We start from the raw sequence: 218,357 nt of genomic DNA on the forward strand, positions 1-218,357 counted from the left end.
AGCGCGAAGTTGCGCTTCTTCCTGTAGAGGGCGAGCGAATCGGGCATCGGCGCGGCCGTGGAGGCGTCCGATCAGGCGGCGCGGCGCGCGCTGCCGCCGGGGCTCTTGCGCGCCGGCGGCCGCTTGGCGGCGGCCTTCGCCGGCGCGCCTGTTTTCCTGGCCGCGGCCCGGCTCTTCTTGGCCGCGCCTTTCTTCGCAGGGGCGGCCCGGCTTGCGGCACGCTTTGCCGAGGGCAGGGCCGTGACGGAGGCGGACTTCTTCCGGGCCGACGCGGACGGCGCCTCGTCCGGCTCGGCCGTCTTCCTGCCTCCCTGCAGGCTGCGCTTGAGCAGCGCGCTCAGGTCCAGCACCTCGGCGCCCGCGGGCGCGCTGCTTTCGCGCTCCACCTTCACCACGTCCTCGATGTCGCCGGCCTCGGCCTTGGCTTCGATGAGCTTGTGGATCTCGTCGGCGAAGGAGTTGCGGAACTGGTCGGCATCCCAGCGCTGCGTCATGTCCTCGATCAGCTGCAGCGCCATGTTCAGCTCGCCTTCCTTGATGCCCGCGGCCTTCGCGTCCATGGGCGGCAGGTTGAGCTGTTCGAAGGAGCGGATCTCGCCGCCCCAGCGCAGCAGGTTCAGCACCAGCGCGCGGCCGCAGGGAATGAGCACGGCCAGGTGCTGCTTGGTCTGGATCACGACCTTCGCCACGCCCACCTTGTGGCTCCTGCGCAGCGCCTCGCGCAGCAGCGCATACACCTTCTCGCCGCGCTTGAGCGGGGCCGTGTAGTAGGGCCGCTCCAGGTAAACGAACGGAATCTCGTCGGCGTCGAGGAAGGCCTCGATCTCGATGGTCTGGGTGGTCTTGGGAAAGGCCGCGGCAATCTCCTCGGGCGAGAGCACCACGTAGCGCCCGTCCTCGTACTCGACGCCCTTCACGATGTCCGACGCCGCGATCTCCTTGCCCGTGACCTTGTTGACGCGCTTGTAGCCCACGGGCTCCATGGAGCGCTTGTCCAGCCAGTCGAAATCGATGCCCGAGCTGGCCGTGGCCGAGTAGAGGCCGACGGGGATGTGGACCAGCCCGAAGCTGATCGCCCCCTTCCACATCGTGCGAGTGGAGGTGGGCGCCTTGCCGCTGTCTTCCTGCGCTGCCATCACCGCCTCGGGGCCTCAGCGGCGCTGCCGCAGGTGTTCGCGCACCTTCTCGGCGGAATTGCCCACGTCGGCCACTGCGCGGCGCAGCTCTTCCTCGCTCACCCCCAGGCTGCGGGTCCAGTCGCGCACTTCATAGGGCTCGTTCAGGTCGATCAGCTTGCGGTCGTGGCCGGTCTTGTCCTTGTCGTCGCTCATGCGGTCTCTCCTGGGGCTGCACCTCGGTGAGCCGCCAATGTGCACCGCGCCGGCGCGCCGCGCTGTAGGACTGAAGGCGGCCGCTGCGCCGGTGCGCGGCACCGCGGCGCGGCCCGCGCCCCGGGGGCCGTTCCTCAGAGCCTGTTCAGTGTCTCCAAGGCGGCTGCCCGAAGCGTTGGGGCGAAATCGGGCCCGCTCAGCGCCGCGTCGCTTGCATGGGCACAAGCCCATGCGGCGCGCCGCAGCACTGATCGCCTCCCGATTGCGCCCCAACGCGACCCCTTGGAGACACTGAACAGGCTCTGAGGAGGCCGGCGAGCCCGGGGCCGCCGGGGCCTGTGCGGCGCACCGACAGCCATTGCCAAGGCCCGCTGACACGGGCGCTGCGGGCCGGGCGCCAGCGTGGCAGGCCTGCGGCGCGCCCTGTGGCCGCTGCGTGGCCTTTTCCAGGAGCGATCCGCATGAGCAACACCCCCCGCCCGTCTTCCCAGCCCGTCCGGCAGCCCAATCCCTACGGCAACCAGACCGAGGCGCCGCTGCCGCCGAGCACCCAGGTCGACGAGGCCCGTTCGCCGGCCGGTTACCGCGGCGACGGCGCGCGCCGCCACCGCGAGCAGACCGAGCAGGTCTCGGGCGTGCCGGGCGGGCCGGCCCGCGGGCGCTGAAAGGTCCGCGGCGGGCGCGCGGCGCTCAGCCCCCGCGCCGGCCCCCGCCTTCGCCGTCGAGGGCCCACCAGGGCGGCAGCAGCGCGCGCACCTCGGGCGTGGCGAAGCGGTCGTCGAGCAGGTGCACGGTGCCGCGGTCCTGCTCGGTGCGCACCACGCGGCCGGCGGCCTGCACCACCTTGCGCAGGCCGGGGTAGAGATAGGTGTAGGCATAGCCCCGGCCCGCACCGAAGAGCGCGTCCATGCGCTCGCGCACCACCTCGTTCGCCTCGTCATGCTGCGGCAGGCCCAGGCTGGCGATGAAGGCGCCGATCAGCCGTGGGCCCGGCAGGTCGATCCCTTCGGCGAACACGCCGCCCAGCACCGCGAAGGCGATGCCGCGTCCGTCGGCCCGGAAGCGGCTGACGAAAGCCAGGCGCTCGGCCTCCGTCATGCCGGCCGACTGCGCCCACACGGGCACTTGCGGGTGCTGCGCGCGGAAGGCGCGCAGCACCATGTCCAGGTAGTCGAAGCTGCTGAAGAAGGCGAGGTAGTTGCCGGGTGCGCGTGCGTACTGCGCGGCCATGCAGGCCGTCACGCGCGCGAGCGACTGCGCACGGTCGCGCAGCCGCGTGGAGACATCGCGCGCGATGCGCACGTCCAGTTGCTCGGCGCGGAAGGGTGATTCCACGTCCAGTTCCACCGTGTCCTCGGGCAGGCCGAGCAGGTCGCGGTAGTAGCCAAAGGGCGCGATCGTGCCCGAGAAGCACACGGCGCTCATCGCGGCCTCGAAGCGCGGGCGCAGGAAGGGCGCGGGCACCAGGTTGCGGATCGCCAGCGCGAGCGGCCGGCCCGAAGGGCCGCGCGTGCTTTCGAACACCGAGTGCGGCCCGAAGGTGTCGGCCAGCCGCGCCAGCGCCAGCAGTTCGAAGAACAGCGCCTGCAGCGGCCCGCCGGGGTCGTCGGGCCGCTGCGCCAGGTGCTCGGACAGGACGGCCGTGCCGTCCTTGAGGGCACGGACCAGGGCGTCGGGCAGCCCGGACGCGGCCGCATGGCCGCCGGGCTGCGCCTGCGCGCTGCGCTGCCATGCGTGCAGCAGCCGCTGGAGCACGGCCTGCACGGCGGGCGGCGCATGGCCCAGCGCGGCCTGTACCGCCTCGTGCGCGAGCGAGGCCGAATACATGGCCCGGCCGCGCTCGACCAGGTTGTGGGCCTCGTCCACCAGCACGGCCACTTGCCACTCCTCTTCGCGCGCCAGCGCATGGAGCAGGGCGCTGCCATCGAAATAGTGGTTGTAGTCGGCCACCACCACGTCGCTCCAGCGCACCATCTCCTGGGCCAGGAAGTAAGGGCACAGGCCATGCGCGCGCGCCAGGCCGCGCAATGCCTCCCGGTCCAGCCAGCGCAACGCGGCTGCGGCCTGGCGCGCCTGCGGCAGCCGGTCGTAGAAGCCGCGCGCCAGCGGGCAGCTGTCGCCATGGCAGGCCGCGTCGGGGTGTTCGCAGGCGGTGCTGCGCGCGGTCAGCTCCAGCACGCGCAGCGGGCCGGGCGGGCGCAGTTGGCGCAGCGCGTCGAGCGCGATGCGCCGCCCCGGCGTCTTGGCCGTGAGGAAGAAGACCTTGTCGGTGCCGTGGGCCGCGAGACCGCGCAGCAGCGGGTAGGTGGTGGCCAGCGTCTTGCCGATGCCGGTGGGCGCCTGCGCGATCAGGCAGCGCCGCGCCGCGGCCGCGCGGTAAACGTCGCGCGAGAGCTTGCGCTGGCCGGCGCGGAACTGCGCATGCGGAAAGCGCAGCTGGGCCAGCTGCGTGTCGCGTTCGGCGCGGCGCGCGGCCTCCTGCCGCGCCCAGGCCGCGAAGGCGCGGCACAGGGCCTGGAAGGCCTGCTGCAGTCCGGCCCGCGTGTGCCGCTCCTCCAGCACGGTTTCCTCGCCGCTTTCCAGGTCGAGGTAGACCAGCGCGACCGTGATCGCGGCCAGGCCGTCGCGCTCGCACAGCAGTGCGCCATAGGTGCGCGCCTGGGCCCAGTGCAGGGCGCGGTGGTTGGCCTTGATGCGCGCGAAGTCGCCACGGAAGGTCTTGATCTCTTCCACCCGCGCGCGCCCGGCGTCGTAGCCGTCGGCCCGGCCCCGCACGTGCAGGCCTTCGAAGACGGTGTGCAGCGACACCTCGCTCGCGTACGCCGGGCCGCGGCGCGCCTGCACGAGGGCGTGGCCGGCCACTCCCTCGTGGGCGCTGGGTGCGGGCGCGAAGCGCAGGTCCAGGTCGCCGGCCTTGGCCGCGAAGGCACACAGGGACTTGACGGAGACGTGGAACATGGAAGAGGGTTGGCGCGGGCGCCCGATGCGGCCGGGCTGTATGTGCATATGGGGTATCCAATTAGCTCCAATTCGAGCCAACTGCTGGATGTTCATACAGCCATCCTACTCCGAGTTGGCAACCACGGGTTGCCGACTGACGACATCGTTGTAAGTGAGCGGATCGGTGATGACGGCTTGCTGCAGCAGCCGGTAGAACAGCAGACCACGAGAGCCGGAGGTCCGCCGGTTGAAGCGGAAGACGAACTCGTCCAGGTAGGCGTCGAGATGGCCCGGCTGGACAGCGCCATGGTGGGTTCCGAGGATCCATCGCTTGACCAGCGATGCCACGCGATGGACGCCGACCATGGAGACGTGAGCGGGAACGTCGGAGCCCAGCATGACGGTGCGCTGGTGGGTGTAGCCGCGCTGCGTCAACGAACGGTAAGCCGCCGAGCCGTCGGTCCTCACCACGGAGCCTGGTTCGATGTTCGCCTCGACGAATGGCACGACGCAGACGTCCGCGTCGCTGTCGACGCGCTGCAGCCGGATGCGGCCGAACCCCTTGGGCTCATGCACCTCCACGGCTATGGCGATGAGCACCTTGCTGGTGTTGTTCTTGCGCTTGGCCTTGGAGATGGGCGCTTCACGGTCGGTGATCGCCAGGTAGGTTTCGTCGACCTCGACCAATCCGCCCAGCCGCTCCCGATCCAGGCGGACCATCGCCTTGCGGAACCGATGCAGCATCGTCCACGCTGTCTGATAGCCACCCAGCCCCAGCACCCGCTGTAGGCCAAGCGCGCTGACCCCCAGCTTCTGGTTGGTCACGTACCAGGCGCCAGCCAGCCACACCCGCAGTGGCGTGCGCGTCTTGTCGAAGATCGTGCCTGCGGTGACCGTACTCTGATGGCCACAGTCTTTGCACAGCAGCCGACCGCGACTGACGCGTGAAGGCGAGGATGCGACTGCGCAACGCGGGCAGACGAACCCCTGCGGCCAACGCAACGCCTCCAGGTAGGTGAGGCAGGCCTCCTCAGTCGGAAAGCGGGCGAGAAATTCGCTCCACGTGCGCGGATAGGGGTTGACTCCGCCGGAGTCGATTGCTGTATATTTATCCAGCACTTTTTGGGCATCCTGGAGCTAACAGGATACCCCATATGTGCATACAGTCTAAGGCAGGCGGCTCGCTGCCGCAGGGGCGCGGGCGGGGTGGCCGGCCGGTGCGCGGGGCGGTCCTGTCCGTCGACTGCGGTGCGGCCCTCCGAGAGCGCGCCGCGCGCCGTTCCTACACCGGCCGCGCGGTGCTCCGGCCAAGCTGCGGGCTTCACATTCCCTGCCCTCGTTGATCGGAGATCACCATGCCAGCCACGACCCGTCGAAGCCAGCCCGATGCCTGCACCCTGCTGGAGGCGGACCACCGCAAGGTCAAGAAGATGTTCAAGGACTACGAGGAGCTCGCGCAGTCCAAGGCGCGGGGCGCCGCCCAGAAGAAGCGCGAGCTGGCGCAGGAGATCTGCCTGGAGCTCACGGTGCACACGCAGATCGAGGAGGAGATCTTCTACCCGGCCGTGCGCGAGGCCATCAAGGACACCGACCTGCTGGACGAAGCCGAGGTCGAGCACGCGAGCGCCAAGGACCTGATCGCGCAGATCCAGGATGCGCAGGAGGTGGACGACATGTTCGACGCCAAGGTCACGGTGCTCGGCGAGTACGTGGACCATCACGTGAAGGAAGAGCGCAACGAGCTCTTTCCCAAGGCGCGCGCTGCCCGCAAGCTGGACCTGGTCGCCATGCGCGAGCAGCTCGAAGCGCGCAAGGAGGAACTGATGGCCGAGATGTCGGGCGTCGCGGCTTGAGGCCTGAAGGGCGCGCGGCCGGGTGCAGCCGTCGATGTAGGGCCGGCGCCTTCACCGCCGCGCCGGCACGCCGAACAGCATCAGCCGCGTGTCCAGCCCTTCGCGCAGGGCCGGCGCGGCCTGCGGGCCCAGCAGGCGCAGTTCCTTGCGCACCAGTTGCACATAGCTGAGGTGGTAATGGCGCCCGAGTGCGTGCCACAGCGCATGGGCGCCCGGTGATTGCCGCGCCCCGCTGACCAGGCTGAAGCCGGCGTCCAGCGCCCAGCGGTAGACCGTGCTGGCGACGCCGCGGCCCTGGTAGGCGGGCGCGATGCGCGTGTGCGGCGAGCGCACGTGCGGGTCCAGGCTGCGGTGGATTTCGATCAGGCGGTTGAACACCACGTGGCCGACCAGGCGCCGGGCGACCGGGCATTCGATGTACACATGGTGCTCGCCGTCGGCCTCGCGATGCCAGGCGCGCAGGCCGCCCAAAGGCAGCCCAAGGCAGGTGCAGTGCGCCCGCACGCGCGCCTCGAAGCGCTGCTGCAAGGCGTCCAGTTCGGCCTCGACCGATGGCGGCGGGGCGCCGACGTCGATGCGCAGCTCGGTGAGATGCGGGTGCGCGCGCGCGGCCAGGGCGCGCAGCGCGGCGGCCAGGCGCATCACGGGCAACGCCGGGGCGCTGCGCTGCGCACGGGCGCGCGCACGGCGGCCTCCGGTCGCGCCGGCGGCGTGAAAGACGGTGGCGGCCATGTCAGCGCGGCGTGCCCAGCAGACCGTCGCATCGCGCCTGGTGCAGGGCGAAGCGCGCCTCCTTGGCCGTCGGCAGGCCCCCGGGCACCAGCAGCAGGTCGCCGGTGGCCGCCGCGACGAGGGCGCGCCCCAGGCCGGGCGAGAGCCAGTCCCGCCAGTCCCACCCGCGCGGGGCGCGCCGTTGGCCCAGCACCAGCAGCTGCGCCTGGTGGCGCCGCTGGGCGTGCTGCACGGCCGCCGGCGAGGGCGCGGGCAGCACCTGGCCCTGCTCCGGCCGCAGACCCGCGGCCGCCAATTCGTCCCGCAGGCGGTGCAGGGCCGCCTGCTGAGCCAGCTGTTTCAGTGCCTGGAGGGCCGGCGCCGGCTGGTCCGTGGCCTGCAGAAGGCGTCCGGGCCGCCGGTCCATCAGGCGCAGGGCCTGGAGGCCTTCCGGCCGGCACAGCCAGCGCGCGGCACCCAGCAGCGGCCGCAGGGCTGCCACGCCCGGCTCGTGCACCACCAGCGCGCTGCGGTGCACATGCGGGGGCGGCATGCGCGCCAGCAGCACCGGCACGCCCTGGGCCCGCGCCCACCGCACGGCAGCCGACCGCGGGCCGGCGCCCGTGACCAGCAGGTCCGCCCGCCGCACACAGGCCTGCAAGGTGGCGCGGCCTTCCTCGCCCACGCCCACGACGACGGCAGGGACCAGGCCCAGGGCCTCGCGGATGCCGCCGGCCAGGTGCAGCAGATCGGCCCGCGCCCGCGCAGGCGGTGCCGTGGCACCGAAGCGCGAGGCCGGGCGCGCGTCCTCGGGCTCGACGAGGCAGAACAGGGCCAGTTCGGCCGCATGGGCCCGCGCCAGATGCGCGGCGCGCCAGACCGCGGGCAGGCCCGCGTCCAGGCAGGAAAAATCGACGACGGCCAGCACGTGCCGCAACTGCATGGGAGATCTCCGGAAGGCGCCCGCGGGCGGGCGCAGGACGAGCGCGTCCCCCGCATGAGGCGCGAGGGACTTCCTGGGACAGGAGGCCCGGAGATCAGCAGCAGGAAGGAAAGGGGGAGAACTTCAAGGTGCCGACCGCCGGGCCCGGAGATGGCCGGCCGTGCGGCGCGGGCAGCCCAGCCGCAAGGCGGGGCCCACGCAACCCGCCAGGGCGGCGAGCGGACACGAGGAAGTCAGCGAAGACATGGCGTGCAAGTCTAGGCCGCCACGCGCCGAAAAGCCATGAAGCCCCCAAGGGCTCTGCCAGATTGGAAAGTGCGCGAGCAGCCTCGGGCGCATGGGGGCAGCAGCGGCTCAACGTGGGGCGAACCGGTTTTTGGGGCTTGGCGTTGCGCAGAGTGGCAAGGCGGATTCCGACGACGAAGCACGTCTCGGAATCGCTGAAGAGATTCACCGCTCCAACCGCTCCAACCGCTCAAGCAGGCGGCCCCCACGCGCGCCCATCGGCCTGGCCATGCGCTGCGCAAGGCCCGGGCCGCAGGCGGATCGGCGCGCAACGGTCAGAGCGCGACGCGATGCGGCGCTGCCGGCGGGGTGCGCGGCGGCGCGAAGCCGTCGCTGTCGTTGACTGCGGCGCGCTGCACGAGCGGACGCGGGCGGCGCGCCGGTGGCGGGCCGGGGTGGGAAATGAGCGCGAGCCGGTTGTTGGCCGCGCGGCGCAGCGCCACCACGGCGGCGATGGCGCCCGGCGCAGGCGCCAGCCGGCCGCCCTGCGTGCTCTGGTGCAGGCGGTGCACGGCCTCGTAGGCGCTGCGTTCGGCCTCGATCCAGGCTGCGAAGTTCGGGTCTCTGACGTCGTCCATGGCCGGTCCTCGGATGCAATCGCGCGGACGACATGAAGGAAGGAAGAGAGGGCGTCGGCCGGCAATATGCACACTAGAAACACTTGCTTTCACAGCGTGTAGGAGGGCATGACCCCGCCCGGTCGGACGCGCGGCGCCGCGCAGGGGCGTGTTCCCGTCCCGAATGATCCGGCGCCACCGCAGGGCGGTGGGCTTTCGTGTCGGCGCCTATCATGGGTCGGCATTGCACGCGCTGCCGGGGCTGGATGTCGGCCATGACAGGCCGGCGGTGCATGCCCTTCTCGGCCCCGACCCGCCCCGATGACAGACCGACAGCCTGCACCCGCTCCTGCGCCCGCCCGCCTTTCCCTGGTCGATGCCTGCGCCGATGCGTCCCTCCATCTGCTCGAACGCAACCTGAGCCGCCACGGCATCCTCGCGGCCTCGCCCACCGAAGCCGCGGCCGCGCGGCGCTATACGCGCATCTTCGGGCGCGACGCGGCCATCTGCGTGATGGCCATGTGCGGCAGCGGCAGCGCGGCGCTGGAGGCGGGGGCGGTGGCCAGCCTCGACGCGCTGGCGGCGCAGCAGGCGGACAACGGCCAGATTCCCAAGTACGTGGACCCGCACGGGCAGGACGCCGATTTCTGGTACCTGGGCTGCATCGACGCCACGCTGTGGTGGCTGATCGCGGTCGATCACGTGCGCGCGAGCGGGCGGGTCGAAGCCGGCCGCTGGGGTGCGCAGGTGGCGCTGGCACTGCAGTGGCTGCACGCGCAGGAGCACCAGCATTTCCGGCTGCTGCAGCAGAACGAGGCCAGCGACTGGGCCGACATCATGCCGCGCTCGGGCTTCGTGCTCTACACCAACGCGCTGTGGTTCGAGGTCAAGCGCCGCTTCGGACTGCCGCATGCCGAGGCCACGCGGCACCATTTCAATCACCTGTTCAACCCTTTCCAGCGCGACCTGCCCGAGTACCACCGCGGCCGCTTGCTGCGCCACTATGCGCGCCGCGGCCGCCGCGACCCGGGCATGTACCTGAGCTTCGTGAACCTGTCGTTCGTGGGGGACGAGGGCGACGTGTTCGGCAATTTGCTGGCGCTGCTGTTCGGCCTGGCCGACGAGGCGATGGCCCACCGCATCGTGCACACCGTCGAGCGCGCCCAGGCGGCCGAGCCCTGGCCCGTGCGCGTCGCGCTGCATCCGTTGTCGCCGGGGCATCCGCTGTGGCGGGCCTACATGGGCCGCCATCAGCAGAACCTGGCGCACCAGTACCACAACGGCGGTCTCTGGCCTTTCGTGGGCGGCTACTGGGTGATGGCCCTGGCGCGCCTGGGCCGCGTGCAGGCCGCGCGCGCGGCGCTGGAGCAGCTGGCCGCCGCCAACGCGCAGGCCGATTGGCGCTTCACCGAATGGTTCCACGGCCGCACGCTGGCGCCCATGGGCATGGCGGGGCAGAGCTGGAATGCGGCCACCTTTCTGCTGGCGCGGGAAGCGGTCGCGCAGGCGGCAGGCGAAGAGGGCTGATCCAGCCTCACGAGGGTGGGCCAAGGAGGGCGGCGCCCAACCCGTGGTCGCCTCACGCGCGGGCGGCGCGCGGGGGTGCCGTATTGCGCATGACGATCCCGGGCTGGGCGGCGTGAGGGTGGCGCCCCGCGCATGACGATCCCGGGACGGGCGGCGCGAGGGGTGGCGCCCCGCGCATGGCGGCCCCGGGCGGGCGGCGCGGGCTCCTACAGGGACGGTCGGCGCTGCGCGCCGACTTCGCTGCGATGCGCGCGCGGCCGGCGGCATCGCGAACTCACTTCGCGCCGCTGCGCGGCGCTGCGTTCAGACAGGCGCGATGAGTCAGATCACGAAGCCCGCGCGACTTCGCGCGGCCCGCCGCCCGCGCTGTGCTTCTCGCCGCCCCTGAAGTCGCCCGCGCCGCCCGCCCGGGGCCGCCATGCGTTTTGCACGTCGGTGGCTCACGAGCCGGCCCAGGCACGCTCTTGCCTCACTGGTCGTAGCGCGACGCAGGCCAAGGCCCTTGGGCCGGGGGAGGGGCGCGCCTGTGAAGCGCCGAGGAGCACAGCGAAGCCGGCCGCGCGCCTGCCGAAGGACAGGCGCGCTTCGTGAACTGACTGGCGGCAGCTGTTCGAGCGAAGCGGTGCGAAGCAGCGCGCAGCGAGTTCTGCCGCGGGCCGGCTTCGCGCGCACCGCAGGGCAGTCGGCGTGCAGCGTCGACCGCTTCGCTTGAAGCGCCCCGGCCCCGGCCCAGGGGCCTTGGCCGGGCCACAAGCTGCAACCCAGAAGCCTCAAGCCCTGGCCTGCTTCCCGCCGAGGCCTCTCGCAGCGGCCGGCTTCGCAACCCGGGTGCGACGGCCGGCGCTCAGCCCTGTGTATCCAGCCAGCGTGCCACCGTGTCCCGGAAGTCGTCCCCCGGCTCCGCCGTCGTCACGCCCGCTGGCGCGCGGCCCAGCGTCGCCAGGTTGCGGTCGCGTGCGCGCGAGAAGGCGTGGAAGTAATCCACGTGCAGGCTGTGGTGCGCGAGGTCTTCGCCCGGGCTGTCCACGATCCACACCTGGCCCAGGTACTGGCCGGCGGCACACAGCGCGAGGTTGTCGTTGGGCGCCAGGCGGAACGGGCTGGGCGAACGCGCGAGGCGGTCGTCCAGCTGCGCCTTGGGCAGGTCCCAGCCAGCGTCGGGGTAGACGCGCGGCGAGCGCAGCAGCATGCGGTCGATGGCGCGGCGCTGGCTCAGCAGCGTGGCGAGATAGGCGCCGTAGCCCGAGGCGATCACCCAGACCGGGGGCTCCACCGGTGCGTGCAGGGCGCAGGCCCGCGCGCGCAGGCGGTCGTATTCGTCGGCCAGCGCGCGCAGGTGTTCGCGGCGCGTGCGCTCGTCGCCCGAATGCCCCCGGCAGACGCTGACGGTGCCGCAGCCGTGCGCGGTTGCGAGATCGGCAATGGCGTCGATGTCGTCGGCCTGCGGCGCGTCGCGGTCGCCGACCAGCAGCAGGCAGGGCGCGAGCGCCGCCGTCGCCTGCGCCAGCGGGTAGATGGACCAGGAAGCGGCAGGTGCGGCGGCGGCAAGGGCAGGCATGGTCGTCTCGTGTGCGGTGCGGAGTGACTGCTTATGGCGCGCCGTATCTGACACGCGTGTCGGACGAGGCGCCGCGAGGGCGCCGGTGTCCGGCGGCGTGCGCCCACCGCGCGGTGGTGCGCCTTTACACGGCCTCCAGCACCGCGCACGGCAGCGCCGCGAGCAGCGTGCGCACCGGCAGCCGCTCGCCGGCCGCATGCGTGCGGCCGGTCAGCACGTCGCGCCAGCGCTGCCCCTGGCTCACCTCCAGGGCCGGCAGGCGCACGCTGGCTTCCCGCCAGGGCGAGGCGTCCCAGGGGCCGGCCGGGGCGGCGGCCGACCAGGGATCGCCCGCCGCGCCGCTCTGGCGCGCGAAGAAGCGGCCGCCGAGCACCAGCACGCGGCCCGCCTCGCTGCGGCGCTGGAAGGCGATGCAGGCGTCCGCGGCCGGGCCGTCCACCGCCCAGGGTTCGTGCCCGCCGTCGCGGAACACGGGCCAGGCGCGCGCGCGCAAGTCCAGCAGCCGGGACGTGATCCACAGCTTGGCATCGTCCAGCGCGGCGGCGCCCAGCACCGCGCCTTCGGCCGTGAAGGGCGCCTCGCTGTCCAGCGCCTGCAGGCGCGCCGCGCGCGCGGCATAGTCCACCGGGCGTCGGTTGTCGGGGTCCACCAGGCTGAAGTCGAAGACCTCGTTGCCCTGGTACAGGTCGGGCACGCCCACGCTGGTGTACTTGAGCATCACCAGCACCAGGCTGTTGAGCCCGCCGTACCAGCGCACGGTGCGCGCGAGCGCCTCGAAGTCGGTCCAGAAGGCGGCATTGCCCTGCCGGTCCAGCACGCCGCGCACGAAATGCTCGAGCGCCTCTTCGTAGGCGGCCTGCGGCTGCAGCCAGCTGGTGTGCACCTTGGCCTCGCGCGCGGCCTTGCGCGCATAGGCGGCGATGCGGTCGGCGTAGGTGGCCGCGTCTTGCGCGGGCTGCCACGAACCGACGAGCGTCTGGTACAGCAGGAATTCGTCGGCGCGCGCGGGCGCGACGCCGAAGCGCTCGGCCGCCCCGGACCGCAGCCCGGCATGGAAGGCGCGCCAGCGGCGCAGCGCCAGGCGCCAGGCAGCCGGCATCTCCGACAGCACGTCGATGCGCGTGCGCACGTCCTCCGACCGCTTGTTGTCGTGCGTGGAGGTGGCCAGCATCGTGTGCGGCCAGTGCCGCGCGCGTTCCTGGCTCGCGGTGTGGAACTGCGCGAGCGTCAGGCCGAACTGCGCCGGCTCGCCGCCCACCTCGTTCAGGGCGACCAGCGGGAAGTAGCGGTAGAAGGCCGCATCCTCCACGCCCTTGGCCGCCACCGGCGCGGTGAACTGCTGGAAGCGGGCCGCGAAGCGCTCGGCCAGCGCGCGCACCTCGCGCGCCTGGGCCGGGTCGGCCGGCAGCGGCGTGCGGCACAGCATCGCGTCCTGCAGGAAGTCGAACACCGTGGTGTCCGCCAGCTCGCTGCGCGCGCGGGCCGCGTTCACGGCTTCGGTGACGAAGCGCTCGTCCTGCGGCGTGAAGCCGGCGCCGGTCACGTAGCTGCGGTACACGCTCATGTGCGCCGCCACGTCGGCCAGCGCGCGGCGCAGGTTGCCCAGCGTGTAGTCGCGCGTGGCGCGGTCGGCGCGCGCCAGCCGCAGCAGCAGGGCGCCGAGCACCTGCAGGTCCGAGGCCAGTGCGTTGTGGGCCACCGCGCGCTTGCTGCGCAGCACCGTCTCCTCGTAGGGCTCGCGCAGGCCCGTGAAGGTCTGCCAGGCCCGGCCGAAGGCGGCCTCGGCCGTGGTGTCGATCAGCACGCCGTTGGCCACGTTGGCGAAGCGGTAGCCCGTGGTGCCATGCACGCACCAGCTCAGCGGCACTTCCTCGTGGCCGGCGGCGATTTTCTCGGCCACCACGTACAGCGGCCGCTCGGGCCGGCCGTCCGCCGCCGGGCCCGGCGGCGGCAGGCCCACGCGGCGCGCATAGCCGGCCTGCAGGCGGGCGAAGTAGGTGGCGGGGTCGCGCAGGCCGTCGGGGTGGTCGATGCGCAGCCCTTCCACCCAGCCGCGCGCGGCCAGGTCCAGCGCCAGGCCCTGCGTGGCTTCGAACACCTCGGGTTCTTCCACGCGCAAGGCGGCCAGCTCGTTGATGTCGAAGAAGCGGCGGTAGTTGATCTCGTCCGAGGCCACGCACCAGAAGGCCAGGCGGTAATGCTGGCGCTCCAGCAGGCCGTGCAGCGCGTCGCGCGCGCGCGGCCGGTTCCAGGCGCGCAGGGCCTCGTCCAGCGCTTGGTGCCCCGCCGGGGCGGCGGCCAGCGCGGCCAGGCGCGCGAAGGCCGCCTGCTTCTCGCGCTGGCGCGCGCCCGCCTCCGCGCGGCCGGGCAGGTGCGCCAGCGCGTGGCCGATGCCGTCCAGCTCGGCCTGCACGGCGGCGTCGTCGGTCAGGCCCGCGGCCCAGCGCAGCACCTCAGCATAGCTGTCCGGCGCCAGCGGGAAGCGGTGGGCGTGGTAGTGCACGGCCAGCCGGCCGCCGCCGGGCTCCAGCGCCAGCACCAGCTGGCCGTCGTCGAGCACGCGGCCGTAGGCCTCGCCCAGCACCGGGATCAGCACCTTGCCCGTGAGGGCCGGGTCCAGCGCCTCCCAGTCGATGTCGAAGTAATGCGCGAAGGCCGATTCGGCGCCGTTTTCCAGCACGTCCATCCACCACGGGTTGTCCGCGCCCAGCACGCCCATGTGGTTGGGCACCAGGTCCAGCAACTGCCCGAGGCCGTGCTGGCGCAGCGCCTCGGAGAAGCGCGCGAAGCCGTCGAAGCCGCCCAGCTCCGGGTTGATCTCGCCATGGGCCACCACGTCATAGCCGTGCATGCTGCCGGGCCGCGCGCGCTGGATGGGCGAGCAGTACACGTGGCTGATGCCCAGCCGGGCGAGGTAGGGCAGGATCCCGGCCGCGTCGTCGAAGGTGAAGCCCTTGTGGAACTGCAACCGGTAGGTCGCGCGCGGGATGACCGCGGTGGCGCCGGCGCTGCCGCGGCGTGGCGCGGGCCGCTCGCGCAGCACCGCCTCGGCGATGGCGCGCACGCGCGCGTCGGCCTGCCATCCCGCGCCGTCGGCGGCGGCCAGCGGCAGGCGGCGGCGCCAGTTGGGGTGGCCGTCCACGGTGCCGGGCAGGTTGGCCTGCTCGGCCACGTCCAGCAGGTCCTCGGCCTGCACCATCATCAGCCGCGCGGGCGAGCGCGCCAGCCAGGCATGCACGGCGGCCACGGCGGCCGCATCCAGGTGCGGGCTGGCCAGGGCCTGCGCGACCACGTCGCGCGCCAGCAGTCCGGCGTCCTGCAGCGCGAAGAGCAGCTGCACGCGTTCTTCGGCGCGCCCCGCGAGCTGGCGGCGCGCGAGCGCCTCGTTGGGGAACAGGTCCAGCCGCACGCGTTCGGCCAGGTCGGTGCCGCGCCACCAGCCCTGCAGGGTGGCCAGGTCGTGCGTGCTCACGGCCACCAGCGCGTCCTGCGGGTAGCGGGCCGTGTCCCTGAAGGTGCCGCCCTCGCGCTCGAAGTACAGCAGGCGGTACGACAGCAGGCCGTGGCGCTGCAGCAGCGCGCGCGTGGCGTCGGCCACGGTGCCCAGGTCCTCGCCGATCACCATGCAGTGGTGGCGCTGGCTTTCCAGCGCCACGATGGCCAGCATCTCCTCGGCGTCGCAATGCAGGTAGGCGCCGTCGGCCGGGCTGCCGCCGGGCGGAATGCAGAACAGGCGCACCAGCCCCATCACGTGGTCGATGCGCAGGGCGCCCGCGCCGCGCATGTTGGCGCGCAGCGTGTCGATGAACAGGCGGTAGCCCGTCTCGCGCAGGCGCGCCGGGCGCAGCGGCGGCAGGCCCCAGTCCTGGCCCAGCGGGTTGAATTCGTCGGGCGGCGCGCCCACGCTCACCTGCGTGGCGAGCACGTCGCCCGCGCTCCAGGCGTCGGCCCCGTAGCGGTCCACCGACACCGCCTGGTCCAGGTACAGGCCGATGGCCATGCCTTCGGCGCGGCAGCGCTGGGCGGCGGCCTGCAATTGCGCATCGGCCAGCCACTGCAGCCACTGGTGGAACTCGACCTGCACCTCCTGCGCGCGGGCGAAGGCGGCGGTCCCGGGGCTGTCGGGCGCGCGCAGCGCCTCGGGCCAGCAGGGCCAGCCCCAGGCCAGCGCGTCCAGGCCGCGGTGATGGGCCTGCAGGGCGTCGAAGAGGGCCTGGCGCTGCAGCGCCTCGCCGCGCAGGCGCACGAAGGCCTCGAACTCCGCGCGTTCCTCGGCGTCGGCACCGGCACCGTCCTCGGCCGCGCGTTGCCGCCATTGCGCGTGCACCAGCCGCAGCACTTCCAGCTTGGCCTGCGCCACGCCGGCCAGGTCCACCAGCGGCGCGGCGCGCAGCGCGGCCAGGCGGGCCTGGAAGGCCGGCGTGCCGACGCGGCGGCGCGCGGCCTCGCAGCGCCGGTAGGCCGGCACGGCTTCCACGTCGATGTACAGCGGGTTCAGGTGCTGGCGCGAGGACGGGCTGTAGGGGCTGCACTTGGACGCATCCTCGGCGAACAGCGCATGCAGCGGGTTCAGGCCGATGGCCTGCGCCCCCAGGCGCGCGGCGGTGCCGGCCAGCTCGGCGAGGTCAGTGAAGTCGCCGATGCCCCATTGCCTGTCGGAGCGCAGTGCATACAGCTGCGCGGCCACGCCCCACTGGCGCGCCACGCCCCCATCGGGCGGCAGACCGGCATCCTCGGGCAACCAGCAGCGCGCCGGCGCGGCGATGACCAGGGTCTCGCCGGCCTGGCCGGCCAGGCGCAGGCGGTGGTAGCCCAGCGGCAGGGGGCTGTCCACCTGCGCATCCACATACGCCGGCATACCGGCCTCGCCCGGCTCGCGTAACTGCAGCACCGCCCGGCCGGCATGTTGCGTGCCTTGCTCGTCCACCAGCGTCCAGTCCAGCGCGGCCGGCAGCGGCTGCGCCAGGCGCAGCGGCACGGTCCACGGCCCCGCGTCGGCCGCCACGCGCACCACGGGCGGCAAGGCGCGGCGTGCCTGCGCCTCGTCGAAGGCGCGCACCTCGGCCGCCCAGGCGGCTTCGTCCCCCGGCGCGTGCGCCCCCATGCCGAACTGCGCCAGCAAGGCGGCCAGGTGCGCGGGCTTCACCTCGATGCGCCGTCCCCAGACATCGTCATACGCCGTGGCGAGGCCCATGCGCGCGCAGGCGCGGTGAAGGGCCTCATGCATCGCGGCCTTCCTCCTGCAGGGCCACGCACAGGCCGCCGGGGGCCAGCAGCAGCGCGCTGCGCTCCTGCCCGGGGTGCTGCGGCTGCACGCCGTGGCGGTGGATCACGCGCCCCGGCGGGCGCGCCGCACGCGCGTCCTCGAGGCCGAGGTTGATCACCATCTGCAGCAGGGCGGCGCGCGGGCCGCCGCCGCGGCCCCTCCGGCCCGGGCCCGCTTTGCCGGCGTCCAGCGTCCATTGCAGGTACAGCAGCGTCCCTTCCACGTGCCACCGGCCGCTGCCGGGGCGCGAGGGCAGGTGCGGCACGATCTCGCGCTGGCGCAGCGCCAGCGCCTGGCGCACCTCGTACAGCGCCTGGGCATGGCTGGCGCGGTCGCGCTCCTCGCGGTCCAGCCGCGAGGCTTCGAAGGTGGCCGCGTCATTGGGATCGGGAATGCGCGCCCGCGCGGCCTCGTCCTTGAAGGCCGCGAAATGGCCGAACTCCGCGCGCCGGCCGCCGGACACGGCCTGCGCCAGGTCGGGCCCGAAGTCGCAGAAGAACTGGAAGGGCGTGACAGAAGCCCATTCCTCGCCCATGAACAGCAGGGGCGCATGGGGCGACAGCAGCAGCGCCAGCCGCAGCCCGCGCACCCGCGCCGGGTCGGCCAGGGCGTCGATGCGGTCGCCGAAGGCGCGGTTGCCGATCTGGTCGTGCGTCTGCAGGTAGCTCACGAAGGCGCCGCAGGGCAGGTGGTCGGTGGGCTCGCCCCGCGCCTCGCCCTCGCGGAAGGGCGAGGGCTGGCCCCGGTAGACGTAGCCTCCCGCGAAGGCGCGGCCCAGGCCCGCCAGCGGCTGCTGCGCATAGTCGAGGTAGTAGCCGTCCTGTTCGCCCGTGAGGCTCACATGCGCCGCATGGTGCAGGTCGTCGTTCCACTGCGCGGTGGCCAGGCGCGGGCGCCGCTGCGCGTCGCGCTCGAGCAGGCGGGCCTGGTTGAGGTCATTCTCCAGCACCACGTGCACCTGGCGCGCGCGGCCCGGGCCGCGCTGCAGCGCCTCGCAGATCTCGGCCACGATGTGGCGCGCGGAATCGTCGCGGATCGCATGCACCGCATCGAGCCGCAGGCCGTCGAAATGGAATTCCTCCACCCAGTACAGCGCGTTGTGCACGAAGAAGGCGCGCACGTCGGCCGCCCCCTCGCCGTCGAAGTTGATGGCCGCGCCCCAGGGCGTCTGGTGCGCCGGGTTGAAGAAGGCCGGGCAGTAGGCATGCAGGTAGTTGCCTTCGGGGCCGAAGTGGTTGTAGACCACGTCCAGCAGCACCATGAGCCCCAGCTCGTGCGCCGCGTTCACCAGCGCCTTGAGCGACTCCGGCGTGCCGTAGGAGGCTTCGGGCGCGAAAGGCAGCACGCCGTCGTAGCCCCAGCCGCGCGCGCCGGGGAATTCCGCCACCGGCATCAGTTCCACGGCCGTGATGCCGAGTTCCACCAGTTCCGGCAGGCGCAGGCGTGCGGCGTCGAAACTGCCTTCGGACGTGAAGGTGCCCACGTGCAGTTCGTAGACCACGGCTTCCTCCCAGGGCCGGCCGCGCCAGCGCTGGTCGGTCCAGACGAAGGCGTCGGGGTCCGTGACCTCGCTCGGGCCGTGCACGTCATGCGGATTGCGGCGCGAGGCCGGGTCGGGCACCGTCAGCCCATCGGGCAGGGCGAAGCGGTACAGGTCGCCGGGGCCGGCCCCGGGCACCTCGGCGATGTACCGGCCGGGGGCCTCGGCCTGCATGGGCAGCCGCGTCCAGTCGGCGGTGTCCGGGTGGCGCCATTCCAGATGGACCGGGTCGGCGGCCGGGGCCCACAGCCGGAAGCGGGTGCCGCCGGTGGGCAGCGGGGTGGTGCCGAAGGGCATGTCGTGCGAAGGGCTCATGGTCGAGGGCGGGGCAAGCGGCATGCCCGGGTGCGGGGCTGGGCTGGAATGCGCGGGCGGACACCTCCGTCCACGCGCGCCTCAGATGGGCGGCGGCGGATCGCCGACGCGGCGGGGGATCAGCGGCTCGTCGGGCTCGCGCCGGTCGGCGGGGCCGGCCTCCGGGGCCTGCGGGGCGCCGGCCGGCGCGGCATGCGGGTAGGTCTGCGTGTCGGGCGGGGGCTCGCTGCCGGCGCTGGCCGCAGGGCCGGCCATCGCGCCCGGGGCGCCCGTGCCGCTTGTGGCCGCGGAAGGCGGTGCCCCGTCTTCGGGCCGCAGCGACGGGGCGGCGCGCGGGCCGCCGCCCGTTCCGTCGGCCGGTGGCAGGCCATCGCGCGGGAGCCATTCGTCGATGCGGCGCGCGGCCCAGTCCTTGCCGGCGAGGCCGAAGGCCAGGGCGACGGCGAACACGAAGCCGGCGAGGATCACGAGGAAGCTCTGGCGCACGATGTCGCCGCCCACCTTCACCTGGTCCAGCGCGATCAGCACCACGAAGATCAGGATGCCGTACTGCGCCAGGCGCGAGAAGAAGTAGGCGTCGCGCAGTCCCACGTTGCGCCCGTAGGCCAGCACGGCCTCGGCCACGAAGCGCGCGAAGTACGCGCCGAAGGCCAGCACCAGCAGGGCCACGAAGATGTTGGGCACGAACCAGACCACGCGGCCCAGCAGGTCGGTGACGTAGCTCAGGCCGAGCCCGTTGAAGGCGACGATCAGCGCGGCCAGGATCACGACCCAGTAGGCCAGCACGCCCACCACGCCCGTGGTGTCCAGGGCCATGCCGCCCTGGCGCAGGAAGCCGTCCAGCCCGGCGCGCTCGGTCAGCACCGGGAAGTTGATGGCCCGCAGCGCCCGGGTGACGGCGAAGCGCACCACCTTGGCCACCAGCCAGCCCACCACCAGCACGGCGGCCGCGATGAGCAGGCGCGGAATGAAGGCGCCGATCTGGAAGAGCATGGCCCGCGCGGGCCCGAGCTCGATGCCGAATTCGTTCATGCCTGTCCTCCTTCGGATGCCGGCGCCGCGCCGTTGCGGCTCAGGGCGATCAGGCCCTGCAGCGGCACCTGCACCCAGTCGATGCGGTTGTTCAGCTCGTAGCGCAGCTCGTAGAGCGCCTTGTCGATCTCGAACAGGCCGAGCAGCCCCTCGTCGATGCCGCCTTCGCCGGCGCGGGCCAGCGTTTCGGTGTAGCCGCCCATGAAGGCGGTGCGCACCTGGGCCTCCCATTCGGCGCCCACGCGGCCCAGGCGCGCCAGTTCGTCCGCGTTCTGGGCCACGCGCTTGAGGGCCGCCCAGCGCGCGTAATTGAAGGAGCGCAGCATGCCGGCCACGTCGCGCAGCGGCGAAGCCTTCTGGCGCCGCTCGTGCATGGGCCGCGCGGGTTCGCCCTCGAAGTCGATCAGGATGAAGTCGTTGCGTGACACCAGCACCTGCCCCAGGTGGTAGTCGCCATGCAGACGCGTCTTGCGCTGCGCGGTGCCGCCGTCGGGCTGGTCGTGGTCGATGCGCGCTTGCAGCACCTCGGCCTGCTGCAGCCACTGCGCGGCATCGGCCTGCGCTGCCTCGGGGAGCTGGGGCAGGCGCTGGCGGGCCAGCGCCAGCGTCTCGCGCGCGGCTTCGCGGACCTGCTCGCGCACTGCGGCCTGGTCCTGCGGCGTGAGCGGCTCGGCCGCGAAGGCGGCGTCTTCCGCGGGGGCGCTGCCGAAGGCCAGGTGCATCTCGGCCGTGCGCTGGCCCAGCAGGCGCATCAGGATCAGGAAGGCGCCATGGTCGGGCGCCGGCGCATCCTCGGGCGCCACCTGCAGCTCGGCGAACACGCGCTCCAGGTAGGCCAGGGTGTAGTCCCAGGCATCGCCCTGGTTGGGCACGTAGGCCTGCAGCAGTGCCAGCGTGCACTGCGTGCCGTCCCTGCCGTGGTATTCCACCGCGCCGGCCACGGGCACGCAGTTGGCGAAGCGCGCCTGGTCGGTCAGGAAGCGGCCCACCTCCAGCTCGGGGTTGATGCCTTCTCGCACATGGCGGTAGCACTTGAGGAAGAGCTGGTCGCCCAGGATCACCGCCGTGTTGCTGCTGGCCGCGCTGGGCCGGCCCACTTCCAGCGCCTCGATGGCCTGCGGCTGCACGCCGGCCAGCGCGGCGGTGCCGGAAAAGCGCAGCTCGCCGCCTTCGGCCGGCAGATTCAGCCCCTGCGCCATGGCGAGCACCACGGCGCGGCAGAAGGCCTCGTCGAACAGTGCGTCGGCCATCACGCCCACCTGCGCCTGCTGCCGCACCTTGGCGACGGCGCCGGGCTGCAGCTGCTTCATGCGTTCTTCTTCCAGGTCTTCCCAGGCGATGGCCAGCGGCATGAAGTAGCGCGCGTCACCGCCCTGGCGCGTGCGCACGTCCAGCAGCGGCAGCAGCCAGCTGCGCTCGCCCTGGCTCCACACGGCGTGCTCGGCGATGTCGGTGCGCATGATGATTTCGCCCTTGGAGGCATACCAGCGCTGGGTCTCGATGTGGCGCGGCAGCACCTCGTTCTCGACCTGGCTGCGGGTGCGCTCCGACATGGCGATGCGCCAGGGCATCACGCGGTCGCGGAACAGGCTGGTCCAGCCGTCGAAAAGCACCAGCGTGGGCCGGTCGTCCAGCGACACGCCGCCCTGGTGCCAGGCGGGCACGGGCGCGTCGGTGGTGAGCTTGAACCAGTAGAAGCCGTACGAGGCCAGCGTGAGCAGGTAGGGCAGCTCGCCGATGGGCGGGAAGGTGGTGCGGCCCAGCATCTCCACCGGCACGCGGCCCTTGTAGGCCGACAGGTCCAGCTCCACCGGCTGCGCCGCGCGCGAGAGGTTGAACACCGTGAGCAGCAGGTCGTCGCCGTACTCGCTCAGGTAGGCCAGGATCTTGCGGTTGCCGGGCTTGAGGAAGATCTTGCGCCCGCGCCCGAAGGCGCTGCTGGTCTTGCGCACCGCGAGCATGCGGCGCGTCCAGTGCAGCAGCGAGCTGTTGTCGCGCATCTGCGCCTCGACGTTCACGGCTTCGTAGCCGTACATGGCGTCCATGATGGGCGGCAGGTACAGGCGCTGCGGGTCGGCGCGCGAGAAGCCCGCGTTGCGCTCGGGCGCCCACTGCATCGGCGTGCGCACGCCGTTGCGGTCGCCCACGAACACGTTGTCGCCCATGCCGATCTCGTCGCCGTAGTAGATGATGGGCGAGCCGGGCATGGACAGCAGCATGCCGTTCATGAGCTTGATCTTGTCCTTGTCGTTGTCCATCAGCGGCGCCAGGCGCCGGCGGATGCCCAGGTTGATGCGTGCGCGCAGGTCGGCCGCGTAGGTGGTGTACATGTAGTCGCGCTCGCGGCTGGTCACCATCTCCAGCGTCAGCTCGTCATGGTTGCGCAGGAAGATCGCCCACTGGCAGCCTTCGGGGATGTCGGGCGTCTGCTGCATGATCTCCACGATCGGGTCGCGGTCCTCCTGCGCGATCGACATGTACATGCGCGGCATCAGCGGGAAGTGGTAGGCCATGTGGCACTCGTCGCCCTCGCCGAAGTACTCGCGCACGTCCTCGGGCCACATGTTGGCTTCGGCCAGCAGGAAGCGGTTGCTGTATTCGGCGTCGACGGTCGCGCGCAGCTTCTTGATGACGGCATGCGTCTCGGGCAGGTTCTCGTTGCTGGTGCCGTCGCGCTCCACCAGGTAGGGGATGGCGTCGAGCCGGAAGCCGTCCACGCCCATGCCCAGCCAGAAGCGCATCACGTCCATCACCGCTTCCAGCACGGCCGGGTTGTCGAAGTTCAGGTCGGGCTGGTGGCTGAAGAAGCGGTGCCAGAAGTACTGCCGGGCCACCGGGTCCCAGGTCCAGTTCGAGGTTTCGGTGTCGGTGAAGATGATGCGCGTGCCCTGGTAGAGCTGGTCGGTGTCGCTCCAGACGTAGAAGTTGCGCTCGGGCGAGCCCGGCGGGGCCTTGCGCGCGGCCTGGAACCAGGGGTGCGCATCGGAGGTGTGGTTGATGACCAGCTCGGTGATCACGCGCAGGCCGCGCTTGTGCGCCTCGTCCAGCATCTCGCGGAAGTCGTCGAGCGTGCCGTACTGCGGATTCACGTCCTTGTACTCGGCGATGTCGTAGCCGTCGTCGCGCAGCGGCGAGGGGTAGAAGGGCATCAGCCAGATCGTGTTGACGCCCAGGTCCTTCACGTAGTCCAGCTTGGCCGTTACGCCCTTGAAGTCGCCGATGCCGTCGCCGTTGGTGTCGTAGAAGGCCTTGACGTTGAGCTGGTAGATGACGGCATCGCGGTACCAGTTCGGGTCCTGGGAGATGTCGACCTCCAGGTTCTCCAGCGCCAGCCGCGGCACGGATGCGTTCATGGGCTGCCCTCCGTCCTCATTGGAAGTAGTCGAAGTCGCGCTCGCTGCGCACGTGGCGGCGCAACTGCATCACGTGCGCCGGCGCCTCCCAGGGGTTGAGCTGGATGTAGTGGCGCGCGCCCTGCCAGCGCCAGCGCTGCCCGCCCAGCAGGTCGTGCATCTGGAAGGGCTGGTCCGGCGGCAGGCCCAGCGTGTGCGGCTCCAGCGTCAGCCAGCCGATCTGCGTGTTCCATGGGTCCAGGTTCACCACCGTGACCACGATGTCCTGGTTGTCGGCGCTGCGCTTGAGGTAGGCCAGCAGCTGGTCGTTGTCGATGTCCAGGAATTCCAGCGTGTCGTTGCGCTGCAGCGCCGGATGCGCATGGCGGATCGCGTTGACGTGCGCGATGAAGCCTTCCAGGCTGTGGGCCTGGTCCAGATTCCAGTGGCGCAGCTGGTATTTCTCGGAATCGAGGTATTCCTCGCTGCCGGCATGGCGCGGCCGGTGCTCCAGCAGCTCGTAGGCGGGGCCATAGATGCCGTAGCTCGCGCTCAGCGTGGCGGCCAGCACCAGCCGGGCGCGGAACTGCGCCGGGCTGCCGCTTTGCAGCGACTCGTGCAGGATGTCCGGGGTGTTCGGCCAGACGTTGGGGCGGAAGTAGTCCAGGCCGGGCCGCGTGCTCAGCTCGGTGAAGTACTTCGTGAGCTCTTCCTTGCCGTTGCGCCAGGTGAAGTAGGTGTACGACTGCGTGAAGCCCAGCTTGGCCAGCCGGTGCATGACCTTGGGGCGCGTGAAGGCCTCGGCCAGGAAGATCGCCTCGGGATGCGTGCGCTTGACCTCGGTGATGGCCCATTCCCAGAACGGGAAGGCCTTGGTGTGCGGGTTGTCCACACGGAACACCGTCACGCCCTGCGCGATCCAGTGGTCCAGCACGCTCTTGAGCTCGGCCCACAGGGCGGCCCACTGATCGCTCTCGAAGTTGAAGGGGTAGATGTCCTGGTACTTCTTGGGCGGGTTCTCGGCGTACTGCACCGTGCCGTCGGGCCGCCACTTGAACCAGGCCGGATGCTGCTTCACGTAGGGGTGGTCGGGCGCGCACTGGAAAGCGATGTCCAGCGCGATCTCCAGGCCCTGCTCGCGCGCGGCCTGCACCAGCCGGCGGAAGTCCTCGTGCGTGCCCAGTTCAGGCAGGATGCTCTTGTGCCCGCCTTCCTCGGCACCGATGGCCCAGGGGCTGCCCACGTCGCCGGGCTCGGCGCGCAGCGCGTTGTTGCGGCCCTTGCGCTGCTGGCGGCCGATGGGGTGGATGGGCGGGAAGTACAGCACGTCGAAGCCCATGCGCCGGATGCGCGGCAACTGCGCCTGCACGTCGCGGAAGGTGCCGTGCCGGCCCGGCTCGGGCGCGGCCGAGCGCGGGAAGAGCTCGTACCAGGTCGAGAAGCGCGCGAGCGGCCGGTCGGCCACCAGCGGGAAGCCGGGCGCCAGCGTGCTCGCATGCGTGCGGTCGGGGTAGCGCGCGGCGCATTCGGCCTGGTGCGCATCGAGCGCCCGGGCCTTGAGTTCGGCCGCGTCCAGCGTGCGGTCGGCCGCGCCGCGCTCCAGCGCCTCGGCCCATTCCTGCAGCAGCTGCGCATCGGCCGCGCTGGCGTTGGCGGCGCGCGCCGCGGCGGCCGCGATCTCGGCCGCGCCCACGCGCGCCGCGACGCGGATGTCCTCGGCGTCCACGCGGCGTTCCAGCTCATGGCGCCAGGACGCGAAGTTGTCGACCCACGCGCACACGGTGTAGCGGTAGCGGCCCGGCGTGGGGGGCGTGAACTGCGCGTGCCATTCGTCGTTCCACTTGAGCGTCATCGGCACTTCGGTGACGCGCTCGTCGCCTTCGCGGCGCCATTGCAGCATCACGCGCAGCACGTCGTGGCCTTCGGCGAAGCAGTGGGCCTCGACCGCGAGGGGCTCGCCGGCCACGCATTTGGCGGCGAAGCGGCCGCCGTCCACGCTGGGCAGCACGGCGTCGATCACGGCGCGCTGGCGGCCTTCGGTCACGCCGATGGGCTGGATGAAGGGCGCGCAGGAGGGGGAGGACTCAGGCGTTGGTCGCACGCGTCGGGCCTTTCAGGTAGATCGTGGAAAGGGGCGGCAGGGTGAGCACCAGCGAATGCGCCCGGCCGTGCGAAGGCACCGGCACCGTGCGGGCGCCGCCCAGGTTGCCCCAGCCCGCGCCGTCGAACTCGCCGGCGTCGGTGTTGATCAGCTCCTGCCACGCGCCGGCCAGCGGCACGCCCACGCGGTGGTTCTCGCGCGGCACCGGCGTGAAGTTGCTCACGGCCAGGATGGGCGCGGTGCCCGGCGGTCCCTTGCGCAGGAAGGCGAAGACGCTGCGCTCGGCATCGTCGGCCTCGATCCATTCGAAGCCCTCGGGGCCGAAGTCGAACGCATGCAGCGCCGGCTCCTCGGTCAGCACCCGGTTCAGCCGGCGCATGAGCTGCTGCAGCCCGCGGTGGCCGGGCAGGCCGGTGACCCACCATTCGAGCTCGCCGTCATGGGTCCATTCGCGGCGCTGCCCGAACTCGCCGCCCATGAAGAGCAGCTTCTTGCCCGGATGCGCCCACATGAAGCCGAACAGGGCGCGCAGGTTCGCGAACTGCTGCCATGCGTCGCCCGCCATCTTGTGGATCAGCGAGCCCTTGCCGTGCACCACCTCGTCGTGGGAAAGCGGCAGCACGAAGTTCTCGGTGAAGGCGTAGACCAGCGAGAAGGTGAGCTGGTGGTGGTGCCAGCGGCGGTGCACGGGCGCTTCGCGCAGGTAGCGCAGCGTGTCGTGCATCCAGCCCATGTTCCACTTCATGCCGAAGCCCAGGCCGCCCATCTCGGTCGGGCGCGACACGCGCGGCCAGGCCGTCGATTCCTCGGCGACGGTGAAGGCGCCGGGCTGCTCGCGGTACACGGCGCGGTTCAGCGCCTGCAGGAAGTGCACGGCTTCCAGGTTCTCGCGCCCGCCGTGCGCGTTCGGGATCCACTGGCCCGGCCCGCGCGCGTAGTCCAGGTACAGCATCGAGGCCACGGCGTCCACGCGCAGCCCGTCGATGTGGAAGCGGTCCAGCCAGTACAGCGCGGAGGACAGCAGGAAGCTGCGCACCTCGTGCCGGCCGTAGTTGAAGATGGCGGAGTTCCATTCCGGGTGGAAGCCCTGCCGCGGATCCGCATGCTCGTACAGGTGCGTGCCGTCGAAGCGCGCCAGGCCATGCGGGTCGGTGGGGAAGTGCGAAGGCACCCAGTCCAGGATCACGCCGATGCCCTGCTGGTGCAGGTGGTCGACGAAGTACATCAGGTCTTCGGGGTTGCCGTAGCGTGCCGTGGGCGCGAAGTAGCCCGTGGTCTGGTAGCCCCAGGAGCCGTAGAAGGGATGCTCGGTGACCGGCATCAGCTCCACGTGGGTGAAGCCCAGGTCCTTCACGTAGTGCGCCAGGCGGTGCGCCAGTTCGCGGTAGCCCAGGAATTCGCCGTTCTCGCGCTGCCAGGAGCCGGCATGCACCTCGTAGATCGCCATCGGTGCATCCAGCGCGTTGCGTGTCGCACGGGCGCGCATCCATGCGTCGTCGGCCCACGTGTGCGTGCCGGCCCAGATGCGGGAGGCCGTGGCGGGCGCCAGCTCGCTCTGGAAGGCGAAGGGGTCGGCCTTCTCCAGCAGCTCGCCCGAGGGTGTGACGATGCGGTACTTGTAGGCCTGGCCGGGCGCGGCCTGTGGGCAGTCGGCCTCCCAGATGCCCGAGCCGTCGGTGCGCGGCGTCATGGCATCGCCTTCGGCCCAGAAGTTCCAGTCGCCGATCACCCGGACTTGCGCGGCGTTGGGCGCCCACACGGCAAAGCGCACGCCGCCCGCGGGCAGCGCATGGGCGCCCAGCTTGTCGTGAAGGCGGCTGTGGGTGCCCTCCTGAAAGAGATGGATGTCCAGGGCAGAGAGGGCAGGAGCGCGCATGCTGGTTCCGTTGGCGATCCCGCATGCTCGGTGGATTCGGGGGGCACGCTGCCCCGGGATTGAACGCGTCAGGCTGTCGGACGGGTGCTTGCGCGCGGAGCGGCTGCTGCTTGGAACCAGCGCGAGGTGACCGACAGGAGGGGCGTTTGGCGCGGCTGGCGTGCGGGTGGCGCCCCGCGCAGGGCGGCCCCGGGCGGGCGGCGCGGGCTCCTACAGGGACGGTCGGCGCTGCGCGCCGACTTCGCTGCAATGCGCGAGCGGCCGGCGGCATCGCGAACTCACTTCGCACCGCTGCGCGGCGCTGCGTTCAAACGAGCGCGATGAGCCGGATCACGGAGCCCGCGCGACTTCACGCGCGGGCCCGCCGGCCGCGCTGTGCTTCTCGCCGCCCCTGAAGTCGCCCGCGCCGCCCGCCCGGGGCCGCCATGCGCCCGCACGTCGGTGGCTCACGAGCCGGCCCAGGCGGCTTCTTCCTCGCTGGCTCTGGTGCGCCGGCCAAGGCGCCTGGGGGGCCCGGGCCCTGGCGCGCGTCTCCAGGCCGGCCGCGGCCGGGCCGGCGCGGGGACAGGATCTCAGCGCCCGACCGTGCGGTCCAGGAAGGCCAGCAGATCGGCCGTCACTTCATCGCGGTTGGTTTCGTTCAGCAGCTCATGCCGCGCCTGCGGGTACAGGTGCAGTTGCACGTCCTGCAGGCCCGCATCGCGGTAACGCTGGCCGACCAGTTGCAAGGCCGCCCCGCCCGGGCCAGCCACGGGGTCGGCGTCGCCGGAGAGGATCAAGAGCGGCAGGTCCTTGCGCACCTGCGCGATGGCGGCGGGGTCGGCGGCCCGGCGCAGCGTGTCCATGCCCTTGAAGGGCTGCGGCAGGAAGCCGCAGGCGGGGTCGGCCACGTAGCGGTCCACCTCGGCGGCGTCGCGGCTGAGCCATTCGTAGCCGGTGCGGTGCTCGAAGCCCTGGTTCAGCACGCTCAGGTCGGTCGGGCCTTCGGCGCTCAGCATGTCGGCAATGGCGGCCGGATCGCCGCTGCCCAGCAGCACGGCCGCGTCCACGCTGGCCGAATGCGCCAGCAGGTACTGCTGCGTGGCGAAGGAGCCCATGCTGTGGCCGATCAGCGCCAGCTTGAGGCCCGGGTGCTCGGTGCGGATGCGGCGGTTGAGCTGGCCCACGTCGTCGACCCAGCCGGGCCAGTTGTCGGGGCCCCAGTCGCCGTAGCGGCCGGCGGCGCTGCGGCCCGAGCCGCGCGCGTCGGGCGCATAGACCAGGTAGCCCGCGGCCGTGAGCGCTTCGCCGAAGCGGCGGTAGCGCGCGCCATGCTCGGCCAGCCCGTGCTGGATCTGCACGACCGCGCGCGGTGCGCCTTCGGGCGCCCAGCGCCAGGCATGCAGGGTGAGTCCGTCGCGCGAGGGGAAGGTGATGCTGCTTTCGTTCATGCGTGTCTCTTGGGAGTGAGGAAAGAAACCTCTGCGTTCACGGGGAGCCAACAACCAAGGTCAATGGGCAAGCCGACGGGCGACCCCCGGCGACCAGGAAGATCGCCAAGGTCCGGCAAAGACCTTCCCTGCCAGCGCCTGCCTGGCGCAATGCGTACATCGGCTCTCGCAAGATGAACGGGAGTCTAGTGGCCACGGCCACCGCTCCTCGTGCGCCCGGCAGGCCGATCATGGGCCGGGCTTCGCCCGATGACTGCCGGCGCCGGGGCCGAGGGGTGCGAGCGTCATGCGTGTGGCCGATCCCGCGCACGAGACCGGCGAGGCAGCCCGATCCGCTCTCGCCGGCATGCGTCGCGCCAATCGCTCGCCACGCCGGCGGGAGGCTCAATCTTCCGAGGCCGCCAGGCGCACGCGCTCGGTGCGCGTGGCGCCCGCGCGCCACAGCGTGAAGGTGGCCGTGTCGCCGGGCTGCAGGCGCTCCAGCACGGTGAGCACGTCGTCGGCGCTGGCCACGGCTTCTCCTTCGATGGCTGTGATCACGTCGCCCGCGACAATGCCGCGCTCGCCGCGCGTGAAGGGGCGCAGCCCCGCCCGCTCGGCCGGGCTGCCCGGCTGCACGCGCAGGATGGCCACACCCTTGGGCAGCTTCAGCGCTTCGTTGAATTCGGCCGGCGCATAGGTCACGCCCACGGCGGGGCGCACGAAGCGGCCGTCGCGGATCAGCCGCGGCACGATGCGGTTCACCTCGTCCACGGGAATCGAGAAGCCGATGCCCGCGCTCGCGCCCGAAGGGCTGTAGATGGCGGTGTTCACGCCGATCAGCCGGCCCGCCGAATCGAGCAGCGGCCCGCCCGAGTTGCCCGGGTTGATGGCGGCGTCGGTCTGGATCGCGCCGCGGATGGTGCGGCGGTTCTGCGATTCGATCTCGCGGTTGAGCGCGCTCACGATGCCGGTGGTCAGCGTCTGGTCCAGCCCGAAGGGGTTGCCGATGGCGTAGACCTTCTGGCCCACCTGCAGGTCGGCGCTGCTGCCCAGCGGCAGCGCCTGCAGCTTGGCGGCCGGCACGTCGATCTTCAGCACGGCCAGGTCGCGGTCCGGGAACACGCCCACCAGCTGTGCGCGGTGCGTGCTCTGGTCGGCCAGCGTCACGCGCGCGCCGCTCGCGTTCTGGATCACGTGGAAGTTGGTGACGATGTGGCCTTCGCGGTCCCAAATGAAGCCGGTGCCCGTGCCCGCGGGCACCTGCTGCACGTTGCGCGAGAAGAGCTGGCGCTCCAGCGCCAGCGAGGTGATGTTCACCACCGCCGGCGAGGCGGCCTTGAACACGGCGATGTTGTTGAGCTCGTCCGCGCCCAGGGCGCCGCGCGGCGCGACGGGGCGGGGCGCCGCCTCGGTGCGCGCGGCGGCAGGCAGGGGCTGGGCCAGCGCGAGCAGCAGCAGCGCGGGCAGCAGGGCGGGACGTGCGAAGGAAGGCAGCGGCATCGGCAAAGGCGGCGGTAGGAGCGGACGAGGCGGCGGGGCATGCACAGGACGGCGCGGCGCGCCGGGCGGCCCGCGCGGCCGTTCGACGGACTGTACAAGGCCCGGTTCCCGGCGGCGGCCGCGGGCCCCGCCGCCTTCGGCCGGCACAATCGCCGCCATGTCTCGTGTCCTGCGCTCCCTGCTCCCCTGGCTGCTGGCCTGGGCGGCGGTCGCGCTGGCGGGCGGCGCCTGGCTGGCGCGGCTGGAGCTGCAGCGCCTGCATGCCAACTTCGACACCGAGGGCCGCATCGCCCACCGGCTGCTGAGCCAGCAGGTGGTGCAGTACGACGCGGTGCTGTCCACGCTGGCATTGCTGGGCGGCGACCGGGAGGCGGGGCTCGCCGACCGGCCCGAGCAGCGCCTGGGCGCCGTGCACCCGGCCATCCTCCAGGTGCAGTGGCGCGCGCCCGGCGCGGCCTGGCCCGACGCGCGGCTGACGGCGGCCGAGGTGCAGTCGCGGACGCGCAAGGCGGCCGTGCTGGCGCGCATGGACCTCGCGGCCGGCCGCTACCAGCTGCTGATGGCGGCCGAGCCGGCCAGCTACGCGCTGGACATCGACCTGGCGGCCGCCGTGCCGTGGCAGGAATGGCCCGCCGATCCGCACGAGGCGCGGGCGCGCACCGTGCTCGCGCTGGACGGCCAGCAGCATGTGCTGCAGCCCGGCCGCGACGCCGGTCGCCCCGGCGGCTGGCATTTCAGCTTCCGCAAGACTCTGGCGTCGGCCAGCCAGCCTTTCGAGGTGATTTCCGAGCGGCGGGTGGGCTGGGCCGAGCTGCCCTGGGGCGCGATGGCGCTGTGGGCCGCCGGCGCCGGCGCGGCGCTGGCCGGCCTGCGCGCGTGGCAGCGCCAGCGCACGGCCCGCCGCCGGGCCGAGGAACTGCTGCGCCTGGGCCAGGTGGGCCGGCTCAATGCGCTGGGCGAACTGGCCGCCGGCATGGCCCACGAGCTGAACCAGCCGCTGACGGCGGTGCTGGCCAATGCGCAGGCGGCCCGGCGCCTGCTGGACGAGGAGCCGCCCGACACGGCCACCGCCCGCACGGCGATGGCGCAGGCGGCCGAGCAGGCGCGGCGCGCCGCGGCCGTGGTGGCCCGGCTGCGCCGCGCCATCGAGCGGCCCGAGGCGGGCGGCCCTGGCCGTCGTGCGATCGTCGCGCTGCAGGACGTGGCGCGCGACGCGCTGCACCTGCTGGAGCCCGAATGCGCGCGCCGCCAGGTGGGGGTGGAGACGGCGGGCGAGGCCGAGCCGGTGCACGTGCTGGCCGATCCGGTGGCGGTGGAGCAGATCGTGCACAACCTGCTGCTCAATGCCCTGCAGGCGCTGGAAACCCTGCCGCCCGAGGCGCCGCGCCGGGTGCGGCTGGAGGTGCGGCGCGCGGCCGGGCAGGGCCTGCTCGTGATCCACGACAGCGGCCCGGGCATCGCGCCCGACCTGTTGCCGAAGATCTTCCTGCCCTTCGTGAGCACGCGCGAGGGCGGCCTGGGCCTGGGGCTGAGCCTGAGCGAAACGCTGGCCGCGGGGCAGGGCGGCAGCCTGGGCGCCGACAGCCCGCCCGGCGGCGGCGCGCGCTTCACGCTGGCGCTGCCGCTGGCGCCCGCCGCTGGCGCTTCGCCGGGCGACGCCTGAACCTTCCTTCCCCCACGCTGCGCATGAACGCCTCGCCCCAATCCCCGCTGATCCATTTGATCGACGACGACGCCGCCGTGCGCGACGGCCTGGCGCTGCTCATCGGCACCGTGGGCCTGCGCGTGCAGACCTGGGACGATCCGCAGGCCTTCCTCGCGCAGTTCGACCGCCGCGGGATCGGCGCCATCGTGCTCGACGTGCGCATGCCCGGCATCAGCGGCCTGGCCGTGCTCGAGAACCTGGTCGCGCAGGGCGTGGACCAGCCGGTGCTGATGCTCACGGGCCATGGCACGGTGGAGCTGTGCCGCCGCGCCTTCAAGGCGGGCGCGGCCGAGTTCCTGGAAAAGCCGGTGGACGACGAGCAGCTGATCGAGGCGCTGCAGGCCGCCGTGCGCCAGCACGTGCGCTCGCGCGAGCGCGTGCACGGCGACCAGGCGGCGCGCGAGCGCTTCGCCCAGCTCTCGGTGCGCGAGCGCGAGGTGCTGGCCTTCATCGTCGAGGGCCTCACCAACAAGGCGATCGCGCGCCGGCTCGACCTGTCGCCCCGCACCGTGGAGACGCACCGCGCCCACCTGTTCGCCAAGCTCGAATGCGAGTCCCTGGCGCAGCTGATCCGGGGCTATGCGGCGCTGGTGGAAGCACTGCCGCTGCCACTGCCTTCGGGCGGCGCGGGGCGCTGAGGCTCCAGGCCGCGCCCGCCGGTCACGCGGCCGCGCCGGGCAGGCAGGGGCTCAGGCCAGTTCCACGTCCGCGCCGGTGGCGCTGCCGTCGGCCTGCGCCAGCAGGCGCGCCGCGGCGCCGGCCGCCACCTCCAGCCGCTTCACGTCGCGCGCGTCCAGCGGCGCCGCGCTCTCGCGCAGGTTGAAGCCGCACAGCATGCCGTAGAGCCGGCCGTCGGGCAGGTGCACCGGCACGCCCACGTGCGTGCCCAGCGCCTGCAGCGCGTCCGGCAGGCCGTGCTGGCGCACCACCGCGCGCACGCTCGGGATCAGGGCCGGCAGCCGCCCGTCGAGGATGCGCTGGCAGAGCGTGTCTTCCAGCGCGTGCGAGCCGCCGACCTCGATGGGCGCGGGCGACATCGCGCTGCTGACGTGGCGGAAGTGGCGGCGCCCGCCCGTGATCTGGCCGACGAAGACCACCTCCAGGTCCAGCGACTCGCGCACCACCTGCAGCAGCTCGCCCACGGCGCGCGCGACGGACACCTCTTCGGCGGGGAAGGGCTGGTCCGCGCTGACCACCTGCACCTCGCGGTCGCCGGGCAGGCCAGAGGACGGGCGGGGGCGAACGGCGTGCGGGGCAGTCATCGGGGCAGCAGAGCTCGTCGGCCGGGCAGGGAGCGTTCGAAAGCGCGGCCGAGGCGCCTCCGTCCCGCAGGCATTGCCAGCGCTGGCAATGTGAAGAATTGTAAATTCTAGCCGCGAATGGCGACGGCCCGCGCGAGCGCCGTCTTGCGTCCCGTCCGCTGGGTCTCAAGACCTGCCGGCCCTGGCGAGGAGCCGCCCGCGCGGCGGGGACAGCGGCCTTTGCTGCAGCCCGCGCCGCTGCGTAGTTCTACGCAGCGGCGCGCGTAGCCGCACGAATGGGATTGGCGCGCCCGGATTCCTACAGTGCCTGCACCGCCCGCGCCGGGCGGCTTCCACTCAGAACCCCGGAGATTTCCATGAGCTTCTCGGCCCTTTCGCTGCCCCGCATGGGCGCTTCCCTGGCGCTGTGCGCCGCTGCCCTGGCCGTGCAGGGCGGCGCGCTGGCCCAGCCGACCGCCCCGGCACCCGCCGCCAGTGCTGCGCTGCGCACCGAGCGCGCGATGAGCCTGCCGCTGGCGAACCAGATCGCCGCCGCCACCGTGGCCGCCTGCGCCGCCAACGGCTATGCCGTGACCGCCACCGTGGTGGACCGCGCCGGCACCGTGCGTGCCGTGCAGCGCGCCGACAACGCCGGCCCGCACACGGTGGGCGCCGCCGAGCGCAAGGCATTCACTTCCGCCTCGGCCAAGGCCCCCACGCAGGCCATGATGGAGAACGCCCAGAAGAACCCGGGCGCCGCCAACCTCGTGCACATCCCCGGCTTCCTGCTGCTGGGCGGCGGCGTGCCGGTCAAGGTGGGCAACGACGTGATCGGCGCCGTGGGCGTGGGCGGTGCGCCCGGCGGCCACCTGGACGAGCAATGCGCCAACGCCGGCCTGGAAGCGGTCAAGGCGCAACTGGGCGCCTGAGCCGCCGGCCGCTGACGGGGTTCGCATGACTGGCATCCACGCAGACAGCGCCGGACCGTCGGCCCTGCGGCGGCGCGTGCTGGCCGGCTGGGCCGCCGTGGGCCTGGTCGGCCTCGTGGGCGCTGCCCCGGCATTCGCACAGGTGCCGCCGTCGGCGGCCGAGGCGGCGGCGTACACCGGGCTGTTCCAGGCCGCGCAGCGGGGCGACCTGGCTGCCCTGCAGGGCGCGCTGCGGCAGGGCGCGCCCGTCGACGCACGCGACGCGCGCGGCCGCACGCCGCTGCATGTGGCCACGCACGCCCGCCAGGGCGAGGCCATCCGCGCGCTGGTGGCGGCCGGTGCCCGGCTCGACGCGCTGGATGCCGACCGCTACGACGCCGTGACCATCGCCGCGGTGGCCGACGACCTGCCCACGCTGTCGCTGCTGCTGGACCTGGGCGCGTCGGCGCGCCTGACCACCAGCCGCTACGACGGCACGGCGCTGATCGCCGCCGCGCACCTGGGGCATGACACCGTGGTGCAGCGGCTGATCCGCGCCGGCGCCCCGTTGGACCATGTGAACAACCTGCACTGGACGGCCGCCATCGAGGCCGTGGTGCTGGGCGACGGCGGCCCGCGCCACCAGCGCACGCTGGCGGCGCTGATCGCCGCCGGCGCCGACCTGCGCCTGGCCGACCGCCAGGGCCGCACGCCGCTGGACCTGGCGCGTGCGCGCGGCTACCGCGAGATGGTGCGCCTGCTCGAGGCCGCGCCGCGCTGATGCCGTGATGCCGTGCAGCGGTGCTCCGCACGCCCGCGATCAGGCTTTCGCGAGGTGCGCGCGCCGCGCGCGGGGCCGGCGGTCCATCACCTGAGGCCGCGCCACCACAGCCGGTTCTCGCGCGGCTGGCCGATGGTCATCACCTCGCCGATCACCGGCGTGGCCAGCTCGACCTTCTTCTGCGCGCTCAGCGCGGCAATGCGCTCCAGCGGGTCCTGCCAGGTGTGGAAGGCCAGGTCGAAGGTGCTGTTGTGCACGCTGTAGAGCACGCGTGCGCGCAGGTCCTGCACGGCCTGCACGCTCTCCTCGGGTGCCATGTGCACCGAGGGCCAGTAGTCGTCGTAGGCGCCGTTCTCGATCAGGGCGATGTCGAAGCCGCCGAAGCGCTCGCCGATCTGCGCGAAGCCCGGGAAGTAGCCCGAGTCGCCGCTGTAGAAGATGCGCTGGCCGCCGCTCTCGATCACCCACGAGGCCCACAGCGTGCGGTCGCGGTCCCACAGCGTGCGGCCCGAGAAGTGCTGCGAGGGCGTGGCCGTGAGCTTCACGCCCGACTGCTCGGCGCCCTGCCACCAGTCGAGCTCCTGGATGCGCGCGGGCGCCACGTCCATGCCCTGCAGGCGCGCCCCCACGCCCAGCGGCACGAAATAGCGCTGCACGCGCTCGCGCAGGTATTCGATGGTGGGCACGTCCAGGTGGTCGTAGTGGTCGTGCGAAAGGATCAGGCCCTCGATGGGCGGCAGGTCTTCGAGCCTGAGCGGCGGCGCGTGGAAGCGCCTGGGGCCGATGAAGCTGAAGGGCGAGGCGCGCTCGCCGAACACCGGGTCGATGAGCCAGAACTTGCCACGCAGCTTGAGCAAATGCGAGGAGTGGCCCAGGCGCACGAGGTGGTTGGCGTCATGGGGCAGCGCGTCCAGCTGCGCGCGCGTGAGCGGCTGCACGGGAATCGGGTCCACGGGCACCGTGCCCTGCTTGGACTGCAGGAAAAAGCGCGCCCAGATGCGCAGCGCGCCCTGCGAGGCGCGAGCGCCCGGATTGGGCGGGTTGTGGTAGTTGCCGTCGCTGCCCAGCTGCGGCGAGGGCGCGGCCCTGGCCGCAGGTTGGGCCGTGGCGCAACCGGCCAGGTTCAGGCCCAGCAACAGGCACAGGGCGGCGCCGCAGGCGCGCAGGCGGGAGGGAAGGGGCGGCATGAGGAAGGCGCTGGAACGAGGGTGCGCCGAGCTTAGTTGCTTTGCGCCAGCGCATGGGTTTCAGCGCAGTGATGCCGGCTCGCGCACGACGACGAGGCGCGCTGCACCGCCTTCGCGCAAATAAAGGAGATGGGAATGCCCTGAGATCAGGGGAATCCCTGATGTGGTGCGCTGAAACCGGTTTCATACAATGATCCCATTGCACGCCCATGACAGCGCCTCGCGCTTCTTCGCTCCGTGAATTACCAATTCCAGTTCGACGCGGTCTTCGCGGCCTGGCCCCTCTTGCTCAAGGGGACCTGGATCACCATCCAGCTGTCGCTCACGGCGACGCTGCTGGGGCTGCTCGTGGCCGTGCTGTGCGCCTGGGGCAAGACCTCGGGCCCGGCCGTGCTGCGCTTCGTGATCAATGCCTACATCGAACTGATCCGCAACACGCCGTTCCTGGTCCAGCTCTTTTTCTTCTTCTTCGCGCTGCCGGCCGTCGGCCTGCGCTGGTCGCCCTACACGGCCGCGCTGGTGGCCATGGTGGTCAACCTGGGCGCCTATGCGACCGAGATCATCCGCGCCGGCATCGAGTCCATCCCCAAGGGCCAGATCGAGGCCGGCCGCGCGCTGAACCTCAAGGGCTGGGAGATCTTCCGCTTCATCATCATCAAGCCCGCGCTGAAGGCCATCTACCCGGCGCTGACCAGCCAGTTCATCCTGCTGATGCTGAGTTCGGCCGTGGTGTCGGTGATCTCGGCCGACGACCTGACCTCGGTGGCGGCCAACCTGCAATCGCAGACCTTCCGCAGCTTCGAGATCTACATCGTGGTCACGGCCATCTACCTGGCGCTGGCGCTGGCGTTCTCGGCCCTGTTCAAGCTGATGTACCGCCAGTTCCTGCACTACCCCGACAAGCGATAAGGGCCCGGAGACCGACATGCGTACCTTCGGCTTTTCCGAATTCCTCTTCATCCTCGAAGCCGCCCAGTGGACGCTGGCGCTGTCGGCCATAGCCTTCGTGGGTGGGGCCCTGCTGGGCCTGGTCATCGCGCTGGCGCGCACCAGCGACAACCGCGCGGCGCAGTGGCTGTCGGCGGGCTTCATCCAGGTCTTCCAGGGCACGCCGCTGCTGCTGCAGCTGTTCCTGATCTTCTTCGGCGCGCCCGTGCTGGGCCTGGACATCAACCCCTGGCTCGCCGCCGGCATCGCGCTCATCCTCAACAGCGCCGCCTTCCTGGGCGAGATCTGGCGCGGGTGCATCCAGGCCATTCCGGGCGGGCAGCGCGAAGCGGCGCTGGCGCTGAACCTGTCGTATGTGGACCGCATGCGCGACGTGATCCTGCCGCAGGCCTTCAAGATCGCACTGCCGCCCACGGTGGGCTACGTGGTGCAGATCATCAAGGGCACCTCGCTGGCCGCCATCATCGGCTTCACCGAGATCACGCGCGCCGGCCAGATCATCAACAACGCCACCTTCCAGCCGCTGCACGTGTTCACCACCGTGGCCGCGATCTACTTCGTGATCTGCTGGCCGCTGTCGCTGCTGGCCGCGCGCATGGAGCGCAGGCGCGCCCGGGCCCTCGCGCGCTGAGCCGCCTTCGCAGTCCGTCCGTCCGCTGCCTTTTTTCGTGTCCGTTCCCTCAATCAAGGAGACCCCGAGATGAACCCCACCCGCCGCACCGCCATCGCCCTCGGCCTGGGCGCCGCACTGAGCACCCTGGCCCCCTTCGCCTTTGCGCAAAGCGTGGCGGACATCAAGAAGAAGGGCGAACTGACCATCGGCATGCTGGTGGACTTCCCGCCCTACGGCACCACCGACGCGAGGAACCAGCCCGACGGCTATGACGCCGACGTGGCCAAGCTGCTGGCCAAGGAACTGGGCGTGAAGGCGAACATCGTGCCCGTCACCGGCCCCAACCGCATTCCCTTCCTGCTGACCAACAAGGTCGACGTGCTGGTGGCATCGCTGGCCGTCACGCCCGAGCGCGCCAAGCAGGTGGACTTCTCCAAGCCCTATGCGGCCGCCACCATCGTGCTGTACGGCAAGAAGAGCGCCAACATCAAGAGCGCGGCCGACCTGAAGGGCGTGCGCGTGGGCGTGGCCCGTGCCAGCACGCAGGACGTGGCGGTGACCAAGGCCGCGCCGGAAGGCACCGAGATCCGCCGCTTCGACGACGACGCCTCGGCCATGCAGGCGCTGATGTCGGGCCAGGTCGATGCGATCGGCTGCTCGGTCACGGTGGCGGCGCAGATCGCCAAGCGCGTGCCGGCCGACACCTTCGAGAACAAGTTCAACCTGCTGCAGCAGGGCATGGGCATCGCGCTGCGCCCGGGCCAGCAGGAGCTGCTCGCGGCCGTGAATGCCTTCATCGACAAGAACACCGCCAATGGCGAGCTGAACAAGCTCTACCAGAAGTGGCTGGGCACGGATTTCCCGAAATTCTGAGGCAACCCCCAGGCCGCTTCGCGGCTCCCCCTTCTGCTGCGCGAAGGGGGCGCACCCAGAGGACTGGCAGAGCCAGATCCTCGGGTGCCCTGAGTTTGATGAGAACCCGCGCTTCTTCCGTTTTTCAGCCCCACCGCCATGACGCCAGCCTCCAACAGCTCCACCGATCCGATCATCCGCATGCAAGGGGTGAACAAGTGGTACGGCGAATTCCAGGTGCTCACCGACATCGACCTGTCGGTGCGCCCCGGTGAGCGCATCGTGATCTGCGGGCCTTCGGGCTCGGGCAAGTCCACGCTGATCCGCTGCATCAACCGGCTGGAGACGGTGCAGAAGGGCCAGATCGTCGTCGACGGCATCGAGCTCACGGCCGGTGGCAGGAACGTGGACGCCGTGCGCGCCGAGGTGGGCATGGTGTTCCAGCAGTTCAACCTGTTCCCGCACCTCACGATCCTGCAGAACTGCACGCTGGCGCCGATGCGCTCGCGCGGCATGAGCCGTGCGGAAGCGGAAGCGGTGGCGATGAAGTACCTCGCGCGGGTGCGCATTCCCGAGCAGGCGAACAAATACCCGAGCCAGCTTTCGGGTGGGCAGCAGCAGCGCGTGGCCATTGCGCGTGCACTGTGCATGGCGCCGCGCATTATGCTGTTCGACGAGCCCACGTCCGCGCTCGACCCGGAGATGGTCAAGGAAGTGCTCGACACCATGATCGGCCTGGCCGAAGACGGCATGACCATGCTGTGCGTGACGCACGAGATGGGCTTTGCCCGCAGCGTGGCCGACCGCGTGATCTTCATGGCCGAGGGCCGCATCATCGAGCAGGGCCCGCCCGCCGAATTCTTCGGGAACCCGCGGCACGAGAAGACGCGCCAGTTCCTGGGCCAGATCCTGTCGCAACACTGATGTTCCGCACGCTCATCTCCCTGTCGTCCTTTGGTGCGGCGGAACTGTTGCGCCACGGCCAGGCCTGGTGCACCGCGCTGGCGCTGGAGGCTGGCGCCGACAGCGTGGAAGTGCGCGGCGAACTGCTGCGCAACGCCGCGCGCGAGCTGCCCGAACTGCGCGGCCGCGCCGCCGTCTATTCGAGCCCCGACGGTCTCTGGCGCGCAGACGGCACGCTGGACGCCGAGGCCCTCGCGCTGGGCCTGTCGCGCGCCGCCGCGCTGGAGGCGCCGCGCCTGAAGATGGCGATCGGCGGCTTCGACGCGCGCCGCTCTCGTGCCTCGCTGGCCGAGCTGCGTGCGCGCCTGGCTGCGCAGCCGGTCGAGCTGCTGATCGAGAACGACCAGACCGTGAGCGCCGGCACGCTGGCAGCCGTGCAGCGCTTCCTGGCCGCGCAGGCCGAGGCCGGGCTCGACCTGGGCCTGACCTTCGACATGGGCAACTGGCACTGGCTGGGCGAATGCCCGCTGCAGGCGGCCCGTGCGCTGGCGCCGCAGGTGCGCTACGTGCATTGCAAGGGCGTGCACCGCCGTCCCGACAAATGGGTGGCCGTGCCGCTGGCGCAATCGAGCGCCCCCTGGCGCGCCGTGCTGCGCGAGCTGCCGGCCGACGTGCCGCACGCCCTCGAATACCCGCTGGTGGGCGACGACCTGCTGGCCGTGACACGCGCCGAGCTGACGCAGCTGCGCGCCCTGCATGCCGAACGGAGCCTTGCGCATGACCTCGCCTGAGCCCACCTTCTTCGACGTCGCCACCTTCGGCGAGGCCATGCTGCTGCTGGTGGCCGACGAGCCGGGGCCGCTCGAACACGCCACGCTGTTCCACAAGCGCACGGCGGGTGCCGAGACCAACGTCGCCATCGGCCTCGCGCGGCTGGGCCTGAAGGTGGGCTGGGCCAGCCGCCTGGGCACCGATTCGATGGGCCGCGCGCTGCTGGCGGCCATGCAGGGCGAGGGCATCGACTGCTCGCACGTGGTGTGCGATGCGTCGCAGAAGACCGGCTTCCAGTTCAAGGGCCGCGTCACCGACGGCAGCGATCCGCCGGTCGAATACCACCGCAAGGGCTCGGCCGCGAGCCAGATGCGGCCCGGGGACATCGACGAGGCCTGGCTGCGCTCGGCGCGCCACCTGCATGCCACGGGCGTGTTCGCCGCCGTGTCCGACAGCACGCTGGCCACGTCCATCCGCACGCTGGAGATTGCGCGCGCCGCGGGCCGCACCATCTCCTTCGACACCAACCTGCGGCCCCAGCTCTGGGGCAGCGCGCAGCGCATGCGCGAATGCATCAACGATCTGGCGGCGCGCGCGGACTGGGTGCTGCCGGGCATCGAGGAGGGCCGCCTGCTCACGGGCGAAGACACGCCCGAGGGCGTGGCCCGCTTCTACCGCGCGCGTGGCGCCAAGCTGGTGGTGGTCAAGCTGGGTCCCGAAGGCGCGTACTACGACAGCGACACCGAAGGCACGGGCCACGTCGCGGGCTTTCCGGTGAAGGAAGTCATCGACACCGTGGGCGCGGGCGACGGCTTCGCGGCCGGTGTGATCAGCGCGCTGCTGGAAGGCCGCAGCGTGGCCGACGCCGTGCGACGCGGCGCCTGGATCGGCGCGCGCGCCGTCCAGGTGCTGGGCGACACCGAGGGCCTGCCCACGCGCGCCGAGCTGGAAGCGGCCGGGCTCTGAGCCGCGGCCCGGTGGCGCGGCACAGGCTTCGCGCCACACGACAGACAATGCGCCAACTCGCGCGACAGCGCCGGACCGAACCCGAGACATGACACGCCAGAACATCCTCGTTTTCCGCGAACTCCCGCCCGACCAGCTGGCCCGCCTGCAGGCCGCGCACGCGGTCACGGTGGCCGACCCCAAGACCCACCGCGCGGCCTTCGACGCCGCGCTGCCCACGGCCCATGGGCTGATCGGGTCCAGCTTTCCCATCGACAAGGCGGTGCTGGACCGCGCACCCGCGTTGAAGGTGGTGTCCAGCGTCTCGGTCGGCGTGGACAACTACGCGCTGGCCGAACTGCATCGCCGCGGCATCCTGCTGTGCCACACGCCCGGCGTGCTCGACGAGACGGTGGCCGACACCGTCTTCGCACTGCTGATGGCCACGAGCCGCCGCGTGGTGGAGCTGTCCAACCTCGTGCGCGAAGGCCGATGGACGAAGAACATCGGCGAGGAGTTCTTCGGCTTCGACGTGCACGGCAAGACGCTGGGCCTGCTGGGCTTCGGGCGCATCGGGCAGGCCATCGCGCGCCGCGCGGCGCTGGGCTTTGGCATGCCGGTGCGCTACCACACGCGCCGGCCGGTGGATCTGGCCGCGCAGGCGCCCGCGCTGGTGGGCCATGCCGAGCATCGCTCGATGGACACGCTGCTGGCCGAGTCCGATTTCGTAGTCGCCATGCTGCCGCTGTCGGACAGCACGCGCGGCCTCGCGGATGCCGGCTTCTTCGCGCGCATGAAGCGCGGCGCCATCTTCATCAATGGCGGGCGCGGCGCGACGGTGGATGAGGCCGCGTTGCTGGCCGCGCTGGACAGCGGCCATCTGCGCGCGGCGGGCCTGGACGTGTTCGCGAAGGAGCCGCTGCCGGCCGACTCGCCGCTGCGCACGCATCCGCGCGTCACGCCGCTGCCGCACATCGGCTCGGCCACGCACGAGACGCGCTACGCCATGAACCGCCTGGCCGTCGACAACCTGCTGGCCGCGCTGGCCGGCCAGCGGCCCGCGGCGGTCTACGACACGGCGGCGTTGTGAACGCGCCGCGCCGCGCCACCATCGCCGACGTGGCCACGGCCGCCGGCGTTTCCAAGGCCACGGTCTCGCGCTTCCTCAACCACCGCGAGAAGCTGCTCAGCCCCGACATCGCCGCGCGCGTGGAGGCGGCCATCCAGCGGCTGGGCTACTCGCCCAGCCCGATGGCGCAGGCGCTGAGCCGCGGGCGCTCGCGCCTCATCGGCCTGATCGTGGCCGACATCACCAACCCCTACTCGGTGGCCGTGCTGCGCGGCGCCGAGAAGGCCTGCCAGGACGCCGGCTACCTCGTGATGCTGTTCAACCTGGGCAACGAGCCTGGGCGCGAGCAGGAGGCCATCCAGGCGCTGGCCGGCTACCAGGTCGATGGCTTCATCCTCAACACGCTGGGCCGCGGCAGTGGCGTGGTCGACGCCATGGCCACCCAGGGCAAGCCCGCGGTGCTGGTGGACCGCCGCCATACGGGCATGCATGCCGACTTCGTGTCGCTGGACAACCGGGCGGCCGTGCAGCAGGCCTGCGAGCACCTGCTCGAAGGCGGCTGGCGCGAACTGCTCTACGTGAGCGAGCCGCTCAAGGGCGTGAGCACGCGGCGCGAGCGCGCGGGCGCCTTCACGGCCTGCATGGACGCACACGCGAAGACGGCGCGCGGCGAAGTCTTCGAGAGCGAAGAGGGTGACGACGCAGGCCTGCAGGCCGCGTTGCAGGCCTTGCACAAGCGCGCCCAGCGCCGCAGGGGCGTGCGCGCCGCAGTGCTGGCCGGCAATGCCGTGGTCACGCTGCGCGTGGCGCAGGCCGTGGCGCGCCTGGGCTGGCAGTTCGGCCAGGAGCTGGGCTTCGTCGGCTTCGACGATCCCGAATGGGCCTCGCTGATCGGCCCCGGCCTGTCCACCATCGCGCAGCCCACCGACGAGATCGGCCGCACGGCCGCCCGCTGCCTGATCGAGCGGCTGCACGGGCTGGAGGGCCCGCCGCGGCAGTCGCTGCTGCCGGGCGAGCTCAAGCCCCGTGGGTCGTCCGCCGCCCGCGCCTGAGCGCTGCCTTCAGAAGCCCTCCAGCACCACCTTCCCCCGCGCGCGTCCGCTTTCGATGAGCGCATGCGCGCGCCGCAGGTTGGCGGCGTTGATCGTGCCGAAGGTTTCGGCCAGCGTGGTGCGCAGCGTGCCGGCGTCCACCAGTTGCGCCACGCGCGTGAGCAGTTCGTGCTGGCGGATCATGTCGGGCGTCTCGTAGAGCGGGCGCGTGAACATCAGCTCCCAGTGCAGCGACAGGCTCTTGCTTTTGAGCGCCCGCGCATCCAGCGCGGCGGGGTCGTCGATCAGCGCCAGCTGGCCCTGTGGCCGCAGCGCGCCGATCAGCTGCGCGAAATGGCGGTCGGTCTGCGTGAGGCTGGCCACGCGGTCCACCTGCGGGATGCCGATGGCTTCGAGTTCGGCGAGCAGCGGCTTCGAATGGTCGATCACATGGTGCGCGCCCAGGTCCTTGGCCCATTGCGCGGTCTCCGGCCGCGAGGCGGTGCCGATCACGGTGAGACGGGTGAGCTGCCGCGCCAGCTGCACGAGCATGGAGCCCACGCCGCCGGCCGCGCCCACGATGAGCAGGCTCTGGCCTTCGCCGCCGCCTTCGGGCACGCCCAGGCGGTCGAACAGCAGCTCCCACGCAGTGATGGCGGTGAGGGGCAGAGCCGCCGCTTGCGCCGCGCCGAGGCTGCGCGGCTTGGGGCCGGCGATGCGCTCGTCGACCAGGTGGTACTCGCTGTTGCTGCCGGGCCGGTTGATGGCGCCGGCGTAGAAAACCTCGTCGCCGGGCTTGAACAGCGTCACCGCGCTGCCCACGGCCTGCACCATGCCCACGGCGTCCCAGCCGAGCACGCGCGGCTCCTTCACGGCCGAGTTCATGCGCACCTTGGTGTCCACCGGGTTGACCGACACGGCCTGCACCTGCACCAGCAGGTCGCGCGGGCCGGGCGTGGGCGTGGGCAGTTCGAGGTCGACCAGCGCGGCGGGGTCGTCGATGGGCAGGCCGTGCTGGGTGTAGGCGATGGCTTTCATGGCGGAATCCAGGAAGAAGTGAGGCGAAGCAAAGGGATGGACGTGATGGTGCCCGGGGATCATCTGTCCGGAAAGCGGCAGAATGCAGCAAGACTTTCACTGCTGGCGTGAAGATGATCCGGCTCGACGACCTGGCCCTGTTCGTGCGTTCCGCCGCGCTGGGCGCCTTTTCGGCCGCTGCGCGCGAGGCCGACCTGCTGCCCGGGCAGGCCAGCGCCGCCATCCAGCGGCTGGAGCGCGAACTGGGCGTGCGGCTGTTCGCGCGCTCCACGCGCAGCCTGCGGCTCACGGCCGAGGGCGAGCGCTACCTGCCACATGCACAGGCGGCGCTCGACCACCTGCACGCGGGCCGCGGACAACTGCAGGACGAGGCGCGCGAACTCAGCGGCGTGCTGCAGCTGGCCATGCCTTCCGACCTGGGCCGGCAGGTGCTGCTGCCCTGGCTGGCCGAGTTCCGGCTGGCGCATCCGCGGCTGCGGCTGCGCCTGTCCTTCTCCGACCGCGTGTCGGACGTGTTCCGCGAACCGGTGGATGCGGCCGTGCGCTACAGTCCGCCCGCCGACGCCAGCTTCGTCGCCCTGCCGTTGGCGCCGGACAACCGGCGCGTGCTGGTGGCCGCGCCCGGCTACGTGGCGCGCCACGGTGCTCCGCAGACGGTGGCGGAACTGGCTGCGCACGACTGCCTGTGCTTTGCGCTGAGCGGCCGCGTGCATGACCGCTGGACCTTCTTCGAGGGGGCGCAGCGCCAGGTGGCCACGGTGCGCGGCCCCATCCAGTGCGACGACGGCGAGGCGGTGCACCGGCTGGCGCTGGCCGGGGAAGGTCTGGCCTACAAGTCATGGCTGGACGTGGCGCACGACGTGCGCGACGGCCGCCTCGTGCCGCTGCTCACGCAATGCCTGGGCGAGCCGGCGCCGCTGCACGTGGTGTGCCCGCATCGCGGGCAATACGCCGCCGCCGTGCAGCGGCTGCACCAGGCCCTGCGTCCGCGCTTCGAGGCGCTGTCGGCCCTGCGGCCGGCGCCGGGGGCCGCGCAGGGCTGAGTGACTGGCGCCACGGCGCAAAAGAAAAACCCGGCACGCTGGGCGCGCCGGGTTCTGCATTCAGGCCCCTGGGCCGGAGCCGTGCATGAGGCCTTACAGGCCTGCGTTCTGCGTGGTGAACGCGCCGGTGTGCAGGTTCGTCGGGATCTGGCTGTCGGCGAAGGCACCGGCTTCCAGGTTCTGCGCGCCGTCGTGGGCGGCGGCCACGGCCTCGGCTTGCACCGAAGCGCGGTCACGCGGGTTCTGCAGCGCGCCCATCGAACGGGCATGCAGCGGGATGTTCTGGTCCTTGGCGTGGGCAGCGGCCACGGCCTGTTGCTGCACTTCGGCGCGGCTGAGTTGGCCCTGGAAGTCCAGCACGCCTTGGTATTCCTCGGCGTGGACGGCGCCGGTCAGGGCGGCGAAGGACAGGGCGGCAACGGCAAAAATCTTCGAGGTCTTCACGATCATTCTCCTGGCTTGTAGCGGTTTGAACGGAAAGCGGGGCGGCGGAATTGCCAGCCACTTCGCTTCGGGTCGGCGTTCAAGGTGTCGCTGGCCCGTGAGATGAATTTTGCGCCGGGAGATAGGTGGAAACCCTTGGTTCTCCAGAACAGGGCGTTCACGGAATCGAAACAATGGGCAGGGCCCGGGTGGACGGGCCCCCGGCGGGTCATCCTCGACGGCGCGAGAATCGGCGGTTTCCCTGCGCATCCGAAACTGGAGACCCTCGCATGCAAGCAAGCGCCATCGGCATGATCGGCATCGGCCTCATGGGCCACGGCATCGCCACCAACATCGTCAAGCACGGCCATGCGCTCACGGTGCTCGAACATCCGGGCAACCAGCCGCTGGACGCGCTCAAGGCCGCGGGCGCGAAGAGCGTCGACAGCATTGCCGCGCTGGCCCAGGCGTCGGAGGTCGTGATCCTGTGCGTCACCGGCTCGCCCCAGGTCGAGGCCATCCTCGGCGCGGACGGCGATCCGGGCGGACTGATCGCCGCCCTGCGCCCCGGCACCGTCGTCATCGACTGCTCCACCGCCATTCCCACGTCCACGCAGAAGATGGCCGAGGCCGTGCAGCGCGCGGGCGGGCGTTTCCTCGATGCGCCGATGACGCGCACGCCCAAGGAGGCCGCCGAGGGCCGGCTGAACCTGCTGGTGGGTGGCGACGCCGACCTGTTCGCGCAGTGCCAGCCGCTCCTGGCCTGCTTCGCCGAGAACATCACCCACACCGGCGCCGTGAGCACGGGCCACAGCATGAAGCTCTTGCACAACTACGTGTCGCTGGGCTCGGTGGCGCTGATCGCCGAAGCCGCGGCCTGCGCACGGCGCGCGGGGGTGCCGGGCGACGTGTTCGTCGAGGTGCTGGCCAAGGGCGGCGGCGGCGGCGTGGCGCTGGAGCGCCTCAAGCCCTTCATCACGCAGCAGGACGCGAGCGGCCTGCGCTTCGCCATGAGCAACGCCCAGAAGGACCTGGGCTACTACACCGAGATGGCCGAAGGCATGCAGGCCGCGCAGGCGATCGCCGATGCCGTGCTGGCCACTTATGCGGGCGCCGTGGCGCAGGGCGGCGCGCAGCGCTACGTGCCCGAACTGGTGGGGCTGCTGGCCGAGAAGGGGCGCTGAGCGCGGGCATCGCCGGGCGCGGGGCGCTCCGGTTGCGCTCCTCGGCCGTCAACAGTTGGGGGCGCGCCGTGTGCCGTGCGGGCGCACGGCCTGTCCGCGTGGCCTATGAACTTTGTTCGATGGTGAGGCGCTGCGGCGCGGGCCATGATGGCAGCTTTCGAGGGCGGTCCTGTGACCGCTCCCTTCCATCAATCCCACGATTCGCCATGCTGCACTCAGGATATGTCAAGGCCGCTCAGGACGCCATTGCCCACGTGAAGTCCGCCGTCCGCTACCGCGGCTTGAACACGGCCGGTGGATGGATCCGCCATCCGCTGGAGATCCCGCAGAAGTTCGATGCCCGCATCTGGAGCCTTCAGGAGGGCGGGCGCCGCAACGCCGCTCGCAGCAACGAGGCTTTCGATGTGCAGGTTTTCATCGACGAGATGGCGAGCCTGGGCCGGCTGAGCCAGACGGGCAACTGCGGCGAGCTGTCCGCCATCGCGTTCCTGTACCTCAAGTCCCGGGGCATCGCGCCCATCGACTACTTCGCGCTGTGGCGCGGTGACTGGAACCACGCCTTCGTGGTCCTGAATCGGGATGCCTCGATTCCGGTGCAGGACTTCGGCCGCTGGAGCTACTCGGCGGTCGTCTGCGACCCGCTGTACGACCGCTCTGCCGACGCGGGACACCTGGCGGTCTGGTATCCGAAGCGGTTTCCGCTGCAGCGATCCGACGTCTGGCAGCGCTGGGAGGGTTGAGCGCGCGCGGCGACGGCCGGTCAGACCGAGCGCGTGATCCCGCCGTCGATGCGGATGTTCTGGCCCGTGATGTAGCTGGACTTGTCGCTGGCCAGGAACACGATCAGCTCGGCCACCTCGGCCGAGGTGCCGTAGCGGCCCATGGGGATGCGCGCGCGGCGCTCTTCCTTTTCGGGCAGGCTGTCGATGTAGCCGGGCAGCACGTTGTTCATGCGGATGCCCTCGGCCGCATAGCGGTCGGCGTACAGCTTGGTGAAGGCGGCCAGGCCCGCGCGGAACACACCCGAGGTCGGGAAGGCCGCTTCAGGCTCGAAGGTGGCATAGGTGCTGATGTTGACGACGGCGCCGTGCTTTTGCTGCTGGAAGATGGGCGTGACCTTGCGCGCGATGCGCACCACGTTCATCAGGTAGAAGTCCATGCCGGAGTGCCACGCCTCGTCGCTGATCGCGAGCAGGTCGCCCTTGGGGCCGTGGCCGGCGCTGTTGACCACCGCGTCGATGCGGCCCCAGCGCGCCATCGCGCCGTCGACCAGGCGCTGCAGGTCGGCGTCGGACTGGTTGGAACCGGTGATGCCCAGCCCGCCCAGTTCAGCGGCCAATGCCTCGCCCTTGCCGGACGAGGACAGCACGGCGACCTGGAAGCCGGCCGCATGCAGGGCGCGCGCGGCGGCCGCGCCCATGCCGCTGCCGCCGGCCGTCACCAGCGCCACGCGCGGGTTGGACGGGGCGCTCGCCTCGCTCACGCCGCCACTTCCGCGATCAGTTCGATCTCGACGCAGGCCCCCAGCGGGATCTGCGCCACGCCGAAGGCGCTGCGCGCATGCGCGCCCTTGTCGGCGCCGAAGACCTGCGCGAACAGTTCGCTGGCCCCGTTGGTGACCAAGTGCTGCTCGGTGTAGCTGGGGCCGGAATTGACCAGGCTCATCACCTTGACGATGCGCGTGACCTTGTTCAGATCGCCCACGGCCGCGTGCAGCGTGCCCAGCAGGTCGATGGCAATGGCACGCGCAGCCGCCTGGCCTTCTTCGGTGCCGATGTTCACGCCCAGCTGGCCGACCCAGGGCTTGCCGTCCTTCTTGGCGATGTGGCCGGACAGGAAGACCAGGTTGCCGGTGCGCACGAAAGGCACGTAGGCCGCGGCAGGCACGGCGACGGGGGGCAGTTCGATGCCCAGCTGCTGGAGCTGCTCGTAGACGCTCATGGATTCGACTCCTGGAGAAAGAAGAGGGCGAGAAAAGGGGGCGCGGCGCGGGATGCGCGATGCCGCGGCCATCGGCCGCAGCCCGCCAGCGGCACCTTCGCGCCCCGCGGCGTCCCCGAGCCTAACCCAGTTGGCCCTGGCCGGGCGTGGTCGGGCCTTGCTGGCCGAACTGGGGCTGCCCCACTTCCAGCGGGTGCCGGGCGGCCGCGGCCGTGACGGCCGGGCGGGGCCAGGGCCGCACGCGGGGCAGCCACTGCTGCTGTTGCGCGGGGCTCATCTCGTCGAAAGGCATGACCGTGACGCCCACGTCCAGCGCATGGCCCGCGCCGCCGTGCAGGATGCCTCGGATGGGCGACACGTCCGCGAAGTCCCGGCCCACGGCCAGCTTCACGTAGTCTTCGCCGGGCTGGCGGCCGTTGGTGGGGCAAAAGCCCACCCACGCGCCCTCGCCGGCGGGGCCCTCGGGCCGCTCCGTGCCGTCGCCGCCAGCCACGGGCGGCAGGTACAGCTCCACCCACGCATGCGAGGCATCGGCGCCGATCAGCCGCGGCTGGCCGGGCGGTGGCTGCGTGAGCAGGTAGCCGCTCACGTAGCGCGCGGGCAGGCCCAGATTGCGCAGGCAGGCGATGAGGATGTGCGCGAAGTCCTGGCACACGCCGCGGCGCTGGGCCAGCGCCTGCACGGCGGGCGTGTTGATCTCGGTGCTGCCGCTGTCGTAGTCGAAGTCCGCGTACATGCGCTGCGTCAGCGCCAGCGCGGCATCGAACAGCGCGCGGCCGGGCGTGAAGCTGGCGCGTGCATAGGCGACGAAGTCGTCGTGCAGCGGCACGTGCTCCGACGGGAAGATGAACTCCGAGGCCGCATCGTCCTGCATGCCCTTGTGGTAGCGAAAGCCCTCGCGCACGGCTTCCCAGGCCTGCTCGCGCAGGGGCGCGGGCGGCAGGGCCGGCGCCTGCGTCTGGACCAGGCTCTCGGCCGTCACCACCAGCTGCTCGTGCGTGGACTCGAAGGCGAAGAAGGTGCGCGTGTTGCCGAACACGTCCAGCGACTCGCTGCGCTGCGCCGGCTCGGGCACGATGCGCAGCGCATGCCGCAGCAGCTTCTGCGTGTGCGTCTCCAGCGGCTGGAGGTGCGCCAGGTGCTGCGCGGTCGCCACCGGCGGCGCGTAGTCGTAGCGGGTTTCGTGGGTGACGAGCAGCAGCATCGCGGGTGCCGGGGAATCTTCTGGGGCGGGTCGGGTGCCGGGTCAGATGCCGACCGGGCGCAGCGACTCGAAGGTGAGCGTGAAATAGCGCGTGCCGATCGCGTCCGACACCTGCCAGGCCGCCTGCTGGCAGCGCTGCAGCAGCGCCAGCAGGGCGGCGCGCGCCTCGGCCTCGTCGCCGCCGCACAGCGTGTCCAGCGACCACTGCGCGGGGTCGGGCAGTTCGTGCGACAGCGCCGTCAGTTCGCCCGGCGCGCTGCCGGCCAGCCTGGCGATGCGCCCGCGCAGCGTCTGCGTGACCCAGGCCAGCGAGCGCGGGTTGTCGCCGTCGAGCACCAGCAGGTCCACCAGCGGCACCCGGTCGCGGCGCTGCTGGTAGCGGCCGTGGAAGGTGATGGTGCTGTCGAACAGCGCGAGCACGGCTTCGAAGCCGCTGCGCTCGGCCAGCACGCCGTGCGTCACGGCCTCGGCCAGCGCATGCGCGAGGAAGCCCAGCCGCTCGATGTGCCGGCCGATGGACAGCAGGCGCCAGGCGTCGTCGCGCGTCATGCGGTCGGTCTGCGCGCCGGTGATCGCGGCCAGCAGGGTGCCTGCGGCTTCCAGCGTGCGCTGCGTGGCGCCCAGGGCGTAGCGGGCCTCTCCGCTTTCGCCGGCCTGGGCCGCGGTGCGGCGCAGGAATTCGCTCTCGGCCCGTTCGATGTGCGTCCAGTGCTCCTGCGACAGCCGTTCGCGCACGGCGGCCGCCGCTTCGCGCAGGCAGCGCAGGTTGAAGCCCACGCTGCGCCCGCGCTTCACGTCGCCCAGCTCGGCGATCAGCGCGCGCTCGAACACGCGGCGCGACTGCAGCGCATGCGGGCCTTCCTGCAGCAAGGGTGCGTCGGGCACGGCTTCGGGCACCAGCGAATTGCGCTGCGCCAGGCCGTGCAGCCAGCCGACCAGCGCGGGCGAGGCCTGTTCCTCGCCGCTGAGCCAGTCCAGCGTCATGCGCGCCAGGCGCAGCGTGTTCTCGGCGCGTTCGGTGTAGCGGCCCAGCCAGAACATGTTCTCGGCGGCGCGGCTGGTGACGGGCGCGCGGTGGCGCGCCAGCGAGGCCGGCGTGGCCGGCGCGCCGATCAGCGTGGTGCGGTCGATCTCGCCATGGGTGCGCACCCACACGTCGGCGCTGCTGCCGCCACGCTGCATCGAGGCGATCTGCGCGTCGGCGCCGGCCAGCCGCGCCAGCCCGCCGGGCAGCACGTGCCAGGACTGCGGTCCGTCGTTGACGGCGAACACGCGCAGCATCACCGAGCGCGGCACGATGCGGCCGGCGCCGTCCAGGTCGGGGGCCCAGGTGGGCATCTGCGACAGCGGCAGGTAGCGCTGCACGGTGTGCGCGTCGCTGCGCCGCATGATGCGGCCGGCCCATTCGTCGAGCTGGCGCCGGTCCAGCTGCGTGCCCAGCGCGGCCTCGAAGCTCGGGTGCACGGCCGAGCCCGGGTAGGTGGGCTTGATCGCGCATTCGGCCAGTTGCGGCAGCGCGGCCTCCATCGCCGCGCGCTCGCCGCACCACCAGGTGGGCAGGGCGGGCAGCTCCAGCTCCTCGCCCAGCAAGGCGCGCGACAGCGCGGGCAGGAAGCCCAGCAGCGCCGGCGATTCGAGAAAGGCCGAGCCCGGCGTGTTGGCCACCAGCACGTTGCCCGCGCGGATGGCCTGCAGCAGGCCGGGCACGCCCAGCGTGGAATCGGGCCGCAGCTCGAGCGGGTCGAGGAACTGGTCGTCCAGCCGCTTGATGAGGCCGTGCACGGGCCGCAGGCCCTGCAGCGTCTTGAGGAACAGGCGGTCGCCGCGCACCGTCAGGTCGCTGCCTTCGACCAGCGTGATGCCCAGGTAGCGCGCCAGGTAGGCGTGCTCGAAATAGGTTTCGTTGTAGGGGCCGGGCGTGAGCAGCGCGATGTGCGGCGGCCCGCCCGCAGGCGCGGGGCACATGGCCTGCAGCCCCTGCATCATGGCGCTGTAGGTGGCGGCCAGGCGCTGCACCTGCAGCGATTCGAAGGCTTCGGGGAACTGGCGCGACACGGCCAGCCGGTTTTCCAGCAGGTAGCCCAGCCCTGAAGGCGCCTGCGTGCGCTGCGACACCACCCACCAGTGGCCGTCGGGCCCGCGCGCGAGGTCGAAGGCGGCGATGCGCAGCCAGGTGTCGCCGGGCGGACGCACGCCGTGCAGGGCGCGCAGGTAGCCCGGATGGCCGCGCACCAGCGCGGCGGGCAGCAGGCCGCCGGCCAGCAGGCGCTGCGGGCCGTACACGTCGGCCATCACGCGGTCCAGCAGGCGCGTGCGCTGCAGCACGCCCCGTTCGATGCGGGTCCAGCTCTCGGGCGAGATGATCAGCGGGAACAGGTCCAGCGCCCAGGGGCGCTGCGGGCCGTGGCTGTCGGCGTAGACGTTGTAGGTCACGCCGTTGTCGCGCACCTGCCGCTCCAGGCTCACGGCGCGGCGCGGCAGGTCGGCGAAGCCTTCGGGGCCCAGCGTGTCGAAGAACGCGGCCCAGGCGGGGGCGAGCGGTGCCGGCGCGGCTTCGGGCGCGGGCTCCGGCACGCCGGCGGCCGACGCGGGACGGCCGGCCTCCTGCAACGCGGGGGCCGCGGACGGCGGGAGCGGCACGCGCGCCGGCGGCGGCACGGGCGTGGCCACGCCGCGCAGCTCGTCGAAATGCCCCGGCCGCGCTGCCGGGGCGAGCGCGGACGCGAAGGCCGCCGGCGATTCGGCGGCCTGGGCATCGAAGAGGGAGTTGTTCAGGGCATCCACGGGGCCGACATTGTCACACCGCCGTCATGCCCGGGCCGCACGCCGCGCCGCGGCCGGGCGCCAGGGCGAGGGCCGGTGACGGATCCGCCACGCCGGGGCCGCCTGCTGGCCTGCCTGCCGTGGGGGCCGCGCCACGCCTCAGCGCCGCAGGTCCAGCGTGAACGGGAACTCGCGGCTGCCGACCACCTCGATGTTGGCCGGCGGCGTGCGCAGCAGGCCCGGCGTGTGGCCCATGCGCGAGAAGCGCGCCAGGCGGCGGCTCTCGGCCTCGTAGGCATTGACCGGGAAGGTGGTGTAGTTGCGCCCGCCCGGGTGCGCCACGTGGTACTGGCAGCCGCCCAGCGACCGCTTCATCCAGGTGTCGACGATGTCGAAGGTCAGCGGCGCATGCGGGGCGATGCTGGGGTGCAGGGCCGACGGCGGGTTCCAGGCCTTGTAGCGCACGCCGGCCACGTACTCGCCGGCCACGCCGGTGGGCTGCAGGGGCAGCACCCGGCCGTTGACGGTGACCACGTAGCGGCTCTGGTTCAGGCCGGTCACGCGCACTTCGATGCGCTCCAGCGAGGAATCGACGTAGCGCACGGTGCCGCCGATCGCGCCTTCCTCGCCCATCACGTGCCAGGGCTCCAGCGCGTTGCGCAGGCTGAGTTCGACGCCCATGGCCTGCACCTCGCCGACCAGCGGGAAACGGAACTCGAAATGCGGCGCGAACCATTCGCGCTGGAAACCGAAGCCGGCCTGCCGCATCTCGGCGATCACGTCCTCGAAGTCCATCTGGATGAAGGTGGGCAGCAGGAAGCGGTCGTGCAGCTCGGTGCCCCAGCGCGTGGCGGGGGCGGCGTAGGGCGCCTCCCAGAAGCGGGCCACCAGCGCGCGCAGCAGCAGCTGCTGCACGATGCTCATGCGCGCATGCGGCGGCATCTCGAAGGCGCGCAGCTCCAGCAGTCCCAGGCGGCCGGTGGTGCTGTCGGGCGAATAGAGCTTGTCGATGCTGAATTCGCTGCGGTGCGTGTTGCCCGTGACGTCGATCAGGATGTTGCGCAGGCTGCGGTCCACCAGCCAGGCCGGCATGGCCTGGCCGTGGATCTCGCGGTTCTTCGCGATCTCCTTGAGCGCGATCTCCAGCTCGTAGACCTGGTCGTTGCGCGCCTCGTCCACGCGCGGGGCCTGGCTGGTGGGGCCGATGAACAGGCCCGAGAACAGGTACGACAGGGAAGGGTGGTTGTGCCAGTACAGCAGCAGGCTGGCCAGCAGCTCGGGCTTGCGCAGGAAGGGGCTGTCGGCCGGCGTGGCGCCGCCCATCACGAAATGGTTGCCGCCGCCGGTGCCGGTGTGGCGGCCGTCGGTCATGAACTTCTCGGCCGTCAGGCGCGTGCGGAAGGCCGCGTCGTACAGGAACTCGGTGTGCTCGACCAGTTCCCCCCAGCTGTGGGCCGGGTGGATGTTGACCTCGATTACGCCGGGGTCGGGCGTGACGGCCAGCGTCTTCAGGCGCGTGTCGCGCGGCGGCGGGTAGCCTTCCAGCACGATCTGCATGCCCGTTTCCTCGGCCGTGGCCTCGACGGCGGACAGCAGGTCCAGGTAGTCCTCCAGGAAGGCCAGCGGCGGCATGAAGACGTAGAGGATGCCGGAGGCGCTGCCCACCTTCTCGGCCTTCGGGCCGTTGGCGCGCCGCGGATCGCGCGCCTCCACGCACAGCGCGGTGCGCGTGATCCAGTGCGCGGACTGGAAGCGGCTCGGGAAGCGCGTGTTCTCGTCGGCCGGCGGCAAGGGCGGGCTGCTCGTCTGGCCCGGCTGCTGCATGCGCAGCGCCGCGGCCGGATGGGCCGACGCACCGAAGGCGTAGGGCACGTCGCCGGCCCGCCCGGCTTGCCCGCGCTGCCCGGCCAGGCCCGCGCCCAGGCCGGCCTGCGCCGCATAGCGCGCACGCAGGTCGTCGGCCGCCGGCAGTGGGGTTTGCGGCGCATTCGGATCGCGGTCGATCAGGTAGGGAAAGTCGCCCTTGGCCGTCCAGGGCTGCGAATCGAGCGGCAGGCGGTAGCCCATGGGCGAATCGCCGGGCACCAGGTACAGCCGGTCGTCGCGCAGGAACCAGGGGCCGGTCTTCCAGCGCGGGCCGTCCAGATCCGGGTTGCCGGTGGCGTTGGAGGCGGGCTCCAGCGGCAGCACGTAGCCGATCACCGAATCGAGCTTCTGCGTGAACACGCGGCGCAGGCGGGCGCGTTCCAGCTCGTCGTCCAGGCGCGAATCGAAGGGGTCGACGTTGACCGGCAGCCGGCGCTCGCGCCAGAGGTAGTAGTAGACGTCCTCGTAGCCGGGCTGCACGAACTCGTCCGTCAGGCCCAGCTTGCGCGCCAGGTGCGCCGTGAAGCGCTGCGCATCGGCCGCGGTGTAGTTCGCAGGCCGGGACTCGTCGGCGAACAGGACCGGGTTGTGCCAGACGGGCTGGCCGTCGGCGCGCCAGAAAATCGACAGCGCCCAGCGCGGCAACTGCTCGCCCGGGTACCACTTGCCCTGGCCGAAGTGCAGGAAGCCGCCCTGGCCGTAGCGTTCGCGCAGGCGGTGCACCAGCTCGGTCGCGTAGTTGCGCTTGGTGGGCCCGAGGGCATCGGTGTTCCATTCGGGCGCGTCGCGGTCGCTGCTGGCCACGTAGGTCGGCTCGCCGCCCATCGTCAGGCGCACGTCGCCCGCGGCCAGGCGCGCATCCACCGCCTCGCCCAGGGCCAGCACCTCGGCCCATTGGTCCTCGGTGTAGGGCTTGGTGACGCGCGGAGATTCATAGATGCGCGTGACCTTCATTTCGTGGCCGAACGCCACTTCGGCCTCGTCCACCAGGCCTTCGATGGGTGCGGCGCTGCCCGGGGTGGGCGTGCAGGCCAGCGGGATGTGGCCTTCGCCCGCGAGCAGGCCCGAGGTTGCGTCGAGGCCGATCCAGCCGGCGCCGGGCAGGTAGACCTCGCACCAGGCGTGCAGGTCGGTGAAGTCCACTTCCGTGCCGCTCGGGCCGTCCAGCGACTTCACGTCGGGCGCGAGCTGGATCAGGTAGCCCGACACGAAGCGCGCCGCCAGCCCCAGGTGGCGCAGCAGCTGCACCAGCAGCCAGCCCGAGTCGCGGCAGGAGCCGCTGGCCTTTTCCAGCGTCTGCTCGGGCGTCTGCACGCCGGGCTCCATGCGGATCAGGTACTTCACGTCCTGCTGCACCTGCTGGTTCAGCCGGACCAGGAAGTCGATGGTGCGCTGCTCGTGGCGATCGATCTTGTCGAGGTAGGCCTGCACCAACGGCGTGGCGCGCTCGGCGACGAGGTAGGGCGCCAGTTCCTCGGCCTGTTCCTTCGAGTACTTGAACGGGAAGTTCTCGGCATGCGGCTCGAGGAAGAAGTCGAAGGGGTTGTAGACCGCCATCTCGACCACCAGGTCCACCGTCACCTTGAAGGCCGTGGTCTTCTTCGGGAACACCAGCCGCGCCTGGTAGTTGGCGAAAGGGTCCTGCTGCCAGTTGACGAAGTGCTCGGCGGGTTCCACGCGCAGCGAGTACGAGATGACGTTGCTGCGGCAATGCGGCGCCGGACGCAGGCGGACCACCTGCGGGCCGAGTTGCACCGGACGGTCGTACTGGTAATGGGTGACGTGGTGGAGGGCGGCGTGGATGGACATGGTCGATGGGCGTCGGATCTTCCGGGGCGGCAGAGGCGGATTCCCGGCCTCTGTTGGCCTCATACTAGCCGAGAGGAAAAGCAAGGAATGCGCCATCACGCCGTCATCGGCGCGTGCTGGCGCCTGCCGCGCGAGGGAGCCCAGCGATGAGCGAGACGCAGCCACGGACCGCGGCGCAGCCGGTCCATCGGTGGCCCGACGGCGGGGAGGCCGCGCCCTGGCCGGAGGGCAGCACCACGGCGCGCGGGCTCGCGGCCTGCGCGGGCAGCCTGGCCGGCACGGCGCTGCAGCTCCTGCAGGGCCAGCTCTGGCCGGTGGCGGCCTACCTGGCGCTGGCGGCGGGCGCACTGGGCCTGGCCGGCCTGCTGCGCAGGCCGCGCGGGCGATGGGCGGCAGGGCTGCTGCTGGCCGCGGCGGCGGGTGCGCTCGCCGGCGCCGCGCAGACGGGCCTGCGCGCCAGCGTCTTCACGGCCCGGGCCCTGTCTCCGGCGATCGAGGGCCGCGACCTGCGCGTGACCGGCGTGGTGGCGCAGATGCCGCAACGCAACGACCTCGGGCTGCGCTTCCTGTTCGACGTGGAGGCCGTGCAGGACGCGGAGCCGGGCGCGGCGGCCGGCGCCGCCCCCGTGCTGCCGCCGCGGCTGGCGCTGAGCTGGTATGCCCAGGGCGGTGGCCTCTGGGCGCGCGAGGCCGGCCGGCCGCCGGACGATGCCGCGGCCGCCGCCCCGCCGCCGCTGCACGCGGGCGAGCGCTGGCAGTTCACGGTGCGGCTGAAGGCGCCGCACGGCAATCGCAACCCGCATGGCTTCGACTACGAGCTCTGGCTGTGGGAGCAGGGCGTGCAGGCCACGGGCTACGTGCGCACGGGCGGCCGGCATGCGCCGCCGCAGCGCATCGGCGGCACCGCACGGCACCCGGTCGAGCGCGCGCGCGAGGCGGTGCGCGACGCCATCCTGGCGCGCGCCGCGCAGGCGCCCGGCGACGCCGCGCATGCGCGCGCCGTGGGCGTGGTAGCGGCGCTGGTGACGGGCGACCAGGCGGCCATCGAACGCGCCGACTGGGACGTGTTCCGCGCGACCGGCGTGGCGCACCTGATGAGCATCTCGGGCCTGCACATCACGCTCTTCGCCTGGCTGGCGGCGGCGGTGCTCGGCGCGCTGTGGCGCTGCAGCCCGCGGCTGATGCTGTGGCGGCCAGCGCCGCAGGCTGCGCTGGCGGGCGGCGTGCTGCTGGCCACCGCCTACGCCGTGTTCAGCGGCTGGGGCGTGCCGGCGCAGCGCACCGTCTGCATGCTGGCGCTGGTGGCCCTGCTGCGCGGCGGCGCCCGCCACTGGCCCTGGCCCTGCGTGTGGCTGCTGGTGTGTGCCTTCGTGGTGGCGCTGGACCCGTGGGCGCTGCTGCAGCCGGGCTTCTGGCTCAGCTTCGTGGCCGTGGGCGTGCTCTTCGCCAGCGACGCCGGGCTGGCCGGCCATCTGCACGACGCCCGCCCCGCCGCGGCGGCCCGCCTGGGCGGCCAGGCACTGCGCCTGCTGCGTGAGCAGGGCGTGGTGACGGTGGCGCTCACGCCGCTCAGCCTGCTGCTGTTCCAGCAGGTGTCGCTGGTGGGTTTCGTCGCCAACCTGGCGGCCATCCCGTGGGTGACGCTGGTGGTCACGCCGCTGGCCATGCTGGGCGTGCTGGCGCCGCCGCTGTGGGACCTGGCGGCCGGGGCCGTCCAGGCCCTGGGCGCGGCCCTGGCCTGGCTGGCTTCCTGGCCGCTGGCCACCTGGAGCGTGGCCGCCGCGCCACTGTGGGCCGGCGTTGCGGGTGTGGGGGGCGGGCTGCTGCTGGCCATGCGCCTGCCGATCGCGCTGCGCCTGATGGGCCTGCCGCTGCTGCTGCCCGTGCTGCTGTGGCAGCCGCCGCGTCCGCCGGACGGCGAGTTCGACCTGCTGGCGGCCGACGTGGGCCAGGGCAATGCCGTGCTCGTGCGCACGGCGCGCCACAGCCTGCTGTACGACGCCGGGCCGCGCTACAGCCTGGAAAGCGACGCCGGCCACCGCGTGCTGGTGCCGCTGCTGCGCGCGCTGGGCGAGCGGCCCGACCTGCTGGTGCTGAGCCACCGCGACAGCGACCACACGGGCGGCGCGGCGGCCGTGCTGGGCATGCAGCCGCGGATGCAGGTGCGCGGCTCGCTCGAGCCCTCGCATCCGCTGCAGGCCTTGCGCCCGCAGGCGCGCTGCGAGGCCGGGCAGAGCTGGACATGGGACGGCGTGCGCTTCGAATTCCTGCATCCGGCGGCCGAGGACTACGCGCGCTTCGCGGTGCGGCCCAATGCACTGTCCTGCGTGCTGCGCGTGAGCAATGGCCGCAGCGCCGTGCTGCTGCCCGGCGACATCGAGCGTGTGCAGGAAGCCGCGCTGGTCGCCCGCAGCCGTGAGGCCGGCGTGCCGCTGCAGGCCGAGGTGCTGCTGGTGCCGCACCATGGCACGAGGATCTAGTATTCATGCGGGTTGCAGGCCGTTGTGCGGGATCTGTGCGGGACGTTGCGGCTTACGATGAATGAACGCGCGCACCTCGGACCGCAGCCAGAGCCGATTTCTGGGGGTGCTCGTGGGGGCTTCTGCGGGGAATCCCGGTAGTTTCACCAGCACATCCCGCGCATGGCGAACCCCGCACTTGTGCATCTCGGCGATGTCCATCAGGGTCATCAGGTCGTTCATCTCGCCTCCGCATCCACGACGCCAGCGCGCCGCTCATGATCACGCAGCGCCTTCGTCAGCATCTTCACAGCCTGCCGGACGTATGCCGGCACCTGGTTGATCTGCTCAGCCCGACGTGCAACCTCGGCGGTCGCGTACTCGTCGCTGATGTCTCCGGAGGCGTGCATCGTCTCCAGCGCATTCATCATCCCACGCTGCATGTCGGGGTCGAGCATCCATTCACAGCGCATCCAGGCAAGCAGGCGGCGCAGGTGGTTCACTTGGGCGTCCGTCATCGGCATGTCGGGCACGTTCAGGTCGCCAGTGAGGGTCATGGGTGCCTCGCTCATCGCCCACCCCCTCCCGCACCGGGCGCCACACTTGCCATCGCAGCGGCTGCGCGGCCAGCGTCGGTGATGACCCACTTGATGGGCGGGCCGTAGACCTCGCGCTTGACCAGCTTGAGCGCCTCCAGGTTGCACAGCAGGCCCAGCACGTAGGCCGAGTGCTTGCGGTTGGACTCCTTGCCCGGCTGGCGGCCGATCAGGAATGCCATGTCAGCGGTAGCGACCGGCGCATGCATCTTGCCAAGCCATTCCAGGATTCGGCTGTCTTGAGCGGTCAGTAGTTCATCCACGGCTTCCCTCCTTTGCGCGCAGTGCGACGTCGATTGCGGCGTCCAGGCTTTCGGGATCGGTGTCCCAGCCGTCGTCTCTACTGACCAGGTACACGGACTCGCATCGCGTGCCGTCGTATGTCTCGCTCACATATCCCCAGTTGTCCCGCAGCCAGTCGTAGCGCGCCGCCTTCTTGCGCAGCGCTTCCACTTCGGCCAGCAGGGCGCGGATGGTGTCGGGATTTGCCTCGGCGATGTACCGGGCCAGCTTGGGCGCTATCAGCTTGTTCGCGCGCACCTCGACGTGGATGGCCGCCCATTCGTCGGTCTCTGCAACCTGAACCGTGCGGCCGGATTTGCTGAACGTGCCTGCGTGTTCGACGCCAGCCAGCGCATCCCGCAGCGCCTTGAACTTGTCCGTCATCTCGTCTCCTTGGCGGCGCCGATGCCGTGGATCTCCTCAGCAGCGCGGATGATTCCCTCCACGGTCGAAAACCCGAACGCGGGGCGGTCCTTCTTGAGTCCGTCGCTTTCCTTCAAGAGAACTTTCAGGCCGATGGCCTCAATCTGCTCATCCGTCAGCGGCGCCTGCTGGGGCGCGGCCTCGTAGAGCGCCACGGCCCCATCGTCTGTCGCGGCGCAGTCCGTCCAGCCGAACGAATCCGCGCGGAAGTACCCAAAGGGCTCGGCTGTGGAGTGCTGGGGCGCGGCGAACAGCTTTGTGCCTGCTGGCAGCCTCGTAGTAATGCGCGAGGACATGCCGTCGGCGTTGTAGTCGTTCTCGACTTCGGCCACCGGCTCCTGTGCCTGCGTGGTGGCAGGCGCCATGGCGAGCACTGCATGCACGAAGTTGCGTATCTGATCGAATGCCCGGATGCCGCGACCACTGGATGTGATGCCGTGCTTGTCGCGCAGGGCGGCGATCTGCTCATCACTGATCCCCGACCCCGCAGCGTTGCGTGAGGCGGCAATCCAGTCGTCGTCTTCCATGAGGCCCCACACGAAGTCCTCGATCAGGAGCCGCTCGGTCTCGTTCGGCCTGTAACAGCCTTCGCGGCCATCGTCATCCTCGCCGCGCAGTTCGTAGTCGGCCATGAACGCCTGGAAGGCGCGCATCAAAGGGCTGGGCTCAGGGTAGGCTTTGTCGGTCATGGCTGGCTCTCGTTGTCTGCGCGGTAGCTGTTCGGCCACGGCGTGAATGGTTCGGCGGGCTTGGTCGCACAGGGCGCAGGAGCGGCTGGCGAGGCGGCGACATCGGCCCGCACGTACTCGATGCCGTGGCCTGTCGCGTTGTCTGCGCTCCACGTCACCTCTGCCAGCTTGTCCCACGGCAGCGTGCCATCCTGCACGCGCTCCAGCGCAAACCGGTCGCCGATGTCGAGGTAGATTCGGGCCGGGGCAGTGCTCATGTTCGCTTCCGGCGCTTTCTTTGACACGTCGCCCGGCTCATGTTCGATGGAGGGAGGGGCGGATGGGGTGGCCGCAGCTTCTTCGCACACCTGATCCAGGATGCGCAGGCTGTGCAGCAACTCTTCCTTGGTGGGCCTGTACGCTTGGTTGCCGCCCGATGCGTTCCAGGCTTCCTGGATCGTGATGGACTCTGCCGCCTCGGGCTGCTCGGTCTGGGCCAGTGCACGCTCGAAGTTCTGCCGCACGGTCTTCAGGGCCGCAGCGATGCCGTTGTGCTCGCCGAGTGCGTAGGTGCCAGCGGCGGGCGGGCGCAGCGGGTCGATCATCTGCCACGTCTGCTTCATCGCCGCCTCGAAGGCATCGCTCACGCCAGCTTGCGTGGCGCGGGCCTTGCGGTCGGCGTCAGCGTAGGCGCGCATCTGGTCAGCGGTGTAGAAGGCGTAGGGCACCATCTTCCACCCGGCAACTGCCTCGGATTGCTCGGCAGTTGCATGGGGCGCGGCGAGACGCTCCAGCCGCTCGATCTGCCGAGACAGGAGGCCTTCGGCGATTCGCTTGGCCTGTGCGCCGTCCTTGACCGCACCATTCACCATGTTGGCGTAGAGGTGGCGAAGCTCGGCAATGACGCTTGGCAGCGCCTCGGCGTGTTGGGGGTTCATGCGGGTGCTCCTGCGGCTGGCGAGGGAGGGAGAGGCGACTTGCGCAGCATCCAGTGCGTCACGCGCTGCAGGGTGTCGCCGGCAAACCATTCGCCAGTGCGCAACCAGCCACCAACGGCGGGGCCTGCGGGCTGCTCATAGGCAGGCATGAACTCGTCTTCCGTGACGAATGAGCCGTCCCAGGTCCAGACCTTCACGCCATCGTCTTCGGCGTCAGTAGGCAGGTCAGGCAGCCGCTCATCCACGCTGACCCACCCGCCCGTCTGCGTGAGGGCGTGCAGCAGTGCCGTGTACAGCGCGTTGCGCGCTTCCATCGTGTGCGCGTTGTACTCGGGTGCTCCGTGCTCGTGCCGGGCGTCGGCGTACGCTTCGATCAGCCGCATCAGCGCTTCATGTTCGGGGGCGGTCAGCATGGTCATCTCCAGAAATGGAAAAGCCCGACTAGCGGGCTGTTGTCGGGGGAGGGCGGGGGTCAGAACGGCGGGTCCTCGAAATCGGCGTCTTGGCGCCGGTTCTGCGGCTTGCTCTGTTGACGTTGCTGCGGCTGCCCGCCCTCGCGCTCCTTGGGCTCGTTGAGGTAGGCCCAGCCATCCCAGCCCACAGGCACGCCCTCCAGCTTGAGCATGGGGCCGTTGCGCGTCTCGATGATTGCGCCGATGGTCATGTAGCGGCTCTTCTCGTTGCCGTCACGGTCGGTGTATTTGCCGGTCACGGCGGTCACGTCGTACTTCTTGCTCATGCTGGTTCCAGTTGGTTGTGTTCGTTCGCTGCCAGAGCCATGCTCAGCGCGAACTCGTACTCATCGACCTTCTTGGCGAAGGCGAGCATGTCGGACTCGAGCGCTTCGATGGCTTCTTCGTCGCGTTCGATCCGGTGGATGACCATGTGCTTCAGGTCGGGGCACCACAGCACCAGATCGACCCACTTGCGGCCAAGCAACCAGAGATAGCCCAGGCACTGGTCCCGGTATGCACTCAAGTCGTGCTCGGCGACGGCTGTGAACAGCGTGTCGCTGCTGACCATTGTTTTGATCTCCAGCACGCCGTCTTCGTCGATCAGGCCGTCAACCGATCCGCCGAAGAGACCGTCGGCCGTTGAGAAGAAGCCGACCTCTTCGACCATGTAGCCCGTTTTCGCTTCGTATCGCGCGCGCGCGACGGGCTCCTGTTCTGTCCCAACACGCATTGCGGCGCTCTGTGGCTTGCTTGGAGCGCTGCCGCCCAGCCGTTCACGTGCTAGGTCCCGGGCATAGTCGAGGCATGCTTTGCTCGGGTGGCCGCTCTTCAGCTTGTCGCGAGCGTCGCGGAACCGGCTTCCCGTGATGACACCGCGTCGCGCCTCATGCCATTCGTCAGAACCCTGCGGATGATTGAAGAAGTTGACCATCATTTCCCCCAGCCTCTGGTTTGCAGCTCCGAGATGTAAGGCACAGAGACGCCAAATTTCGCCGCAAGCTCCGCGGCCACACCTTTTCTTAACTGCTTTATTCCAGGCCCTCGGTACGACCTGATTTCTGAGACCGCTGCTGCTGTCAGCCTTGCGCCTCCGCGCTTCTCGCCTGTCGCCTGTCTTCGCTTCGCAACCTTGTCGTCGTTGTTTTGCTTGTGGGTGGCGACAAACAAGTGACTGGGGTTGCAACATGCTGGGTTGTCACAGCGATGGCAGACCGCCATCCCAGCGGGAACATCGATGCCGGAGAGAAGCAAGGCAACCCGATTGGAGGGCTGGTGTCTCCCGTCCAGCCAGAACGCGCCATAACCCTCTTCTTTGCGACGTACAGAGGCGGTCCCGGGCCAGCATTCGTCGGCGCCTCGTCTATCTACCCTGGACCAGAATCGGTCCGAGAGAGGAGGTGTCTTTGCGGCTTTGGCCGCGCGAGCGATACGTGCAGCTTCCGCCCGGTTCATTGCGCCACCTCCACGGCATCTTCTTTCACCTCTACGTCGGTTGCCTCATCCTTAGCCCGCTGCGCTTGCAGGCGAGCCTTGTGCGCCTTGCATGCGGCCTTCAGCGCGTCGTGAGCGGGCAGGTTGTTCGCCAGCTTGCCGTTGTGCTCGGCCCAGTAGGCGTTCAGTTCCTCGACCGTCTTGGTGTTGCGCGCGCCGTCAATGATGGGCTGAGGGTCAATCGTGGCCGGCTTGGCAACCACTGCCAGCCCTTCGCCGCCTTCGGTGTTCAGGTGGTGGATCGCCTCATCCAGACGATCTGACTTCGGCCAGTACTTGTAGGCGCGCTGAACCGCCCCGGTTTTCGCGGAGGCTCCCTCGTTTGAGAAGATGGAGCCATCATGAGGAAGTCAGTGAAGTTTTCGCCGGAGGTTCGCGAGCGTGCGGTGCGCATGGTGTTCGATCACCGAGCAGAGTACGAATCGCAGTGGGCGGCGGTGGTGTCGATCGCCGGCAAGATCGGCAGCACGCCGCAGACGCTGCTGAACTGGGTGCGTCAGCACGAGCGTGACACGGGTCAACGCGAAGGCGTGACCACGGCCGAGGCCAAGCGCGTCAAGGAACTGGAGCGCGAAGTGCGCGAGCTTCGCCGCGCCAACGAGATCCTCAAGCTGGCCAGCGCGTTTTTCGCCCAGGCGGAGCTCGACCGCCGGCTGAAGTGATGTACGCCTTCGTGGACCGGCACCGCCAGCGGCATGGGGTCGAGCCGATCTGCAGGCTGCTGCAGATCGCCCCATCGGCCTACCGGCGGCACGCTGCCCGGCAGCGCGATGCGGCCTTGCTCAGCGGCCGAGCCCAGCGAGACCAGGAACTGATGGCCCACATCGAACGGGTGTGGCAGGCCAACCTGCGGGTCTACGGCGCTGACAAGGTCTGGCGGCAACTGCAACGCGAAGGCCACACGGTGGCGCGCTGCACCGTCGAGCGCCTGATGCGCCGCATGGGGCTGCGTGGGGTCGTGCGCGGCAAAGTGGTGCGCACAACGATCGGCGATGCGCGAGCGCCATGCCCGCAGGACCTGGTCAACCGGCAGTTCAGCGCGCAGCGCCCGAACCAGCTGTGGGTGAGCGACTTCACGTACGTGTCCACCTGGCAGGGCTGGCTGTACGTGGCCTTCGTGATCGACGTGTTCTCGCGGCGCATCGTGGGCTGGAGGGTGAGCACGAGCATGCGCACGGACTTCGTGCTCGATGCCCTGGAGCAGGCCCTGTACGCCCGCCAGCCCGGCCAGGAAGGCTCGCTCGTGTGTCACAGCGACCGCGGGTCGCAATACGTCAGCATTCGCTACACCGAGCGGTTGGCCGAGGCCGGCATCGAGCCATCGGTGGGCAGCAAGGGCGACTCCTACGACAACGCTCTGGCAGAGACGATCAACGGGCTGTACAAGGCCGAGTTGATCCATCGCCGGGCGCCCTGGAAGACCAGAGAGGCGGTGGAGTTAGCGACCTTGGAGTGGGTGTCATGGTTCAACAACCATCGGCTGATGGCCCCGCTGGGCTACGTGCCGCCCGCCGAGTTCGAGACCACCTACTATCGCAATCTTGAGCGGCAGGCCAGCTCGGCCTGACTCAAGCCAACCAGCCTCCGCGAAAACCGGGGCGGTTCACGCTTCACGACCGTCTTCTTCGCCATCTCGCCGTAGTCGGTGTCCCAGGGTGACGACTTGCCGGCCTTCACCGACTCGGAGCGGTTCTTGATGGCGTCGATGTCTTCGCGGCTCATGCACTCGGTCAGGTAGTCGCCGCTGTGCGTCTTCACGACCACGTAGGCGCCGACGATGTCGCCCCGGTCCTTGGAGAACGGGTTGAATGAGTGGGTGGGTGGCTTGTCGAAACCGTTCAGGGTGAACGCATCGCTGGAGTAGACCAGGTCCGCCTGCGCCCACATGATCGAGCCCGACTGGATGGCCAGGTCGATCAGGCCCATGTAGCTGATGTCAAGGCAAATCTTGCCCTTGCGCGGCACCAGGTAGGCCTGCTTTTTGGCAGGGTTCAGGCTGATGCCGATGGCGGCAATGTTGGTCACTGCGTTGACCACGGACTGCCGGTCGTTCGCGGCCAGCTTTGCCACGTAGTCATTCGCGGTGAGGATCTGGATGGCGAACCCGGCCTCGCGCTCGAAGTTCATCGAGCGGTCGGCCAGCACGTTCTGGAAGCTGTCCTCGGCTCCGTAGACGTAGTTGGAGATCGTCTGGATGGCGTTCATGCATCACCTCGCAAACGGGTTGAAAACGATGTGGCCCAGCACAAGCCCGATGGCCAAGCTGATGCCGAAAGCCACCATGACGATGACGGCGAAGGTGACCCAGGACACGGGCTCGTACGCCGCCTGCAACATCGCTGTGTGCCGCTCGTGCCGCGCGTTGTGGTCCTGCTGGCTGCCGATCTCAAGCTCGGCCAGGGCGGTTGGGGAGAGATCGCGTCTCACATCGTCCTCGCTTGCTTGGCCTGCTGTTCACGGATGCGCTCAAAGGTGGCGCGGATGTTGGTAGCCGCTGCGGGCACGTACTGGAAGCGCGGATCCATCAGTCCGCCGATGGGCTTCGGCTCGGGCTTGGTCACTGCGCGCAGGCGTCGGGCGGGCTTCATGCAAACCTCCAGATGACGAACAGGGCAAGAGGGGCGCATGCGAACAGCGCCCAGTCGTGGGCTTGGTAGTTCACGGTTGCGCCTCCCCGGTGGCTTTGGCGATCAGGTTCTCCAGATCGATCACGTCTTCGTGATCCAGCAAAACCTGTCCACGGTGTTTGCGCTTGATCTGGCGGATAGCGAAGGCCAGCAGCTCAGGCGCGGCGGCGATCAGGCGGGCGTCATCAATCACCGAAGGAATGCGCTTGTCATCGTGAAAGATGGTCTCGTTATTGGCAGCGACAACGCTGATGGACGTCGCCGATTCTTGGACGCGCCACGGCGCTGGAGAGTGCTTCTCGGTCATCAGCAAGCCTCCGAAGGGATGCGGTTGTCCGTGCGGGCGCGCGCAGCCTCGATGCGGTGGTGCCGCTCGGCCGCTTCCTCGATCTGCTTCTTGATGGGGAAGACCAGCTCGGTCACGTCGAACGGGCCCAGGTAGGCGCGCTCGAGGTACATGCCGCCCACGTCGTCCACCTCCATGAAGCACAGCAGGTCCGCCGGCGCCTCCGCGTCGTAGCGGTACTCGTACAGGCCGCGGCGCTCGGGCTCGTCCTTGCGCCACTGCGAAGCCGCGAAGTGCAGCGCGTCGGCCACGTACTCGCGGTACGACAGGTCGGCGCTGAACGCGTCATCCGTCGCGCCCACTGCGAGGCACATCTTCTGGTCGATCAGCGCGCGGCGCTTGTTCTGCAGCGGGGCCTGTGCACTGCGCAGCGCCGCCAGCTGCTCGCCCATCGCGTCGAACGCGGGCAGAGGGAGGGCGGCGGTCATGCGGCACTCCCGAGAGCCTTCGCGATGGCGGCGCGACGTTTGTAATGGCTGTCACCGCGTGCAACACGATTGGAGTGATTGCTCGACTTGATTGCATTGCTGTGCGACGCACCGCGTGAAGTTCTTCCATGCCGTTCGCGGTCATCGGCGTTTTCTTTCCGCGTGCCCCATGCCAAGTTGTCGGCGTGGGGGTTCAACTTGTTTCCATCAAGATGGCGGACCTCATGCTCTTCGCTGGGCCTTGGTGGGAGGTGATGAATCGCCACCAGTTTGTGAACCGCATAGCGCGTCCTCTTTCCGCCTATGGTCAGTCGAACGGATGGATAGCCGTCATCGTTCAAGTCTTGGCTCAGTTCTCTTCGCCCCAACCCTCTCCAGTTGGACGATACCGAGAATACGCGGCCATCGCGCTCCACTTCGTAGCCCGGCGTGTGCTTTGCTTCCATGCTCTGCTCCAGAAAAGACGAAGCCCGCGACGGCGGGCTAGTTGATTGATCGGCCACTTCCCCCAAATCGCGCTATCTCTTGCTGCCAGCGCGCGCGTAAGCACCACACCCCTTGTGCTCGGGAAGGGCGTGGGCTCATTCAGGGGCTTGTTGCCGCGCGGGTCCGGGGTCGCGGCTGGAGGAGTTGCTGGCTCCCGTGAAGATGAATGCCTAATCGCTGCGGCTGGTGCGCTCCCCCGGAAAAGCCAGAGGCCAGCTATCCGCTTTCGGCAATTCGGTGAGGTCATGCGTAGATGACCCAGATCGCGCACAGAAGCGCGAGGCAGACGGTGATACATGCGCCGTAGATTGGGCGCAGGTGCGGCGCGATGAAGATCAGCGCCGCAAGCAAAAGGAACTCGCCCGTTTTCATGCTTGCTTTGCAGGGCGGTGGGGTTAGGCGATCAGCCTCTGTTGACCGCGCCGTTCCAGTTCTTCGGGGCTTGGTTCGGTCTTGCCGGCGCGCACGGGCCGCATAGACTGAGGCCGGAAGTAGGTGCGCATCGCCTTGAGCCAAGCTTTGTAGGCCCAGCCACGTCGCTCGCAGAACGGGTAGTTCTTGCGGCAGTGCTTTTCCAGTTCGGCCTTGCTCATATCGGGATGAGCCTTGACCTGCTCAGCTATCCATGCGGCGCTGTCGTCTGTCCAGCTCATCACTCTCTCCTATAAACAGAGGGACCGAGATTGGTCCTGGTTGGGGCGTCAGACTTCCTGACTCCATGTCTCGCGGCTCAGCACCTTCTCGACGGTGCGAACGTGGACGTTGAACTGCTTAGCCAGGGCCTCGTTACTCAACTTTTCCCGGATGTGCTGGCGCAGCGATTCGCGCTGGCGGGCGGCCGACCGGATCGCTGCGATGTCCAACGGGATCAGCTTCGACTGCGGCAGCTCCAGGCCGCGCGCGACAAACTCGGTGCGGCGCTGCTGCCACTCGTCGCGGTGCAGGCCGTGCTTTGATCCGCGGCCCATGTCAGTGATTGACGCAGGCGGCGACGGCGTCGGGCCAGGGCGTGCCGGACTCAACCAGCCGCGCCACTTCCTGCCTGCCCAGCGCGCTCATGGTGGGGTGCGTGTGCAGGCAGCAGTCGGCAGCGTCCTCGTAGCTTTCCGCGCCTTCACAGCACACCGGACACTGGCGAGGCTGTCCGGCTGCAGCGCCAGGGCAGCACTTTTCAGCATCGTCTTCTCGACGGTGAGTGGTCTTGCAGACCGGGCATTTGTAGCGGTGGTACACCTCGGGAGGGCAGCACTCAAGGGCAGAGTCCTCGTCCTCATGTTCCGAGTCGCACATGCTGCACACGTAGATCTCGGTAATTTCCTGTGTCGCAGGGATCATGTTCGGCCCGAGCGCATTTGTCGCGATGATCCGCGTGAAGAAGTCATGCGTCTGCATCATTGCTCCTTGTGAAAACAGAAACGCCCTCGGTGTGAGGGCGCTTTTGATTTGCCACTCTTGCGAATGGCTCGCAGGGATCAGATCAGCGCCCACTCCCGGCGGCGCTTGGCCAGCTTCGGTCCCTGGGTTGCAACGTCCACCGTGTCCCATGCGTCTTCGGCGAGTGTTTGCACATAGCCGTTCAGGGCCTCGCCCCACGAAGGCACGCGCTCGGCATTGCTGGCCGCCGTAGTGACGGCCGTCAGCACATTCCCCCACATCGCGTTGAGCTTGTGGATCGCCTCTTCCAACGTGAATCCACGATTGACGAAGATGCTCAGTCCGATCACGTAATCCTCGACCTCCGAGGGCTTGCGGCCCATCAGCTCGGCCAGGGCGGCGATCTTTTCTGCGTCCATGCTGTTCTCATGTAAACCTGAGAGCACTCCGCGAATGCGCTCAGATTTCGCCCCTGTTGCCAAGGGCTGTGCGGACATCTCCCCGGCGTACCGGGCTCCCGCTGCGATCTGGCATCGCTTTGCTGATCAACATCAGCGCCGTGCACACGCGACTTCCGATCCCTACACAGGGCAATCGCGTTCCACCGGCTTTCTGTTCTAGGACGCCGGCCCCATCAACCGCTGCTCTCGTCGCGGTCTACGCCCTGCCATCAGAGGCCCGGGAAATACGTTGTGAACGATCTGTTGGCGCCCGGCCGATCCCTGGTGCCCATCGACTGCGCCCTTCCGGACTAGCCCCGCCTCTCCGTCCTGTCGGCTTAGCCCTCGTATCGGTCGGGCTGGGGTTTGTGTGTCGATGGGTGAATATTAGGCGCGGCCTTATCGCCTGTCAATAGGCGAAGCCTTATTCGATGAGGCGATGCCGCATCCCGCCGGTCATTAGTGCCACAATCCCCCCCACCGCTCGATGTCCGGGCGAAGAAAAAAGGCCGCTCGTGGCGGCCGTGGAGATACAGATGTTGAAGTTCCTACTGCCGCTGATCGCGGCGCTGAAGTTCAAGCACCAAGGCCAGACCGGCGAAGATCTGGGCCTGGGCGTGGTGGCCGCTTATGAGGCGGCGCGGGGCGAGGTCAATCGTCCTCGGGAAGATCGGGCAGGGGCTGCTGCAGCAGGTTATTGATGACCTGCTGGCGGAAGTCGGTCAACTTCTGGGCGTAGCGCGGTATCTCTTCCAGCTTTGCGCCCGCCACGCCGTAGACCAGCAGTTCCGGCTTCGTAGACAGGATGATCTCGATGTATCGATCCGCAAGCTCTGCGGCGGCGTTGATCTTGGCTTCGTCTGACATATCCCCTCCAGGGTGGTTGTGGACCAGCCATCCTAGTCAGCGCCTTGCGGATTGACCATGACCAATCGCCCCATGCCCTCCAACCTCAAGACGAAAAAAAGCCCGCCGAAGCGGGCTGTGTGGGGCATGGCTGGACGAACGATCAGTTGTATTTGCCGCAGCGCAGCACGGTTGTTCGGGTAGGTCCTACGTTCGGGCCTACCGAATGGGGCAAAATCAGGTGTTTACAGGCACTGTAAGCACACGCTGTGAAGCGTCCTGAGACTGTCTTTCAAACGACTCGTGAGAGTCGAGAACAGGAGTCTGATATGTATCGAGTTGGGTTTCCGGGATGGAAGCTGGCGGCTCGCTTTGGTAGGCCGCTCGTTTTCAACATTGAAGTGTTGAAGGATGAAGAGGCAGGGGTCTTTGTGGCGACTAGCCCTGATTTGCGGGGCCTTGTGGCCGAAGCAGCCACCCTTGAAGAACTGTTCCATGAGGTGCGCCTAGGCGCTGACGCGCTTATCACCGAACAAGTGCACGGGCGTGCCAAATCCGAGGCCAGGCTGGCTTGGAGTGGAGAGTTCTGCCCCGCATGAGGAGCTACTACCCTCAAGTTATAGCCATGCTCAAGGAGCATGGCTTTTCTTTTGATGGGGCAGGCAAAGGCTCCCACGAGTTCTATCGCAAGGGCGCAATCAGGGTGATGGTTTCATACAACTGCTACTCTCGCCACACCGCCAACGGCATCATGAGAGACGCGGGCATCACGCACAAGTTCTAAGGCCTCCTAGGGGCCTTTTCTTTGCCTACCTAAACGACTCCGGCACAACCAGCCTCACCCCGCCACCTTCCCGCCCTTGGGGTAGCTCACGCGCTGCCTCAATCCGTCTCGCAGTCGAAGCCGCCGCGGACTCGGCGGCAGGAGGTTGTGTGGCCGGTCATAGGATCGTCTTCCCGTCCAGCGTCAGCGAGGTGATGCGCTTCTGGGACTTGCTCACGGTACAGGATGCGGTGGTGGCGACGTCCAGGCCCAGGCCGTTGCGCATCCTTGCCATCTTGGTCGAGTTGCCCCAGGCGAAGTAGGCTTCATCGCCTGACCCGTGATCGACAACGTAAGGGATTTCGGCCTTGTCCGGATCGCGGGCTATCCGCTTGAGCGCCATCTGGCACATGACCAGCGCGTCTGAAGAATCGAACGCACGCGGCGCACTGGGGCCGGAGTTCTTTCCGCTGCCGGCACTGCATGAGCCGATGATGATCGCGGCCAGGAATGCCATCCCGATCCAGAAGTTTCTCTTGGTCTTCTTCTGCTCTGCTGCGTACTTTTTCAGGGCGGCACCATGCTCAGCCATGTCCGGGAATGTGCCCGCATAGGCCTCACCATCGCCCGCGGGCGGGGGAGTCTCAACTGGCGCACCGCAACGCGGACACGCCGCCGCCTTATCGCTGACCTGCTTGCCGCACTCGGTGCAGTTGATCAGTGCCATGTCAAGCTTACTCAGGCTTGCAGTTCATGCCGGTGGTCGTGTGGTAGCTGCAGAAGTGGCGCTTACCCTTGCAGACCGCCTCGAAGGTGTGCGTTCCGGACAAGGTCGCCTCCTCATTGACGATCTGGATTTCTCTGGCCGGACACCCAATCACGCCCGACGACAGGTCCTGCGAAATACGCGTACTGGTGCAGCCTGCCAGGACTGCCATTGCAGCGGCGGCCAAAGCCAATCGAATCATTCCCATCTCCGTTGGTTGAAACTCGATGTTACGCATTCGTCGGGGTCGCGCAACCTGGGAATGCTCACAGTTGGTGCGCTAGTGCTCCTTGGGTCTGCGGTACTTTCGGCGATGCTCCACCATGACGCCGATAACAGTCAGCTTGTGCTCTGCACTGCTGATCGTCGGATAGTCAGGGTTGAGCGGCACCAGGTCAAACAGATCCTGTCCCGCCAGGTCCACGCCCCTCAATCGGTACTTCTTGAAGGTTGCCTCCTGCTTGTGGTTCTTTGCCACCACGAAGTCGCCTGCGCGGGGGGCTAGATGTGGGTCTATGAAGACCCGGTCGCCCTCCAAGAAGTCGGGCTCCATGGACTTGCCTTCCAGCTCCAAGACGAACGTCCACTTTGACCAATCGTCGTCGCCGTACTCGATATCGAACCCGTCGCCGGGAGCGTAGGGGTCTGAGATCTCCTTGACCAGCCCGGCTTGCACCGCCGAAATCACGGGATACGGTCGTTTTCCACCGCTCACCGGCTTGGCGTTCATGTCGCCAGGAAATGACTCCAGCCCCCAGTGCGACGGTCCGGCCACGTCAGCGAAGTAGGCCCAGAGCTTGGGCAGCTTACCTTTGCTGATAGTGCCTCGATTGATCCAGTCTTGAATTGAAGGCGGCTTAACGCCGAAGTGCTGGGCTACATCCACCTTCTGGACGCCCTTTTTTTCAATGGCCTCAGCGATGGCGCGGCCAAGCTCAATACCTGTAAGCATCGCCTAATGCTCGACTAGGCGACACCGAATAGGCAATTCCTGTTGCAAGCGAGTAGGCGAAGCCTTATCATGAGGCCGTGCCTAATCCAATCGACCTCGCTGTAAAGCACGCCGGCAGTCAGGCTGCGCTGGCGCGCCTCCTGAATGTTGCCACCCCCACTGTCAATCAGTGGGTCGCTGGCGAGCGGCCTGTCCCAGAGGAGCGCGCAGTCCACATCGAGCGGCTCACTTCTGGCGCGGTGCTTGTGGAGGCGATGCGTCCTGATCGCCGCTGGGTACGCATCAAGGATCGGTCCTGGCCTCACCCATCCGGCCGTCCGGCGCTGGATGTCGGCATGCCCGCTCTCGCCACCGAGAAGGAGGGCGCATGAGCACGGTCCGCTCCCCGGACATGCGCGACGCCTTGGCGCGCATTCGATCTGGAAACAACCGGGCAGTTCTCGATGGGGCGATTGCCCTGACCCTTCGTTGGGGACAGATCGCGGGTCGCAGTGTTCGCCATCCCATTCGGCCGACTGAGCTGCTGGAGCTTGACCCCACAGGCAGCAGCTTGCTTGCTGCTGCGTTCGAGCTCCGCGAATTGCTAGCCCAAAGCCCGCAAGGTCGGCAGGCCCTGCGTGATTTCGGTTTTCAGCCATTCCTTGAGCACATCGAAGGTGAATGACATGCCTGGCTTGAGTACGTTGGCCTTCGCCTTCTTCCAGAGCGTGTCGTCGCGGATCGCATCCGTGAACTCGCACCCCGCCCAGGTCAGCCTGAACACAAAGGCATACCTCGCTTCGGAGGTGCCCACGCCATCCTGCGCAATTGCTTTGATCAGCCCCGCTTCCTGCAGCCATATGACGTGCGTCACAAAGTCTTCCTCTGCGACCCCTTCCAAGGCCGTCAGCTGCTCGCCATACGGCAGCGCCGCAGTCTCCAGCGCGATGCGCCTGATCAAGTCCATGTCTCGCTTCATTGGTCGGCTCTCCGGTGTTGAGTTGGGCCAGCAGATTCTCTCCCCCGAGAAGGAGGCTAGCCATGGGTGAGCGCACCATCGAACTGCGCCCCGGCGAGTCGCTGACCTTTGCCGATGGCACGCGCGTGTTTGTGCGTGCTGCCGATGGCGAGCAGGAGCAATCGACGGGCTGGCCCCCGATCCCTCGCATCTGGCGCTTCGTGGGCGAGCAAGGCCCCGAGCTTGAAACGACGGCGCCGTCCAAGCGCCAAGCCGCCGAAATCCGCACATTGCCAGAACTGCGCGATGTCGTCGTTGCACTGCAGGAGCAGGCGGACGAAAAGATCGACCTCCTGGGCGAGCTGATCTCCATCCGTGAGCAAATGCTTGCGCTCACAGAGTCCGTGCTGAACGGCGGCAGCGCAGGCGCATCCATTCCGGCAGACGAAGTGCCCACGCTTGCTGACGTGCTCGAAGAACTGCGGGCGAGCCGCGCGCTGCTGGAGCGCCAGACCGCCGTGCTGGCTTGGTCCCAACTGCTCCAGCGCGACCCCTTCAGTCCTTCGCCGCTTGACCCTGAACAAGCTGCGCAAGAAGCGCATTCGACTGCTCTTGCAGCTCGATCAACCGCTTCAGGGTTAGACCTAGCTCGCGTTGATTCGCTGTCACCGTCCGTGCGAACTCCGGGAAGTCCTTCAGTGGGTTCGGCGCAAGAGGCACGCGAGTGAATTCCATGTCGTTCATGTTCGCCCCTCCAGGGGATGGTTGTTGTGGTGACGCCATTCTGCCCCTGGAGGGCGCGGGCACCCACACCGGAATCTGACCCATGGCCGCCTTCATCGCCACCGCCTTGCTGACTGCCTTGGCCGTCGCCGCCCTGATCGACCTGGCTATCCAAGTCAGGCGCGAGCCCAACGAGGGAGAGGCTGAGTAGGGCTGAGGCATGTACGTGTTTCATGGCCTCTATTTTTTTGCCTCCCATTGATAACTCCAGATAAGGACTGATAGCAGATGGCATCAACCGTTATCACTGCCCTCCGCGCCGAGAAGAAGGACCAACTTACGCTGGACTTCACGCCTGGGCTGACGGATCGTCACCTGTCGCTGCGCGACTGCATCGCGGCGGGCGTCTACCAGCGTGGGCTCGGGCGCGTCGCCATCGATCTGAATCAGGCCCCCGGAAACCTTTCTGTGCAGTTGAGCGAGGACCCGTCCCGCAACTTCTCGGTGGACTCCCTTGAACGGTACATCGAGAAGACCGGGGACACGACGCCCGTGATGTATCTGGTCGAGAAGTTCTTGGCGCCAGATGCCCGCCCGAAGAACGCCAAGCAAGTGCAGGTCATCAAGGACCAGATGATCGAAATGATGCGGCAACTCGAATCGCTGGGGGCCGCATGAGGTTGCGCAGAGACACATGGGAGAAGTTGCTTCGTCGGTGGTCGGACATGCCCGAGTCGGCGGAAAGAAATCTTCTGTTGGCCGTCATGGCGCAGGCCATCGCTGACGAGCAATCGGATGCGGAAAATCAAAAAAGGACCCCCGACTTCCGGAGGGGATTCTTCGTCAATGGCCTCAAGAGTACTGCGCGGCCGCCGGTGTTGGGCACAACTACTTGATTGAGCAGTTGGAGCGCGCCGTGGCATTTGAGGAGGCCGCATGAACGCCTTCCAGAACACCACCGGCGCCAGCATCGCGCGCGCTGACACGCAGTTGCGCCGCTCGAATCTCTCGCTGGCATCGCGCCGTCGTCGCACCCGCAAGCTCATCACGACCACCGTGAAGGCTGGGCCGTACACGCTGGCTCCTATCGGTCGGCTTCCGTCGCAGGCAATCACTCAGGCCTGAGCAATCCATGAACAAGCTGGCCTACATCGCAGCCTTCCTGCGCTACCTGTGGATTCACAGGTCGTGGTCGAGCGCGGTGTGGTGCATCCAACACGAGGGCAAGAAGTGGCACTGAAGCAGCATCCTTTGTCGGCCGCATTCCCGGCCATGAGCGCCGAGGAGTACCAGGGGCTTGTTGACAGCATCACCGTGAACGGCGTGCTCAACCCCATCACCGTCTTCGAGGGCATGGTGCTGGACGGTTGGCATCGCTACACGGCAGCGAACGAAGTTGGTGTGGATTGCCCGTCGGTAGAGCTGGCAGACGTTGACCCGCGCGACTTCGTGATGGCGCAGAACAAGGCGCGTCGCCACACCACGCAGGCTCAGTTGGCGCTGGCGACCACCGCTGTGTTTGCCTGGTTCCCGGCTGACGGGGCGGCCCAAAGAGGGGGGGTCACACTGAATGTGACCCCCCCCAAGTCCAACGCGGAACTGGCCGCCATCGCAGGCGTTCACCCGAACACGATCACCCAGGCGAAGACCGTACAGACGAAAGCTGCGCCCGAAGTCCAAGAGGCTGTGAAGCGCGGCGATATTGGTCTGCCCAAGGCCGCTGCCATCGCCAAGCTGCCCAAGGAGGAGCAGGCCGCCGCCATCCACAAGCCCGCGCCGAAGTCTGAACCGGTGGCTGTCAACGATGCCCCCGAATACGACGGCCCCAGCGAAGAGGAGCTGCGCGCCCATGCCCTGCAGGAGCAGGCTGACCGTGAGGCCCTCGACAAGCTGATGGAGTCGGATGACAAGCTCGCCGCCGCCTATGCCGAGATCAAGCGCCTCAACGCAGTGAACGCTGCGCTTGAGAGCCGCCTGCAGGGTCTCATGAACGAGAAGAACGAGGCCATTCGCATGGTCAAGAGCCTGCAGCGCAAGCTGGACAAGGTGGCCGCATGAGCCTCGTCACTGCCCGCTTGTTTGAAGACAAGCCCAACTACGCCAGCACGACTTTTCCACCGCCGCGCCCGTTTCAACAGGCAGCACATGAAGCTCTGCGCCAGGGCTTCCGCGACGGCCACAAGAATCAACTCATCATGGCCCCGACAGGCGCAGGCAAGACCTACCTGGGCCACCGCATCGCGCACGAAGCGCTACTCAAAGGCCGTCGCGTGGTGTTTCTTTGCGACCGCACCACGCTGATCAACCAGACCAGCAAGACGGCTGACTCCTATGGGCTGTCGGCGCACGGCATCGTGCAGGCGAATCACTGGCGCCGGGCCACCGAGATGCCCTATCAGATCGCCAGTGCTCAGACCATTGCCAAGCGTGGTTACTGGCCTGCGGCTGATGTGGTGATCGTTGATGAGGCGCACACCCAAATGAAGGTGTGGACCGAATTCTCAGCGCAAAGCAAAGCAGCATTCATTGGCTTGTCGGCCACCCCGTTCTCGTCGGGCCTGGGCAAGATTTTCACGAATCTGATCAACGCCACCACGATGCACGAGCTGACCCAATCGGGGGTGCTGGTGCCGATGCGCATCCTTTCGTGCAAGCGCATGGATATGACCGGCGCGGCCACATCTGGTGGCGAATGGACGGATGCAGCCGCCGAAGAGCGCGGCATGGGCATCGTCGGCGATGTGGTCAAAGAGTGGATCGCGCATGGCGAAGGCCGCAAGACCATTGTGTTTGGCGCCACGATCAAGCACTGCCAGGAATTGGCTCGCCAGTTCCTTGACGCGGGCGTGATGGCCGCCGTTTTCACGAGCGAGACCACTGCGGCAGAGCGTGAGCTGCTGGTCAAGGAGTACAGCAAGCGCGATTCATCGCTGCGCGTCCTGATCAGTGTTGAGGCACTTGCAAAGGGGTTTGATGTGCCTGACGTCGGGTGTGTCGTGGATTGCCGCCCCCTTCGCAAGTCCCTTTCCACGGCAATCCAGATGTGGGGCCGTGGGCTGCGCGCGAGTCCTGACACAGGCAAGAAGGACTGCATCTTGCTGGACCACAGCGGAAACATCATCCGCTTCGCTGAGGACTTCACCAGCATCTTCTATGACGGCTTGAGCGCTCTGGACATGGGCGAGAAGCTGGACAAAAAGATTCGCCGGGAAGAGGACGAGGAAAAGAACAGCAAAGGGTGCCCATCGTGCGGCTACAAGCCCTTTGCGAAGCGCTGCATGTCCTGCGGGTTTGAGAAGCAATCGCCCTCGATGCAAGAGGCTGCAGCAGGCGTGATGCAAGAAGTGGTGATGGCAGGCAAGAAGAAGCTGGCAGACGATCACCGCCACCTGTGGGAGCAGCTTTGCAGCTATGCGCGCGGGCACAGCGCGCCTGAGCGTCAGGCAGGCCGCGCATGGAACCTGTTCAAGAAGATCACTGGTTTCGCGCCGCCGCGTGAGTGGCGCTTCGATTGCACGCCTAACGCTGAGATCACCGCGAACGTGCGCAACAAGATCAAGAGCCTTGATTTGGCCTACCTGAAGGCGGTGCGCGCATGACTGACTTCATCACCTTCGCACGTGCCCACGGCGTGGAAATCGATCCGTCGCGCTTTCAGCCTGGCAGCCGAATTCGTCGCTGTGGCACGGTTGACAAGCCAAAGAGCACCAACGGCGCCTACTTTTTTGATGGCGAGCGCGGCTGGGTCTTCAACTGGGCCGCAGAGGCGCGCGTCCAGTGGTTCAGCGACCCCAATGCGCGCCCGTGGACGGAAGAAGAAAAGGCGGCGTGGCGCGCGAAGCGCAATGCGGCCCAGGCCAGCCAGGACGCCGACCACCAGCGTGCCGCAAGACGCGCCCAAGAAATGCTGCGCGGCGCGAAGCCCTCTGAGCATGACTACTTGCACCGCAAGGGATTCCCGTCGCATCAGGGCCTCGTGGCAGATGACGGCGCATTGCTGATCCCGATGCGCGACGTGTTCACGAACAACCTCAACGGGCTGCAAGTCATCCGTTGGATTGAGGACGAGCGCAAGTTCCAGAAAAAGATGCTGCCAGGCATGAAGGCCAAGGCGGCGGTGTTTCGTATCGGCGACCGCTACGCACGCGAGACGTTCCTGTGCGAGGGGTATGCCACCGGACTATCAATTGAGGCAGCAGCGCGCGCTGTGGGCCTATCTGCGGCCATTCTGGTGTGCTTCAGTGCAAACAACATGGAGCACGTGGCTCGGATGGTTAAAGGCCGCGTGATGGCCTTCGCTGACAACGACGCATCGGGCACTGGAGAGAAAGCCGCGATCAATGCGGGTGTGCCGTATTGCATGAGTGATGTGGTGGGCGAAGACGCGAACGATCTGCACCTACGTGCTGGGCTGTTCGCGGTGGCGGGGAAGTTGATGAGGGTGCGCGCCATGCGTTAGCGCTTCTTATGTCTTCACTGCGCTGGTTGGACATGGTTTAACGGCAGCGGCGCAGGGTGAGTCCCCTACTGTTGGATCAGGTGCTGAAACAGGGGAGAGGGTGGCGAAGTTAGCGCCCTTGCATCGAACGGCTGACGGGTCATGCGGCTCCGAGACAGGACACATGTGAAGGCCTTCCCAGGATGGGCTAGGTCTGCCCACCAAGCCAGGTCTTAGGGGATTTCTAGCGACGTATCCATAGGAAGAGGAATGACGCGATGTGTGGGATGCAACAACTGGCGGCTGAAGGACGCGAAGGACATGGGAAAGCACGGATTCGGGCTGTGTGCCCACGGGAAGCCCTGGCAGTTCAAGTCGCCGAGCGGGACGTGCGAGCGGGCGGTGAAGGCCCCTGCGGACGTGATTGCGGCTCGTGTGAAGTGGCTGGACCGGAAGCCCAGCAACAACCTCTGAAGGAGTGCGCATGACCCCCCAAGACACCCAAGCGGGCGGCATCGACGCCGTACTGGACGAGCGCGGCAAGCGGTACGGCGTTTTCGCTGAGCACGCGGCCATCAGCCAGACGCTGACCGGAACCATGCGCATCTGCGAAGGCTGGGACCGACTCACATACGACCAACGCGAGGCCCTGGAGATGATCGCGCACAAGATCTCGCGCATCCTCAACGGCGATCCCAACTACGCCGATTCGTGGGTGGACATCGCCGGCTACGCAAAGCTGGTGGCTGACCGGCTGGAGGGCGTGGAGCGATGAAAACCTACCAGTACTGGGCAGTCCTTGATGAGTTGCCTGACGGATGGGTCATCGACAGAACCTGCGGCTCTCCGCTGGCTGGGCATGTGTTCGCGACGAACGGCAAGAGTCCGCTGACTGGGCAACGCCGCGTGCTTGTCCCGGTACGCCCGAAGGGGGATGCGCAGGCGGCAGTTGGAAGGCGGCCGGAGTTGGTCGTGCCAGTGCCCAGCGCACCTAAGAGTGGGGCTGGAGATTCGGTCTTTGATGCGGGCTCTGCAAAGGCCTTCAACGATCTGGCCCGCGCCCGCTTCAAGCGGCGACTGCTCTCCGACATCCTGGTTGACCTGCAGGTTTGCGATATTGAGGGCTGGAGCAAGCGCGAATACATCGAGCAACTCCAGCAGTTGATCGGAGGCATATCCCTGGCCGCCCCGGATGATGGGGCGCGCAAGGAGTCTGGCCGTGGCTGAAAAGCGCGTCATCCGCCTGATCGACCACGAGCGCCGCATGCGTGCACATGACGCCATCGACATGGCGCCGGAGGGGTACTGCGTCACTATTTCGGAGCCCACGCGCAGCCTGGAGCAGAACGCGGCGATGTGGCCCCTGCTGCAAGCCTTCGCCGACCAACTGCAATGGCCGGTCAATGGCCAGATGGTCTGGATGACTGCCGACGAGTGGAAGGACGTGTTGTCCGCAGCCTTCAAGCGCGAGTCCGTCCGGGTCGCCATGGGCATGGACGGCGGCATGGTGATGCTCGGCAGTCGCACCAGCAAGTTCAGCGTGCGCGAGATGAGCGAGTTCATCGAGTTCTTGCATGCGACCGCTGCGGCGCGTGATGTGGATCTGCACTACATGGAGGCTGCATGAAGACGTGGCATTGCTACACGCTCGTGGCGGCTGTGCTGGCGGCGCCTCATCTGTCGCGGGAATTTGCTTTGGGCGCAGTGCTCGCATGGGGACTTGCGGCGATGTGGATTGCGGCGAGGGGCGAATGATGCGTCGCGCCGCGAAGATCGACGCACCAAAGTATCTGGGCGCCCTCTGCAAGCGTGGGCACGACCACGATGGCACAGGGCAAAGTCTTCGGAAGCTGTCAGACCGCAGTTGTGTGGTGTGCTGCCGAGAAAAGGCCAGAGCGGCATATCGCCTCAACCCTGCCGCATCCATGGCTGCCCGCGACCGCGATGCCGCGCGGGCCTACCAGCGCGAGTGGGCGCGGGAAAGGCGCGCACTCAACCCCGTGTTGGCGAGAGAGCGCGGCCGAGATCGCTATCGACGAGAAGTCCTGTTGACGCGCCTTCGCAACCGGCTTCGGAAGGCGTTCGTCGCTTTCTCGGTGTCCGGTAAGCAGGCAGCGTCTTCCGAGTACGCGGACTTCATGGCAATCATCCGGCATCTAGGCCCATGTCCTGGCCCGCTGGGCGAATGGGAGATCGACCACATCAAGCCCCTGTGCAGCTTTGACTTCTCCGATCCTGAGCAGGTCCGTGCCGCTTTTCACCCTACGAACCATCAATGGCTCACGGCTGAGCAGAACCGGAGGAAGCATGCGAAAGAAAGCTAGGGTTGACGCCAACCAGCCCGCTGTGGTGGCTGCCCTGCGCAAGGCCGGCGCCACTGTGCAGAGCTTGGCCGCTGCGGGCGACGGAGTGCCGGATCTGCTTGTGGCCTTCCGGTCGGATCTGTTCCTGCTGGAGGTCAAGGACGGCAGCAAGCCGCCTTCGGCTCGTGCGCTCACGCCCGATCAGGTGCGCTGGCATGCGGCGTGGGGCGCCCCGGTCCATGTGGTCAACAGCGTGGACGAGGCGTTGCAGGCGATTGGAGCGATCCATGCAGTCTAAGAACAAGGCCGCCCCGACCAAGGCCGAGCGCGAGCACATCGTCCGCATCAAAGAGATGCCGTGCGGCGTCTGCGAAGCGCCAGGCCCGTCCGAGGCCCACGAACTGCGCCAGGGTGAGTGGCACACGTCCATTCCTCTGTGCGCCGACTGCCATCGAGGCAGTTTCAACGGCATCCACGGCCAGCAGCGCATATGGAAGGTCAAGCGCCTGGATGAACTGGCCGTGCTCAACAACACCATCGCCGCGCTGGTCTGAGCGCGAACTGAGGAAGGAGAAGGAATCGTGAACTGCAAGCCTGGGGATCTAGCTGTTGTCCGATGGACTCGTGCGGCTCCCGAGCACCACGGGAAGATCGTCCGATGCGTGTGGTCACATGACGGATGGTGGGAAGTGTCGCCCGAGCTGCCCATGGCTGGGCGCCCAGGCGTCGTCTGGAGCATGGTCCATGACAGCGTGCTTCGACCCCTCCGCGACCCCGGTGACGACGCCGTGGACGAAACCCTCGCCTGGAAGCCCGTCCCGCTGCCCGCCATCCAGCCCGAGCTTCTGGAGCGCGCATGAGAGTCAAGACGCTCCAAACGATGACCAGCCTGCGCAACCGCTGCATTGAAGAGGGCGAGTGCTGGCTGTGGCAGGGCTACTTCGGCAACGGAGTGCCGGCAGTGAGCCACGGCGGCAAGATGATGCCGGTCCGCGCGGTGATGGTGGACCTGCTGGGCATCCGAGTCGAGCGAGCGCGGTACTTCGCCCCGAAGTGCGGCTGCGCGGATTGCGTGAATCCCGAACACATCGGCCAGTACACCCAGGCCCAGCACATGGCCAAGATGGGCCGGAAGGTCGACTCCAAGGGTCCGGGACGCCGCCTCAAGCTGACGCAACACGCTCGGGCGACGAAAGCCAAGATCACCATCGAGATCGCCCGCGAGATTCGCCTGTCGCCGGAGCCCGGGCCCGTCCTGGCCGAGCGCTACGGCATCACCCGCAGCGTGGTCGGGCGCATCCGGCGCGGCGAGGCATGGGCCGACACCCAGAACCCATTCTGGAGGCTGGCAGCGTGATCGACCGCAACAACATCAGCCAGGTACTGCGCCAGCACGTGCAGCAGAAGTACGGCACCCAGAAGGAGGCCGCCAAGGCGCTGGGCATCGACCCATCAACCCTTTGCCAGTCGCTCAACGGCCATCCGCACCCGTCGCCAATCCTGCTGGCGGATGCGGGGCTCGTGGCGCGGGTGGTTTATGAGCAAAGGAGTGCGGGATGACGATGCGAGAGGAGTTCGAGCAGTGGATGTCTGATGAAGGCCAGTGGCCGGCAGCGGTCGAGAAGACCGGCGCTGAGTACAAGCTGTCGACGGCCGCAACGGGCTGGACCGTCTGGCAAGCCGCCTACGCCGCAGGGCAGAGGGCTGAGCGGGAGGCGTGTGCTGTTACTGCGTGGAATACAGGCATGGATCTGCATATGAAGCAGAGCGACGCACGCGAGATTGGCTCGCTGTGCGCCGCCGCCATCCGCAACCGCAAGGAGCAGGGGTGACAACAGACCAAGAGATCCAGGCGCTCCGAGAAGAGATCGCAAAGCTCCGCGAGCGAGTGGCATGCCTTGAGGGCGGCAGAACCTACATCCCGCCCTATTTCGTCGGCACGCCGAGGGTTGGCACGCCCGGGCCAGTAGAGCCGATGACAGCGCCCAATCCATGGCAGCCGCCATACCGCATCACATGCGGAGGCGAGCGGGGCTGATCTGACGCGATTCCCGATGCGATCCCCCGCCCCTAAGTCCCCGTCACCAAACAAATAAAGCCCATTCGCGAATAGCGAACTGAGTAGATTTCAAGGAGCCCAGATGCTGATGAAAGTGAAAGCCGTCGATTTCCACGCCGTGGAGCCTCACCAGCGTGAGATGGACCGGCGCCTTGCCAACTGGGCGGCATGGTGCAACGGCCGGAGCTGGGGAGGCGCGTCTGTGTCGCCGATGTTCCGCCTCGTCCCACCGCCGCCGCGTGTACGTGGGGACGTGTCACTCGTGGCCGATGTGGTGGATGGGGCCGATGCCGCCAAGATCGCCAAGGGAGTTCAAGCCCTGCCGGAGAAACATCGCAAAGCCATTCACTGGTCATACGTCCGGCCGACTGCGCCGGCCAAGGCTTGCCGTGAGCTGGGGTTGTCCATGGAAGGGCTGGCCCGGCACGTCCGAGACGCCCGGCAGATGCTCATCAATCGGGCTGTATGAAAACCCCTTGAGAACCCGAAAAACTTGTGATACAAACGGGAGGACTTGTGAGCTGTCGAGCACTAAGGCAAGAGCATCCAGAAACGGAGGCGCCGGTGTCGGTAGAAATCGCAGGTTGCGAGCCCCGTACATGGGTGTGAGCAGGAGCCGCAATCCTCAACTGCGGTGACGGGCGCAGAAAATTAGCGAGGCGCCGAGTGGCTCCCGTAAGGGGCCGAGATCAACAGCGGTGTAGCTCAGCCTGGTCAGAGCGTTGGGTTCATACCCCAAAGGGCGCGGGATCGAAGCCTGCCACCGCAACCACACACAGCCCGCCAGGTGAAAGCCTCGGCGGGTTTTCGCATTTGGGCTGCGCGCAGGAGCGCAGGATCGCTTTGCAAGCCTTCCGTGCTGGGTTCGATTCCCAGGTGGTCCACCATTTGCCGCGCCCTGGGCGCATCCCGCAACCGCATCCACAGGATGGCCGGCCCACGGGCGCGGCGATCCGAAGGAATGAGCCATGACGACCAAGTGCGAGCAGGACGCCGTGAAGCTGGCGCAGCTGATTGCCATCGCCCCGCGTGAAGGCTGGGACTTGTGATGCTGTTCGCTCTCGGAGTCGTCATCCTGCTGGTGACGCACGGCATCGGCGCCGTCTACATCCTGCGCAACCGCCGCTCCATCGCCGCGCACGAGCGCCGCGTGGGGCCTGCCATGTACGCGCTGGGCGCCGGCTATCTCATCGGCGCCGGCTGTGTGCTGGCGAGCATCCTGACGTTCGCAGCCCGCTGGCTGCCCTGATCATGGCGCCCATCGTCGTCGGGCGATCCTGATGAAGGCTGAGACGGGTATCCCGCGCGCTGCATCCTTGTGCACGACCAGCTTTGCGAAGTCGGCCTCCCAGATGCCAATCACCTCGTAACCGGCATCCACCAGTACCAGCAGCACAGCCTCGGATGGGTAGACGCTCCCGAGCTTGCCGATTCGCTCGCCAGCGTAGCCCCTGCCAAGGACCCGGCGGGACTTGATTTGAAGTGATCGCCGCCCGCTTGGCGTTTCCTCGTAGGCATCGACCCCTGGGCATCGTGGCGGCGCAAGTTCAAGGCCCAGCAGCAAGGCGGCTTGCAGTTCCGCAAGTTCTCCGGTGACTCCAAGCGCACGGCCAAACCGCTCTTGGTAGCTGACGGCCGCAGTCTTGATCGAGCGCACCAGGTCTTGAATCTCGGGTGTGGAGTGCATGTCTGTACCAGTGTAGGGCTCGCCCAGTGGGTCGGCGGTGTCCCCAGCCCGAGAGGGTGAAGCCGATGGGGTCGAATCAATGAGGGCCTGACATGACCAAGAAGGCGGCGGCCAAGCCGGCAGCACGCCTGGGCAGGCCAAGCAAATACAAGCCGGAGTTCGTCAAGGTGGCGAAGGGCATGGCGATGCTGGGGGCGACTGATGCCGAGATGGCGGTGGCGTTCGATGTGTCTGAGCAGACCCTGAACACCTGGAAGAAGGAGCATCCGGACTTTCTTGAGTCCCTAAACGCCGGGAAGCTGTTTGCTGACGGTGTCGTGGCAGAGAGGCTGTTCCAGCGGGCTACCGGGTATGAGCATCCTGAGGACGACATCCGAGCCTTGAACGGCGAGATCGTCATCACCCCGACCATCAAGCACTATCCGCCCGACACGACGGCCGCCATCTTCTGGCTGAAGAACCGAAGGCCTGCCCAGTGGCGCGATAAGCCAGAGACGAGCGAAGGGGACGAGGTGCCGCCCCCGGTCACGGTGACGGTCGAGGTGAAGGACGCTCGGAAGCCGGATGCCGAGCCTTAATGTTCCGCAGTCCCAGTTCCTTGCGTTGCCCCACAAGTTCCGGGCGTTCGTCGCGGGCTTCGGGAGCGGGAAGACATGGGTTGGCGGGGCCGGCCAGTGCAAGCACTTCTGGGAACACCCAAGGGCGCATCTTGGCTACTTTGCGCCCACGTATGCGCAGATTCGGGACATCTACTACCCCACCATTGAGGAGGTTGCGAGCGACTGGGGGTTGAGGGCCGAGGTCAACCAGTCCAACCACGAGATCCACGTCTATAGCGGGCGGGTCTACCGGGGCACGATCATCTGCCGGTCGCTGGAAAAGCCAGAGACGATCATCGGCTTCAAGATCGCGCGCGGGCTCATGGACGAGCTGGACGTGATGAAGCTGCCCAAGGCCGAGTTGGCCTGGCGCAAGGCGATCGCGCGGCTGCGGTTGAAGTTCAACGGCCTGAATGGCCTGGACGTGACGACCACGCCCGAAGGCTTCAAGTTCGTCTATCAGCAGTGGGTGAAGGCGATCCGGGAGAAACCGGAGCTGGCGGCGATGTACGGAATGGTCCAGGCCAGCACGTACGACAACGAGCTGAATCTGCCTGACGACTACATCCAGTCGCTGTTGGCCAGCTACCCGCCGCAGCTGATTGCGGCATACCTGCGCGGACAGTTCGTCAACCTGGCCAGTGGGAGCGTCTATCCGAACTTCGATCGGATGCTGAACCACACCGATGAGACGATCCGGGAAGGAGAGGCGCTTCACATCGGCATGGACTTCAACGTCCTGAACATGACGGCGGCCGTAAGCGTGATCCGTGACGGCTTGCCGAGGACATTGGAAGAGCTGACCAAGGTGCGTGATACGCCGACGATGGCGCGCATGCTCAAGGAGCGCTACGAGGCCAAGGGCCACCCCATCGTGATCTACCCCGACGCGAGCGGCGGGAACACGAGCAGCAAGAACGCCAGCGAGTCAGACCTGACGATCCTCAAGGAGGCGGGGTTCACGATCAGCGTGGATGCGGCCAACCCAGCGGTGAAAGACCGCATCAATGCCGTGGACGCAATGACGCTGAACGCGGCAGGCGAGCGGCGCTGGAAGATCAATACGGACGCCTGCCCGGCCCTGACAGAGGCGCAGGAGCAGCAGGCATGGGCCCCCAACGGGGAGCCTGACAAGACAACGGGCCATGACCACCCGAACGATGCAGTGGGCTACTTCCTCGTGAAGCGATGGCCCATCGTGAAACGCGTGGCGCAGGCTCAAACCTTCCGCATGTAAATGACCAACATCGCAGTCAATCAAAGATCGCCTGAAGTGGAGGCGATGGCCGTCCACTGGCCGATCATCGACGCGCTGATGGGCGGGACTGCGGCCATGCGCAGGGCGGCAGAGGCGTACCTGCCCCAGCAGCCACGCGAGGATGATGAGGACTATCGCTACCGGCTGAAGACGGCGACCCTGTTCCCGGCGTTCTCTCGCACCGTTGGGGTGATGGCGGGCAAGCCCTTCTCGAAGCAGGTGACGCTGAGCGAGGACACACCGCCGCGAATCGTCGAGCTGTCAGAGAACGTGGATGGCGAGGGTCGGAGCTTGCATGTGTTCGCTGCGGATCTGATGGCTGAGGCAGTGTCGGCCGGGTTCGGTGGCATTCTGGTGGACTTCACGAGAACCGAGGGCCAAGCCCGGACGGTGGCCGAAGAGCGCGCCATGGGTGCGCGGCCTTACTGGGTGCACATCAAGCACGGCCAGATCCTGGGGTGGCGCACGCACAAGGTGGCGGGCATCGTGCAGCTGGCCCAGCTTCGCATCGCCGAGTCTGCTGAGGTGCCTGATGGCGAATTCGGCTCCAAGATCGTCAACCGGGTGCGGGTGCTGGAGCCGGGCATCTGGAAGTTATACGAAGACGGCACGGCCGGGTACAGGCTCATAGAAGAGGGTACGACCACGCTGAAGGTCATCCCGTTCGTGCCGATCTACGGCAAGCGCCTGGGCTTCATGCGCGGACATCCGCCGCTGCTTGACCTGGCGCACCAGAACGTCAAGCACTGGCAGGACCAGAGCGACCAGGACGACTCGGCCCGGTTCGCCCGCAAGCGGCTGTTGGTTTTCATTGGGCTGGACGACAACAACAGCCTCACGGCGTCGTCGTCGCAGGCGATCCTTCTGCCGCAGAATGGCGACGCCAAGGTCATTCAGGGCTCTGCCGAGTCCGTCACGGTCGGCCGCACCGAGTTGGAGGCGCTGGAAGCCCAGATGATCCAGACGGGCGCTGAGTTGCTGGTGAGCCAGCCGGGCCAACGCACCGCCACCGAAGCATCGAACGACGCCGAGGCGAACAAGAGCGAGTTGCAGCGGATCGTGGAGACCTTTGAGGACTCGCTGGACCAGGCGCTGCAGTTCACGGCCGACTGGCTGGGCCTGCCTGACGGCGGCTCTGCGTCGCTGTTTAAGGACTTCGCTGCAGGCAGTCTGAGTGAGGCGACCGCGCAGTTGTTGGCCACCATGCAGGGCCAGGGCATCATCACCAAGGCGACGGTCATCCGCGAGCAGCAGCGGCGCGGGATCCTGTCGCCGGACATCGAGCCTGAGCAGGAGCTGGAGGCGGTTGCCGAAGAGGGCCCGCCGCTCGGCTCTATGGGGGGTGAAGGCGGGGGCGAATGACGCCCGAAGAGATCTCGGACGCGAAGGCGATCCTGTCGGGTGTGATCCTGCACGCGGTCAACCTGCAGAAATACAGTAACGGGCAGGTCCGTCGGATCCTGTCGATCCTGAACCGAGCCGACGCCGACATCTTCGCGGAGCTGCAGCGGGTGCTGGACAACATGCCCAGCGGAACGGCGACGAGCGAATACCTGTTCGACATGCTGGCCAGCGTGCGCAGGCTCAACGCGCAGGCCTATTCGCAGATCGAGGGCGAGCTGACATCGAATCTGCGCGGGCTGGCAGAGGCCGAGGCGACGTTTCAGTTCAATCTGTACCAGGGCCACGCACCTGCTGGCGTGACGCTGGCTGGCGTGACGGCTGAGCAAGCCTGGGCGGCGGCGTACAGCAGGCCTTTCGCCGGCAAGCTGCTGAGGGAGTCGATTGCAGAGCTTGGCGAGACCCGAGCCCGGCGCATCCGTGACGCGGTGCGAATGGGGTACTTGGAGGGCCGGACGACCAGCCAGATCGTGCGCGACATTCGCGGCACGCGGGCGAAGGGGTACGTTGAAGGGTTCCTCGAAATCGACCGTCGCCATCTTGAGACGATGGTGCGCACTGCGGTGCAGCACACGGCCGGGGGCGTGCGCGACCGTTTTATGGAGGAAAACGCCGACGTGCTTGAGTCCCAGCTGTTCGTGGCGACGCTGGATGGGCGCACGAGCCCGCCGTGCATCGCGCGGTCGGGCAAGCGCTACACGGTGGGTGAGCGCCCCAAGCCTATCGGGCACGCGGTTCCGTGGTGCACGCAGTTCGGCTGCGGTCCGGGGCGGCTGCACTACAACTGCCGGTCGACTGCGGTCGGGCTGCTGCCTGGCCAGACGAAGCTGTACGGCACGCGGGCATCTGCGAATGGGCCGGTGGACGCCAACATGACCTACGGGGCATGGCTCAAGGGGCAGCCGGTCGCTGTGCAGGATCAGGTGTTGGGTGAGAAGAGGGCGGCGCTGTTCCGCTCGGGCGGCTTGGCCATCGACAAGTTTTTCAACGACAAGGGGCAGTACTTGTCCCTGGACCAGTTGCGGGAGCGGGATGCGGCGGCGTTCAAGAGGGCCGGCGTAAACTGAGGGGATGGCCCTTGAGCTTGTCCCTCCAACCCCGCCAGACGCCAAGCAGGCCCTGGTCGTGCGCGTCAAAGCGCTGACCAGGCCGGACGGCATTATTCAATGCCCCCGCTGTGGGGGGCGAACCATCATGACCGCCGTCAACGGCGCATCGCTCAAAGGCGGTAAGCGCACAGGCGGCACGACAGTGGTGAAGGACGCATGCGCCGACTGCTGGAAGAAAGGGCTGGTGACGCCGATGCTGCCTGACCCGCCTAAGCTGGTGAAAGACCCATTGCCACCGAAGCCCCGGCGCACGAAGCCGAAGATCGTGAAATAGATTCCGGTCGCAAGACCAACCCAACAGCCGCCACGGAGCAATCCCTGGCGGTTTTTTCATGCCCGGATCGCGGATGCGAGAGGGTGTTTTCGGGCCGGATGGCCTAACCACTGCAGGGCGGATGCCCGACAACTACCCATGAAACTGAAACTCGACGCCGATGGACATGCGGTCTTGCAGGATGGCAAGCCGGTCTACACGAGGGAAGACGGAAGCGAGGTCGCTTTCGATGTGCTGGGGACCACCCAGACCATCACGCGGCTGAACGCGGAGGCAAAAGGGCACCGGGAACGGGCCGAGAAAGCCGAAGGCGCGCTGAAGCTCTTCGAAGGCATCGAAGACCCCAAAAAGGCGCTTGAAGCGCTGGGCATCGTCGCCAACCTCGACGCAAAGAAGCTGGTGGATGCCGGCGAGATCGAGAAGGTGAAGGGCGAGATCAGCAAGGCCTTCCAGAGCCAGCTGGACACCGCTAACACGAAGGCCCAGCAGCTGGAAGCGCAGCTGTACGCCGAGAAGGTCGGCGGCGCGTTCGCCCGCTCGAAGGTGATCGCTGAGAAGCTGGCCATCCCGCCCGACATGGTGGAAGCCCGCTTCGGTAAGGCGTTCACCATCGAGGAAGGGCGCATCGTGGCCAAGGACGCGAACGGCAACAAGCTGTACTCCCAATCGAACCCGGGCGAGCTGGCCGGCTTCGATGAAGCGCTGGAAATGCTGGTGGGCCAGTACCCCTACAAGGACCAGATCCTCAAGGGCACGGGCGCATCTGGCGGTGGAGCGGGTGGAAATGGTGGCGGCGGTGGCAAAGGCAATCCGCAGGGCAAATGGAACGGCACGCCGGAAGAACGGACTGCCGCCGTGAAGGCCCGATTCCCCAATCTCGAAACTTCCTGAGGTAACACATCATGGCACTTGCCAACATGAAGGTCTTCAACGAGGCCGTCCAAGAATCGACCATCGAAACCCTGGCGCAGATGGTCCAGGCGTTCAACGCTGCATCGCGCGGCACCCTCGTGCTCACCGCCGAGGGCTTCCAGGGCGACTATCGCCAGCGCGCCTACTGGGCATCGCTGGCTTCGGCCCGCCGCCGCGTGGACCGCTACGCCACCAACGGCACGGCGAGCCCGACCGCGCTGGCCCAACTGCAAGAGAACGGCGTCAAGATCGCTGGCGGCTTCGGCCCCGTGCTCTGGGAGCCTGGTCAACTGACCTGGGTGGAGAAGAACCCCGCCGAGGCTGTGGCCGTCATCTCGCAGGCCCTGGCCGAAGGCATGCTGCAGGACCAACTGAACACCGCGATTGCCGCTCTGGTGGCCGCGCTTCAGGTGAACGCCGACAGCTACTTCGACACCGGCACCGGCCCGCTGACCTACCGTGATCTGAACTCGGCCCACGCCAAGTTCGGCGACATGTCGAACACCATCCTGGCGAACGTCATGGACGGCACGTCCTACCACAACCTGATCGACAACAACCTGGCGAACGGCAGCAACCTGTTCCAGTCCACGGGCGTGACGGTGGTGGACATCCTGGGCAAGGCCGTGATCGTGACCGACGCTCCGGCACTGCGCCAGACCGGCACCGGTGCCAACCAGTTCGCGCTGGGCCTGGCCGCGGGCGCTGCGACGGTGTTCGATGGCTCGGACCTGATCACCAACGTGGAGCAATCGAACGGCAAGAACCGGATCGAGACCACGTTCCAGGCCGACTACACCTTCGGCCTGGCGCTGAAGGGCTACACCTGGGACACCGCCACCGGCGGCAAGTCGCCCACGGACATCGAAATCGCCACCGGGTCCAACTGGGACCGCGTTGCGACTTCGGTGAAGCACACCGCTGGCGTCCTGGCCATCGCCAACGCCTGATGGGAACGACGGCCGCCGACTTCTGGCGGCACAACACCGATCTTCGGGACATCACCCCACGAGGGGAGCGGTTCCCGGAGGTTGGTCTTTTCGATGTGCTGCGCTCTGCCTGCCAGGGCGTGGTCTTCGACTTCGGGTGCGGCGATGGGCGTCTGTCGCCGGCATTCGATCCTGATCGGTATTTCGGCTTCGACATTAACGCGACCGCCTTGAAGGTGGCGAGGGTGACGAACCCAAAGCATCGGTACGTGACGCAGTGGCTGCCCGCCGATACGTGGCTGGCGTGGACGGTCCTCTTGCACGTCCCCGACGACGAACTGCCTGCCGTGCTGGATGGCGCGAATCGCTACTCGCGCATCGTCGTCGGCGAAGTGATGGGGCGCCGATGGAGGCGCGAAGGAGAGCCGCCTGTGTTCAATCGTGAGCCGGAAGAGTACGAGGCGATGTTCGAGCGGCCTGTGATGCGGATGCAGGTTCCATATCCGCGTTACGGCTGCGATCTGACGGTGCTGGTGTTCGATTGATCAAGGCATGCGTCCTGCGCTCGGGAGGGGAGTTCAAGCCCGAGCATGTGCAATGGCTGGCCCGGCAGGTTCCGGGGCTTGTGTGCCTATCGGATGTGCTTGTTGAGGGGGTGCCGACGATCCCGCTGGTGTACGACTGGCCGGGCTGGTGGGCGAAGCTGGAAATGTGCGGCCCATCGCTTCAGGGCGACGTGCTCATGATGGACCTCGATACGGTCGTCCTGCGAGCGCCCGACGAACCGGATGGGACGACGGTGCTGCGGGACTTCACCCAACCCGATCTGATGGGCTCGGGCTTCATGTACGTGACTGCCGCTGACCGTGAGAGGGTATGGGAGGCGTTCACGGCGAACCCGCAGGCCCACATGGCGCGCTGCACGAAGTGGCCGAGCTGGGGCGATCAAGGCTTTTTGCAGGACCACATTGGACGCGCGGCGAAGTGGGGCGACGAAGTGCGCTCCTACAAGGTTCATTGCGGGCGGGGACTTCCCGAAGGGACGGATGTGGTTTGCTTTCATGGGCAGCCTCGGCCATGGGCCGTCAAGCCATCGGGGAAGGACGCATGGATTCCCGCGCTCTGATCCTCAAGCATCCTGGCGCGCGAATCTGCGTGATGGGCGGCGCTCCGAGCCTCGGCATGGACATGGCGAAGGTGCAGGCCGATGTCTTCATCAGCGTCAACGGCCACGGATCGGGCCTGCGTCACGACTACATCGTGGCGATGGATGAGGAGCACGGCACGCTGAAGGTGCCGATGCGCTCGTACCTGCGCTCGATCTCAGGGGCTCCGGTCATCGGCCCGAGGGCATGGAACGACTACGTGCTGACGACTTGGCCAGACTGCCCCAAGACCAGCGTGCTCAGCGGCATGGTGGCCTGCTGGGTGGCCTGGGTGATGGGCGCGAAGGCGGTGATCCTGGCTGGCATGAACGGCTACGACGGATCGCCATCGGGCATGGCGCACTGCGCGCCGATTGTGCGGGACGTGAAGTGCCCGATTCGGGTAATGGGCGGGCCTTTGTCCAAGGTCTGGCCGGTCTATGACCCCAACGAAGATTATGGAGAGTACGAAATGCATCCTTCCATCGACGCAATCAAGGGCGTGGACGGCATGACGCGCATCCGTGCGCTGAAGCCATGCTCGCAAGCTGGCCTGACCCTGGCGAAGGGCGATGAGGCCGAAGTGATGCGGCATCAGGTGGCCCGGCTGCTGCGGCATCGGCTCGTGGAGGAAATCCCGATGCCGAAGGCGGCAACCGCCGAGCCCGCCAGCGAGGTGCAAGAGCCTGCCGCCGAGAGCCAGCCCCAGGACGCCCAGCCCAAGCGCCGGGGCCGCCCGCCGAAGGATCAAGCATGAAGCCGATCAAACCGCCTCGTGTCGCAGTCGTCAAGCCGCCCGAGCCTGCCAAGCCCAAGACTGTGACCATGATCCAAGGCAGCAACCGCGACACCATCGTGGAAGTGCCCGAGGAATCGGTCGAGGCGTTCAAGGCTGTGGGCTGGTCGGTCTACCGGAAGTCGTGACATGGCACTGATCGTCGCACCTGCTGAAGGCTTCGATTCGCTGGTGTCCGTCGTCCAGGCAGACGCCTACTGCGCGGCCATGGGGCACGCCGGCTGGACTGGCACGGACGAGGTCAAGGAAGCGGCGCTGCGCCGCGCCACTCTGTTCCTGCTGACCAACTACAACATCCGCGGCGAGTACCTGTACGTGGTTCACAAGCGCGTGCAGGACGCCTGCTGCGAGGCTGGGTTGCGCGCGCTAACGGGCAGCCTCTTCACGGACGTGGCTGCCGCGGTGGCTACCGAGAAGACGGTCGGCCCTGTCACCGTCAAGTACGCGGAGGCCCTGCGCAACGGCGGGCAGGTGCGTTTCACCATCATCGACAACCTGCTGCGCGGGCTGACCGATGGCGGGTTCGGGCAGATCAGGCTGGTGCGGGCATGAGCTGGGGCCTGTTCCAGAAGCCTGGCACGCGCGAGTTGCACGTCATCCCGCTGGAAGACCTGCGCGAACACGAGTGCGGCAAGGGTTGCTGGTGCCGGCCTGCCGAGGACGACGAAGAGCCCGTAGTGAACCGCCACAACGCGATGGACGGCCGCGAGGCATTCGAGCGTGGCGAAAGGCTGTTGTCATGAGCGGACGAGTTCTTTCTCTGGCCGCGCCAGTGGTCGATATGACCGAGGCGCTGGAGGTCATCGACAGTCTGCGGGCGGCCGTGGAGCGCGGCGAGGTTGTGGCATTCGCCTGCGTGGGCATCGAGCCCGACGACTGCACACGCATGTGGTCCTCGGCAACCCGCCCGACCACGCGGCTGAAGATCATCGGTGCCATGGCGCACATGCTGCATAGCTACGAGGCCGGGGAATGACCTTCTACGCCGAAATGGCCGATGTGGCTGTGGAGATGCTGACGGAGTTCGGCCAGCCTGTGGCGCTGGAGTCGATGAGCGCCGAGGCCTACAACCCCGAAACCGGCGCCGTCGAGCAAACCATGACCCGCTACGAAGGCATGGGCGTTGCCCTGGACTACTCGCAGCGTGACATCGACGGCACTGTGATCAAGCAGGGCGACCGCCGCATCTACATTGCGCCGGACCTGGGGGCTGTGCCCAAGACTGGCGACATGCTGACCCTGGCGGCCGGCACGGTGCTGCAGGTCGTCAGCAGCAAGCCGCTGAGCCCGGCTGGCACCATCGTTCTGCACGAAGTGCAGTGCCGGGGCGTCTGATGGGCTTCGCTGCTGACCTCGAAAAGCTGGTCGAGAAGGCGAAGGGCAACGTCGAGAAGGCGACCCGCATGGTCGTGATCCTGGCTGCGCAGGGCCTCGTGATGAAGTCGGCTGTGGACACCGGCCGCTTCCGCGCGAACTGGCAGTTCGGGGCCGGCAACCTGAATCCAGCGACGACCGATGCCACCGACAAGGGCGGCATGGCGACGCTGTCCCGCCTGCAGGCCGAGATCGGGGCGGCGCCCATCGGCGGCATCCTTTGGGTGAGCAACTCGCTGCCCTACGCCCAGCGGCTGGAGGATGGTTGGTCCAAGCAAGCTCCGGCTGGCATGGTCCGTCTGACTGTTCAAGAGCTGCCCGGCGCCGTGGCCGCATACGTGCGAGGTGAACTGTGAGCATCGTCCTCGTGAGGCGCGCTCTGGAAAAGAGGCTGGCTGCCCTCACGCCAGCGCTGCCGACGGCTTGGGAGAACGCCGCATTTACGCCCGTGACCGGGCAGGCCTGGCAGCGGGCCACGGTGCTGCGCAACACGCCGCTGGGGCTGGACCTGGCAGGCCAGATGACCGAACTGCGCGGCGACTTCCGCATCGGCTTGTTTTATCCCGTTGGTGTCGGGACTGCGACAGCGGAAGCGCGCGCCGAACTGCTGCGCGCCCACTTTGGGCCAGTACAGCGCCTGACCGAAGCCGGCGTCACGGTGCATCTGACATCGCCCGTCTACGTGGGCAGCGCAGTACCGGATGACGGCTGGCTGCACGTCCCCGTCGCCGTGTACTGGCGGGCATTCACCAACTGAACCGGCAAAGACCGGCCCCGCGAACCCGCCTTTGAGGCGGGTTTTTTGTTTCTGCCCCTTGCGGGCGCAATCATTGAAAGGCCCAAAAATGGCTGCACGTCTCCCTGACGGTTCCACCGTCGCAATCGCTACCGCCTACGGTAGCCCCAAGGCGGTCACCGCCGTCACCAACGCCAACCCCGCCGTTGCCACCAGTGCCGCACACGGGCTGGCCAACGGAGCGCTGATCGAGGTCACCTCGGGCTGGCAGCGTGTCAACGACCGAATCGTCCGCGTCGCGAACCAGGCATCCGGCACGTTCGAGCTTGAAGGCATCAACAGCCTTGCCACGCAGTACTACCCCGCTGGCAGCGGCGTGGGCAGCGTCCGCGAGATCACCACGTTCACGCAGATCTCGCAAATTCTGGACTTCACGACCAGCGGCGGCGAGCAGCAGTTCGCCACGTACAGCTTCCTCGAAGAGGACTTCGAGCGTCAGCTGCCGACCGTGACCTCGGCGCAGTCGATCTCCATCGGCATTGCCGACGATCCGTCGCTGCCCGGCTATCAGGCGCTGAAAGCTGCAGGTGAGGCGCGCGCTGTCCGCGCATTGCGCCTGACCCTGCCGGATGGCTCGCTGATCCTCTACAACGGCACGATCAGCTTCAATGAGACGCCGACTCTGACCAAGGGCTCGGTCATGCAGGTGACGGCCACCGTTTCCCTGCAGGGCCGCCCGGTGCGCTACAGCGCCTAACCAGCGTTGCCACAAGCCCCATCCCGTGAAAGCGGGTGGGGCTTTTTCATGCCCGCAGGTCGCTCCTTCGGGTCTTTTCCCTCTGAGTGAAAGCACAACATCATGGCAAAAGTCGTACTCAACAAGCGTCCCGAGACGTTCAATCTGCGCGTAACCGTCCAGCAACTGGACGGCCAGGACGGCACAGTGAATCTGAAGGCGCGCAACCGCACCCGTACGGAGCTGGCGAAGCTCAAGGACGAGTATCTCGCCGAAGTGCAGGCCACCATTGATGCGGCCGGCAATGCTGACGAGCAGAAGGTCACCTGGGCCGAACTTGTGGGCCGCGGCGTCGAGAGTGACGCTGGGTTCGTGATGCGGATCGCAGAAGGTTGGGACCTGGACGACGAGTTCAGCAAGGAAAACGTCATCCGTCTGATCGACGGCTTCGGCGGGGCTGGCAAGAAGATCATCAGCGGCTACGAGGCCGCGATCCACGACGGCCGCTTGGGAAACTGAGGGCGGTGGCGGTCGCCCGCTACGAGAAATTCGATGAGAAGAAGCTCAACGCCTTTGGCCTGCGCATAGAGGACTACGGCCATGAGACCGTAGACCTGTGGCCTGAGAACGAGCAGTCGCTTCGCGTGTTCGACGCGATGCGAACGCAGTGGCGAATGGGCTTCAGCGGGCCGACCGGGTTTGACTATTCCGCGCTGGATGAGGTCTGGAAGCGCACAAAGACTCCCGAAGAAGACCGCGACGAGATTTTCCAAGACCTCCAGGTGATGGAGGCGGCCGCGCTGGATGAGATCCACCGTAAAGACGATTAGCCCGCTAGCCGGGCTGCACACACCGAGCCCCTTGGCATCTGCCAGGGGGCTTGTCATTTGGGCGAGCGCATGACCGAAAACGTAGCCAACATCGGGGTCAAGGTAGACACCAGCGATGCGGACAGGGGCGTCAAGTCTCTGGAAGCGCTGGCGGCTGCTGGCCCGAAGGTCGAGCGCGCCCTTGATGGGGTTGAAGGCGCCGCGAAGAAGACCGGAAAGAGCCTTGATTCGCTCGGCGTGGGTGCGGGCAAGGGCCTTGAAGATGTTGGCAAGAAGACCAAGCCCGCATCTGACGGACTGAACAAGGTCACGGACTCTGCCAACAAGGCGACGAAGGCGACCAAAGACCTTGGCGCCATCAACATCACCGGCCTGACCCGGCTGAACACGTCCGCTGCCGAAGCGGCCACCAGCGCCAAGGCCATGGCATCGTCCATGTCCGTCGCCTCGGCCGGTATGCGCGGTATGGGCACGGCTTCTTCATCCGCAGAGCGCGGCATGCGCAGCTTTGCCTCGGCGGCAGATGCCACGGCAAACGCGCTGCGCGCTGAGGCTACGGCGCTGGGCGGTATTCGGACTTCGGTTGCCACCGTCGGGGCGGCGCACCTGGCGGCTGCGCAGCAGACGCTGGCACTCTCTGGTGCAGTGCAGGCACTGACGGTGCAGACAGCCGCGCTTGCAACCTCCAGCGCTGCGGCTGCTGCAGCCATGCAGCGATTCTCCGCGTCATCCCAGCAGTCCGCCCCCGCCATGAGGGCGACCGGAGTTGCCGCGGCTGAGACGCAGGCCAGCTTTATGGCCTTGACGCGCATCGGCATCGGCGCATTCCTGGGCAGCGCGGTGGTCCAGAGCGCCTCTGCGGCGGCGAAGTCCCTGTACGAGGCCAGCGCGGCCGGCGAGCGCCTGCGCATGACCCTGAACTTCGCGACTGGCGGGCAGGGGGCGCGGGAGCTGGCCTATGTGACCAAGCTGGCCGACGACCTTGGTCTGCAACTCGCCAGCACCGCGAAGGCCTACGCCAGCTTCTCCGCTGCCGCCAAGGGCACGGCGATTGAAGGGCAAGCGACGCGAGAAATCTTCGAGTCCATCTCGAAGGCGTCTGCCGTCATGGGGTTGTCGGCGGAACAGTCGGCTGGCGCCTTGCTGGCCCTCCAGCAGATGGTGTCCAAGGGCACCGTGCAAGCAGAAGAACTGCGCGGGCAGCTTGGTGAGCGTCTGCCTGGCGCATTCCAGGTGGCCGCCAAGGCCATGGGCGTGACGACCGCCGAGTTGGGCAAGATGCTGGAGCAGGGCCAGGTCATCGCGGACGACTTCCTGCCGAAGTTCGCGCGCGCCCTCAACGAGCATCTTGGCGGCGCGGCAGACAAGGCCGCCGATCGCCTCGATGCCGCAGTCAACAGGTTTGACAACGCCTGGGAGCGGCTGAAGCGGAGTGCGGGCGACTCTGGCGTCACCCAAGCTCTGGCCGGCGGCGTGCAGGCTGCCACCAATGACCTGAACGCCGTCAGCGAGGCCTTCGACAACGCGAAGAAGGCGGGCGACGGCATGTTCTCGGCCTTCGCGAAGGCCAGCGGCGTCGCCATCGGGCGGACCTTCTTCGACACGATCGGAGACGCGGCCAGCGTGGTGAACGGCAGCCTCAACGTGCTCTCTGGCGGCTTCCTCAAGCTGCGCACGGACGTCAGCCAGCAGATCATGCCGCGCATGCTGATGGACAGCCAAGGTGCGGCGCAGTCCCTTGATAAGGACTTGGCTGCGGCCGAGAAGTCGCTGGCAAACCTGAAGGCGCAGGGCGCGGCGACCAGCCCAAACATCTACCTGCGTAGCGCCTATGCAGACGCGCAGAGCTTGGTGGACAAGTTGCGTGAGGCTCGCGCAGCCATGGCCGCGACGGCTGGTGTTCAGTTCTCCTACGGCGACGGCGACAGCAAGGATTCGCGCATGGCACTGCTGGCACGAAACAGTGCGGTCGTATCGTCATACCTAGGCGACACCTCGCGCCAGAGCAAGGCACAGCAACAGAGCGCAGCTGAGACGAAGGCCAAGACGGAATACGAGAAGGCCTATGCAGCGGCAGTGGGCGACACCGCAAAGCAGCTCAAGGTCAAGGCTGCGTACGAGGTTGAGCTGGCCAACATTGCCGAGAAGTACAAGGACAAGGGTGGCTCAGGCGGGGGCGCCGCCGAGCTGAAGAAGCAGGCCACGGCCTACCGCGACCTCATCGGCTCCATTGCCGAGCGTATCGAGGCCGAGCGCCAGGAGCTTGCCGGGGGCGAGAAGCTGAGCGCATCTGCCAAGGCTCGGATCAAGTTCGAGCAGGACCTGAAGGAAGAAAAGTTCAAGCTGACAGAAGCCCAGCGGGCGGGCGTGGTGGCGTACATCGACGAATGGGCGGCACTGGAGAAGTCCAACGCTGCCGCGAAGGAGCGCGCCCGCATCGACGCTGAACTCGAAAAGCAGGCCGCCGCCACCGTTGATGCTGCCTGGAAGTCTGCCGACGGCATCCGCTCGGCCGCCGAGGCGCAGGAGTTTGCAAACCGCACCTTCGGCATGAGCAAGTCGTCCGTTGCCGAACTGACGCTGGAGCAGATGAAGCTGAACCTCGCGCAGTTGGACGGCAGCGATAGGGTGCTGCCGGGCTATGTGGCAGCACTTCAGGCGGCGATTGACCAGCAGCAGCGGCTGGTGCAAGGGCTCAAGATCGGCGAGCAGAACGACATCGGCGGCGCCGCCCTCAAGGAACTGCAGGACTTTCTGGACCCGACCAAGGCGGAAGACTTCGGCGATGCGCTGCGCGATGCGTTCGCGGGCGCAAGCAAGGCGCTCGGCGGTATGTCGGGCGCTGTCAACAAGGCCGTGGCGGCGATTGACCGCTATGGCAAGCGCTCCGCCCAGATCGCCAAGCAGGAGCAAAACGCGGCCACCGCGCTCGTGACTGGCCGGCAGAAGGCTTGGGAATTCCAGGACTCCATCGGCAAGATCAACGAAGAGCGCGAAAAGAACAACCAGGCTGCACTGCGTGACACGCTCGGCATCTTTGGCGACCTGACAGGGGCCGCCAAGAGCTTCTTTGAGGAGCAGTCGAGTGGTTACAAGACGCTGCAGGTCGTTTCCGCCACCTTTCACGCAGCGGAATTGGCGATGACCGTTCAGAAGCTGGTGCCGCAAGCCATCAGCGCAGTGCTGGGGCAGGGCCAGGGCGATCCCTACTCCGCCTTCGCTCGCATGGCTGCGATGGCGGCCTTTGTCGCATCCCTCGGCGTCTCCCTGGGCGGCGGTGGAGGTGGCGGCGGTGGCGGCGGCTACACCGGCATCAAGTCAGGCGGCACCGGCACTGTCCTCGGCATGGAAGGCCAGCAGTCTGAAAGCCTGGGCAACGCCATCGACATCCTGGCGGACAACAGCAAGATCGAGCTGGCCTACACGCAGAAGATGCTGTCCGAGCTGACGAAGGTGCGCGAGGGTATCCAGGGTCTGGCCGGCACCGCCTCGACGGACTTCTTCATCCGTGGCTTCGCGGGCGCGTCGTTCGGTGACGCCTTCCTCGACTCCGGCATCGGCTTCTTCCCGGGCCAGACCGTCGCCGACATCATCGAGAAGGGTGTCCAGGGGATGGGTTTCAACCTCATCTTCGACAAGGGCGCGCAGGCCATGTGGCGCAACCTCGACGAGGAGTTCACGACGGGCGTGGGTCGCGTGCTGGCGAACGTCGCCGAGACGGTTTACACGGCCGCCGATGCCCTGGGCCTGAACGACGCCGCGCTGCAGGAGCGCATGCTGTCGCTGATCCCGACGCTGGGGGACACCAGCACCTACATGCAGAACGGCATGTTCGGGATGCAGGGTGGCGGCTTGGTCAGCCTCAAGGACATGACCGGCGAGGAAATCCAGAAGGAGCTGGAGGCGATTTTCTCGGCAGTGGGCGACCAGATGGCCGCCGCTGCGCTCCCGGCTCTGCGCCCGTTCCAGGCCATCGGCGAGGGCATGTTCGAGACCCTCATCAAGGTCACGACGGGCATTGAGACGGCCGAGTACGCGCTGGAGAAGTTCGGCCTGCGTGCCATCGACTACACCGACATCGTGCGCAAGCAGGGCGACGTGGCGGTCGAGATCATGCGGCAGACCATCATGGGCGCCGAGCAAGAGCTTGCCATGTACCGCTACGGCACGGCTGGCTCCATCGTCAGCAGCATGACGCCGCAGAGTGGGTTGTCCTCGATCATCGAGACGTTCGTGGGCGACGCGAGCGAGCTGGAAGATCTGTACGCGTCGCTGCTGGACGTGCGTTCGGCCATGAAGTCGGTTGGCCTGCAGGCGCTGGACTTGTCGCGCGACATGATCCGCGGGGCTGGCGGGCTGGAAAACCTGCAGTCGGGCTTCGATTCGTACTTCGAGAACTTCTTCAGCGAGCAGGAGCAGCTGGAGGCGAAGACTGCCCGGCTGACGGAAGAATTCCAGCGCATCGGCATCGCCATGCCTGTCGGTGTTCAGGGCTTCCGCTCGCTGGTCGAGTCCATCGACACTGGCACCGAGGCCGGCCAGTACCTGACCGGCCAGCTCATGGGCGTGGCGGATGCTTTCTACGAGGTGGCTTCTGCTTCGGGCCAGGCTGCGCTGTCCCTGGCGGACATCGTTGCCGACATGGTGGGCCGTGCGAGCGACTTCCTGACGCCTGGCCAGATGCAGGCACTGTCGGTGCAGCGCATCCAGAGCACGCTGGCAGCAGGAGGCGTCAATGCCAGCTTCGAGCAGATCCTCGGCTACTCGCGCCAGCAGTTCGCCAACGACATCCAGGCGTACTACGCTGCTGGCAACGAGACGATGGTGCGCCTCATGCACTCCATCGCCGACGACTACCTGAGCATCAGTCAGTCCACCGTGGATGCTCTGCAGGCCCAGCAGCAGGAGGCCAGCCAGACCGTCAGCGCCCTGCAGGCGGACGTGGACAAGTGGACCAGCATGCGCAAGAGCGCGCAGGACCTGTCGCGCTCCATCGGTCTGAGCATCACTGGCGGGACCGGCGAGGCCGAACTGTGGGCCACCGTGAACGGCACGGGCGATCTGGACGCGCGCATCAAGGCGGCGACGGAACTCAAAGGCATCATCGAGCGCTCGGCCAGCGTGCAGATGCAGGCGTGGCAGACGGCGCTGTCGTCGGCGCAGTCCCTGCTGACCGTGGGCAAGCAACTCAAGAGCTACGTAGACAGCCTGAAGGTCGGCAGCCTGTCGGCCCTGACCCCTGCCGAGCAGATGGGTGAGGCGTTGCGGCAGTACGAAGAGACGCTGGCAAAGGCGCGGGGCGGCGACAAGGACGCTCAGGGTGCCCTGCAGAACATCGCCAACAGCTACCTGACCCTGGCGCAGAACTACAGCCCGGGCATGTACACCGCCATCTTCGACACGGTGACGAAGCAACTGGATGCCCTGGGCGGCTCGCTTGTCAGCGAGGCTCAGGCAGAGGTCAACCGCCAGCAGGCGCTCATCAGCGCGGCCGAGGCAGCGAATGGTCTGAGCGCGGAGCAGATCGCCAAGCTGACCACGCTGCAGTCGGCTGTGGACAGCATGGTTGCCACGGCGGATGTGAAGATCACGACGACGAACGCCGAGCTGGCGATTGCCAACGCCAAGCTGTCGTCTGTCGAATCGTTGCTGGCGTCGGTGAACGACGTGTGGACCTACCTGCCCGAGCAGCAGGCCGGCATGTTCGACGGCGGCGTGAACCGCATCATCGAAGCACTGGTGGGCCTTCCCAAGGAGTTCGCCCGCAACATCGCTGCCGTGGTCGGCGTGGATGTGTCCACGGTGCCGGGGTTTGCGTCGGGCGGTGTCCACTCGGGCGGGTGGCGGATCGTGGGCGAGCGCGGGCCAGAACTGGAGTTCACGGCGCCGTCGCGGATCTACAGCAACGGCCAGTCGTCGCAGATGCTGGCGCAGGCCAACGCTGAGCTGGTGGCCGAGGTGCGCGCCCTGCGGGCAGAAATGGCAGCGGTGAAGGCCGAGGTGGCTCGCAGCGGCGATAAGGCGGCGATGGCATCGCTGGAAGGCGGCCAGCGCACTGCTGCAGCAGTTGAGCGGGGCATCGAGAAGGGCGCACGCGGCAATGCCCTGGCAAAGAGGGCCGTAGCAGCATGACGGACGATGACTTCAAAGCCTGGCTGCGCTCGGGCTCGTCGCGGCGTGTCGTGCTGGTGGAGGCGCAGGCAAACACCGGCAGCGCGGAAGAGGACTTCTGGCTGTCGAATCGCCCCTATATCCGCGAGGACACCAACATCGCCTACGAAGCGTGCATCGCGGGCGGCGTGACGTTCCGCGAGGAACTTAGCCTGACGGGCGAGGCCTCTGCAGGCTTTGGCGACATCGAGCTTGAGAACGCCGACGGCTCGCGTGATGAGTGGCTGACCCATGTGTGGGCGAACCGCCCCGTGTCCGTCTACCTGGGCGACGCCCAGTGGCCGCGCGCAGACTTCCGGCTCATCTTCCAGGGCGTGGTGGCGGACATTGGCGACGGCGCAGAAACGCTCACGCTGTCCTTGCTGAACAAACTGGACCGCCTGAACAACCCGGCCATCGAGCAGACCCTCGGCGGTTCGGGCGACAACGCCGACGAGCTGATCCCTCATGTGCTGGGTGAAGTGCATGGCATGTCGCCGCTGCTCACGAGCGTAGACCAGGACTACAAGGTCCACGGCGGCGCCATCGAGCGGATCATCGAGGCCCGCGACATGGGCGATCCGACCATCGTCATCACGGAGTCCCTGGCCTCGGGCTCGTTCAGGGTGTCGGGCGGCAAGGTCAGGGGCCAGATCACAGCGGACGTGCAGGGCGCGAAGCCAGGGGGCACGTACACCAACAACATCAGCACGCTGGTGCAGCATCTTGTGACCGCCTACGGGCCGAGCGCACAGCGGTTCGATGCGGGCGATCTGGACGCGGCGCAACTGGCCGCATTCGAGACGGCCTACCCGCAGCCGGTCGGCCTGCTGATGAACGACAACACCAGCGTCCTCGCACACGCGCAGTCGCTCGCCGGGTCGGTGGGTGCGCAAGTCGTCTGCACGACCCTGGGCAAGCTGCGGCTGATCCCTCTGGCGCTCCCCGCCGTCGGCACGCCGGTTGTCGTTGGGCCTGGCGACATGGTGGCGAACACGCTGCGGCCGGCGCAACGAACCGAGGTCAAGGCGGCGTGCAGGCTGGGCTACTGCCGCAACTGGACTGTTCAGCAATCCGGGCTCGCCACGGGCTTGCCGGCGACCAGCAGTGACTTGCTCGGCACGGAATGGCTCACGGTGCAAGCCAACGACTCGGCCGTGGCCGCGAAGTACCGCCTGACTACCGAGCCGGATCAGGAGGACACGCTCCTTTTGCGCACAGTCGATGCGCAGGCCGAATGCGAGCGCCGCCGCGACCTGTGGAAGGAGCCGCATACGGTCTATCAGGCCGAGTACTACGCGCACATGCTGCTGACGGAGTTGGGTGACGCCATCACCATCGACCATCCGCGCTACGGGCTGGCTGGGGGCAAGACCGGCCTCGTGGTCAGCATTGAGCGCGACTGGCTGGCCGGCCGCGTGACTGTGGGGGTGCTCATCTGATGGCAGCCATCGTCAACGAACGCACGCTGCGCTTGCAGGCCACCGTGCCGCGCATCATCCCGGTCCTGTCCCCGGAGCTTGAGGAGACGATGGATGCGGTGCGCGGTGTCACCCTGACCGCCAGCGCGCCCATCTTCAAGTACGACGCGGCGAGCGCCGTATCGCCTGCGTCCATCACCTTCACGGCGAAGAAGGCGCTGCTGTCCAGTGCCATCACGATCTCCGTGGTGTCAGGCACTGCCACGCTGACCGGCAACACGGGCACCTCGGCGACGCTGCTGGCTGGCAACATGTCCACGGACAGTGTGACCATTCGTGCGCGGGTCACCGAGGACTCGGTGAACTACGACTCTACCGTGGTCATCAACAAGGTGCGCGACGGCGCCTCAGGCGCTGCGGGTCCTCGGGTGCCGGTGTTCATCAATGCGACGGTGTCGAATCTTGTGCGCTTTGAGGCCCGCACATCTGGGCGCGCACGATGGGCGGCAGGCACGGCCAACGAGACGAATGCGGGCGCCGTGGACCTTGCTGCCCGCGATGCCGTGTGGCAGGCGCTTGGCAATTCAGGCTCGGCGCCCAGCAACAGCCACCTGTACGTGGGCGACACGGTGACCATCACCAACAGCGCGCAGAGTGTGGTCGCCACGGGCTACTGGAATGGTGCGCTGTGGATGAACCCAGGCATGCGCATCGACACCAACCTGCTGGTCGATGGCGATGTATCCGGCAGAACCATCACGGGCGGCACTTTCACGGGCAGCACGTTCCAGACCTCGATCTCCGGCGACAGCCTCATTCGGATCTCGCCGCTTGGCTCTCCGTCGTCCAGCGCACCGGCATTTACCGTCGGCACGCTGGGCGACGGCCTGCAGATCTACAAGCAGCCCAGCGAACCCATCGTGTTCCGGATCAGCGGGGCGGGAACTATGTCGATCCCGCTGGCCAACATTTCGAACACCGGCAACGGCAACGCGTTTCGCATCCAGCAGACGGGCGGTGGGACCGCGTTTCAGATCACCTCCACGACCGTCGGCATGGGTGTGACAGCCAGCGGGTCGTCGGTGGCGGTGACCGTGAGCAACACCGGCTCAGGCGGCGGCATCAACGTCACGACTGTGAGCAATCGGGCTGTGGAGGCCGCATCGGGGAGTGCCACGGCCGTCTACGCCACTTCGACGTCGGGCACTGGCGTGGAGGCCCGGTCCACCTCGGGAGTCGCACCGGCATTGATCGCCAACAAGACGGCAGGCAATGGTCCGGCGCTACAGGTGTCGCCTTCGAGCACTGGTGCTCATGCCCGATTCGACCCGGGCTCATCTCTGCCGTCCTCTGGCCTCACTGGCGATTTCTACGTGCATTTAACCCATGGTCCATGCCTGCGGATCGGCAGTGCCTGGTATCCATTCCAACTGAGCGGGACACCTGTGACGTGAGCAATCTACGACTGATCCACGACAACGCGGCTGATAGGGCAACCATTGTCGCGTCGAGCACTGCGGGAAGTCTCGGGGTCCAGTACCTCAAGACCGACCGCAAGGGCGAGGTGCACCGCAGTGTGGGAACGTCAGTGACGTACACGCTGACGTGGCCGACCGCTGTATCCATCGGCGGGGTGGGCCTGCCCGCGACGAACCTCACTTCGGCAGGCACGGTGCGTGTGCGCGGCTATGACGCTGATGACAACCTCGTCGCAGACTCGGGCGTGAAGCCGGCCGCGCCAGGGCCGAACCTCGGCGCATGGCCGTGGATTGGTCCGCTGGGCGGGAACGCCTTTGCCTACGGCGGCGCCACCAAGTCGGCCCTGTGGTTCCTGCCTCAAATCGGCGTGCGCAAGCTTGTGCTGGACCTGGCTGACCCCAGCAATCCTGCCGGATACATCGACTGTGCGCGCATCGTTGCCGGATCGTACTGGGAGGCTCAATACAACGCTGCCTACGGCTCCACGGTGGCGGTGGTTGATACCACGACCGTTACCCGCGCCGACTCCGGCGACGCGGTCCCGGACTTGGGGACGCAGCACGATGCCATGACGCTGGACTTGTCCGTGCTCCGGCCCGATGACCGCGCACGCGTGATGCAAATCCTGCGCGGCAATGGGGTAGGGCGGCCCGTTTTTCTGTGCGTGGTCCCGTCCAACGGTGACCCGCTTCTTGTGCAGGACTGGACGATGTACGGGCGCTTGTCCAACACGTCTCTGACCTTCGCTTCCTACAACCTGCATACCGCGCAACTGCAAATCGAGGGATGGTGATGAGTGGACCTTTCTATGCCGGGATGGACTCGGCTGATGCCATCGAGAACCTGAACAAGCTGCACGACCGCGTGACCGAGCAGATCGCCGGCACGTCCACCACGTCGCTGACCATCGGCACGGGGCCGCAGTCGCTCAACGTCGGGCCTGACAAGCAATTCGCGGTCGGGCAGGTGGTCCGCATCGCCGACAACGCCGACCCCGTGAACAACTGGATGCAGGGCGCCGTCACCGGCTACGACCGGGACACGGGCGCGCTGGATGTTGAGGTGACCGACACGGGAGGCAGCGGCACGCACGCTGACTGGACCGTCTCGCTGTCTGGCGGTGTTGGCCCTGCTGGCCCTGAAGGCCCCGAGGGTCAGGCTGGGCCGGTGGGGCCGCCCAACAGCCTGTCCATCGGCACGGTGACGAGCGGCCCCAGCGCGGGGGCCACTATCACCGGGGCAGCGCCGAGCCAGACGCTGAATCTGGTGCTGCCGAAGGGGGACAAGGGAGACAAAGGCGATCCGGGTGCGGATGGTGATGACGGCGCAGCGGCGACCATCACAGTGGGGACTGTCACGACCGGCGCGCCCGGCAGCAGCGCTAGCGTGACAAATGCCGGCACGTCTGTGGCTGCGGTGCTGGACTTCGTCATTCCCCGAGGCGACAAGGGCGATAAAGGCGACAAGGGCGACACCGGGGATACGGGCGCGGCTGGCGCCGATGGCGCCGATGGCTGGGCGCCAATCCTCGCCACCGTGGCCGATGGTGCCCGCTACGTCCATCAGGTGGCGGATTGGACTGGCGGCACCGGCACCAAGCCGGCCACGGGCGACTACATCGGCCCGACCGGGCTTGTGTCCGACATCGCCTCTGCGGTCAACATCCGTGGTGCGGCGGGCGCGGGCTCTGGCGACGTGTCCGGCCCTGCCGGCGCGACTGACGGCCATGTAGCGCTGTTCGATGGTGCGACGGGCAAGCTGCTCAAGGACGGCGGCGCACTCGGCACTGCTGCTGCTGCTGACACTGCTGATTTCGCAACTGCAAGCCAAGGCGCCCTTGCGGCTACCGCAGTGCAGCCGAGCGATCTTGCAGCCGTCGCAACGTCTGGAGCCTACGCAGACCTGACGGGCAAACCCACGATCCCGGCTGCCCAGCAGCAGACGGACTGGAACGCCACGAGCGGCATCACGTCCATCGCCAACAAGCCGGCGGTCATCGCGGCGGGCGCGGACCAGGCTTCTGCGCGCGCGGCAATTGGGGCGGGCACGTCCAACCTGACCATCGGCACGACCAGCACCACGGCAAAAGCTGGGGACTATCAGCCGACGATTCCCAACCAAGCAACTGCCGAGGCCGGTACTGATAACACGCAATACATGACTCCGCTGCGGACGGCCCAGGCCATCGCTGCGCTGTCGCTGCCTGACGCTCCATCCGACGGCAAGCAGTACGCGCGCAAAGATGGGGCGTGGGACGAGATTGCCGCATCTGGCGGCGCTGTCCGCATGGTCACCGAGTACCTCACAAGCGGGACGGCCGCGACGTGGGTCGCGCCCACAAATATTGTTGGAGGGCGTGTTAGGGCGCGGTTGCAGGGGCCTGGGAGCGGCTCTGGACGCCATGCCAGCGGCAACCTATGCAATCCAGGGGGGCATGGCGGCTACTGCGAATCCGTGGTCGATGTCACGCCCGGAGCTGGATATACATATACGGTCGGCGTCGGGGGAGTCAGTGCGTCTGCGGCGGATGCAACGGGTGCCGCCGGAACCAATACAACGATGTTCGGGATGGTTGCCGGGACGGGGACCACCACGTATGCCACCATGCCCGTTAACGGGGCGACATTCACAAACGGAGGGATTGCCACTGGAGGACAGATCAACATTCCAGGTGGCGACTACACATGGAGAGGCGCACCTGATTTCGTCATTTACTCGGTGCCTCCAAAGTTTGGCGGACATCCTCAAGTTGGGGTCATTGCCGTAAGCCAGCAAATCATTCCCTCCGGCTACGGAACTGGTGGAGTGAGCTATGGAGGCTCGGCAGGCAATCGATACAACGGTAGACCGGGTGTAATCATCCTCGAATACCTTGTCGCGGGGGATGCTTGATGCTTACTCTGCTCCTGACCCGCCGCCTGTGGCTCCTGGCCGCTGCTGCCCTTGCTGCCTGCGGCGGGGGTGGCGGATCGCCGGGCTTCTTGCCAGTGCTGCCCGTCCCCGCACCTGAGCCTGCGCCACCCCCAGCGCCCGAGCCACGCGAGATCGTCTACGCGCACTACGGCGACAGCCTGACCAGCGGCGGCACCGTGCCGCGTCTGCAGGCCCACATGCCCGGCACGGTGCACCTGGACCGCAGCTACGGCGGCAGCCACGCGCGTTACGTCATCGACGGCATTGAGCCGTGGGCCAGCGAGCCCTTCGCGCAAGCCATCCAGCGCGACGGCGCCGACTGGATCGTGCTGCGCTTCGGCGGCGCCGAGGCTCTGGCCGGCATGGCGCCGGCCGAGACTGCGGCTGACATTGACGTGCTCGTCGGCATCGCCCTGGCGGCGGGCAAGCGTGTTGCAGTCGTCGGCGCGTTCGACGTGCCGCTCAGCGAGACCGTCACGCCCGAGATCAGGGCCGTCTACCTCGACATCGACCAGCGCATGCGAGCGCTCGCGGCATCGCGCGGCGTGCCTTACATCGACGTGCTGGGCGTGCCCATTGCCGCCGATGAAATGCACGACCCGATCCACCCCGGGCCGGCGGCACAGGAGCGCGTGGCAGTGGAGATCGCCGAGCGGCTGGCCGAAATCATCAAGCAACTGCCGGAGGACGGCCAATGACACCAGAGAAACACGACATTGCAGTGGAGTCCGTCAAGGCCGCCCCCGCAGTAGCCGGAGCCGTCGCAGCATCCCTCACGCTGAATGAGTGGGTGGCCGTTGCCACCGGCATCTACATCGTTGTCCAGATCGCCTACCTGATCCGCAAGTGGTGGCGCGAAGAAACGGACTGGGGCGCGAAGTTCAAGCGCGGCACAGACTTTGCGCCGCTCGACACGCGGGAGGCTGACGAATGACCCCCAAGCAGCGCCTCATTGCGGCTGTCGGCGCTGGCGTCGTGGCACTGGCCGTGCCTGTAGTGACGCACTTCGAGGGCACCATCCTGCGCACCTACCGCGACCCCATCGGGATCATCACGGCCTGCACCGGCCACACCGGGCCGGAACTGCGCATGGGCCAGACCTACACCCGCGAGCAGTGCGAGGACATGCTGTACCGCGACTTGCTCAAGCACGCGGATGATCTGGATTGCATCAAGGCGCCGCTGACGGACAGCCAGAAGGCCGCGATGCTGTCCTTCGCCTTCAACGTCGGTCGGAAACAAATGTGCGCCAGCACGCTGGTCCGGAAAGCAAATGCCGGTGCGCAGGTGCTGGACTGGTGCGGCGAGCTGCGGCGCTGGACCTACGCGGGAGGCCGTGAGTTGCCCGGCCTCGTGCGGCGCCGGCAAGCGGAGTATGCGCTGTGCATCTCGTGAGCTTGCTCGACCTGCGCCTCTGGCTCGCCGCAGCCCTGGCCGCCGCGCTGCTGTGGGGCGGCGTGGAGCGCATGCGGGGCAATGACGCGAGGACGGCGCTGGCCGAGTTCCGGCTGACCGCTGAGAAAGCGCGTGCGGAGGCAGAGGCCCGCCAGCGCGAGATCGAACAGCAGCGCACGCAAGCCGTGCAGGAGGTGGCAACCCATGCCCAAGAGCAAATCAACGCCCTGGAGCGCGATCTGGCTGATTCCCGTGGTGCTGCTGACCGCCTGCGTGTCGCCGCCGCCAGTGCCGCCCGTCGAGCCTGCCCGCGTCCCGCCGCTCCCGCCCCAAGCGCGGGTGAGCCTGATCCCCTGGCCGTGCTCATCGACGTGCTCGGCGCAGTGGGCGAGCGAGCAGCAATCTATGCAGAGGCGGCTGACCGAGCCCGAATAGCCGGACTGGCGTGTGAAGCAGCCTTCGATTCGTTGATGCCTAGATAGTGCATCCTGCGTGATGCAGCCGCTTCGCCGCGATATATGCCTGCGAGGCCATTTCTGCTGTTTCAAAGTACCCAAGGTGCTTGGTCTTCCCTTGGATTCGAATGTTTGCGCTGTATGCGCGCTCGCGCTTCCTCTTGTTGCAGAAGACGCCCATTGGCATCTTCTGCCCCCGAGAGACTGAGTAGACGTTTTGCTGATTGACAACGCGACGCACATCTCTCAGGTTTTGCATCCTGTTGTCGGTGCGGATCCCATTGATGTGGTCAATCTCATGCTCCGGCCATTCGTCATGGACGTAGAGCCATGCAAGCCGGTGTGCCCAATGCGCTCGGTCAAAAACTCCAATTGACACGTATCCGTTGGATATGCCTCCGGCAGTCTGCCCAGCATACCTGCCGTTCCATGCCGCACATGCGCGCAGGTCGCGGAACATGGAGAGCGGGCGTTTCATCCATGTGAATATTCCAGTGCTCGCGTCGTAGTGAAGAAGCTCGCGCAGACGCGCGGCGGTAAGATCATGGGTAGCCATGAGACGGTACTTTCGTCGATTGGTTAGAGCCCGCATGGTGTGCAACCACCTTGCGGGCTCGCCTATTTTCTACTGGTGTTCTGTACAGCGCAAGGCCTACGACTCGCTGACGCGATGAGCGGCAGGTAGCCGCCGTGCGGGTGGGCGGCGCGGCGCAGGATGTAGAGGGTGCAGAACATGGCTCAGATGCGGGCTGCGATCTGCTCTGCCGACTCTCTGTAATAGTTCTCCATCAGCGTCTTCAAGTTCTTGTGACGGCTGATGCGGGCCAGGGTCATGACGTCCATCCGTCTTGAAAGCATGGTCAGGGCGAAAGCGCGCGCGTCGTGGAATGTCAGGCCGTCGATGAGAAGTTCGTCGGTCATGTCTGAGAACGTGGCGCTTGCCGTGCCTGGAGCAATGCTGAACGGGCCGTACTTGGCGAACAGGGCCGCCCCCTTTCTTGCGAGCGGTATCTTCACCGGCGCCGAGGCCTTGCCACTCGACTTGTCGCGCTCCAGAACAGCGATTTTCCCCACGACCTCCGCCCTCAGGATTTCGCCCAGGCGCATGCCGGTGTGGAGGGCGATGTGGAACGCGTGAATCGTCTGTATCTCCCGGGCGTTTCGGTTCTTTGCCCGGAGGACTCGCTTGATGAGCTTCCACGTCCAAACCTGATGCCGTGGTGGGTTGTGCTCAGGCATCCGCACGCCATCGCAGGGGTTCTTTTCGATCACCTTCCAGTCTTCGGCCGCGAGTCGGAAGAGGCTGCGGAGCACGCTGAAATGCCGGATCACCGTAGATCCGCTGACCGTCTTCAAGCGGTCATCTCGCCATTCACCAAGGCGCACGCTGGAGATTGAGGCGATGGGAGTGTTCTCACCCAGGAATTCCATCGCCTCCAGCAGTCGGCGCTCCTCCCAGGCGGCCGCCCCCGGCGCCTTGTCCCTGGCGGCTGTGGCAAGGTACTTGGCCGAGGCCTGACCGAGAGTCAGGCCGCCAGACCCTTTCAGGGCGTCAAGCTCCAGTTCAGTGTCCCTGGCCCACTTCTGCGCATCCCGCTTGGTGTCGAACACCTTGCTTTTTCGGATGCCATGCTTCTGGACTTCGGCCCTCCAGCCGTCTCGGAACTTTCGGATGTGGGCCATGTGCGGGATCGTGTGCGGGATTCTGCGCGGGGAGCTACTTTATCCCGACTTGTCGCGCACAGCGACAGAGTCCGGCTGGGTGCGCCTGTTTCCCCGTAAATCACTGCGCTGCGCCCGCACCATGGCAGCAAGACCTCGAGCAGCGAGGCCCTGCTCGACGCGGTGAGGCCGCGCCTCGCGCTCGTGCAAAGCGGCTGGCGCAACCGCTTCGGCCACCCCGCCCCCGAAGTGACGGCGCGCCTGCGCGAGCGTGGCATCGCCGTCGTGGATTCGCCGCACTGCGGCGCTGCGCGCTGGTCCAGCCTGCGCCCCGCGCGGTTGCATTGCGAGCGCCTGCAGGCGCCGCGCTACTGGCAGCACGGCCCGCCGCCCGCGGGTTGACCGGCGGTGCGCCCGGGGCCGCCGGAAGCACAGGAAGGAGGACGGCCTCGCATCAGGGCGCCAGCGCGGGGCCGGCAGGTGGTCCTGAACTTGCTAAGCTATGGCGCAAGGAGATGGTCGTTCAAATGCACAAGTTCGATGAAATGTATGAGCGGCTGCCCTATGACGGGGCCGCGATTCGTCAACACTACCAACGGTACGACCAATGGCTCGCGAAGCAACCGCAGGAGGTGATGAACTCCCGGCGCGAGGAGGCGGAGATGATCTTCCGCCGGGTGGGGATCACCTTCGCCGTGTACGGCGCGAAGGACGAGGACGGCTCGGGCACCGAGCGCCTCATTCCCTTCGACCTGCTGCCGCGCATCATCCCGGCCGACGAATGGAGCGCGATGGAAAAGGGGCTGGTGCAGCGCGTCACCGCGCTCAACCGCTTCATCCATGACGTCTACCACGGCCAGGAGATCGTCAAGGCCGGCATCATCCCGGCCGAGCAGATCAACCGCAACGCGCAGTTCCGCCCCGAGATGATCGGCGTGGATGTGCCCAACGGCATCTACTCCAACATCTCGGGCATCGACATCGTGCGCGCGCCCGACAGCGGCGGCAAGGGCGAGTACTACGTGCTCGAGGACAACCTGCGCGTGCCCAGCGGCGTGAGCTACATGCTCGAGAACCGCAAGATGATGATGCGGCTCTTCCCGGAGCTGTTCGCGCAGAACCGCGTGGCGCCGGTGGCCCATTACCCCGACCTGCTGCTCGAGACCCTGCGCGCCAGCGCGCCGCCGGCCACGGCCGAGCCCACGGTGGTGGTGCTCACGCCCGGGATGTACAACAGCGCCTACTTCGAGCACGCCTTCCTCGCGCAGCAGATGGGCGTGGAGCTGGTCGAAGGGCAGGACCTGTTCGTCAAGGACGATTTCGTCTACATGCGCACCACGCGCGGCCCGCGCCGCGTCGACGTGATCTACCGCCGCGTGGACGACGACTTCCTCGACCCCGAGGTGTTCCGCCCCAATTCGACGCTGGGATGCGCCGGCCTGATGCGCGCCTACAAGGCCGGCAACGTGGTGATCTGCAATGCCGTGGGCACGGGCGTGGCGGACGACAAGTCCATCTACCCCTACGTGCCCAAGATGATCGAGTTCTACCTGGGCGAGCAGCCGATCCTCAAGAACGTGCCGACCTGGATGTGCCGCAACCCGGACGACCTCGCCTACGTGCTTGCGCACATGGAAGAGCTCGTCGTCAAGGAAGTGCATGGCGCGGGCGGCTACGGCATGCTGATCGGTCCGGCGGCGACGAAAGCCGAGATCGACGAGTTCCGCGAAGTGGTGCGGGCCAAGCCCGACGGCTACATCGCCCAGCCCACGCTGAGCCTGTCCACCTCGCCCACCTTCGTCGACTCGGGCATCGCGCCGCGCCACATCGACCTGCGGCCCTTCGTGCTCTCGGCCAAGGAAGTGACGATGGTGCCGGGCGGCCTGACCCGCGTGGCGCTCAAGGAAGGCTCGCTGGTGGTCAACTCCTCGCAGGGGGGCGGCACCAAGGACACCTGGATCCTGGAGTCGGACAGGCGCTTCGGTGCCCAGTCGCAAAGCCAGTCGCAGGGCGGCCAGACGCAGACGCAGTCGCAGTCGGCCTGAACGAAGAGGGAGACCCAGAACATGCTTTCACGCACCGCCGACCACCTCTACTGGATGTCGCGCTACACCGAGCGCGCCGAGAACACGGCGCGCATGCTCGACATCAACTACCAGACCTCCCTGCTGCCCCAGTCGGCCGAAGTGGCCCAGCTGGGCTGGCAGGGCGTGCTGTCGATCAGCGAACTGCGCCCGGCCTACTTCGCCAAGCACGACAGCATCACGCCCGAAGGCGTGATGGAGTTCATGGTCAAGGACGAAAGCAACCCGTCCTCCATCGTTTCCTGCCTGCGGGCCGCGCGCGAGAACGCGCGTGCCGTGCGCGGCGCGCTGACCACCGAGTCGTGGGAAACGCAGAACACGACCTGGCTCGACGTCAACCGCATGCTGCGCATCGGCCAGTTCGAGCGCGACCCGGGCGCCTTCTTCGAATGGGTCAAGTTCCGCTCGCACCTCTCGCGCGGCGTCACGCTGGGCACCATGCTGCAGGACGAGGCCTTCTACTTCTCGCGCCTGGGCACCTTCCTGGAGCGGGCCGACAACACGGCGCGCCTGGTGGACGTGAAGTTCCATGCCATGGGCAGCGAGTTCTTCGGCGCCGGCACGGACGAGAACCAGGAGTACGACTTCTACCATTGGAGCGCGATCCTGCGCAGCGTCTCGGCCTTCGAGGTCTACCGCAAGGTCTACCGCGACGTGATCAAGCCCGAGCGCGTGGCCGAGCTGCTGATCCTGCGCGCCGACATGCCGCGCTCGCTGCACCACAGCCTGGGCGAGGTGGTGGCCAACCTGGCCAAGGTGGCCAACGACCAGAGCGCCGAGACGCAGCGCCGTGCCGGCCGCCTGCTGGCCGAGCTGCAGTACGGCCGCGTGGACGAGATCCTGGCCACCGGCCTGCACGCCTACCTCACGCAGTTCCTGGACCGCGTGAACGAGCTGGGGGCGCGCATCAGCCAGGATTTCCTGGTGCCCGCGCATTAACGGGCCCCCGCGCTTCCCCGCTTCGCGAGGGCCGCTGCCCCCCGAGGGCGCGCGTTTTTCCTTGGGGCGGCCCCGGCGGAACAACATGTGCGCCCAGCGCCCAGGTTGCGCAGTAGCATGCCGGCCGTGAACCGCCTCGCCCCGTCCCTGCCCGCCTGCCCCTCCTGCCGCCACCCGATGGAGGTCCATCGGCTGAGCACGCACCTGGGCGTGGCCACCGAGCTGGACATCTGCTTCGGCTGCCAGGGCATCTGGTTCGATCCGAAGGAAAGCCAGCGCCTCGCGCCCGAGGCCGTGCTGCAGCTGTTCGAGCTGCTGCACCGCCACCGCGACGACGCCCACATGCCGCTGGCCGAGCAGCTGAACTGCCCGCACTGCCGGCGCACGCTGGCGCACGGCTTCGACGTGGTGAAGACCGGCCGCTACGTGACCTACCGCTGCCCGCAGCAGCACGGGCGCTTCGCCACCTTCTCGTCCTTCATGATCGAAAAAGGCTTCGTGCGCCTGCTCACGAAGGTCGAGATCGAGGACCTGGCGCGCCGCGTGGACGCCATCAGTTGCAGCGGCTGCGGGGCGCCGGTGGACATCCGCCGCGACCACGCCTGCCCCTTCTGTCGCGCGCCGTTCTCGCTGCTGGACCCGCAGGCCGTGGACCAGGCGCTCAAGCGCCATGCCTCGGGCGCCGCAGCGGCCCAGCGCGGCCCGGTGGCGCGCCCGGCCGGCACCGTGGACATCGCCGATGCGCTCACGGCCATCGAACGCGACCGCCAGCGGGCGCTGCGGGAAGAGAAGGAATCCCACCCGCGTGCCGATCTGTGGGCGGCTGGGCTGGAACTGGTGTGGCAGGTGCTGGTGCGCTGAGCGAAGGTGGCCGATCTGCGGGCCGCACCAGGTGGGTGTCCGCCTCCCAAGCTTGACGGTGCTGCCGCGCTGCGCGGCAGGCGAAGCCGGCACTGCTGATGCGGCGCCTCGCGGCTCACACCGCCGTCGCCTGCCGCACCGCCTGCTCCCAGCGCGCCATTGCCGCTTCGGCCTGGGCGCGGGGCAGGGTGGGCAGGAAGCGGCGCTCGGCGCGCCACAGGGCGCTGAGTTCGTCGGTGCCGCCATACACCCCGCAGGACAGGCCCGCGAGGTAGGCGGCGCCGAGCGCGGTGGTTTCGGTGACGGCGGGGCGCACGACTGGAATGCCGAGCAGGTCGGCCTGGAACTGCATCAGCAGGTCGTTGACGCAGGCGCCGCCGTCCACGCGCAGTTCGCTCACGGGCTGGCCGCCGGCGGCCACGACATCGCGGCTCATGGCCTGCAGCAGGGCGGCGCTCTGGTAGGCGATGCTTTCCAGCGCCGCGCGCGCGATGTGGGCCACGGTGGTGCCGCGCGTCAGCCCAGTGATGGTGCCGCGCGCGTCGGCCTTCCAGTAGGGCGCGCCCAGGCCGGTGAAGGCGGGCACGAACATCACGCCGCCGGCATCGGGCACGCTTTCGGCCAGGCCCTGCACCTCGGCGCTGCCCTTGATGGCCTGCAGGCCATCGCGCAGCCACTGCACCACGGCGCCGCCGACGAAGACGCTGCCTTCCATGGCGTAGGCGGGCTGCGCAGAGGTCTGTGCAGCGCTGGTCACCAGCAGCCCGTTGTTCGACGGCTGGAACTTCTCGCCCGTGTGCATGAGCAGGAAGCAGCCCGTGCCGTAGGTGTTCTTGGCCATGCCGGCCTGGAAGCAGGCCTGGCCGAAGAGGGCGGCCTGCTGGTCGCCGGCCACGCCGCCGATGGGCAGGGGCGCGCCCAGCAGCGCTGCGTCGGCGTCGGCGAAGTGGCTGCTCGACGGACGCACCTCGGGCAGCAGCGCGGCGGGGATGTCCAGTGCGGCCAGCAGTTCGGCGTCCCATTCGTTGCGGTGCACGTTGAACAGCATGGTGCGCGAGGCGTTGCTCACGTCCGTCAGGTGCGCCTGGCCGCCGGTCAGCTGCCAGATCAGCCAGCTGTCCACGGTGCCGAAGGCCAGCTCGCCGCGCTCGGCCTGCGCGCGCGCGCCGGGCACGTGGTCGAGCAGCCAGCGCAGCTTCGTGGCGGAGAAGTAGGCGTCGATCACCAGGCCGGTCTTCTCGCGGATGGTGGCTTCCATCCCGTCGGCGCGCAGCTGGGCGCACAGCGGCTCGGCGCGCCGGTCCTGCCAGACGATGCCCGGGTGCACGGGGCGGCCGGTCTGGCGGTGCCACAGCAGCGTGGTCTCGCGCTGGTTGGTGATGCCGATGGCGGCCATGTCGCTGGCCTTCAGGCCTGCTTGGGCGAGCACGGCGCGCGCGGTGGCGAGCTGGCCCTGCCAGATCTCCATCGGGTCGTGCTCCACCCAGCCCGGCTGTGGGTAGTGCTGCGGCAGTTCCTGCTGGGCCATGGCGACGATGCGGCCGGCGCGGTCGAAGACGATGCTGCGCGAGCTGGAGGTGCCCTGGTCCAGGGCGAGGAGGTAGCGGGCTGAGGTCATGGCGGTGCGGTCTCCGTGTCGTGGTGTTCGCCGGCGATCACGCAATGCACCTGCGCGGCCTCCAGCAGTTCGGGGAAGGGCGCGGGCGGCGGCGCGTCGGTGAACAGGCGGTCGATGCGCGCCAGCGGTGCCAGCGCCACCATGGCGGGCCGGTGGAACTTGCTGGCGTCGGCCGCCAGCCAGACCTCGCGGCCCTGTGCAAGGATGGCCTGCGCCACCTTCACTTCGCGCAGGTCGAAGTCGCGCACCGTGGCGCCCGTCGCATCGGCCTCGATGCCCGAGCAGCCCAGCAGCGCGATGTCGACCTTGAACTGGCGCAGGAAGTCGATGGTGGCTTCGCCGACCACGGCCCGGTCGCGCGCGCGCACGCTGCCGCCGGCCACGATCACCTCGCATTGGGGGTTGTCGACCAGGATGTGGGCCACGTGCAGGTTGTTGGTGATCACGCGCAGGCCGCGGTGCTGCAACAGGGCCCGCGCGATGGCCTCGGCCGTGGTGCCGATGTTGAGCATCAGCGAGCAGTCGGCCGGCACGCGCGCCGCCACGGCGCGCGCGATGCGGGCCTTGCCCTCGGCATGCAGGGTGGCGCGCTGCGGGTGGGCGATGTTCTCGGTGGTGGAGCCGGGCACGCGCACGCCGCCGTGAAAGCGCGCGAGCAGGCCGGCATCGGCCAGGCGCTGCACGTCACGGCGCACGGTCTGCAGCGTCACACCCAGCCGCTCGGCCAGGTGCTCCACGCTCGCGGTGCCCTGCTGGCGCACCAGCTCCAGCAGGTGCAGCTGGCGGGGGTTGGAACTGTTCACGGATGACACGGGCTGAACTTTAAACCGAAACGAAACGAATGGACATTGCGCAAAAACGCGCCGAAAATCGCGCCATAGCGAATCGATTGGAAAGAAATCGAGCCGCGCTGTCTGGAACACAGGAACGCTTGCTCATGAATGACGCTGTGCGGGGTGCTGCGGCCCCCTCCACCTCTGCCCACGGCCCTGCGGCCGCAGGTTTCGATGTCGACGTGCTCGTGGTGGGGGGCGGCATCAATGGATGCGGCATCGCGCGCGACCTGGCCGGCCGCGGCTGGCGCGTGTTGCTGGCCGAGAAGGACGACCTGGCCTCGCACACCTCTTCGGCCTCCACCAAGCTGATCCACGGCGGCCTGCGCTACCTGGAGTACTACGAGTTCTCGCTGGTGCGCAAGGCGCTGCAGGAGCGCGAGGTGCTGCTCAAGAGCGCGCCGCACATCATGGGGCCGCTGCGCTTCGTGATGCCGCACGACGCCGACATGCGGCCGGCCTGGATGGTGCGCATGGGCCTGTTCCTGTACGACCACCTGGCCAAACGCGAGGTGCTGCCCGGCTCGCGCGGCGTGGACCTGCGCAAGCACCCGGCCGGTGCGCCGTTGAAGGCGCGCTACACGCGCGGCTTCGTGTACTCGGACGGCTGGGTGGACGATGCGCGGCTGGTGGTGCTCAACGCGCTGGACGCGCGCGAGCGCGGCGCCGAGGTGCTGACGCGCACCCGCGTGGTGTCGGCGCAACGCACGGCCGAAGGCTGGCAGGCGCTGCTGGAAGGTCCCGACGGCCTGATGCGCAGCGTGCGCGCCCGCGCGCTGGTCAACGCCGCCGGGCCCTGGGCCGAATCCTTCCTGCGCGGCGTGGCCAAGCCGGCGGCCGGCGAGGCGCTGGCCACCAAGAGCCTGCGTCTGGTCAAGGGCAGCCACATCGTGGTGCCGCGCATCTTCGACCACGACCATGCCTACATCTTCCAGAACCCCGACAAGCGCATCATCTTCGCCATCCCGTACCAGCAGGACTACACGCTGATCGGTACCACCGACGTGGAGGTGCAGGGCGAGCCGGGCACGGCGCGCATCGACGACAGCGAGATCGCCTACCTGTGCGAACAGGCCAGCCGCTACTTCGAGAAGCCCGTGACGCCCGAGCAGGTGGTGTGGACCTACGCCGGCGTGCGCCCGCTGCTGGACGATGCCTCGGGCGACCCCTCGGCCGTCACGCGCGACTACCTGCTGGAGCGCCACACCGACGGCGCGCCGCTGCTGTCGGTGTGGGGCGGCAAGATCACCACCTTCCGCAAGCTGGCCGAGGACGCGGCCGACGCGGTCGGCCAGATGCTGGGCGACGCGCGCGAGCCGTGGACCGAGGGCGCCTTCCTGGCCGGTGGCGACCTGGCCGCCTGGGTGGGCGGCGCCACGGCGGGCGAAACGCCGCAGCAGCTGCTGCAGCGCTTCGTGGCCGCCGTGCAGGTGCGCTGGCCCTGGCTGCCGCAGGCGCTGGCGCAGCGCCTGGCCCAGGCCTACGGCACGCGCGTGGCCGCGCTGATCGGCCCGGCCGGCCAGCTGGCCGACCTCGGCGCGCAGGTGGCGCCGGGCCTGTACGAGCGCGAATTGCACTACCTGCAGCACCAGGAATGGGCGACCCGGGCCGACGACGTGCTGTGGCGACGCTCCAAGCTGGGCCTGCGCCTGGACGCCGCGCAGCGCGCCGCCGTCGACGCCTGGATGCGGGCCCACGCCAAGCCCTGAGAAGCTGTGAACGAATCCGACATGCCCGCTCATCCCGCCAAAACGCCCGCACTCATCGTTGCAAATGCTCGCCATAGCCCGAGCTATGGCTGCGCTTTGCGCCTCGATTGCGAACGTTTTGACGCTCTGCTCGGTCACGCCGAATTCATTCACAGCTTCTGAGGGCGCCGCGCCCGCAGCAGCCCTGTCGGACTTGGCCTACAGTTGCCCCTTTCCCGAACTGCGCCGCTGTGAATCCGCCTTCCTCCACCCGTGCGTCCGGCCCCAAGCGCGTGCTGGTGCTGCGCTATTCGCAGACGGGCCAGCTCGACGCCGTCACCGACCGCCTGATCGCGCCGCTGAAGGCCGACCCGGCGGTCACGCTGCATGAAGAGCGCCTGCGGCCACAAAAACCCTTTCCCTACCCCTGGCCGCTGCTGCGCTTCTTCGACGCCTTTCCCGAATCGGCGCACCTGCAGCCCGCGCCGCTGCAGCCGCTCGCGCTCACGGGCGACGAACGCTTCGACCTCGTCATCCTGCCCTGGCAGGTGTGGTTCCTGGCCCCGTCGCAGCCGGTCACGGCCTTCCTGCAGCACCCGGTGGCCGCGCGCGTGCTGCAAGGCACGCCGGTGGTGAGCGTGATCGCGTGCCGCAACATGTGGATGCTGGCCTTCGACAAGTTCAAGGCGCTGCTGGCCGCCTGCGGCGCACGGTTGATCGACAACGTGGTGCTGACCGACCCCGGTCCCACCTGGGCCACCTTCATCACCACGCCGCGCTGGCTGCTCACGGGCCGCAAGGGCGGCTTCTGGGGCCTGCCGGCGGCCGGGCTCAGCCCGGCGCAGATCGACGGCTGCGCGCGCTTCGGCCAGGCGCTGCGCAGCGCACTCGCCACGGATGCCGAGCGCGGCGACGGTCCGCTGCTGGCCGGGCTGGGGGCGGTGCAGGCCGAGCCGCGCCTGTTCATCAGCGAGAAGGCGGGCACGCGCAGCTTCTACCTGTGGGGCAAGCTGATCCGTGCCGTCGGCGGCCCCGGCAGCGCGGCGCGGCAGCCGCTGGTGCTGCTGTACGTGCTCTTCCTGTTCCTGCTCATCATCACCGTCGTGCCGGTGAGCCTGACGCTGCAGGCGCTGGCCCGGCCGTGGTGCCGGGCATGGCTGCATAGAATCCGCGCCCAGTACGAGCTGCCCTCCGGATCGGCCACGTCGGGCCCGCTGCCCGGCGCCCCGCGCCGCCCTTCGCCATGACGATCGACGTCTTCCTGACGCGCACCGCCGCCTTCCTGCCTTTCCCGCCCGTGGACAACGACACCATGGAGGCCCGCCTGGGCCAGGTGGGCGACCGGCCTTCGCGCGCGCGGCGGCTGGTGCTGCGCAGCAACGGCATCACGCAGCGGCACTACGCCATCGATCCGGCCACGGGCACGCAGGCCATGAGCAACGCGCAGCTGACGGCCGAAGCCGTGCGCGCGCTGGGCGAGCCGGCGGAGATCGGGCCCGTGGACGTGCTGGCCACCGGCACCTCGCTGCCCGACCAGCTGCTGCCCGGCCATGCCGCGATGGTGCATGGCGAGCTGGGCTGGCCGCGGCTGGAAGTCGTATCCTGCGCGGGCGTGTGCCTGGCCGGTACCGCCGCCTTCAAGCATGCCTGGCTGGCGGTGCGCGCGGGCGATGCGCAGCGCGCCGTGGCCACCGGCTCCGAGCTGGTGTCCCCCTTCATGCGCGGCGACCACTTCGCGCCGGAGATTGCGCACCGCGTGGCGCAACTCGAAGCGAAGCCCGAGATCGCCTTCGAGAAGGATTTCCTGCGCTGGATGCTCTCTGACGGCGCCGGCGCCGTGCTGCTGGAGCGCGAGGCGCGCGGCCCGCGGCCGCTGCGCGTGGACGGGGTGGACCTGAGTTCTGCCGCGCACGAGCTGCCCGTGTGCATGTACGCGGGCGGCGAGCGTGACGAAGCGGGCGCCTTCCAGGGCTACATGCGCACGCCGCCCGCGCAATGGGCCGCGCAGTCCACCTTCGCCATCAAGCAGGACGTGCGCCTGCTCAACGAGAACATCGTGCGCGCCACCCTGGGCGAGCCGCTGGCGGCCGTGATGGCGCGGCGCGGCCTGCGCGCGCAGGACATCGACTGGTTCCTGCCGCATCTCTCGTCACACTATTTCGCCGAGCCCGTGGCGCAATGCCTGGCGGACATCGGCCTGCCGATTCCGCGCGAGCGCTGGTTCACCAACCTGGCCAGCAAGGGCAACACCGGCTCGGCCTCGCCCTTCATCATGCTCGACGAGCTGCTGCGCTCGGGCCGCGTGCAGCGCGGCCAGCGCCTCCTGATGTTCGTGCCCGAAAGCGGGCGCTTCTCCAGCGGCTTCATCCACCTGCAGGCGGTCTGACCGGCGGCTCCCCATGCGACTCGACGACGTTCCGCAGGAAGGCAACGCCACGCTGGGCGGCCACCGCAAGCTCATGTATGCGCGCGACGCGCAGGGCCGCAGCGTGACCGTGGGTTCGCAGGGCTGGGAAGCCGAGGAGATCTGCACCCTGCATGCCGTCGACGCGCTGGCGCAGCAGGCGGAGGCCGCGCGCACGCGCGTGCAGGCCGGCCGGGCGTCGCCGCTCGAATACTGGATGTACGCGCGCCGCATGGACGTGGCGCTGCTCTCGCAGACCAGCGGCTTCTGGCAGTGGCGCGTGCGCCGGCACCTCACGCCGGCCGGCTTCGCGCGCCTCACGGCCGCGCAGCGCGCGCGCTATGCGCAGGCGCTGGGCCTGTCGGCGGCCGAGCTGGAGCGCCTGCCATGACGGCCGCGACCCCTTCCGTGACGGGCGTGCCTGCCTTCGAGCATCTGCACGCGGCGCATTGCGAAAGCGGCGTGATGGCCAACATGCTGCGCCACCATGGCCTGCCCATGACCGAGAGCCTGGCCTTCGGCCTGTCGGCCGGGCTGGCTTTTGCCTACCTGCCCTTCGTCAAGCTCTCGGGCCTGCCGCTCATCTCGTACCGCATGCCGCCGCGGGCCATCATCAAGGGCCTGCTGTCGCCGCTGGGCGCGCGCTTTCGCTTCCAGACCTTCGCATCGCCCGAGGCCGGCCAGCAGCAACTGGACGCACTGCTGGCGCAAGGCCGGCCCGTGGGCCTGCAGACCTCGGTCTACTGGCTGCCGTACTTCCCGCCGGACATGCGCTTTCACTTCAACGCGCACAACCTGCTGGTCTACGGCAAGGAAGGCGACGAGTACCTGATCAGCGACCCGGTGTTCGAAACGCCCATGCGCTGCGCCGCCGCCGACCTGGCGCGCGCGCGCTTCGCCAAGGGCGCGCTGGCGCCCAAGGGCCTGATGTACTGGCCCGAGGCCATCGACGAGAAGGCGGTGCGGCCCGAGGCCGTGCTGCGCGCCATCCGCACCAACGCGCGCCGCCTGCGCGCGCCCATTCCGATCATCGGCGTGCGCGGCATGCGCGCGCTGGCCAGGCGCCTGGAACGCCTGCCCGTGGACGGGGCACACACGGTGGCCTTCATCGGTCACCTGGTGCGCATGCAGGAAGAGATCGGCACCGGCGGCGCGGGCTTTCGCTTCATCTACGCCGCTTTCCTCCAGGAAGCCGCGCAGATCACGGGCCGCGAGGTGTTCCGCAGCTTCTCCGACCGGCTCACCGCCATCGGCGACGACTGGCGCGTGTTCGCCCTGCGCGCCGCGCGCATGGTCAAGGGGCGTGAAAAGGTCGATCCGCCCGCGCTGGCCGCGCTGCTGCGCCAGCAGGCCGCGCAGGAAGACGCCTTCTTCGCCGAACTCGGCCGCGCCGCGCGTTGAGCGGGCGCCTCCCTTCGCCCATGCTCGCCATCGACGGCCTGTTCCATCGTTATGCGGGCGCCGCGGCGCCGGCCCTCGACGGCGTGCGCCTGCAGGCTGCGCGGGGCCAGGTGCTGGGCCTGCTGGGGCCCAACGGCGCAGGCAAGACCACCTTGATCTCGCATCTTTCGGGCGCGCTGGCCCCGCAGCGCGGGCGCATCACGGTCGATGGCGAGCCGCTGGCCGCGGTGCGCGCCCGCACGCCCACGCGCATCGGCGTGGCGCCGCAGGAACTGGCCTTCTACCCCACGCTCACGGTGCAGGAGAACCTGGCCTGCTTCGCCGCCGCCAGTGGCCTGCGCGGCGTGCGGCGCGCCGAGCGCATCGCCGCCTGCCTGGACTTCGCGCAACTGCACGCCTTCGCAGGCGTGCGGGCCGAGCAGCTCTCGGGCGGCCTCAAGCGCCGGCTCAACCTGGCCATCGCGCTGCTGCCGGAGCCCGAGCTGCTGCTGCTGGACGAGCCCACCGTGGGCGTGGACCCGCAGTCGCGCGCCTTCGTGCTCGACGCCATCCGCGCGCTGGCCGACCGCGGCGCGGCCGTCATCCATGCCTCGCACTACATGGAGGAGATCGAGGCCATCGCCGACCGCGTGCTGATCCTGGACCACGGCCGCGTGCTGCGCGACGGCGCGCTCGACGACTTGCTGGCCGAAGGCGCCACCCTGCTCGTCCTGCGCGCCGAGGGCCTGAGCGCCGAGCGCCTGCAGCGCTGGGGCCAGGTGGAGCAGGGGCCCGACCCGTGGTGCCTGCGCCTGGGCGCCGGCCAGCGCGCGAGCGCCGTGCTGGTGGCGCTGGAGGCCGAAGGCGTGGACGTGCGCCAGGCCGAGTTCGGCCGCGCGAGCCTGGAACAGCTGTTCATGGCGCTCACGCACCGCGCCTTGCGGGATTGACATGCTCGCCGCCCTGATCCGCAAGGAACTGCTCGCCCTGGTGCGCGACGTGCACGGCCTGGCCGTGCTCTTCGCCATGCCGGCCGTGTTCATCGTGGTCATGTCGCTGTCGCTCAAGGAGTACTACAGCCCGCCGCTGACCACGCTGCGCTACGCGCTGGACCTGCAGGACCGCGGCGCGCCGGCGCAGCTGGTGCGCGCGGCCTGGCTGCGCACGCATGGCGACCCGCAGCCGCTGCCGGCCGACTGGCGCGAGGCGCTGCGCAGCGGTCGCCTCAAGTACGTGGTGCTGCTGCAGCCGGGGCTTTCAGAGGCGCTGGAGGCCGAGGCGCTGCCGCGCAGCGCCCACATGCAACTTCTGGCCGAGCCCGGCATCGACGGCCACCTGCTCAATGCCCTGCGCGCCGAACTGGTGGGCGCGGCGGGCGAAGTGAAGGGCCGGCTGGCCTTCCAGGTCGCGGGCGCACCGCCGCTGGGGGGCGATGGCGCCTCCATGGCTGCGCTGGTGCAGGCCGAGCGCTTCGCGGGCGGCGCCGTGCGGCCGACGGCCGTGCAGCAGAACGTGCCGGCCTGGCTGGTGTTCGCGATGTTCTTCGTCGTCGCGTCCATGGCCGGGCTGGTGGTGCAGGAGCGGGCCACGGGCGCGCTGGGCCGGCTGCAGAGCCTGGGCGTGCCGCGCGGCGTGATGCTGGCCTCCAAGGCTTTGCCCTACCTGGGCGTGAACGCGCTGCAGGCGGCGCTGATGCTGGCGCTGGGCCTGTGGGGGGTGCCCGCGCTGGGCGGCGACCGGTTGTCGCTGGCCGGCGTGCAGGCCGGCGCGCTGCTCGCGGTGCTGGGCGCCATCAGCCTGGCGGCCGTCGGGCTGGCGCTGGCGCTGGCCTGCGCCGTGCGCACGCATGCGCAGGCGGCTACGGCGGGGCCGGCGCTCAACGTGGTGATGGCCGCGATCGGCGGCATCATGGTGCCCACTTTCGTCATGCCCGAATTCATGCAGCGCGTGGCCCAGGCCTCGCCCATGAACTGGGCGCTGGAGGCGCTGATGACCGTGCTGCTGCGCGGCGGCGGCGTGGCCGACGTGGCCGCGCCCGTGGGCCGGCTGGTGCTGCTGGCGGCGCTGCTGTTCGCGCTGGCGGGCTGGCTGTTTGGAAGAAGAAGGAGCTGATGGGATGGACCGTGCGGCGCTGATCGCCGAACTGCCGGCCGTGCTGCTGGCCGCCGTGGAGCGGCCCGAGCCGGAGGGCGGCCTGCGCGAGGACGAACCGCTGTTCGGCCCCGAGGCGCGGCTGGACCTGGATTCGCTGGACGCGCTGCAGCTGTCGATGGCGATCCAGAAGCGCTATGGCGTGCGCATGCCCGACAGCAAGGAAACGCGCCGCGCGCTGGAATCCCTCGCGCACCTGGCCGACCACCTGCTCGCGCATCGGCGCGCGGCGGCCTGAGCGCCGCAACTGAGGGATGCGTTTCGTCGTGGTCGGCACCAGCGGCGCGGGCAAGACGCACTTCGCCCGCGCGCTGGCGCAGGCCATCGGCGGCGCGCACATCGAACTCGACGCCCTGCACTGGGGCCCGAACTGGCAGCCCGTGCCCCCCGCGCAGTTCGCGGCGGCTGTGCATGCGGCCGCCGCGGGCGAGCGCTGGGTGGCCGACGGCAACTACAGCGCCGTGCGGGAGGCGCTGTGGCCGCGCGCCACGCACATCGTGTGGCTCAACTTCAGCCGCGCCACCGTGTTCCGGCGCGTGCTGGGCCGCACGCTGGCGCGCACGCTGCTGCGCACGCCGTTGTGGCACGGCAACCGCGAATCGCTGCGCTCGGCCTTCTTCTCGCGCGATTCGATCCTGCGCTGGTCCTGGACCACCTTCGAACGCAACCGCGCCCGCTATGCGGCGCTGCGCGCGGACCCGGCCTGGTCCGGCCACGTGTGGGTCGAGCTCAGGTCGCCGGCCGAAGCCGCAGCCATCCTCGCGCGGCATGCGCGCAGCACCCCATGAGCGCCGCGCCGGTGTTCATCGCAGGCCGCGGCCTGGTCAGCAGCCTCGGCTGGGGCTGGGCGCCGGCGAAGGCCGCCCTGCTGCAGGCGCCGCGCCCCGCCGCGCGCATGACGCTCGCCGACGGCCAGGCCTGGCCGCTGCACGCGCTGCCGCCCCTGGCCGGAACCTGGCAGCAGCGGCTGGCGCAGGCCGTGCGCGCCGTCGTGGCGCAGGCCGGTGTGCCGGCCCGGCCGGGCCTGCCGCTTTTCATCGGCTCCTCCTCGCTCGACATGGGCCATGAGGAAGAGCAGGCGCGGCACGGCGGCGCGGCGTTCGCGGGCGACCTCTGCAGCCTTGCCGACGCGGTGGCGCATGCGCTGGACTGGCCCGGCCCGGTGTTCTGCTTTTCCACCGCCTGCACGTCGGCCGCGCAGGCGCTGTGCGCCGCGCGCGACTGGCTGCGCGCGGGCGAGTCGGAGCACGCGCTGGTGCTGGGCGTGGAGATGGACAACGGCTTCACCCCCGCGGGCTTCGCCGGCCTGCAGCTGCTGTCGCCGGGCCGGGCGCGGCCTTTCGCGGCCCAGCGCGACGGCCTGGTGCCGGGGCAGGCCGTGGCGGCGCTGCATCTGCAGACCCGGCCCACGCGCTGGCGCCTGGCCGGCGCGGCGAATGTGGTCGACGGCAGCCAGCCCACGGGCGCCGTGCCGCAGGCCCTCGAGGCGGCGGCGCGCCAGGCGTTGGCCGAGGCCGGCTGCCGCGCGGAACAGGTGGATCGGATCAAGGTGCAGGCCGCGGGCAGCCCCGGCAACGATGCGGCCGAGGCGCAGGCCCTGCGGGCGCTGTTCGGCACGCCGGCCGCCACGCCGCCGTTGATGGGCTTCAAGCCCTGGATCGGCCATTGCATGGGCGCTTCCGCGGCCGTGGAACTGGCATTGCTGCTGGGCTGCCTGGAAGACGGCATCGATCCGGCCGCGCTGCCGCCCGATGCGCAGCCCGACCCGGCCTTCGGCCTGCGCTGGGCGCGGGCCGCCGCGCCATCGCCGCGCGTGGACCGCGTGCTCTTCCACACCCTGGGCTTCGGCGGCGGCCACAGCGCCCTGGTGCTCGAGGCGCAACGCCCATGACCGGCGGCGCGCGCAGCGTCCCGGGCGCAGGCGGCTGGCGCCTCCAGGCCCATGAGGGCCAGGCGCCGCTGACGCCGGACTGGCACGACGAACTGGCGCGCCGGCTGGGCCATCGCCCGCGCCGGCTCGGCGAATGGACCGAAGTGGCGCTCTACGGGGCGCTGCGCTGCCTGCACGCGGCGGGCGAGGCGGCCCTGCCGCCGACCGCGCGCCTGCGCCTGCTGAGCCGGGGCGGCCCCGCGCAGGCGCAGCGCGCCGCCCTCGCGCAGTCGCGCGAAGGCTTGCCCATGCCCTTCACCTTCATGCAGAGCCAGCCGGCCATCACGCTGGCCGCGCTCGCACAGGCGCTGCACTGGCAGGGAGATGCGGCCTTCGTCGCGGCCCGCGACGTGGACGCAGCCATCTGGATGGGCCTGCATGGCGCAGGCGCGGCGGGTGCGCTGGTGGGCGTGGTGGAGGCTGGCGGCCCCGGCGGACTGCGCAGCGAATGGTGGCGCTGGACGCGCGCCTGACACGCAGGCCGCGCCCCGCGCCGGCCGCTGGCTTCAGCTGTCGATGCGGATGTGGTTCGCTTTCGCGATCCGGCTCCACTTCTCGTACTCGCTGCGGGAAATGCGCGAGAACTCCTCGACCGAATTGCCCACCGGCTGCAGGCCCAGCTCGACCAGCTTGCGCTGCACGTCGGGCAGGCGCAGCACCTTGACGATTTCCTCGTTGAAGCGCGCGACGATCGGCTGGGGCGTGGCGGCCGGTACGTAGAAGCCTTGCCAGCCGTCGCCGTCGTAGCCCGGCAGCAGTTCCGCCACGGCCGGCACCTCCGGCAGGGCGGCGCTGCGCTTGGGGCTGGTCACGGCCAGCGCGCGCAGCTTGCCGCTCTTGACCAGCGGAATGGCCGTGGTCGCGGGCTCGAAGGCCAGCGGCACCTGGCCGGCCATCACGTCGGTGAGCGGGCTGCCCTTGTAGGGGACGTGGACCATCTTCACGCCGGCCATGTTGTTCATCATCTCCATCACCACATGCGGGCCCGAGCCCACGCCCAGCGAACCGTACTCCACCGCGCCGGGCTTGGCCTTGGCGCGTGCCAGCAGGTCCTTGAGCGATGTGTCGGGCTGGTTCGGCCCGGTGACCAGCACGTAGGGCACCAGCGCCACCTGCGTGACGGGCGCGAAGTCGCGGAAGGTGTCGTAGGGCAGACGCGTGTAGACGTTGGGGTTGATGCCCATGATCGAGTTGACGGTCATGAACAGCGTGTAGCCGTCGCCGGGGCTCTTGGCCGCCACTTCGGCGCCGATGATGCCGGCCGCGCCGGCGCGGTTGTCCACCAGCAGTGGCTGGCCCAGCGCGCGGCCCAGCGGCTCGGCCACGATGCGCGCCACCACGTCGGGCGAGACGCCGGCCGCGAAGGGCACGACCAGCTTGATCGGCTTGCTGGGCCACTTGCCCTGGGCGAAGAGCGCAGAGGAGGCCAGCGGCGCGGCGGCCGTCAGCGCGAGCCGGGCGAGGGCCTGGCGGCGGGTGGCGAAGGTGGTGACGGGGATGGGCATGTTCTTGTCTCCTGGCTTGTCAGTCAGCGGCCAGCCAGGCCTGCATGGCCTGCACCAGCTCCGGTGCGCTGACGATGTGGGGGTAATGGCCGCCGCGCGGCAGGTGCACCTGCCGCGCTTCGGGATAGCGCTGCAGCACGCGCGCGCGCACGGCCGGGCCGATGATCAGGTCGTCGTCGCAATGGCAGATGACCGTGCGCGACACCGTGCCCGCGGCCGGCAGCAGCGGCGCGCGAGACACCTGCCGCAGCCGCCCGTGCAGTTGCGCCACGGGGATCACGCGGTGCAGCATGTGGAGTTGCACGGCACGCAGCTCGTCGTCGGGTCGGGCCGCGAGGGCCTGGTCCCAGCGGGCCAGCACCTCGGCCGACGAGGCAGCCTGCAGCCAATCCGCATCGAACAGCGCCGCGCCCTTCAGGTCATCGCCATCGCTGAAGGTGTTGCCCAGCCACAGCGCGCGCAGTTGCTGCGGGTGGCGCTGCGCAAAGGCCTGCGCCCACCAAGCGCCGTACGAGGAACCCCAGAGCGCCACCGCGCCGGCGTTGAGCTCGCGCAGCAGGGCCGACAGTCCATCGGCCAGCGCCACCGCATCCAGGCCACCGGGGTAGGTGATGGCGATCACGCGCTGCTGCGCGTCGAAGGCTTCGGCGATGCGCCAGGCGCTGGCGGCATCGCCGAGCGCGCCGGGCAGCAGCACGAGCGCTGGGCCGGCGCGCCCGTTGTCGCTGAAACGCCAGAGCGCGGGCGAGCCGTCGGTGAAGCTGCGCCAGTGCTGTTGCGCGGTCCAGTGCGCCAGCTCCGGTGGGGCCGGGTGGGCGAGCGCGGTGCCCACGCAAACGCCTTCGGGCGACCGGGCGGCGCTCATGCCGCGAGGTACCCTTCCTCGCGCAGCGTCTTCTTCGCCTCTTCGGTGAAGTCCGCCTCGGGCGCGTTGCCGCTGATCACGAACATCAGGAAGTGGGTCTGCGTCGGCTCGTCGTGCGTGATGTTCTCGAAACGGCGGTTCACGCCGGGCGGGAAGGAGCACACATCCCACGGGCCGACGTCGAAATACTCGACCTGGCCATCCACTTCCCACGAACAGCGCCAGCGGCCCGTGAGCGGCATGAAGGTCTCGTTCGTGTCGTGGTTGTGCATCATCGGGCCGTTGCCCGGCTTGGCTTCGCAAAAGCCCAGGTTGAAGCCCTCGCTGATCGGGATGGCAGAGTTCGCGGCCGCCTGCGCGCCCACGGGCGAGACCACATCGGCGCCGCCTTTGCCCTTGGGCGGCTGGAAGCCGATCGCGTTGTAGAGCTTGCGTACCGCGCTGGGGTACTGGCTGTCGGGCAGGCCGCCGTCGAAGCCCTTGATGTCCTTGAAGAAGGCCACGCGCTTGCGCATCTCGTCGCGTGTGAGCCGGATCTGGGGAAGTGCCATGGTGTGTGTCTCGTGAGGATGTCGGAAGGAGGAAGGGTCCGGACGGGGCGCAGTGTGAAGGGGCTCGCGGGCCCGCGCCATTGCGCCTGCCGATGCCGGCCATCGCATTGGCCGATGAAGGGCAAGGGTTTCCACGGGGAAGGGCCCGGGCAGGCAAGATCGCGGGCCATGAAGATGCACGACCTGGACCTGCAACTGCTGCGCGCCTTCGACGCCCTGCTGCGCGAGCGCCACGTCACGCGCGCGGCCGAGCGGCTGGACATCAGCCAGTCCTCGATGAGCGTGTCGCTGGCCAAGCTGCGCGATCTGCTCGGCGACGAGCTGCTGATGCGCAGCGGCACGGGCTGGATGCCGACCGAACTCGCGCTGTTGCTGTGGCCGCGCGTGCAGGACGCGATCGTCGCGCTCGAACGCGTGCTGGAGCCGCCGCGCTTCGACCCGGCCCAGGCGGCCCACACCTTCCGCCTCATCGTGATCGACTACATCGACCTGCTGATGATGCCGGCCGTGATGCGCCGCATCCGCACCGAAGCGCCGAACGTGCGCATGCAGGTGCTGCAGACCAACCCCGATCATTTCGGAGAAATGATGGCCGCGGGCGAGCTGGACCTGGCGCTGACCTACTTCCCCCACGCGCCCGAATACCTCAAGGGCCGCCGCCTGTTCTCGGACCGGTTCCTGGGCCTGGCCGCGCGCGGCCACCCGGTGCACGGCCAGGCGCTGGACGTGGCGGGCTTCTGCGCCTTGCCGCACGTGACCATCGAGCTCGGCTCGGCGCAGATCTACAACGTGCAGATCGATGCCGCGCTGGAGCCGCACGGCCTGCGGCGGCGCGTGCAGATGACCAAGCCCAGCTTCCTGGCGCTGCCCTTCGTGCTGGAGACCTCCGACATGGTGGCCAGCATTCCCGCGCGTCTGGCGCGGCGCATGACGCGCATGGCCGACGTGGCGCCATTCGACCTGCCGCTGGATCTGCCCACCTTCGACGTGCGCATGCTCTGGCATGCGCGCACCGACCATTCGCCGGCCCACATGTGGCTGCGCGAGCTGATGGTGGACTGCGCGCGGCATACCTGAAGCTTTTGGGCTGCGCGACCGCAGAGATACGCTGAACAGGCGCTCAGGGCATGCGCGCAGGGGCCGGCCGGGCCTGTTCAGGGCTGGGCCGCGCGGCGTGCGCCTTCGCCCGGGCGGTGGTGCAGCGCCGCGGCGGCCCGGCGGATGCATGCCATGAAGACCTGCCCCGCGCTGCCGGGTCGCCGCTGCGCCGGCGTGAGCAGCGACAGCTGCACCGTGGGCAGCGGCTCCTTCAGGCGCAGCGCGACGAGGCCGCGCGACAGGCGCTGGTTGTCGAACAGCGATTGCGCCACCAGGCTCAGGGCATCGGCCTTGCGCACCAGCGTCAGGCCGAGGTGGATGGAATGGCAGCGGATGATGTCCGGTGCGGCCGCAGGCTGTGCGTCGGCGGGCAGCAGCCTGTGCAAGGCCTGCACCGCATAGCCGGGCACCACCCACATCGCGGCGCCGAGCCGGCCGAAGCTGCGTGCGCGGCCCAGCGGATGGCCGGTGCGCGCCACCACGCGCAGCGGAAACTCCAGCAGCAGTTCGCGTTGGGTGTCGTCGGCGGCCGCGCCGGGCGGCGCCTGCATTTCGCTGAGCACGGCCAGGTCGAATTCGCGGTGCGCCCACAGCTGCGAGGCCTCGCCGCTGAATTCCTGCAGGTCCAGGCTCACGCCCGGCTGCTGCCGGCGAAAGTCCTGCAGCGCGGCGGGCAACAGGCTGGCCATGGCGAAGGAACTCAGCGCCACGCGCAGCGAACCGGCCACGCCGTCGCGCAGCCAGGCCAGCTCCTCTTCGGTGCGACGCACTTCGGCGAGCAAGCCCTGCGCGCGGCGCAGCAGCACTTCACCGATCGGCGTCGGCACCACGCCGGCGCTGCTGCGCACCAGCAGGGGCGCGCGCACGCTGCGTTCCAGCTCGCGGATGGCGTAGGTCAGGGCTGGCTGGGTCAGGGCCGCCTGACGCGCCGCGGCGCGCAGGCTGCCGGCTTCTGCCACGGCCTTGAAGATCTCCAGATGGCGCAGGTTCATCGCTTCAGCGCAAAGTGGGGTGATCAACCAATTTGATCGCTGACGAATTTTCCTTGTCTTCTGGCGCACGGCCATCTGCGCTACCGTGCGCGGCGTTCGGGTCGCCGGCCCCTTTTCCCATCCACCTTTGCTTGGGTTCCCTCTCATGACGCCTCCCTTCCGTCTTTCTTCCCGCCTGGCCTCGCTGCTGGGGGCGGGCCTGCTGTCCGTCAGCGCCTGGAGCCAGGGCGCTGGCGGTGCCGATGCCCTGCGCGCGCAGGCGCTGTCACTGGCCGATGCCACCGAGGCACAGGTCATCGCATGGCGCCGCCACATCCACCAGCACCCGGAGCTTTCCTACCAGGAAGTGCAGACGGCCGCCTATGTGGCCGAGGCGCTGAAGAAGATGCCCGGCATCGAGGTCCAGACCGGCATCGCGAAGACCGGCATCAAGGCCGTGCTGCGCGGCGGCCAGCCCGGTCCGGTGGTGGCGCTGCGCGCCGACATGGACGCGCTGCCGGTGGAAGAGCGCAACGACCTGCCCTTCAAATCCACGGCCAAGGGCACCTGGCTGGGCAAGGAGGTGCCGGTGTTCCATGCCTGCGGCCATGACACGCACGTGGCCATGCTGCTGGGGGCGGCGCAGGCCCTGTCGCAGATGCGCGCCGATCTGCCGGGCACCGTGGTCTTCCTGTTTCAGCCGGCCGAGGAACAAGGCCCGGGTCCGGTGCTGAGCGGCGCACCGGCCATGGTGCAGGCGGGCGTGCTCGACAACCCGAAGGTGGACGTGGTAATGGGCCAGCACATCAATGGCGGCTTTCCCTCGGGCCAGATCAACTACCGCCGCGGCAGCCTGATGGCCAGCGGCGACGTGTTCAAGATCAAGCTCAACGGCAAGGGCGGCCATGGTTCCTCGCCCTGGTCGGCCAACGATCCCACGCTGGCGGCCGCCGAGATCGTGGTGGCGCTGCAGAACATCGTGAGCCACCGCATCGACCCGCTGGACGGCACCACGGTGGTCACGGTGGGCCAGCTGCAGAGCGGCAACCGGCCCAACGTGCTGCCGGACACGGCGGAGATCGCGGGTACGGTGCGTTCGCTGTCGAAGAAGAACCAGAAGATCGCGCACGACAACATCCGCCTGCGCGCGACCAGGATCGCCGAAAGCCACGGGCTGACGGCCGAGGTGAGCATCGACACGGGCTACGAGGTGCTGGTGAGCGACCCGGCCGCGACACAGCGCGTGATCGGTGCGCTGGAGGCGGCCGCGGGCGAAGGCAAGGCGCGCGAGGTGCCGCCGACCATGGGTTCGGAGGACTTCGGCTCCTTCGGCAAGAACATCCCGATCGTGTTCTGGCACCTCAATGCCTCGCCCTACACAGACCGCCGCGGTGCGCCGAACCACTCGGCGGAGTTCATGGTCGACGAGAAGGCGCTGCGCGTGGGCGTGCGGGCGCTGGTGGGCAGCACGCTGGCCTACATGCGCCCGCAGACCGCTGCGGCCCAGTGATTCCGGCCGCGGGCCGCGCGGTTCAGTGCGAGGAACCGGCGGCCGCGATGGCTTGCACCAGGTTCAGGCGTGCCTGCGCTTCGCAGCGCGCCTGCAGGCCCGAGGTCTGATAGAGCGGCCTGCGCGCGAGAAAGCCGCCCAGGATGCGGCCGCGCCGCGGCTCGAAGACCTCGGGCGGCACATGGGCGTACTCGCGGCGGATCTGCGCTTCGTACTCGGCGAAACGCGCCGGCGGTGCGCCGAGGATGGCGAGGTCGATGTCCACGAGCAGCTGCGCATCGGGTTCGGTCGGCGCGGCCTGGTGGCGGGTCGCCATGACCAGCCCATGCACCCGGGCCACGGCCTGGGGCGGCAGGCCGGCGCCGGTCAGGGCGCGGTCGGCCCAGTCGGCGCTGCGCGCCTCGTTGTCGCTGGCCTGCAGGTCGTACACGGCGTCGTGGAAGAAGAGCGCGAGGGCGATCTCTCCGGGGTGCCGCGCCTGCGCGCGTTCACGGGCCAGCGCGTCCAGGCATTCGCCCAGGTGCTGCAGCGTGTGGTAGTGGCGCCAGGGTTCGGACCAGGCGGCGATCAGCGCATCGAACACAGGCTGCGGGGCGGGCCGGGCCAGGTCGTGCCAGGCCTGCTGCCAGTGCCGAAGCAGTGCGTCATGCGGCGGATGCCGCGCGGGCAGGTTGGCGTCCTGTGTCATTGCGCGAGCGCGGCCTTGACCTCGGCGCCCAGGTCCAGCACCGACATCGCGTAGTAGCTGCTCCAGTTGTAGCGCGTGATGACATAGAAGTTCTGCGTGCCGGCCACGTAGCTGGGCGCATCCTCGCCGTTGCGCAGCTCGATCAGCGCCAGCAGGCCCGGGTGCCGCAGCGCCTCGCCCTGCAGTTCGGCGCCGGCGGCCACGAAGCTGTCCACGCTGAAGGTGGGCAGGATGTCGGGCGCCATGAGCACGTCCATCCTCAGCCGCGCGGGGTCGAATCGCACGGGGTAGACGCTGGGCAGGCCGGGCTGCCAGCCGAAGGCCTTGAAGTAGTTGGCCACCGAGCCGATCACGTCCACCGGGTTGTTCACCAGGTCGATGCGTCCGTCGCCGTCGTAGTCGACCGCGTACTTGGCGATGCTGCTGGGCATGAACTGCGGCATGCCCATGGCGCCGGCGTAGCTGCCCAGCGGGCGGGTCGGGTCCTCGTGCGTGCGGCTTTCGGTGGACAGGAAGCTCTCGAGTTCTTCGCGGAAGAAGGCGCGGCGCTGCTGCGCGCGCGGGTGTGCGTCGGGAAAGTCGAAGGAGAGGGTGGCCAGCGCGTCGAGCACGCGGAAGCGCCCCATGTCGCGGCCGTAGATGGTCTCGACGCCGATGATGCCGACGATGATCTCGGCCGGCACGCCGAACTCCTGCTCGGCGCGCGCGAGCGTGGTGGCGTTGTCGCGCCAGAAGCGCGCGCCGGCGGCGATGCGCACCGGGTCGATGAAGCGGCTGCGGTACACGCGCCAGTTCTTCTGCGTGGGCGTGCGCGCGGGCAGCATGAGGCGCGGCACGTTGGGCAGGAAGCGCGCCTGGCCCAGGGTCTGGCGCACCCAGTCGCGGTCCAGCTGGCGGCGCGCCGCCACTTCGTCGGCAAAGGCCATGGCATCGGCGCGCGTGGCATAGGGCGTGGTGCCGCGCACGGCGTTGCCCGAGGGGGCCTGGGCAGCGGCGGGAAGGGCGGCGGTGGCGGTCAGGCCGATCAGGGCGGCGGCCAGGGCGGAGCGCAGGGCGGGACGGAGCATCGGCCGGATTGTGCCGTGGCGCCTGGCGGCTCTGCGTCCGTGTTCAGGTGCGCGGCGCCCGCGGAGGGCGGAACTGGCGAAACTCGCGGCGCAGCGCGCCCAGCCCGGCGGCCGGGGGGGTGCGCGCGTAGCGCCAGGCTTCCAGGCGCAGCAGCCAGTCACGCAGCCCGGCCTGCGCGGCGGCATCGGGCTGGCGTGCCAGCAGCTCGGCCATCTGGCGCGGCGCGGCATGGGCCGGCACCTCCAGGCCCAGCACACCCAGGCGCGCGCGCGCCTGGGCCAGCAGGCGCAGCCAGGGGTCGGTGCGCCGGCGCTCCCACAGCGTCCAGGCCGCGCCGCCCAGGCTGGCGGTGATCACCAGCATCAGCAGCACCCAGGCCAGGTCGGCCAGGCTGGGGCTGTCGAAGCCCAGCTTCTTGAGCAGGTCCAACTGGCGGCTCTGGGTGTAGTTGAGCACCCATTGGTTCCAGCGGTTGTTCAGGGCCTCCCAGGTGGCGCGGAGGTTTTGCATCAGGGTGGGGCTGAGGGTGCCGATGGCGCTGGCCATGAGGCCGGGCTCGCCGGCCAGACGCCGGAATTGGCCAATGCGATCGGGCGAAATGGCGCCGGTCGGGTCCACGCGCACCCAGCCTTTGCCTTCCTGCCAGACTTCGGCCCAGGCATGGGCGTCGCTGTTGCGCAGGGTCCAGTACCGGTCGACCGGATTGATCTCGCCACCCTGGAAGCCGGTGACGATGCGTGCCGGCACGCCCGCCGCGCGCATCAGCACCGCGAAGGCGGAGGCGATGTGTTCGCAGAAGCCGGCCTTGTGCACGAACCAGAACTCGTCGGCGGTGTCGTCGCCGTACAGGCCGGGCTCCAGCGTGTAGCTGTAGCCCCCGGTGCGCAGGCGCGTGAGGGCCGCGTCGACCAGGCGCGGCGCGAGGTCGCCTTCGGGCTGCGCGGCGCGCGCCTGGGCCTGGAGCTGCTGCGCGAGCTCCACCGTGCGCGGGTCGCGGTTCGCCGGCAGGCGGAGGTAGCGATCCAGGGCCGGGGTGTGGCGCAGCGGGCCGCTCTCGAAGTCCGGGTAGCTCGTCGCCCGGTAGCGCACCAGGTCGCCCAGTGGGCGGTAGGTCATCCATTGCAGATCGGGCGTCTGGAAAGTGCGCAGGCCCGGAATGTCGGGCGCCTCTTTCATGACGTCCAGCGACAGCAGCCAGGGCCGGTTGCTGGGTTCCTGCGTGATCTCGTAGCCCACCGGCTGGCCGCGCACGCGCAGGTCTGCCGGCAGCCCGCCGCGCTCCCAGGGCGGCGGCGCCTTCCATTCGCGGCCGTCGAACTCCGACAGCACCGGACCCCGGAAATACAGCGTCGGGCGAGGCGGGATGCGGTCGCCGTCGAAGCGCACGCGCGCCGCCAGGCCGTCGTCCAGCACCAGTTCGGCGATGCTGCCCACGCGCAGGCTGTCCGACAGGCCGGTGCGGCCGGTCAGCGGATCGTTGGGCGTGCCCCACAGCGGCGCCAGGCGCGGAAAGAACATGAACAGGGCCAGCATCACCGGCGCGCCGGCCAGGGCCATCCAGCCCGCCGTGCGCGCGGCCTGCGCCAGTGACGGGCGGCCCACCGGCATGTGGGCGTTGACCAGCGCCGTGAGCAGCCCCAGCAGCGCCAGCAGCATGGCCGCGGCCGTGAGCAGCGACTGCGACCAGAAGAAGTTCGTGAGCATCGCGAAGAAGCCCAGGAAGAAGACCACAAAGGCATCGCGGCGCGCCCGCAGCTCCAGGGTCTTGAGGGCCAGCAGCACCACGATCAGCGTGACGCCGGCTTCCTTGCCGATCAGCGTGCGGTGGGTGGCCCAGGTGGCCGCCAGCGCCAGCGCCAGCAGGCCCACCCGCCACGCCAGGCTGGGCAGCGGCCGGGACTGCAGCGCCAGGGCGCCGCGCCACACCAGCACCACCAGCGCCAGGCCCACGCACCACAGCGGCAGGTGGGCGGCCTGCGGCAGCACGATGAGGGCGATCACGCCCAGCAGGAACAGCGTGTCGCGGGCCTCGCGCGGCATCTCGACGAGGCGTGCGCGCCAGCGGAGTGTGGGAGTCATGACATTCATGCCGTCGCCAGCATTTCGAGGCAGGCGCGACGGTGCGCCTCGCCTTGCGCGGGCCGCAGCTGCCGCGCACCGAGGTCCAGGCCGTAGTCCAGGCCCAGCCGGTCGGCCTGCAGCACCCAGGCCGTCAGGCGCGAGAGGCGGGCTTCGGCGTCGGGCAGGCCGGCGCTGGCCAGGTCCAGCCACAGTTCGTGCCGCTGGGCGATGGCCGCATCGCGGCTGACCAGCTCCTGGGAGCCGGCGGCCTGCGCCCGCGCGGCCTTCTTCCAGACCACGAGCTTGAGCGGATCGCCGCGGCGGTAGGCGCGCACGCCGTCGTACTCGCCCGCGCCCTGCGTGCTGGCCGAGGCCAGGGCCGGGCCGCCGCGCGGCTGGCCGGCGGGCAGCGGCGGCGGATGGGGTTCGGGTTGCGGATAGACGAGCACCTGCGATGCCGGGCGCCAGACCGTCCAGACGCGGAAGGTGCCGAGCGGAAAGCGGGTTTCGGCCGTGAGCGCCGGCACGGCCTGCCAGCCGCGCCGGGGCGGCTGGAAGGCGACCTCCACGGTCGATTGCCCCTGGCCGGGCACGTCGGTCCAGGCCCAGGGAACGGCGGAGGCCGCCTTCTTGTTCCGGCGCTGCTGCAGGCCGTGCACCGCCAGGCCGATGCCGAAGCGCGGGCTGCGGCGGGCGTTGTGCAGCACCACGCGCAGCACGGCGGCGCTGCCCGCGTACTGCGGCTCGGGCGGCAGCAGGTGCAGGTCGAGCCCGCGCAGGGTGCCGTGGCACACCTGCATGCCCACGGCGGCGCAGCCGGCCAGCAGGAAGGTGAGCAGGTAGCCCAGGTTGAGCTGGTAGTTGATCGAGGCCAGCAGCAGCACCGCCAGGGTGATGCCGAGCATCAGTCCCGCCCGCGTGGGCAGGATGTAGACATTGCGCTGCGTGAGCGTGATCTGGTCGCTGGGCGGCCGGCGCGCAAGGAACCAGGCGTCGATGCGCTGGCGCAGCGAACGCGCGCCGCGCGCGGCCGCTTCCGTGGGCTGTGCGGCGGAGCCCGGGAAGGACGCGGCCTTGGAGGAGGGCGCCATCAGGGCAGCGGCGTGGCCGCAACCATCGCGCGCACCTGCGCGACGGCGCCGCGGCCCGCGTCCCCGACGGGCGTCAGGCGGTGTGCGATGGTCTGCGGCAGCACCGCCTGCACGTCGTCGGGCGCCACGTAGTCGCGGTTCGCCAGCAGCGCCTGGGCTTTGGCCGCGCGCAGCACGGCGATGGCCGCGCGCGGCGACAGGCCCTGCAGGAACCAGCGGCCCGAGCGCGTGGCGTCCACCAGGTCCTGCAGGTAGTGGAGCAGCGGCTCGGCCGCGTGTACCTGCAGCACGCGCTGCTGCAGCGCGTGCAGTTCACCGGCGGTGAGCAGGGCAGGCAGTTGCGTGAGCATCTCGCGCCGGTCGCGGCCCGACAGCAGTTCGCGCTCGGCGGCCCGGTCCGGGTAGCCCAGCGAGATGCGCATCAGGAAGCGGTCCAGCTGCGACTCGGGCAGGGCGAAGGTGCCCAGCTGGTCCAGCGGGTTCTGGGTCGCGATCACCAAGAAGGGGCTGGGCAGCGGGCGGGTCTCGCCTTCCACCGTCACCTGTTTTTCTTCCATGGCTTCGAGCAGCGCGCTCTGCGTCTTGGGGCTGGCGCGGTTGATCTCGTCGGCCAGCAGCACCTGCGTGAACAGCGGCCCGGGGTGGAAGACGAAGGCCTGCTGCCCGCGGTCGTAGATGGCCACGCCCGAGAGGTCGCCCGGCATCAGGTCGGAGGTGAACTGCACGCGCGAGAACTGCAGCCCGAAGGTGTGCGCCAGCGCATGCGCGAGCGTGGTCTTGCCCACGCCGGGCACGTCCTCGATCAGCAGGTGGCCGCCCGCCAGCAGGCAGGCCACGCAGTCGCGCACCTGGGCCTCCTTGCCGACGATCACCGTGTTAAGCTGATTCAGCAGACTGGCAAGCTTGGCCGCAACGTCCATTTTTGTATCCATATGCAAACGATAGCGCATGCACACGGAGACCTTGATGCCGTGTGGTCATGCCCGACCCTGAAACCGAGACAAGCCCCACGCTTTGCATGCCGCCTGTCGCGCAGATGCGCAGCAAGGCGTGTGCCGACAGAGCCTGGGGCGCCCAGCGATCCATGGCAAGCACCGGCTACTTCATCCACCGCGACTTCTGGAAGCATGACATGGGCGGCGGCCACCCGGAGTGCCCGGCCCGGCTGGATGCGATCGAAGACCGGCTGCTGATCACCGGCGTGGCCGACGCGCTGAGCCGCCACGACGACATTCCCCTGGCCACGCTGGCGCAGATCACGCGTGCCCACAGCGTCGAACACCTGGAAAAGCTGGAGGCCCTGCACCAGCGGCTGGTGGCCGATGAAGGCGTGGGCGGCCCGGACCACGCGCAGGTCGACCCCGACACCTCGCTCAACCGCAGCACCCTGCTGGCCGCGCGCCGGGCGGCAGGGGCGGCCATCGCGGCCACCGACGCCGTGCTGCAGGGCGAGCTGGCCAATGCCTTCTGCGCCGTGCGTCCGCCCGGCCACCATGCCTGCCGCGACCAGGCGATGGGCTTCTGCTTCCTCAACAACGTGGCGATCGCGGCGCGCCATGCGCTTGATGAACACGGCTTGTCGCGGGTCGCCATCGTCGACTTCGACGTGCACCACGGCAATGGCACCGAGGACATCCTGGCTGGCGACGACCGCGTGCTGATGGTCGGCATCTTCCAGCATCCCTTCTACCCCTTCAGCGGCACCGACGACCCGGCGCCCAACATGCTGAACGTGCCGATCCCGGCCTACACCAAGGGCATGGACGTGCGGGAGATGATCGACTGCCTCTGGATGCCGCGGCTCGAGGCCTTCCGCCCGCAGATGATCTTCATCAGCGCCGGCTTCGATGCCCACCGGGAGGATGAGATGGGCCAACTGGGATTGACCGAGAGCGACTACGTCTGGATCACCGACCGCATCATGGAGGTGGCCCGCAAGCACGCGCAGGGCCGAGTGGTGTCTCTGCTGGAAGGCGGCTACGCCCTTGGGGCGCTGGGCCGCAGCGTGGAGGCCCATGTGCGCGTGATGGCCGAGCTCTGAGCGCCCCGTGAGCGCGGTGACACAGCCGGTCAGCGACTGGGCCGGCTTTCTTCTTCGCCTGCAGCAGATTGACGCGCGCAGCCTGGCCTTCGAGGGCGCGCTGCTCGTGCTGTGCCTGGTCCTGGCCTGGGGCGTGAGCCGCTGGTTCGGCCGCGACCAGGCGCCCGATTCGATCTGGTTCGGGGCGCGCATCTTCGATGGCCTGATGTTCCCGCTGCTGGCCCTCGTCTTCGTGGAGCTGGCGCGGCGCGGCATGTCGCAGTTCCAGCCCGTGCTGCTGCTGCGCATCGGCGTCTCGGCCTTCCTGGCACTGGCGGCGATCCGGCTGTTCGCACGCGTGCTGCGGCTGGCGTTTCCGGCTTCCAGCCTGGTGCGGCTGGTGGAGCGCACGATCTCCTGGCTGGCCTGGGCGGGCGCCGTGCTGTGGATCGTGGGCCTGCTGCAGCCCGTGGTGGAAGAGCTGGACCAGATCACGCTGGGCTTCGGCAAGAACAGCGTCAGCCTGCGCACCCTGTTCGAAGGGCTGATCTCGGCCGGCGTGGTGCTCACGCTGGCGCTGTGGGTGGCCGCGACCATCGAGAAGCGCGTGCTGCGCGAGGCGGTCACCGATCTGTCCATGCGCAAGGTGGCCTCCAACGCCGTGCGCGCCCTGCTGCTGCTGATCGGCCTGCTGTTCGCGCTGTCGGCCGTGGGGGTGGACCTCACGGCCCTGTCGGTGCTGGGCGGCGCACTGGGCGTGGGCCTGGGCTTCGGCCTGCAGAAGCTGGCGGCCAACTACGTCAGCGGCTTCGTGATCCTGCTGGAGCGCTCGATCCGCATCGGCGACAACGTGAAGGTCGATGCCTTCGAGGGCCGCATCACCGACATCAAGACGCGCTACACGCTCATCCGCGCCGGCAACGGGCGCGAGGCCATCGTGCCCAACGAGTCCATCATCACGGGCCGGGTCGAGAACCTCACCCAGGCCGACCTCAAATTCGGCCTGCAGACGGTGGTGGTGGTGGACGGCAGCGCCGACGTGGCGCAGGTGCAGGCCATTCTGGTGGGCGCGGCGCAGGCCCAGCCCCGCGTGATGAAGGAGCCCGTGCCGGTGGCTCACTTCACCAACTTCGCAGCCGACGGGCTGGAGTTCACGCTGAACTACTGGGTGGCCGATCCGGACAAGGGCAAGGACAACGTCCGCTCGGACGTGCACACGGCCATCCTGCACGGGCTGCGCGCGGCCGGCATCGAGATTCCGGGGCCGCAGCGGGTCGTGCGGGTGACAGCCTTGCCCCCGGATCGCGCGATCCCGGGCTCGACGCCGCGTGAGCCTGGCTTATAATTTTTCGGAAAAGCACGATCGTGCTTTTTTAGCCATCCATTTGCATCTTCGGTGCAGGGCCGGCGCTGATGCGCCCCTGCCGCGGTGTCTGGAATGGAAAGCCTGGGTTGGGGGCGCTGCCTATAATGGCCGGCTGCCCCGGATTTTCAGCACCGGTTTCTCAATTCATTGGAGTTCAGCTCATGAAGGTTCTGGTCCCCGTCAAGCGGGTTGTGGATTACAACGTGAAGGTCCGCGTGAAGTCGGATGGCACAGGCGTGGACATTGCCAACGTCAAGATGAGCATGAACCCCTTCGACGAGATCGCCGTGGAAGAGGCGGTGCGCCTGAAGGAGAAGGGCGTGGTGACGGAAGTGATTGCCGTCTCCGCCGGCGATGCCAAGTGCCAGGAAACCCTGCGCACCGCCATGGCCATCGGCGCCGACCGCGGCATTCTGGTCGAAACCACGGAGGAACTGCAGCCCCTGGCCGTGGCCAAGCTGCTCAAGGCGCTGGTGGACAAGGAACAGCCCGGCCTGGTCATCCTGGGCAAGCAGGCCATCGACGACGACGCCAACCAGACTGGCCAGATGCTGGCGGCCCTGGCCGACCTGCCGCAAGCCACCTTCGCCTCCAAGGTCGAAGTCGCGGGCGACAAGGTGAACGTCACGCGCGAAGTGGACGGCGGCCTGGAGACCCTGAGCCTGAGCACGCCCGCCGTGATCACGACCGACCTGCGCCTCAATGAGCCGCGCTACGTGACGCTGCCCAACATCATGAAGGCCAAGAAGAAGCAGCTGGACACCGTCAAGCCCGAGGACCTGGGTGTGGACGTCGCGCCGCGCCTGAAGACCCTGAAGGTCGCCGAGCCGCCCAAGCGCGGCGCCGGCGTGAAGGTGGCCGATGTGGCCGCCCTGGTGGACAAGCTCAAGAACGAAGCCAAGGTCATCTGAGGCCAGCGCACAAGGAACACAGACACCATGACCGCACTCGTCATCGCTGAACACGACAACGCCAGCATCAAGCCGGCCACCCTGAACACCGTCACCGCCGCGGCTGCCGCGGGCGGCGACGTGCACGTCCTCGTCGCGGGCCAGAACGCCGGCGAAGCCGCCAAGGCCGCCGCGCAGATCGCCGGCGTCGCCAAGGTCATCCACGCCGACGGCGCCAGCCTGGCCGATGGCCTGGCCGAGAACGTGGCCGCCCAGGTGCTGGCCATCGCCGGCGATTACAGCCACATCCTGTTCCCGGCCACCGCCAGTGGCAAGAACGTGGCCCCGCGCGTGGCCGCCAAGCTGGACGTGGCCCAGATCAGCGACATCACCAAGGTCGTGTCCGCCGACACCTTCGAGCGCCCGATCTACGCCGGCAATGCCATCGCCACCGTGCAATCGTCGGATGCCAAGAAGGTCATCACCGTGCGCACCACGGGCTTCGACGCGGCGGCCGCCGCCGGCGGCAGCGCCGCCATCGAAACGAAGGACGCCGTGGCCGACAGCGGCAAGAGCGCCTTCGTGGGCCGTGAGGTGAGCAAGAGCGACCGTCCCGAGCTGACGGCTGCCAAGATCATCGTCTCGGGCGGCCGCGCCCTGGGCAGCAGCGAGAAGTTCAACGAAGTGATGACGCCCCTGGCCGACAAGCTGGGCGCGGCCATCGGCGCCAGCCGCGCGGCGGTGGACGCGGGCTATGCCCCCAACGACCTGCAGGTCGGCCAGACCGGCAAGATCGTCGCGCCGCAGCTGTACATCGCCGCGGGCATCTCGGGCGCCATCCAGCACCTGGCCGGCATGAAGGACTCCAAGGTGATCGTGGCGATCAACAAGGACCCGGAAGCGCCGATCTTCAGCGTGGCCGACTACGGCCTGGAGGCGGACCTGTTCACGGCGGTGCCGGAGCTGGTCAAGGCCCTCTGAGGTTGGGACCACCAGGCCTGATCCCGCACAGGGCATCGCTTGCGATGCCCTTTTTTCCGCCCGCGCCTTCCCGCTTCGCCTTTCGCCTTTTACGCGCCTGCACCGTTCCCCCCGCAGCCGCATTCCGCACCCGGAGACCCCATGAGCTACACCGCCCCCCTGAAGGACCTGCTGTTCAACATCGAGCACCTGGCGCGCATCGAAGAGATCGCCAAGCTGCCGGGCTTCGAGGAAGCCGGCCTGGACACGGCCCAGGCCGTGCTGGAGGAATGCGCGAAGTTCACGCAGGACGTGGTGGCGCCGCTCAATGTGGAAGGCGACCGCCATCCCTCGTCCTTCAAGGCGGGTGTGGTCACCACCACGCCGGGCTTCAAGGAGGCCTTCTCGCAGTACGCCTCGGGCGGCTGGCAGGGCCTGCAGCACCCCACCGATTTCGGTGGCCAGGGGCTGCCCAAGACCATTGGCGCCGCCTGCGTGGAAATGCTCAACAGCGCCAACCTGAGCTTCGCCCTGTGCCCGCTCTTGACCGACGGCGCCATCGAAGCGCTGCTCACGGCCGGCTCCGATGCGCTCAAGGCCACTTACCTGGAAAAGCTGGTCAGCGGCGAGTGGACCGGCACCATGAACCTGACCGAGCCCCAGGCCGGCAGCGACCTGGCCCTGGTGCGCAGCCGCGCCGAGCCGCAGCCCGACGGCAGCTACAAGGTCTTCGGCACCAAGATCTTCATCACCTACGGCGAGCACGACATGGCGGACAACATCGTCCACCTGGTGCTCGCGCGCGTGGCCGGCGCGCCCGAGGGCGTGAAGGGCATCAGCCTGTTCGTGGTGCCCAAGTTCCTCGTCAACGCGGACGGCAGCCTGGGTGCGCGCAACGACGTGCACTGCGTGTCCATCGAACACAAGATGGGCATCAAGGCCAGCCCCACGGCCGTGCTGCAGTACGGGGACCATGGCGGCGCCGTCGGCTATCTGGTCGGCGAAGAGAACCGCGGCCTCGAATACATGTTCATCATGATGAACGCCGCCCGCTATGCCGTGGGCGTGCAGGGCATCGCGGTGGCCGAGCGCGCCTACCAGCAGGCCGTGGCCTACGCGCGCGAGCGCGTGCAGAGCCGCCCCGTCGATGGCTCGGTGGCCGGCAGCGCGCCCATCATCCACCACCCCGACGTGCGCCGCATGCTGATGACCATGCGCGCCTACACCGAGGGCTGCCGCGCCATGGCCGCCGTGGCCGCGGCCGCGTACGACGCCGCGCATCACCATCCCGACGCGGGTGCGCGCCAGCAGAACCAGGCCTTCTACGAATTCCTGGTGCCGCTGGTCAAGGGCTACAGCACCGAGATGAGCCTGGAAGTGACCAGCCTGGGCGTACAGGTGCACGGCGGCATGGGCTTCATCGAAGAGACCGGCGCCGCCCAGCACTACCGCGACGCCAAGATCCTCACCATCTATGAAGGCACCACGGCGATCCAGGCCAACGACCTGGTGGGCCGCAAGACCGCGCGCGACGGCGGCCAGACGGCCAAGGCCATCGCGGCGCAGGTCGAGAAGACCGAGGCCGAACTGCGCGCCGACGGCAGCGCCGACGCGAAGGCCGTGGCCGAGCGGCTGCGCGCCGCGCGCGAGGCCTTCCTCGACGTCGTGAACTTCATGGTCGGCCAGAGCCGCGCTGCGCCCAATGCCGTCTACGCGGGCAGCGTGCCTTACCTGATGCTGGCCGGCAACCTGGTCGCGGGCTGGCAGCTGGCCCGCTCGCTGCTGGTGGCGCAGCAGCTCGCTTCCGCGGGCCAGGACCAGGCTTTCATGCAGGCCAAGATCGCCACTGCGCGCTTCTACGCCGACCACATCCTGTCCAAGGCGCCGGGCGCACGCGATGCGATCGTCGAGGGCGCCGGCAGCGTCACGGCCCTGCCGCTGGACGCTTTCTGAACCTGCGGCCCTGCAGGCGCGAGGCGCGCGACAAGCGCTAGACGCAAGACGTGCGGGCGCGCATCCGCCACACTGGATGCGCTTCCTGCGTGCGTTGCGTCTGCCGCGCCGCGTGCGCCGGTCCGCTGGCTCCGCTTTCTTTGCCGTTCCTCATCAAGGAGACCCCATGTCCAAGCTGCCGGGCGCCCTGGCCCATCTGCCGCTGCCCATCATCGGCTCGCCGCTGTTCATCATCAGCACGCCCAAGCTCGTCATCGCCCAGTGCAAGGCGGGCGTGGTTGGGTCGATGCCCGCGCTCAACGCGCGCCCGGCCTCCCAGCTGGAAGACTGGCTGGCCGAGATCACCGAGGAACTGGCCGCCCACGACAAGGCGAACCCCGACCGGCCTGCCGCGCCCTTCGCCATCAACCAGATCGTGCACAAGAGCAACGACCGGCTCGACCACGACATGGACCTGATCGTGAAGTACAAGGCCCCCATCGTCATCACTTCCCTGGGCGCGCGCACGGACGTGAACGATGCCGTACACAGCTATGGCGGCGTCACGCTGCACGACATCATCAGCAACAGCTTCGCGAAGAAGGCCATCGAGAAGGGCGCCGATGGGCTGATTGCCGTGGCGGCCGGAGCCGGCGGCCATGCGGGCGTCAAGAGTCCCTTTGCGCTGGTGCAGGAGATCCGCCAGTGGTTCGACGGACCACTCGCGCTGTCGGGCTCGATCGCCACCGGCGACGGCGTGCTGGCCGCGCAGGCCATGGGCGCCGACTTCGCCTACATCGGCACCGCCTTCATCGCCACCGAGGAGGCGCGCGCCAGCGACGCCTACAAGCAGGCCATCGTGGCCGGCAGCTCCGACGATATCGTCTACAGCAACCTGTTCACGGGCGTGCACGGCAACTACCTGGCGCCCAGCATCGTGGCGGCCGGCATGGACCCGGCCAACCTGCCCGAGGGCGACCTCAAGACCATGAACTTCTCGACCGCCAGCGGCGACAAGGTCAAGGCCTGGAAGGACATCTGGGGCTCGGGCCAGGGCATCGGCGCCATCACCGAAGTGGCCACGGCCGCGGCCTACATCGACAAGCTCAAGCGTGAATACGCGGCCGCGCGCCGGCGCCTCGCGCTCTGACCGGCACCGGGCGCGCAGGGACGGCGCACGCCGCCGCCGTGCCTGCCTGCCACAGGCCGCCCCGCTGCGAAAGCTCAACCCCAAGGCGCCCCGGGCTGCCATCGGCCTGCCGCCGCGCGCGGGTATAAGCCGCGCGTGAGCTTTTTTTTTTCATCTCCCTGGTTCGCCGAAGCCGGCGACGCCCACGAAGACCTGTTCCTCGCCCTCAACCCCGATCCGGTGACGGGCGGCGAGGAGCCCGCGCTGGTGCACCTGGCGCGCTTCGCGTCCAACGTCCTGCCCGATGTGCTGGTGCTCATGCTGGTGCTGGCCCTGCTGCTGGGGCCCCGGGCGCGCGTGCTGCGGCGCGACGTGCTGATCGTGCTGGCGGCCATGGCGCTGGCCTGGCTGGCCGCGCGCGCGCTGCAGGCGGCTTGGCCGCAGCCGCGGCCTTTCGTGCTGGGCCTGGGCACGCCCTGGCTCGTGCACCCGGCCTCGCCCAGCTTCCCGAGCATGCATGCCACCGTCGCCGCCGCCTGGGCGGTGTCGCTGGCCTTCTGGCGCCGGCCGGTGCTCACGGCCGCAGCGGTGCCGATGGCGCTGCTCATCGCCTGGAGCCGCGTCGGCCTGGGCGTGCATTTCCCCATCGATGTGGTCGTGGGTGTTCTGCTCGGCGCGGTGGCCGCGGGGGTCACGCAGGCCTGCCTGTCCCCGGTGCGGCTGCGCTGGCTGCAGTGCATGGGCCGGCGCACCGTGCGCCGGCACCGGGCGCGCCGGCTGCGGCTGCAGCGCCCGGCCTGAGGGGGCGTGCCTTCTAGCGGCCCGTCGCCGCGGTGCGCGCGACGGCGGCGTCGAGCGTGCGGGCGCTCTCGAAGCGCCGTGGCGCGCCGGTCACCGGGTCGGTGAAGGCGATGGCCTGGGCCAGCAGTTGCAGTGGCCGCGCGAAGTCGTCCGCGCCTTCGGGCCGCAGGGCCGGGTAGATCCCGTCATGCAGGATCGGCACGCCCAGCGCGCAGCAATGGGCGCGCAGCTGGTGCTTGCGGCCCGTGTGCGGCCGCAGCGCCAGGTGAGCGACGGGGCCGTGCTCGGCCAGGATGTCGATGGCGGTTTCGCTGTTGGGCTCGCCGGCCACTTCCTGCGATCGCATGAACACCGATTCGAGCCGGCTGCGGTAGACCGCGGGCAGGGGGCGCGGCGGCGGCCAGTGCACCAGGGCCTCGTAGCGCTTGGCCACCAGCCGCTGCTCGAACAGGCGCTGGTAGGCGCCGCGCGTGGCCGGCTGGATGGCGAACACCACCAGGCCGGCGGTCTCCCGGTCGATGCGGTGGATGGGCGCCAGCGTGTCCAGGCCCAACTGCTTCTTGAGGCGCACCAGCAGCGTCTCGCGCACGTGACGGCCCGAGGGAATGACGGGCAGGAAATGCGGCTTGTCGGCCACCACCAGCCACTCGTCCTGGAAGACGATGCGCGCCTCGCCCGGGACGGGGGGCTCGTCGGGCAGTTCCCGGTAGTACCAGACGCGCAGGTCCTTGGCATAGGGCCGCTCGGGCGGGACCGGCCGGCCCTGGGCGTCGACCACGCGGCCGGCCTGCATGCGCGCCACCCAATCGGCACGCGGCACCTGCGGGAAGCGCTCGCAGAGGAAATCCAGCACCTGTGCCCAGGGACCGGGCGGCAAGGCCACGCAGCTGGGGCTCAGGCCGTCCAGCGTCGGCAGCGGGCAGGGCGTGCGCGCGCGCCGCTGGCTGCCGGAGCTGCGGGGCGCACGCGCGGGGCGCGGTGGATGCGGCGGGGAAAGGGGGCGGGAAGAGGACACGGGCATCCCATGGGCAGGGCCTGCAGCGCAGGGACGAACCGGCACTGTAGCGCCGGGGCAGGGTTTACACAGCGCCCGCCGGCTTGCCACGCCCCGCGCAGGGGATCAGAATTACGCGTAATTACAGCATGCGTGGCGGAAGATGCCCCGCGCATGCTGGCCCCGCAGGCCGTGCGGCCCGCATGGGCGGGCGCCTTGCGGCGTTCCCATGCCGTGCCGCTCTTCCCGGATGACCATGCGCCTCGAGCCCAGTTCCCTGCACGAAGATGTCGCGCAACAGCTGCGCGGGCTGATCTTCGAGGGCGAATTGCCGCCCGGCGCCTTCCTGGACGAACCGGCCCTGTGCCAGCGGCTGCGCATCTCGCGCACGCCGCTGCGCGAGGCGCTCAAGGTGCTCACGGCCGAAGGCCTGCTGCGGCACGAGCCGCGGCGCGGCTGCTTCGTGGCCGAGATCACGGACAAGGACCTGGACGACATCTTCCCCGTGATCGCGCTGCTCGAAGGCCGCTGCGCCTACGAAGCCGCCCTGCACGCCAGCGACGCCGAACTGCAGGCGCTGGAGGCCCTGCACGAGAAGCTCGCGCGGCATGCGCGCGCACGCCGCATCAAGGACTATTACGACACCAACTACGTGATCCACGAAGCCATCATCCGGCTGGCCGACAACCGCTGGCTGGCGCAGGTGATCGCCGACCTGCGCAAGATCCTGCGGCTGGCGCGGCTGCAGACCCTGCAGGCGCCGGGCCGGCTGGCGCAGAGCCTGTCGGAGCACCTGGCCGTGTTCGCGGCACTCAAGGCGCGCGACTGCGAAGGCGCCGAGGCGGCCATGCGGACGCACCTGAACCGCCAGCGCGAAGCCCTGCGCGTGCTGGCCACGCAGGAAAAGGCGAGGCGGATCGGATGAAGGCGCTTCTTCAGGACGCTTGCGGTGCGCGGGCCAAGCCTCGCGGCGGCTCTTCGCTGGCGGTGATGTTTTGTTTTTCTGTGAAAGGGGAGAGCCAGCCATGACGGCTTCGGATTGGATACAGCGCGGCGTGTCGCTGCTGCGCACGGGCACGGCGGACGAAAAGGCGGCGGCTGCGGCGCCGGCGGCGGCCAGGAAAGGCGGCGAGGACACGCGTGCCCCGCGCACGCTGGCCGAACGCATGGAGGCGACCCTGCGCCGCCATGGCGAGGCCCTGCCGCCGCGCGCGCTGCGCAAGGCGCTGGAAGACATGCGGGCCGTGATCGACCCGCGCGTGAGCGAGGTCGAAGGCGGGCGGCGCGCCTCGGCGCTGGCGCAGGAATATGCGGGCCTGTCGCCCGACGAGCGGCGCGACTGGTGGCTCCTCATCTGCGAATGCTTCGCGCCCGACGCGCGGCGCCTGCAGGCCGCGCGCGAGCAGTTCGAGGCCGCGCAGCCCGGATCGCCCGAGTACGCGCAGGCCGAGGTGAAGCTGCGCCGGGCGCTGCTGTCGCCGCGCGCGCGGCTGTTGCAGCGCTTCTCGATGGCCGCCGAGGGCATGCGCTTCCTGATCGAGCTGCGCGCCGAACTGCTGCCCGAAGTCAAGAAGGACCGTCGCCTGTCGGTGCTGGACGCCGAGCTGGAGCAGCTGTTCTCGACCTGGTTCGACGTCGCCTTCCTGGAACTGCAGCGCATCAGCTGGGATTCGCCCGCGTCGCTGATCGAGAAGCTGATCCAGTACGAGGCCGTGCACGACATCAAGAGCTGGTCGGACGTGAAGAACCGGCTCGACGAGCGCGACCGCCGCTGCTATGGCTTCTTCCATCCGCGGCTGCCGGGCGTGCCGCTGATCTTCGTGGAGGTGGCGCTGACCGAGGCCGTGAGCGACAGCATCACGCCGCTGCTGGACGAACAGGCCAGCGCCGACGCCCGCAAGGCCGACACGGCCATCTTCTACTCGATCAGCAACACGCAGACCGGCCTGCGCGGCGTGAGCTTCGGCGATTCGCTGATCAAGCGCGTGGTGGAGACGCTGCGCGAGGAGTTTCCCAAGCTCAAGACCTTCGCCACGCTGTCGCCGATCCCCGGCCTGCGCGGCTGGCTGTCGCAGAACGCGCAGCCCTTGCTGGACCGCCTGCCCGAGCGGCAGGCGCAGGCGCTGGGCCGGCTGCTGGGCGCCATGCCGCCCACGGCGCAGCGGCTGATCGCGGCGCTGGACGAGGCGCAGGCGCTCGGTCCCAAGTCGCCGCTGCGGCAGTGGCTCATGCAGGCGGCCGCCGAATACCTGGGCCGCGGCCTGCGCGAGGGCAAGCCCATCGACGCGGTGGCGCGCTTCCACCTGGGCAACGGCGCCCGTGTGGAGCGGCTCAACTGGGCCGCCGACCCCTCGGCCAAGGGCCAGCGCCAGTCCTGGGGCCTGATGGTGAACTACCTCTACGACCTGAAGCGGCTGGACAAGCACCGCGCGCTGCTGGCGCAGGGCAAGGTGCCCGTGTCGGGCGACGTGGAAGGGCTGTTCCTCAAGGCCGCGGCCGCGGGGCCGCGCGAGACCGGCGCCGCCTGAACGGCGAAGGCACCGCACGTTTCCCCCGAGATTCCCGGGCCGATCGCACACAAGGCGCCGCCACGGCCCCGGCGCCACGAACCACAAGCAGGAGACAAGACAATGACCCATGGAATGCAGCGGCGCGACATGCTGCGCCTCACCGCCGCCGGCGCCGGCCTGCTGCTGGCCGGCGGTGGCGTGCACGCCCAGTCCGGCTGGCCCAGCCGGCCCGTGAACCTGGTGGTGCCCTTTCCGGCCGGCGGCGGCACCGATGCCTTCGCGCGGCCGCTGGCGGCGCAGTTCTCCAAGGTGACGGGGCAGACGCTGGTGATCGACAACCGCGGCGGCGCGGGCGGCACCGTGGGCGCGAGCATTGCGGCCAAGGCCGCGCCCGACGGCTACAACCTGTTCATGGGCGCCGTGCACCATGCCATCGCGCCGGCCATCTATCCCAGGCTGGACTACGACATCGAGAAGGACTTCATCCCCGTCATGCTGCTGGCCAACGTGCCGCAGGTGGTGGTGGTCAACCCCCGGCGCGTGACGCAGAACACGCTGCAGGAGTTCGTCGCCTTCGCCAAGAGAAACCCGGGCAAGCTCAACTACGCCTCGGCCGGCGCCGGCACTTCGCACCACCTGGCGGGCGAGCTGTTCAAGCTGCAGACCGGCACCTTCATCACCCACATTCCCTACCGGGGCGCCGGCCCCATGTTGCAGGACCTGATCGCCGGCAACGTGGACTGCGGCTTCGACGGCCTGGGCTCCTCGGCCCAGCACATCAAGGCCGGCCGCATCAAGGCGCTGATGGTGGCCGGCAGCAAGCGCAACCCGGCCTTCCCCGACGTGCCCTGCGCGGCCGAGGTGGGCCTGCCGGACTACACGGTGACCACCTGGTACGGCCTGTGGGCACCCAGGAACACACCGGCGGAGGCCCTCGCGCAGATCACCGAGCAGATGCGCAAGGCGCTGGCGGCCGAGGAGCTGCGCACCATCTGGGCCAGCAACGGCTCCGAGATCCCGAACGTCGCGGGCGCGGCCTACGGCCAGTTCGTGCATGCGGAGGTGCAGCGCTGGGCGGGCGTGGTGAAGGCCTCGGGCGCGAAGCTGGAATGACACCCCCCAGGCCGCTTCGCGGCTCCCCCCTCTGCTGCGCGAGGGGGGCGCACCCGACGGTCCGGCACAGCCGGTCCCGTGGGTGCCCCGAGAGGGCCCCTGCAGATGGCGGCAGGGGCGCGTTGTTTTTTGGACAGAATGTGCGCCATGAATGAAGCGGTCACGATTTCCGTCCAGCGCGAGGAGGCGCTGGCGACGGTCACGCTCTGCAACCCCGGGCGGCTCAATGCGATGACCCGGGCCATGTGGCGCGAACTGCGGGCGGTATTCGACGAACTGTCGGCCGATGCCGGGCTTCGCGCCGTGCGGGTGCGCGGGGAGGGCGCGGCCTTCTGCGCCGGCGGCGACATCTCGGAGTACCCGGCCTTCCGCTTCGCACCCGAAAGCCTGCGCGCCTTCCACGAGGACGAGGTCTGGGCGGCGCTGGCCGCGATCCTGGCCTGTCCGGTGCCCGTGGTGGCGCAGATCACGGGCCCCTGCATGGGGGCCGGCATCGAGATCGCAAGCTGCTGCGACATCCGCCTGGCCGGCGACTCGGCGACGTTCGGCGCGCCCATCGCCAGGCTGGGCTTTCCGATGGCGCCGCGCGAGGCGGCGCTCGTGCGCGCCGCGATCGGCGACGTGCTGGCGCGCGACATGCTGCTGGCCGCCGGGGTGCATGGCGCCGCGCGCCTGCGCGAGGCGGGCTTCCTGACCGAGGTGCTGCCCGATGCCGAACTGCCCGACGCCGCCGCGCGCAAGCTCGCGCAGGTCGCTGCCCTGGCGCCGCAGGCTGCGCGCGCCCACAAGGCGCTGCTGCGGGGCCTGCAGGCCGGCCCCTCGCAGCAGGCATGGCTGGCGCAATGGCTGCCCACTGCCTACGATTACGCCGACACGGCCGAGCACCGCGAGGGCATCCAGGCCTTCCTGGACAAGCGGCCGCCGCGCTTCTGACGCGCCACCTGCCCCGTGAGACCCGGAACCCGCCGGGCCGCCGGCGACAGGCGGTCCATTCACCCCGAACACTCCGACGTGCCACCCAGCCGGATTGCCAACCCCTCCCTGCCACTGCCATGAGCAAGCCCGACAACGCCAATCTCTTCGCCCACCTGCGCGCCGCCTTCCCGCATGACCTGGACACCATCGCGGTGGAAACCGACGACGGGCTGCACTATTCGTGGCGCGACCTGGACCGGGCCAGCGCCATGATCGCCAACCTGCTGGGCGCGCTGAAGCTGCAGCCGGGCGCGCGCGTGGCGGTGCAGGTGGAGAAGTCGGTCGAGGCCATGCTGCTGTACCTGGCCACGCTGCGCGCGGGCTACGTGTTCCTGCCGCTCAACACGGCCTACCAGAGCGCCGAGATCGACTACTTCATCGGCAATGCCGAACCCGAGGTGGTGGTGTGCACCAGCGCCAACGCGGGCTGGGTGGGCCCGATCGCGCAGAAGGCCGGCACGCGCCACGTGTTCACGCTCGACGACGACCGCACCGGCACGCTGCTGGAGCTGGCCGCGCAATGCAGCGACGAGCATGCGGTGGCGGCCAGGAAGCCCGAGGACCTCGCGGCCATCCTGTACACCAGCGGCACCACGGGCCGCAGCAAGGGCGCCATGCTCACGCACCGCAACCTGCTGTCGAATGCCGAAGTGCTCAAGGACTACTGGGGCTGGACGCAGGGCGACGTGCTGCTGCACGCGCTGCCCATCTTCCACGTGCACGGCCTGTTCGTCGCCATTCACGGCGCGCTGCTCAACGGCAGCAAGATGATCTGGTTCGGCAAGTTCGACCCCAAGCGCGTGGTCGCGCGCCTGCCCGACGCGACGGTGTTCATGGGCGTGCCCACGCTCTACGTGCGCATGCTGGCCGAGCCGCTGCTGGGCCAGCGCCAGTGCGAGGACATGCGCCTGTTCATCGCCGGTTCGGCGCCGCTGCTGATCGAGACCTTCCAGGAGTGGCAGCAACGCACGGGCCACACGATCCTCGAGCGCTACGGCATGAGCGAGACCATCATGCTCACGTCCAACCCCTACACCTCGGTGCAGGGGGCTCGGCGCGGCGGCACGGTGGGCTTTCCGCTGCCGGGCGTGAGCCTGCGCGTGCGTGCCTACGACGAGCAGGGCGAGCCGCGCGACTGCGCGGTGGACGAGATCGGCAACATCGAGGTCAGCGGCCCCAACGTCTTCGCCGGCTACTGGCGCATGCCCGAGAAGACGAAGGAGGAGTTCACCGCCGACGGCTACTTCAAGACCGGCGACGTGGGCAAGATCGACGGCCTGGGCTACGTCACCATCGTGGGCCGCAGCAAGGACCTGATCATCAGCGGCGGCTACAACGTCTACCCGGCCGAGATCGAGGGCTTCATCAACGAGATGCCGGGCGTGGCCGAAAGCGCGCTCGTGGGCGTGCCGCATCCGGACTTCGGCGAAGTGGGCGTGGCGCTGGTGGTGCCCAAGCCCGGCGCCTCGCTCCAGGCCGACGCCATCGTGGCCGAACTCAAGGGCAAGCTGGCCAACTTCAAGATCCCCAAGCGCTGCTTCGTGGTGAACGAGTTGCCGCGCAACACCATGGGCAAGGTGCAGAAGGCGCTGCTGCGCGAGCAGCACAAGCGCTTGTTTGCCTGAGCCAGGCGCCGCGGGCAGGTGCGAAAAAGGGCGGCCGCAGGGCCGCCCTTTCTCTTGTTGGTGCGGAGGCGCCGAAGGTGCGCCGGGCCGCTCAGACCGCCGTCGCCGCCGCGCTCGTCGCGCCACGGCCATCCAGCACCGGCGGCGCCGTGACGATGGAGCGCAGGGCTGGCTCGGCCGTGGCCATGTTCGTCAGGTCCGGACGCGGGCGCCGCAGCTCGGGCTCGCCGTTGAACACCTGCTCCAGCGCATGCGCCGCGGCCAGCACCTGGTGGTCGGCGCGGAAGCCGCCCACGATCTGCAGCCCGAAGGGCATGCCTGCATGGTCCAGCCCGCAGGGCAGGGAAATGGCGGGGTGCGTGGTCAGCGTGACCACGTAGGTCAGCGCCAGCCACCGGTAGTAGTTGGCCTGCGGCTCGCCGTTGATGGTGGCGGCATGCGGCATCGTCCAGGGGAAGGGCGAGACCGGCGTGGTCGGCGACAGGATCAGGTCGTAGTCGGCGAAGGTCTGCGCGAAGCGCTTGATCAGCCGCGTCTGCTCCGCCTGGGCCCAGGCCGCGTCCAGCAGGCTCATGCGCGCGCCCATCTCGTAGTTGGCGCGCGGGTTCGGGCCCAGGCTGCCCGGGTCGCGCTCGTAGGCAGCCTGCACGCCGGCCACGAAGGCTTCGGCGCGCAGCACGTCGAAGCAGCGGTGCGCCTCGCCCATGTCCAGCGCGACGGGGTCGCAGCGCGCGAACAGGTGCTGCAGGGCCCCGATCTTGCGGCGGAAGGTGGCGCGGATGTCTTCGTCCACGGCGCAGGTGCCGAAGTCTTCCGTGTACGCCACGCGCAGGCGGCCCAGGTCCAGCGCTGCGGGCTGCAGGAAGGAGAGGGCGTCCAGCGGGTAGCTCAGCGGGTCGCCCGGGTGCATGCCGGCCGAGGCGGCCAGCTGCAGGCAGGCCTCTTCCACCGTGCGGCCCATGGGGCCGACCACCGAGAGGGGCGTCCAGCCCAGTGGCTTGCGCACGCTGGGCACCACGCCGGGCGAAGGCCGGAAGCCCACCACGCCGCACTTGGCGGCCGGAATGCGCAGCGAGCCGCCGGTGTCGGAGCCGGTGCACACGGGCAGCATGTCGCAGGCCAGTGCCGCGGCCGATCCGCCCGAGGAGCCGCCGGCGTTGAGGTTTGGGTTGAAAGGGTTGCCCGTGGCGCCCCAGACGCTGTTGCGCGAGTTGGCGCCCGCGCCCATCTCGGGCACGTTGGTCTTGGCCGTGACGATGGCGCCGGCGCGGCGCAGGCGCGCTACCAGCTCGATGTCCTGCGCCGGCACATGGTCGCGGTAGATCGGCGAGCCCCAGGTGGTCAGCAGGCCTTCGGTGGGCTCCAGGTCCTTCACGCCCAGCGGCAGGCCGTGCAGCAGGCCCAGCGGCTCGCCGGCCAGCACCGCTTTCTCGGCGGCGCGGGCCTCGGCGCGCGCGCGCTCGAAACAGGTGGCCGTGATGGCATTGACCCGGGGGTTCACGGCCTCGATGCGTGCGATGCACGCCTCGAGCAGCTCGACGGGCGAGATCTGCTTGCTGCCGATCAGGCGGCGCAGTTCGACGGCGGAGCGCTCGACCAGCGCGCCGCTCCGGGGGGTGTCGGGGCTCAGGGCAGGCACGGCGTTCAATCCGCGGTGATGTGGGCGCGCTGGGCCAGCGCACGCATGGCCGGGAGTTCCTTGCCGATCAGCTCGGCGGCACCCGCCGCATCGACGTGCACGGGCTCGAAACCCTGCGCGACCAGCTTGCTGCGCGTCTCGGCGTCCTTCATCACGCTGGCCAGCGCCTGCTCCAGTTTCGCCTTCACGTCGGCAGGCAGGCCGCGCGGCGCCATCAGCGCCAGCCAGGTGTCCATGTCGATGGCGGGGTAGCCGCTCTCGGCCATGGTGGGCACCTCGGGCAGCAGCGAGGAACGCCGGGCGCTGGTCACGGCGATGGCGCGGATCTTTCCGCTCCTGAGCTGCGGGATGGCGGCCGTCACGGTGTCGAAGGTGAATGGCACCTGGCCGCCGATCAGGTCCGTCATGGCCGGCGCGCTGCCCTTGTAGGGCACGTGGGTCATCTTCAGGCCGGCGGCCGCCAGCACGGCCTCGCCCGCGAAATGCGAGGTGGTGCCGCTGCCGAACGAGCCGTAGGGATATTTGCCTGGCGCGGCCTTCACGTAGTCAACGAACTGCCCGAAAGTCTTGACCGGCACGTCGGCATGGGCCAGCAGCACCAGGCTCGCGCGGCCCGTGACGCCGATGGGTTCGAAGCTTTTGACCGGGTCGTAGGGCAGGCTGCTGCGGATGGCCGGGTTCACGGTGAAGGTGGTGCCCGAGCTCAGCAGCAGCGTGTAGCCGTCGGCCGGCGCCTTGGCCACGAAGGCCGCACCGATGAGGGTGCCGGCGCCCGCGCGGTTGTCGATCACCATCGGCTGGCCCAGCGTCTCGCCCAGCTTCTGCGCGATGACGCGGCCGAGCACGTCGGCGCCGCCGCCGGGCGGGAAGGGGATGACCATCGTGACGGGACGGCTCGGATAAGCGTCGGCTGCGGGCGCGGGGGCCGCGGCGGTGGCCGCCAGTAGGCAGGTCGCGCCCAGGCGGGCGACGCGGGAAGCGAAGGACATGGGAACTCCGGAAAAGGGCTGCCGGTGCCGCGGCGTCCGCCCGGGGCATGTGACGACGCGGCGATGACGGCCATGCTAGGAGATGCATCCTCCGCCAACAAGCGCAATGAATCGAACGGATAATTGCCGAAATGGCAATCCAAGGAGGCCGCTCGATGCACACCCGGGTGCTGCAGGAGACCGCGGTGCGCTACTTCGTCGAAGTGGTGCGCACCGGCTCGGTCAAGGAGGCCGCCCTCAAGCTCAACGTGGCGCCCTCGGCCGTCAGCCGGCAGATCGCGCGGCTGGAGCAGGAACTGGACACGCTGCTTTTCGAGCGGCGCGCGCGCGGCATGGTGCCCAACGCCGCGGGCGAGCTGCTGGCCGCCCATGCCAGCCGCCAGCAGCAGGACATCGAGCGCGTCGCCTCGGAGATCGGTGCGCTGCGCGGCCTGCGCGCGGGCAGCGTGCGCATCGCCAGCACGGGCGGCTTCGCGGCCGATTTCCTGCCCACGCTGATCGCCACCTTCCAGCAGCGGCATGGCGGCATCCTGTTCCACCTTGACGTGTTTCCGCAGGGCCAGATCGCGCGCCGCGTGCGTGACGGCGAGGCGGACATCGGCATCACGCTCAGCGCCCTGCCCGAGCTGGGCCTGCGCGTCGAGCTGCGGCATCCCAGCCCCGTGCTGGCCATCATGGGCACGCGCCATCCGCTTGCCCAACAGCGCCACGTGTCGCTGGCCCAGGTGGTGGAGCATCCGCTGGCGCTGCCGCCCAAGGACAGTTCGCTGCGCCAGTTGCTGGACATCAGCTGTTCGCGCCAGGGCCTGCGCTACGCGCCGGCGCTGGTCAGCAACCATGCCGACACCCTGGCCAGCTTCGTGGCGGCGGGCGGCCAGGCCATCGCCTTCTATGGCGAGATTTCCATCCGCACGCGCCTGCTGGCCCATGCGGTTGCGGCCGTGCCGTTGCGCGACCGCGAGATGAACGAGCGCTACTTGGAAGTGCAGACCCTGGCTGGCCGCAACCTGCCGGAGGCGGCCAAGGCCTTCGTTCAGCACCTGGTGGAGGCCATCCGGGCCACCGGCTGACGCGAGACAGCGGGAAGCGCACGGCTGGATTGCCAAGGCCGCAACAAAACTTTCTGATTTCGGCGATGAATGGAATGCAGCGCGGGCCGAGAATGCGCCCTCGGCCGCCGCACGGCGTTGCCTGCGCTGCCGCGCGCGCCGCCCTGCCGGCCGGCTCTTCTCTACTTCTTTGTCCCGACTGCCATGACCGCTGCCCAGAACCTGCCCTTCTCGAAAATCCGCGTCGCCGCCGGCCTGGCCTTCCTGGCCGGCGAGATGCCTTTCGCCTCCGACGGCAGCATTCCCGAAGGCATCGCGGCCCAGACGCGCCTGACGCTGGCGCGCATCGCGGCCACCCTGGCCACCGTGCAGCTGGACCTGAGCGACGTCGTGTCGGTGAACGTCTTCCTCACGCACAAGGAGGATTTCGCCGAGTTCAATAAGGTCTATGCCGAACACTTCCGCGACCCGCTGCCCGTGCGCGCGACGGTGGTTTCGCAGCTGGTCGCGCCCGCGCGCGTCGAAATCTGCGTGACCGCGGCGCTGCGGGCCTAAGCTGCGTTCCTTCATCCCTCACAGGCGGCCGCGGCCGCACGAAGCGACATGAGTTCAGACATCCTGGTCCTGGGCGCCGGCATGGTCGGCGTGGGCACGGCATTGGCGCTGCGCCAGCGCGGCCATGCGGTCACGCTGGTCGACCGCAAGGCGCCGGGCCAGGAGACTTCGTACGGCAACGCCGGCATCATCCAGCGCGAAGCCGTTCGGCCCTATGCCTTTCCGCGCGACTGGCGCAAGCTGGTGCAGGTGGCGCTGCGGCGCGGCAACGACGTGCACTACCACGCGGCCGGCATGCCGGCGCTCGCGACGCGGCTGTACCGCTACTGGTCGCATTCGGCGCCGCGGGCCTATCCCGGCATCGCGGCCGCCTACGCGGCGCTGATCGCGCACAGCCTCAGCGAGCACGCCGGCTGGATCCGCCAGGCCGATGCCGAAGACCTGGTCAAGCGGGAAGGCTGGATGCAGGGCTTTCGCACGCCCGCCCTGTTCGAGCAGGCCGGCCGCGAGGCCCGGGAGGCGGCGCAGGCCCACGGCCTGGGCTGCGACCTGCTCGACGGCGAGGCGCTGGCGCACCGCGTGCCCGCCCTGCGCCAGCGCCTGGCAGGGGCCATCCACTGGCGCGACCCCTGGGCCGTCAACGACCCCGGCGAACTGGTCGCCCGCTATGCCGCGCTGTTCGAGCGCATGGGCGGGCGGCTGCTGCGCGGCGATGCCGCCAGCCTGCGCCGGCAGGGCGCAGGCTGGGCGGTCGATACGCAGGAAGGGCCGGTCCAGGCCGCGCATGCGGTGCTGGCGCTGGGGCCCTGGGCCGATGCCGCGCTCGTGCGCTTCGGCTACCGCTTCCCGCTGTTCGTCAAGCGCGGCTACCACCGCCACTACGCGGGCGGCGCGACGCTGGACATGCCCCTGCTCGACGTCGAGCAGGGCGTGATGCTCGCGCCCATGCGGCGTGGCCTGCGCCTGACCACGGGCGCCGAGTTCGCCCCCATCGATGCCCCGCCCACGCCCGTGCAGCTGGCCGAGGCCGAACGCTCCACGCGCGAGCTGGTGGACCTGGGCCAGGGCGTGGAAGCCCAGCCCTGGCTGGGCGCGCGCCCCTGCACGGCCGACATGAAGCCGGTCATCGGCGCTGCGCCGCGCCACCCCGGCCTGTGGTTCAACTTCGGCCATGGCCACCAGGGCTTCACCCTGGGGCCGGCCAGCGGGCGGCTCGTCGCCGAGCTGATCGGCGGCGAGACGCCGTATGTCGATCCGCGGCCCTATTCGCCGCAGCGCTTCTGAAGCGCGACGGACCTCTGCTGACGCCGTGATGCGGCCCCGATGGCGGGCAGGGCTCAAGGAGGCGTCGCTAGACTTCTCGTACGCATGCGCGCCGGGCGCATGCGCCAAAGCGGATCAGATGGGCGCAGCAACGACGCGAACAGGGACCGGCCAGGCAGACAGGCTGGCGCACGTGGACGGCCTGCGCGGCTTCGCGCTGTTCGGCATCTTCGTGGTCAACAGCGCGATGATCGCTTCGCCCTACCAGGCGCTGGGGCTGCCCGACCCGGCCTTCGACGCCCCCGTGGATGCGGCGGTGCGCTGGTTCGTGGCCTGCGTGTTCGAGACCAAGTTCTACCTGCTGTTCTCCTTTCTCTTCGGCTACAGCTTCACCTTGCAGATGACGGCCGCGCAGCGCAGCGGCGCAGCCTTCGCGCCGCGCTTCCTGCGGCGCCTGGTGGGGCTGGCGGTGCTGGGCCTGGCCCACGCCATGCTGTTCTACCCGGGCGACATCCTGCTGGCCTATGCGCTGCTGGGCCTGCCGTTGCTGGCCTGGCGGCGGCTGGATCCGGGCCGGGCGCTGCGCCGCGCGCGCTGGATGGGCCTGCTCGCCGTCTCGCTGTGGCTGCTGCTGGGGCTGTTCATCCTCTGGCTGCCGGGCACCGTGGACGACGCCACGGCCTATCGCACCGATGCGCAGGCGGCACTGGCCGCCTACCGCAGCGGCTGGGCGGGCACCGTGCTGCAGAACACGCGCGAATGGGCGGGCAGCATCTGGTGGCAGCTGATGCTGGTGCAGGGGCCCTTCGTGGCCGTGATGTTCCTGGTGGGCTACGCCCTGGGCCGGCGCGAGGCGCTGGCCGACCCGTGGCGCGAGCCGGGCCGTCTGCGCCAGCTGCTGCTGATCGGCCTGCTGCCCGGGCTGGCGGGCGCGGCCTTCTATGCCACCACCGCGCTGCCGTCGGTGCCGATTTCGTGGAAGCTGCTGGGCCTGGCCGTGGGGCTGGCGACGGCGCCCCTGCTGTCGCTGAGCTACGGCGCCGCCTTCCTGCTGCTGTGGCGCAGCGCCTGCGGGCCATGCCTGGCGGCCTGGCTGGCGCCGGCCGGCCGCATGGCGCTCACCCACTACCTGATGCAGTCGGTGCTGTGCGCCTTCGTGTTCACGGGCTGGGGCCTGCGCCGGGTCAGTGCGGTGCCGCCGCTCGGCGTGCTGGTGCTGGTCCTTCTGCTGTTCGGCCTGCAACTGCTGCTGTCGCGCTGGTGGATGCAGCGCCATGTCCATGGCCCGGTGGAAGGGCTGCTGCGCGCGCTGACTCTGGCAAGGTGGCCGCGCTGGCGCCGGACCCCGGTCGCGTGAGTCCTCGCACGCCCGTCCCTGCCGCCAAGGAAAAAGCAGGGCGCAGGGCCCGGCTTTCATGCGCACGGCGGCGGCCGATGCGCGGCGGCCCGCCGCGGCTTACTGCACCAGCAGCACGCTGCGTTCCGCATCGGCGATCACGTTGGTCGCCACCGAACCCATGAGCGCGCGGCCCAGCGCGCCATGGCCGCGCGTGCCCACCACGATCAGGCCGGCATCCGCCTCGTTGGCGGCGGCGACGATCTCGGCCGCGGCATTGCCGTGGCGGCTCTGGATGCTGTAGTTGCTCACGCCCAGCTGCGCCAGCTGCGCCTTCACGGGATCGAGCACCTTGGCGCTTTCCTCGGCGTAGTACTCGTGGAGCAGCTCCTTGCTGATGTGGCGGCTGGCGTGCGGCGGAATGGCCGCGCAGACGTTGACCAGGATCAGCTCATTGCCTTCGACGAACTGGGCGCGGTGAGCCACCAGGTAGTCCAGGGCCTTGCGGGTGTAGGCGCTGCCGTCCACGGCGACGACGATCTTCATAGGTGTGCACTCCTCAAAAAAACAATGAAAGGCGGGACCGATGCGGGCATCGGGCAGTCCGGCCACGGACATCGCAGCGCTGTCGTTCTTGGAGCTATGGCTTGCACGCGGGGCAGGGCCTGCGCGGCCTTGCGTCCAAATCTTATGACGCGGCCGGGTCCGTGCTTGTCAGCCGCGGGCGCGTGAACGCGCGCGGCGGGACCAAGGGCCGGGGTTCAGCGCAGCACCAGCACCGGAATGCTGGAATGCGTCAGCACGTTGAGCGTCTCGCTGCCCATCAGCAGGCGCTTGAGGCCCTTGCGGCCATGCGAGGCCATCACGATCAGGTCGGCCTTGTGCTTGGTGGCCGCGGCAATGATCGACTCGGCCACCAGGTCCGACTTGGCGACGGCGCCGCGGGCCACCACGCCCTTGGCTTCGGCCTGCTGCACATAGCGGTCGACCAGCGCGCGGCCCTGCTCGGTCCACTGCTTCTCGATCCGGGCCACGTCGACCGCCTCGAAGGCGATGGCCCCTTCCATGTAGCTCGTGGGGTAGCGCTGGGTCACGGTGAGCACTACCAGCTCGGCGCCCGTGCCGGCGGCCAGGCCGATGGCATGGGCGACCGCCTTCTTCGACAGGGGTGTGGCGTCGGTGGCGACGAGGATGCGCTTGTACATGAGGGGTCTCCTTGTCCGGGGGCGCGGGCCGACAGTGGCCAGGGCCAGCTTAGCCGGAAGGCGCGCGAAAGCCTTGATCCCTGTCAAATCCTTGCCGCGTGTGCGGTCGCATCATGCATGCATGTCCACTGCACCGATCCTGGGCTGCGCGGGCCTGCCCACGGGCGCCGAGCGGCAGGCCTTCGCCCGCCTCGACGACCCGGCCGAATGGAGCGGCTTCGGCCGCGAGCTCGAGGCCGGTGGCCGCTGGGAATCCAACTTCGCCGTCGAAGGCATGACCTGCGCAGCCTGCTCCTTCACGCTGGAGGACGCGCTCGCGCGCATCCCCGGCGTGCAGAAAGTGGTGGTGAGTGCCGCCAGCCGCCGCGCGCGCCTGGTGTGGTCGCCCGGCGCGGTGCGGCCCTCGCGCTGGCTGGAGGCCGTGGCGCAGCTCGGCTACCGGCTGCTGCCGGCGGGCGACGCCTCGCTGCGCCTGCTGCGGCAGCAGGAGGCGCGCCGCATGCTGTTCCGCTGGCTGGTGGCGGGCCTGTGCATGATGCAGGTCATGATGTACGCGCTGCCCGCGTACATCGCCGGCCCGGGCGACATGACGCCCGACATCGAGCAGTTGCTGCGCTGGGCCTCGTGGGTGCTGAGCCTGCCCGTCATGTTCTTCTGCTGCGGCCCCTTCTTCCGCAGCGCCTGGCGCGACCTGCGGCGCGGGCGCATCGGCATGGACGTGCCCGTGGCCCTGGGCATGGCGATCGCCTTCGGCGTCAGCACGGCGGGCACCTTCGATCCGCAGGGGCCCTTCGGTCACGAGGTGTACTTCGACTCGCTGACCATGTTCGTGTTCTTCCTGCTCACCGGCCGCTGGCTGGAGGCGCGGCTGCGCGAGCGCACCGCCGGCGCGCTGGACGCGCTGGGCAACCGGCTGCCCGAGCAGGTCGAGCGCCAGTGCGCCGACGGCAGTTTCGAAGCCGTGGCGCCGCGCCGGCTGCGCCCCGGCGACGTGCTGCGCGTGAAGCCCGGCGAGGCCTTCGCCGCCGACGGCGTGGTGATCGAAGGCGACACGCTGGCCGATGAGGCGCTGCTCACGGGCGAATCGCGCCCGGTGCCGCGGCCCTGCGGCGCGCGCGTGCATGCGGGCAGCCACAACCTCGCGGCCGTGGTGCTGGTGCGCGCCACCTCGGTCGGCGCCTCCACGCGCTTCGGTCAGATCGTGGCGCTGATGGACGAGGCCGCCACGCAGCGCCCGCGCCTGGCGCAGCTGGCCGACCGCATCGCCAGCCCTTTCCTGGCCGTGGTGCTGCTGGCCGCCTTCGGCGCCGTGCTCTGGTGGTGGCCCACCGATCCGGGGCGCGCGCTGATGATCGCCGTCTCGGTGCTGATCGTGACCTGCCCCTGCGCGCTGTCGCTGGCCACGCCGGCGGCCATGCTGGCCAGCGCTGGCGCGCTGGCGCGGCGCGGCGTGCTGGTGGGAAGGCTGCAGGCGCTGGAGCCGCTGGCCGCCGTGGACACGCTGGTCTTCGACAAGACCGGCACGCTGACGCGCGACACGCCCCGGCTGGCGCGCATCTACAGCCGGCGCGGCATGCCGCCGGGCGAGGCGCTGGCGCGCGCCGCGGCGCTGGCGCAGGGCTCGCTGCACCCGGCCTCGCGGGCGCTGGCGCAGGCCTGGGCGCAGACGCACGGCCAACCTCCGGCCTGGCGTGCCGGCGGGCTGCAGGAGCAGATGGGGCAGGGCGTGCAGGCTCTGCTGCAGCACCTGCATCAGCACGGCGGCCTGCATCGGCTGGGATCGGCGGCCTATTGCGGCGTGGAGCGGCTGCCGGCGGATCTGCTGCAAGTCCACCTGGCCGACGAGCAAGGCTGGCTGGCCAGCTTCGCGCTGGAAGAAGACCTGCGCACCGAGGCGCCTGCCGCCGTGCAGGCCCTGAGTGGGCAGGGTGTTGAGGTCCAGCTGCTGTCGGGCGACCGCGCGCCGGCGGCGGCCGCGCTGGCGGCGGCCGCCGGCATCGCGGCGGATCGCGTGCGCGGCGACTGCGCGCCGGAGGACAAGCTGGCGAGCGTGAAGCAATGGCAGGCCGAGGGCCACCGCGTGGCCATGGTGGGCGACGGGCTCAACGACGGTCCCGTGCTGGCGCAGGCCGATGCCTCCTTCGCCTTCGGCCAGGCCGTGCCGCTGGCCCAGGCGCGGGCCGACTTTGTGGTGCTGGCCGACGACCTGTCGGTGATTCCCCTGGCCGTGGCCCAGGCGCGCCGCACGCTGCGCGTGGTGCGCCAGAACCTGGCCTGGTCGGCCGCCTACAACCTGCTGAGCGTGCCCTTCGCGCTCATGGGCCTGATGCCGGCCTGGCTGGCGGGCCTGGGCATGGCGGCCAGTTCGGTGCTGGTGGTGCTCAACAGCACGCGCGTGGCGCGCGACCTGCCGGCGCCCCCGCAGGCGCAGGAGGCCTGAATGGACATCCTTTTCGTGCTGGTGCCGCTGTCGGTCCTGCTGGTGCTGGCCATCATCGCCGCCCTCTGGTGGACGGTGGAGCGTGGCCAGTTCGACGACATCGAGAAGGAAGGCGAGCGCATTCTGCGCGGCGATTGATCTTGATCAATCAAGCCCCTGATGCCCCGGCGGACACTTTGCAACATCCCTAAAAACCCGTACTCCATGATGCAGACAGCAACCCCCCCTGCAGCGGTCTACACCGACACCGTCGTGCGCCAGTTCTCACTGATGGCGGTGGTCTGGGGCGTGGTCGGCATGCTCGTCGGCGTGGTCATCGCCGCGCAGCTGACCTGGCCCGAACTCAACCTGGGCATTCCGTGGCTCAGCTACGGCCGGCTGCGGCCGCTGCACACCAATGCGGTGATCTTCGCCTTCGGTGGCTGCGCGCTGTTCGCCACCAGCTACCACGTGGTGCAGCGCACCTGCCAGACGGCGCTGTTCCTGCCCAAGCTGGCGGCCTTCACCTTCTGGGGTTGGCAGCTGGTCATCGTGGCGGCCGCCATCTCGCTGCCGCTGGGCTACACCCAGGGCAAGGAATACGCCGAGCTGGAATGGCCCATCGACATCCTGATCGCCGCCGTGTGGGTGTCCTACGCCATCGTGTTCTTCGGCACCGTGGGCATGCGCAAGGTGCGCCACATCTACGTGGCCAACTGGTTCTACGGCGCCTTCATCATCGCCGTGGCGCTGCTGCACATCGTCAACAGCGCCGCCATCCCCTCGGGCCTGATGAAGAGCTACTCGGCCTACGCCGGAGTGCAGGACGCGATGGTGCAGTGGTGGTACGGCCACAACGCCGTGGGCTTCTTCCTCACGGCCGGCTTCCTCGGGATGATGTACTACTACATCCCCAAGCAGGCCGAGCGCCCGGTCTACAGCTACCGCCTGTCCATCGTCCACTTCTGGGCGCTGATCTTCACCTACATGTGGGCGGGCCCGCACCACCTGCACTACACCGCGCTGCCGGACTGGACGCAGTCGGTGGGCATGCTGTTCTCGCTGATCCTGCTGGCGCCCAGCTGGGGCGGCATGATCAACGGCGTGATGACCCTCTCGGGCGCCTGGCACAAGCTGCGCACCGACCCGATCCTGCGCTTCCTGATCGTGGCCCTGTCCTTCTACGGCATGTCCACCTTCGAGGGCCCGATGATGTCCATCAAGACCGTCAACGCCCTGTCGCACTACACCGACTGGACCGTGGGCCACGTGCACTCCGGTGCCCTGGGCTGGGTGGGTCTGATCTCGATGGGCTCGCTGTACTACCTGATCCCGCGCATGTACGGCCGCACCACGATGTTCAGCATCAAGGCCATCGAACTGCACTTCTGGATGGCCACCGTCGGCATCGTGCTGTACATCGCCGCGATGTGGATCGCCGGCGTGATGCAGGGGCTGATGTGGCGTGCGGTGAACCCCGACGGCACGCTGGCCTACACCTTCGCCGAGTCGGTGAAGGCCACCTACCCCTTCTATGCCGTGCGCCTGCTGGGCGGCCTGCTGTACCTGGGCGGCATGGTGGTCATGGCCTGGAACACCTGGATGACCGTGGTGTCGGGCCGCGCGGCGCGCGCCGTGATTCCGCCCGTCCAAGCGGCTCATGCCTGAGGAGAAAAACGCCATGAGCACCGAGAACAAGCCATCGTCCGGCTTCACCCACGAGAAGGTCGAGACCAACAACTTCCTCATGATCGTGCTGATCCTGCTGGTGGTTGCGGTGGGCGGCCTGGTGGAGATCGTGCCCCTGTACTTCCAGAAGTCCACCACCGAGCCGGTGGCGGGCCTCAAGCCCTACACGGCCCTGCAACTGGCCGGGCGCGACGTGTACCTGCGCGAGGGCTGCTACAACTGCCACTCGCAGATGATCCGGCCCTTGCGCGCCGAGACCATGCGCTACGGGCACTACTCGGTGGCGGGCGAATTCGTCTACGACCATCCCTTCCAGTGGGGCAGCAAGCGCACCGGCCCCGACCTGCACCGCGTGGGCGGCAAGTACAGCGACGAGTGGCACCGCGTGCACCTGGTGAACCCGCGCGACGTGGTGCCCGAATCCAACATGCCGGCCTACGCCTGGCTGGAGAAGAACACCGTCGACGGCAAGCAGCTGCAGGCCAACATGCGGGCGCTGCGCAAGGTCGGCGTGCCCTACAGCGACGAAGAAATCGCCAGTGCCGCCGCGGACGTGGAAGGCAAGACCGAGATGGAAGCCACCATCGCCTACCTGCAGTCGCTGGGCACGGCGCTGAAGTGATCGAGGAGAACTGAGCGATGGACATCACCACCCTGCGTTCCGTGGCCACCGTGGCCTGCCTGGTCCTGTTCCTGGCCATCGTGGCCTGGGCCTACGCGCGCCGCAACAAGTCTCGCTTCGACGAGGCCGCCCACCTGCCTTTCGAGCAGGATTGACGACGAAAGAGAGAACACGATGAGCGACTTCGTCAGCAACTTCTGGTCGAACTACGTCATAGCGGCCACGCTCCTGAGCATCCTGGGCTGCGCGATCCTGCTGTGGCTCACGGCGCGCAAGAAGGTCCAGTCGGCCGACGACAACACCACGGGCCACGTCTGGGACGAGGACCTGCGCGAATCCAACAACCCGCTGCCCTTGTGGTGGGTGGGCCTGTTCATCATCACCATCGTGTTCTCGGTGGCCTACCTGTTCTTCTACCCCGGCCTGGGCACCATGCCCGGCAAGCTGGGCTGGAGTTCGGCGGGCCAGTACGAGAACGAGGTGGCCAAGGCGAACGCGGCGCTGGAGCCCGTCTACGCGCGCTTCATGGAGATGGACACGCCGCAGATCGCCGCCGACCCCGCGGCCCATGCCATCGGCGAGCGCCTGTTCATGAACAACTGCGCGCAGTGCCACGGCTCCGACGCGCGCGGCAGCAAGGGCTTTCCCAACCTGGCCGACAAGGACTGGCTGCATGGCGGCGAGCCCGAGAACATCGTCCAGTCCATCACCGAAGGCCGCGTGGGCGTGATGGCGCCGATGGCCGCCGCCGTGGGCAGTGCCGACGACGTCAAGAACGTCGCGCACTATGTGCTGAGCCTGTCTGGCAGCCCGCACGATTCGCTGCGCGCCGGCCTGGGCAAGCCCAAGTACGCGGTCTGCGCGGCCTGCCACGGCGCCACCGGCGACGGCAACCCGGCCCTGGGCGCGCCGCGCCTGAACGACAACATCTGGCTGCACGGCTATGGCGAGGCCGCCATCATCGCCATGATCGCCAACGGCAAGCACAACGAGATGCCGGCGCAGAAGGGCCGGCTGACCGAGGCGCAGATCAAGGTGCTGGCTTCCTATGTGTGGGGCCTGTCGAATGCGCCGGTGACTGCAGCGGCCCAGCGATGAAGAGGGCCGGCTCGCGGGGCCGGCCTTTTCCCTTGTCATGTCAGAACCAAAAAGCAGCGGCTCCCCACGCCGCGTCATCCCCATCGCCGCCGAGCCGCAGGAAGAGAGCATTCGCCTGTACGCGGCCAGCAAGAAGATCTACCCGCGCAGCATCAGCGGGGTCTTCGCGCGCTGGCGCTGGGGCATGGTCTTTCTCACGCAGCTCGTCTTCTACGGCCTGCCCTGGATCGAGTGGGGCGGGCGGCAGTCGGTGCTGTTCGACCTGGCCGCGCGGCGCTTCTACCTCTTCGGGCTGGTGCTCTACCCGCAGGACCTGATCTACCTGGCGGGCCTGCTGGTCATCTCGGCGCTCGCGCTCTTTCTCTTCACGGCCGTGGCGGGCCGCCTGTGGTGCGGCTTCGCCTGCCCGCAGACCGTCTACACCGAGATCTTCATGTGGGTGGAGCACAAGATCGAGGGCAACCGCAACGCGCGCATGCGGCTGGACGGCGAGGCGCTGTCGATGGAGAAGTTCGTCAAGAAGAGCTTCAAGCACATCGTCTGGATCGGCATCGCGATGTGGACCGGCTTCACCTTCGTGGGCTACTTCACGCCCATCCGCGTGCTGGGCCTGGAGTTCCTGCAGACCCAGCTGGGCTCGTGGGAGGTGTTCTGGGTCTTCTTCTACGCCTTCGCGACCTACGGCAACGCGGGCTTCATGCGCGAGCAGGTGTGCAAGTACATGTGTCCCTATGCGCGCTTCCAGAGCGCGATGTTCGACGCCGACACGCTGGTGGTGAGCTACGACACCCAGCGCGGCGAGCCGCGCGCACCGCGCGGGCGCAACGTGGACCACAAGGCCAAGGGCCTGGGCGACTGCATCGACTGCGGCCTGTGCGTGCAGGTCTGTCCCACGGGCATCGACATCCGCAACGGCCTGCAGTACGAATGCATCGGCTGCGGCCTGTGCGTGGACGCCTGCAACACCGTGATGGAGAAGATGAACTACCCCCAGGGGCTGATCCGCTTCGACACGACGAACGGCATGGCCCACCGCTGGTCGCCGCGTCAGTTGCTGCGCCGCGTGCTGCGGCCGCGCGTGCTGATCTACACCGCGGTTCTGGGACTGCTGGTGGTCGGCATGCTGACCAGCCTGGTGGTGCGCACGCCGCTGAAGGTGAACGTGGTGCGCGACCGCGCCTCGCTGGCGCGCATCGTGGAAGGCGGGCGGCTGGAGAACGTCTACCGCTTGCAGATCATGAATGCCACCGAAAAGCCGCAGCGCTACCGCATCAGCGCCGAAGGCATTCCGGGCATTGCCGTGGCCACCGACGAGCCGGTCATCGCGGTGGGCCCGGCCGAATCGCGCTACGTGGCCGTGCGGCTGCAGATCCCGTACGAGGCGCGCCCGCCCGGCTCGCACGTGGTGCACATCGGCGTGCGCGAGGAGGGCGGCAGCGCCCAGGTGTCGGAGAAAGCGGCCTTCATCGTGCCGCGTTGAACGGAGTTACATCCCATGGCTAGCATTCCCCTCATGAACACCCCTCAACGCCCCGAGCGCGAGCCCGATTCCGGCCCCTGGTGGCGCCATCCCCTGATGTGGATGGTGGTCGGCGGCCCGGCCGTCGTGGTGGTGGCCGCCATCGCCACCGCCTGGATCGCGATGACCGACCCGGATCCGGTGATCGAGCCCGACTACTACCGCAAGGGCATCGAGATCAACCAGACGCTGGAAGCGCAGCGCGCGCTGGCGCCGGCGCAGCAGGGGCGCAATCACGCGAACACGCCCACGGTCGACATGCCGCTCAAGCCTTGAGGTGGACAAGCCATGCAAGCGCGCCGCCTGATGGCGATCGGCTGGTCTTCGTTCCTTGCGGCCTGTGTGCTGGAATTCCTGGTCTTCGCCTGCCTGGACCCGGGCGAGATGCACTGGTTCGGCGAACCGCTCGGCCTGTCCCGGCAGGCGATCTACGCAGTGTCCTTCTTCGCGTTCTGGACCGTGACGCTGCTGTCCAGCGCGCTGGCCGTGCTGCTCACGATGAGCGAGGGCGAACTCAACGCGTCGCAGCCGCAGAAGCGCGGCTGACGCGCGCCCCCTGGCGCAAAGAAAGAGAGCGGCTCGCAAGCCGCTCTCGAAGCTTCCGGACGGCGCAGGGCCGTGCGAACGCCGAATCCGGGTTCAGTTGCAGACCGTCGGATTGGCCAGCCGCTTGAGCGCCTCGGCGTCGGTGATGCGCACGTGGCGCTGGTTCACTTCCACCACGCCTTCCTCGACGAACTTGGACAGGGTGCGGCTCACGGTTTCCAGCTTCAGGCCCAGGTAGCTGCCGATTTCCTCGCGCGTCATGCGCAGGATCAGTTCGGTGGCCGAGAAGCCGCGTGCATGCAGGCGCTGCACCAGGTTCAGCAGGAAAGCCGCCAGGCGCTCCTCGGCGCGCATGCTGCCCAGCAGCAGCATCACGCCATGCTCACGCACGATCTCGCGGCTCATGACCTGGTGCACGTGGCGCTGCAGCGCCGTGACCTCGCGCGACAGCTCTTCCAGCCGCTCGTAGGGCATCACGCAGACCTCGGAATCCTCCAGCGCCACGGCATCGCAGGAATGCTGGCCGTTGACGATGCCGTCCAGGCCGATGATCTCGCCGGCCATCTGGAAGCCCGTGACCTGGTCGCGTCCGTCTTCCGTGGTCACCCGGGTCTTGAACACGCCGGTGCGGATGGCGAACAGCGAGGTGAAGCGCTCGCCGTTGTGGAACAGCAGCTCCTTGCGCTTGACCTTGCGGCGCGTGGCCACCAGTTCGTCCAGCCGCTCCAGCTCGTTGGGCTGCAGGTCCACCGGCATGCACAGCTCGCGCAGGTTGCAGTTGGAGCAGGCGATCTTGATGGTGTCAGGCGTCATGGCGTAAGGGCGACGTCCAGCGTCGGAAAAGGAATGGACCTGTGGTGCGCCCCCCGCAGGGGCCGGCGGCCAGAGATGACATATGTTAATTGTGCGCCTGTCAACACGCCGGCATTTGATGCAGGTCAACGGAGCGTCGGGCCGGCAGGTGCACAGTCGGGTCATCCTCGAAAACGAAGGTTTCCGTCTCTGCGATGAAGCCGCCCTCCCTCCGTCTCGTGCCGTCCGTCTCCGCCGTGTCGGCGCCGCCGTCGCCCGTGATCGACGCCGCGCTGCTGCGCCGCTTCGACGTGCCCGGCCCGCGCTATACCTCGTACCCCACCGCCGACCGCTTCGTGGAAGCCTTCGGCGACAGCGACTACGCGCAGGCGCTGCGGCAGCGCCGCGACCACGCCGCGGCTCGGGCGCTGCCCTTGTCGCTGTACGTGCACCTGCCTTTTTGCGAGTCGCTGTGCTACTACTGCGCCTGCAACAAGATCATCACCCGCCACCATGACAAGGCCCGGCGCTACCTGGACTACCTGGCACTGGAACTACGGCTGCAGACCGCGCACCTGGGTGAAGGCATGCCTGTCAGCCAGCTGCACCTGGGCGGCGGCACCCCCACCTTCCTGAGCGACGAGGAGCTGGCGCAGCTCATGCAGATGTTGCGCGGCGCCTTCAATTTCGCGCCGAACGGCGAGTATTCGATCGAGGTGGACCCGCGCACCATCAGCAAGGCGCGGCTGGCCCACCTTGCGGCGCTGGGCTTCAACCGGCTGAGCTTCGGCGTGCAGGATTTCGACCCGGCCGTGCAGAAGGCGGTGCACCGCATCCAGCCGGCCGCGCAGGTCTTCGAGCTGGTGGCCGAGGCGCGGCGCCTGGGCTTCGCGTCGGTGAACGTGGATCTGATCTACGGTCTGCCCCGGCAGAGCGCCGAGTCCTTCGACCGTACGCTGGCACAGGTGTGCGAATTGCGGCCCGACCGCATCGCGCTCTATGCCTATGCCCATCTGCCCGCGCGCTTCAAGCCGCAGCGGCGCATCCTCGATGCCGATCTGCCGCCCGCCGGGGTGAAGGTCGAGATGCTGTCGCGTTCCATCGCCGCCTTCGGCCGCGCCGGCTATGCCTACATCGGCATGGACCATTTCGCGCTGCCGGAGGACACGCTGGCCGTGGCCAAGCGCCAGGGCCGGCTGCACCGCAATTTCCAGGGCTACAGCACGCAGCCCGACTGCGACATCATCGCGCTGGGCGTGTCGGCCATCGGCCGCGTGGGCGCGACCTACAGCCAGAACGTGAAGACGCTGGACGAGTACTACGACCTGCTGGACCAGGGGCGCCTGCCCGTGGTGCGCGGCCTGGCGCTGACGCGCGACGACGTGCTGCGGCGCACGGTGATCATGGCGCTGATGTGCCAGGGGCGGGTGGACTTCGAAGCCATCAGCCTGGCGCACCTGGTCGACTTCCAGAAGTACTTCGCGGCCGAGCTGCAGGCGCTCGAAGGGCTGCAGGCCCAGGGGCTGGTGCGGCTCAGCGCCCGCGAGGTGCAGGTCACGCCCATGGGCTGGTTCTTCGTGCGCGCCGTGGCCATGGTCTTCGACCGCTACCTGCAGGCGGACCAGGCGCGCTCGCGCTTCTCGCGAATCATCTGACGGCCGGCCATGAACGGCTCCCTCGCGCTCACGGCCCTGCTGATGGGCTTGGCCGGCGGCCCGCATTGCGTGGCGATGTGCGGGGCCGCCTGCGCGGGCGTGGGCCAGGCGGCGGGGCCGCGCCAGGGGCGGGCGCTGGCCGGTTTCCAACTGGGCCGCCTGGGCGGCTATGCCGCACTCGGCGGCGTGGCCGCCGCCACGGTGCAGGGCATCGGCTGGCTGGGCAGCCACACCGCGGCCTTGCGGCCCGTCTGGACGATGCTGCACGTGGCGGCGCTGCTGCTGGGCCTGGTGCTGCTGGTGCGCGCGCGCCAGCCACTGTGGCTCGACGGGCCGGCGCGGGGCCTGTGGCAGCAGGTGCGCCGCATGAGCGCCACGCGCGGCGGGCCCTGGCTGCTCGGCGCGATGTGGGCGCTGCTGCCCTGCGGCCTGCTCTATTCGGCCCTGCTGGTGGCGGCGCTGGCGGGTGACGTGGCTTCGGGCGCGGCCACCATGGCGCTGTTCGCCCTCGGCAGCGGCTTGTGGCTGTGGGCCGGCCCCTGGCTCTGGCTGCGGCTCGCGGCGACGGGCTGGCAGGGAGCCACGGGTGGGGCATCCCGGTGGCGCGGTGAATGGGGCGTGCGGCTGGCGGGCGCGGCCCTGGCGGCCAGCGCGGCATGGACGCTGCTGCAGGGCACGGCCCCGGGGCGAGCCTTCATGCTTTGGTGCCTGGGATAAAAAGCCGCCCGTTATTGCCATGCGCAAGAGCGCGTGCCGGCGGAAAAAGCGGCCTGCAGTTGCTCTTGAATCTGTAGGACGCCGTCTTTTTTCCGGGCGGCCAGGCGCCGGGCGTCGCCGGGCCCCGGCGTGCGTTGAAAGCGCGGGCGCTCCCCAAAAAAAGAGCCGCGGGCGCATCGGCGGGATGCGCAGGCGTTTTACGCGGCGCTTTTCAGCGCCCAATTCATTCATCTAGAATCGCCGCGTTGTGTTTTTCAAGGGCATCCAATGACCACTCTCGCAGAAATCAATTCGCAGATTCAACAGCACGACGAGAAGATCGCTGAATTGCGCAAGCAGGCCGAACAGCTGCGCAACCAGGAACGCGCGGGTGTGATCGAGGAACTGCGCCGAAAGATTGCCGAGTACGGCATCACGGCCAGCGATTTGCGCCTGTCGACCGCGCGCGGCCCCGGCAAGCGCAGCGTGAGCGCTTCCCCCGCCAAAACCGCCGGCGCCGCCAAATACCGCAGCCCCACGGGCGAAACCTGGTCGGGTGGCCGTGGCCGCAAGCCGCGCTGGGTGGTCGAGGCGCTGGCCGCCGGCAAGTCGCTCGAGGAATTCGAGATCCAGTGACGCCGCGGGCCGCGTGCGCATGCCGCGCGTCGGTGACCCCGCAAGAAAAAGCCCGCATTCGCGGGCTTTTTTTATGCGAGCGCCGGTGCGGGCCGGCGGTGCGCTCATTCGTTCACGAGCACCAGCTTGCCCTTGACGCCGCGCGATCCCATGTGCGCATAGGCCGCCTTGAGTTCGGACATCGGCATGGTGCGGTCGATCACCGGCTTGATCTTGCCCTGGCCGTACCAGCGGGCCAATTCGGCCATCATCTGCGCATTGGCCTGGGGTTCGCGCTTAGCGAAATCGCCCCAGAAAACGCCCACCAGCGAGGCACCCTTGAGCAGCGGCAGGTTCAGCGGCAGCGCCGGGATCGGGCCCGAGGCAAAACCCACCACCAGATAACGGCCGCGCCAGGCGATCGATCGGAAGGCCGGCTCGGCGAATTCACCGCCCACCGGGTCGTAGATCACGTCCGGCCCCTTGCCGCCGGTGGCTTCCTTGATGGCGTCGCGCAAACCGCTGGCGGGGGTGTGCACGCCGTAATTGATGGTGAGGTCGGCACCCAGCGATTTGCACAGCGCGCATTTCTCGTCATTGGAGGCCGCGGCAATCACTCGGGCCCCCGCCGCCTTGGCAATCTGGATGGCGGCCGTGCCCACGCCGCCGGCAGCCCCCAGCACCAGCACCGTTTCACCCGCCTTCAATTGCGCGCGGTCGATGAGCGCATGCCACGAAGTGGCGTAGATCATGATGAATGCCGCGGCATCCACAGGGCCGAAACCGTCGGGCAACGGCATGCACAAGGCGGCCGGCGCCAGCGTGTGGGTGCCAAAGCCGCCCGTGCCCGACAGGCAGGCCACGTTCTGGCCCACTTTCAGGTGCGTGACACCTTCGCCCACGGCCTGCACCACGCCGGCATATTCCGAACCCGGCACGAAAGGCAGCGGCGGCTTGATCTGGTATTTGTTCTGGACGATCAGGATGTCGGGGAAATTCAGGCTGGCGGCCTTGATCTGGACGAGAACCTGGCCCGGACCGGGCTGGGGCGTGGGCAATTCCTTCCAGGCCAGCGCGTCCACGCCAACGGGGTTCTCGCAAAGCCAAGCATGCATAGGATCGTCTCTCGGTCGTTGATGCGGCGCATGATAGGGGGCCGCTGGCAGGCCTTCTTGTCTCTGGTGTGACGGGCTGCGCACGCACGCGCCCGCCCGGGCGCGGCCTGCCTGCGCACCTAGAATCCGGGAAGACATGAAGATCCTGATTTCCAACGACGACGGCTACCAGGCACCCGGCATCGTGGCGCTGCACGACGCCCTGGCGCAACTGGAGGGCGTGCAGGTCGAAGTGGTCGCGCCCGAGCACAACAACAGCGCCAAATCGAACGCCCTGACGCTGTCCGCGCCGCTGTACGTGCATCGCGCCCACAACGGCTTCCGCTACGTGACGGGCACGCCCGCCGATTGCGTGCACATCGCGCTCAAGGGCCTGCTGGACTACCGGCCCGACCTCGTCGTCTCGGGCATCAACAACGGCGCCAACATGGGCGACGACACGATCTATTCCGGCACCGTGGGCGCGGCCATGGAGGCCTACCTCTTCGGCATTCCGGCGATCGCCTTCTCCCAGATCGAGAAGGGCTGGGCGCACGTGGAGGCGGCTGCGCAGGTCGCGCAGCGCCTGGTGCAGCGCATCCGGCGCGAGCAGATGCTGGGCGGGCCGGCCTGGCTGCTGAACGTGAACGTGCCGAACCGGCCGGTCGAGGAACTCAAGCCCATCAAGGTGTGCCGCCTGGGCCGGCGGCACGCGGCCGAAAAGGTGATCACGCAGGACAGCCCGCGCGGCGAGACCATGTACTGGATCGCCGGCGCCGGCGGTGCCAAGGACAGCGGGGAGGGCACCGACTTCCATGCCACGGCCGAAGGGCATGTGGCGCTCACGCCGCTGCAGATCGACCTGACCGACCACGCGCGGCTGGGCGAGTGGCGCAGCGCGGTGGCGCGCCTGGACGCCGCCGCCTGAGCCATGGCGCAAGCTCCCCGTCCTTCCTTTCCTGCCCGGCTGACCTCTTCGTCGCCGGTTTCCGCGCTCCAGCGCAACAAGCCGGCGGTGCCGGCGGTGCGCCCGCCCCCGGTGAGCAGCACGCCCGCGATGGCGTCGGCCGCCGTGCGCGCGCGCATGGTGCAGAAACTGGCCGCGCAGGGCATCGCCGATGCGCGTGTGCTGCAGGCGCTGGGCGCGGTCGAGCGCCACGCCTTCGTGGACAGCGCGCTGGTCAACCAGGCCTACGAGGACACCAGCCTGCCCATCGGGCTGGGCCAGACCATTTCCAAGCCCAGCGTGGTGGCGCGCATGGTCGAACTGCTGCTGGGCGCGCCCGCCCTGGCAGGCAAGCCGCAGGACCGCCTGGGCCGCGTGCTGGACATCGGCACCGGCTGCGGCTACCAGGCCGCGGTGCTGAGCCACGTGGCCACCGAGGTCTACAGCATCGAACGCCTGCGCGGGCTGCACGAGAAGGCGCGCGCCAATCTGCGTCCGTTCCGGCTGGCCACGGTGCATCTGATCCTCGGCGATGGCCGGCTGGGCTATGCCAAGGGCGCGCCGTACGCCGGCATCGTGGCGGCGGCCGGGGGCGAGGATGTGCCGGCCACCTGGGTCGAGCAACTGGCGGTGGGCGGGCGCATCGTAGCTCCGATGCAGTCTGCAAATGGCGGCCAAGCGCTTGTCGTCATTGATAAAAATGCCCGAGGGATCGAACGCCGAATGCTTGAGCCGGTGCACTTCGTCCCCCTAAAATCCGGCATTGCTTGAAGGAAAGACACATGCAGGGTTTTGAGAAGCAGCGACGCGCCCCCCTGGGGCTTGCGGCGCTGCTGTTGTCCTTGGTCATCGCCGGCTGCGCGTCGAACACCACCAGCCCCGCGCCGGTGGAAGACCGCGGCACCATGGGCGGCGCCCCGGCCGCAGACGCCGGCATGCCGGAGACGCCGCCGGTGAAGCCGCCCCCGGGCATCGAAAACCTCGGCAAACCCGGCTATTACGAAGTGCGCCCCGGCGACACGGTGCGCAAGATCGCGCGTGACACCAGCCAGCGCTGGCAAGACATCGTGCGCTGGAACAACCTCGAGGCCAATCCGGACCGCATCGAAGTGGGCCAGGTGTTGCGCGTGGTGCCGCCCGTCGCCACTGCCGCCGCACCTTCGCCGGCCCCGGCGCTGGCGCCGGCAGCCTCCGCCAGCGCGGCCCCGGCCGTGCCCGCCCCGGCCGAAGTGCCCAAGCCGCCGGCGCCCGTGACGACGGCTTCGGTCGCGCCGCCGGCCGCCGCCTCGGGCGACGAGAGCGTGGGCTGGATCTGGCCCGCGCAGGGCACGCTGCTCGCCGGCTTCGATGAGGCCAAGAACAAGGGCTACGACATCGGCGGCAAGGCCGGCGACCCCATCGTGGCCGCTGCGGACGGGCAGGTGGTCTACGCGGGCGCGGGCCTGCGCGGGTACGGCAACCTCATCATCCTCAAGCACAACAACACCTACCTGACGGCCTACGCCCACAACCAGACCCTGCTGGTCAAGGAAGACCAGCGCGTGCGCAAGGGCCAGAAGATCGCCGAGATGGGCAGCAGCGACGCCGACCGCGTGAAACTGCACTTCGAGATCCGGCGCCAGGGCAAGCCGGTCGACCCGTCGCGCTACCTGCCGGCGCGCTGAGCGCGGCCGCGCCGCTTTGCCCCACGCCAGAGCCCGCCTTCGAGGCGGGCTTTGCTTTTTCACCCGCTCCCGCTGCCTGGGCGCAGGCGCACGAGAATCCAGCCATGACGACAGAGACCCCCCACGAGCACACGGCGCAGAAGAACGCGCAGGAAGGCGCCGCGCCGCCGCCCAACCCCTGGCTGCGGATCGAGTCCATGGACCTGGACGCCCAGGGCGTGGGCCATCGCGAGGACGGCAAGGTCGTTTTCGTCGAAGGCGCGCTGCCCTTCGAGGAGGTGCGCGTCAACGTCCATCGCAAGAAGAACAACTGGGAGCAAGGCAGCCTGCTGGCCGTGCGCCGCGAATCCTCGCAGCGCGTGCAGCCGCGCTGCCCGCATTTCGGCCTGCATGCCGGCGCCTGCGGCGGCTGCAAGATGCAGCATCTGGATGCGGCCGCGCAGGTGGCCGTCAAGCAGCGCGCGCTGGAAGACAACCTGTGGCACCTGGGCAAGGTGAAGGCCGAAACCGTGCTGCGCCCGCTCGAGGGCCCGGCCTGGCACTACCGCTACCGCGCACGGCTGTCGGTGCGCTACGTGCTCAAGAAGGGCACGACGCTGATCGGCTTTCACGAGCGCAAGAGCCGTTACGTGGCCGACATGTCGGTGTGCCCGGTGCTGCCCGCGCGCGTGAGCGCGATGCTGGTGCCCCTGCGCGCGCTGATCGACAGCCTGGACGCGCGCGAGCAGTGCCCGCAGATCGAAATGGCCTGCGGCGACGCGCCGGGCGAGGCGAAGCTGGGCGTGATCGCGCTGGTGCTGCGCCACCTGGTGCCGCTGGGCGAGGCCGACCGCGAGCGCCTGCGCGCCTTTGCGCGCGAGCATGAAGGCGTGCAGTGGTGGCTGCAGCCCAAGGGGCCGGACACCGTGCACCGGATGGACGAGGATGGCGCGCCGCAGCTGGCCTACGAGTTGCCCGATTTCGGCGTGCGCATGCCCTTCCGGCCGACCGACTTCACGCAGGTCAACCCGCACATCAACCGCGTGCTGGTGTCGCGCGCGCTGCGCCTGCTGGACGTGCAGCCCGGCGAGCGCGTGATCGACTGGTTCTGCGGCCTGGGCAACTTCACGCTGCCGCTGGCCACGCAGGCGCGCGAGGTGCTCGGCATCGAGGGCAGCGACACGCTGGTGCAGCGCGCCCTGCAGAACCTGGAGGCGAATCGCCAGGCCTGCGGCGGCAAGCGCTGGGCCGAGACGCGGTTCGTGGCGCGCAACCTGTTCGAGATGACGCCCGAGATGCTGGCCGCCGATGGCGTGGCGCAGCGCTGGCTGGTCGATCCGCCGCGCGAAGGCGCCTTTGCGCTGTCGAAGGCGCTGGCCGACCTGCACCAGCAGCCCGCACTGCGCCCGGCCGGCTGGGTGCCGCCGCAGCGCATCGTCTACGTGAGCTGCAACCCCGCGACGCTGGCGCGCGATGCCGGCCTGCTCGTGCACCAGGCCGGCTACCGCTGCACGCATGCGGGCGTGGTCAACATGTTCCCGCACACGGCGCATGTCGAGTCGATGGCGGTGTTCGAACTGACCGCGGATTGAGGGCAAGAGGGCGCGGTTTGCGCGCCTCGATCCAGAACGACAAAGGGGCTCGCAGGCCCCTTTGTCGTTTCAGCGATGCACCGAAAATCAGTCGCGCTCTCCGCCGAAGATGCCCAGCAGGGCCAGCAGGCTCTGGAACACGTTGTAGATGTCCAGGTACAGGGCCAGGGTGGCGCTGATGTAGTTGGTCTCGCCGCCGTCCAGGATCTGCTTGATGTCGTACAGCATGTAGGCGGAGAAGATGCCGATGGCGGCCACCGAGATCGCCAGCATGCCGGCCGTCGAGCCCACGAAGACGTTGATGATGGCGCCGAAGAAGAGCACCAGCACGCCCACGAACAGGAACTTGCCCATGCCCGACAGGTCGCGCTTGATCACCGTGGCCAGCGAGGCCATGACGAAGAAGACCGCGGCCGTGCCGCCGAAAGCCGTCATGACCAGCTCGGAGCCGTTCCTGAACCCCAGCACCATGGCGATGATGCGCGAGAGCATCAGGCCCATGAAGAAGGTGAAGGCCAGCAGCACCGGCACGCCGGCCGCCGAGTCCTTGGTCTTGTTGATCGCGAACATGAAGGCGAAGGCGCCGCCCAGGAACACGACCAGGCCCAGGCCGCCGCTCAGCGAGCGCGTGATGCCGGTGGCCACGCCGATCCAGGCGCCCAGCACCGTGGGAATCATGCTCAGGGCCAGCAGCCAGTAGGTGTTGCGCAGGACGCGATGGCGTTCTGCCTGGGTCAACGTCTGGCCGTAACCGGCCGGCGTGTCGAAGGTGGTGACGCGATCGTTCATGATCCAAAGCTCCTTGAGTGCTGCGTGAATGCAGTTGACGGGATTGTAGAAGCGCGTCAAGTGCGCACGGGCGCAATTCCTAAAGTGCGAAGTCCCTTTCGGCGCCGGCCTTCCTGCTTTTGCGCCGGCCGGGGTGAATACAGCTTGAACCGAAACAAGTGGCGCCCGCGCGCTATCCTTGTGCGCTTTGCAACCTGGGCGAGCCCATGAAAACGAAGCATTACCTCGAACTCGACGACGTCAAGAAAATCGCCGCTGCCGCGGAAGCCGAGGCCCTGAAGAACCAATGGGCCGTGAGCATCGCGATCACCGACGACGCAGGCCACCTGCTGTGGTTCCAGCGCCTGGACGGCGCGCCGGCCATTTCCTCGCACATCGCACCGGCCAAGGCGCACACCGCGGCGGTCGGCCGCCGCGAAACCAAGGGCTACGAGGACGTCATCAATGGCGGCCGGACGGCTTTCCTGACGGCGCCGCTGGTCAAGGGCATGCTCGAGGGTGGCGTGCCGATCGTCAAGGACGGCGCAGTGATCGGCGCCGTGGGCGTGAGCGGCGTGAAGTCGAACGAAGACGCGCAGATCGCCAAGGCGGGCATTGCGGCCCTGGGCCTGTAAGCGGCTTTCGGCGCCCCCAAGCGGCCTGCTGCGCGAAGTGCGGCAGGCCTTTTTTCATTCTGGCGGGCGGGGCGCGCCCCAAACAAAACAGCCGGCCCTGGGGCCGGCTGCATGCAGGAGAGGGTTCAGCGTGGAAAAAAGGGCTTGGCTGGGGCAGAAGCGTTGGCTAGCCAAAAACGACCCTTGGAGAGGTGCTCTCCTCGAGTCGCCCCACGATGAAACTTGCAAGGTTCGTGAAAGGCGCTGATCCGGAGGAATTTGGAGTTATTTGGTCAGGATCAGTTTGCCGAGTTTGGTGGCCTGGAGGCGATAGAGCGATCCGTTGTGCAGGATCCCGATCGTCTTCTGGCCCTGGAGCAGTTCGGTGCTTTGGACCAGATGCGCCGGCTGGGCAGCGGGGCTGGCGGTGCCGCCACCGCCCTGGTCCAGCGAGGGGTGGCTCAGGACTTGGAAGGCATTGGGCATCGCTTGCATCGGTAGGTTCCTTTCGAAATCGATGAGCGAATGATAATGATTCGCAACACCAAGTCAATCGCCGCGATGAAGTTTTTTTCTATCACCGCGGCGCCGGCGGCCGCTAGGGGGTATCCGGTTCGGTGATGAACCCGATCTTTCGCACGCCGGCCGATTGCGCGGCGGCCATGGCCTGGGCCACGCGCTCGTAGCGCACCGCCTTGTCGCCGCGGATGTGCAGCTCGGGCTGCGGCTCCTTGGCCGCCTCGGCCTGCAGCAGGGCGGGCAGTTGCGCGTCCTCGATCTTCTCGTTGTTCCACCAGTAGCTGCCGTCGGCCGCCACGCTGAACTGGATGGTCTGCGGCGGCGTCTGTTCCTGCTCGTTGGTGGCGCGCGGCAGGTCGATGTTCACGGCGTGCTTCATCACCGGAATGGTGATGATGAACACGATCAGCAGCACCAGCATCACGTCGATCAGCGGGATCATGTTGATCTCGCTCATCACGTCATCGCCGCCCTCGTTGCCCATGGATCCGAAAGCCATGGCTTCAGCCCTTCTTCAGCGCCACAACGGTGGCGTCGCTGCCACCTTGCACGCGCGCGCCGGTGACGAAGTAGGCGTGCAGGTCGTGGGCGAAGCTGTTGAGCTTGCCCAGCACGAACTTGTTGCCGCGCACCAGCGCGTTGTAGCCCAGCACCGCGGGGATGGCCACCGCCAGGCCCAGCGCGGTCATGATCAGCGCCTCGCCGATGGGGCCGGCCACCTTGTCGATGGTGGCGTTGCCGGCCGAGCCGATGGCCATCAGCGCGTGGTAGATGCCCCAGACGGTGCCGAACAGGCCGATGAAGGGCGCGGTGGAGCCGACCGACGCCAGCACGGCCAGGCCGCTTTGCAGGCGCGCCGTGAACTCGTCGATGGCATTGCGCAGGCTGCGCGTGATCCAGTCGCTCACGTCCAGCGTGTCGTGCAGGTGCGCCTTGGTGTTGCGGTGGTGGGCGGTGGCTTCGCGGCCTTCCAGCGCCAGCACGCGGAAGGGGTTGGAATCGTCCCCGCCGAGCTTGTTCAGGCCGGTGGCGAAGTCCTCGCTGTGCCAGAAATCGCCCGAGCGGCGCACGTGGCGCTTGTAGCGCATGATGTCGAAGGCCTTGACCAGGATGACGATCCAGGACACCAGGGACATGCCCAGCAGGATGAGGGCCACTCCGCGGATGACCCAGTCACCCTGGGTCCACACGTGCATCAGGCCGAATTGCGAATCCATAAATACTCCAGCAAAGAAATCGGATCAGTTCAGGACGAAATTGAAGGGCGCACGCAGGCGGTAGACCGTCTGGGCGTTGCCGCCCAGGCGAAAGGGCGTGACCTGCGAGCCCAGCGCGGCGGTGCGCGCGGCCTGGTCCAGGCGGTCGTAGCCGCTGGACTTGGAGATCTCGGCGCGCTTGGGCATGCCCTGCGCGTCGTAGTACACGTCGATGATGACCGTGCCGGTCTCGCCCAGGCGGCGGCTCATGGCGGGGTAGACGATGCGCGGCTCGCGCACGTACTGGGTCTGGCCCTGCGTGACCTCGATCAGGGCCGGCGCGGGCGGTGCCGGGGGCGCGGGCGGTGGGGCCGGTGGGGCGGGGGCGCGGGCGGTGTTTCCACCACGACCGGCGGGGCGGGCGGCGGCGGCTCCACCTGCCCCACGGGCGCATTGGGCGCCGGGTGGGCACGGGCTCGCGGATGGCGCGCGGCTTGGGCGGGGGCTTGACCACTTCCTTCTTGGGGGCGGGGCGGCGGCGCCGGGGAGGGGCGGCGGGGCGCCGGCTTGGGCGGCGCGATGATCTGCGCCATGATCTCCACCGGGATCACGGTTTCGGCCGCGCGGCGGATCAGGCCGGACTGCAGGGCCCACAGCGCGGCCACGTGAAAGAGGATGACGCCGCCAGCGATGACGGTCGTGCGCGACAGGCCCAGCGGGCCGCTGGGGGGGGAGGAGAAGCGGCTAGACACGTTCCACCAAAGTCATGCCGGGGCGCAGCTGGCACGCGCCGGCGTTGCAGCAAGCCGCTGAGGGTTGCTCAGTTACTTACGAAAAATCCACCATGCAGAACCTGCGACCAGGATCAGGCTGCCGGCAACTGCCGAGATGATCTCCATGCGTTGCTCTCCGTGATGGCATTGGCAAGCTGGATCGTCCGGGAATCATGTTCGCGGTGAAGGGCCGCGACCGGGTTCGATGCACTGCATTGGGCCACCACGTCGCGCGCGCAGCTTTCGCAGCGGCCACACTGGGTGGCCACGCCGAGTTCGAGTTGAACTTCGTCGAAAGTCATGCCCGCGCGCGCATGCCGTGCGATTTCGCGATCAGAGACCCGGCGGCAGACGCAAACGATCATGGCGGACAGCAGTTGGCTGGCTGTGAGTGAAGCTCTCAGTATAAATACGAATCCATCGCATTTGCAAACCCTTGCGCCGGCCCTGTGAAAGAGGGCCGCGTGGGGTCGCGAAGCGGCGGGGTCGGGCGAAGGAGCGGCGGCAGCGGCCGCTGGCTCCGGCGCTGCCAGTGGCCTTGCCCTCGCTGCCCGGGGCTGGCGAGGACCTGGACCGGCCTGTGAAGGGCTGCCTGTGCAAGTGGGACATCCAGCCAGGGCCAGGGGGCCCGGACGGCCTTCCTGCAGGGCCAGCGCGCATCTGCGGCACGCGGCTTGCCAGCGCCGACAATCGGCCCCTTTGCCGCGCACCCGCCCTCATGACGATTCAATGGTTCCCCGGTCACATGAACGCCACCCGCAAGGCCATTGCGGAGCGCATGAAGAGCACCGACGTGGTGATCGAACTGCTGGACGCGCGCCTGCCGGGCTCCAGCGCCAACCCCGCCCTGGCCGGCATGACGGCGGCCAAGCCGCGGCTGAAGATCCTCAACAAGCAGGACCTGGCCGATCCCGCCCGCACGACCGAATGGCTGGCCCACTACGCGGCGCAGGCGTCGACCGGCGCCATCGCGCTGGACGCCAGCCAGACGCCGCCGGCGCAGCGCCAGGCCATCATCGACGCCTGCCACCGGCTGGCGCCAGGGCGCGGCGGGCTGGCCAAGCCCATGCGGGTACTGATCTGCGGCATCCCCAACGTGGGCAAGTCCACGCTGATCAACACGCTGAGCCTCAAGCGCCAGGCCAAGGCGGCCGACGAGGCCGGCGTGACCAAGCAGGAGCAGCGCATCCTGCTGGCCGACGATTTCTACCTCTACGACACGCCGGGCATGCTGTGGCCCAAGATCATCGTGCCCGAGAGCGGCTACCGGCTGGCGATCAGCGGCGCCGTGGGGCGCAATGCGTACGACGACGTGGAAGTGGCGCTGGAACTGCTGGCCTACCTCAAGGGGCAGTACACCGAAGCGTTGCGCGCACGCTACGGCCTGGCGGCCGACACGGCGCAGTCCGCGCTGTGCACCCGCAACGACGAGGACATCCTCGAGGCCATCGGCCGCAAGCGCGGCGCCTTGATCAGCGGCGGCCGCATCGATCTGCAAAAGGCCGCCGAGGCGCTGATCACCGACTTCCGCGGCGGCGTCATCGGCCGCATCACGCTCGAGACCGTCAAGCAGTTCTCGCAATGGCTGGTGGACGGGCAGCGCGCCGAGGCCGAGCTGCGCCGCCAGCGCGCCGATGCGCTGGCGCAGCGCAAGGGGCGGAGTGGCGGCCGCCGGGGCGCTTAGCGGCTTGCATGCGGGCGCAGGCCCGGGTACGGTGCCGAATTCAAAAGCAAGACACGGAGTGCGCCGCTGGCCCTGGCTTCCTAAAGTCCTTCCATCGCTTCACGAAAGGAAGGACCCCATGAACATGAGCACCCGCACCGAAGCCCGCGCCCTGCGCGCCGCCGCCGTCGTCGCCGACCCGCGCTGGGCCGCCGTGCAGGCGCGCGACGCCGCGGCCGACGGCCGCTTCGTCTATTCTGTGCGCACCACGGGCGTGTACTGCCGCCCCTCCTGCGGCGCGCGGCCGGCGCGGCCCGAGAACGTCGCCTTCCACGCCTCCTGCGCCGAAGCCGAGCACGCGGGCTTTCGCCCCTGCCGGCGCTGCCGGCCCGACCAGCCGCCGCGGGCGCAGCGCCAGGCCGCGCTGGTGGCCGATCTGTGCCGCACCCTCGAGGCTGCCGATGAACTGCCGAACCTCGATGCCCTGGCCGCGCAGGCCGGGCTGAGCCCCTCGCACCTGCACCGCACCTTCAAGGCCGTGACCGGCCTCACCCCGCGCGCCTGGGCCGCGGCCCGCCGCGCCCAGCGCCTGCGCGAGGCGCTCGGCCGGCCCGGCGCCCGCGTGACCGACGCGATCTACGACGCCGGCTATGGCGCGGCCAGCCGCTTCTACGAGCGCGCCGGCGACGTGCTGGGCATGACGCCCACGGCCTGGCGCGCCGGCGGCGCCGACACCGACATCCGCTTCGCCATCGGGCAGTGCTCGCTCGGCGCGATCCTGGTCGCACGCAGCGATCGCGGCGTGTGCGCCATCGCGCTGGGCGACGACCCCGAGGCGCTGGCCGCCGAGTTGCAGGACCGCTTTCCCCACGCACGCCTGATCGGTGGCGACCCCGACTTCGAACGCCTGGTCGCGCAGGTGGTGGGCCTGGTGGAGGCGCCACGCCAGGGCCTGGACCTGCCGCTGGACGTGCGCGGCACGGCCTTCCAGCAGCGCGTGTGGCAGGCGCTGCGCGCCATCCCGCCCGGCGAGACGGCGAGCTATGCCGAGATCGCCAAGCGCATCGGTGCGCCGACGGCCACGCGTGCCGTGGCACAGGCCTGCGGCGCCAACCCGCTGGCGGTGGCCATTCCCTGCCACCGCGTGGTGCGGCGCGACGGCGCCCTCTCCGGTTACCGCTGGGGCGTGGAGCGCAAGCGCAGCCTGCTTGCCCGCGAGCAGCAGCCATGAACGCGCGCGACACGCCAGCCGTTTCCGAGGCGGTGGCGCACAGGTGCCTGCGCCGGGTGCAGGCCCTGGACTGGGACGCCGCCGAGGCCCGGCTGGACGCCGAGGGCGCAGCCGTGCTGCCGGGCCTGCTGTCGCCCGCCGAATGCCGGGCCGCCGCCGCGCTCTATGCGCAGCCCGAGCGCTTTCGCAGCCGCGTGGTGATGGCGCGGCACGGCTTCGGCCAGGGCGAGTACCAGTACTTCGCCTACCCGCTGCCGCCGGCCGTGGCGGCGCTGCGCGCCGCGCTGTACCCGCGCCTGGTGCCCATTGCCAACCGCTGGCAGGCCGCGATGGGCCTGCAGGCGCGCTTTCCGCCCGCGCACGACGACTTCCTCGCCCGCTGCCACGCCGCCGGCCAGCAGCGCCCCACACCGCTGCTGCTGCAGTACGGCGAGGGCGATTACAACTGCCTGCACCAGGACCTGTACGGCGAGCACGTGTTCCCGCTGCAGGCCGTGGTGCTGCTGTCGGCTCCGGGGCGCGATTTCGAGGGCGGCGAGTTCGTCATGACCGAACAACGCCCGCGCATGCAGTCGCGGCCCCTGGTGCTGCCGCTGCAGCAGGGCGATGCGGCCGTGTTCGCGGTGCACCACCGGCCCGTGCAGGGCGCGCGGGGCGTGTACCGGGTGAACCTGCGCCACGGCGTGAGCCGCGTGCGCCGCGGCCGCCGGCACACGCTGGGTCTGATCTTCCACGACGCCGAGTGAGCTTGTGACGACCCCCGACCTGTTCGACGCCGGCACCGACCCCGCGGCGGCCGCGCCGCTGGCGCTGGAGCCCGGAGCGTCGGTGCTGCGCGGCTTTGCCCTGCCGCAGGCGCCGGCGCTGCGGCGCGACCTGGAGCATGTGATCGCGGCCGCGCCCCTGCGCCACCTCGTCACGCCGGGCGGCAAGACCATGTCCGTGGCCATGACGAATTGCGGCACGCTGGGCTGGGTCAGCGACCGCAGCGGCTACCGCTACACGTCGCGCGACCCGCTGAGCCACCGGCCCTGGCCCGCCATGCCCGACAGCTTCCGCACGCTCGCACGGGCCGCCGCCGAGCGCGCCGGCTTCGCGGGCTTCGCGCCCGACGCCTGCCTCGTCAACCGCTACGCGCCCGGGGCGCGGCTCACGCTGCACCAGGACCGCGACGAGCGGCGCTTCGGCGATCCGATCGTCTCGGTCTCGCTGGGCCTGCCGGCCGTCTTTCTCTGGGGCGGCCCCCGGCGGGCCGACCGCACCCGCCGCGTGCCACTCGCGCATGGCGATGTCGTGGTGTGGGGCGGGCCGGCGCGGCTGCATTTCCACGGCGTGATGCCGCTGGCGCCGGGCGAGCACCCGTTCATGGGCGCCTGCCGCATCAACCTGACCTTTCGCCGCGCAGGCTGAGCACGGCGTTCGGCGGGCGTTGGCCGCACCCGTCGGCGACAGGGGCAGGCCGGGCCGGCCGCTCGGCATGACACAGGGCCGCGTCAGCCTCTTGCAATGGCCGCAAGCAGCACCAACTCCTTTGGTCTAAGCTCTCGCCTCTGTTTTTGCGGAGATACCGATGTACCCCCTCGCACGCACCCTCGCATTCACCCACCCCTGAGCCGTGCGCGCGCGGCTCGCCCTTGTCTTTGGGCCGGCCGCTTTCCTTTTCATGCGGGCCGGCTCTCCAGCAGTGAGCTTTCACCATGTCCCGCAAAACACCGATCCAGAACGTCCGCAACATCGGCATCAGTGCCCACATCGATGCCGGCAAGACCACGACCACCGAGCGCATCCTGTTCTACACAGGCGTGAACCACAAGCTCGGCGAGGTGCACGACGGCGCCGCCACCATGGACTGGATGGAGCAGGAGCAGGAGCGCGGCATCACCATCACCTCGGCCGCCACCACCGCCTTCTGGAAGGGCATGGCTGGCACGGGCGTGGAGCACCGCATCAACATCATCGACACGCCCGGCCACGTGGACTTCACGATCGAGGTCGAGCGCAGCATGCGCGTCCTCGACGGCGCCGTGATGGTCTACGACGCCGTGGGCGGCGTGCAGCCGCAGTCCGAGACCGTCTGGCGCCAGGCCAACAAGTACAAGGTGCCACGCCTGGCCTTCGTCAACAAGATGGACCGCGTGGGCGCGGACTTCTTCCGCGTGCAGAAGCAGATCGCCGACCGCCTGAAGGGCAACGCCGTGCCCATCCAGATCCCGGTGGGTGCGGAAGAGCACTTCCAGGGCGTGGTCGACCTCGTCAAGATGAAGGCCATCGTCTGGGACGATGCGAGCCAGGGTGTGCGCTTTTCCTATGCCGACATCCCGGCCGAGCTGGCCGAGCTCGCCAACACCTGGCGCGAGAAGATGGTCGAGGCCGCGGCCGAGGCCAACGAGACGCTGCTGGACAAATACCTCAACGGCCAGGCCCTGACCGAGGAGGAGATCAAGGCCGCCCTGCGCCAGCGCACCATCGCCGGCGAGATCGTGCCCATGCTGGCCGGCAGCGCCTTCAAGAACAAGGGCGTGCAGGCCATGCTGGACGCGGTCGTCGACTACCTGCCCTCGCCGCTGGACATCCCGGCGATCGTGGGCCACGACGAACACGACCATGAGAAGACCGTGGAGCGCCATCCCTCGGATGCCGAGCCGTTCTCGGCGCTCGCCTTCAAGATCATGACCGACCCCTTCGTGGGCCAGTTGGTGTTCTTCCGCGTCTACTCGGGCACGGTGAAGTCGGGCGACCAGGTCTACAACACCGTCAAGGGCAAGCGCGAGCGGCTGGGCCGCATCGTGCAGATGCATGCCAACACGCGCCAGGAGATCGACACCGTCTACGCGGGCGACATCGCCGCGGCCGTGGGCCTCAAGGAGGTGACCACCGGCGACACGCTGAGCGACCCGGCGCACGTGGTGCTGCTCGAGCGCATGGTCTTCCCCGAGCCCGTGATCTCGCAGGCCGTGGAACCCAAGACCCAGGCCGACCAGGAGAAGATGGGCGTGGCGCTGTCGCGCCTGGCGCAGGAGGACCCGTCCTTCCGCGTGCGCACCGACGAGGAGTCGGGCCAGACCATCATCTCGGGCATGGGCGAGCTGCACCTGGAGATCCTGGTGGACCGCATGCTGCGCGAGTTCAACGTGGCCGCCAACGTGGGCAAGCCGCAGGTGGCCTACCGCGAGGCGATCCGCAAGACCGTGGAGGATGTGGAAGGCAAGTTCGTCAAGCAGTCCGGCGGCAAGGGCCAGTACGGGCACGTGGTGCTCAAGCTGGAACCGCAGGAGGAAGGCAAGGGCTACGAGTTCGTGGACGCCATCAAGGGCGGCGTGGTGCCGCGCGAGTTCATCCCCGCGGTGAACAAGGGCGTGCAGGAAGCGCTCAAGGCCGGCGTGCTGGCGGGCTACCCGGTGGTCGACGTCAAGGTGACGCTGACCTTCGGCTCCTACCACGACGTGGACTCCAACGAGAACGCGTTCCGCATGGCCGGCAGCATGGCGTTCCGCGAGGGCATGCGCCGCGCCACGCCGGTGCTGCTGGAGCCCATGATGGCCGTGGAGGTGGAGACGCCCGAGGACTTCATGGGCAACGTGATGGGCGACCTGTCGTCGCGCCGCGGCATGGTCCAGGGCATGGAGGACATCCCGGGCGGTGGCGGCAAGCTCGTGCGTGCCGAGGTGCCGCTGGCGGAGATGTTCGGCTACTCGACCACGCTGCGCTCGCTGAGCCAGGGCCGTGCGACCTACAGCATGGAGTTCAAGCACTACGCGCAGGCACCGCGCGAGGTGGCCGACAGGATCGTGTCCGACCGGGCCTGAGGGCCGTGCCATGCGGCGGAGCGGCGTGCGCCGTGGTCAGCCGGCCATCAGCTTCTGCACCAGCTCCGCCGTGGTCGCGGCCGCGTACTTGCGCATCAGCCGCGCACGGTGCAGCTCCACGGTGCGGTGGCTGATGGCCAGCTGCTTGCCGATCTCCTTGCTGGTCAGGCCCTGCATCACCTGGGCGGCCACCTCGCGTTCGCGCGGGGTGAGCTCGGCCTTGGCGGCGCGGCGCGCGCCCAGGTCCTCGAAGGTCCAGATGCCGGCCTCGTGCGGGGCTTCGCGGTTGAGCGCGCGGCCGGTCACGTGGCACCAGAAGGTCTCGCCGGCGCGTGCGCCGTGCAGTTCCCCCAGGCGCCGCATCATGCGGTTGTCGGCGTAGCGTCCCCGGGTGTTGAGGATGGGGATCATGCGCTGGCCGATGCGTTCGTACTCGGCGACGCTGGGGTAGAGCACCGCGAAGGACTGGCCGATCAGCTGCTCGCGCGTGGTGCCGAACATCTCGCACAGGAAGGCGTTGCAGTCCACCATCACGCGCTGGCGCGACAGCACCATGCCCACCGGCGCATGTTCGAAGGCCAGGCGGTAGTCGATCGGGGAGTTCGCAGGGTTTTCCATCGCGGCGGCGGGTCGGCAGAGGGTGAGGAACGGGCCGATGGGTCGCGCCCATCGGGCCCGCTCATGACGTAGTACTACGTATGTCCGTACGTAGTATCGTTGAGGCTTCCCCGTCCCTTTCCATCCACCGTTTCCAAGCGAGGAACCATGGCGAACAAGATCTATCCCGACGCCAAGTCGGCGCTGGCCGGCGTCGTCGCCGACAACCAGATGCTGGCCGTCGGCGGCTTCGGCCTGTGCGGCATCCCCGAGGCGCTGATCGACGCGCTCAAGGAGAGCGGCGTCAAGAACCTGACCTGCATTTCCAATAACGCGGGCGTCGACGGCTTCGGCCTGGGCAAGCTGCTCGAGACGCGCCAGATCAAGAAGATGATCGCCAGCTACGTGGGCGAGAACAAGGAGTTCGAACGCCAGTACCTGGCGGGCGAACTGGAGCTGGAGTTCACCCCGCAGGGCACGCTGGCCGAGAAGCTGCGCGCCGGCGGCGCCGGCATCCCGGCCTTCTTCACCAAGACAGGCGTGGGCACGCAGGTGGCCGAGGGCAAGGAACTGCGCGAATTCGACGGCGAGACCTACGTGATGGAGCGCGCCCTGGTGCCCGACGTGGCGCTGGTCAAGGCGGCGGTGGCCGACAAGTCGGGCAACCTGCGCTTCAACCTCACGGCGCGCAACTTCAACCCGGCCGCAGCCACGGCCGGCAAGGTCTGCATCGTCGAGGTCGAGAAGATCGTCGAGGTGGGCGAGCTGGCCCCCGACGACATCCACCTGCCGGGCATCTACGTGCACCGCATCGTGCTCAATGCGAATCCCGAGAAGCGCATCGAAAAGCGCACCGTGAGTGCCGCGGAGCCTGTGGATGCCGCGGCCGCCAAGGTCGAGGCCCAGGCGGCGATCGCGCAGGCCGCCGCCGGCACCGAAGTGCCCGCCACCGTCAAGAACCAAGCCAAGTAAGGAGCCCTCCATGCCCTGGACCCAAGACCAGATGGCCGCACGCGCGGCGCAGGAGCTGGAAGACGGCTTCTATGTGAACCTCGGCATCGGCATTCCGACGCTGGTGGCCAACCACACCGGCGACAAGGAGGTGTGGCTGCAGAGCGAGAACGGCATGCTGGGCATCGGCCCCTTCCCGACCGAGGACAAGGTGGATGCCGACCTGATCAACGCCGGCAAGCAGACCGTCACCACGCTGCCGGGCAGCGCGATCTTCGGCAGCGACCAGAGCTTCGCGATGATCCGCGGCGGCAAGATCAACCTGTCCATCCTGGGCGCCATGCAGGTCAGCGAGAGGGGCGACCTGGCCAACTGGATGATTCCCGGCAAGATGGTCAAGGGCATGGGCGGCGCCATGGACCTGGTGGCCGGCGTCAAGCGCGTGATCGTGCTGATGGAGCACGTGGCCAGGAAGAAGGACGGCAGCACCGACCTGAAGATCCTGCCCCAGTGCACGCTGCCGCTGACGGGCGTAGGCGTGGTCGACCGCATCATCACCGACCTGGGCGTGTTCGACGTCACGCCCCAGGGCCTGAAGGTGGTCGAGCTGGCCGAAGGCGTGAGCTTCGACGAAGTGCAGTCCAAGACGGGCGTCACGCTGCTGCAGTGAGGCCAGGCGCGCGGCGGGCGGGCGCGAGTGCACGCCGCACGCCGCGCACTGGCCTTGAACGCCGGGGGCGCATGCGGCGCATCCTCTGATCGGGCGCGCCCGGGGTTCCCAGTTGGCTAGGATGTCGGCCCATGAGAGGGGACACATCCATCGGTGGGCTGGGAAATTCATCCTTTGCGAGCCTGGCGCCGGCGCCGGCCTCGGCGGAGGAAGCCGAGCCGTGGGTGCGCGGCGAGCTGATCCGCAGCCTGATGCGCGCCTCGCGCGGGGGCTACATCTTCTCGGCGGTGCTGATGCCCGCCATGGTGGTGCTGTGCTGGGGCCATGTGCCCGCCTGGCAACTGCTGCTGTGGTTCGTCTTCGGTGCGGCGACCACGATCGCCCGCGTCTGGATGGAGCGCGTGTACCTCACGCGCTATGCCGGCCGCAGCGCGCGCACGCAGGAGCGCTTCATCCGCCGCCACCGCTACCTGTGGAATGCCAGCGCGCTCACCTGGGGCCTGGCGGTGGCGCTGTTCTTCGAGCGTGCGCCGCAGTCCCATCAGTTCCTGTGCTGGATGATCGTGGCGGGAGCCGCCACCTTCCCGCTCAACAGCCTGGCGCTGTACCCGCCGCTGCTGCGGCGCTTCGTCAACACCCTGTTCGTCACGGTGCTGGCGATCGTCACCCTGCGCCTGCTCGAGTACGGGCTCTTCACGCTGCATTTCAACCACGGCTTCCTGCTGCTGCCGCTGTTCCACTGGTGGCTGCTGCTGCGGGCGGGCCGGCGCATCCATGAGACGGCGCGCAACAGCTTCGAGCTGCTGTTCCACAACCACATCCTCATCAACTCGCTGACCCAGCAGCGGCAGGCCGCCGTGTCGGCCGTGGCGATGAAGAACCGCTTCCTGGCCAGCGCGGCGCACGACATGCGCCAGCCGGTGCTGGCGCTCTCCCTCTATGCGGACTGGCTGCGCAACGAGCCCGAGCTGGTGGAGGAGATCGCGCCCAAGATCGTGCGCGCCACGCATGCCGTGAACGCGCTCTTCGATTCGCTGTTCGATCTCGCGCGCATCGACTCCGGCCAGGTGCGGCTGCACATCGAGCGGGTGGAAGTGGCCCAGCTGCTGCACGATCTGGAACTGCAGTACCGCCCCGTGGCCGAGGCCAAGGGCCTGCGCTTCAAGGTGCACGTGCGGCCCGGCACGGTGCTGACCGACCCGGTGCGGGTGCGCCGCATGATCGGCAACCTGCTGTCCAACGCCATCAAGTACACCAACGAGGGCGGCGTCCTGCTGGGCGCGCGCCAGACCGCCGAAGGCCTGCGCGTGGAGGTGTGGGACACCGGCATCGGCATCGCGCGCGAGAACCTGCGCGACGTGTTCCTGGAGTTCTACAAGGTGGCCGACCATGCCGGCACGTCGGACGGCTTCGGCCTGGGCCTGGCCATCGTCGCGCGGCTGTCACATGCGCTGGGGCACCCGGTGAGCGTGCGTTCGCGGCTGGGCCGCGGCAGCGTGTTCCGCGTGGCGCTGCATGACGCGGTGGAGGCGCAGGCGCAGTCGCGCGCCAGCGGGGCAGGGGCGGTCGGCTGAGCAGCGCGGCCTGCCGCCGGCCCGAGGCCCGGCCGGCCACCCCGAAGGGGCGTCCGTCGCTTCCTCAGGTCGCGCCGGTCGACAGCAGGCCGTGGCTGCGCGCGTGGTGAAGCGCCTGCGTGCGGCTCTTCACCCCCAGGCGGCGGAATAGGCGCCACAGGTGCACCTTCACCGTGTGCTCGCTGATGTCGAGCTGGCCCGCGATCTCGCGGTTGCTCAGGCCCTGGTCGAGCATGGCGATCAGCTGCGCCTGGCGCTTGGACAGCTTGCCGGCATTGGCCGGCGGCTCGGGTTCCTCGCCCTCGGCATCGGCCTGCAGCAGGCCGCGCAGGGCCGAGGCCAGCTCGCTGGAGCCGGCCGACTTCTCGATGTAGATGTCGGCGCCCGCCTCGATGCAGGCCTCTTCCATGTCCGCCGCGGGCGAGGCCGAGTACACGGCCACCGGCACGTCCGGGTACATCTGCTTGACCGCGATCACGCCCGAGCAGCCCGTGGTGTCGGGCAGCTTGAGGTCCAGGCACAGCAGCTTGGGCGTGCCGTGCTGCTTGATGCTGTTCGTGAGCCGCTCCAGGCGGTCCAGCTCGACGATGTTCTCTGCGGGGCGCAGGCGGCGCAGCACCATCACGATGGCGTCGCGCATCAGGGGATGGTCATCGATGACGTAAATGCTCACGGGGGCTCCTCGGTCGAGATTTCTTGTGCAGGGGATTCGGGTCAGGCATCGGCCTGGGCTTGCAGGGTGAGCAGGGCCTCCAGCGCGGCCTGGCGCGCGGAGGCGTCCATGGCCTCCAGCTGCCCGGCCAGTGCGTCCAGCGACTGGGCTGGCGCCTTCTGCAACGCGGCGATGGCCTGCCCGGCTTCCTGCGGCGAGGCAAAGCCCCGGCTCTGCAGCAGCAGCGCGCCGCGGCCGTCCTGCAGCTTGAAATAGAACTGGCCGTCGCGCTCGCGGTACTGCTTGAAGCTGGGACCCGCCGCCTTGGCTGCCGCCTTGGCGGCCTTGCCGCCGGTGGCGGCCGGTTGCTGGCCCAGGTTGCGCAGGCCCACGGCTTCGCGCGCGCGCGCCATCAGCGCCCGCGATTCGACGCGCGCCTTCTCGGCGCCGGCGCGCAGGATGCGCTCGATCTGCGCCGGATCGGCCATCAGCGCGTCATAGCGTTCGCGCAGGGGCGCGATCTCCTGTTCGATCCGCTCGAACAGCCGCTGCTTGGCGTCGCCCCAGGCGATGCCTTCGGCGAAGGCACGGCGCATGGCCTCGGTCTCCTCGGCCGTGGCGAAGGCCTGGTAGATCTGGAACAGGGCCGAGCCTTCGGTGTCCTTGGGCTCGCCGGGTGCGCGCGAATCGGTCACCAGGCCGGCGATGGCCTTCTGCAGCTGTGCGCGCGGCGTGAACAGCGGGATGGTGTTGCCGTAGCTCTTGCTCATCTTGCGCCCGTCCAGGCCGGGCAGCAGCGCCACCGCGTCATCGATCTCGGCCTCGGGCAGTGTGAACAGCTCGCCATACAGGTGGTTGAAGCTGTTGCCCATGTCGCGCGCCATCTCGATGTGCTGCACCTGGTCGCGGCCCACCGGCACCTTGTGCGCGTTGAACATCAGGATGTCGGCCGCCATCAGCGCCGGGTACATGAACAGGCCCACCGTCACGTCGGCATCCGGGTCGTTGCCGGCCTCGGCATTGCGGTCCATGGCGGCCTTGTAGGCATGGGCACGGTTGAGCACGCCCTTGCCCGTCACACAGCTCAGGAACCAGGTCAGCTCCGGGATCTCGGGAATGTCGGACTGGCGGTAGAAGGTCACGCGCTCGGGGTCGAGCCCGCAGGCCAGCCAGGTGGCGGCGATCTCCAGCGTCGAGCGCTGGATGCGCGCCGGCTCGTCGCACTTGATGAGCGCGTGGTAGTCGGCCAGGAAGTAGTAGCTCTGCACGTCGGCGCGCTGGCTGAAGCGCACCGAATGGCGCACCGAGCCCACGTAGTTGCCCAGGTGCGGGGTACCGGTGGTGGTGATGCCGGTGAGGAAGCGGGTGACGGAAGGAGTGCTCATGGCGAAGATGAAAAAGGGCGGTGGCTCAGCGCAGCAGCGCGAGCAGCGGAGACAGCAGGAAGTTGATGGCCGCGTAGCCGATGTCCATCAAGGGCCGAAGCCAGTAGCTGCCGACGATGCCCGCGATGACGAGGCCCATCACGATGAAGAAGCCGAAAGGTTCGATGCGCGCCAGCCAGTACTGCGCCTGGCCGCTGGGCAGCACGCCCGCCAGCACGCGCCCGCCGTCCAGCGGGGGCAGCGGGAAGAGGTTGAAGGCCCACATCACGAGGTTGACCAGGATGCCGGCCTGCGCCATCGCGAGGAAGAAGCGCTCCTGCACGCCCAGCACGCTCAGCAGCACGAGCACCAGGGCCCAGAGAAGGGCCTGGAGGAAGTTGGACGCGGGCCCCGCCAGCGCCACCCACATCATGTCGCGCCTGGGATGCTTGAAGCGCCGCGTGTCCACCGGCACGGGCTTGGCATAGCCGAAGAGGAAGGCGCCCGAGGTAGCGAAATACAGCAGGATCGGCATCGCGATGGTGCCGATGGGATCGATGTGCTTGAGGGGGTTCAGGGTGAGCCGCCCCAGCATCCAGGCGGTGTTGTCGCCGAAGTGCCGTGCCACGTAACCGTGCGCGGCTTCGTGCACCGTGATGGCGAAGACGACGGGCAGCGCGTAGATGAGAACGGTCTGTATCAGGTTGGAAATGTCCACGCGCGGCATTCTCCACCAAGCCGCGTGCCATTCCCGGGTCCGTAGCCGCCGGCGGACAGTGAGCGGGCACTCTTTTGCACGGCGTTGAGGACTTTGGTCTTCAACCCAGGCCCAGCACGTCGAGCGGGCCGCGGCCTTCGCGCACCAGCAGGGGCTCGTCACCCGCGCCCATGGGCGTGAGATCGACCACCGTGGTCGGCTGCGAGGGGCAGGCGCCCGCATCGATCACGGCGCCGATCTGCTTCTCGAAGCGCGCGCGGATGTCCTGCGCGTCGTTCATCGGCTCGGTTTCGCCGGGCGGGATCAGCGTGGTCGCCAGCAGCGGCTGGCCGTGCAGCGCCAGCAGTTCTTCCAGGGCGCGGTGCGCGGGCACGCGCAGGCCGATGGTCTTGCGCTGCGGGTGGCTCACGCGGCGCGGCACTTCCTTCGTCGCTTCGAGCAGGAAGGTGTAGGCACCCGGCGTGGCGGCCTTGAGCAGCCGGTACTGACGGTTGTCCACGCGCGCATAGTTGGCCAGCTCGCTCAGGTCGCGGCACAGCAGCGTCAGGTGGTGCTTCTCGTCCACCTGGCGGATGCGGCGCAGGTGATCGACCGCGTCCTTGTCGTCCAGGCGGCAGGCCAGGGCGTAACTGGAGTCGGTGGGCACGGCAATCACCTCGCCGCGCTGCAGCAGGCTCACGGCCTGCTTGAGCAGGCGCGGCTGCGGGTTGTCGGGATGGACTTCGAAATACTGGGCCATGGCTGCAAGTCTAGGTTCAGGATTCGGCCGGTTCGATGGGGACGCGGCGCTCGCGCACTGTCAGCCAGGCGCCCGCGGCGCCGCACAGCGCGATCAGGCCGATGCCCACCAGCGAGGCCAGGTCGGGCATGTGGCCGAAGACCAGCCAGCCGCCCAGCATGGCGAAGCCGATCTGGGCGTAGAGATAGGGCGTGAGCGTGGACGCGGGCGCGCGCTGGTAGGCCAGGATCAGCATGAAATGGCCGACGGTGCCCATGGCGCCCATCAGGCACAGCAGCGCCCACCAGTGCCAGGACGGCAGCGCCTGCCAGAACGGCGGCAGCGCGACGGAGGCGATGAGGGTGCCCACCCAGCCGGTGTAGAAATGCAGGGTCAGCGGGTTCTCGGTCTGCGCCAGCTTGCTGGTGAGCACCTGGAACCAGGCGTTGCTGGCCACCAGGCCGAGCGGGAAGAACATGGCCCAGCTGAAGGCTTCGCCGCCCGGGCGCAGGATGACCATCGTGCCCACGAAGCCGCCGGCCACCAGCGACCAGCGCAGCGGCGACACCTGCTCCTTGAGCACCGTGGCGGCCATGAAGGTGATGGCCAGCGGCGTGACCAGCACGATGGCCGTGAATTCCGCCATCGGCATGTGGCGCAGGCTCAGGAAGGCGAACAGGCTGCTGCTCAGCAGCAACGCCCCGCGCAGCACCTGGTAGCGCGGATGGGCCGTGCGCAGCAGCGACGCGCCATGGCGCGGCAGCAGCACGGCCGTGGTGGCGACGGCCTGGAAGGCATAGCGGAACCAGATGCCCATCAGCACCGGCACGGCCGTCACCGCGACCTTGGTGGCGGTGTCCAGCACGGCAAAGCAGGCCACCGCGAACACCACCAGGCCGATGCCGGCCAGGATGCGTTCCGATTCGCGATCGCGCGTGGCGAGGTTTGGGGGTGCGGCGGCGGGCGGCGTGGGGGCGTCGGCGCCGCCGTGCGGGGCCGGGGTCACCGGACGCGGTCCGCGAGCAGGTCCCACACCGGTTGCAGGTCGGCCGGCAGGGGCGGCAGCCGGCCCAGGTCGCAATGGCTTTCGTCGGGGCTGTGGAAGTCGCTGCCGCGCGAGGCGGCCAGGCCGTATTCGCGCGCCTTGTCCGCGTACTCGACGAACTCGGCCGGTGTGTGGCTGCCCGTGACCACTTCCACGCCCTCGCCGCCGTGGCCCTTGAACTCGGTGAACAGGGCGTATTCCTCGTTGGCGCTGAACGGGTAGCGTCCCGGGTGCGCGATCACGGCCAGGCCGCCCGCATTGCGGATCCAGTGCACCGCGTCCTTGAGCGAGGCCCAGCGGTGCGGCACGTAGCCGGGCTTGCCCTCGGTCAGGTACTTGCGAAAGACCTCGCTGGTGTCGCGGCAGTGGCCGCGCTCGACCAGAAAGCGCGCGAAATGCGTGCGCGAGATCAGCTCGGGGTTGCCCACGAACTGCAGCGCGCCTTCGTAGGCGCCATGGATGCCGACGCGCGCCAGCTGGGCCGCCATTTCCTGGGCGCGCTTGCCGCGCCCGCCGCGCGTGTCGTACAGGCCCTGCGTCATCTCGGCGTCGTCGGCGTCGAAGCCCAGGCCGACGATGTGCACGGTCTGGTCGCAGAAGGTGACCGAGATTTCCACGCCCGTCAGGTAGCGCAGGCCCTGCGCCTGCGCCGCGGCGGCGGCGCGATGCTGGCCGCCCACTTCGTCATGGTCCGTCAGGGCCCACAGCTGCACGCCATTGGCGGCGGCGCGGGCGGCCAGCTCCTCCGGCGTGAGCGTGCCGTCCGACACCACGGAGTGGCAGTGCAGGTCGGCATTGAGCGCGGGGGGGAGCGGGTTCTGGGGCACGCCGCCATTCTAGGAAGCCCGCCGCGATCCTGCTGGCGCGGGGCCGGCGGCCCGCCCCGCGACCGGGGAACAACCCCTGGCCGCAGTCAGGGTTGTCACAATCCCGGGGCAGGGCGCTGCGCAGAATCCGTGAACTTTCGACTATGCGCACCCGCAGCCCTCTCCCGTGAACGCCATCAAGGAAGCCCGTCGCTTCATCGAACGCCAACCCGACGACGAAAACGCCCGCATCCTGGCCAGCCTGGTGCTCGCATTGGAATCCGACCGCAGCTTCGAGCTGGTCACCCTCTACCGGTTGGACTACAAGGCCTTCAACCTGGCCATCGACGTGCTGCGCGAATGGCGGCTGGACCGCTACTACGCCGGCAAGGCCAAGCTGTTCGATCTGTCGTACCAGGTGGACGCACTGAACCGCCCGCCCACCCAGGGCGCGACGGCAGGGCCGGCACCTGCCGCCGCCCCGGCCCCGGCTCCCGCCGCTTCGCCCGCTACTTCTTCCTGAAGGCGATCCAGGCCGCCACGGCCGTGAAGCTGGCCACGATGCCGACCACGACCCAGAAGCCGTGGGGTGCATCGGCCAGCGGGATCCCGCCCACGTTCATGCCGAACAGGCCGGCCAGGATGTTGATGGGCAGCGCCAGCACCGTCACCACCGTGAGCACGAACAGGCTGCGGTTGTTGTCTTCCTGAACGCTCGCGGCGATCTCCTCTTGCAGCAGCTTGATGCGCTCCTGCAGGCCGCCCATGTCGCGCAGCACCACCGAGAACTCTTCCGACGCGTCGCGCAGCCCCTGCGCGTCGGCTTCGCCCATCCACGCCGGCGGCTTGTGCAAGAGGCGAAAGAGGGCGGCCGGCTCGGGCGCCAGAAGGCGCTGCAGCCGCACCAGCACGCGGCGCAGCCCGCCCAGGCGCGCGCGCTGCTGATCCAGCCGCCCCGCGAGCAGGGCGTCCTCCACCGAATCGATGCGCGCGGTGACGCTGCGCACGATGCCCACCAGCGCATCGGCCTGGGCACGCATCAGCTGCTCAAACAGTTCCGTGCTCGACTGCGGCGCGCGGCCCGCGCGCACGGCGGTGCGCAGCGCGTCCACCGAGCGCAGCGGCCGCGCCCGCGCCGTGATGGCCAGCCGCGGCCCCACGGCCACCCACAGCGTGGAGATGTCCGAGGGCTCGAAGCCGAAATCGAAATGCACGTCGTTGATGACCGCGAGCAGCAGGTCGTCGGCCCGTTCCACGCGGGTGGACGGCTGGGTTTCGCGCAGTGCCTCGTGAAAGCTGTGCGGCAGCGGCGCATGCCGCTCCAGCCAGGCGCGGGCGGGCGCATGGCTCAGATTGAAGTGAAGCCAGAGAAAGGCCCCCGGGCTTTCGCTTCCCGGTGCGCCGTGGGCTTCCAGCCACTGCCGCGCACCGTCCAGGTCGAGGTCGCGCACGGGCTGCGCGCCCGCCGGCTCGAACACATAGCCGCAAATCAAGCCGGCGGCGTCGCCGTCCCAGGTCAGCGGTGAGAGTGGCGGTGGCGTCGCAGGCACGGCAGGAGCAGGCAGCAGGGCGCGCGAAGGCGCCGAAGTCCCGATCCTGTGTCAGTTCCGTGACGGCATTGTGACGCGGCCGGACGCTGCGCGGCCCCGGCCCGGCCGCGTCGGCCCCCCGCGGCGGCAGGCACGGCCCAAGGTCTGACACGGCGTTGTCATACAGGCTTCCTAGCATCGCGCGACATGACCGAAAAGCTCCTGCCCGACCACCACGATGCCGTGATGCAGCGCATCGAACGCGACCTGCTCGACAGCTACGACGAGGAGCTGGAGATGGAGATCGACGACGCGCGCCTGGCCGGCGACGAGCAAAGCGGCGACTTTCTGGACCGCCAGACCTACTTCCGCGAACTGCTGCGCCTGCAGGGCGAACTGGTCAAGTTGCAGGACTGGGTGCAGCACCACAGGAAGAAGGTCGTGATCCTGTTCGAGGGCCGCGACGCGGCCGGCAAGGGCGGCGTGATCAAGCGCATCACGCAGCGCCTGAATCCGCGCGTGTGCCGCGTGGCGGCGCTGCCCGCGCCCAACGACCGCGAGCGCACGCAGTGGTACTTCCAGCGTTACGTCTCGCACCTGCCGGCGGGCGGCGAGATCGTGCTGTTCGACCGCAGCTGGTACAACCGTGCCGGCGTCGAGCGCGTCATGGGCTTTTGCACCGACGAAGAATACGAAGAGTTCTTCCGCTCGGTGCCCGAGTTCGAGAAGATGCTGATCCGCTCGGGCATCACGCTGGTCAAGTACTGGTTCTCCATCACCGACGACGAGCAGCACCTGCGCTTTCTGGGCCGCATCCACGACCCGCTCAAGCAGTGGAAGCTCTCGCCCATGGACTTCGAGAGCCGCCGCCGCTGGGAGGCCTACACCAAGGCCAAGGAAGCCATGCTCGAGCGCACCCACATTCCCGAGGCGCCCTGGTGGCTCGTGCAGGCCGTGGACAAGAAGAAGGCACGGCTCAACTGCATCAGCCACCTGCTCACGCAACTGCCTTACGAAGAGATCGAGCACCCGGCCATCGTGCTGCCCGAGCGGGCGCGCAACCCCGAGTACACGCGCCACCCGGTGCCGGCCAGCATGTACGTGCCGGAGATCTACTGAAGGCGCACCGCCGCCGGTCGGCTTCGGCGGGCCGCTGCGCCGAAAAGGCCGCGCGCCGTAAAGGCGGCGGCCCTTGCGCGGGACGAAGCGCAGGTGCGCATCGGCGCGCCCCTGCCGCACAGCGCCGTGCTCAGAACGGCAGGCCCGCGTACTGCTCGGCCAGCGCGGCCAGGGCTTTCTCGGAGCGGCTCAGGTGCAGCAGCTCGTTGTGGCGCAGCTTGCGCGCGAAGTCGGTGTCGTTCGGGAAGGTGTGCAGCAGCTGCGTCAGGTGCCAGGACAGCCGCTCCGAGGACCACACGCGGCGCAGCGCGGTCTGCGAGTAGCCCTCCAGCAGCGCGTCCTGCCGCTGGTTGAAGTGCGCATCGAAGGCGCGCGAGAGGTAGTACACGTCGGACACGGCCAGGTTCAGGCCCTTGGCGCCCGTGGGGGGCACGATGTGCGCCGCGTCCCCGGCCAGGAACAGGCGGCCGTGGCGCATGGGCTCGGCAACGAAGCTGCGCAGCGGCGCGATGGACTTCTCGATGGTCGGGCCCGTCACCACCGTGTCGGCCAGATGCCGGGGCAGGCGCGCCTTGAACTCTTCCCAGAAGCGGTCGTCCGGCCACTCGTGGAGGTCGGTGTCCATGTCCACCTGGATGTAGTAGCGGCTGAGCATCGGGCTGCGCTGCGAGGCCAGCGCGAAGCCGCGCTCGTGGTGCGCGTAGATCAGGTCCTTCATCGGTGGCGTACGTGACATCACGCCCAGCCAGCCGAAGGGATAGACCTGCTCGTAGCAGCGCAGCACCGAGGCCGGGATGCTCTGGCGGCCGACGCCGTGGAAGCCATCGCACGCGGCGATGAAGTCGCAGTCCAGGCGCTGCGCGACGCCGCCCTGCACATAGGTGACGTAGGGCCGGTCGGTCGTCAGGTCGTGCAGGGCCACGTCGGCCGCCTCGTGCACCACCGTGCCGCCCGCGCGGTCGCGGGCCGCATACAGGTCTTCGGTGATCGCGGTCTGGCCATAGGCCATCATGGGCCGGTCGGCGTACTTCACCGTGTCGATCAGGAAGGAGGCCTCTTCCTGCCAGGTCACCAGCGTGCCGTGGTGCACCAGGCCCTCGCGGTCCATGCGCTCGCCCAGGCCCACCTCGCGCAGCAGCTGCACGGTGCCATGCTCCAGCACGCCGGCGCGGATGCGCTGCAGCACGTAGTCGCGCGTCTGGCGCTCCAGCACGACGCTCTGGATGCCGTGCAGGTCCAGGATGTGGGACAGCAGCAGGCCTGCGGGGCCGCCGCCGATGATGGCGACGTGGGTCTTCTTCATGCCAGTCTCGTCTTGGGTTGGAAGGGGATCGGGAAGTCCGGGCTTCAGCGCGCCGCTGCGGGCCGGGCCAGCCAGTGGCGCAGCGCCTGTGTCACCGCGGCCGGCTGCTCCATGGTGCTCATGTGGCCGCTGTGGTCGATGACGGCCAGCGTGGAGCCGGGCACGCGCGCATGCATGTCCTCGTGGCGGGCCAGCGGGCTCCAGGCGTCCTCGCGTCCGCACAGGAACAGCGTGCTCGGCCCGTGCAGCCCGGCCAGCACGCCGCGTGCGTCGGGCCGGCGGATCAGCGCGTTCAGCTGGGCCGCGAAGATGTCCGGCGTCTTGCGTTCGATCATCGCGAGGATCTCGTCGAACAGCGGCGTGTCCAGCCGGTCGGCATGCACCATGCCGCGCGCCCAGGCCCGGCCCATGGCGCGCATGCCCTCGCGGCGCGCGGTCTCCAGCAGCGCCATGCGGCCCTGCACTTCGCGCTCGCCGGCCGGGCCTACGGCAATGGGGTCCATGCCGGTGTCCATCAGCGCGATGCGCTCGACGCGCTCGGGCGCCAGGCGCGCGATCTCCAGCGCCACGCGCCCGCCCATCGAATGGCCGGCGACCGAGAAGCGGGGCGCGTCGGCCCGCGCCAGCGCGAGCCGGGCCATGGCCTCGATGCTGTCGGCCGCGCCGTAGTCGATGACGAGGCTGCGCATGTCGCCGAGCGCCGCCTGCTGGTCGCGCCACACGGCGTGGTCGCACAGCAGGCCGGGCAGCAGGAGCAGCAGCGGGGCGGAGGAGGTGTCGTTCATGTCGGTCTCGGGTCGGTGGCGCTTCAGGGCTGGGCGGGCAGGGGCGGCTCCGCAGCGGGCGGCTGTTCGTGCAGGTAGCGGTTGCCTTCGGGCGAGCGGCCGCCGGCGAGCATCATCTGCTGGTATTCCTTCTCGGTCATGCCGCTCATGGTCGACACCATCCTGAGTACGCTCACGCCGTCCGTGGCGCCGATCTTGACCAGGAAGTAGATGTTGCCACCCAGCGCGATGCAGCGGTTGAGGTCGCGCGCCAGCACGGCGTCGCGCTGCGCCTGCGTCATGGGCCACTCGGCCAGGTAGGCCGCTTCATCGGCCTTGAAGCGCGCGCGGTTCTCGGGTTTCATCAGGCTCATGCAGAACTGGTTGAGCCAGTAGCCCTTGCGGGACTGTTCGGCATCGAACACGGTCGTGCCGGGCACGTCGAGATAGGGTTTGTCCAGGGCCATGGCGGTGCCTCAATGGGTGGCGGCGGCTGCGGCATGGCCGGCGGCAGAGGCCGGGCGCCGGCCCGACCCCAGCACCGCCAGCGCGGCGGCCGCTAGCGGCAGGGCGAAGAGGTAGTACAGCGAGAAGGCCGGCAGGCCCCCGTCCAGCAGCGCGCCCGCCGCCAACGGCGACAGCACGGCGCCGGCGCGGCCGATGCCGATGGCCCATCCCATGCCCGTGACGCGCACCGCCGGCGGGTAGGTGGCCGGCACCAGCGCATACAGGCCGGCCATGGCCGCGAACAGGAACATGCCGACCAGGAAAGCCACGACGAAGGCCAGCCCCAGGCTGGAAGACGCGAGCCCGAAAGCCGCGGTGGCGGCGCCGGCCAGCAGCAGGCTGGCGACGGTCAGGGCGCCCAGGCGCAGGCGCACGGCCAGCGCGCCGAAGGCGCCGCCGCCCACGATGCCGCCCAGGTTCAGCAGCACGCCCCCCGGTGATGCCTTCCTGCGCCGACAGGCCGGCCTGCACCAGCAGCTTGGGCGTCCAGCTCAGCGAGAAGTAGAAGCTGAACATCAGCAGGAAGAAGCCGGCCCAGAGCGCGAGGCTCTGGCGCGCGAACGCCGGGCTGAACAGGGCCGCCAGCGAGTTGCGCTGCGACCCGGACTCGGTCGGCGCAGGCAGGCTGGCCAGCGGCGCGTGGCCCATGCGCTGCATCAGGCGATTGAGGCGGGCCAGCGCGTGGGCGAGGCGGCGGCTGAGCAGGAAATCCACCGACTCGGGCAGGCGCCAGAGCACGATCGGGATCATGGCGGCCGAGGCCAGCCCGCCGAACACGAAGACCGAGCGCCAGCCATGGTGCGACAGCAGCCAGGCCGCGGCGAGGCCGCCCAGCGTGGCGCCCACGGGATAGCCGGTTGCCTGGATGGCGACGCTGGTGCTGCGCCATTTCTGCGACGCGTATTCGGCGCTGATCACGCCCACGCTGGCCAGCATGCCGCCGATGCCCATGCCGGTGAGGCCACGCAGCAGCCCCAGTTGCCACCAGGACTGGCTGGCCGCCGAGGCCAGCATGCCTGCCGTGACGATCACGAGGCAGAGCAGGATGATGGCCTGGCGCCCGATGCGGTCGGCCAGCGGCGCGAGGAAGAGCGAGCCTGCCGCCATGCCGAACAGGCCGGCGCTGAACAGGAAGCCCAGTTGCTTGCCGCTGAGCGACCATTGGGCCGACACGGACGCGGCCGTAAAGGCCATGACCAGCACGTCGAAGCCGTCGAGCATGATGAGCACGGTGCAGATGGCGATGGCCAGCTTCTGGAAGCCGGTCATGGGACCGTGCTCGAGCCGGTGGCGGATGTTCGTCATTCGATCTCCTGAAGGAGCGGTCTTGTCTCGTAGGCGGGCGCCGCACGCGCGACGTGGGGCGGGCGCGCCGGCCGAAGGTTCAGGGCCCTGCAGGGCCGCCCGTGCCGCCGGCGGGGTGGCCGTCGACCGCCGGGGCTTTGCCGGCGCACGGCAGGGCGATCCGGCATGGGGAAGTATGCGAAAGACCGTGCGCCACCGCTAATCAGTCCTGCGGCGAATCCATGCGTTTCGCTGATATGGAGGTAAGCCCTTATTTCTCGTGGCGGGGCGGGAAGGCGGCGCGGACCGGCGAGACCTGGGCGCAGCCACCTGGGGCGCACCGGCCGGGTTCCGCGCCGTCCAAGGGTTGGCAATTCGCCTTTGATCGGCCGTGAGGGCGGCCGCGTCCCGTCAGGTGGCCCTTCAAATTGACAATTATTGTCAATTAATTGCAAATTGAATTCGCGTCCAGATCCGCTGGAAAATCGGCGCTTGCGCGCCGAAGGGCCAATCGCCGGCGGGACGCATGAACGCTCAGGCGCTGCGCCATCGTTCACGAAGGCAAAGGAAAGCGGCGCGCCACGGAAATAAGTCCTCGGCGCGCGGAATTCGGTGCGATAGCGTAGAAGTCGAGATGCAGCGCAAGCCCGGTGAATTCTTGAAAAGGCTGCCGAATGCAATGGGGCGCGCTGCCTCGTCGAAATCCGGATGCTTCCCCTGGACGGCATTCGCGGAAGGTGGGGCCGCGCCAATGACGCGGCCGGGCTTTCAATTTCCAAAGGACGCCGCGCCATCCATGTCGCATATCCGCTTTCACTGGTATCAGATCAGCTGCGAAGGCCGCCCGGCCCACGACGGACATGCGCCGGTGCAGCGCTGCGCGGTGTCCCTGGGGCTGGAGGCGCAGCACGTGACCCACGCGGACATGGAGGCCGCCAAGGCGTTCTGCGGCCTGTGCACGGGCCCGCAAACCGTCGTGCTGGCCGTGTCTTACCTGGGCGAGATGACCCGCTGGGAATTCCTGGGGCCCGACGGCGTGCACCAGAAAGCGGGCGTACGGGTGCTGGACCGCGGCTGATGCGCTTGCGGCCCCTCAGGCGCTGTGCAGCACGAAGCTCGCGTGCCGGCGCAGCAGCCGCCATTCACCCTGCGCGTCGCGGACCATCTCGTCGTCGAACTCGCCCACCAGCTGCCGCGCCTCGGCCCGGCGGCCGTACACCGGGTCGGCCTCCGGCGTGGCGCCGCTCCACAGCAGCACGTAGCTGCGCGCGCGGGCGCGGCCCCCGGCCTCCAGCGTCACCGCCACATTGGTGACCAGGTGGCGCGTGAGGCGGCCGGGCGCGCGCTGCGCATAGGCGGCCTGGATGGCGGCACGGCCTTCGAGCCGGCTGCCGTTGGGGCGCACCAGCACGGCGTCTTCGGCGAAAAGGGCGGCGAAGGCCGCCGCGTCGCCCGCGTCCACGTGGCGCACGCTGGTCTCGACGAGCGTCCGGCAGGCCAGCCGGTCGATCCAGGCGGCGGCGTCGGAAGTCGAAGTGGAAGTCATGGGAGCGGTCTCCGGAAGGGGCGGTTCAAGGGGCGGGCGATGCGCGGACAATTGTGGACGGCGCCCGGCCCTGGCCGGCGCCGCCGCTATCAAGATTGACGCCAGCGCATGCCGATTGTTTATGCCCGCGGCGCCCGGCCTGCGAGGGGCCAGCGCCATGCCTTCGCCCTTTGACCGGGACGCGTCGGCCGGCCTGGAACCGGCCGGCTTTCCGGCGCTGCTCTTGCACCTGCGCGGCCTGCGCGCGCTGCTGGCCGTGAGCGAGCACGGCACCACGGTGGGCGCCGCGCAGGCCGTGCACGTGTCGCAGCCCGCGGTGACGCGCGCCATCGGCCGGCTCGAAGACGCGTGCGGATGCCCGCTGTTCGAGCGCACCACGCGCGGCATGCGCGCCACGCCGCAGGGCGCGCGGATCGCCGCGCGTGCGCAAGCGCTCTTCGGCCACCTGCGCCAGGGCGCGCACGAGGCGCTGGCCATCGAATCGTCGCGCCAGCCGCGCGCGGCCAGCGCCGAGCGCTTTGCGCAGGCCCTGAGTTCCAGCCAGATCCGCGCCCTGCTGGCCGTGGCCGCTTCGGGCGGCGAATCCCGGGCGGCCGCGCACCTCGGCATTTCGCAGCCGGCGGTGCATGCCTCGCTGCAGGAGCTGGAGCACCTGCTGGCCGTGACGCTGTTCTACAAGCGCAGCTCCGGCACGCGGCTGACGCCGCCCGGCGAGGCGCTGCTGCTGCGCGTGAAGCAGGCGGTGGCCGAGTTGCGCGGCATGGACGGCGACCTGGCCGCCTGGCAGGGCGACGCGCGCGGCCAGCTCGTGATCGGCGTGCTGCCGCTGTCGGTGCCCATCTTCCTGCCGCCGGTGCTGCAGGCGTTCGCGGCGCGGCATCCTGCGGTGCAGGTGCGCATCATCGACGGCACCTACGAGACCCTGCTGCAGCACCTGCTGAGCGCGGACATCGACGCCATCGCCGGCGCGCTGCGCGCCCAGGCGCCATCGCCCGAAGTGCAGCAGCATGCGCTGTTCGACGACGACCTCGTCATCGTCGCGCACCGCGACCATCCCTGCCTGCGCCAGCCGGGCCTGGTGCTGCGCGACCTGCTGCAGTGGCCGTGGGTGACGCCGCTGGCGCACACGCCGGCCGAGCGGGTGCTGCACCAGGCCTTCGCGGCGCAGGGCCTTGCGCCGCCGGCGCGGCAGCTGTCGGCCAACAGCCCGCTGATGACGCTCGCCTTCGTCATGCAGTCGGGCCTGCTGGCCATCGCGTCGCGCGGCCAGGTGGCGCTCAACGACCACGGCGGGCAGTTGCGCGTGGTGCCGGTGGCGCTGCAGGGCACCAGCCGGCGCATCGGCATCGCCACCCGCAACAGCAGCATGCCTTCGCCCAATTTGCAGGCCTTCCTCGACCTCTGCAGTGCCACGGCGCCGCGGCCGTAGTCCGCCAGCGCGCGGGGTTGCCGCGCGGCCGGTTCCGCGCTGCCGCTGCCATCATTTCGTGAGAAGCTGCTAAGGTGCGCTGCTGCACTGCAACATTTCCATGCCCCGCCGCCGCCAAGCCTCTGCCTTCGCCGCGCTCAAGCCGCTGGCGAAGCTCTATCAGCGCCAGATGAAGGTGCTGACGAAGGCCACCGCGCGCGGCACGCAACAGGCGGGCGAGGCGGTGCGCAAGGCCACGCGCGGCGCAGGCCGGCCGCCGCCGGGGCCGGGCGACTGGCTGCAGGGGCTGGCGCTCGGGCCGGGCGGGCCGCGGCGCTTTTTCGTCTACCGCGCGCCGGGCCTGCAGGCCACGCCCGGCCGGCGCCTGCCTTTGCTGCTGATGCTGCACGGCTGCGGGCAGGACGCGCGGGACTTCGCCATCGGCACACGCATGAACCGCATCGCGGCGCGCGCCGGCTTTCTGGTGCTCTATGCGGAACAGGACCGCATGGCGCATGCCCAAGGCTGCTGGAACTGGTTCGCCACGCGCAGCGGGCGCGCGCAGGCGGAAGCGGCCACGCTGCTGGCCGCCGTCGACCAGGTCTGCCAGCTCTACGGCGCCGACCCGGCGCGCGTGGCCGTGGCGGGCCTGTCCGCCGGCGCAGGCATGGCGGCGCTGCTGGCCACGCAGTGGCCCAGCCGCTTCGCGGCCGTGGCCGTGCATTCGGGCGTGGGGCCGGGTGCCGCCGGTTCCACCGCCGCGGCGCTGCAGGCCATGCAGGGCTTGCGCGCGCCGCAGGTGCGGGCGCCGCATGCCTCGGTGGCGGCGGCGCTGCCGCCGCTTCTGGTGCTGCAGGGCGATGCCGACCGCGTGGTGGATGCGCGCAACGCCTTGGCGCTTTGCGAGGCCTGGGCGCTGGCGAGCGGGGCTACCTTGCAGCCGCCGCAATGGCGCCAGCGCGGCCAGCGCCGGCCCATGGTGTGGCAGGACTGGCGCCGGGGCCGGCAGCTGCAGGTGCGCTGCGTCACGGTGCAGGGCCTGGGCCATGCGTGGAGCGGCGGCAGCGCGCGCGGCAGCTACACCGATCCGCAGGGCCCCGACGCCTCCGCGCTCGTGGCGGCTTTCGCCGGCCGCGCCTTCGCGGCGCGCGAGCGCACGGCCGCCTGACGGGGCGGCGCCGCGCGCCGCATGTGCGCCGGCTCTGTACGCCAGCCGGCGTATTTGCGCCCGGGGGGCGCGCCCGCAGACTCCGCTCCATCGCTTCACAACCCTCTGGAGAAGACCGCATGACCCCCCGATTCGCGCTCCGCGCCCTGGCCGCCGCGGCCGCCCTGGCGACCCTGAGTTCGGCCCCCGCCCTGGCGCAGCAGACCATCAAGGTCGGCGTGCTGCATGCCCTGTCGGGCACCATGGCCATCTCCGAGACGGCGCTCAAGGACATGGCGCTGATGACCATCGACGAGATCAACGCCAAGGGCGGCGTGATGGGCAAGAAGCTGGAGCCCGTGGTGATCGACACCGCCTCCAACTGGCCCCTGGCGGCCGAGAAGGCCAAGCAGCTGATCGGCCAGGACAAGGTGGCCGTCACCTTCGGCTGCTGGACCTCGGTGTGCCGCAAGTCGGTGCTGCCGGTCTATGAGGAGAACAACGCGCTGCTGTTCTACCCCGTGCAGTACGAAGGCGAGGAGCTGTCCAAGAACGTGTTCTACACGGGCGCGGCGCCCAACCAGCAAGCCATTCCGGCCGTCGAATACCTGATGAGCGCCGACGGCGGCAGCGCCAAGCGCTTCGTGCTGCTGGGCACCGACTATGTGTATCCGCGCACCGCCAACAAGATCCTGCGCGCCTTCCTCAAGAGCAAGGGCGTGGCCGACAAGGACATCCTGGAAAGCTACACGCCCTTCGGCCACAGCGACTACCAGACCATCGTGGCCGACATCAAGAAGTTCTCGGCCGGCGGCAAGACGGCCGTGATCTCCACCATCAACGGCGACTCCAACGTGCCCTTCTACAAGGAGCTGGGCAATGCCGGCCTCAAGGCCACCGACGTGCCGGTGGTCGCCTTCAGCGTGGGCGAAGAGGAGCTGCGCGGGCTGGACCCGAAGCCGCTGGTGGGCCACCTGGCTTCGTGGAACTACTTCATGAGCGTGAAGAACCCGACCAACACGGCCTGGATCAAGCAGTGGAGCGACTATGCCAAGGCCAAGAAGCTGCCCGGCCAGTCCACCAAGCCGCTGACCAACGACCCGATGGAGGCGACCTACGTCGGCATCCACATGTGGAAGCAGGCCGTGGAAAAGGCCAAGTCGCTGGAGACCGACAAGGTGATCGCGGCCATGGCCGGCCAGACTTTCACGGCACCCAGCGGCTTCACGCTGACCATGGACGCCAAGAACCACCACCTGCACAAGCCGGTGCTGATCGGCGAGATCCGCCCCGACGGCCAGTTCAACGTGGTGTGGAAGACCAAGGCGCCCGTGAAGGCCCAGCCCTGGAGCCCCTTCATCGAAGGCAACAGCGCCAAGAAAGACGAGCCGGACGGCAAGACAAAACTTTGATTCCCCCCGTTTGGACGGCCTCACTGCGTGTGGCCGTCCGATACCCCCGGAGGGGGCGCACCCGGCGGCCTGGCAGAGCCAGTTCCGCGGGTGCCCTGAGGGCTTCGCCTCGCTGGCCGGCTGGTACGCGGCGGCGCCGCTCGGGCTCGATCCATGTCTGCGGATCGGGCCTTTCCTTTTCTTGCCGAGGATGACGTGAAGAACCTCCTGTACCGATGCCTGCTGGCCGCCTGCGCGCTGCTGTGCGCTGCGGCCATGCCGGCCCGGGCGCTGACGCCGGAGCAGGCGCTGGCCATGGCCAGCGGCGATTCGCGCTCGCGCATTGCCGCCATCAACGAGGCCGTGCTCGCTGCCGACGAGAAAGTCGCCACGCTGCTGCAGGCCCTGGCCGACGACGCCGTGAAGTACACCGAGACGCAGGTCTTCGTGATGAAGGACAGCGGCTACCGGGACGCGGTGACCGGCGCGCCGGCCGAGCCGCCGGCCGAGGCGGAAGACGTCATCAACAACAACCTCATGCGCGGCGCGATCGCCGCCGCGCAGGCGGCCCTGCAACTGAGCAGCCCCGACTGGGCCGAACGGGCCGCGGCCGCCGATGCGCTGTTCAAGGACCCCGACGCCTCGCGCCTGCCGCTGGTGGAAGCCGCCTTGAAGAAAGAGCAGGACGCGCGCGTGAAGGACAAGCTGGCGCTGGTGCGCGCCGCCTCGGCCCTCGAAAGCGAAGACGTGGCCACGCGCCTGGCCGCCGCCGAGGCGCTGGGCGAACAGCGCAGCCCGGCCACCAAGCTGCTGCTGAACAACCGGCTGGCCGAAGAGAGCAACGCGGGCGTCAAGGCTGCCATCCAGGCCTCCATCCAGCGCATCGACGCCACGCTGGTGTGGGGCGACCGCGTGAACGCCGTGTTCAGCGGCATCAGCCTGGGCTCGGTGCTGCTGCTGGCCGCGCTGGGCCTGGCCATCACCTACGGGCTGATGGGCGTCATCAACATGGCGCACGGCGAACTCATCATGATCGGCGCCTACGCCACGTACGTGGTGCAGGGCCTTTTCCAGCGCTTCTTTCCCGAGTCGATGTTCGGCTGGTACCTGGTCGCGGCCATGCCCGTGGCCTTCCTCGCCTCGGCGCTGATGGGTGCGGTGCTGGAGCGCGGCGTGATCCGCTTCCTCTACGGCCGTCCGCTGGAGACGCTGCTGGCCACCTGGGGCATCAGCCTCGTGCTGCAGCAGCTGGTGCGCTCGGTCTTCGGCGCGCAGAACGTGGGCGTGGAGAACCCGGCCTGGATGAGCGGCGGCCTGCAGCTGATGTCCAACGTCACGCTGCCGTGGAACCGCATCGGCATCATCCTTTTCGCCGGCGCGGTGCTGGCCGGCATGGCCTGGCTCATCGGCCGCACGCGCCTGGGCCTGTTCGTGCGCGGCGTCACGCAGAACCGCCCCATCGCCTCGTGCATGGGCGTGAACACGGCGCGCATCGACGCCTACGCCTTCGCGCTGGGCTCGGGCATCGCCGGCCTGGCCGGCTGCGCGCTGAGCCAGATCGGCAACGTCGGCCCCGACCTCGGCCAGAGCTACATCGTCGACAGCTTCATGGTGGTCGTGATGGGCGGCGTGGGCCAGCTGGCCGGCACGGTGTACGCGGCGCTGGGCCTGGGCGTGCTCAACAAGTTCATCGAAGGCTGGGCCGGCGCCGTGCTGGCCAAGATCGCCGTGCTGGTCTTCATCATCATCTTCATCCAGAAGCGCCCGCAGGGGATCTTCGCCATCAAGGGACGGGAAGCATGAGCCCCAACGCCTCTTCGGCCCCCGCCGTCACCCTGCCTGCCCGGGCCCCGCTGCTCACCGGCAAGGGCTGGACCGCTTTCTTCATGGCACTGATCGCCGTGTGCGCGCTGGCACCCGTGGCCAACCTGTGGGTGCCCGAGGCGAGCGTGTTCCACATGAGCGACTACACCGTCGCGCTGCTGGGGCGCATCATGTGCTACGCCATCTGCGCGCTGGCGATGGACCTGATCTGGGGCTACACCGGCATCCTGAGCCTGGGCCATGGCCTGTTCTTCGCGCTGGGCGGCTACATGATGGGCATGTACCTCATGCGCCAGATCGGCCGCGACGGCAACTACAAGAGCGACCTGCCGGACTTCATGGTCTTCCTGGACTGGAAGGAACTGCCCTGGCACTGGACCTTCTCGGACAGCTTCCTCGCCACGCTGGTGCTGATCGTCGCGGTGCCGGGCCTGGTGGCCTTCGTGTTCGGCTGGTTCGCGTTCCGCTCGCGCATCAAGGGCGTGTACTTCTCGATCATCACGCAGGCCCTGACCTTCGCGGCCATGCTGCTGTTCTTTCGCAACGAGACGGGCTTCGGCGGCAACAACGGCTTCACGGACTTCAAGCGCATCCTGGGCATCCCGATCGCCACGCAGGAAATGCGCATGTTCCTGTTCGCGCTCACGGGTTGCACGCTGCTGGCCTTCTTCCTGCTCGCCAAGTGGCTGGTGGGCAGCAAGTTCGGCCGCGTGCTGCAGGCCATCCGCGACGCCGAGTCGCGCACCATGTTCTGCGGCTACAACCCGCTGCCCTACAAGCTCACGATCTGGGTCATCTCCGCCATCATGTGCGGCGTGGCCGGTGCGCTGTACGTGCCGCAGGTGGGCATCATCAACCCCGGCGAGATGAGCGCGGCCAATTCCATCGAGATCGCGATCTGGGCCGCCGTGGGCGGGCGTGCGACGCTGGTCGGGCCCATCATCGGCGCGCTTCTGGTCAACGGCGCCAAGAGCTGGCTCACGGCCTTCGCGCCCGAGTACTGGCTGTACTTCCTGGGCGCGCTGTTCATCGCCGTGACGCTGTTCCTGCCCGATGGCATCGTCGGCCTGGTGCGCAAGTGGCTGCGCCGTGGCAAGCCCGAAGCTGCGCCGGCCCTGAGCGCCGGCCGCCGCGAAGCGCAGAAGTCACTGTCCACGGAGCAGGGCATGGAGCCGAGCGCGCTGGCGCCGCTCGCGACCGAGACGAAGGGAGCACGCGCATGACGCCCGACCTGATGGAAGCCGGCGCGCAGCGCTATGCGAAAGGGCAGAGCGGCAGCACCTCGGGCCTGACCGAATCGGGCGGCCGCACGGCCGGCTACGGCCGGCCCGCGCTGGCCGCCGGCGAAGTGGATGTGACGCACGGCCGCATCCTGTACCTGGAAGACGTGAGCGTGAGCTTCGACGGCTTCAAGGCCATCAACAAGCTGAACCTGGACATCGCGCCCGGCGAGCTGCGCTGCATCATTGGCCCCAACGGCGCCGGCAAGACCACGATGATGGACATCATCACGGGCAAGACCCGGCCCGACGAGGGCACGGTGTTCTTCGGCAGCACCATCGACCTGCTGCGCCACCGCGAGGCCGAAATCGCCCAGCTGGGCATCGGCCGCAAGTTCCAGAAGCCCACGGTGTTCGAGCAGCTCACGGTGTTCGAGAACCTGGAGCTGGCGCTGAAGACGCACAAGGGGGTGCGGCACTCGATGTTCTTCAGGCTCGACTCGGCGCAGGCCGACCGGCTGGCCGAGGTGCTGCACACCATCCATCTGCAGGGCAGCGTGACGCGCATGGCGGGCAACCTGAGCCACGGCCAGAAGCAGTGGCTGGAGATCGGCATGCTGCTGATGCAGGAGCCCAAGCTGCTGCTGCTCGACGAGCCCGTGGCCGGCATGACCGACGAGGAGACGGTGCGCACGGCCGAGCTGTTCCTCTCGCTCAAGGGCAGGCATTCGCTGATGGTGGTGGAGCACGACATGAGCTTCATCCGCACCATCTCCGAGATCGTCACCGTGCTGTGCGATGGCTCGGTGCTGGCGCAGGGCACGCTGGACGAGGTGCAGGCGGATGAACGGGTGATCGAGGTGTACCTTGGGCGCTGATCTTTGGATGCGCATCGGCTGTTTGCCGGCCGCGCGTGCGTGGCGTGACGGCGCGGCAGGGCCAGTGCCGCACCGCTCAGATGCCGCGGGTCGCTGCGCGACTGCCCTGCGCTGCTCGCAGCCGGCGGGGTCCGCGCAAACTCGCTTCGCTCAGACAATGCGCGGCCCTTTTTCCGCCGGCTGCTGCGCTGCTCGGCCGCGTCAATTCGCGGTGCGACACAGGCCCTGCCACGCGGTGGGAACGTGGGCTGGGCGCGGAGGCGGGTTCAATGCACCAAGCGTCCTGTGCGTCGACGCCGCTTGCGCCTCTTCGGCTCGCGGGCCGCAGTCCCGTTTTGCACCACGAAGCCTGTCGAAGGGCAGCGCGCGCAGCGCACGTCAGCGCCGCCGAGAAGCGCAGGGCGACCGGCCTGCACGCGCGAAGTCGCGCGTGCTTCGTCATCTGACTCATCGCGTCTGTCCGAGCGGAATGAACGCAGTGAATGCAGCGAGTTACGCGATGGGCCGGCCGTCCGAGCATCGCAGGGCAGCCGCGCAGCGGCCGGCGATGTCGGGCGATGTGCGCGCTGCCCTTCGGCAGGCGGCCCCTGCAGAAAGTTGTCTCCATCTCGCCAGCCATCCTGGAGCCCCGACATGCTGACCGTCAAGAACATCCACCAGTACTACGGCGGCTCGCACATCCTGCGGGACGTGAGCTTCGAGGCCCACCCCGGCCAGATCACCGTGCTGCTGGGCCGCAATGGCGTGGGCAAGACCACCTTGCTCAAGTCGCTGATGGGCCTGGTGCCCATCAAGAGCGGCAGCATCGAGCTCGACGGCCAGCCCATCCAGAAAAAGACGCCCTACGAGCGCGCCCGCGCCGGCATGGGCTTCGTGCCGCAAGGCCGCGAGATCTTCGCGCGCCTGACGGTGGAAGAGAACCTGCGCATGGGCCTGGCCTATCGCAGCGGCAGCACGCCCATTCCGCCCGAACTGTACGAGCTGTTTCCGGTGCTCAGGCAGATGCTGCACCGGCGCGGCGGCGACCTCTCGGGCGGCCAGCAGCAGCAACTGGCCATCGCGCGCGCCCTCGCGCCCGGCCCGCGGCTGCTGATCCTCGACGAGCCCACCGAAGGCATCCAGCCCAGCATCATCAAGGACATCGGCCGCGCGCTGCGCAGGCTGGCCACCGAAGGCTGGAAAGGCCAGAAGATGGCCATCGTGCTGTGCGAGCAGTACTATGACTTCGCCGAAGAACTGGCCGACCACTACCTCGTGATGGAGCGCGGCGAAGTCATCGCGCGCGGCGAAGGCAAGGACATGCAGGCCCAGGGCGTGCGGCAGCTCGTCGCCATCTGACGCGTTCCTGCGCCCGCCCACCCTGCGGCGGTGCGCGCCCGCGCCGAAAGGCATGTGGGATGTCCACCTACGCAGCGGCCGACTGGGCTCCGGCAACCTCGGCTTCCTGTTGAACTTGCAGGAAGAACCAGGCATGCAGATCCAGCTGAACACGAGCAATGGCATCGAGAACAAGGAATCGCTGGACCGGTGGGCCGACGACGAGCTGCGCCAGCAGCTGCAGCGCCATGCCGACGACCTGATCCGCATCGAGGTGCACCTGAGCGACGAGAACGGCCAGCGCGCGAGCGCCGCCGACAAGCGCTGCGTGATGGAGGCGCGCCTGGCCGGCCACGGCGCGCTGGCAGCCACGCACGACGCCGAGACCATCGACCAGGCCTTCCGCGGTGCGCTGGAAAAACTCAAGCGGCAGATCGAGCACAAGGTCGGCCGCACCGCCGATCACCGCGACCGGCGCACCATCCGCACCGCCGCCGACCCCGCCGAGGGCGCGCAG

230 protein-coding genes, 2 tRNA genes, 3 pseudogenes and 1 other annotated feature (2 of these 236 only partly in view) are annotated in these 218,357 nt (G+C 69.2%); of the genes and pseudogenes, 141 read left to right on the forward strand and 94 right to left on the reverse strand.

All coding sequences use genetic code 11. The features are described 5' to 3' along the window. The 3 genes in view from ligD to LG388_RS18500 are tightly spaced (at most 24 nt apart) and all read right to left on the reverse strand, a layout consistent with a single transcriptional unit that may run on beyond the window. A protein-coding gene (ligD, locus tag LG388_RS18490; RefSeq protein ID WP_225784180.1) for a DNA ligase D crosses the window boundary here: on the reverse strand, nt 1-47 show its 5' end (the start). The gene continues 2,485 nt to the left of window position 1, outside the view; the window shows 47 of its 2,532 coding nt (coding positions 1-47); the start codon lies at nt 45-47; its stop codon lies off the left edge, out of view. Nucleotides 48-71: 24 nt separating this feature from the next. Beyond that, nucleotides 72-1,136: a Ku protein gene (locus tag LG388_RS18495; RefSeq protein ID WP_225784181.1), complete on the reverse strand. Its 1,065-nt coding sequence runs from the start codon at nt 1,134-1,136 to the stop codon at nt 72-74. Between the two features lie 15 nt (nt 1,137-1,151). Then, entirely contained in the window at nt 1,152-1,331 is a 180-nt protein-coding gene (locus tag LG388_RS18500) for a DUF3606 domain-containing protein (protein WP_225784182.1), read from the reverse strand. A gap of 461 nt (nt 1,332-1,792) precedes the next feature. Here LG388_RS18500 and LG388_RS18505 point away from each other — a divergent pair, with 461 nt between their 5' ends. Then, nucleotides 1,793-1,996, forward strand: coding sequence for a hypothetical protein (locus LG388_RS18505; protein ID WP_225784183.1), 204 nt, complete (start codon nt 1,793-1,795; stop codon nt 1,994-1,996). Nucleotides 1,997-2,021: 25 nt separating this feature from the next. Here LG388_RS18505 and LG388_RS18510 read toward each other — a convergent pair whose 3' ends face one another. Further along, nucleotides 2,022-4,289, reverse strand: coding sequence for an ATP-dependent DNA helicase (locus LG388_RS18510; RefSeq protein WP_225784184.1), 2,268 nt, complete (start codon nt 4,287-4,289; stop codon nt 2,022-2,024). A gap of 105 nt (nt 4,290-4,394) precedes the next feature. Beyond that, nucleotides 4,395-5,433 (reverse strand): annotated as a pseudogene (locus LG388_RS18515) (IS1595 family transposase). A 193-nt stretch (nt 5,434-5,626) separates the two neighbouring features. Between LG388_RS18515 and LG388_RS18520 the strand changes: the two are divergent. Beyond that, entirely contained in the window at nt 5,627-6,124 is a 498-nt protein-coding gene (locus LG388_RS18520; protein WP_225784185.1) for a hemerythrin domain-containing protein, read from the forward strand. A gap of 51 nt (nt 6,125-6,175) precedes the next feature. On the opposite strand, the gene LG388_RS18525 is transcribed toward LG388_RS18520, so the two are convergent. The 3 genes from LG388_RS18525 to LG388_RS18535 form a co-directional block, all read right to left on the reverse strand. After that, nucleotides 6,176-6,856 carry an N-acetyltransferase gene (locus LG388_RS18525; protein WP_225784186.1) on the reverse strand — a complete coding sequence of 227 codons (681 nt, stop codon included), beginning with the start codon at nt 6,854-6,856 and terminating at the stop codon, nt 6,176-6,178. A 1-nt stretch (nt 6,857) separates the two neighbouring features. Further along, complete coding sequence (locus LG388_RS18530) at nt 6,858-7,778, reverse strand: hypothetical protein (RefSeq protein ID WP_225784187.1); 921 nt, start codon at nt 7,776-7,778, stop codon at nt 6,858-6,860. 560 nt (nt 7,779-8,338) lie between these two features. Next, nucleotides 8,339-8,641: a hypothetical protein gene (locus tag LG388_RS18535; RefSeq protein ID WP_225784188.1), complete on the reverse strand. Its 303-nt coding sequence runs from the start codon at nt 8,639-8,641 to the stop codon at nt 8,339-8,341. A 300-nt stretch (nt 8,642-8,941) separates the two neighbouring features. On the opposite strand from LG388_RS18535, the gene LG388_RS18540 reads away from it, so the two are divergent. Beyond that, on the forward strand, nt 8,942-10,147 hold the full coding sequence (locus LG388_RS18540) for an amylo-alpha-1,6-glucosidase (protein WP_225784189.1): 1,206 nt from the start codon (nt 8,942-8,944) through the stop codon (nt 10,145-10,147). A gap of 844 nt (nt 10,148-10,991) precedes the next feature. Here the strand turns inward: LG388_RS18540 and LG388_RS18545 are convergent. From LG388_RS18545 to LG388_RS18585, 9 genes and pseudogenes are all read right to left on the reverse strand, one after another. Next, nucleotides 10,992-11,705: a hypothetical protein gene (locus LG388_RS18545; RefSeq protein ID WP_225784190.1), complete on the reverse strand. Its 714-nt coding sequence runs from the start codon at nt 11,703-11,705 to the stop codon at nt 10,992-10,994. 124 nt (nt 11,706-11,829) lie between these two features. Then, on the reverse strand, nt 11,830-16,932 hold the full coding sequence (gene treY, locus LG388_RS18550) for a malto-oligosyltrehalose synthase (RefSeq protein ID WP_225784191.1): 5,103 nt from the start codon (nt 16,930-16,932) through the stop codon (nt 11,830-11,832). Continuing rightward, a complete protein-coding gene (gene treZ / locus LG388_RS18555) occupies nt 16,925-18,826 on the reverse strand; it encodes a malto-oligosyltrehalose trehalohydrolase (protein WP_225784192.1) in 1,902 nt (633 codons plus the stop codon). Before treZ ends, treY begins: the two co-directional genes overlap by 8 nt. 291 nt (nt 18,827-19,117) lie before the next feature. Beyond that, nucleotides 19,118-19,858, reverse strand: a pseudogene (locus tag LG388_RS18560) (hypothetical protein); the annotation flags it as partial. Next, on the reverse strand, nt 19,855-23,211 hold the full coding sequence (gene treS / locus LG388_RS18565) for a maltose alpha-D-glucosyltransferase (protein ID WP_225784193.1): 3,357 nt from the start codon (nt 23,209-23,211) through the stop codon (nt 19,855-19,857). The gene treS and the pseudogene LG388_RS18560, both read right to left, overlap by 4 nt. A 16-nt stretch (nt 23,212-23,227) precedes the next feature. Further along, nucleotides 23,228-25,291 carry an alpha-1,4-glucan--maltose-1-phosphate maltosyltransferase gene (locus LG388_RS18570; protein WP_370630197.1) on the reverse strand — a complete coding sequence of 688 codons (2,064 nt, stop codon included), beginning with the start codon at nt 25,289-25,291 and terminating at the stop codon, nt 23,228-23,230. After that, entirely contained in the window at nt 25,275-27,167 is a 1,893-nt protein-coding gene (glgB, locus tag LG388_RS18575; protein ID WP_225784194.1) for a 1,4-alpha-glucan branching protein GlgB, read from the reverse strand. The genes LG388_RS18570 and glgB overlap by 17 nt, the downstream gene beginning before the upstream one ends. Nucleotides 27,168-27,739: 572 nt before the next feature. Then, nucleotides 27,740-28,597, reverse strand: coding sequence for an alpha/beta hydrolase (locus LG388_RS18580; protein ID WP_225784195.1), 858 nt, complete (start codon nt 28,595-28,597; stop codon nt 27,740-27,742). Between the two features lie 384 nt (nt 28,598-28,981). Next, nucleotides 28,982-30,079 carry a S1C family serine protease gene (locus tag LG388_RS18585; protein ID WP_225784196.1) on the reverse strand — a complete coding sequence of 366 codons (1,098 nt, stop codon included), beginning with the start codon at nt 30,077-30,079 and terminating at the stop codon, nt 28,982-28,984. A 157-nt stretch (nt 30,080-30,236) separates the two neighbouring features. Between LG388_RS18585 and LG388_RS18590 the strand changes: the two genes are divergently transcribed. Continuing rightward, nucleotides 30,237-31,742, forward strand: a complete 1,506-nt coding sequence (locus tag LG388_RS18590) for a sensor histidine kinase (RefSeq protein ID WP_225784197.1) — start codon at nt 30,237-30,239, stop codon at nt 31,740-31,742. 23 nt (nt 31,743-31,765) lie between these two features. Beyond that, entirely contained in the window at nt 31,766-32,422 is a 657-nt protein-coding gene (locus LG388_RS18595; RefSeq protein ID WP_225784198.1) for a response regulator transcription factor, read from the forward strand. A gap of 51 nt (nt 32,423-32,473) precedes the next feature. Here the strand turns inward: LG388_RS18595 and LG388_RS18600 are convergent, their stop codons facing one another. After that, a complete protein-coding gene (locus LG388_RS18600) occupies nt 32,474-33,046 on the reverse strand; it encodes a GAF domain-containing protein (RefSeq protein WP_225784199.1) in 573 nt (190 codons plus the stop codon). Between the two features lie 386 nt (nt 33,047-33,432). Here LG388_RS18600 and LG388_RS18605 point away from each other — a divergent pair, with 386 nt between their 5' ends. Next, entirely contained in the window at nt 33,433-33,954 is a 522-nt protein-coding gene (locus LG388_RS18605) for a heme-binding protein (RefSeq protein WP_225784426.1), read from the forward strand. Between the two features lie 25 nt (nt 33,955-33,979). Next, nucleotides 33,980-34,714 carry an ankyrin repeat domain-containing protein gene (locus LG388_RS18610; RefSeq protein ID WP_225784200.1) on the forward strand — a complete coding sequence of 245 codons (735 nt, stop codon included), beginning with the start codon at nt 33,980-33,982 and terminating at the stop codon, nt 34,712-34,714. Nucleotides 34,715-34,800: 86 nt separating this feature from the next. Here the strand turns inward: LG388_RS18610 and LG388_RS18615 are convergent, their stop codons facing one another. Then, nucleotides 34,801-35,901: an MBL fold metallo-hydrolase gene (locus tag LG388_RS18615; RefSeq protein WP_225784201.1), complete on the reverse strand. Its 1,101-nt coding sequence runs from the start codon at nt 35,899-35,901 to the stop codon at nt 34,801-34,803. A 237-nt stretch (nt 35,902-36,138) separates the two neighbouring features. On the opposite strand from LG388_RS18615, the gene LG388_RS18620 reads away from it, so the two are divergent. The 8 genes from LG388_RS18620 (at nt 36,139) to LG388_RS18655 (ending at nt 43,054) form a co-directional block, all read left to right on the forward strand. Further along, nucleotides 36,139-36,810 (forward strand): amino acid ABC transporter permease, encoded by a 672-nt coding sequence (locus LG388_RS18620; RefSeq protein ID WP_225784202.1) that lies wholly within the window; start codon nt 36,139-36,141, stop codon nt 36,808-36,810. 16 nt (nt 36,811-36,826) lie between these two features. Next, entirely contained in the window at nt 36,827-37,480 is a 654-nt protein-coding gene (locus LG388_RS18625) for an amino acid ABC transporter permease (protein ID WP_225784203.1), read from the forward strand. 69 nt (nt 37,481-37,549) lie between these two features. Then, nucleotides 37,550-38,335, forward strand: coding sequence for a transporter substrate-binding domain-containing protein (locus LG388_RS18630; RefSeq protein ID WP_225784204.1), 786 nt, complete (start codon nt 37,550-37,552; stop codon nt 38,333-38,335). Nucleotides 38,336-38,473: 138 nt separating this feature from the next. Beyond that, nucleotides 38,474-39,238 carry an amino acid ABC transporter ATP-binding protein gene (locus LG388_RS18635; protein ID WP_304956855.1) on the forward strand — a complete coding sequence of 255 codons (765 nt, stop codon included), beginning with the start codon at nt 38,474-38,476 and terminating at the stop codon, nt 39,236-39,238. Next, the gene (locus tag LG388_RS18640; protein ID WP_225784428.1) at nt 39,235-40,008 is read left to right on the forward strand and encodes a sugar phosphate isomerase/epimerase; all 774 of its coding nucleotides are present in this window, start codon (nt 39,235-39,237) and stop codon (nt 40,006-40,008) included. Before LG388_RS18635 ends, LG388_RS18640 begins: the two co-directional genes overlap by 4 nt. Beyond that, entirely contained in the window at nt 39,995-40,954 is a 960-nt protein-coding gene (locus LG388_RS18645; RefSeq protein ID WP_225784205.1) for a sugar kinase, read from the forward strand. The genes LG388_RS18640 and LG388_RS18645 overlap by 14 nt, the downstream gene beginning before the upstream one ends. Nucleotides 40,955-41,042: 88 nt before the next feature. After that, nucleotides 41,043-42,023: a D-glycerate dehydrogenase gene (locus tag LG388_RS18650; protein ID WP_225784206.1), complete on the forward strand. Its 981-nt coding sequence runs from the start codon at nt 41,043-41,045 to the stop codon at nt 42,021-42,023. Further along, nucleotides 42,020-43,054: a LacI family DNA-binding transcriptional regulator gene (locus LG388_RS18655; RefSeq protein WP_225784207.1), complete on the forward strand. Its 1,035-nt coding sequence runs from the start codon at nt 42,020-42,022 to the stop codon at nt 43,052-43,054. Before LG388_RS18650 ends, LG388_RS18655 begins: the two co-directional genes overlap by 4 nt. A 9-nt stretch (nt 43,055-43,063) precedes the next feature. Here the strand turns inward: LG388_RS18655 and LG388_RS18660 are convergent, their stop codons facing one another. Next, nucleotides 43,064-44,071: a zinc-binding alcohol dehydrogenase family protein gene (locus LG388_RS18660; RefSeq protein ID WP_225784208.1), complete on the reverse strand. Its 1,008-nt coding sequence runs from the start codon at nt 44,069-44,071 to the stop codon at nt 43,064-43,066. Nucleotides 44,072-44,184: 113 nt separating this feature from the next. Between LG388_RS18660 and LG388_RS18665 the strand changes: the two genes are divergently transcribed. Continuing rightward, nucleotides 44,185-45,114 (forward strand): LysR family transcriptional regulator, encoded by a 930-nt coding sequence (locus LG388_RS18665; protein ID WP_225784429.1) that lies wholly within the window; start codon nt 44,185-44,187, stop codon nt 45,112-45,114. 93 nt (nt 45,115-45,207) lie between these two features. Here LG388_RS18665 and LG388_RS18670 read toward each other — a convergent pair whose 3' ends face one another. After that, nucleotides 45,208-45,558: a hypothetical protein gene (locus tag LG388_RS18670; RefSeq protein ID WP_225784209.1), complete on the reverse strand. Its 351-nt coding sequence runs from the start codon at nt 45,556-45,558 to the stop codon at nt 45,208-45,210. A 269-nt stretch (nt 45,559-45,827) separates the two neighbouring features. On the opposite strand from LG388_RS18670, the gene LG388_RS18675 reads away from it, so the two are divergent. Both LG388_RS18675 and LG388_RS18680 read left to right on the forward strand, forming a co-directional pair. Then, nucleotides 45,828-46,721, forward strand: a complete 894-nt coding sequence (locus LG388_RS18675; protein WP_225784210.1) for an NAD(P)-dependent oxidoreductase — start codon at nt 45,828-45,830, stop codon at nt 46,719-46,721. Nucleotides 46,722-46,927: 206 nt separating this feature from the next. Beyond that, nucleotides 46,928-47,461 (forward strand): hypothetical protein, encoded by a 534-nt coding sequence (locus tag LG388_RS18680; protein ID WP_225784211.1) that lies wholly within the window; start codon nt 46,928-46,930, stop codon nt 47,459-47,461. A gap of 20 nt (nt 47,462-47,481) precedes the next feature. Here the strand turns inward: LG388_RS18680 and LG388_RS18685 are convergent, their stop codons facing one another. From LG388_RS18685 to LG388_RS18705, 5 genes are all read right to left on the reverse strand, one after another. After that, nucleotides 47,482-48,204 carry an SDR family oxidoreductase gene (locus LG388_RS18685; RefSeq protein ID WP_225784212.1) on the reverse strand — a complete coding sequence of 241 codons (723 nt, stop codon included), beginning with the start codon at nt 48,202-48,204 and terminating at the stop codon, nt 47,482-47,484. Further along, on the reverse strand, nt 48,201-48,662 hold the full coding sequence (locus LG388_RS18690) for a RidA family protein (RefSeq protein WP_225784213.1): 462 nt from the start codon (nt 48,660-48,662) through the stop codon (nt 48,201-48,203). Before LG388_RS18690 ends, LG388_RS18685 begins: the two co-directional genes overlap by 4 nt. 121 nt (nt 48,663-48,783) lie before the next feature. Beyond that, a complete protein-coding gene (locus LG388_RS18695; protein ID WP_225784214.1) occupies nt 48,784-49,866 on the reverse strand; it encodes a transglutaminase family protein in 1,083 nt (360 codons plus the stop codon). 42 nt (nt 49,867-49,908) lie between these two features. Continuing rightward, nucleotides 49,909-52,650 (reverse strand): circularly permuted type 2 ATP-grasp protein, encoded by a 2,742-nt coding sequence (locus tag LG388_RS18700; RefSeq protein ID WP_225784215.1) that lies wholly within the window; start codon nt 52,648-52,650, stop codon nt 49,909-49,911. A 138-nt stretch (nt 52,651-52,788) separates the two neighbouring features. Further along, the gene (locus LG388_RS18705; protein WP_225784216.1) at nt 52,789-56,304 is read right to left on the reverse strand and encodes a DUF2126 domain-containing protein; all 3,516 of its coding nucleotides are present in this window, start codon (nt 56,302-56,304) and stop codon (nt 52,789-52,791) included. Nucleotides 56,305-56,450: 146 nt separating this feature from the next. On the opposite strand from LG388_RS18705, the gene LG388_RS18710 reads away from it, so the two are divergent. Beyond that, complete coding sequence (locus LG388_RS18710; protein WP_225784217.1) at nt 56,451-58,784, forward strand: DNA internalization-related competence protein ComEC/Rec2; 2,334 nt, start codon at nt 56,451-56,453, stop codon at nt 58,782-58,784. Between the two features lie 3 nt (nt 58,785-58,787). Here LG388_RS18710 and LG388_RS18715 read toward each other — a convergent pair whose 3' ends face one another. Genes LG388_RS18715 through LG388_RS18765 form a run of 11 tightly spaced genes read right to left on the reverse strand, consistent with a single transcriptional unit; the run spans nt 58,788 to nt 63,819 of the window. Continuing rightward, complete coding sequence (locus tag LG388_RS18715) at nt 58,788-59,006, reverse strand: hypothetical protein (RefSeq protein WP_225784218.1); 219 nt, start codon at nt 59,004-59,006, stop codon at nt 58,788-58,790. Then, nucleotides 59,003-59,320 (reverse strand): hypothetical protein, encoded by a 318-nt coding sequence (locus LG388_RS18720; RefSeq protein ID WP_225784219.1) that lies wholly within the window; start codon nt 59,318-59,320, stop codon nt 59,003-59,005. The genes LG388_RS18715 and LG388_RS18720 overlap by 4 nt, the downstream gene beginning before the upstream one ends. Before the next feature lie 11 nt (nt 59,321-59,331). Then, nucleotides 59,332-59,622 carry a hypothetical protein gene (locus LG388_RS18725; protein ID WP_225784220.1) on the reverse strand — a complete coding sequence of 97 codons (291 nt, stop codon included), beginning with the start codon at nt 59,620-59,622 and terminating at the stop codon, nt 59,332-59,334. Then, entirely contained in the window at nt 59,615-60,025 is a 411-nt protein-coding gene (locus LG388_RS18730) for a hypothetical protein (protein ID WP_225784221.1), read from the reverse strand. Before LG388_RS18730 ends, LG388_RS18725 begins: the two co-directional genes overlap by 8 nt. Then, nucleotides 60,022-60,753: a hypothetical protein gene (locus LG388_RS18735; RefSeq protein ID WP_225784222.1), complete on the reverse strand. Its 732-nt coding sequence runs from the start codon at nt 60,751-60,753 to the stop codon at nt 60,022-60,024. The genes LG388_RS18730 and LG388_RS18735 overlap by 4 nt, the downstream gene beginning before the upstream one ends. Beyond that, nucleotides 60,750-61,670 carry a hypothetical protein gene (locus LG388_RS18740; RefSeq protein WP_225783381.1) on the reverse strand — a complete coding sequence of 307 codons (921 nt, stop codon included), beginning with the start codon at nt 61,668-61,670 and terminating at the stop codon, nt 60,750-60,752. The genes LG388_RS18735 and LG388_RS18740 overlap by 4 nt, the downstream gene beginning before the upstream one ends. After that, a complete protein-coding gene (locus LG388_RS18745) occupies nt 61,667-62,083 on the reverse strand; it encodes a DUF551 domain-containing protein (RefSeq protein ID WP_225783380.1) in 417 nt (138 codons plus the stop codon). The genes LG388_RS18740 and LG388_RS18745 overlap by 4 nt, the downstream gene beginning before the upstream one ends. 59 nt (nt 62,084-62,142) lie before the next feature. After that, nucleotides 62,143-62,409, reverse strand: coding sequence for a hypothetical protein (locus LG388_RS18750; protein WP_225783379.1), 267 nt, complete (start codon nt 62,407-62,409; stop codon nt 62,143-62,145). Further along, entirely contained in the window at nt 62,406-63,059 is a 654-nt protein-coding gene (locus tag LG388_RS18755; RefSeq protein ID WP_225783378.1) for a lambda exonuclease family protein, read from the reverse strand. The genes LG388_RS18750 and LG388_RS18755 overlap by 4 nt, the downstream gene beginning before the upstream one ends. Further along, entirely contained in the window at nt 63,056-63,577 is a 522-nt protein-coding gene (locus LG388_RS26855) for an HNH endonuclease signature motif containing protein (RefSeq protein WP_225784223.1), read from the reverse strand. Before LG388_RS26855 ends, LG388_RS18755 begins: the two co-directional genes overlap by 4 nt. Next, nucleotides 63,574-63,819: a hypothetical protein gene (locus tag LG388_RS18765; RefSeq protein ID WP_225784224.1), complete on the reverse strand. Its 246-nt coding sequence runs from the start codon at nt 63,817-63,819 to the stop codon at nt 63,574-63,576. Before LG388_RS18765 ends, LG388_RS26855 begins: the two co-directional genes overlap by 4 nt. 138 nt (nt 63,820-63,957) lie before the next feature. Between LG388_RS18765 and LG388_RS18770 the strand changes: the two genes are divergently transcribed. Then, nucleotides 63,958-65,183 (forward strand): IS3 family transposase gene (locus LG388_RS18770; protein ID WP_225784225.1). Its coding sequence is split into 2 segments (ribosomal slippage): nt 63,958-64,246 and nt 64,246-65,183, totalling 1,227 coding nucleotides; the frame shifts between segments, so codons are not numbered across the junction. After that, nucleotides 64,236-64,352, forward strand: a sequence feature (AL1L pseudoknot). Its footprint overlaps the gene before it by 117 nt. Here LG388_RS18770 and LG388_RS18775 read toward each other — a convergent pair. The 12 genes from LG388_RS18775 to LG388_RS18825 form a co-directional block, all read right to left on the reverse strand. Further along, nucleotides 65,147-65,821, reverse strand: coding sequence for a recombinase RecT (locus LG388_RS18775; protein WP_225784226.1), 675 nt, complete (start codon nt 65,819-65,821; stop codon nt 65,147-65,149). The two genes, LG388_RS18770 and LG388_RS18775, sit on opposite strands and share 37 nt — an antisense overlap. Before the next feature lie 3 nt (nt 65,822-65,824). After that, nucleotides 65,825-66,043: a hypothetical protein gene (locus tag LG388_RS18780; RefSeq protein WP_225783376.1), complete on the reverse strand. Its 219-nt coding sequence runs from the start codon at nt 66,041-66,043 to the stop codon at nt 65,825-65,827. Next, a complete protein-coding gene (locus LG388_RS18785) occupies nt 66,040-66,204 on the reverse strand; it encodes a hypothetical protein (protein ID WP_225783375.1) in 165 nt (54 codons plus the stop codon). The genes LG388_RS18780 and LG388_RS18785 overlap by 4 nt, the downstream gene beginning before the upstream one ends. A 70-nt stretch (nt 66,205-66,274) precedes the next feature. Beyond that, nucleotides 66,275-66,550 (reverse strand): hypothetical protein, encoded by a 276-nt coding sequence (locus tag LG388_RS18790; protein WP_225783374.1) that lies wholly within the window; start codon nt 66,548-66,550, stop codon nt 66,275-66,277. Beyond that, nucleotides 66,550-67,017 carry a hypothetical protein gene (locus LG388_RS18795; RefSeq protein WP_225783373.1) on the reverse strand — a complete coding sequence of 156 codons (468 nt, stop codon included), beginning with the start codon at nt 67,015-67,017 and terminating at the stop codon, nt 66,550-66,552. Before LG388_RS18795 ends, LG388_RS18790 begins: the two co-directional genes overlap by 1 nt. Next, complete coding sequence (locus LG388_RS18800) at nt 67,014-67,463, reverse strand: HNH endonuclease (protein ID WP_225783372.1); 450 nt, start codon at nt 67,461-67,463, stop codon at nt 67,014-67,016. The genes LG388_RS18795 and LG388_RS18800 overlap by 4 nt, the downstream gene beginning before the upstream one ends. A 283-nt stretch (nt 67,464-67,746) precedes the next feature. Next, nucleotides 67,747-67,875 (reverse strand): hypothetical protein, encoded by a 129-nt coding sequence (locus tag LG388_RS26715; protein ID WP_255632172.1) that lies wholly within the window; start codon nt 67,873-67,875, stop codon nt 67,747-67,749. 23 nt (nt 67,876-67,898) lie between these two features. After that, entirely contained in the window at nt 67,899-68,156 is a 258-nt protein-coding gene (locus LG388_RS18805; RefSeq protein WP_225783371.1) for a hypothetical protein, read from the reverse strand. A 48-nt stretch (nt 68,157-68,204) separates the two neighbouring features. Then, entirely contained in the window at nt 68,205-68,471 is a 267-nt protein-coding gene (locus LG388_RS18810) for a hypothetical protein (protein WP_225784227.1), read from the reverse strand. A gap of 1 nt (nt 68,472) precedes the next feature. Beyond that, entirely contained in the window at nt 68,473-68,895 is a 423-nt protein-coding gene (locus tag LG388_RS18815) for a hypothetical protein (protein WP_225784228.1), read from the reverse strand. 80 nt (nt 68,896-68,975) lie between these two features. Further along, nucleotides 68,976-69,296: a hypothetical protein gene (locus LG388_RS18820; protein ID WP_225784229.1), complete on the reverse strand. Its 321-nt coding sequence runs from the start codon at nt 69,294-69,296 to the stop codon at nt 68,976-68,978. Between the two features lie 672 nt (nt 69,297-69,968). Further along, complete coding sequence (locus tag LG388_RS18825) at nt 69,969-70,184, reverse strand: hypothetical protein (protein ID WP_225784230.1); 216 nt, start codon at nt 70,182-70,184, stop codon at nt 69,969-69,971. A gap of 308 nt (nt 70,185-70,492) precedes the next feature. Here LG388_RS18825 and LG388_RS18830 point away from each other — a divergent pair, with 308 nt between their 5' ends. Both LG388_RS18830 and LG388_RS18835 read left to right on the forward strand, forming a co-directional pair. Then, nucleotides 70,493-70,762, forward strand: a complete 270-nt coding sequence (locus tag LG388_RS18830; RefSeq protein ID WP_225783367.1) for a DUF1902 domain-containing protein — start codon at nt 70,493-70,495, stop codon at nt 70,760-70,762. Beyond that, nucleotides 70,759-70,947, forward strand: coding sequence for a type II toxin-antitoxin system HicA family toxin (locus LG388_RS18835; protein WP_225783366.1), 189 nt, complete (start codon nt 70,759-70,761; stop codon nt 70,945-70,947). The genes LG388_RS18830 and LG388_RS18835 overlap by 4 nt, the downstream gene beginning before the upstream one ends. A 157-nt stretch (nt 70,948-71,104) precedes the next feature. Here the strand turns inward: LG388_RS18835 and LG388_RS18840 are convergent, their stop codons facing one another. The 3 genes from LG388_RS18840 to LG388_RS18850 all read right to left on the reverse strand — a co-directional run bounded on the left by LG388_RS18840 (nt 71,105) and on the right by LG388_RS18850 (nt 72,644). Further along, nucleotides 71,105-71,653, reverse strand: a complete 549-nt coding sequence (locus LG388_RS18840) for a zinc-ribbon domain-containing protein (RefSeq protein ID WP_225784231.1) — start codon at nt 71,651-71,653, stop codon at nt 71,105-71,107. Nucleotides 71,654-71,660: 7 nt separating this feature from the next. Further along, nucleotides 71,661-71,894, reverse strand: a complete 234-nt coding sequence (locus LG388_RS18845) for a hypothetical protein (RefSeq protein WP_225784232.1) — start codon at nt 71,892-71,894, stop codon at nt 71,661-71,663. Between the two features lie 78 nt (nt 71,895-71,972). Further along, complete coding sequence (locus tag LG388_RS18850; protein WP_304956856.1) at nt 71,973-72,644, reverse strand: LexA family transcriptional regulator; 672 nt, start codon at nt 72,642-72,644, stop codon at nt 71,973-71,975. A gap of 77 nt (nt 72,645-72,721) precedes the next feature. On the opposite strand from LG388_RS18850, the gene LG388_RS18860 reads away from it, so the two are divergent. Further along, nucleotides 72,722-73,015: a Cro/CI family transcriptional regulator gene (locus tag LG388_RS18860; RefSeq protein ID WP_225784233.1), complete on the forward strand. Its 294-nt coding sequence runs from the start codon at nt 72,722-72,724 to the stop codon at nt 73,013-73,015. Between the two features lie 212 nt (nt 73,016-73,227). Here the strand turns inward: LG388_RS18860 and LG388_RS18865 are convergent, their stop codons facing one another. Beyond that, nucleotides 73,228-73,602 carry a DUF2513 domain-containing protein gene (locus LG388_RS18865; RefSeq protein ID WP_225783362.1) on the reverse strand — a complete coding sequence of 125 codons (375 nt, stop codon included), beginning with the start codon at nt 73,600-73,602 and terminating at the stop codon, nt 73,228-73,230. A gap of 62 nt (nt 73,603-73,664) precedes the next feature. On the opposite strand from LG388_RS18865, the gene LG388_RS18870 reads away from it, so the two are divergent. The 19 genes from LG388_RS18870 to LG388_RS18960 all read left to right on the forward strand — a co-directional run bounded on the left by LG388_RS18870 (nt 73,665) and on the right by LG388_RS18960 (nt 84,353). Further along, a complete protein-coding gene (locus LG388_RS18870) occupies nt 73,665-74,309 on the forward strand; it encodes a hypothetical protein (RefSeq protein ID WP_225784234.1) in 645 nt (214 codons plus the stop codon). A 283-nt stretch (nt 74,310-74,592) separates the two neighbouring features. Then, the gene (locus tag LG388_RS18875; protein WP_225783360.1) at nt 74,593-74,982 is read left to right on the forward strand and encodes a hypothetical protein; all 390 of its coding nucleotides are present in this window, start codon (nt 74,593-74,595) and stop codon (nt 74,980-74,982) included. Nucleotides 74,983-75,240: 258 nt separating this feature from the next. Continuing rightward, nucleotides 75,241-75,429, forward strand: coding sequence for a hypothetical protein (locus LG388_RS18880; protein WP_225784235.1), 189 nt, complete (start codon nt 75,241-75,243; stop codon nt 75,427-75,429). Nucleotides 75,430-75,534: 105 nt separating this feature from the next. After that, nucleotides 75,535-76,362, forward strand: a complete 828-nt coding sequence (locus tag LG388_RS18885; RefSeq protein ID WP_225783357.1) for a ParB N-terminal domain-containing protein — start codon at nt 75,535-75,537, stop codon at nt 76,360-76,362. After that, a complete protein-coding gene (locus LG388_RS18890) occupies nt 76,359-77,903 on the forward strand; it encodes a DEAD/DEAH box helicase (RefSeq protein WP_225783356.1) in 1,545 nt (514 codons plus the stop codon). Before LG388_RS18885 ends, LG388_RS18890 begins: the two co-directional genes overlap by 4 nt. Then, complete coding sequence (locus LG388_RS18895) at nt 77,900-78,763, forward strand: toprim domain-containing protein (RefSeq protein ID WP_225783355.1); 864 nt, start codon at nt 77,900-77,902, stop codon at nt 78,761-78,763. The genes LG388_RS18890 and LG388_RS18895 overlap by 4 nt, the downstream gene beginning before the upstream one ends. 463 nt (nt 78,764-79,226) lie before the next feature. Continuing rightward, complete coding sequence (locus LG388_RS18900) at nt 79,227-79,517, forward strand: DUF6378 domain-containing protein (protein ID WP_225783354.1); 291 nt, start codon at nt 79,227-79,229, stop codon at nt 79,515-79,517. After that, on the forward strand, nt 79,514-79,969 hold the full coding sequence (locus tag LG388_RS18905; RefSeq protein WP_225783353.1) for a hypothetical protein: 456 nt from the start codon (nt 79,514-79,516) through the stop codon (nt 79,967-79,969). Before LG388_RS18900 ends, LG388_RS18905 begins: the two co-directional genes overlap by 4 nt. Beyond that, nucleotides 79,962-80,369, forward strand: coding sequence for a recombination protein NinB (locus LG388_RS18910; RefSeq protein WP_225783352.1), 408 nt, complete (start codon nt 79,962-79,964; stop codon nt 80,367-80,369). Before LG388_RS18905 ends, LG388_RS18910 begins: the two co-directional genes overlap by 8 nt. Before the next feature lie 298 nt (nt 80,370-80,667). Beyond that, nucleotides 80,668-81,066, forward strand: a complete 399-nt coding sequence (locus tag LG388_RS18915; protein ID WP_225783351.1) for an HNH endonuclease signature motif containing protein — start codon at nt 80,668-80,670, stop codon at nt 81,064-81,066. Then, complete coding sequence (locus LG388_RS18920; RefSeq protein ID WP_225783350.1) at nt 81,050-81,343, forward strand: hypothetical protein; 294 nt, start codon at nt 81,050-81,052, stop codon at nt 81,341-81,343. The genes LG388_RS18915 and LG388_RS18920 overlap by 17 nt, the downstream gene beginning before the upstream one ends. Next, a complete protein-coding gene (locus tag LG388_RS18925; protein WP_225783349.1) occupies nt 81,333-81,599 on the forward strand; it encodes a hypothetical protein in 267 nt (88 codons plus the stop codon). The genes LG388_RS18920 and LG388_RS18925 overlap by 11 nt, the downstream gene beginning before the upstream one ends. A 302-nt stretch (nt 81,600-81,901) precedes the next feature. After that, nucleotides 81,902-82,402, forward strand: a complete 501-nt coding sequence (locus tag LG388_RS18930) for a hypothetical protein (protein ID WP_225783348.1) — start codon at nt 81,902-81,904, stop codon at nt 82,400-82,402. Beyond that, on the forward strand, nt 82,399-82,605 hold the full coding sequence (locus LG388_RS18935; RefSeq protein ID WP_225783347.1) for a helix-turn-helix transcriptional regulator: 207 nt from the start codon (nt 82,399-82,401) through the stop codon (nt 82,603-82,605). The genes LG388_RS18930 and LG388_RS18935 overlap by 4 nt, the downstream gene beginning before the upstream one ends. Next, nucleotides 82,602-82,877, forward strand: coding sequence for a hypothetical protein (locus LG388_RS18940; protein ID WP_225783346.1), 276 nt, complete (start codon nt 82,602-82,604; stop codon nt 82,875-82,877). Before LG388_RS18935 ends, LG388_RS18940 begins: the two co-directional genes overlap by 4 nt. A 309-nt stretch (nt 82,878-83,186) precedes the next feature. Further along, entirely contained in the window at nt 83,187-83,573 is a 387-nt protein-coding gene (locus LG388_RS18945; RefSeq protein WP_225783345.1) for a hypothetical protein, read from the forward strand. 225 nt (nt 83,574-83,798) lie between these two features. After that, nucleotides 83,799-83,876, forward strand: a tRNA-Met gene (locus tag LG388_RS18950). Nucleotides 83,877-83,919: 43 nt separating this feature from the next. Next, nucleotides 83,920-83,991, forward strand: a tRNA-Ala gene (locus LG388_RS18955). Nucleotides 83,992-84,152: 161 nt separating this feature from the next. Continuing rightward, on the forward strand, nt 84,153-84,353 hold the full coding sequence (locus LG388_RS18960) for a hypothetical protein (RefSeq protein ID WP_225784236.1): 201 nt from the start codon (nt 84,153-84,155) through the stop codon (nt 84,351-84,353). On the opposite strand, the gene LG388_RS18965 is transcribed toward LG388_RS18960, so the two are convergent. After that, complete coding sequence (locus LG388_RS18965) at nt 84,354-84,791, reverse strand: hypothetical protein (protein WP_225784237.1); 438 nt, start codon at nt 84,789-84,791, stop codon at nt 84,354-84,356. A gap of 92 nt (nt 84,792-84,883) precedes the next feature. On the opposite strand from LG388_RS18965, the gene LG388_RS18970 reads away from it, so the two are divergent. The 29 genes from LG388_RS18970 (at nt 84,884) to LG388_RS19110 (ending at nt 110,730) form a co-directional block, all read left to right on the forward strand. After that, nucleotides 84,884-85,369, forward strand: coding sequence for a terminase (locus tag LG388_RS18970; RefSeq protein ID WP_225784238.1), 486 nt, complete (start codon nt 84,884-84,886; stop codon nt 85,367-85,369). Next, nucleotides 85,356-86,627 (forward strand): terminase large subunit domain-containing protein, encoded by a 1,272-nt coding sequence (locus LG388_RS18975; protein WP_225784239.1) that lies wholly within the window; start codon nt 85,356-85,358, stop codon nt 86,625-86,627. The genes LG388_RS18970 and LG388_RS18975 overlap by 14 nt, the downstream gene beginning before the upstream one ends. Then, entirely contained in the window at nt 86,628-88,010 is a 1,383-nt protein-coding gene (locus LG388_RS18980; RefSeq protein WP_225784240.1) for a DUF4055 domain-containing protein, read from the forward strand. After that, nucleotides 88,007-89,116: a phage minor head protein gene (locus LG388_RS18985; protein ID WP_225784241.1), complete on the forward strand. Its 1,110-nt coding sequence runs from the start codon at nt 88,007-88,009 to the stop codon at nt 89,114-89,116. The genes LG388_RS18980 and LG388_RS18985 overlap by 4 nt, the downstream gene beginning before the upstream one ends. A gap of 127 nt (nt 89,117-89,243) precedes the next feature. Then, nucleotides 89,244-89,432 carry a hypothetical protein gene (locus tag LG388_RS18990; RefSeq protein ID WP_225784242.1) on the forward strand — a complete coding sequence of 63 codons (189 nt, stop codon included), beginning with the start codon at nt 89,244-89,246 and terminating at the stop codon, nt 89,430-89,432. A gap of 138 nt (nt 89,433-89,570) precedes the next feature. Beyond that, complete coding sequence (locus LG388_RS18995; RefSeq protein WP_225784243.1) at nt 89,571-90,323, forward strand: DUF6651 domain-containing protein; 753 nt, start codon at nt 89,571-89,573, stop codon at nt 90,321-90,323. A gap of 11 nt (nt 90,324-90,334) precedes the next feature. Then, complete coding sequence (locus tag LG388_RS19000) at nt 90,335-91,294, forward strand: major capsid protein (protein ID WP_225784244.1); 960 nt, start codon at nt 90,335-90,337, stop codon at nt 91,292-91,294. Beyond that, nucleotides 91,294-91,818 (forward strand): class I SAM-dependent methyltransferase, encoded by a 525-nt coding sequence (locus LG388_RS19005; RefSeq protein ID WP_225784245.1) that lies wholly within the window; start codon nt 91,294-91,296, stop codon nt 91,816-91,818. Before LG388_RS19000 ends, LG388_RS19005 begins: the two co-directional genes overlap by 1 nt. Next, nucleotides 91,815-92,399, forward strand: a complete 585-nt coding sequence (locus LG388_RS19010) for a hypothetical protein (RefSeq protein WP_225784246.1) — start codon at nt 91,815-91,817, stop codon at nt 92,397-92,399. The genes LG388_RS19005 and LG388_RS19010 overlap by 4 nt, the downstream gene beginning before the upstream one ends. Continuing rightward, nucleotides 92,381-93,175 carry a hypothetical protein gene (locus tag LG388_RS19015; protein WP_225784247.1) on the forward strand — a complete coding sequence of 265 codons (795 nt, stop codon included), beginning with the start codon at nt 92,381-92,383 and terminating at the stop codon, nt 93,173-93,175. The genes LG388_RS19010 and LG388_RS19015 overlap by 19 nt, the downstream gene beginning before the upstream one ends. Next, nucleotides 93,172-93,342 carry a hypothetical protein gene (locus tag LG388_RS19020; protein WP_225784248.1) on the forward strand — a complete coding sequence of 57 codons (171 nt, stop codon included), beginning with the start codon at nt 93,172-93,174 and terminating at the stop codon, nt 93,340-93,342. Before LG388_RS19015 ends, LG388_RS19020 begins: the two co-directional genes overlap by 4 nt. Nucleotide 93,343: 1 nt before the next feature. Then, the gene (locus LG388_RS19025; protein ID WP_225784249.1) at nt 93,344-93,766 is read left to right on the forward strand and encodes a DnaT-like ssDNA-binding protein; all 423 of its coding nucleotides are present in this window, start codon (nt 93,344-93,346) and stop codon (nt 93,764-93,766) included. Next, nucleotides 93,763-93,957: a hypothetical protein gene (locus LG388_RS19030; protein WP_225784250.1), complete on the forward strand. Its 195-nt coding sequence runs from the start codon at nt 93,763-93,765 to the stop codon at nt 93,955-93,957. Before LG388_RS19025 ends, LG388_RS19030 begins: the two co-directional genes overlap by 4 nt. Then, the gene (locus LG388_RS19035) at nt 93,954-94,190 is read left to right on the forward strand and encodes a hypothetical protein (RefSeq protein WP_225784251.1); all 237 of its coding nucleotides are present in this window, start codon (nt 93,954-93,956) and stop codon (nt 94,188-94,190) included. The genes LG388_RS19030 and LG388_RS19035 overlap by 4 nt, the downstream gene beginning before the upstream one ends. Beyond that, nucleotides 94,187-94,549 (forward strand): hypothetical protein, encoded by a 363-nt coding sequence (locus LG388_RS19040; RefSeq protein ID WP_225784252.1) that lies wholly within the window; start codon nt 94,187-94,189, stop codon nt 94,547-94,549. Before LG388_RS19035 ends, LG388_RS19040 begins: the two co-directional genes overlap by 4 nt. Continuing rightward, the gene (locus LG388_RS19045) at nt 94,549-94,944 is read left to right on the forward strand and encodes an HK97 gp10 family phage protein (RefSeq protein WP_225784253.1); all 396 of its coding nucleotides are present in this window, start codon (nt 94,549-94,551) and stop codon (nt 94,942-94,944) included. The genes LG388_RS19040 and LG388_RS19045 overlap by 1 nt, the downstream gene beginning before the upstream one ends. Beyond that, nucleotides 94,941-95,345, forward strand: a complete 405-nt coding sequence (locus LG388_RS19050) for a phage tail terminator-like protein (protein ID WP_225784254.1) — start codon at nt 94,941-94,943, stop codon at nt 95,343-95,345. The genes LG388_RS19045 and LG388_RS19050 overlap by 4 nt, the downstream gene beginning before the upstream one ends. Nucleotides 95,346-95,433: 88 nt before the next feature. Beyond that, nucleotides 95,434-96,081, forward strand: coding sequence for a phage tail protein (locus LG388_RS19055; protein WP_225784255.1), 648 nt, complete (start codon nt 95,434-95,436; stop codon nt 96,079-96,081). A 102-nt stretch (nt 96,082-96,183) separates the two neighbouring features. Beyond that, complete coding sequence (locus LG388_RS19060) at nt 96,184-96,579, forward strand: phage tail assembly chaperone (RefSeq protein ID WP_225784256.1); 396 nt, start codon at nt 96,184-96,186, stop codon at nt 96,577-96,579. Between the two features lie 5 nt (nt 96,580-96,584). Continuing rightward, on the forward strand, nt 96,585-96,890 hold the full coding sequence (locus tag LG388_RS19065; protein ID WP_225784257.1) for a DUF1799 domain-containing protein: 306 nt from the start codon (nt 96,585-96,587) through the stop codon (nt 96,888-96,890). Nucleotides 96,891-96,959: 69 nt separating this feature from the next. Beyond that, the gene (locus LG388_RS19070; protein ID WP_225784258.1) at nt 96,960-103,022 is read left to right on the forward strand and encodes a tape measure protein; all 6,063 of its coding nucleotides are present in this window, start codon (nt 96,960-96,962) and stop codon (nt 103,020-103,022) included. Next, nucleotides 103,019-104,482: a hypothetical protein gene (locus LG388_RS19075; protein WP_225784259.1), complete on the forward strand. Its 1,464-nt coding sequence runs from the start codon at nt 103,019-103,021 to the stop codon at nt 104,480-104,482. The genes LG388_RS19070 and LG388_RS19075 overlap by 4 nt, the downstream gene beginning before the upstream one ends. Next, a complete protein-coding gene (locus tag LG388_RS19080; protein WP_225784260.1) occupies nt 104,482-105,915 on the forward strand; it encodes a hypothetical protein in 1,434 nt (477 codons plus the stop codon). The genes LG388_RS19075 and LG388_RS19080 overlap by 1 nt, the downstream gene beginning before the upstream one ends. Beyond that, the gene (locus tag LG388_RS19085; RefSeq protein WP_225784261.1) at nt 105,912-106,733 is read left to right on the forward strand and encodes a hypothetical protein; all 822 of its coding nucleotides are present in this window, start codon (nt 105,912-105,914) and stop codon (nt 106,731-106,733) included. Before LG388_RS19080 ends, LG388_RS19085 begins: the two co-directional genes overlap by 4 nt. Continuing rightward, a complete protein-coding gene (locus tag LG388_RS19090; RefSeq protein ID WP_225784262.1) occupies nt 106,733-108,832 on the forward strand; it encodes a hypothetical protein in 2,100 nt (699 codons plus the stop codon). Before LG388_RS19085 ends, LG388_RS19090 begins: the two co-directional genes overlap by 1 nt. Further along, on the forward strand, nt 108,832-109,551 hold the full coding sequence (locus LG388_RS19095) for an SGNH/GDSL hydrolase family protein (RefSeq protein ID WP_304956857.1): 720 nt from the start codon (nt 108,832-108,834) through the stop codon (nt 109,549-109,551). Before LG388_RS19090 ends, LG388_RS19095 begins: the two co-directional genes overlap by 1 nt. Then, on the forward strand, nt 109,548-109,787 hold the full coding sequence (locus LG388_RS19100) for a hypothetical protein (RefSeq protein ID WP_225783324.1): 240 nt from the start codon (nt 109,548-109,550) through the stop codon (nt 109,785-109,787). Before LG388_RS19095 ends, LG388_RS19100 begins: the two co-directional genes overlap by 4 nt. Then, complete coding sequence (locus LG388_RS19105; protein ID WP_225783323.1) at nt 109,784-110,248, forward strand: lysozyme; 465 nt, start codon at nt 109,784-109,786, stop codon at nt 110,246-110,248. Before LG388_RS19100 ends, LG388_RS19105 begins: the two co-directional genes overlap by 4 nt. Then, nucleotides 110,236-110,730 carry a DUF2514 family protein gene (locus tag LG388_RS19110; protein ID WP_225783322.1) on the forward strand — a complete coding sequence of 165 codons (495 nt, stop codon included), beginning with the start codon at nt 110,236-110,238 and terminating at the stop codon, nt 110,728-110,730. The genes LG388_RS19105 and LG388_RS19110 overlap by 13 nt, the downstream gene beginning before the upstream one ends. Here the strand turns inward: LG388_RS19110 and LG388_RS19115 are convergent. Then, nucleotides 110,723-111,259, reverse strand: coding sequence for an HNH endonuclease signature motif containing protein (locus tag LG388_RS19115; RefSeq protein WP_225784263.1), 537 nt, complete (start codon nt 111,257-111,259; stop codon nt 110,723-110,725). The genes LG388_RS19110 and LG388_RS19115 overlap by 8 nt on opposite strands. A gap of 182 nt (nt 111,260-111,441) precedes the next feature. Next, nucleotides 111,442-112,386, reverse strand: a complete 945-nt coding sequence (locus LG388_RS19120) for a hypothetical protein (RefSeq protein ID WP_225784264.1) — start codon at nt 112,384-112,386, stop codon at nt 111,442-111,444. A gap of 162 nt (nt 112,387-112,548) precedes the next feature. Between LG388_RS19120 and LG388_RS19125 the strand changes: the two genes are divergently transcribed. From LG388_RS19125 to LG388_RS19140, 4 genes are all read left to right on the forward strand, one after another. Next, nucleotides 112,549-112,767, forward strand: coding sequence for a hypothetical protein (locus LG388_RS19125; RefSeq protein WP_370630198.1), 219 nt, complete (start codon nt 112,549-112,551; stop codon nt 112,765-112,767). A gap of 125 nt (nt 112,768-112,892) precedes the next feature. Beyond that, entirely contained in the window at nt 112,893-114,410 is a 1,518-nt protein-coding gene (locus tag LG388_RS19130; RefSeq protein ID WP_225784265.1) for a circularly permuted type 2 ATP-grasp protein, read from the forward strand. Nucleotides 114,411-114,431: 21 nt separating this feature from the next. Next, nucleotides 114,432-115,388: an alpha-E domain-containing protein gene (locus tag LG388_RS19135; protein ID WP_225784266.1), complete on the forward strand. Its 957-nt coding sequence runs from the start codon at nt 114,432-114,434 to the stop codon at nt 115,386-115,388. A 126-nt stretch (nt 115,389-115,514) separates the two neighbouring features. Continuing rightward, a complete protein-coding gene (locus LG388_RS19140; protein ID WP_225784267.1) occupies nt 115,515-116,249 on the forward strand; it encodes a zf-TFIIB domain-containing protein in 735 nt (244 codons plus the stop codon). A 115-nt stretch (nt 116,250-116,364) separates the two neighbouring features. Here LG388_RS19140 and glpK read toward each other — a convergent pair whose 3' ends face one another. Both glpK and LG388_RS19150 read right to left on the reverse strand, forming a co-directional pair. Then, the gene (glpK, locus tag LG388_RS19145) at nt 116,365-117,867 is read right to left on the reverse strand and encodes a glycerol kinase GlpK (RefSeq protein ID WP_225784268.1); all 1,503 of its coding nucleotides are present in this window, start codon (nt 117,865-117,867) and stop codon (nt 116,365-116,367) included. After that, the gene (locus tag LG388_RS19150) at nt 117,864-118,670 is read right to left on the reverse strand and encodes a DeoR/GlpR family DNA-binding transcription regulator (RefSeq protein WP_370630199.1); all 807 of its coding nucleotides are present in this window, start codon (nt 118,668-118,670) and stop codon (nt 117,864-117,866) included. The genes glpK and LG388_RS19150 overlap by 4 nt, the downstream gene beginning before the upstream one ends. Nucleotides 118,671-118,804: 134 nt before the next feature. On the opposite strand from LG388_RS19150, the gene glpD reads away from it, so the two are divergent. The 12 genes from glpD (at nt 118,805) to LG388_RS19210 (ending at nt 128,726) form a co-directional block, all read left to right on the forward strand. Beyond that, complete coding sequence (gene glpD / locus LG388_RS19155) at nt 118,805-120,409, forward strand: glycerol-3-phosphate dehydrogenase (RefSeq protein WP_225784270.1); 1,605 nt, start codon at nt 118,805-118,807, stop codon at nt 120,407-120,409. A 6-nt stretch (nt 120,410-120,415) separates the two neighbouring features. After that, complete coding sequence (locus tag LG388_RS19160; protein ID WP_225782001.1) at nt 120,416-120,571, forward strand: hypothetical protein; 156 nt, start codon at nt 120,416-120,418, stop codon at nt 120,569-120,571. 68 nt (nt 120,572-120,639) lie between these two features. After that, nucleotides 120,640-121,635: a dialkylrecorsinol condensing enzyme gene (locus LG388_RS19165; RefSeq protein WP_225784271.1), complete on the forward strand. Its 996-nt coding sequence runs from the start codon at nt 120,640-120,642 to the stop codon at nt 121,633-121,635. Continuing rightward, nucleotides 121,632-122,774, forward strand: a complete 1,143-nt coding sequence (locus LG388_RS19170; protein ID WP_225784272.1) for a beta-ketoacyl-ACP synthase III — start codon at nt 121,632-121,634, stop codon at nt 122,772-122,774. Before LG388_RS19165 ends, LG388_RS19170 begins: the two co-directional genes overlap by 4 nt. 13 nt (nt 122,775-122,787) lie before the next feature. Then, the gene (locus tag LG388_RS19175; RefSeq protein WP_225784273.1) at nt 122,788-123,183 is read left to right on the forward strand and encodes a hypothetical protein; all 396 of its coding nucleotides are present in this window, start codon (nt 122,788-122,790) and stop codon (nt 123,181-123,183) included. After that, nucleotides 123,180-124,193: a BtrH N-terminal domain-containing protein gene (locus LG388_RS19180; protein ID WP_225784274.1), complete on the forward strand. Its 1,014-nt coding sequence runs from the start codon at nt 123,180-123,182 to the stop codon at nt 124,191-124,193. Before LG388_RS19175 ends, LG388_RS19180 begins: the two co-directional genes overlap by 4 nt. Before the next feature lie 20 nt (nt 124,194-124,213). Next, nucleotides 124,214-125,122 carry an ABC transporter ATP-binding protein gene (locus LG388_RS19185; protein WP_225784275.1) on the forward strand — a complete coding sequence of 303 codons (909 nt, stop codon included), beginning with the start codon at nt 124,214-124,216 and terminating at the stop codon, nt 125,120-125,122. A gap of 1 nt (nt 125,123) precedes the next feature. Then, nucleotides 125,124-126,284: an ABC transporter permease gene (locus tag LG388_RS19190; protein WP_225784276.1), complete on the forward strand. Its 1,161-nt coding sequence runs from the start codon at nt 125,124-125,126 to the stop codon at nt 126,282-126,284. A 4-nt stretch (nt 126,285-126,288) separates the two neighbouring features. Then, nucleotides 126,289-126,561: a phosphopantetheine-binding protein gene (locus tag LG388_RS19195; RefSeq protein WP_225784277.1), complete on the forward strand. Its 273-nt coding sequence runs from the start codon at nt 126,289-126,291 to the stop codon at nt 126,559-126,561. 16 nt (nt 126,562-126,577) lie between these two features. Continuing rightward, nucleotides 126,578-127,111, forward strand: coding sequence for a toxin (locus LG388_RS19200; protein ID WP_225784278.1), 534 nt, complete (start codon nt 126,578-126,580; stop codon nt 127,109-127,111). After that, nucleotides 127,108-128,214 (forward strand): beta-ketoacyl synthase N-terminal-like domain-containing protein, encoded by a 1,107-nt coding sequence (locus LG388_RS19205; RefSeq protein WP_225784279.1) that lies wholly within the window; start codon nt 127,108-127,110, stop codon nt 128,212-128,214. The genes LG388_RS19200 and LG388_RS19205 overlap by 4 nt, the downstream gene beginning before the upstream one ends. After that, nucleotides 128,211-128,726 carry a hypothetical protein gene (locus LG388_RS19210; protein WP_225784280.1) on the forward strand — a complete coding sequence of 172 codons (516 nt, stop codon included), beginning with the start codon at nt 128,211-128,213 and terminating at the stop codon, nt 128,724-128,726. The genes LG388_RS19205 and LG388_RS19210 overlap by 4 nt, the downstream gene beginning before the upstream one ends. A 33-nt stretch (nt 128,727-128,759) precedes the next feature. Here the strand turns inward: LG388_RS19210 and LG388_RS19215 are convergent, their stop codons facing one another. From LG388_RS19215 to LG388_RS19225, 3 genes are read right to left on the reverse strand one after another with little or no spacing between them, the layout of a single operon-like run. Then, nucleotides 128,760-129,758 (reverse strand): tripartite tricarboxylate transporter substrate binding protein, encoded by a 999-nt coding sequence (locus LG388_RS19215; RefSeq protein WP_225784281.1) that lies wholly within the window; start codon nt 129,756-129,758, stop codon nt 128,760-128,762. A 19-nt stretch (nt 129,759-129,777) separates the two neighbouring features. Then, entirely contained in the window at nt 129,778-130,623 is an 846-nt protein-coding gene (locus LG388_RS19220) for an alpha/beta fold hydrolase (RefSeq protein WP_225784282.1), read from the reverse strand. Next, a complete protein-coding gene (locus LG388_RS19225; protein ID WP_225784283.1) occupies nt 130,620-131,174 on the reverse strand; it encodes a cupin domain-containing protein in 555 nt (184 codons plus the stop codon). The genes LG388_RS19220 and LG388_RS19225 overlap by 4 nt, the downstream gene beginning before the upstream one ends. Nucleotides 131,175-131,342: 168 nt before the next feature. On the opposite strand from LG388_RS19225, the gene LG388_RS19230 reads away from it, so the two are divergent. Further along, nucleotides 131,343-132,251 carry a LysR family transcriptional regulator gene (locus LG388_RS19230; RefSeq protein ID WP_225784284.1) on the forward strand — a complete coding sequence of 303 codons (909 nt, stop codon included), beginning with the start codon at nt 131,343-131,345 and terminating at the stop codon, nt 132,249-132,251. A gap of 77 nt (nt 132,252-132,328) precedes the next feature. Here LG388_RS19230 and LG388_RS19235 read toward each other — a convergent pair whose 3' ends face one another. After that, nucleotides 132,329-133,264 (reverse strand): LysR family transcriptional regulator, encoded by a 936-nt coding sequence (locus LG388_RS19235; RefSeq protein ID WP_225784285.1) that lies wholly within the window; start codon nt 133,262-133,264, stop codon nt 132,329-132,331. Between the two features lie 145 nt (nt 133,265-133,409). Between LG388_RS19235 and LG388_RS19240 the strand changes: the two genes are divergently transcribed. Then, a complete protein-coding gene (locus LG388_RS19240) occupies nt 133,410-134,753 on the forward strand; it encodes a M20 family metallopeptidase (RefSeq protein WP_225784286.1) in 1,344 nt (447 codons plus the stop codon). Between the two features lie 22 nt (nt 134,754-134,775). On the opposite strand, the gene LG388_RS19245 is transcribed toward LG388_RS19240, so the two are convergent. The 5 genes from LG388_RS19245 to LG388_RS19265 are packed head-to-tail and all read right to left on the reverse strand — an operon-like array spanning nt 134,776 to nt 140,581. Beyond that, entirely contained in the window at nt 134,776-135,441 is a 666-nt protein-coding gene (locus tag LG388_RS19245; protein ID WP_225784287.1) for an N-methyl-D-aspartate receptor NMDAR2C subunit, read from the reverse strand. Then, a complete protein-coding gene (gene mltB / locus LG388_RS19250) occupies nt 135,438-136,508 on the reverse strand; it encodes a lytic murein transglycosylase B (RefSeq protein WP_370630200.1) in 1,071 nt (356 codons plus the stop codon). Before mltB ends, LG388_RS19245 begins: the two co-directional genes overlap by 4 nt. 43 nt (nt 136,509-136,551) lie before the next feature. Beyond that, nucleotides 136,552-138,588 (reverse strand): DUF3488 and transglutaminase-like domain-containing protein, encoded by a 2,037-nt coding sequence (locus tag LG388_RS19255; RefSeq protein WP_225784288.1) that lies wholly within the window; start codon nt 138,586-138,588, stop codon nt 136,552-136,554. Between the two features lie 5 nt (nt 138,589-138,593). Then, entirely contained in the window at nt 138,594-139,661 is a 1,068-nt protein-coding gene (locus tag LG388_RS19260) for a DUF58 domain-containing protein (protein ID WP_225784289.1), read from the reverse strand. Continuing rightward, nucleotides 139,661-140,581 carry a MoxR family ATPase gene (locus LG388_RS19265; RefSeq protein ID WP_225784290.1) on the reverse strand — a complete coding sequence of 307 codons (921 nt, stop codon included), beginning with the start codon at nt 140,579-140,581 and terminating at the stop codon, nt 139,661-139,663. The genes LG388_RS19260 and LG388_RS19265 overlap by 1 nt, the downstream gene beginning before the upstream one ends. Before the next feature lie 164 nt (nt 140,582-140,745). On the opposite strand from LG388_RS19265, the gene LG388_RS19270 reads away from it, so the two are divergent. The 7 genes from LG388_RS19270 (at nt 140,746) to LG388_RS19300 (ending at nt 148,759) form a co-directional block, all read left to right on the forward strand. Further along, nucleotides 140,746-141,702, forward strand: a complete 957-nt coding sequence (locus tag LG388_RS19270; RefSeq protein WP_225784291.1) for a histone deacetylase family protein — start codon at nt 140,746-140,748, stop codon at nt 141,700-141,702. A gap of 16 nt (nt 141,703-141,718) precedes the next feature. Beyond that, the gene (locus LG388_RS19275) at nt 141,719-143,026 is read left to right on the forward strand and encodes a mechanosensitive ion channel family protein (protein WP_225784433.1); all 1,308 of its coding nucleotides are present in this window, start codon (nt 141,719-141,721) and stop codon (nt 143,024-143,026) included. 182 nt (nt 143,027-143,208) lie between these two features. After that, a complete protein-coding gene (locus tag LG388_RS19280) occupies nt 143,209-143,958 on the forward strand; it encodes an electron transfer flavoprotein subunit beta/FixA family protein (protein WP_225784292.1) in 750 nt (249 codons plus the stop codon). Between the two features lie 27 nt (nt 143,959-143,985). Further along, on the forward strand, nt 143,986-144,918 hold the full coding sequence (locus tag LG388_RS19285) for an electron transfer flavoprotein subunit alpha/FixB family protein (RefSeq protein ID WP_225784293.1): 933 nt from the start codon (nt 143,986-143,988) through the stop codon (nt 144,916-144,918). Nucleotides 144,919-145,059: 141 nt separating this feature from the next. Continuing rightward, nucleotides 145,060-146,850, forward strand: a complete 1,791-nt coding sequence (locus LG388_RS19290) for an acyl-CoA dehydrogenase (protein WP_225784294.1) — start codon at nt 145,060-145,062, stop codon at nt 146,848-146,850. Nucleotides 146,851-147,016: 166 nt separating this feature from the next. Further along, nucleotides 147,017-147,979: a nitronate monooxygenase family protein gene (locus tag LG388_RS19295; RefSeq protein WP_225784295.1), complete on the forward strand. Its 963-nt coding sequence runs from the start codon at nt 147,017-147,019 to the stop codon at nt 147,977-147,979. 135 nt (nt 147,980-148,114) lie between these two features. Beyond that, nucleotides 148,115-148,759 carry a phosphatase PAP2 family protein gene (locus tag LG388_RS19300; RefSeq protein WP_225784296.1) on the forward strand — a complete coding sequence of 215 codons (645 nt, stop codon included), beginning with the start codon at nt 148,115-148,117 and terminating at the stop codon, nt 148,757-148,759. 13 nt (nt 148,760-148,772) lie between these two features. Here LG388_RS19300 and LG388_RS19305 read toward each other — a convergent pair whose 3' ends face one another. Then, nucleotides 148,773-149,774, reverse strand: coding sequence for a pseudouridine synthase (locus tag LG388_RS19305; RefSeq protein WP_370630201.1), 1,002 nt, complete (start codon nt 149,772-149,774; stop codon nt 148,773-148,775). 235 nt (nt 149,775-150,009) lie between these two features. Here LG388_RS19305 and LG388_RS19310 point away from each other — a divergent pair, with 235 nt between their 5' ends. The 5 genes from LG388_RS19310 (at nt 150,010) to LG388_RS19330 (ending at nt 155,976) form a co-directional block, all read left to right on the forward strand. Then, entirely contained in the window at nt 150,010-150,678 is a 669-nt protein-coding gene (locus LG388_RS19310; RefSeq protein ID WP_225784297.1) for a GntR family transcriptional regulator, read from the forward strand. A 100-nt stretch (nt 150,679-150,778) separates the two neighbouring features. Next, a complete protein-coding gene (locus tag LG388_RS19315; protein WP_225784298.1) occupies nt 150,779-152,281 on the forward strand; it encodes a malonyl-CoA decarboxylase in 1,503 nt (500 codons plus the stop codon). A 102-nt stretch (nt 152,282-152,383) separates the two neighbouring features. Beyond that, nucleotides 152,384-153,376, forward strand: a complete 993-nt coding sequence (locus LG388_RS19320; RefSeq protein ID WP_225784299.1) for a tripartite tricarboxylate transporter substrate binding protein — start codon at nt 152,384-152,386, stop codon at nt 153,374-153,376. Between the two features lie 147 nt (nt 153,377-153,523). Then, nucleotides 153,524-154,309 (forward strand): enoyl-CoA hydratase/isomerase family protein, encoded by a 786-nt coding sequence (locus LG388_RS19325; protein ID WP_225784300.1) that lies wholly within the window; start codon nt 153,524-153,526, stop codon nt 154,307-154,309. A 119-nt stretch (nt 154,310-154,428) separates the two neighbouring features. Then, nucleotides 154,429-155,976, forward strand: a complete 1,548-nt coding sequence (locus LG388_RS19330) for a malonyl-CoA synthase (RefSeq protein ID WP_225784301.1) — start codon at nt 154,429-154,431, stop codon at nt 155,974-155,976. A 91-nt stretch (nt 155,977-156,067) separates the two neighbouring features. Here LG388_RS19330 and LG388_RS19335 read toward each other — a convergent pair whose 3' ends face one another. Together LG388_RS19335 and LG388_RS19340 are read right to left on the reverse strand one after the other, a co-directional pair. Continuing rightward, on the reverse strand, nt 156,068-157,615 hold the full coding sequence (locus tag LG388_RS19335) for an amidase (RefSeq protein WP_225784302.1): 1,548 nt from the start codon (nt 157,613-157,615) through the stop codon (nt 156,068-156,070). 5 nt (nt 157,616-157,620) lie between these two features. Beyond that, nucleotides 157,621-158,604 (reverse strand): tripartite tricarboxylate transporter substrate binding protein, encoded by a 984-nt coding sequence (locus tag LG388_RS19340; RefSeq protein ID WP_225784303.1) that lies wholly within the window; start codon nt 158,602-158,604, stop codon nt 157,621-157,623. A 155-nt stretch (nt 158,605-158,759) separates the two neighbouring features. Here LG388_RS19340 and LG388_RS19345 point away from each other — a divergent pair, with 155 nt between their 5' ends. From LG388_RS19345 to LG388_RS19360, 4 genes are all read left to right on the forward strand, one after another. After that, nucleotides 158,760-159,674 (forward strand): LysR family transcriptional regulator, encoded by a 915-nt coding sequence (locus tag LG388_RS19345; RefSeq protein WP_225784304.1) that lies wholly within the window; start codon nt 158,760-158,762, stop codon nt 159,672-159,674. Nucleotides 159,675-159,857: 183 nt separating this feature from the next. Next, nucleotides 159,858-160,208 carry a RidA family protein gene (locus LG388_RS19350; protein WP_225784305.1) on the forward strand — a complete coding sequence of 117 codons (351 nt, stop codon included), beginning with the start codon at nt 159,858-159,860 and terminating at the stop codon, nt 160,206-160,208. Nucleotides 160,209-160,256: 48 nt separating this feature from the next. Then, the gene (locus tag LG388_RS19355; RefSeq protein ID WP_225784306.1) at nt 160,257-161,492 is read left to right on the forward strand and encodes an FAD-binding oxidoreductase; all 1,236 of its coding nucleotides are present in this window, start codon (nt 160,257-160,259) and stop codon (nt 161,490-161,492) included. Nucleotides 161,493-161,610: 118 nt separating this feature from the next. Further along, complete coding sequence (locus LG388_RS19360; RefSeq protein ID WP_225784307.1) at nt 161,611-162,828, forward strand: DUF418 domain-containing protein; 1,218 nt, start codon at nt 161,611-161,613, stop codon at nt 162,826-162,828. Nucleotides 162,829-162,927: 99 nt separating this feature from the next. Here LG388_RS19360 and LG388_RS19365 read toward each other — a convergent pair whose 3' ends face one another. Both LG388_RS19365 and LG388_RS19370 read right to left on the reverse strand, forming a co-directional pair. After that, nucleotides 162,928-163,353 carry a universal stress protein gene (locus tag LG388_RS19365; RefSeq protein WP_225784308.1) on the reverse strand — a complete coding sequence of 142 codons (426 nt, stop codon included), beginning with the start codon at nt 163,351-163,353 and terminating at the stop codon, nt 162,928-162,930. 215 nt (nt 163,354-163,568) lie between these two features. Beyond that, entirely contained in the window at nt 163,569-164,012 is a 444-nt protein-coding gene (locus tag LG388_RS19370) for a universal stress protein (RefSeq protein ID WP_225784309.1), read from the reverse strand. A gap of 121 nt (nt 164,013-164,133) precedes the next feature. Between LG388_RS19370 and LG388_RS19375 the strand changes: the two genes are divergently transcribed. The 9 genes from LG388_RS19375 (at nt 164,134) to LG388_RS19415 (ending at nt 171,905) form a co-directional block, all read left to right on the forward strand. Then, nucleotides 164,134-166,452 (forward strand): cation-translocating P-type ATPase, encoded by a 2,319-nt coding sequence (locus LG388_RS19375; protein ID WP_225784310.1) that lies wholly within the window; start codon nt 164,134-164,136, stop codon nt 166,450-166,452. Continuing rightward, the gene (ccoS, locus tag LG388_RS19380) at nt 166,453-166,590 is read left to right on the forward strand and encodes a cbb3-type cytochrome oxidase assembly protein CcoS (RefSeq protein WP_225784311.1); all 138 of its coding nucleotides are present in this window, start codon (nt 166,453-166,455) and stop codon (nt 166,588-166,590) included. Nucleotides 166,591-166,659: 69 nt separating this feature from the next. Then, nucleotides 166,660-168,099, forward strand: a complete 1,440-nt coding sequence (gene ccoN / locus LG388_RS19385) for a cytochrome-c oxidase, cbb3-type subunit I (protein ID WP_225784435.1) — start codon at nt 166,660-166,662, stop codon at nt 168,097-168,099. Between the two features lie 13 nt (nt 168,100-168,112). Next, the gene (ccoO, locus tag LG388_RS19390; RefSeq protein ID WP_225784312.1) at nt 168,113-168,742 is read left to right on the forward strand and encodes a cytochrome-c oxidase, cbb3-type subunit II; all 630 of its coding nucleotides are present in this window, start codon (nt 168,113-168,115) and stop codon (nt 168,740-168,742) included. Between the two features lie 17 nt (nt 168,743-168,759). Further along, nucleotides 168,760-168,897, forward strand: coding sequence for a cbb3-type cytochrome c oxidase subunit 3 (locus LG388_RS19395; protein ID WP_225784313.1), 138 nt, complete (start codon nt 168,760-168,762; stop codon nt 168,895-168,897). Nucleotides 168,898-168,916: 19 nt separating this feature from the next. After that, complete coding sequence (gene ccoP / locus LG388_RS19400; protein ID WP_225784314.1) at nt 168,917-169,840, forward strand: cytochrome-c oxidase, cbb3-type subunit III; 924 nt, start codon at nt 168,917-168,919, stop codon at nt 169,838-169,840. A gap of 37 nt (nt 169,841-169,877) precedes the next feature. Next, a complete protein-coding gene (ccoG, locus tag LG388_RS19405; protein WP_225784315.1) occupies nt 169,878-171,320 on the forward strand; it encodes a cytochrome c oxidase accessory protein CcoG in 1,443 nt (480 codons plus the stop codon). A 15-nt stretch (nt 171,321-171,335) separates the two neighbouring features. Beyond that, on the forward strand, nt 171,336-171,635 hold the full coding sequence (locus tag LG388_RS19410; protein ID WP_225784316.1) for a FixH family protein: 300 nt from the start codon (nt 171,336-171,338) through the stop codon (nt 171,633-171,635). 12 nt (nt 171,636-171,647) lie between these two features. Beyond that, nucleotides 171,648-171,905 carry a hypothetical protein gene (locus LG388_RS19415; RefSeq protein ID WP_225784317.1) on the forward strand — a complete coding sequence of 86 codons (258 nt, stop codon included), beginning with the start codon at nt 171,648-171,650 and terminating at the stop codon, nt 171,903-171,905. Between the two features lie 93 nt (nt 171,906-171,998). Here LG388_RS19415 and fnr read toward each other — a convergent pair whose 3' ends face one another. Then, a complete protein-coding gene (fnr, locus tag LG388_RS19420) occupies nt 171,999-172,718 on the reverse strand; it encodes a fumarate/nitrate reduction transcriptional regulator Fnr (protein ID WP_225784318.1) in 720 nt (239 codons plus the stop codon). A 194-nt stretch (nt 172,719-172,912) separates the two neighbouring features. Here fnr and hemN point away from each other — a divergent pair, with 194 nt between their 5' ends. From hemN to LG388_RS19435, 3 genes are all read left to right on the forward strand, one after another. Next, complete coding sequence (gene hemN, locus LG388_RS19425; protein ID WP_225784319.1) at nt 172,913-174,352, forward strand: oxygen-independent coproporphyrinogen III oxidase; 1,440 nt, start codon at nt 172,913-172,915, stop codon at nt 174,350-174,352. Nucleotides 174,353-174,361: 9 nt separating this feature from the next. Then, a complete protein-coding gene (locus LG388_RS19430; RefSeq protein WP_225784320.1) occupies nt 174,362-175,069 on the forward strand; it encodes a sulfite exporter TauE/SafE family protein in 708 nt (235 codons plus the stop codon). 267 nt (nt 175,070-175,336) lie between these two features. Next, nucleotides 175,337-175,684: an H-NS family nucleoid-associated regulatory protein gene (locus LG388_RS19435; RefSeq protein ID WP_225784321.1), complete on the forward strand. Its 348-nt coding sequence runs from the start codon at nt 175,337-175,339 to the stop codon at nt 175,682-175,684. Nucleotides 175,685-175,788: 104 nt separating this feature from the next. On the opposite strand, the gene LG388_RS19440 is transcribed toward LG388_RS19435, so the two are convergent. Further along, the gene (locus LG388_RS19440; RefSeq protein ID WP_225784322.1) at nt 175,789-176,778 is read right to left on the reverse strand and encodes an NADPH:quinone oxidoreductase family protein; all 990 of its coding nucleotides are present in this window, start codon (nt 176,776-176,778) and stop codon (nt 175,789-175,791) included. 136 nt (nt 176,779-176,914) lie between these two features. On the opposite strand from LG388_RS19440, the gene surE reads away from it, so the two are divergent. The 4 genes from surE to rlmD all read left to right on the forward strand — a co-directional run bounded on the left by surE (nt 176,915) and on the right by rlmD (nt 180,938). Next, nucleotides 176,915-177,685, forward strand: coding sequence for a 5'/3'-nucleotidase SurE (gene surE / locus LG388_RS19445; RefSeq protein ID WP_225784323.1), 771 nt, complete (start codon nt 176,915-176,917; stop codon nt 177,683-177,685). Nucleotides 177,686-177,688: 3 nt separating this feature from the next. Continuing rightward, nucleotides 177,689-178,474, forward strand: a complete 786-nt coding sequence (locus LG388_RS19450) for a protein-L-isoaspartate(D-aspartate) O-methyltransferase (protein ID WP_370630202.1) — start codon at nt 177,689-177,691, stop codon at nt 178,472-178,474. Nucleotides 178,475-178,485: 11 nt separating this feature from the next. After that, nucleotides 178,486-179,367, forward strand: coding sequence for a peptidoglycan DD-metalloendopeptidase family protein (locus tag LG388_RS19455; RefSeq protein WP_225784324.1), 882 nt, complete (start codon nt 178,486-178,488; stop codon nt 179,365-179,367). 104 nt (nt 179,368-179,471) lie between these two features. Continuing rightward, nucleotides 179,472-180,938 carry a 23S rRNA (uracil(1939)-C(5))-methyltransferase RlmD gene (rlmD, locus tag LG388_RS19460; RefSeq protein ID WP_225784325.1) on the forward strand — a complete coding sequence of 489 codons (1,467 nt, stop codon included), beginning with the start codon at nt 179,472-179,474 and terminating at the stop codon, nt 180,936-180,938. A gap of 87 nt (nt 180,939-181,025) precedes the next feature. Here the strand turns inward: rlmD and LG388_RS19465 are convergent, their stop codons facing one another. Further along, on the reverse strand, nt 181,026-181,727 hold the full coding sequence (locus LG388_RS19465) for a Bax inhibitor-1/YccA family protein (RefSeq protein WP_225784326.1): 702 nt from the start codon (nt 181,725-181,727) through the stop codon (nt 181,026-181,028). A 206-nt stretch (nt 181,728-181,933) separates the two neighbouring features. On the opposite strand from LG388_RS19465, the gene LG388_RS19470 reads away from it, so the two are divergent. After that, complete coding sequence (locus tag LG388_RS19470; protein ID WP_225784327.1) at nt 181,934-182,341, forward strand: heme-binding protein; 408 nt, start codon at nt 181,934-181,936, stop codon at nt 182,339-182,341. A 264-nt stretch (nt 182,342-182,605) separates the two neighbouring features. Here the strand turns inward: LG388_RS19470 and hemP are convergent, their stop codons facing one another. The 6 genes from hemP to LG388_RS19500 form a co-directional block, all read right to left on the reverse strand. Next, nucleotides 182,606-182,815: a hemin uptake protein HemP gene (gene hemP, locus LG388_RS19475; RefSeq protein ID WP_225784328.1), complete on the reverse strand. Its 210-nt coding sequence runs from the start codon at nt 182,813-182,815 to the stop codon at nt 182,606-182,608. Nucleotides 182,816-182,918: 103 nt separating this feature from the next. Next, complete coding sequence (locus LG388_RS19480) at nt 182,919-183,338, reverse strand: biopolymer transporter ExbD (RefSeq protein ID WP_225784329.1); 420 nt, start codon at nt 183,336-183,338, stop codon at nt 182,919-182,921. A gap of 4 nt (nt 183,339-183,342) precedes the next feature. Then, complete coding sequence (locus tag LG388_RS19485) at nt 183,343-184,056, reverse strand: MotA/TolQ/ExbB proton channel family protein (protein WP_225784330.1); 714 nt, start codon at nt 184,054-184,056, stop codon at nt 183,343-183,345. Nucleotides 184,057-184,080: 24 nt separating this feature from the next. Then, the gene (locus LG388_RS19490) at nt 184,081-184,335 is read right to left on the reverse strand and encodes an energy transducer TonB (RefSeq protein ID WP_225784331.1); all 255 of its coding nucleotides are present in this window, start codon (nt 184,333-184,335) and stop codon (nt 184,081-184,083) included. A 29-nt stretch (nt 184,336-184,364) separates the two neighbouring features. Further along, nucleotides 184,365-184,787: a hypothetical protein gene (locus LG388_RS19495; protein ID WP_225784332.1), complete on the reverse strand. Its 423-nt coding sequence runs from the start codon at nt 184,785-184,787 to the stop codon at nt 184,365-184,367. 113 nt (nt 184,788-184,900) lie between these two features. Next, complete coding sequence (locus LG388_RS19500; protein WP_225784333.1) at nt 184,901-185,173, reverse strand: bacterioferritin-associated ferredoxin; 273 nt, start codon at nt 185,171-185,173, stop codon at nt 184,901-184,903. A gap of 353 nt (nt 185,174-185,526) precedes the next feature. On the opposite strand from LG388_RS19500, the gene ylqF reads away from it, so the two are divergent. The 5 genes from ylqF (at nt 185,527) to fusA (ending at nt 191,508) form a co-directional block, all read left to right on the forward strand. Beyond that, nucleotides 185,527-186,492, forward strand: coding sequence for a ribosome biogenesis GTPase YlqF (gene ylqF / locus LG388_RS19505; RefSeq protein WP_225784334.1), 966 nt, complete (start codon nt 185,527-185,529; stop codon nt 186,490-186,492). A 124-nt stretch (nt 186,493-186,616) separates the two neighbouring features. Then, on the forward strand, nt 186,617-187,702 hold the full coding sequence (gene ada / locus LG388_RS19510) for a bifunctional DNA-binding transcriptional regulator/O6-methylguanine-DNA methyltransferase Ada (protein WP_370630214.1): 1,086 nt from the start codon (nt 186,617-186,619) through the stop codon (nt 187,700-187,702). Continuing rightward, complete coding sequence (locus LG388_RS19515; RefSeq protein ID WP_225784336.1) at nt 187,699-188,448, forward strand: 2OG-Fe(II) oxygenase; 750 nt, start codon at nt 187,699-187,701, stop codon at nt 188,446-188,448. Before ada ends, LG388_RS19515 begins: the two co-directional genes overlap by 4 nt. 4 nt (nt 188,449-188,452) lie before the next feature. Then, nucleotides 188,453-189,112, forward strand: a complete 660-nt coding sequence (alkB, locus tag LG388_RS19520; RefSeq protein ID WP_370630203.1) for a DNA oxidative demethylase AlkB — start codon at nt 188,453-188,455, stop codon at nt 189,110-189,112. Between the two features lie 287 nt (nt 189,113-189,399). Then, complete coding sequence (gene fusA / locus LG388_RS19525; protein WP_225784337.1) at nt 189,400-191,508, forward strand: elongation factor G; 2,109 nt, start codon at nt 189,400-189,402, stop codon at nt 191,506-191,508. Nucleotides 191,509-191,544: 36 nt separating this feature from the next. On the opposite strand, the gene LG388_RS19530 is transcribed toward fusA, so the two are convergent. Further along, nucleotides 191,545-192,126, reverse strand: a complete 582-nt coding sequence (locus LG388_RS19530; protein WP_225784338.1) for a LuxR C-terminal-related transcriptional regulator — start codon at nt 192,124-192,126, stop codon at nt 191,545-191,547. Between the two features lie 147 nt (nt 192,127-192,273). On the opposite strand from LG388_RS19530, the gene LG388_RS19535 reads away from it, so the two are divergent. The 3 genes from LG388_RS19535 to LG388_RS19545 all read left to right on the forward strand — a co-directional run bounded on the left by LG388_RS19535 (nt 192,274) and on the right by LG388_RS19545 (nt 195,300). Then, nucleotides 192,274-193,077, forward strand: coding sequence for a CoA transferase subunit A (locus LG388_RS19535; protein WP_225784339.1), 804 nt, complete (start codon nt 192,274-192,276; stop codon nt 193,075-193,077). Nucleotides 193,078-193,087: 10 nt separating this feature from the next. Next, nucleotides 193,088-193,726 (forward strand): 3-oxoacid CoA-transferase subunit B, encoded by a 639-nt coding sequence (locus LG388_RS19540; protein WP_225784340.1) that lies wholly within the window; start codon nt 193,088-193,090, stop codon nt 193,724-193,726. A 131-nt stretch (nt 193,727-193,857) separates the two neighbouring features. After that, nucleotides 193,858-195,300: a HAMP domain-containing sensor histidine kinase gene (locus tag LG388_RS19545; protein WP_225784341.1), complete on the forward strand. Its 1,443-nt coding sequence runs from the start codon at nt 193,858-193,860 to the stop codon at nt 195,298-195,300. Nucleotides 195,301-195,364: 64 nt separating this feature from the next. Here LG388_RS19545 and LG388_RS19550 read toward each other — a convergent pair whose 3' ends face one another. The 6 genes from LG388_RS19550 to LG388_RS19575 form a co-directional block, all read right to left on the reverse strand. Further along, nucleotides 195,365-195,973 (reverse strand): response regulator transcription factor, encoded by a 609-nt coding sequence (locus LG388_RS19550; protein WP_225784342.1) that lies wholly within the window; start codon nt 195,971-195,973, stop codon nt 195,365-195,367. 41 nt (nt 195,974-196,014) lie between these two features. Beyond that, the gene (locus tag LG388_RS19555; protein ID WP_225784343.1) at nt 196,015-197,337 is read right to left on the reverse strand and encodes a tryptophan--tRNA ligase; all 1,323 of its coding nucleotides are present in this window, start codon (nt 197,335-197,337) and stop codon (nt 196,015-196,017) included. Nucleotides 197,338-197,362: 25 nt separating this feature from the next. Next, nucleotides 197,363-198,034 carry a site-2 protease family protein gene (locus tag LG388_RS19560; protein WP_225784344.1) on the reverse strand — a complete coding sequence of 224 codons (672 nt, stop codon included), beginning with the start codon at nt 198,032-198,034 and terminating at the stop codon, nt 197,363-197,365. Between the two features lie 100 nt (nt 198,035-198,134). Further along, nucleotides 198,135-198,773 (reverse strand): L-threonylcarbamoyladenylate synthase, encoded by a 639-nt coding sequence (locus LG388_RS19565; protein ID WP_225784345.1) that lies wholly within the window; start codon nt 198,771-198,773, stop codon nt 198,135-198,137. Nucleotides 198,774-198,789: 16 nt separating this feature from the next. Continuing rightward, nucleotides 198,790-199,665 carry a DMT family transporter gene (locus LG388_RS19570; protein ID WP_225784438.1) on the reverse strand — a complete coding sequence of 292 codons (876 nt, stop codon included), beginning with the start codon at nt 199,663-199,665 and terminating at the stop codon, nt 198,790-198,792. 89 nt (nt 199,666-199,754) lie between these two features. Then, nucleotides 199,755-200,624 carry a 3',5'-nucleoside bisphosphate phosphatase gene (locus tag LG388_RS19575; protein ID WP_225784346.1) on the reverse strand — a complete coding sequence of 290 codons (870 nt, stop codon included), beginning with the start codon at nt 200,622-200,624 and terminating at the stop codon, nt 199,755-199,757. Nucleotides 200,625-200,790: 166 nt separating this feature from the next. Between LG388_RS19575 and LG388_RS19580 the strand changes: the two genes are divergently transcribed. Continuing rightward, a complete protein-coding gene (locus LG388_RS19580; RefSeq protein ID WP_225784347.1) occupies nt 200,791-201,126 on the forward strand; it encodes a hypothetical protein in 336 nt (111 codons plus the stop codon). Here LG388_RS19580 and LG388_RS19585 read toward each other — a convergent pair. Then, the gene (locus LG388_RS19585) at nt 201,113-202,153 is read right to left on the reverse strand and encodes a transporter (RefSeq protein WP_225784348.1); all 1,041 of its coding nucleotides are present in this window, start codon (nt 202,151-202,153) and stop codon (nt 201,113-201,115) included. The genes LG388_RS19580 and LG388_RS19585 overlap by 14 nt on opposite strands. 186 nt (nt 202,154-202,339) lie before the next feature. Between LG388_RS19585 and ppk2 the strand changes: the two genes are divergently transcribed. Further along, nucleotides 202,340-203,251 carry a polyphosphate kinase 2 gene (gene ppk2, locus LG388_RS19590; RefSeq protein WP_225784349.1) on the forward strand — a complete coding sequence of 304 codons (912 nt, stop codon included), beginning with the start codon at nt 202,340-202,342 and terminating at the stop codon, nt 203,249-203,251. A gap of 130 nt (nt 203,252-203,381) precedes the next feature. Here ppk2 and pobA read toward each other — a convergent pair whose 3' ends face one another. From pobA to LG388_RS19610, 4 genes and pseudogenes are all read right to left on the reverse strand, one after another. Next, entirely contained in the window at nt 203,382-204,554 is a 1,173-nt protein-coding gene (gene pobA / locus LG388_RS19595) for a 4-hydroxybenzoate 3-monooxygenase (RefSeq protein WP_225784350.1), read from the reverse strand. A gap of 44 nt (nt 204,555-204,598) precedes the next feature. Continuing rightward, nucleotides 204,599-205,339, reverse strand: a complete 741-nt coding sequence (locus LG388_RS19600; RefSeq protein ID WP_225784351.1) for an alpha/beta fold hydrolase — start codon at nt 205,337-205,339, stop codon at nt 204,599-204,601. Nucleotides 205,340-205,362: 23 nt separating this feature from the next. After that, the gene (gene ligA / locus LG388_RS19605) at nt 205,363-205,785 is read right to left on the reverse strand and encodes a protocatechuate 4,5-dioxygenase subunit alpha (RefSeq protein WP_225784352.1); all 423 of its coding nucleotides are present in this window, start codon (nt 205,783-205,785) and stop codon (nt 205,363-205,365) included. A 9-nt stretch (nt 205,786-205,794) separates the two neighbouring features. Continuing rightward, a pseudogene (locus tag LG388_RS19610) lies at nt 205,795-207,130 on the reverse strand (MFS transporter). A gap of 613 nt (nt 207,131-207,743) precedes the next feature. Between LG388_RS19610 and LG388_RS19615 the strand changes: the two are divergent. Beyond that, on the forward strand, nt 207,744-208,187 hold the full coding sequence (locus LG388_RS19615) for a hypothetical protein (protein ID WP_225784353.1): 444 nt from the start codon (nt 207,744-207,746) through the stop codon (nt 208,185-208,187). 15 nt (nt 208,188-208,202) lie between these two features. On the opposite strand, the gene LG388_RS19620 is transcribed toward LG388_RS19615, so the two are convergent. After that, nucleotides 208,203-208,655: an SgcJ/EcaC family oxidoreductase gene (locus LG388_RS19620; RefSeq protein WP_225784354.1), complete on the reverse strand. Its 453-nt coding sequence runs from the start codon at nt 208,653-208,655 to the stop codon at nt 208,203-208,205. A 157-nt stretch (nt 208,656-208,812) separates the two neighbouring features. Here LG388_RS19620 and LG388_RS19625 point away from each other — a divergent pair, with 157 nt between their 5' ends. From LG388_RS19625 to LG388_RS19660, 8 genes are all read left to right on the forward strand, one after another. After that, nucleotides 208,813-210,084 (forward strand): LysR family transcriptional regulator, encoded by a 1,272-nt coding sequence (locus LG388_RS19625; protein ID WP_225784355.1) that lies wholly within the window; start codon nt 208,813-208,815, stop codon nt 210,082-210,084. A gap of 100 nt (nt 210,085-210,184) precedes the next feature. Next, entirely contained in the window at nt 210,185-211,231 is a 1,047-nt protein-coding gene (locus tag LG388_RS19630; protein WP_225784356.1) for a PHB depolymerase family esterase, read from the forward strand. Between the two features lie 119 nt (nt 211,232-211,350). After that, a complete protein-coding gene (urtA, locus tag LG388_RS19635) occupies nt 211,351-212,622 on the forward strand; it encodes an urea ABC transporter substrate-binding protein (RefSeq protein WP_225784357.1) in 1,272 nt (423 codons plus the stop codon). Nucleotides 212,623-212,877: 255 nt separating this feature from the next. Then, entirely contained in the window at nt 212,878-214,404 is a 1,527-nt protein-coding gene (gene urtB / locus LG388_RS19640) for an urea ABC transporter permease subunit UrtB (RefSeq protein ID WP_225784439.1), read from the forward strand. Beyond that, entirely contained in the window at nt 214,401-215,648 is a 1,248-nt protein-coding gene (gene urtC / locus LG388_RS19645; RefSeq protein ID WP_225784358.1) for an urea ABC transporter permease subunit UrtC, read from the forward strand. Before urtB ends, urtC begins: the two co-directional genes overlap by 4 nt. Then, nucleotides 215,645-216,523, forward strand: a complete 879-nt coding sequence (gene urtD, locus LG388_RS19650) for an urea ABC transporter ATP-binding protein UrtD (RefSeq protein ID WP_225784359.1) — start codon at nt 215,645-215,647, stop codon at nt 216,521-216,523. The genes urtC and urtD overlap by 4 nt, the downstream gene beginning before the upstream one ends. A gap of 633 nt (nt 216,524-217,156) precedes the next feature. Continuing rightward, nucleotides 217,157-217,861, forward strand: a complete 705-nt coding sequence (gene urtE / locus LG388_RS19655; RefSeq protein ID WP_225784360.1) for an urea ABC transporter ATP-binding subunit UrtE — start codon at nt 217,157-217,159, stop codon at nt 217,859-217,861. A 133-nt stretch (nt 217,862-217,994) separates the two neighbouring features. Further along, nucleotides 217,995-218,357 carry the 5' portion of an HPF/RaiA family ribosome-associated protein gene (locus LG388_RS19660; RefSeq protein WP_225784361.1) on the forward strand. Its footprint extends 63 nt past the window's final position, so only the first 363 of its 426 coding nucleotides appear in the window; its start codon is at nt 217,995-217,997; its stop codon lies beyond the right edge, outside the window.

This window comes from Xenophilus sp. Marseille-Q4582, assembly GCF_916700565.1.
Lineage (GTDB): Bacteria > Pseudomonadota > Gammaproteobacteria > Burkholderiales > Burkholderiaceae_C > Xenophilus.

Excerpts from the sequence above, each read along its gene's own strand:
- LG388_RS18495 (WP_225784181.1), bottom strand. The coding sequence starts at position 1,136 with ATGGCAGCGCAGGAAGACAGCGGCAAGGCGCCCACCTCCACTCGCACG.
- LG388_RS18500 (WP_225784182.1), bottom strand. The coding sequence starts at position 1,331 with ATGAGCGACGACAAGGACAAGACCGGCCACGACCGCAAGCTGATCGAC.
- LG388_RS18505 (WP_225784183.1), top strand. The coding sequence starts at position 1,793 with ATGAGCAACACCCCCCGCCCGTCTTCCCAGCCCGTCCGGCAGCCCAAT.
- LG388_RS18510 (WP_225784184.1), bottom strand. The coding sequence starts at position 4,289 with ATGTTCCACGTCTCCGTCAAGTCCCTGTGTGCCTTCGCGGCCAAGGCC.
- LG388_RS18520 (WP_225784185.1), top strand. The coding sequence starts at position 5,627 with ATGCCAGCCACGACCCGTCGAAGCCAGCCCGATGCCTGCACCCTGCTG.
- LG388_RS18525 (WP_225784186.1), bottom strand. The coding sequence starts at position 6,856 with ATGGCCGCCACCGTCTTTCACGCCGCCGGCGCGACCGGAGGCCGCCGT.
- LG388_RS18530 (WP_225784187.1), bottom strand. The coding sequence starts at position 7,778 with ATGCAGTTGCGGCACGTGCTGGCCGTCGTCGATTTTTCCTGCCTGGAC.
- LG388_RS18535 (WP_225784188.1), bottom strand. The coding sequence starts at position 8,641 with ATGGACGACGTCAGAGACCCGAACTTCGCAGCCTGGATCGAGGCCGAA.
- LG388_RS18540 (WP_225784189.1), top strand. The coding sequence starts at position 8,942 with ATGACAGACCGACAGCCTGCACCCGCTCCTGCGCCCGCCCGCCTTTCC.
- LG388_RS18545 (WP_225784190.1), bottom strand. The coding sequence starts at position 11,705 with ATGCCTGCCCTTGCCGCCGCCGCACCTGCCGCTTCCTGGTCCATCTAC.
- treY (WP_225784191.1), bottom strand. The coding sequence starts at position 16,932 with ATGCATGAGGCCCTTCACCGCGCCTGCGCGCGCATGGGCCTCGCCACG.
- treZ (WP_225784192.1), bottom strand. The coding sequence starts at position 18,826 with ATGAGCCCTTCGCACGACATGCCCTTCGGCACCACCCCGCTGCCCACC.
- treS (WP_225784193.1), bottom strand. The coding sequence starts at position 23,211 with ATGAACGCATCCGTGCCGCGGCTGGCGCTGGAGAACCTGGAGGTCGAC.
- glgB (WP_225784194.1), bottom strand. The coding sequence starts at position 27,167 with ATGCGCGCTCCTGCCCTCTCTGCCCTGGACATCCATCTCTTTCAGGAG.
- LG388_RS18580 (WP_225784195.1), bottom strand. The coding sequence starts at position 28,597 with ATGAACGAAAGCAGCATCACCTTCCCCTCGCGCGACGGACTCACCCTG.
- LG388_RS18585 (WP_225784196.1), bottom strand. The coding sequence starts at position 30,079 with ATGCCGCTGCCTTCCTTCGCACGTCCCGCCCTGCTGCCCGCGCTGCTG.
- LG388_RS18590 (WP_225784197.1), top strand. The coding sequence starts at position 30,237 with ATGTCTCGTGTCCTGCGCTCCCTGCTCCCCTGGCTGCTGGCCTGGGCG.
- LG388_RS18595 (WP_225784198.1), top strand. The coding sequence starts at position 31,766 with ATGAACGCCTCGCCCCAATCCCCGCTGATCCATTTGATCGACGACGAC.
- LG388_RS18600 (WP_225784199.1), bottom strand. The coding sequence starts at position 33,046 with ATGACTGCCCCGCACGCCGTTCGCCCCCGCCCGTCCTCTGGCCTGCCC.
- LG388_RS18605 (WP_225784426.1), top strand. The coding sequence starts at position 33,433 with ATGGGCGCTTCCCTGGCGCTGTGCGCCGCTGCCCTGGCCGTGCAGGGC.
- LG388_RS18610 (WP_225784200.1), top strand. The coding sequence starts at position 33,980 with ATGACTGGCATCCACGCAGACAGCGCCGGACCGTCGGCCCTGCGGCGG.
- LG388_RS18615 (WP_225784201.1), bottom strand. The coding sequence starts at position 35,901 with ATGCCGCCCCTTCCCTCCCGCCTGCGCGCCTGCGGCGCCGCCCTGTGC.
- LG388_RS18625 (WP_225784203.1), top strand. The coding sequence starts at position 36,827 with ATGCGTACCTTCGGCTTTTCCGAATTCCTCTTCATCCTCGAAGCCGCC.
- LG388_RS18630 (WP_225784204.1), top strand. The coding sequence starts at position 37,550 with ATGAACCCCACCCGCCGCACCGCCATCGCCCTCGGCCTGGGCGCCGCA.
- LG388_RS18635 (WP_304956855.1), top strand. The coding sequence starts at position 38,474 with ATGACGCCAGCCTCCAACAGCTCCACCGATCCGATCATCCGCATGCAA.
- LG388_RS18645 (WP_225784205.1), top strand. The coding sequence starts at position 39,995 with ATGACCTCGCCTGAGCCCACCTTCTTCGACGTCGCCACCTTCGGCGAG.
- LG388_RS18650 (WP_225784206.1), top strand. The coding sequence starts at position 41,043 with ATGACACGCCAGAACATCCTCGTTTTCCGCGAACTCCCGCCCGACCAG.
- LG388_RS18660 (WP_225784208.1), bottom strand. The coding sequence starts at position 44,071 with ATGAAAGCCATCGCCTACACCCAGCACGGCCTGCCCATCGACGACCCC.
- LG388_RS18665 (WP_225784429.1), top strand. The coding sequence starts at position 44,185 with ATGATCCGGCTCGACGACCTGGCCCTGTTCGTGCGTTCCGCCGCGCTG.
- LG388_RS18675 (WP_225784210.1), top strand. The coding sequence starts at position 45,828 with ATGCAAGCAAGCGCCATCGGCATGATCGGCATCGGCCTCATGGGCCAC.
- LG388_RS18680 (WP_225784211.1), top strand. The coding sequence starts at position 46,928 with ATGCTGCACTCAGGATATGTCAAGGCCGCTCAGGACGCCATTGCCCAC.
- LG388_RS18690 (WP_225784213.1), bottom strand. The coding sequence starts at position 48,662 with ATGAGCGTCTACGAGCAGCTCCAGCAGCTGGGCATCGAACTGCCCCCC.
- LG388_RS18695 (WP_225784214.1), bottom strand. The coding sequence starts at position 49,866 with ATGCTGCTGCTCGTCACCCACGAAACCCGCTACGACTACGCGCCGCCG.
- LG388_RS18705 (WP_225784216.1), bottom strand. The coding sequence starts at position 56,304 with ATGTCCATCCACGCCGCCCTCCACCACGTCACCCATTACCAGTACGAC.
- LG388_RS18710 (WP_225784217.1), top strand. The coding sequence starts at position 56,451 with ATGAGCGAGACGCAGCCACGGACCGCGGCGCAGCCGGTCCATCGGTGG.
- LG388_RS18715 (WP_225784218.1), bottom strand. The coding sequence starts at position 59,006 with ATGAACGACCTGATGACCCTGATGGACATCGCCGAGATGCACAAGTGC.
- LG388_RS18720 (WP_225784219.1), bottom strand. The coding sequence starts at position 59,320 with ATGACCCTCACTGGCGACCTGAACGTGCCCGACATGCCGATGACGGAC.
- LG388_RS18730 (WP_225784221.1), bottom strand. The coding sequence starts at position 60,025 with ATGACGGACAAGTTCAAGGCGCTGCGGGATGCGCTGGCTGGCGTCGAA.
- LG388_RS18735 (WP_225784222.1), bottom strand. The coding sequence starts at position 60,753 with ATGACCGACAAAGCCTACCCTGAGCCCAGCCCTTTGATGCGCGCCTTC.
- LG388_RS18740 (WP_225783381.1), bottom strand. The coding sequence starts at position 61,670 with ATGAACCCCCAACACGCCGAGGCGCTGCCAAGCGTCATTGCCGAGCTT.
- LG388_RS18745 (WP_225783380.1), bottom strand. The coding sequence starts at position 62,083 with ATGCTGACCGCCCCCGAACATGAAGCGCTGATGCGGCTGATCGAAGCG.
- LG388_RS18750 (WP_225783379.1), bottom strand. The coding sequence starts at position 62,409 with ATGAGCAAGAAGTACGACGTGACCGCCGTGACCGGCAAATACACCGAC.
- LG388_RS18755 (WP_225783378.1), bottom strand. The coding sequence starts at position 63,059 with ATGATGGTCAACTTCTTCAATCATCCGCAGGGTTCTGACGAATGGCAT.
- LG388_RS26855 (WP_225784223.1), bottom strand. The coding sequence starts at position 63,577 with ATGAACCGGGCGGAAGCTGCACGTATCGCTCGCGCGGCCAAAGCCGCA.
- LG388_RS18775 (WP_225784226.1), bottom strand. The coding sequence starts at position 65,821 with ATGAACGCCATCCAGACGATCTCCAACTACGTCTACGGAGCCGAGGAC.
- LG388_RS18785 (WP_225783375.1), bottom strand. The coding sequence starts at position 66,204 with ATGAAGCCCGCCCGACGCCTGCGCGCAGTGACCAAGCCCGAGCCGAAG.
- LG388_RS18790 (WP_225783374.1), bottom strand. The coding sequence starts at position 66,550 with ATGACCGAGAAGCACTCTCCAGCGCCGTGGCGCGTCCAAGAATCGGCG.
- LG388_RS18795 (WP_225783373.1), bottom strand. The coding sequence starts at position 67,017 with ATGACCGCCGCCCTCCCTCTGCCCGCGTTCGACGCGATGGGCGAGCAG.
- LG388_RS18800 (WP_225783372.1), bottom strand. The coding sequence starts at position 67,463 with ATGGAAGCAAAGCACACGCCGGGCTACGAAGTGGAGCGCGATGGCCGC.
- LG388_RS26715 (WP_255632172.1), bottom strand. The coding sequence starts at position 67,875 with ATGAAAACGGGCGAGTTCCTTTTGCTTGCGGCGCTGATCTTCATCGCG.
- LG388_RS18805 (WP_225783371.1), bottom strand. The coding sequence starts at position 68,156 with ATGAGCTGGACAGACGACAGCGCCGCATGGATAGCTGAGCAGGTCAAG.
- LG388_RS18810 (WP_225784227.1), bottom strand. The coding sequence starts at position 68,471 with ATGGGCCGCGGATCAAAGCACGGCCTGCACCGCGACGAGTGGCAGCAG.
- LG388_RS18815 (WP_225784228.1), bottom strand. The coding sequence starts at position 68,895 with ATGCAGACGCATGACTTCTTCACGCGGATCATCGCGACAAATGCGCTC.
- LG388_RS18820 (WP_225784229.1), bottom strand. The coding sequence starts at position 69,296 with ATGGACGCAGAAAAGATCGCCGCCCTGGCCGAGCTGATGGGCCGCAAG.
- LG388_RS18825 (WP_225784230.1), bottom strand. The coding sequence starts at position 70,184 with ATGTCAGACGAAGCCAAGATCAACGCCGCCGCAGAGCTTGCGGATCGA.
- LG388_RS18830 (WP_225783367.1), top strand. The coding sequence starts at position 70,493 with ATGTATCGAGTTGGGTTTCCGGGATGGAAGCTGGCGGCTCGCTTTGGT.
- LG388_RS18835 (WP_225783366.1), top strand. The coding sequence starts at position 70,759 with ATGAGGAGCTACTACCCTCAAGTTATAGCCATGCTCAAGGAGCATGGC.
- LG388_RS18840 (WP_225784231.1), bottom strand. The coding sequence starts at position 71,653 with ATGGCACTGATCAACTGCACCGAGTGCGGCAAGCAGGTCAGCGATAAG.
- LG388_RS18845 (WP_225784232.1), bottom strand. The coding sequence starts at position 71,894 with ATGATTCGATTGGCTTTGGCCGCCGCTGCAATGGCAGTCCTGGCAGGC.
- LG388_RS18850 (WP_304956856.1), bottom strand. The coding sequence starts at position 72,644 with ATGCTTACAGGTATTGAGCTTGGCCGCGCCATCGCTGAGGCCATTGAA.
- LG388_RS18865 (WP_225783362.1), bottom strand. The coding sequence starts at position 73,602 with ATGAAGCGAGACATGGACTTGATCAGGCGCATCGCGCTGGAGACTGCG.
- LG388_RS18870 (WP_225784234.1), top strand. The coding sequence starts at position 73,665 with ATGGGTGAGCGCACCATCGAACTGCGCCCCGGCGAGTCGCTGACCTTT.
- LG388_RS18875 (WP_225783360.1), top strand. The coding sequence starts at position 74,593 with ATGGCATCAACCGTTATCACTGCCCTCCGCGCCGAGAAGAAGGACCAA.
- LG388_RS18880 (WP_225784235.1), top strand. The coding sequence starts at position 75,241 with ATGAACGCCTTCCAGAACACCACCGGCGCCAGCATCGCGCGCGCTGAC.
- LG388_RS18890 (WP_225783356.1), top strand. The coding sequence starts at position 76,359 with ATGAGCCTCGTCACTGCCCGCTTGTTTGAAGACAAGCCCAACTACGCC.
- LG388_RS18895 (WP_225783355.1), top strand. The coding sequence starts at position 77,900 with ATGACTGACTTCATCACCTTCGCACGTGCCCACGGCGTGGAAATCGAT.
- LG388_RS18900 (WP_225783354.1), top strand. The coding sequence starts at position 79,227 with ATGACCCCCCAAGACACCCAAGCGGGCGGCATCGACGCCGTACTGGAC.
- LG388_RS18905 (WP_225783353.1), top strand. The coding sequence starts at position 79,514 with ATGAAAACCTACCAGTACTGGGCAGTCCTTGATGAGTTGCCTGACGGA.
- LG388_RS18915 (WP_225783351.1), top strand. The coding sequence starts at position 80,668 with ATGGCTGCCCGCGACCGCGATGCCGCGCGGGCCTACCAGCGCGAGTGG.
- LG388_RS18920 (WP_225783350.1), top strand. The coding sequence starts at position 81,050 with ATGCGAAAGAAAGCTAGGGTTGACGCCAACCAGCCCGCTGTGGTGGCT.
- LG388_RS18925 (WP_225783349.1), top strand. The coding sequence starts at position 81,333 with ATGCAGTCTAAGAACAAGGCCGCCCCGACCAAGGCCGAGCGCGAGCAC.
- LG388_RS18930 (WP_225783348.1), top strand. The coding sequence starts at position 81,902 with ATGAGAGTCAAGACGCTCCAAACGATGACCAGCCTGCGCAACCGCTGC.
- LG388_RS18940 (WP_225783346.1), top strand. The coding sequence starts at position 82,602 with ATGACGATGCGAGAGGAGTTCGAGCAGTGGATGTCTGATGAAGGCCAG.
- LG388_RS18945 (WP_225783345.1), top strand. The coding sequence starts at position 83,187 with ATGCTGATGAAAGTGAAAGCCGTCGATTTCCACGCCGTGGAGCCTCAC.
- LG388_RS18960 (WP_225784236.1), top strand. The coding sequence starts at position 84,153 with ATGCTGTTCGCTCTCGGAGTCGTCATCCTGCTGGTGACGCACGGCATC.
- LG388_RS18965 (WP_225784237.1), bottom strand. The coding sequence starts at position 84,791 with ATGCACTCCACACCCGAGATTCAAGACCTGGTGCGCTCGATCAAGACT.
- LG388_RS18970 (WP_225784238.1), top strand. The coding sequence starts at position 84,884 with ATGACCAAGAAGGCGGCGGCCAAGCCGGCAGCACGCCTGGGCAGGCCA.
- LG388_RS18975 (WP_225784239.1), top strand. The coding sequence starts at position 85,356 with ATGCCGAGCCTTAATGTTCCGCAGTCCCAGTTCCTTGCGTTGCCCCAC.
- LG388_RS18980 (WP_225784240.1), top strand. The coding sequence starts at position 86,628 with ATGACCAACATCGCAGTCAATCAAAGATCGCCTGAAGTGGAGGCGATG.
- LG388_RS18985 (WP_225784241.1), top strand. The coding sequence starts at position 88,007 with ATGACGCCCGAAGAGATCTCGGACGCGAAGGCGATCCTGTCGGGTGTG.
- LG388_RS18990 (WP_225784242.1), top strand. The coding sequence starts at position 89,244 with ATGACCGCCGTCAACGGCGCATCGCTCAAAGGCGGTAAGCGCACAGGC.
- LG388_RS18995 (WP_225784243.1), top strand. The coding sequence starts at position 89,571 with ATGAAACTGAAACTCGACGCCGATGGACATGCGGTCTTGCAGGATGGC.
- LG388_RS19000 (WP_225784244.1), top strand. The coding sequence starts at position 90,335 with ATGGCACTTGCCAACATGAAGGTCTTCAACGAGGCCGTCCAAGAATCG.
- LG388_RS19005 (WP_225784245.1), top strand. The coding sequence starts at position 91,294 with ATGGGAACGACGGCCGCCGACTTCTGGCGGCACAACACCGATCTTCGG.
- LG388_RS19015 (WP_225784247.1), top strand. The coding sequence starts at position 92,381 with ATGGATTCCCGCGCTCTGATCCTCAAGCATCCTGGCGCGCGAATCTGC.
- LG388_RS19020 (WP_225784248.1), top strand. The coding sequence starts at position 93,172 with ATGAAGCCGATCAAACCGCCTCGTGTCGCAGTCGTCAAGCCGCCCGAG.
- LG388_RS19025 (WP_225784249.1), top strand. The coding sequence starts at position 93,344 with ATGGCACTGATCGTCGCACCTGCTGAAGGCTTCGATTCGCTGGTGTCC.
- LG388_RS19030 (WP_225784250.1), top strand. The coding sequence starts at position 93,763 with ATGAGCTGGGGCCTGTTCCAGAAGCCTGGCACGCGCGAGTTGCACGTC.
- LG388_RS19035 (WP_225784251.1), top strand. The coding sequence starts at position 93,954 with ATGAGCGGACGAGTTCTTTCTCTGGCCGCGCCAGTGGTCGATATGACC.
- LG388_RS19040 (WP_225784252.1), top strand. The coding sequence starts at position 94,187 with ATGACCTTCTACGCCGAAATGGCCGATGTGGCTGTGGAGATGCTGACG.
- LG388_RS19045 (WP_225784253.1), top strand. The coding sequence starts at position 94,549 with ATGGGCTTCGCTGCTGACCTCGAAAAGCTGGTCGAGAAGGCGAAGGGC.
- LG388_RS19055 (WP_225784255.1), top strand. The coding sequence starts at position 95,434 with ATGGCTGCACGTCTCCCTGACGGTTCCACCGTCGCAATCGCTACCGCC.
- LG388_RS19060 (WP_225784256.1), top strand. The coding sequence starts at position 96,184 with ATGGCAAAAGTCGTACTCAACAAGCGTCCCGAGACGTTCAATCTGCGC.
- LG388_RS19070 (WP_225784258.1), top strand. The coding sequence starts at position 96,960 with ATGACCGAAAACGTAGCCAACATCGGGGTCAAGGTAGACACCAGCGAT.
- LG388_RS19075 (WP_225784259.1), top strand. The coding sequence starts at position 103,019 with ATGACGGACGATGACTTCAAAGCCTGGCTGCGCTCGGGCTCGTCGCGG.
- LG388_RS19080 (WP_225784260.1), top strand. The coding sequence starts at position 104,482 with ATGGCAGCCATCGTCAACGAACGCACGCTGCGCTTGCAGGCCACCGTG.
- LG388_RS19090 (WP_225784262.1), top strand. The coding sequence starts at position 106,733 with ATGAGTGGACCTTTCTATGCCGGGATGGACTCGGCTGATGCCATCGAG.
- LG388_RS19095 (WP_304956857.1), top strand. The coding sequence starts at position 108,832 with ATGCTTACTCTGCTCCTGACCCGCCGCCTGTGGCTCCTGGCCGCTGCT.
- LG388_RS19100 (WP_225783324.1), top strand. The coding sequence starts at position 109,548 with ATGACACCAGAGAAACACGACATTGCAGTGGAGTCCGTCAAGGCCGCC.
- LG388_RS19105 (WP_225783323.1), top strand. The coding sequence starts at position 109,784 with ATGACCCCCAAGCAGCGCCTCATTGCGGCTGTCGGCGCTGGCGTCGTG.
- LG388_RS19115 (WP_225784263.1), bottom strand. The coding sequence starts at position 111,259 with ATGGCTACCCATGATCTTACCGCCGCGCGTCTGCGCGAGCTTCTTCAC.
- LG388_RS19120 (WP_225784264.1), bottom strand. The coding sequence starts at position 112,386 with ATGGCCCACATCCGAAAGTTCCGAGACGGCTGGAGGGCCGAAGTCCAG.
- LG388_RS19130 (WP_225784265.1), top strand. The coding sequence starts at position 112,893 with ATGCACAAGTTCGATGAAATGTATGAGCGGCTGCCCTATGACGGGGCC.
- LG388_RS19135 (WP_225784266.1), top strand. The coding sequence starts at position 114,432 with ATGCTTTCACGCACCGCCGACCACCTCTACTGGATGTCGCGCTACACC.
- glpK (WP_225784268.1), bottom strand. The coding sequence starts at position 117,867 with ATGACCTCAGCCCGCTACCTCCTCGCCCTGGACCAGGGCACCTCCAGC.
- glpD (WP_225784270.1), top strand. The coding sequence starts at position 118,805 with ATGAATGACGCTGTGCGGGGTGCTGCGGCCCCCTCCACCTCTGCCCAC.
- LG388_RS19170 (WP_225784272.1), top strand. The coding sequence starts at position 121,632 with ATGACGATCGACGTCTTCCTGACGCGCACCGCCGCCTTCCTGCCTTTC.
- LG388_RS19175 (WP_225784273.1), top strand. The coding sequence starts at position 122,788 with ATGCGACTCGACGACGTTCCGCAGGAAGGCAACGCCACGCTGGGCGGC.
- LG388_RS19180 (WP_225784274.1), top strand. The coding sequence starts at position 123,180 with ATGACGGCCGCGACCCCTTCCGTGACGGGCGTGCCTGCCTTCGAGCAT.
- LG388_RS19185 (WP_225784275.1), top strand. The coding sequence starts at position 124,214 with ATGCTCGCCATCGACGGCCTGTTCCATCGTTATGCGGGCGCCGCGGCG.
- LG388_RS19190 (WP_225784276.1), top strand. The coding sequence starts at position 125,124 with ATGCTCGCCGCCCTGATCCGCAAGGAACTGCTCGCCCTGGTGCGCGAC.
- LG388_RS19195 (WP_225784277.1), top strand. The coding sequence starts at position 126,289 with ATGGACCGTGCGGCGCTGATCGCCGAACTGCCGGCCGTGCTGCTGGCC.
- LG388_RS19200 (WP_225784278.1), top strand. The coding sequence starts at position 126,578 with ATGCGTTTCGTCGTGGTCGGCACCAGCGGCGCGGGCAAGACGCACTTC.
- LG388_RS19205 (WP_225784279.1), top strand. The coding sequence starts at position 127,108 with ATGAGCGCCGCGCCGGTGTTCATCGCAGGCCGCGGCCTGGTCAGCAGC.
- LG388_RS19210 (WP_225784280.1), top strand. The coding sequence starts at position 128,211 with ATGACCGGCGGCGCGCGCAGCGTCCCGGGCGCAGGCGGCTGGCGCCTC.
- LG388_RS19215 (WP_225784281.1), bottom strand. The coding sequence starts at position 129,758 with ATGCCCATCCCCGTCACCACCTTCGCCACCCGCCGCCAGGCCCTCGCC.
- LG388_RS19220 (WP_225784282.1), bottom strand. The coding sequence starts at position 130,623 with ATGAGCGCCGCCCGGTCGCCCGAAGGCGTTTGCGTGGGCACCGCGCTC.
- LG388_RS19225 (WP_225784283.1), bottom strand. The coding sequence starts at position 131,174 with ATGGCACTTCCCCAGATCCGGCTCACACGCGACGAGATGCGCAAGCGC.
- LG388_RS19230 (WP_225784284.1), top strand. The coding sequence starts at position 131,343 with ATGAAGATGCACGACCTGGACCTGCAACTGCTGCGCGCCTTCGACGCC.
- LG388_RS19235 (WP_225784285.1), bottom strand. The coding sequence starts at position 133,264 with ATGAACCTGCGCCATCTGGAGATCTTCAAGGCCGTGGCAGAAGCCGGC.
- LG388_RS19240 (WP_225784286.1), top strand. The coding sequence starts at position 133,410 with ATGACGCCTCCCTTCCGTCTTTCTTCCCGCCTGGCCTCGCTGCTGGGG.
- LG388_RS19245 (WP_225784287.1), bottom strand. The coding sequence starts at position 135,441 with ATGACACAGGACGCCAACCTGCCCGCGCGGCATCCGCCGCATGACGCA.
- mltB (WP_370630200.1), bottom strand. The coding sequence starts at position 136,508 with ATGCTCCGTCCCGCCCTGCGCTCCGCCCTGGCCGCCGCCCTGATCGGC.
- LG388_RS19255 (WP_225784288.1), bottom strand. The coding sequence starts at position 138,588 with ATGACTCCCACACTCCGCTGGCGCGCACGCCTCGTCGAGATGCCGCGC.
- LG388_RS19260 (WP_225784289.1), bottom strand. The coding sequence starts at position 139,661 with ATGGCGCCCTCCTCCAAGGCCGCGTCCTTCCCGGGCTCCGCCGCACAG.
- LG388_RS19265 (WP_225784290.1), bottom strand. The coding sequence starts at position 140,581 with ATGGACGTTGCGGCCAAGCTTGCCAGTCTGCTGAATCAGCTTAACACG.
- LG388_RS19270 (WP_225784291.1), top strand. The coding sequence starts at position 140,746 with ATGGCAAGCACCGGCTACTTCATCCACCGCGACTTCTGGAAGCATGAC.
- LG388_RS19280 (WP_225784292.1), top strand. The coding sequence starts at position 143,209 with ATGAAGGTTCTGGTCCCCGTCAAGCGGGTTGTGGATTACAACGTGAAG.
- LG388_RS19285 (WP_225784293.1), top strand. The coding sequence starts at position 143,986 with ATGACCGCACTCGTCATCGCTGAACACGACAACGCCAGCATCAAGCCG.
- LG388_RS19290 (WP_225784294.1), top strand. The coding sequence starts at position 145,060 with ATGAGCTACACCGCCCCCCTGAAGGACCTGCTGTTCAACATCGAGCAC.
- LG388_RS19295 (WP_225784295.1), top strand. The coding sequence starts at position 147,017 with ATGTCCAAGCTGCCGGGCGCCCTGGCCCATCTGCCGCTGCCCATCATC.
- LG388_RS19310 (WP_225784297.1), top strand. The coding sequence starts at position 150,010 with ATGCGCCTCGAGCCCAGTTCCCTGCACGAAGATGTCGCGCAACAGCTG.
- LG388_RS19315 (WP_225784298.1), top strand. The coding sequence starts at position 150,779 with ATGACGGCTTCGGATTGGATACAGCGCGGCGTGTCGCTGCTGCGCACG.
- LG388_RS19320 (WP_225784299.1), top strand. The coding sequence starts at position 152,384 with ATGACCCATGGAATGCAGCGGCGCGACATGCTGCGCCTCACCGCCGCC.
- LG388_RS19325 (WP_225784300.1), top strand. The coding sequence starts at position 153,524 with ATGAATGAAGCGGTCACGATTTCCGTCCAGCGCGAGGAGGCGCTGGCG.
- LG388_RS19330 (WP_225784301.1), top strand. The coding sequence starts at position 154,429 with ATGAGCAAGCCCGACAACGCCAATCTCTTCGCCCACCTGCGCGCCGCC.
- LG388_RS19340 (WP_225784303.1), bottom strand. The coding sequence starts at position 158,604 with ATGTCCTTCGCTTCCCGCGTCGCCCGCCTGGGCGCGACCTGCCTACTG.
- LG388_RS19345 (WP_225784304.1), top strand. The coding sequence starts at position 158,760 with ATGCACACCCGGGTGCTGCAGGAGACCGCGGTGCGCTACTTCGTCGAA.
- LG388_RS19350 (WP_225784305.1), top strand. The coding sequence starts at position 159,858 with ATGACCGCTGCCCAGAACCTGCCCTTCTCGAAAATCCGCGTCGCCGCC.
- LG388_RS19355 (WP_225784306.1), top strand. The coding sequence starts at position 160,257 with ATGAGTTCAGACATCCTGGTCCTGGGCGCCGGCATGGTCGGCGTGGGC.
- LG388_RS19360 (WP_225784307.1), top strand. The coding sequence starts at position 161,611 with ATGGGCGCAGCAACGACGCGAACAGGGACCGGCCAGGCAGACAGGCTG.
- LG388_RS19365 (WP_225784308.1), bottom strand. The coding sequence starts at position 163,353 with ATGAAGATCGTCGTCGCCGTGGACGGCAGCGCCTACACCCGCAAGGCC.
- LG388_RS19370 (WP_225784309.1), bottom strand. The coding sequence starts at position 164,012 with ATGTACAAGCGCATCCTCGTCGCCACCGACGCCACACCCCTGTCGAAG.
- LG388_RS19375 (WP_225784310.1), top strand. The coding sequence starts at position 164,134 with ATGTCCACTGCACCGATCCTGGGCTGCGCGGGCCTGCCCACGGGCGCC.
- ccoS (WP_225784311.1), top strand. The coding sequence starts at position 166,453 with ATGGACATCCTTTTCGTGCTGGTGCCGCTGTCGGTCCTGCTGGTGCTG.
- ccoN (WP_225784435.1), top strand. The coding sequence starts at position 166,660 with ATGCAGACAGCAACCCCCCCTGCAGCGGTCTACACCGACACCGTCGTG.
- ccoO (WP_225784312.1), top strand. The coding sequence starts at position 168,113 with ATGAGCACCGAGAACAAGCCATCGTCCGGCTTCACCCACGAGAAGGTC.
- LG388_RS19395 (WP_225784313.1), top strand. The coding sequence starts at position 168,760 with ATGGACATCACCACCCTGCGTTCCGTGGCCACCGTGGCCTGCCTGGTC.
- ccoP (WP_225784314.1), top strand. The coding sequence starts at position 168,917 with ATGAGCGACTTCGTCAGCAACTTCTGGTCGAACTACGTCATAGCGGCC.
- ccoG (WP_225784315.1), top strand. The coding sequence starts at position 169,878 with ATGTCAGAACCAAAAAGCAGCGGCTCCCCACGCCGCGTCATCCCCATC.
- LG388_RS19410 (WP_225784316.1), top strand. The coding sequence starts at position 171,336 with ATGGCTAGCATTCCCCTCATGAACACCCCTCAACGCCCCGAGCGCGAG.
- LG388_RS19415 (WP_225784317.1), top strand. The coding sequence starts at position 171,648 with ATGCAAGCGCGCCGCCTGATGGCGATCGGCTGGTCTTCGTTCCTTGCG.
- fnr (WP_225784318.1), bottom strand. The coding sequence starts at position 172,718 with ATGACGCCTGACACCATCAAGATCGCCTGCTCCAACTGCAACCTGCGC.
- hemN (WP_225784319.1), top strand. The coding sequence starts at position 172,913 with ATGAAGCCGCCCTCCCTCCGTCTCGTGCCGTCCGTCTCCGCCGTGTCG.
- LG388_RS19430 (WP_225784320.1), top strand. The coding sequence starts at position 174,362 with ATGAACGGCTCCCTCGCGCTCACGGCCCTGCTGATGGGCTTGGCCGGC.
- LG388_RS19435 (WP_225784321.1), top strand. The coding sequence starts at position 175,337 with ATGACCACTCTCGCAGAAATCAATTCGCAGATTCAACAGCACGACGAG.
- LG388_RS19440 (WP_225784322.1), bottom strand. The coding sequence starts at position 176,778 with ATGCATGCTTGGCTTTGCGAGAACCCCGTTGGCGTGGACGCGCTGGCC.
- surE (WP_225784323.1), top strand. The coding sequence starts at position 176,915 with ATGAAGATCCTGATTTCCAACGACGACGGCTACCAGGCACCCGGCATC.
- LG388_RS19450 (WP_370630202.1), top strand. The coding sequence starts at position 177,689 with ATGGCGCAAGCTCCCCGTCCTTCCTTTCCTGCCCGGCTGACCTCTTCG.
- LG388_RS19455 (WP_225784324.1), top strand. The coding sequence starts at position 178,486 with ATGCAGGGTTTTGAGAAGCAGCGACGCGCCCCCCTGGGGCTTGCGGCG.
- rlmD (WP_225784325.1), top strand. The coding sequence starts at position 179,472 with ATGACGACAGAGACCCCCCACGAGCACACGGCGCAGAAGAACGCGCAG.
- LG388_RS19465 (WP_225784326.1), bottom strand. The coding sequence starts at position 181,727 with ATGAACGATCGCGTCACCACCTTCGACACGCCGGCCGGTTACGGCCAG.
- LG388_RS19470 (WP_225784327.1), top strand. The coding sequence starts at position 181,934 with ATGAAAACGAAGCATTACCTCGAACTCGACGACGTCAAGAAAATCGCC.
- hemP (WP_225784328.1), bottom strand. The coding sequence starts at position 182,815 with ATGCAAGCGATGCCCAATGCCTTCCAAGTCCTGAGCCACCCCTCGCTG.
- LG388_RS19480 (WP_225784329.1), bottom strand. The coding sequence starts at position 183,338 with ATGGCTTTCGGATCCATGGGCAACGAGGGCGGCGATGACGTGATGAGC.
- LG388_RS19485 (WP_225784330.1), bottom strand. The coding sequence starts at position 184,056 with ATGGATTCGCAATTCGGCCTGATGCACGTGTGGACCCAGGGTGACTGG.
- LG388_RS19500 (WP_225784333.1), bottom strand. The coding sequence starts at position 185,173 with ATGATCGTTTGCGTCTGCCGCCGGGTCTCTGATCGCGAAATCGCACGG.
- ylqF (WP_225784334.1), top strand. The coding sequence starts at position 185,527 with ATGACGATTCAATGGTTCCCCGGTCACATGAACGCCACCCGCAAGGCC.
- ada (WP_370630214.1), top strand. The coding sequence starts at position 186,617 with ATGAGCACCCGCACCGAAGCCCGCGCCCTGCGCGCCGCCGCCGTCGTC.
- LG388_RS19515 (WP_225784336.1), top strand. The coding sequence starts at position 187,699 with ATGAACGCGCGCGACACGCCAGCCGTTTCCGAGGCGGTGGCGCACAGG.
- fusA (WP_225784337.1), top strand. The coding sequence starts at position 189,400 with ATGTCCCGCAAAACACCGATCCAGAACGTCCGCAACATCGGCATCAGT.
- LG388_RS19530 (WP_225784338.1), bottom strand. The coding sequence starts at position 192,126 with ATGGAAAACCCTGCGAACTCCCCGATCGACTACCGCCTGGCCTTCGAA.
- LG388_RS19535 (WP_225784339.1), top strand. The coding sequence starts at position 192,274 with ATGGCGAACAAGATCTATCCCGACGCCAAGTCGGCGCTGGCCGGCGTC.
- LG388_RS19540 (WP_225784340.1), top strand. The coding sequence starts at position 193,088 with ATGCCCTGGACCCAAGACCAGATGGCCGCACGCGCGGCGCAGGAGCTG.
- LG388_RS19545 (WP_225784341.1), top strand. The coding sequence starts at position 193,858 with ATGAGAGGGGACACATCCATCGGTGGGCTGGGAAATTCATCCTTTGCG.
- LG388_RS19555 (WP_225784343.1), bottom strand. The coding sequence starts at position 197,337 with ATGAGCACTCCTTCCGTCACCCGCTTCCTCACCGGCATCACCACCACC.
- LG388_RS19565 (WP_225784345.1), bottom strand. The coding sequence starts at position 198,773 with ATGGCCCAGTATTTCGAAGTCCATCCCGACAACCCGCAGCCGCGCCTG.
- ppk2 (WP_225784349.1), top strand. The coding sequence starts at position 202,340 with ATGACCGAAAAGCTCCTGCCCGACCACCACGATGCCGTGATGCAGCGC.
- pobA (WP_225784350.1), bottom strand. The coding sequence starts at position 204,554 with ATGAAGAAGACCCACGTCGCCATCATCGGCGGCGGCCCCGCAGGCCTG.
- LG388_RS19600 (WP_225784351.1), bottom strand. The coding sequence starts at position 205,339 with ATGAACGACACCTCCTCCGCCCCGCTGCTGCTCCTGCTGCCCGGCCTG.
- ligA (WP_225784352.1), bottom strand. The coding sequence starts at position 205,785 with ATGGCCCTGGACAAACCCTATCTCGACGTGCCCGGCACGACCGTGTTC.
- LG388_RS19615 (WP_225784353.1), top strand. The coding sequence starts at position 207,744 with ATGCAGCGCAAGCCCGGTGAATTCTTGAAAAGGCTGCCGAATGCAATG.
- LG388_RS19620 (WP_225784354.1), bottom strand. The coding sequence starts at position 208,655 with ATGACTTCCACTTCGACTTCCGACGCCGCCGCCTGGATCGACCGGCTG.
- LG388_RS19625 (WP_225784355.1), top strand. The coding sequence starts at position 208,813 with ATGCCTTCGCCCTTTGACCGGGACGCGTCGGCCGGCCTGGAACCGGCC.
- LG388_RS19630 (WP_225784356.1), top strand. The coding sequence starts at position 210,185 with ATGCCCCGCCGCCGCCAAGCCTCTGCCTTCGCCGCGCTCAAGCCGCTG.
- urtA (WP_225784357.1), top strand. The coding sequence starts at position 211,351 with ATGACCCCCCGATTCGCGCTCCGCGCCCTGGCCGCCGCGGCCGCCCTG.
- urtB (WP_225784439.1), top strand. The coding sequence starts at position 212,878 with ATGCCGGCCCGGGCGCTGACGCCGGAGCAGGCGCTGGCCATGGCCAGC.
- urtC (WP_225784358.1), top strand. The coding sequence starts at position 214,401 with ATGAGCCCCAACGCCTCTTCGGCCCCCGCCGTCACCCTGCCTGCCCGG.
- urtD (WP_225784359.1), top strand. The coding sequence starts at position 215,645 with ATGACGCCCGACCTGATGGAAGCCGGCGCGCAGCGCTATGCGAAAGGG.
- urtE (WP_225784360.1), top strand. The coding sequence starts at position 217,157 with ATGCTGACCGTCAAGAACATCCACCAGTACTACGGCGGCTCGCACATC.